Annotated in this window: 209 protein-coding genes, 1 tRNA gene and 1 other RNA gene (2 of these 211 running past the window's edge); 119 read left to right on the plus strand and 92 right to left on the minus strand. The window is 38.3% G+C overall.

Annotated features, from left to right (window positions below; genetic code table 11):
• The 4 genes in view from HCU67_RS12250 to HCU67_RS12265 are tightly spaced (at most 47 nt apart) and all read left to right on the plus strand, a layout consistent with a single transcriptional unit that may run on beyond the window.
• Positions 1 to 778, plus strand: the 3' portion of a protein-coding gene (locus HCU67_RS12250; protein WP_168552900.1) for an anti-sigma factor. 8 nt of this gene lie to the left of the window's left edge; 778 of the gene's 786 nt are visible here — the last part of the coding sequence; the start codon falls outside the window, past its left edge; its stop codon occupies positions 776 to 778.
• Positions 779 to 825: 47 nt separating this feature from the next.
• Positions 826 to 1,440 (plus strand): MarC family protein, encoded by a 615-nt coding sequence (locus HCU67_RS12255; RefSeq protein ID WP_168552901.1) that lies wholly within the window; start codon positions 826 to 828, stop codon positions 1,438 to 1,440.
• Complete coding sequence (locus HCU67_RS12260; protein WP_168552902.1) at positions 1,437 to 2,006, plus strand: cysteine hydrolase family protein; 570 nt, start codon at positions 1,437 to 1,439, stop codon at positions 2,004 to 2,006. The genes HCU67_RS12255 and HCU67_RS12260 overlap by 4 nt, the downstream gene beginning before the upstream one ends.
• Positions 2,003 to 2,560 carry a sugar O-acetyltransferase gene (locus tag HCU67_RS12265; protein ID WP_168552903.1) on the plus strand — a complete coding sequence of 186 codons (558 nt, stop codon included), beginning with the start codon at positions 2,003 to 2,005 and terminating at the stop codon, positions 2,558 to 2,560. Before HCU67_RS12260 ends, HCU67_RS12265 begins: the two co-directional genes overlap by 4 nt.
• Before the next feature lie 26 nt (positions 2,561 to 2,586).
• On the opposite strand, the gene HCU67_RS12270 is transcribed toward HCU67_RS12265, so the two are convergent.
• Positions 2,587 to 3,288 (minus strand): TIGR04283 family arsenosugar biosynthesis glycosyltransferase, encoded by a 702-nt coding sequence (locus HCU67_RS12270; RefSeq protein WP_168552904.1) that lies wholly within the window; start codon positions 3,286 to 3,288, stop codon positions 2,587 to 2,589.
• Between the two features lie 129 nt (positions 3,289 to 3,417).
• Here HCU67_RS12270 and HCU67_RS12275 point away from each other — a divergent pair, with 129 nt between their 5' ends.
• Complete coding sequence (locus HCU67_RS12275) at positions 3,418 to 4,176, plus strand: DUF547 domain-containing protein (protein ID WP_168552905.1); 759 nt, start codon at positions 3,418 to 3,420, stop codon at positions 4,174 to 4,176.
• A 186-nt stretch (positions 4,177 to 4,362) separates the two neighbouring features.
• Here the strand turns inward: HCU67_RS12275 and HCU67_RS12280 are convergent, their stop codons facing one another.
• The 3 genes from HCU67_RS12280 to HCU67_RS12290 all read right to left on the minus strand — a co-directional run bounded on the left by HCU67_RS12280 (position 4,363) and on the right by HCU67_RS12290 (position 7,161).
• On the minus strand, positions 4,363 to 5,640 hold the full coding sequence (locus tag HCU67_RS12280) for a tetratricopeptide repeat protein (RefSeq protein ID WP_168552906.1): 1,278 nt from the start codon (positions 5,638 to 5,640) through the stop codon (positions 4,363 to 4,365).
• Between the two features lie 87 nt (positions 5,641 to 5,727).
• The gene (locus tag HCU67_RS12285; protein WP_246865775.1) at positions 5,728 to 6,459 is read right to left on the minus strand and encodes a DUF4331 family protein; all 732 of its coding nucleotides are present in this window, start codon (positions 6,457 to 6,459) and stop codon (positions 5,728 to 5,730) included.
• Positions 6,460 to 6,477: 18 nt separating this feature from the next.
• A complete protein-coding gene (locus HCU67_RS12290; RefSeq protein WP_168552907.1) occupies positions 6,478 to 7,161 on the minus strand; it encodes a DUF4331 family protein in 684 nt (227 codons plus the stop codon).
• A gap of 128 nt (positions 7,162 to 7,289) precedes the next feature.
• On the opposite strand from HCU67_RS12290, the gene HCU67_RS12295 reads away from it, so the two are divergent.
• Positions 7,290 to 8,480, plus strand: a complete 1,191-nt coding sequence (locus tag HCU67_RS12295) for an LETM1-related biofilm-associated protein (RefSeq protein ID WP_168552908.1) — start codon at positions 7,290 to 7,292, stop codon at positions 8,478 to 8,480.
• A gap of 79 nt (positions 8,481 to 8,559) precedes the next feature.
• Here HCU67_RS12295 and HCU67_RS12300 read toward each other — a convergent pair whose 3' ends face one another.
• Genes HCU67_RS12300 through HCU67_RS12320 form a run of 5 tightly spaced genes read right to left on the minus strand, consistent with a single transcriptional unit; the run spans position 8,560 to position 10,606 of the window.
• On the minus strand, positions 8,560 to 9,315 hold the full coding sequence (locus tag HCU67_RS12300) for a LytR/AlgR family response regulator transcription factor (RefSeq protein WP_168552909.1): 756 nt from the start codon (positions 9,313 to 9,315) through the stop codon (positions 8,560 to 8,562).
• Between the two features lie 21 nt (positions 9,316 to 9,336).
• A complete protein-coding gene (locus HCU67_RS12305) occupies positions 9,337 to 9,669 on the minus strand; it encodes a 2TM domain-containing protein (protein ID WP_168552910.1) in 333 nt (110 codons plus the stop codon).
• Between the two features lie 5 nt (positions 9,670 to 9,674).
• Complete coding sequence (locus tag HCU67_RS12310) at positions 9,675 to 9,989, minus strand: 2TM domain-containing protein (RefSeq protein WP_168552911.1); 315 nt, start codon at positions 9,987 to 9,989, stop codon at positions 9,675 to 9,677.
• Positions 9,980 to 10,282 (minus strand): 2TM domain-containing protein, encoded by a 303-nt coding sequence (locus tag HCU67_RS12315; protein WP_168552912.1) that lies wholly within the window; start codon positions 10,280 to 10,282, stop codon positions 9,980 to 9,982. Before HCU67_RS12315 ends, HCU67_RS12310 begins: the two co-directional genes overlap by 10 nt.
• A gap of 45 nt (positions 10,283 to 10,327) precedes the next feature.
• Positions 10,328 to 10,606 carry a 2TM domain-containing protein gene (locus tag HCU67_RS12320; RefSeq protein WP_168552913.1) on the minus strand — a complete coding sequence of 93 codons (279 nt, stop codon included), beginning with the start codon at positions 10,604 to 10,606 and terminating at the stop codon, positions 10,328 to 10,330.
• Between the two features lie 244 nt (positions 10,607 to 10,850).
• On the opposite strand from HCU67_RS12320, the gene HCU67_RS12325 reads away from it, so the two are divergent.
• The 4 genes from HCU67_RS12325 (at position 10,851) to HCU67_RS12340 (ending at position 14,787) form a co-directional block, all read left to right on the plus strand.
• Entirely contained in the window at positions 10,851 to 11,741 is an 891-nt protein-coding gene (locus HCU67_RS12325) for a helix-turn-helix domain-containing protein (RefSeq protein WP_210423701.1), read from the plus strand.
• Between the two features lie 100 nt (positions 11,742 to 11,841).
• A complete protein-coding gene (locus tag HCU67_RS16655) occupies positions 11,842 to 13,281 on the plus strand; it encodes a nuclear transport factor 2 family protein (protein WP_246865776.1) in 1,440 nt (479 codons plus the stop codon).
• A 68-nt stretch (positions 13,282 to 13,349) separates the two neighbouring features.
• Positions 13,350 to 13,982: an O-methyltransferase gene (locus HCU67_RS12335; protein ID WP_168552914.1), complete on the plus strand. Its 633-nt coding sequence runs from the start codon at positions 13,350 to 13,352 to the stop codon at positions 13,980 to 13,982.
• Between the two features lie 22 nt (positions 13,983 to 14,004).
• Positions 14,005 to 14,787: a nuclear transport factor 2 family protein gene (locus HCU67_RS12340; RefSeq protein ID WP_168552915.1), complete on the plus strand. Its 783-nt coding sequence runs from the start codon at positions 14,005 to 14,007 to the stop codon at positions 14,785 to 14,787.
• A 9-nt stretch (positions 14,788 to 14,796) separates the two neighbouring features.
• Here the strand turns inward: HCU67_RS12340 and HCU67_RS12345 are convergent, their stop codons facing one another.
• The 5 genes from HCU67_RS12345 to HCU67_RS12365 form a co-directional block, all read right to left on the minus strand.
• The gene (locus HCU67_RS12345) at positions 14,797 to 16,131 is read right to left on the minus strand and encodes a 2TM domain-containing protein (protein WP_168552916.1); all 1,335 of its coding nucleotides are present in this window, start codon (positions 16,129 to 16,131) and stop codon (positions 14,797 to 14,799) included.
• Positions 16,132 to 16,136: 5 nt separating this feature from the next.
• The gene (locus HCU67_RS12350; RefSeq protein ID WP_168552917.1) at positions 16,137 to 16,763 is read right to left on the minus strand and encodes a tetratricopeptide repeat protein; all 627 of its coding nucleotides are present in this window, start codon (positions 16,761 to 16,763) and stop codon (positions 16,137 to 16,139) included.
• Between the two features lie 3 nt (positions 16,764 to 16,766).
• Positions 16,767 to 17,189 (minus strand): DUF2141 domain-containing protein, encoded by a 423-nt coding sequence (locus HCU67_RS12355; protein ID WP_168552918.1) that lies wholly within the window; start codon positions 17,187 to 17,189, stop codon positions 16,767 to 16,769.
• Positions 17,190 to 17,317: 128 nt separating this feature from the next.
• On the minus strand, positions 17,318 to 18,298 hold the full coding sequence (locus tag HCU67_RS12360; RefSeq protein WP_168552919.1) for a C-type lectin domain-containing protein: 981 nt from the start codon (positions 18,296 to 18,298) through the stop codon (positions 17,318 to 17,320).
• Between the two features lie 114 nt (positions 18,299 to 18,412).
• Entirely contained in the window at positions 18,413 to 20,575 is a 2,163-nt protein-coding gene (locus HCU67_RS12365) for a TonB-dependent receptor (RefSeq protein ID WP_168552920.1), read from the minus strand.
• A gap of 478 nt (positions 20,576 to 21,053) precedes the next feature.
• Between HCU67_RS12365 and HCU67_RS12370 the strand changes: the two genes are divergently transcribed.
• The 8 genes from HCU67_RS12370 to HCU67_RS12405 all read left to right on the plus strand — a co-directional run bounded on the left by HCU67_RS12370 (position 21,054) and on the right by HCU67_RS12405 (position 27,027).
• Positions 21,054 to 22,442, plus strand: coding sequence for an APC family permease (locus HCU67_RS12370; protein ID WP_168552921.1), 1,389 nt, complete (start codon positions 21,054 to 21,056; stop codon positions 22,440 to 22,442).
• Complete coding sequence (locus HCU67_RS12375; protein ID WP_168552922.1) at positions 22,439 to 23,521, plus strand: aromatic ring-hydroxylating oxygenase subunit alpha; 1,083 nt, start codon at positions 22,439 to 22,441, stop codon at positions 23,519 to 23,521. The genes HCU67_RS12370 and HCU67_RS12375 overlap by 4 nt, the downstream gene beginning before the upstream one ends.
• 43 nt (positions 23,522 to 23,564) lie before the next feature.
• Positions 23,565 to 23,762, plus strand: coding sequence for a hypothetical protein (locus HCU67_RS12380; protein ID WP_168552923.1), 198 nt, complete (start codon positions 23,565 to 23,567; stop codon positions 23,760 to 23,762).
• A gap of 119 nt (positions 23,763 to 23,881) precedes the next feature.
• Positions 23,882 to 24,904: a DUF6090 family protein gene (locus HCU67_RS12385; RefSeq protein WP_168552095.1), complete on the plus strand. Its 1,023-nt coding sequence runs from the start codon at positions 23,882 to 23,884 to the stop codon at positions 24,902 to 24,904.
• Between the two features lie 23 nt (positions 24,905 to 24,927).
• The gene (locus HCU67_RS12390) at positions 24,928 to 25,554 is read left to right on the plus strand and encodes an FMN-binding negative transcriptional regulator (protein ID WP_168552924.1); all 627 of its coding nucleotides are present in this window, start codon (positions 24,928 to 24,930) and stop codon (positions 25,552 to 25,554) included.
• On the plus strand, positions 25,541 to 25,921 hold the full coding sequence (locus HCU67_RS12395; RefSeq protein ID WP_168552925.1) for a hypothetical protein: 381 nt from the start codon (positions 25,541 to 25,543) through the stop codon (positions 25,919 to 25,921). Before HCU67_RS12390 ends, HCU67_RS12395 begins: the two co-directional genes overlap by 14 nt.
• A gap of 5 nt (positions 25,922 to 25,926) precedes the next feature.
• Positions 25,927 to 26,397, plus strand: a complete 471-nt coding sequence (locus HCU67_RS12400; protein WP_168552926.1) for a GNAT family N-acetyltransferase — start codon at positions 25,927 to 25,929, stop codon at positions 26,395 to 26,397.
• Between the two features lie 141 nt (positions 26,398 to 26,538).
• Positions 26,539 to 27,027: a DoxX family protein gene (locus HCU67_RS12405; protein WP_168552927.1), complete on the plus strand. Its 489-nt coding sequence runs from the start codon at positions 26,539 to 26,541 to the stop codon at positions 27,025 to 27,027.
• A 12-nt stretch (positions 27,028 to 27,039) separates the two neighbouring features.
• Here HCU67_RS12405 and HCU67_RS12410 read toward each other — a convergent pair whose 3' ends face one another.
• A complete protein-coding gene (locus HCU67_RS12410) occupies positions 27,040 to 28,227 on the minus strand; it encodes a hypothetical protein (RefSeq protein WP_168552928.1) in 1,188 nt (395 codons plus the stop codon).
• Between the two features lie 143 nt (positions 28,228 to 28,370).
• On the opposite strand from HCU67_RS12410, the gene HCU67_RS12415 reads away from it, so the two are divergent.
• Positions 28,371 to 28,790: a DUF2141 domain-containing protein gene (locus tag HCU67_RS12415; protein ID WP_168552929.1), complete on the plus strand. Its 420-nt coding sequence runs from the start codon at positions 28,371 to 28,373 to the stop codon at positions 28,788 to 28,790.
• Between the two features lie 38 nt (positions 28,791 to 28,828).
• Entirely contained in the window at positions 28,829 to 30,958 is a 2,130-nt protein-coding gene (locus tag HCU67_RS12420; protein ID WP_210423702.1) for an adenylate/guanylate cyclase domain-containing protein, read from the plus strand.
• Positions 30,959 to 31,023: 65 nt separating this feature from the next.
• Here HCU67_RS12420 and HCU67_RS12425 read toward each other — a convergent pair whose 3' ends face one another.
• The 4 genes from HCU67_RS12425 to HCU67_RS12440 all read right to left on the minus strand — a co-directional run bounded on the left by HCU67_RS12425 (position 31,024) and on the right by HCU67_RS12440 (position 37,336).
• The gene (locus HCU67_RS12425; protein WP_168552931.1) at positions 31,024 to 31,335 is read right to left on the minus strand and encodes a Dabb family protein; all 312 of its coding nucleotides are present in this window, start codon (positions 31,333 to 31,335) and stop codon (positions 31,024 to 31,026) included.
• 49 nt (positions 31,336 to 31,384) lie between these two features.
• Positions 31,385 to 34,735: a 4Fe-4S binding protein gene (locus HCU67_RS12430; protein WP_168552932.1), complete on the minus strand. Its 3,351-nt coding sequence runs from the start codon at positions 34,733 to 34,735 to the stop codon at positions 31,385 to 31,387.
• 46 nt (positions 34,736 to 34,781) lie between these two features.
• On the minus strand, positions 34,782 to 35,333 hold the full coding sequence (locus HCU67_RS12435) for an OsmC family protein (protein WP_210423703.1): 552 nt from the start codon (positions 35,331 to 35,333) through the stop codon (positions 34,782 to 34,784).
• A 173-nt stretch (positions 35,334 to 35,506) separates the two neighbouring features.
• On the minus strand, positions 35,507 to 37,336 hold the full coding sequence (locus HCU67_RS12440; protein ID WP_168552933.1) for a sigma 54-interacting transcriptional regulator: 1,830 nt from the start codon (positions 37,334 to 37,336) through the stop codon (positions 35,507 to 35,509).
• Positions 37,337 to 37,483: 147 nt separating this feature from the next.
• Here HCU67_RS12440 and HCU67_RS12445 point away from each other — a divergent pair, with 147 nt between their 5' ends.
• On the plus strand, positions 37,484 to 38,425 hold the full coding sequence (locus tag HCU67_RS12445) for a LysR substrate-binding domain-containing protein (protein ID WP_168552934.1): 942 nt from the start codon (positions 37,484 to 37,486) through the stop codon (positions 38,423 to 38,425).
• On the opposite strand, the gene HCU67_RS12450 is transcribed toward HCU67_RS12445, so the two are convergent.
• On the minus strand, positions 38,422 to 38,805 hold the full coding sequence (locus HCU67_RS12450) for a hypothetical protein (RefSeq protein ID WP_168552935.1): 384 nt from the start codon (positions 38,803 to 38,805) through the stop codon (positions 38,422 to 38,424). The genes HCU67_RS12445 and HCU67_RS12450 overlap by 4 nt on opposite strands.
• Positions 38,806 to 38,878: 73 nt before the next feature.
• The gene (locus tag HCU67_RS12455; RefSeq protein WP_168552936.1) at positions 38,879 to 39,076 is read right to left on the minus strand and encodes a hypothetical protein; all 198 of its coding nucleotides are present in this window, start codon (positions 39,074 to 39,076) and stop codon (positions 38,879 to 38,881) included.
• A 109-nt stretch (positions 39,077 to 39,185) separates the two neighbouring features.
• On the opposite strand from HCU67_RS12455, the gene HCU67_RS12460 reads away from it, so the two are divergent.
• Complete coding sequence (locus tag HCU67_RS12460; protein WP_168552937.1) at positions 39,186 to 40,487, plus strand: D-alanyl-D-alanine carboxypeptidase; 1,302 nt, start codon at positions 39,186 to 39,188, stop codon at positions 40,485 to 40,487.
• Here HCU67_RS12460 and nudK read toward each other — a convergent pair.
• Positions 40,481 to 41,071, minus strand: a complete 591-nt coding sequence (gene nudK, locus HCU67_RS12465) for a GDP-mannose pyrophosphatase NudK (RefSeq protein WP_168552938.1) — start codon at positions 41,069 to 41,071, stop codon at positions 40,481 to 40,483. The two genes, HCU67_RS12460 and nudK, sit on opposite strands and share 7 nt — an antisense overlap.
• A 108-nt stretch (positions 41,072 to 41,179) precedes the next feature.
• On the opposite strand from nudK, the gene HCU67_RS12470 reads away from it, so the two are divergent.
• On the plus strand, positions 41,180 to 42,748 hold the full coding sequence (locus tag HCU67_RS12470) for a M81 family metallopeptidase (protein WP_168552939.1): 1,569 nt from the start codon (positions 41,180 to 41,182) through the stop codon (positions 42,746 to 42,748).
• Positions 42,749 to 42,750: 2 nt separating this feature from the next.
• Here HCU67_RS12470 and HCU67_RS12475 read toward each other — a convergent pair whose 3' ends face one another.
• Together HCU67_RS12475 and HCU67_RS12480 are read right to left on the minus strand one after the other, a co-directional pair.
• Positions 42,751 to 43,404 (minus strand): DUF2461 domain-containing protein, encoded by a 654-nt coding sequence (locus HCU67_RS12475; protein WP_168552940.1) that lies wholly within the window; start codon positions 43,402 to 43,404, stop codon positions 42,751 to 42,753.
• Positions 43,405 to 43,463: 59 nt separating this feature from the next.
• The gene (locus HCU67_RS12480; RefSeq protein WP_168552941.1) at positions 43,464 to 44,261 is read right to left on the minus strand and encodes a TIGR00266 family protein; all 798 of its coding nucleotides are present in this window, start codon (positions 44,259 to 44,261) and stop codon (positions 43,464 to 43,466) included.
• 120 nt (positions 44,262 to 44,381) lie between these two features.
• Between HCU67_RS12480 and HCU67_RS12485 the strand changes: the two genes are divergently transcribed.
• Positions 44,382 to 44,873 carry a hypothetical protein gene (locus HCU67_RS12485; RefSeq protein ID WP_168552942.1) on the plus strand — a complete coding sequence of 164 codons (492 nt, stop codon included), beginning with the start codon at positions 44,382 to 44,384 and terminating at the stop codon, positions 44,871 to 44,873.
• A 97-nt stretch (positions 44,874 to 44,970) separates the two neighbouring features.
• Here HCU67_RS12485 and HCU67_RS12490 read toward each other — a convergent pair whose 3' ends face one another.
• The 14 genes from HCU67_RS12490 to HCU67_RS12555 form a co-directional block, all read right to left on the minus strand.
• Positions 44,971 to 45,297, minus strand: coding sequence for a YegP family protein (locus HCU67_RS12490; RefSeq protein WP_168552943.1), 327 nt, complete (start codon positions 45,295 to 45,297; stop codon positions 44,971 to 44,973).
• A gap of 130 nt (positions 45,298 to 45,427) precedes the next feature.
• Entirely contained in the window at positions 45,428 to 45,886 is a 459-nt protein-coding gene (locus HCU67_RS12495) for a DUF4442 domain-containing protein (RefSeq protein WP_168552944.1), read from the minus strand.
• A gap of 9 nt (positions 45,887 to 45,895) precedes the next feature.
• Entirely contained in the window at positions 45,896 to 47,713 is a 1,818-nt protein-coding gene (locus HCU67_RS12500; RefSeq protein WP_168552945.1) for an AMP-dependent synthetase/ligase, read from the minus strand.
• Between the two features lie 81 nt (positions 47,714 to 47,794).
• Entirely contained in the window at positions 47,795 to 48,259 is a 465-nt protein-coding gene (locus HCU67_RS12505; protein ID WP_168552946.1) for a MaoC family dehydratase, read from the minus strand.
• 7 nt (positions 48,260 to 48,266) lie between these two features.
• Positions 48,267 to 49,004 (minus strand): SDR family NAD(P)-dependent oxidoreductase, encoded by a 738-nt coding sequence (locus tag HCU67_RS12510; protein ID WP_168552947.1) that lies wholly within the window; start codon positions 49,002 to 49,004, stop codon positions 48,267 to 48,269.
• 8 nt (positions 49,005 to 49,012) lie between these two features.
• Positions 49,013 to 49,987: an NADPH:quinone oxidoreductase family protein gene (locus HCU67_RS12515; RefSeq protein ID WP_168552948.1), complete on the minus strand. Its 975-nt coding sequence runs from the start codon at positions 49,985 to 49,987 to the stop codon at positions 49,013 to 49,015.
• A gap of 1 nt (position 49,988) precedes the next feature.
• Positions 49,989 to 50,990: an NADP-dependent oxidoreductase gene (locus HCU67_RS12520; RefSeq protein ID WP_168552949.1), complete on the minus strand. Its 1,002-nt coding sequence runs from the start codon at positions 50,988 to 50,990 to the stop codon at positions 49,989 to 49,991.
• An 11-nt stretch (positions 50,991 to 51,001) separates the two neighbouring features.
• The gene (locus HCU67_RS12525) at positions 51,002 to 51,775 is read right to left on the minus strand and encodes an enoyl-CoA hydratase/isomerase family protein (protein WP_246865777.1); all 774 of its coding nucleotides are present in this window, start codon (positions 51,773 to 51,775) and stop codon (positions 51,002 to 51,004) included.
• Between the two features lie 3 nt (positions 51,776 to 51,778).
• The gene (locus HCU67_RS12530; protein ID WP_168552950.1) at positions 51,779 to 52,537 is read right to left on the minus strand and encodes an SDR family NAD(P)-dependent oxidoreductase; all 759 of its coding nucleotides are present in this window, start codon (positions 52,535 to 52,537) and stop codon (positions 51,779 to 51,781) included.
• A 2-nt stretch (positions 52,538 to 52,539) separates the two neighbouring features.
• Positions 52,540 to 52,926, minus strand: coding sequence for a hypothetical protein (locus HCU67_RS12535; RefSeq protein WP_168552951.1), 387 nt, complete (start codon positions 52,924 to 52,926; stop codon positions 52,540 to 52,542).
• Positions 52,927 to 54,003, minus strand: coding sequence for a phosphotransferase family protein (locus HCU67_RS12540; RefSeq protein ID WP_168552952.1), 1,077 nt, complete (start codon positions 54,001 to 54,003; stop codon positions 52,927 to 52,929).
• Positions 54,003 to 55,220 carry an acyl-CoA dehydrogenase family protein gene (locus HCU67_RS12545; protein ID WP_168552953.1) on the minus strand — a complete coding sequence of 406 codons (1,218 nt, stop codon included), beginning with the start codon at positions 55,218 to 55,220 and terminating at the stop codon, positions 54,003 to 54,005. Before HCU67_RS12545 ends, HCU67_RS12540 begins: the two co-directional genes overlap by 1 nt.
• Before the next feature lie 48 nt (positions 55,221 to 55,268).
• Positions 55,269 to 56,045, minus strand: coding sequence for a glucose 1-dehydrogenase (locus HCU67_RS12550; protein WP_168552954.1), 777 nt, complete (start codon positions 56,043 to 56,045; stop codon positions 55,269 to 55,271).
• On the minus strand, positions 56,046 to 57,857 hold the full coding sequence (locus HCU67_RS12555) for an acyl-CoA dehydrogenase family protein (RefSeq protein ID WP_168552955.1): 1,812 nt from the start codon (positions 57,855 to 57,857) through the stop codon (positions 56,046 to 56,048). It lies immediately after the preceding gene.
• A 162-nt stretch (positions 57,858 to 58,019) separates the two neighbouring features.
• Here HCU67_RS12555 and HCU67_RS12560 point away from each other — a divergent pair, with 162 nt between their 5' ends.
• Positions 58,020 to 58,886: a bile acid:sodium symporter family protein gene (locus HCU67_RS12560; protein ID WP_168552956.1), complete on the plus strand. Its 867-nt coding sequence runs from the start codon at positions 58,020 to 58,022 to the stop codon at positions 58,884 to 58,886.
• Positions 58,887 to 58,898: 12 nt separating this feature from the next.
• Here HCU67_RS12560 and HCU67_RS12565 read toward each other — a convergent pair whose 3' ends face one another.
• Positions 58,899 to 59,492 (minus strand): cyclic nucleotide-binding domain-containing protein, encoded by a 594-nt coding sequence (locus tag HCU67_RS12565; protein ID WP_168552957.1) that lies wholly within the window; start codon positions 59,490 to 59,492, stop codon positions 58,899 to 58,901.
• A 198-nt stretch (positions 59,493 to 59,690) separates the two neighbouring features.
• On the opposite strand from HCU67_RS12565, the gene HCU67_RS12570 reads away from it, so the two are divergent.
• The 6 genes from HCU67_RS12570 to HCU67_RS12595 all read left to right on the plus strand — a co-directional run bounded on the left by HCU67_RS12570 (position 59,691) and on the right by HCU67_RS12595 (position 64,271).
• On the plus strand, positions 59,691 to 60,173 hold the full coding sequence (locus HCU67_RS12570; RefSeq protein ID WP_168552958.1) for a DUF4870 domain-containing protein: 483 nt from the start codon (positions 59,691 to 59,693) through the stop codon (positions 60,171 to 60,173).
• On the plus strand, positions 60,173 to 60,622 hold the full coding sequence (locus HCU67_RS12575) for a nuclear transport factor 2 family protein (protein WP_168552959.1): 450 nt from the start codon (positions 60,173 to 60,175) through the stop codon (positions 60,620 to 60,622). Before HCU67_RS12570 ends, HCU67_RS12575 begins: the two co-directional genes overlap by 1 nt.
• Before the next feature lie 164 nt (positions 60,623 to 60,786).
• Positions 60,787 to 61,131 (plus strand): PadR family transcriptional regulator, encoded by a 345-nt coding sequence (locus HCU67_RS12580; RefSeq protein ID WP_168552960.1) that lies wholly within the window; start codon positions 60,787 to 60,789, stop codon positions 61,129 to 61,131.
• Complete coding sequence (locus tag HCU67_RS12585; RefSeq protein ID WP_168552961.1) at positions 61,128 to 62,858, plus strand: PspC domain-containing protein; 1,731 nt, start codon at positions 61,128 to 61,130, stop codon at positions 62,856 to 62,858. Before HCU67_RS12580 ends, HCU67_RS12585 begins: the two co-directional genes overlap by 4 nt.
• Positions 62,859 to 62,953: 95 nt before the next feature.
• Positions 62,954 to 63,676 (plus strand): head GIN domain-containing protein, encoded by a 723-nt coding sequence (locus HCU67_RS12590; RefSeq protein WP_168552962.1) that lies wholly within the window; start codon positions 62,954 to 62,956, stop codon positions 63,674 to 63,676.
• 148 nt (positions 63,677 to 63,824) lie between these two features.
• Positions 63,825 to 64,271: a hypothetical protein gene (locus HCU67_RS12595; RefSeq protein ID WP_168552963.1), complete on the plus strand. Its 447-nt coding sequence runs from the start codon at positions 63,825 to 63,827 to the stop codon at positions 64,269 to 64,271.
• 80 nt (positions 64,272 to 64,351) lie between these two features.
• Here HCU67_RS12595 and trxB read toward each other — a convergent pair whose 3' ends face one another.
• The 8 genes from trxB to HCU67_RS12635 form a co-directional block, all read right to left on the minus strand.
• On the minus strand, positions 64,352 to 65,317 hold the full coding sequence (gene trxB, locus HCU67_RS12600) for a thioredoxin-disulfide reductase (RefSeq protein WP_168552964.1): 966 nt from the start codon (positions 65,315 to 65,317) through the stop codon (positions 64,352 to 64,354).
• Between the two features lie 74 nt (positions 65,318 to 65,391).
• Complete coding sequence (locus tag HCU67_RS12605) at positions 65,392 to 67,467, minus strand: TonB-dependent receptor family protein (RefSeq protein WP_168552965.1); 2,076 nt, start codon at positions 67,465 to 67,467, stop codon at positions 65,392 to 65,394.
• Between the two features lie 31 nt (positions 67,468 to 67,498).
• Positions 67,499 to 70,903, minus strand: a complete 3,405-nt coding sequence (locus HCU67_RS12610; RefSeq protein ID WP_168552966.1) for a methylmalonyl-CoA mutase family protein — start codon at positions 70,901 to 70,903, stop codon at positions 67,499 to 67,501.
• A 153-nt stretch (positions 70,904 to 71,056) separates the two neighbouring features.
• On the minus strand, positions 71,057 to 71,722 hold the full coding sequence (pgmB, locus tag HCU67_RS12615) for a beta-phosphoglucomutase (protein WP_168552967.1): 666 nt from the start codon (positions 71,720 to 71,722) through the stop codon (positions 71,057 to 71,059).
• Between the two features lie 250 nt (positions 71,723 to 71,972).
• Positions 71,973 to 72,596, minus strand: a complete 624-nt coding sequence (locus HCU67_RS12620; protein WP_168552968.1) for a hypothetical protein — start codon at positions 72,594 to 72,596, stop codon at positions 71,973 to 71,975.
• A gap of 60 nt (positions 72,597 to 72,656) precedes the next feature.
• A complete protein-coding gene (locus HCU67_RS12625) occupies positions 72,657 to 73,892 on the minus strand; it encodes a hypothetical protein (protein ID WP_168552969.1) in 1,236 nt (411 codons plus the stop codon).
• 647 nt (positions 73,893 to 74,539) lie between these two features.
• Positions 74,540 to 74,613: transfer RNA gene (locus HCU67_RS12630), tRNA-Pro, on the minus strand.
• Positions 74,614 to 74,669: 56 nt separating this feature from the next.
• Positions 74,670 to 82,988, minus strand: coding sequence for a T9SS type B sorting domain-containing protein (locus tag HCU67_RS12635; protein WP_168552970.1), 8,319 nt, complete (start codon positions 82,986 to 82,988; stop codon positions 74,670 to 74,672).
• 136 nt (positions 82,989 to 83,124) lie between these two features.
• Between HCU67_RS12635 and HCU67_RS12640 the strand changes: the two genes are divergently transcribed.
• Positions 83,125 to 84,243: a PQQ-dependent sugar dehydrogenase gene (locus tag HCU67_RS12640; protein WP_168552971.1), complete on the plus strand. Its 1,119-nt coding sequence runs from the start codon at positions 83,125 to 83,127 to the stop codon at positions 84,241 to 84,243.
• Positions 84,244 to 84,252: 9 nt separating this feature from the next.
• On the opposite strand, the gene HCU67_RS12645 is transcribed toward HCU67_RS12640, so the two are convergent.
• From HCU67_RS12645 to HCU67_RS12665, 5 genes are all read right to left on the minus strand, one after another.
• Positions 84,253 to 85,827 (minus strand): alanine/glycine:cation symporter family protein, encoded by a 1,575-nt coding sequence (locus HCU67_RS12645; RefSeq protein WP_168552972.1) that lies wholly within the window; start codon positions 85,825 to 85,827, stop codon positions 84,253 to 84,255.
• Between the two features lie 121 nt (positions 85,828 to 85,948).
• Positions 85,949 to 87,058 carry a hypothetical protein gene (locus HCU67_RS12650; protein WP_210423704.1) on the minus strand — a complete coding sequence of 370 codons (1,110 nt, stop codon included), beginning with the start codon at positions 87,056 to 87,058 and terminating at the stop codon, positions 85,949 to 85,951.
• Positions 87,059 to 87,101: 43 nt separating this feature from the next.
• Entirely contained in the window at positions 87,102 to 87,623 is a 522-nt protein-coding gene (locus tag HCU67_RS12655) for a hypothetical protein (RefSeq protein ID WP_168552974.1), read from the minus strand.
• A gap of 405 nt (positions 87,624 to 88,028) precedes the next feature.
• Positions 88,029 to 88,844: an N-acetylmuramic acid 6-phosphate etherase gene (murQ, locus tag HCU67_RS12660; protein ID WP_168552975.1), complete on the minus strand. Its 816-nt coding sequence runs from the start codon at positions 88,842 to 88,844 to the stop codon at positions 88,029 to 88,031.
• A complete protein-coding gene (locus HCU67_RS12665; protein ID WP_168552976.1) occupies positions 88,845 to 89,594 on the minus strand; it encodes a DeoR/GlpR family DNA-binding transcription regulator in 750 nt (249 codons plus the stop codon).
• Between the two features lie 163 nt (positions 89,595 to 89,757).
• On the opposite strand from HCU67_RS12665, the gene nagB reads away from it, so the two are divergent.
• Genes nagB through HCU67_RS12690 form a run of 5 tightly spaced genes read left to right on the plus strand, consistent with a single transcriptional unit; the run spans position 89,758 to position 97,092 of the window.
• Positions 89,758 to 91,698 carry a glucosamine-6-phosphate deaminase gene (gene nagB / locus HCU67_RS12670; protein WP_168552977.1) on the plus strand — a complete coding sequence of 647 codons (1,941 nt, stop codon included), beginning with the start codon at positions 89,758 to 89,760 and terminating at the stop codon, positions 91,696 to 91,698.
• A gap of 30 nt (positions 91,699 to 91,728) precedes the next feature.
• A complete protein-coding gene (locus HCU67_RS12675) occupies positions 91,729 to 93,213 on the plus strand; it encodes a glycoside hydrolase family 10-like protein (RefSeq protein ID WP_168552978.1) in 1,485 nt (494 codons plus the stop codon).
• A gap of 2 nt (positions 93,214 to 93,215) precedes the next feature.
• Positions 93,216 to 94,493: an MFS transporter gene (locus HCU67_RS12680; protein ID WP_168552979.1), complete on the plus strand. Its 1,278-nt coding sequence runs from the start codon at positions 93,216 to 93,218 to the stop codon at positions 94,491 to 94,493.
• Positions 94,465 to 96,006 carry a glycoside hydrolase family 3 protein gene (locus tag HCU67_RS12685; protein ID WP_246865778.1) on the plus strand — a complete coding sequence of 514 codons (1,542 nt, stop codon included), beginning with the start codon at positions 94,465 to 94,467 and terminating at the stop codon, positions 96,004 to 96,006. The genes HCU67_RS12680 and HCU67_RS12685 overlap by 29 nt, the downstream gene beginning before the upstream one ends.
• Positions 96,007 to 96,012: 6 nt before the next feature.
• The gene (locus HCU67_RS12690) at positions 96,013 to 97,092 is read left to right on the plus strand and encodes an anhydro-N-acetylmuramic acid kinase (protein WP_168552980.1); all 1,080 of its coding nucleotides are present in this window, start codon (positions 96,013 to 96,015) and stop codon (positions 97,090 to 97,092) included.
• Position 97,093: 1 nt separating this feature from the next.
• Here the strand turns inward: HCU67_RS12690 and HCU67_RS12695 are convergent, their stop codons facing one another.
• The 4 genes from HCU67_RS12695 to HCU67_RS12710 form a co-directional block, all read right to left on the minus strand.
• Complete coding sequence (locus tag HCU67_RS12695) at positions 97,094 to 98,302, minus strand: multidrug effflux MFS transporter (protein ID WP_168552981.1); 1,209 nt, start codon at positions 98,300 to 98,302, stop codon at positions 97,094 to 97,096.
• Between the two features lie 83 nt (positions 98,303 to 98,385).
• The gene (locus HCU67_RS12700; protein WP_168552982.1) at positions 98,386 to 99,927 is read right to left on the minus strand and encodes an acyl-CoA carboxylase subunit beta; all 1,542 of its coding nucleotides are present in this window, start codon (positions 99,925 to 99,927) and stop codon (positions 98,386 to 98,388) included.
• Between the two features lie 5 nt (positions 99,928 to 99,932).
• Positions 99,933 to 101,375 carry an acetyl-CoA carboxylase biotin carboxylase subunit gene (locus HCU67_RS12705; RefSeq protein ID WP_168552983.1) on the minus strand — a complete coding sequence of 481 codons (1,443 nt, stop codon included), beginning with the start codon at positions 101,373 to 101,375 and terminating at the stop codon, positions 99,933 to 99,935.
• Between the two features lie 5 nt (positions 101,376 to 101,380).
• Positions 101,381 to 101,893, minus strand: a complete 513-nt coding sequence (locus tag HCU67_RS12710) for an acyl-CoA carboxylase biotin carboxyl carrier protein subunit (protein ID WP_345890712.1) — start codon at positions 101,891 to 101,893, stop codon at positions 101,381 to 101,383.
• 176 nt (positions 101,894 to 102,069) lie between these two features.
• Here HCU67_RS12710 and udk point away from each other — a divergent pair, with 176 nt between their 5' ends.
• The 10 genes from udk to HCU67_RS16660 all read left to right on the plus strand — a co-directional run bounded on the left by udk (position 102,070) and on the right by HCU67_RS16660 (position 110,460).
• The gene (gene udk, locus HCU67_RS12715; RefSeq protein ID WP_168552984.1) at positions 102,070 to 102,684 is read left to right on the plus strand and encodes a uridine kinase; all 615 of its coding nucleotides are present in this window, start codon (positions 102,070 to 102,072) and stop codon (positions 102,682 to 102,684) included.
• A complete protein-coding gene (locus HCU67_RS12720) occupies positions 102,681 to 103,013 on the plus strand; it encodes an FtsB family cell division protein (protein WP_168552985.1) in 333 nt (110 codons plus the stop codon). The genes udk and HCU67_RS12720 overlap by 4 nt, the downstream gene beginning before the upstream one ends.
• 2 nt (positions 103,014 to 103,015) lie before the next feature.
• A complete protein-coding gene (locus HCU67_RS12725) occupies positions 103,016 to 104,404 on the plus strand; it encodes a methylmalonyl-CoA mutase subunit beta (RefSeq protein ID WP_168552986.1) in 1,389 nt (462 codons plus the stop codon).
• A gap of 317 nt (positions 104,405 to 104,721) precedes the next feature.
• The gene (locus tag HCU67_RS12730; RefSeq protein ID WP_168552987.1) at positions 104,722 to 105,495 is read left to right on the plus strand and encodes a ParA family protein; all 774 of its coding nucleotides are present in this window, start codon (positions 104,722 to 104,724) and stop codon (positions 105,493 to 105,495) included.
• Complete coding sequence (locus HCU67_RS12735) at positions 105,495 to 106,400, plus strand: ParB/RepB/Spo0J family partition protein (protein WP_168552988.1); 906 nt, start codon at positions 105,495 to 105,497, stop codon at positions 106,398 to 106,400. Before HCU67_RS12730 ends, HCU67_RS12735 begins: the two co-directional genes overlap by 1 nt.
• Positions 106,393 to 107,016, plus strand: a complete 624-nt coding sequence (locus tag HCU67_RS12740) for a DUF5683 domain-containing protein (RefSeq protein WP_345890713.1) — start codon at positions 106,393 to 106,395, stop codon at positions 107,014 to 107,016. The genes HCU67_RS12735 and HCU67_RS12740 overlap by 8 nt, the downstream gene beginning before the upstream one ends.
• A gap of 3 nt (positions 107,017 to 107,019) precedes the next feature.
• Complete coding sequence (gene dapB, locus HCU67_RS12745; protein ID WP_168552989.1) at positions 107,020 to 107,718, plus strand: 4-hydroxy-tetrahydrodipicolinate reductase; 699 nt, start codon at positions 107,020 to 107,022, stop codon at positions 107,716 to 107,718.
• A gap of 52 nt (positions 107,719 to 107,770) precedes the next feature.
• Complete coding sequence (lepB, locus tag HCU67_RS12750) at positions 107,771 to 109,513, plus strand: signal peptidase I (RefSeq protein ID WP_168552990.1); 1,743 nt, start codon at positions 107,771 to 107,773, stop codon at positions 109,511 to 109,513.
• 4 nt (positions 109,514 to 109,517) lie between these two features.
• Positions 109,518 to 110,144 (plus strand): WbqC family protein, encoded by a 627-nt coding sequence (locus HCU67_RS12755; RefSeq protein WP_168552991.1) that lies wholly within the window; start codon positions 109,518 to 109,520, stop codon positions 110,142 to 110,144.
• A 1-nt stretch (position 110,145) separates the two neighbouring features.
• On the plus strand, positions 110,146 to 110,460 hold the full coding sequence (locus HCU67_RS16660; protein ID WP_246865779.1) for a DUF6122 family protein: 315 nt from the start codon (positions 110,146 to 110,148) through the stop codon (positions 110,458 to 110,460).
• On the opposite strand, the gene HCU67_RS12760 is transcribed toward HCU67_RS16660, so the two are convergent.
• The 7 genes from HCU67_RS12760 to HCU67_RS12790 form a co-directional block, all read right to left on the minus strand.
• A complete protein-coding gene (locus HCU67_RS12760) occupies positions 110,443 to 111,291 on the minus strand; it encodes an endonuclease/exonuclease/phosphatase family protein (RefSeq protein WP_168552992.1) in 849 nt (282 codons plus the stop codon). The genes HCU67_RS16660 and HCU67_RS12760 overlap by 18 nt on opposite strands.
• A 182-nt stretch (positions 111,292 to 111,473) precedes the next feature.
• On the minus strand, positions 111,474 to 112,343 hold the full coding sequence (locus HCU67_RS12765; RefSeq protein WP_168552993.1) for a rhomboid family protein: 870 nt from the start codon (positions 112,341 to 112,343) through the stop codon (positions 111,474 to 111,476).
• Positions 112,343 to 112,975 (minus strand): rhomboid family intramembrane serine protease, encoded by a 633-nt coding sequence (locus HCU67_RS12770; protein ID WP_168552994.1) that lies wholly within the window; start codon positions 112,973 to 112,975, stop codon positions 112,343 to 112,345. Before HCU67_RS12770 ends, HCU67_RS12765 begins: the two co-directional genes overlap by 1 nt.
• A complete protein-coding gene (mutL, locus tag HCU67_RS12775) occupies positions 112,976 to 114,805 on the minus strand; it encodes a DNA mismatch repair endonuclease MutL (protein WP_168552995.1) in 1,830 nt (609 codons plus the stop codon).
• Complete coding sequence (locus HCU67_RS12780; protein WP_168552996.1) at positions 114,798 to 115,100, minus strand: hypothetical protein; 303 nt, start codon at positions 115,098 to 115,100, stop codon at positions 114,798 to 114,800. Before HCU67_RS12780 ends, mutL begins: the two co-directional genes overlap by 8 nt.
• Positions 115,101 to 115,175: 75 nt before the next feature.
• Entirely contained in the window at positions 115,176 to 115,664 is a 489-nt protein-coding gene (gene ribH / locus HCU67_RS12785; protein ID WP_168552997.1) for a 6,7-dimethyl-8-ribityllumazine synthase, read from the minus strand.
• Positions 115,665 to 115,669: 5 nt separating this feature from the next.
• The gene (locus HCU67_RS12790; RefSeq protein WP_168552998.1) at positions 115,670 to 116,428 is read right to left on the minus strand and encodes a tetratricopeptide repeat protein; all 759 of its coding nucleotides are present in this window, start codon (positions 116,426 to 116,428) and stop codon (positions 115,670 to 115,672) included.
• A gap of 117 nt (positions 116,429 to 116,545) precedes the next feature.
• Here HCU67_RS12790 and recF point away from each other — a divergent pair, with 117 nt between their 5' ends.
• The 3 genes from recF to HCU67_RS12805 are packed head-to-tail and all read left to right on the plus strand — an operon-like array spanning position 116,546 to position 118,350.
• Positions 116,546 to 117,625 carry a DNA replication/repair protein RecF gene (recF, locus tag HCU67_RS12795; RefSeq protein ID WP_168552999.1) on the plus strand — a complete coding sequence of 360 codons (1,080 nt, stop codon included), beginning with the start codon at positions 116,546 to 116,548 and terminating at the stop codon, positions 117,623 to 117,625.
• Position 117,626: 1 nt separating this feature from the next.
• Positions 117,627 to 118,073 carry a hypothetical protein gene (locus HCU67_RS12800; RefSeq protein WP_168553000.1) on the plus strand — a complete coding sequence of 149 codons (447 nt, stop codon included), beginning with the start codon at positions 117,627 to 117,629 and terminating at the stop codon, positions 118,071 to 118,073.
• Positions 118,054 to 118,350, plus strand: coding sequence for a DciA family protein (locus HCU67_RS12805; RefSeq protein WP_168553001.1), 297 nt, complete (start codon positions 118,054 to 118,056; stop codon positions 118,348 to 118,350). Before HCU67_RS12800 ends, HCU67_RS12805 begins: the two co-directional genes overlap by 20 nt.
• Positions 118,351 to 118,404: 54 nt before the next feature.
• On the opposite strand, the gene HCU67_RS12810 is transcribed toward HCU67_RS12805, so the two are convergent.
• Positions 118,405 to 118,824, minus strand: coding sequence for a nucleoside-diphosphate kinase (locus tag HCU67_RS12810; protein ID WP_168553002.1), 420 nt, complete (start codon positions 118,822 to 118,824; stop codon positions 118,405 to 118,407).
• A gap of 50 nt (positions 118,825 to 118,874) precedes the next feature.
• Positions 118,875 to 119,933 (minus strand): alkaline phosphatase D family protein, encoded by a 1,059-nt coding sequence (locus HCU67_RS12815; protein WP_168553003.1) that lies wholly within the window; start codon positions 119,931 to 119,933, stop codon positions 118,875 to 118,877.
• Between the two features lie 59 nt (positions 119,934 to 119,992).
• On the opposite strand from HCU67_RS12815, the gene HCU67_RS12820 reads away from it, so the two are divergent.
• From HCU67_RS12820 to HCU67_RS12850, 7 genes are all read left to right on the plus strand, one after another.
• A complete protein-coding gene (locus HCU67_RS12820; protein ID WP_168553004.1) occupies positions 119,993 to 121,012 on the plus strand; it encodes a DHH family phosphoesterase in 1,020 nt (339 codons plus the stop codon).
• Entirely contained in the window at positions 121,009 to 121,566 is a 558-nt protein-coding gene (gene gldI, locus HCU67_RS12825) for a gliding motility-associated peptidyl-prolyl isomerase GldI (protein ID WP_168553005.1), read from the plus strand. Before HCU67_RS12820 ends, gldI begins: the two co-directional genes overlap by 4 nt.
• 10 nt (positions 121,567 to 121,576) lie before the next feature.
• Positions 121,577 to 122,686 carry a peptidylprolyl isomerase gene (locus HCU67_RS12830; protein WP_168553006.1) on the plus strand — a complete coding sequence of 370 codons (1,110 nt, stop codon included), beginning with the start codon at positions 121,577 to 121,579 and terminating at the stop codon, positions 122,684 to 122,686.
• Between the two features lie 4 nt (positions 122,687 to 122,690).
• On the plus strand, positions 122,691 to 123,758 hold the full coding sequence (locus HCU67_RS12835; RefSeq protein ID WP_168553007.1) for a DUF3810 domain-containing protein: 1,068 nt from the start codon (positions 122,691 to 122,693) through the stop codon (positions 123,756 to 123,758).
• 64 nt (positions 123,759 to 123,822) lie between these two features.
• Positions 123,823 to 126,771 carry an amidohydrolase family protein gene (locus HCU67_RS12840; protein WP_168553008.1) on the plus strand — a complete coding sequence of 983 codons (2,949 nt, stop codon included), beginning with the start codon at positions 123,823 to 123,825 and terminating at the stop codon, positions 126,769 to 126,771.
• Positions 126,772 to 126,894: 123 nt separating this feature from the next.
• Positions 126,895 to 128,160 (plus strand): amidohydrolase family protein, encoded by a 1,266-nt coding sequence (locus tag HCU67_RS12845; RefSeq protein ID WP_168553518.1) that lies wholly within the window; start codon positions 126,895 to 126,897, stop codon positions 128,158 to 128,160.
• Between the two features lie 104 nt (positions 128,161 to 128,264).
• The gene (locus HCU67_RS12850) at positions 128,265 to 129,326 is read left to right on the plus strand and encodes a bestrophin family protein (protein WP_168553009.1); all 1,062 of its coding nucleotides are present in this window, start codon (positions 128,265 to 128,267) and stop codon (positions 129,324 to 129,326) included.
• 116 nt (positions 129,327 to 129,442) lie between these two features.
• Here the strand turns inward: HCU67_RS12850 and HCU67_RS12855 are convergent, their stop codons facing one another.
• Positions 129,443 to 130,240, minus strand: coding sequence for a DUF6503 family protein (locus HCU67_RS12855; protein WP_168553010.1), 798 nt, complete (start codon positions 130,238 to 130,240; stop codon positions 129,443 to 129,445).
• A gap of 66 nt (positions 130,241 to 130,306) precedes the next feature.
• Here HCU67_RS12855 and HCU67_RS12860 point away from each other — a divergent pair, with 66 nt between their 5' ends.
• The 15 genes from HCU67_RS12860 to HCU67_RS12930 all read left to right on the plus strand — a co-directional run bounded on the left by HCU67_RS12860 (position 130,307) and on the right by HCU67_RS12930 (position 148,278).
• A complete protein-coding gene (locus HCU67_RS12860) occupies positions 130,307 to 131,092 on the plus strand; it encodes a TrmH family RNA methyltransferase (RefSeq protein WP_168553011.1) in 786 nt (261 codons plus the stop codon).
• Between the two features lie 3 nt (positions 131,093 to 131,095).
• Positions 131,096 to 132,328 carry a M48 family metallopeptidase gene (locus HCU67_RS12865; RefSeq protein ID WP_168553012.1) on the plus strand — a complete coding sequence of 411 codons (1,233 nt, stop codon included), beginning with the start codon at positions 131,096 to 131,098 and terminating at the stop codon, positions 132,326 to 132,328.
• A gap of 44 nt (positions 132,329 to 132,372) precedes the next feature.
• Entirely contained in the window at positions 132,373 to 134,577 is a 2,205-nt protein-coding gene (locus HCU67_RS12870; RefSeq protein WP_168553013.1) for a RelA/SpoT family protein, read from the plus strand.
• Positions 134,578 to 134,617: 40 nt separating this feature from the next.
• Entirely contained in the window at positions 134,618 to 135,073 is a 456-nt protein-coding gene (locus HCU67_RS12875; protein ID WP_168553014.1) for a Fur family transcriptional regulator, read from the plus strand.
• 11 nt (positions 135,074 to 135,084) lie between these two features.
• Positions 135,085 to 136,353 (plus strand): adenylosuccinate synthase, encoded by a 1,269-nt coding sequence (locus HCU67_RS12880; RefSeq protein ID WP_168553015.1) that lies wholly within the window; start codon positions 135,085 to 135,087, stop codon positions 136,351 to 136,353.
• Between the two features lie 25 nt (positions 136,354 to 136,378).
• Complete coding sequence (locus tag HCU67_RS12885) at positions 136,379 to 137,335, plus strand: aminodeoxychorismate synthase component I (protein ID WP_246865780.1); 957 nt, start codon at positions 136,379 to 136,381, stop codon at positions 137,333 to 137,335.
• Positions 137,319 to 137,918 (plus strand): aminotransferase class IV family protein, encoded by a 600-nt coding sequence (locus tag HCU67_RS12890; protein ID WP_168553016.1) that lies wholly within the window; start codon positions 137,319 to 137,321, stop codon positions 137,916 to 137,918. The genes HCU67_RS12885 and HCU67_RS12890 overlap by 17 nt, the downstream gene beginning before the upstream one ends.
• A gap of 39 nt (positions 137,919 to 137,957) precedes the next feature.
• Positions 137,958 to 138,902, plus strand: a complete 945-nt coding sequence (locus HCU67_RS12895) for a tetratricopeptide repeat protein (protein WP_168553017.1) — start codon at positions 137,958 to 137,960, stop codon at positions 138,900 to 138,902.
• Between the two features lie 81 nt (positions 138,903 to 138,983).
• Positions 138,984 to 140,675, plus strand: a complete 1,692-nt coding sequence (locus HCU67_RS12900; RefSeq protein WP_168553018.1) for an OstA-like protein — start codon at positions 138,984 to 138,986, stop codon at positions 140,673 to 140,675.
• Positions 140,676 to 140,679: 4 nt separating this feature from the next.
• Positions 140,680 to 141,870: an aspartate aminotransferase family protein gene (locus HCU67_RS12905; RefSeq protein ID WP_168553019.1), complete on the plus strand. Its 1,191-nt coding sequence runs from the start codon at positions 140,680 to 140,682 to the stop codon at positions 141,868 to 141,870.
• Between the two features lie 86 nt (positions 141,871 to 141,956).
• Positions 141,957 to 143,357: a tetratricopeptide repeat protein gene (locus HCU67_RS12910; protein ID WP_168553020.1), complete on the plus strand. Its 1,401-nt coding sequence runs from the start codon at positions 141,957 to 141,959 to the stop codon at positions 143,355 to 143,357.
• Between the two features lie 22 nt (positions 143,358 to 143,379).
• Positions 143,380 to 144,297, plus strand: coding sequence for a polyprenyl-phosphate transporter (locus HCU67_RS12915; RefSeq protein ID WP_168553021.1), 918 nt, complete (start codon positions 143,380 to 143,382; stop codon positions 144,295 to 144,297).
• Between the two features lie 14 nt (positions 144,298 to 144,311).
• Complete coding sequence (locus HCU67_RS12920) at positions 144,312 to 145,349, plus strand: DUF368 domain-containing protein (protein ID WP_168553022.1); 1,038 nt, start codon at positions 144,312 to 144,314, stop codon at positions 145,347 to 145,349.
• Complete coding sequence (locus HCU67_RS12925; RefSeq protein ID WP_168553023.1) at positions 145,303 to 146,052, plus strand: shikimate dehydrogenase family protein; 750 nt, start codon at positions 145,303 to 145,305, stop codon at positions 146,050 to 146,052. Before HCU67_RS12920 ends, HCU67_RS12925 begins: the two co-directional genes overlap by 47 nt.
• 117 nt (positions 146,053 to 146,169) lie before the next feature.
• The gene (locus tag HCU67_RS12930) at positions 146,170 to 148,278 is read left to right on the plus strand and encodes a DUF349 domain-containing protein (RefSeq protein WP_168553024.1); all 2,109 of its coding nucleotides are present in this window, start codon (positions 146,170 to 146,172) and stop codon (positions 148,276 to 148,278) included.
• An 18-nt stretch (positions 148,279 to 148,296) separates the two neighbouring features.
• Here HCU67_RS12930 and rny read toward each other — a convergent pair whose 3' ends face one another.
• From rny to HCU67_RS12950, 4 genes are all read right to left on the minus strand, one after another.
• A complete protein-coding gene (gene rny / locus HCU67_RS12935; protein WP_168553520.1) occupies positions 148,297 to 149,868 on the minus strand; it encodes a ribonuclease Y in 1,572 nt (523 codons plus the stop codon).
• Positions 149,869 to 149,918: 50 nt separating this feature from the next.
• A non-coding RNA gene (ssrS, locus tag HCU67_RS12940) (6S RNA) lies at positions 149,919 to 150,028 on the minus strand.
• 43 nt (positions 150,029 to 150,071) lie between these two features.
• Positions 150,072 to 150,377: a cell division protein ZapA gene (locus HCU67_RS12945; RefSeq protein ID WP_168553025.1), complete on the minus strand. Its 306-nt coding sequence runs from the start codon at positions 150,375 to 150,377 to the stop codon at positions 150,072 to 150,074.
• Between the two features lie 9 nt (positions 150,378 to 150,386).
• Positions 150,387 to 150,677 (minus strand): hypothetical protein, encoded by a 291-nt coding sequence (locus HCU67_RS12950; RefSeq protein WP_168553026.1) that lies wholly within the window; start codon positions 150,675 to 150,677, stop codon positions 150,387 to 150,389.
• Positions 150,678 to 150,831: 154 nt separating this feature from the next.
• Here HCU67_RS12950 and HCU67_RS12955 point away from each other — a divergent pair, with 154 nt between their 5' ends.
• Genes HCU67_RS12955 through HCU67_RS12965 form a run of 3 tightly spaced genes read left to right on the plus strand, consistent with a single transcriptional unit; the run spans position 150,832 to position 155,651 of the window.
• Entirely contained in the window at positions 150,832 to 152,526 is a 1,695-nt protein-coding gene (locus HCU67_RS12955; RefSeq protein ID WP_168553027.1) for a M23 family metallopeptidase, read from the plus strand.
• A gap of 3 nt (positions 152,527 to 152,529) precedes the next feature.
• Positions 152,530 to 154,998, plus strand: a complete 2,469-nt coding sequence (locus tag HCU67_RS12960; RefSeq protein WP_168553028.1) for a carboxypeptidase-like regulatory domain-containing protein — start codon at positions 152,530 to 152,532, stop codon at positions 154,996 to 154,998.
• A 5-nt stretch (positions 154,999 to 155,003) separates the two neighbouring features.
• The gene (locus HCU67_RS12965) at positions 155,004 to 155,651 is read left to right on the plus strand and encodes a hypothetical protein (protein WP_168553029.1); all 648 of its coding nucleotides are present in this window, start codon (positions 155,004 to 155,006) and stop codon (positions 155,649 to 155,651) included.
• Here HCU67_RS12965 and HCU67_RS12970 read toward each other — a convergent pair.
• The gene (locus HCU67_RS12970; RefSeq protein ID WP_168553030.1) at positions 155,648 to 156,796 is read right to left on the minus strand and encodes a cysteine desulfurase family protein; all 1,149 of its coding nucleotides are present in this window, start codon (positions 156,794 to 156,796) and stop codon (positions 155,648 to 155,650) included. The genes HCU67_RS12965 and HCU67_RS12970 overlap by 4 nt on opposite strands.
• A gap of 110 nt (positions 156,797 to 156,906) precedes the next feature.
• Here HCU67_RS12970 and HCU67_RS12975 point away from each other — a divergent pair, with 110 nt between their 5' ends.
• A complete protein-coding gene (locus HCU67_RS12975; protein WP_168553031.1) occupies positions 156,907 to 157,410 on the plus strand; it encodes a hypothetical protein in 504 nt (167 codons plus the stop codon).
• Here the strand turns inward: HCU67_RS12975 and HCU67_RS12980 are convergent.
• On the minus strand, positions 157,407 to 157,946 hold the full coding sequence (locus HCU67_RS12980) for a Smr/MutS family protein (RefSeq protein WP_168553032.1): 540 nt from the start codon (positions 157,944 to 157,946) through the stop codon (positions 157,407 to 157,409). The two genes, HCU67_RS12975 and HCU67_RS12980, sit on opposite strands and share 4 nt — an antisense overlap.
• A gap of 124 nt (positions 157,947 to 158,070) precedes the next feature.
• On the opposite strand from HCU67_RS12980, the gene HCU67_RS12985 reads away from it, so the two are divergent.
• The 4 genes from HCU67_RS12985 to HCU67_RS13000 are packed head-to-tail and all read left to right on the plus strand — an operon-like array spanning position 158,071 to position 159,389.
• Positions 158,071 to 158,340 carry a DUF2752 domain-containing protein gene (locus HCU67_RS12985; RefSeq protein ID WP_345890720.1) on the plus strand — a complete coding sequence of 90 codons (270 nt, stop codon included), beginning with the start codon at positions 158,071 to 158,073 and terminating at the stop codon, positions 158,338 to 158,340.
• An 11-nt stretch (positions 158,341 to 158,351) separates the two neighbouring features.
• Positions 158,352 to 158,690 carry a CCC motif membrane protein gene (locus HCU67_RS12990; protein ID WP_168553034.1) on the plus strand — a complete coding sequence of 113 codons (339 nt, stop codon included), beginning with the start codon at positions 158,352 to 158,354 and terminating at the stop codon, positions 158,688 to 158,690.
• Positions 158,691 to 158,725: 35 nt separating this feature from the next.
• The gene (locus tag HCU67_RS12995) at positions 158,726 to 159,004 is read left to right on the plus strand and encodes a CD225/dispanin family protein (RefSeq protein ID WP_168553035.1); all 279 of its coding nucleotides are present in this window, start codon (positions 158,726 to 158,728) and stop codon (positions 159,002 to 159,004) included.
• Entirely contained in the window at positions 158,997 to 159,389 is a 393-nt protein-coding gene (locus HCU67_RS13000; RefSeq protein ID WP_210423706.1) for a DUF2752 domain-containing protein, read from the plus strand. The genes HCU67_RS12995 and HCU67_RS13000 overlap by 8 nt, the downstream gene beginning before the upstream one ends.
• Here HCU67_RS13000 and HCU67_RS13005 read toward each other — a convergent pair.
• Entirely contained in the window at positions 159,386 to 161,578 is a 2,193-nt protein-coding gene (locus HCU67_RS13005) for a RecQ family ATP-dependent DNA helicase (RefSeq protein ID WP_168553037.1), read from the minus strand. The genes HCU67_RS13000 and HCU67_RS13005 overlap by 4 nt on opposite strands.
• Before the next feature lie 137 nt (positions 161,579 to 161,715).
• On the opposite strand from HCU67_RS13005, the gene HCU67_RS13010 reads away from it, so the two are divergent.
• Genes HCU67_RS13010 through lptB form a run of 4 tightly spaced genes read left to right on the plus strand, consistent with a single transcriptional unit; the run spans position 161,716 to position 164,652 of the window.
• Positions 161,716 to 162,681 carry a KpsF/GutQ family sugar-phosphate isomerase gene (locus tag HCU67_RS13010; RefSeq protein ID WP_168553521.1) on the plus strand — a complete coding sequence of 322 codons (966 nt, stop codon included), beginning with the start codon at positions 161,716 to 161,718 and terminating at the stop codon, positions 162,679 to 162,681.
• Positions 162,681 to 163,517 (plus strand): twin-arginine translocase subunit TatC, encoded by an 837-nt coding sequence (tatC, locus tag HCU67_RS13015; protein WP_168553038.1) that lies wholly within the window; start codon positions 162,681 to 162,683, stop codon positions 163,515 to 163,517. Before HCU67_RS13010 ends, tatC begins: the two co-directional genes overlap by 1 nt.
• Positions 163,507 to 163,857, plus strand: a complete 351-nt coding sequence (locus HCU67_RS13020) for a carboxymuconolactone decarboxylase family protein (protein WP_168553039.1) — start codon at positions 163,507 to 163,509, stop codon at positions 163,855 to 163,857. Before tatC ends, HCU67_RS13020 begins: the two co-directional genes overlap by 11 nt.
• Before the next feature lie 54 nt (positions 163,858 to 163,911).
• Positions 163,912 to 164,652 (plus strand): LPS export ABC transporter ATP-binding protein, encoded by a 741-nt coding sequence (gene lptB / locus HCU67_RS13025; RefSeq protein WP_168553040.1) that lies wholly within the window; start codon positions 163,912 to 163,914, stop codon positions 164,650 to 164,652.
• Here lptB and HCU67_RS13030 read toward each other — a convergent pair.
• Positions 164,649 to 165,371 (minus strand): CDP-alcohol phosphatidyltransferase family protein, encoded by a 723-nt coding sequence (locus HCU67_RS13030; RefSeq protein WP_168553041.1) that lies wholly within the window; start codon positions 165,369 to 165,371, stop codon positions 164,649 to 164,651. The genes lptB and HCU67_RS13030 overlap by 4 nt on opposite strands.
• A gap of 178 nt (positions 165,372 to 165,549) precedes the next feature.
• Between HCU67_RS13030 and HCU67_RS13035 the strand changes: the two genes are divergently transcribed.
• From HCU67_RS13035 to HCU67_RS13080, 10 genes are all read left to right on the plus strand, one after another.
• Positions 165,550 to 166,740 carry a lipoprotein N-acyltransferase Lnb domain-containing protein gene (locus HCU67_RS13035; RefSeq protein ID WP_168553042.1) on the plus strand — a complete coding sequence of 397 codons (1,191 nt, stop codon included), beginning with the start codon at positions 165,550 to 165,552 and terminating at the stop codon, positions 166,738 to 166,740.
• Complete coding sequence (locus tag HCU67_RS13040) at positions 166,737 to 168,605, plus strand: ABC-F family ATP-binding cassette domain-containing protein (RefSeq protein WP_168553043.1); 1,869 nt, start codon at positions 166,737 to 166,739, stop codon at positions 168,603 to 168,605. Before HCU67_RS13035 ends, HCU67_RS13040 begins: the two co-directional genes overlap by 4 nt.
• Positions 168,602 to 169,084, plus strand: coding sequence for a hypothetical protein (locus tag HCU67_RS13045; RefSeq protein WP_168553044.1), 483 nt, complete (start codon positions 168,602 to 168,604; stop codon positions 169,082 to 169,084). The genes HCU67_RS13040 and HCU67_RS13045 overlap by 4 nt, the downstream gene beginning before the upstream one ends.
• A 169-nt stretch (positions 169,085 to 169,253) precedes the next feature.
• Positions 169,254 to 169,808, plus strand: a complete 555-nt coding sequence (locus HCU67_RS13050) for a cob(I)yrinic acid a,c-diamide adenosyltransferase (protein ID WP_168553045.1) — start codon at positions 169,254 to 169,256, stop codon at positions 169,806 to 169,808.
• A 126-nt stretch (positions 169,809 to 169,934) separates the two neighbouring features.
• The gene (locus tag HCU67_RS13055) at positions 169,935 to 170,159 is read left to right on the plus strand and encodes a DUF2795 domain-containing protein (protein ID WP_013551418.1); all 225 of its coding nucleotides are present in this window, start codon (positions 169,935 to 169,937) and stop codon (positions 170,157 to 170,159) included.
• A gap of 134 nt (positions 170,160 to 170,293) precedes the next feature.
• A complete protein-coding gene (gene secA, locus HCU67_RS13060) occupies positions 170,294 to 173,659 on the plus strand; it encodes a preprotein translocase subunit SecA (protein WP_168553046.1) in 3,366 nt (1,121 codons plus the stop codon).
• A gap of 107 nt (positions 173,660 to 173,766) precedes the next feature.
• Positions 173,767 to 174,969, plus strand: coding sequence for a sensor histidine kinase (locus tag HCU67_RS13065; protein ID WP_168553047.1), 1,203 nt, complete (start codon positions 173,767 to 173,769; stop codon positions 174,967 to 174,969).
• A gap of 125 nt (positions 174,970 to 175,094) precedes the next feature.
• Entirely contained in the window at positions 175,095 to 175,973 is an 879-nt protein-coding gene (locus HCU67_RS13070) for a sensor histidine kinase (RefSeq protein ID WP_168553048.1), read from the plus strand.
• A 44-nt stretch (positions 175,974 to 176,017) separates the two neighbouring features.
• Entirely contained in the window at positions 176,018 to 178,531 is a 2,514-nt protein-coding gene (locus HCU67_RS13075) for a M14 family zinc carboxypeptidase (RefSeq protein WP_168553049.1), read from the plus strand.
• A 6-nt stretch (positions 178,532 to 178,537) separates the two neighbouring features.
• A complete protein-coding gene (locus HCU67_RS13080; RefSeq protein ID WP_168553050.1) occupies positions 178,538 to 180,097 on the plus strand; it encodes an amidohydrolase family protein in 1,560 nt (519 codons plus the stop codon).
• A 262-nt stretch (positions 180,098 to 180,359) separates the two neighbouring features.
• Here HCU67_RS13080 and HCU67_RS13085 read toward each other — a convergent pair whose 3' ends face one another.
• Positions 180,360 to 180,593, minus strand: coding sequence for a hypothetical protein (locus HCU67_RS13085; RefSeq protein WP_168553051.1), 234 nt, complete (start codon positions 180,591 to 180,593; stop codon positions 180,360 to 180,362).
• A gap of 187 nt (positions 180,594 to 180,780) precedes the next feature.
• Positions 180,781 to 181,449: a peptidoglycan DD-metalloendopeptidase family protein gene (locus HCU67_RS13090; protein ID WP_168553052.1), complete on the minus strand. Its 669-nt coding sequence runs from the start codon at positions 181,447 to 181,449 to the stop codon at positions 180,781 to 180,783.
• 107 nt (positions 181,450 to 181,556) lie between these two features.
• Here HCU67_RS13090 and msrA point away from each other — a divergent pair, with 107 nt between their 5' ends.
• Positions 181,557 to 182,231: a peptide-methionine (S)-S-oxide reductase MsrA gene (msrA, locus tag HCU67_RS13095; RefSeq protein ID WP_168553053.1), complete on the plus strand. Its 675-nt coding sequence runs from the start codon at positions 181,557 to 181,559 to the stop codon at positions 182,229 to 182,231.
• A 49-nt stretch (positions 182,232 to 182,280) separates the two neighbouring features.
• Here msrA and HCU67_RS13100 read toward each other — a convergent pair whose 3' ends face one another.
• The 4 genes from HCU67_RS13100 to HCU67_RS13115 all read right to left on the minus strand — a co-directional run bounded on the left by HCU67_RS13100 (position 182,281) and on the right by HCU67_RS13115 (position 185,379).
• Positions 182,281 to 183,738, minus strand: coding sequence for a hypothetical protein (locus tag HCU67_RS13100; protein ID WP_168553054.1), 1,458 nt, complete (start codon positions 183,736 to 183,738; stop codon positions 182,281 to 182,283).
• Positions 183,713 to 184,288, minus strand: a complete 576-nt coding sequence (locus tag HCU67_RS13105) for a hypothetical protein (protein WP_168553055.1) — start codon at positions 184,286 to 184,288, stop codon at positions 183,713 to 183,715. Before HCU67_RS13105 ends, HCU67_RS13100 begins: the two co-directional genes overlap by 26 nt.
• Complete coding sequence (locus tag HCU67_RS13110) at positions 184,272 to 184,814, minus strand: sigma-70 family RNA polymerase sigma factor (protein ID WP_168553522.1); 543 nt, start codon at positions 184,812 to 184,814, stop codon at positions 184,272 to 184,274. The genes HCU67_RS13105 and HCU67_RS13110 overlap by 17 nt, the downstream gene beginning before the upstream one ends.
• 139 nt (positions 184,815 to 184,953) lie before the next feature.
• Entirely contained in the window at positions 184,954 to 185,379 is a 426-nt protein-coding gene (locus HCU67_RS13115; RefSeq protein ID WP_168553056.1) for an organic hydroperoxide resistance protein, read from the minus strand.
• 114 nt (positions 185,380 to 185,493) lie between these two features.
• Between HCU67_RS13115 and meaB the strand changes: the two genes are divergently transcribed.
• Genes meaB through HCU67_RS13130 form a run of 3 tightly spaced genes read left to right on the plus strand, consistent with a single transcriptional unit; the run spans position 185,494 to position 188,375 of the window.
• The gene (gene meaB / locus HCU67_RS13120; protein ID WP_210423707.1) at positions 185,494 to 186,528 is read left to right on the plus strand and encodes a methylmalonyl Co-A mutase-associated GTPase MeaB; all 1,035 of its coding nucleotides are present in this window, start codon (positions 185,494 to 185,496) and stop codon (positions 186,526 to 186,528) included.
• Positions 186,529 to 186,562: 34 nt separating this feature from the next.
• Complete coding sequence (locus HCU67_RS13125; protein WP_168553057.1) at positions 186,563 to 187,525, plus strand: glycosyltransferase family 2 protein; 963 nt, start codon at positions 186,563 to 186,565, stop codon at positions 187,523 to 187,525.
• Positions 187,506 to 188,375: a flippase-like domain-containing protein gene (locus tag HCU67_RS13130; protein ID WP_168553058.1), complete on the plus strand. Its 870-nt coding sequence runs from the start codon at positions 187,506 to 187,508 to the stop codon at positions 188,373 to 188,375. Before HCU67_RS13125 ends, HCU67_RS13130 begins: the two co-directional genes overlap by 20 nt.
• A gap of 5 nt (positions 188,376 to 188,380) precedes the next feature.
• Here HCU67_RS13130 and HCU67_RS13135 read toward each other — a convergent pair whose 3' ends face one another.
• From HCU67_RS13135 to mazG, 5 genes are all read right to left on the minus strand, one after another.
• Positions 188,381 to 190,039 (minus strand): ArnT family glycosyltransferase, encoded by a 1,659-nt coding sequence (locus HCU67_RS13135; RefSeq protein WP_168553059.1) that lies wholly within the window; start codon positions 190,037 to 190,039, stop codon positions 188,381 to 188,383.
• Complete coding sequence (locus HCU67_RS13140) at positions 190,036 to 190,605, minus strand: phosphatase PAP2 family protein (RefSeq protein WP_168553060.1); 570 nt, start codon at positions 190,603 to 190,605, stop codon at positions 190,036 to 190,038. The genes HCU67_RS13135 and HCU67_RS13140 overlap by 4 nt, the downstream gene beginning before the upstream one ends.
• Before the next feature lie 2 nt (positions 190,606 to 190,607).
• Positions 190,608 to 190,835, minus strand: coding sequence for a hypothetical protein (locus HCU67_RS13145; protein ID WP_168553061.1), 228 nt, complete (start codon positions 190,833 to 190,835; stop codon positions 190,608 to 190,610).
• Positions 190,835 to 192,148: an MATE family efflux transporter gene (locus tag HCU67_RS13150; protein WP_246865813.1), complete on the minus strand. Its 1,314-nt coding sequence runs from the start codon at positions 192,146 to 192,148 to the stop codon at positions 190,835 to 190,837. The genes HCU67_RS13145 and HCU67_RS13150 overlap by 1 nt, the downstream gene beginning before the upstream one ends.
• Positions 192,149 to 192,261: 113 nt before the next feature.
• Positions 192,262 to 193,047 carry a nucleoside triphosphate pyrophosphohydrolase gene (mazG, locus tag HCU67_RS13155; protein ID WP_168553062.1) on the minus strand — a complete coding sequence of 262 codons (786 nt, stop codon included), beginning with the start codon at positions 193,045 to 193,047 and terminating at the stop codon, positions 192,262 to 192,264.
• A gap of 147 nt (positions 193,048 to 193,194) precedes the next feature.
• On the opposite strand from mazG, the gene bglX reads away from it, so the two are divergent.
• From bglX to HCU67_RS13185, 6 genes are all read left to right on the plus strand, one after another.
• Positions 193,195 to 195,441 (plus strand): beta-glucosidase BglX, encoded by a 2,247-nt coding sequence (gene bglX / locus HCU67_RS13160; RefSeq protein WP_168553063.1) that lies wholly within the window; start codon positions 193,195 to 193,197, stop codon positions 195,439 to 195,441.
• A gap of 267 nt (positions 195,442 to 195,708) precedes the next feature.
• Entirely contained in the window at positions 195,709 to 196,395 is a 687-nt protein-coding gene (gene aqpZ / locus HCU67_RS13165; RefSeq protein WP_168553064.1) for an aquaporin Z, read from the plus strand.
• A 141-nt stretch (positions 196,396 to 196,536) separates the two neighbouring features.
• A complete protein-coding gene (locus HCU67_RS13170) occupies positions 196,537 to 197,412 on the plus strand; it encodes an alpha/beta hydrolase (RefSeq protein WP_168553065.1) in 876 nt (291 codons plus the stop codon).
• Positions 197,376 to 197,924, plus strand: a complete 549-nt coding sequence (locus HCU67_RS13175; RefSeq protein ID WP_210423708.1) for a DUF1643 domain-containing protein — start codon at positions 197,376 to 197,378, stop codon at positions 197,922 to 197,924. The genes HCU67_RS13170 and HCU67_RS13175 overlap by 37 nt, the downstream gene beginning before the upstream one ends.
• A complete protein-coding gene (locus tag HCU67_RS13180; protein WP_210423709.1) occupies positions 197,917 to 198,567 on the plus strand; it encodes a GDSL-type esterase/lipase family protein in 651 nt (216 codons plus the stop codon). Before HCU67_RS13175 ends, HCU67_RS13180 begins: the two co-directional genes overlap by 8 nt.
• 5 nt (positions 198,568 to 198,572) lie before the next feature.
• Positions 198,573 to 200,192, plus strand: a complete 1,620-nt coding sequence (locus tag HCU67_RS13185; RefSeq protein WP_168553067.1) for a family 20 glycosylhydrolase — start codon at positions 198,573 to 198,575, stop codon at positions 200,190 to 200,192.
• Between the two features lie 63 nt (positions 200,193 to 200,255).
• Here the strand turns inward: HCU67_RS13185 and HCU67_RS13190 are convergent, their stop codons facing one another.
• Positions 200,256 to 201,770 carry an NADP-dependent isocitrate dehydrogenase gene (locus tag HCU67_RS13190; protein WP_168553068.1) on the minus strand — a complete coding sequence of 505 codons (1,515 nt, stop codon included), beginning with the start codon at positions 201,768 to 201,770 and terminating at the stop codon, positions 200,256 to 200,258.
• A 165-nt stretch (positions 201,771 to 201,935) separates the two neighbouring features.
• Between HCU67_RS13190 and HCU67_RS13195 the strand changes: the two genes are divergently transcribed.
• Positions 201,936 to 204,047, plus strand: a complete 2,112-nt coding sequence (locus HCU67_RS13195) for a glycoside hydrolase family 97 protein (protein ID WP_168553069.1) — start codon at positions 201,936 to 201,938, stop codon at positions 204,045 to 204,047.
• Between the two features lie 32 nt (positions 204,048 to 204,079).
• On the opposite strand, the gene HCU67_RS13200 is transcribed toward HCU67_RS13195, so the two are convergent.
• Genes HCU67_RS13200 through ruvX form a run of 3 tightly spaced genes read right to left on the minus strand, consistent with a single transcriptional unit; the run spans position 204,080 to position 205,563 of the window.
• Entirely contained in the window at positions 204,080 to 204,514 is a 435-nt protein-coding gene (locus tag HCU67_RS13200) for a DUF5606 family protein (RefSeq protein WP_168553070.1), read from the minus strand.
• Positions 204,515 to 204,558: 44 nt separating this feature from the next.
• Positions 204,559 to 205,149, minus strand: coding sequence for a peptide deformylase (def, locus tag HCU67_RS13205; protein ID WP_168553071.1), 591 nt, complete (start codon positions 205,147 to 205,149; stop codon positions 204,559 to 204,561).
• A gap of 3 nt (positions 205,150 to 205,152) precedes the next feature.
• Entirely contained in the window at positions 205,153 to 205,563 is a 411-nt protein-coding gene (ruvX, locus tag HCU67_RS13210; RefSeq protein WP_168553072.1) for a Holliday junction resolvase RuvX, read from the minus strand.
• A gap of 95 nt (positions 205,564 to 205,658) precedes the next feature.
• Here ruvX and HCU67_RS13215 point away from each other — a divergent pair, with 95 nt between their 5' ends.
• Both HCU67_RS13215 and HCU67_RS13220 read left to right on the plus strand, forming a co-directional pair.
• A complete protein-coding gene (locus tag HCU67_RS13215; RefSeq protein ID WP_168553073.1) occupies positions 205,659 to 206,474 on the plus strand; it encodes a 2,3,4,5-tetrahydropyridine-2,6-dicarboxylate N-succinyltransferase in 816 nt (271 codons plus the stop codon).
• Positions 206,475 to 206,484: 10 nt separating this feature from the next.
• Positions 206,485 to 207,561, plus strand: coding sequence for a glycosyltransferase family 9 protein (locus tag HCU67_RS13220; protein WP_168553074.1), 1,077 nt, complete (start codon positions 206,485 to 206,487; stop codon positions 207,559 to 207,561).
• On the opposite strand, the gene HCU67_RS13225 is transcribed toward HCU67_RS13220, so the two are convergent.
• Positions 207,532 to 208,056, minus strand: a complete 525-nt coding sequence (locus tag HCU67_RS13225) for a class I SAM-dependent methyltransferase (protein ID WP_210423710.1) — start codon at positions 208,054 to 208,056, stop codon at positions 207,532 to 207,534. The genes HCU67_RS13220 and HCU67_RS13225 overlap by 30 nt on opposite strands.
• 304 nt (positions 208,057 to 208,360) lie before the next feature.
• Between HCU67_RS13225 and HCU67_RS13230 the strand changes: the two genes are divergently transcribed.
• Positions 208,361 to 209,155: a glycosyltransferase family 2 protein gene (locus HCU67_RS13230; protein WP_210423711.1), complete on the plus strand. Its 795-nt coding sequence runs from the start codon at positions 208,361 to 208,363 to the stop codon at positions 209,153 to 209,155.
• Here HCU67_RS13230 and HCU67_RS13235 read toward each other — a convergent pair.
• On the minus strand, positions 209,134 to 209,961 hold the full coding sequence (locus HCU67_RS13235; RefSeq protein ID WP_168553076.1) for a glycosyltransferase family 2 protein: 828 nt from the start codon (positions 209,959 to 209,961) through the stop codon (positions 209,134 to 209,136). The genes HCU67_RS13230 and HCU67_RS13235 overlap by 22 nt on opposite strands.
• Positions 209,962 to 210,025: 64 nt before the next feature.
• On the opposite strand from HCU67_RS13235, the gene HCU67_RS13240 reads away from it, so the two are divergent.
• The 10 genes from HCU67_RS13240 to HCU67_RS13285 all read left to right on the plus strand — a co-directional run bounded on the left by HCU67_RS13240 (position 210,026) and on the right by HCU67_RS13285 (position 224,810).
• Positions 210,026 to 211,096 (plus strand): glycosyltransferase, encoded by a 1,071-nt coding sequence (locus HCU67_RS13240; RefSeq protein ID WP_168553077.1) that lies wholly within the window; start codon positions 210,026 to 210,028, stop codon positions 211,094 to 211,096.
• Between the two features lie 2 nt (positions 211,097 to 211,098).
• Entirely contained in the window at positions 211,099 to 211,920 is an 822-nt protein-coding gene (locus HCU67_RS13245; RefSeq protein ID WP_168553078.1) for a zinc-binding alcohol dehydrogenase, read from the plus strand.
• Positions 211,913 to 212,473 carry an L-threonylcarbamoyladenylate synthase gene (locus HCU67_RS13250; protein ID WP_168553079.1) on the plus strand — a complete coding sequence of 187 codons (561 nt, stop codon included), beginning with the start codon at positions 211,913 to 211,915 and terminating at the stop codon, positions 212,471 to 212,473. The genes HCU67_RS13245 and HCU67_RS13250 overlap by 8 nt, the downstream gene beginning before the upstream one ends.
• A gap of 29 nt (positions 212,474 to 212,502) precedes the next feature.
• Positions 212,503 to 213,915: a CCA tRNA nucleotidyltransferase gene (locus tag HCU67_RS13255; RefSeq protein ID WP_168553080.1), complete on the plus strand. Its 1,413-nt coding sequence runs from the start codon at positions 212,503 to 212,505 to the stop codon at positions 213,913 to 213,915.
• Between the two features lie 196 nt (positions 213,916 to 214,111).
• Positions 214,112 to 219,790 carry a LamG-like jellyroll fold domain-containing protein gene (locus tag HCU67_RS13260; RefSeq protein ID WP_168553081.1) on the plus strand — a complete coding sequence of 1,893 codons (5,679 nt, stop codon included), beginning with the start codon at positions 214,112 to 214,114 and terminating at the stop codon, positions 219,788 to 219,790.
• An 8-nt stretch (positions 219,791 to 219,798) separates the two neighbouring features.
• Complete coding sequence (locus HCU67_RS13265) at positions 219,799 to 220,761, plus strand: PorP/SprF family type IX secretion system membrane protein (RefSeq protein ID WP_168553082.1); 963 nt, start codon at positions 219,799 to 219,801, stop codon at positions 220,759 to 220,761.
• A gap of 10 nt (positions 220,762 to 220,771) precedes the next feature.
• Positions 220,772 to 222,064: a TolB-like translocation protein gene (locus tag HCU67_RS13270; protein WP_168553083.1), complete on the plus strand. Its 1,293-nt coding sequence runs from the start codon at positions 220,772 to 220,774 to the stop codon at positions 222,062 to 222,064.
• A 95-nt stretch (positions 222,065 to 222,159) separates the two neighbouring features.
• Positions 222,160 to 223,191: a COX15/CtaA family protein gene (locus tag HCU67_RS13275; RefSeq protein ID WP_168553084.1), complete on the plus strand. Its 1,032-nt coding sequence runs from the start codon at positions 222,160 to 222,162 to the stop codon at positions 223,189 to 223,191.
• 24 nt (positions 223,192 to 223,215) lie between these two features.
• Complete coding sequence (locus HCU67_RS13280) at positions 223,216 to 223,713, plus strand: plasmid pRiA4b ORF-3 family protein (protein WP_168553085.1); 498 nt, start codon at positions 223,216 to 223,218, stop codon at positions 223,711 to 223,713.
• A 38-nt stretch (positions 223,714 to 223,751) separates the two neighbouring features.
• The gene (locus tag HCU67_RS13285; RefSeq protein WP_168553086.1) at positions 223,752 to 224,810 is read left to right on the plus strand and encodes a nucleoid-associated protein; all 1,059 of its coding nucleotides are present in this window, start codon (positions 223,752 to 223,754) and stop codon (positions 224,808 to 224,810) included.
• A 43-nt stretch (positions 224,811 to 224,853) separates the two neighbouring features.
• Here the strand turns inward: HCU67_RS13285 and HCU67_RS13290 are convergent, their stop codons facing one another.
• Complete coding sequence (locus HCU67_RS13290) at positions 224,854 to 225,930, minus strand: hypothetical protein (RefSeq protein WP_168553087.1); 1,077 nt, start codon at positions 225,928 to 225,930, stop codon at positions 224,854 to 224,856.
• 215 nt (positions 225,931 to 226,145) lie between these two features.
• On the opposite strand from HCU67_RS13290, the gene HCU67_RS13295 reads away from it, so the two are divergent.
• Positions 226,146 to 230,686, plus strand: the 5' end (the start) of a protein-coding gene (locus tag HCU67_RS13295; RefSeq protein ID WP_168553088.1) for a T9SS type B sorting domain-containing protein. The gene runs 7,831 nt beyond the window's last position; only the first 4,541 of its 12,372 coding nucleotides appear in the window; its start codon is at positions 226,146 to 226,148; the stop codon falls past the right edge of the window.

Genomic DNA, 230,686 nt, shown 5'->3' on the forward strand with positions numbered 1-230,686 from the left:
TAAAGCTTACATAGCATCTGGCATACTGGAACTTTACGTTGCAGGTCTCCTTTCTGAGCAAGAAAATTTGGAGGTTCATAGGTATGCCCAACAATATCCTGAGATTCAAAGTGAGATAGAAGCTATAGAGGCAGCAATTCTTGCATTGTCAAAATCCGCTTCACCCAACCTTCCCTCCAATAGTTTTGATATAATTAAACCTCGTCTGGGAAAAGTCGTTGATTTACCAAAGGCTGAGAAAAAATCGAATTGGCCAAAATATTTGGGTTGGGTCGCTGCAGTCATCTTTGCTGGAGGTTTGGTTTGGATGTATTTGGAAAATGAAAAGCTCAAAAATGAAATTGAAGTCGTTTCGGAGGAAAAAAGAAGCCTTGAGGAGCAAATTTTAGATGCCCGAAATGAGGTCGTTAATGCTGAGGAACTATTGAACCAGCTTAGAGACCAAAATGTTGCCGTTGTTGCCTTGGGCGGGCAAGCGGTCTCCCCAGAATCTTTTGCAAAGGCCTATTGGAACAAAGCAGAGCAGAAAGTATACATTGATGCTCAAAGTCTACCAGAACCTCCACCGGGTTTTACTTATCAGGTTTGGTCTTTAAAATTGAACCCGTTGACACCAACGAGTATTGGGCTTCTTGATGACTTTGCAAATAATGAGACAGGCTTGTTCGAGCTACCAAATCCTAATGAATCCGAGGCTTTTGGAATAACTCTAGAACCAGAGGGTGGCAGTGAATCCCCAACATTAGATCAATTATACACCTTAGGGATAGTTTCTTAAATGATTTCGACTTTAACATAAGTTCCAAATCTTCTATCTTTAATTTCATGTTAGCCTTTATCACCAAATTATTTTTTCTTTTTGCCGTAATTGACCCGATTGGCACGGTACCCGTATACCTTGAGGCTACCAAGAATTTTGACAAGGTTCATAAACGAAAAATTGCGCTTAGAGCAAGCTTAGTCGCCTTTTTTATCTTGTTGTTCTTTATTATCGTCGGACAGCTAATTTTGGATGGTATGGCCATTTCCTTGGATGCCTTTCAAATTTCAGGTGGTGTAATTTTGTTTCTTTTCGCTCTGACCATGATTTTTGGGGAAGGTAAACCACAGGACGAAAAAACAAATATCACCGATTACAAACATGTGACTATTTTCCCGATTGCCATACCTTCGTTAGCATCTCCAGGGGCCATCATGGCAGTGGTGCTATTAACCGATAATAACTTATATACCATTCAGGAACAGGCTATAACCACTGGCATCGTTTTCTTGGTAATGATTCTGGCCTGCTTACTACTACTTGTGGCCAATTTGGTACAGAAAAAGATTGGGGAGTATGGCATTACCTTAATAAGTAAAGTAATGGGACTGATTCTGGCAGCTTATGCCGTACAGAGCATTCTTACCGGACTCAAGCACACCTTTGGTTTTGTATCATGAACACTAGACATTCAGATATTGCTCTGATTCTTATCGATATTCAAAAAGGGCTGGATGACTGGCATTATTATGGAGGTAATCGAAATAATCCAGAAGCCGAAAAAAACGCTAGCCGTATACTTGAAGTTTTTCGTACTAGTGCATTACCGATTTTTCATGTGCAACATAGTTCCCAAAATGCGAAATCACCTCTACATGCCTCAAAACCCGGATTTCAAATTAAGCCCGAAGTTGGTCCTTTGCCTGATGAACCTGTTTACGTCAAAAATGTGAATTCTGCTTTTATCGGCACCTCCTTACAGAAAGATTTGGAAGATGCGGAAATAAAAAAGTTGGTCGTGGTTGGTCTTACAACGAATCATTGCATTTCAACTTCGGTTCGAATGGGCGCCAATTTAGGGTTTGAAATTTTTCTCATTGCCGATGCATGCGCTGCTTTCGACCAAGTCGGAATTGATGGGAGCAAACAAGAAGCGGAATTGGTACATCAAGTCTCTTTGGGCAACTTAAAGGATGAGTTTGCAAAAATTCTTGATACCGAACAGTTAATCACTGAATTCTTATGACTGAAAAGGAAAAAATGATTGCTGGGGAATTATACAATCCCTTGGATAAGACTTTGATTTCGGAAAGATTAGAGGCTAGAAGATTACTCAAACTTTTTAATGAAATTCCTGAGGAAGATGGCAAGCAATTGATGACAACCTTAAAAACCTTGATACCAAATCAAAGTAAGCGCTGTTTTGTACAACCACCTTTTTATTGTGATTATGGCTATAATATCATTTTAGGAAAACAGGTCTTTTTCAATTTCAATTGTGTGGTACTCGATGTTTGTAAAATAACCATTGGTGACCGGACTATGATTGGACCCGATGTACAGCTTTACACGGCCACCCACCCTTTAACTGCCAAGGAACGTAGCTCAGGTAAAGAATTTGGTAAACCGATAAAGATTGGAATGGATGTGTGGATTGGGGGTTCTGCAATTGTCAATCCTGGGGTTACCATTGGTGACCGTGCCGTGATAGGAGCAGGCAGTGTCGTCACCAAAGACATACCAGCAGATGTTTTTGCCGCTGGCAATCCATGCAAAATCATAAAGAATATTGAGAATTAGTCGAAATATTGCTTTAAAAATTCAAGCTACGAATAGTTAGTATTCAAAAGCCTATCATGCAAATACTTAAGCTTTTTGGGTTCAAGACCCAATTTAAATAGCAACACCAAAAGCAGGTTTGATAAATTTATTTTCAGGTAAGAGTTACGTTCGTATTTCCTTGCAGACACCACTAAATCATTTTTAATGATACAGTAAGGAATATTCGCTTTTTTCATTCTACGAAAAAATTCAAAGTCTTCCATTAACACTTGGTTTTCGTCAAAGCCACCCAATCTTTCAAATACTGCCTTCTTGATAAATAGGCATTGGTCTCCCCCACCGGTAAAAAGTCCCTTCCTTCTTGTAAATAATGCGTTGACTTTTAAAATGAAATCTGTTTTATCAAAGCGATAGGAAAAAAAACCAGCCTGATTCTTATTACAAAGTGCATTTCTTATTTCAGCAAAAAAGTCTTTTGGAGGTATAACATCCGCATGTAAAAACACCAATATCTTACCTTGTGCTATTGATACTCCATCATTCATTTGCACCGCCCTGCCCCTTCGTTTATTAGAAACAAATTTTACTTTTTTTAAATGCTTAAAACTACCTTCATAGTCAACATTACAGTCACCACAACTAACAATAATTTCGACCTCATGATTCTCTGAGATCTGTTCGAGTAAAGGAAGAAGATTTTTTAGGTTTTGCGCTTCGTTATAAGCTGGAATAATTACACTTATCAAATGAATTCTCTTTTTTTACTACCTACGCAATTTTAAGGCATGGGGTTTGCAGAAAGGAAGTTAGTACTATTTCGACAAAACCCACAAGTCAGTTTTTCCGTAAGTGTGTAAAACCGTAATTGAATCTTTATGAAGTTAAAAGGGATTATCATAGTTGCATTTTTGTTTTTTTCCTTTGGAAAAGCACAAACCACTTATCTTAACACGCTTTCCGAGCAGTTTTTGAGTCAAATAAAGAATAGTGAAGATACTCAAGACATTCGAAAACAATTATCAAATCTTAGTATTGAGGAACTAACCAAAACCTTAAAAACAGATGAGCAAAAACTAGCCTTTTGGGTGAATGTTTATAACGCATACATTCAAGTAATCCTCAAAAGAACTCCAGACCTCTACGAAAATCGGGGAAGCTTTTTCTCAAAAGATCAAATTCGAATTGCAGGAAGTACAATTTCGTTTGATAAAATTGAACATGGGATTATTAGACGTTCGCAATCCAAATTGGGTCTGGGATACGTTAAAAAAGGTTTTCCAGATAAATTTGAACGACTATTACGGGTAGAAAACCCTGATTATCGCATACATTTTGCATTAAACTGTGGAGCCAAAGATTGCCCCCCAGTCGGAATTTACACACCAACCAAACTAGATTCACAGTTTGCCAAAAGCACAAAGCTATTTTTAAAGGGTTCTTCTACGTATAACAGTACAGAAAATACAGTTCTTATCACATCGCTATTTAGTTGGTTCAGGGGAGATTTTGGAGGAAAAGATGGCACTAAGGAAATATTGAAAAATCAGGGTATAATACCAAGTATTGAAGGGGTGGAATTAGAATACAAAGACTACGATTGGACTTTAGCCTTGGATAATTTTATTGAATTATAATCATTATACAAACCGATGTTCGGAAGTCTTTTTTGTTGAATGAATCCCATCAAGTCGAAGCAAAGAAGGGTTGCCAGCAAACAGTCTTTTTTAAAAACGCCATGATATTTATCACGGCGTTCCATTAAACAACTAAACATCCAACAACTGAATTTCAAAAGCTTTGTTAATCAATTTTTTGTATTGTCATAAATCATAAATCTGTTTTTTTGCGGCTGGTCCGAGTTCGTAAACAGCACCTATCAGTTCGGGCTTCAATGCTTCAACTTTTTCAAAATGCTGATTGGCTTTAAATATTTTGGCAGCATTAAGCAAGATTCCAGGTTCAAATGTTTTTCCAATAATATGTGCTTCAACAATTTTCAAGGCTTCTTGTTCTCTTCCCATTTCTAGATATGTAGATGCCAAGTAGCTATATGATTCCGGAGTGGGCCTATTTTCCACCTCAATTTCCGCTAGTCGACGAGCCCTTTTCAAATGCCTATCATAATCTATATAATAGTTAATTTGATAGGTATTGTACATTGGGCCATAAGCTTCATTTTGTGCTTGATTGTAATAGTTGGTCATATTATTTTCATAAGCAATTTCATCTCCCATAAAATTGGCTATCTCCGCTTTCAACGCATAGTAATCTGGCGCTTTATGGTACGCCGTGACTGAATCTAAAATTCGTAATGCTTCTGTTCCATTCCTTTCGTGGGAAAATACAATCCAAGCCAATCCTTTTTTTGCATAAGCATTTTGAGGGTCTATGTTTAGCGCCTTTAGATAAAAGTGGTAAGATTCTTCAAGCCTTCCTGCATGACCATAGTAGTCTGCAATGTTGGTATAGGACCAAAGTTTTAAGTAGTGATTATTTGATGATTCAGCTTTTTTCATGGCCTTTTCCATCATCTTAATCGTAGTATCCAAATCGCCTTTATAATCGTTCCATTTTGCCAGACGAATCAGGTACCCAAATTCAGAAAAATTCTTGATACTATCTAGGTACCTTTCAGCTTTTGCAAAGTTTCCAAGCTCCATATGCACATCGAAATAAAGGCTTTGAGTTTCCTTATTGCTACCGCCTATACTATCAGCTAATTTGGTCATTTGCAAAGCTTCCTTAAACCGATGTTGTGAAATGTAATTTCTAGCTAGTGATATGGCATAACTTTCTTTGTTAATGTTCGCAATTTCAACGGCCTTTGAAAGGGCCTGTTCCGCTTTTTTCAAATATGAAATGTTACCAGTATTCTTGAAGTATCGCGTATACTCACTTGCTACATTACCGAAACTTAAGATTTCAGTACTATCAGCCGTTATCTTATTATTCCACAATTGAAAGTATTTTGAAGTTGTCTTTGGATTCTTGTTATTGACTAGGTATTTATCATAGTCTGCCTTACTGGTAATTTGCGATTGGGGTTCAGAACAAGAAAAGAAACCAAGGACCAACAAGCCAATCAATAGATATTTCATATTAAAAAAGTTTTTAGTGTAGATATTTGAAGTTTTAAAGAAAAGGGAGAAGTTTCCCTCTCCCCTTACCTTTTCATAGCAATTGTATTATTCAGGATTGCCTAAATAGGGGAAGGTATCTGAAATGGAAGCGGTTAAACCCACACCATCGGTAACCAATTGGGGCAATCCGCCTTCACCATTGAAACGTGCGCCATTTCCACCACCAAACAACAATATCAATGAGACGTCAATGATATCATCTTGAGGCGTTCGTCCGGTCAAACCAATACCCCCCTCATATGTTGGTGCACCCATACCAGGATTGAAATAGGTGGTCGGGGCATTGGGAGCAACTTCCAAAACATCTGAAGCCAATACTGTGGTCAATACTTCAGCAGTTACAGGATTGTTTGTAAAGCCGTCATCATCAGGCCCATTTAAAATATCACCTAAAATGTTAGGTTCGTAATCGACATCTTCAGCCGTCAACCCAAGTGCCTCGGCATATGCATCGTGATAAGCTTCAAGTAATGATTGAAAACCTGGTTGGAACAATGGCCCCATCTCATTCGGAATTGCTTGATTGTGCATATCCTTAATATCACCGTTCGCACTTAAAACCGTATTGATTCCCGGTCTACCCATAAAATCGACTTGCGAATAGGTGCCAGAAAAATCAGGTTCCATTCCACTTGTATCGTCATCCATCATCATATCATCATCCATCATTACATCATCTTCTACCATGATGTTGTTATCGTCACTATCACATGCCGTAAAAACAGTCAAAAAGAGTGACATCAGCATTATTATCTGTAATCTATATACGTTGTTCATCTTAACTCGTTTGTAATGTTATTGTTTTTGATTTGTAGTTACCCAAGTTTTGTAAACAGGAACACCTAAGACATTGGTGGCGGTTGGTTCACCCAACAATGAGTTTGGCAACTCAATAGCAATTGTCATGGTGTTTGCGCCATCAAAAGTGTCCACCCCTGGAACATTGAATCCTGAATTGTCGTCCATTGATGGGGCCAAAACTTCATTGAATCTGAAAAAATCGAAATAAAAGGGGTCTTGTCTAGGCCCCGCGAATAAAGAGACTCCTTCATCTGTGGTTTCAACAATTGCGGTAGCTGCCGAAATTTCAACGTCACCCAAAGGACTATTTACTGCCACTTCACTATTCAAACCGGTTGAGGCCGGTATTACAGGTCCGAAAAAGTACATTCTTCCATCTCGGGGAATCGCCTGAATAACCAAATCTTCAATTAAATCACCATCGGTATCTATATTGATTTCGGTTAAAACTGATTCATCAAATGTTCCATAAGCCAAATCTGGTAAGACATCCGATTGCAGGTCAACAACAAAAGTGGTGTTGTTGGAATCCAAGGTTGGTTCAAATGCAAAGAAATCGGCGATATCTGCTGTGGTGCCCATGCTCCCCGGAGCATCTATGTGGTCAGCAGCCATAAAAATACCTGCTAGGACTCCGATGGATCCCAAGGCTAGGCAAAACTTAGTTGTTTTTTTCATTTTGTTATATTTTTTTGTTGTACGGCCTTACCTACGCAGTTTTTATTTTCTGGTTTTGTTTATTCTGTTAAAGTCTTCTTAATAGGTCTTTGTTATTTTTTACATTTGAAGGTATCAATCAAAAAAACATGAACCCCTCTGCTGCTGGTTGGATCAAAAAATTTGGCCATACTCTTAAGAAGAATCCAGCATACTATACCTCTTATGAAGAACTGTATGCCTGGTTGGTTGAATCAGGATTTATCTACGGAATACACCTTCATATACCAGATTTTGTCAAAAGTGAACATCGATTAAGTGAAGATGAGGCTGCAAAAATCAACCTATTGAATGCCCTTTACCATTGCTACTATTTTGAAACCAATAACACTGACTTTACAAAGTTCATAGATGTAGTTTTCGAATATTATAATGCGCTAGACGTTGGAAAAATCTCTTTTCTAAGTAAAATCTTAAGTGGAAAAAAAACAGAATCCCAATTGGAAAAGTTGTTGGATTCTCGAATTTACCTAAACGGAAATGTTTTTAGTAAGGCTTTTGGAAATAGCTTAACCAATTCACTTCTTTTTGTTGATGTCCTAATCTTTTCGACCTATCTAAAAGGAGGGGGTACAATTATAAAACATGCCCACCTTTTAGAATATGTAACTATCAATATTGCGTATCATGCATTGAACTCAAAAGAGGCGAATAAGAATGATGAAAAATTGATTCAATTATTGGCCTCATCGTTGACATTTGTTGATCAAAACCAAGACAATTTTGATGGTAGTTATCAAGAATTATTACAATCAAATTTTACAAAATTAGAGCGACAATATTTACTTGATATTGCATGCCTGACAGTATGGGAAGATAAGTCAATTGATTATAAGGAATCGGAGTTCATTTTCGGTATAGGAAAAGACCTAGGAATCAATGAAGAAAACATCTCAAAATCACTTTCAAATGTGGGCGATTTTTTTGCCCTAAATTTTGAAAATATTCCTTATTTAAAAGAGCAGAATTTAGCTCAAAAATATTACGAAGGAATGTCTAAAAATGTGGGTAAACTTATTCTTAGAAATAACAAACGATTGAAAAAAGAATTGGCTGAGAGTAAAGAATTGGTTTCTTTAATTTCCAAATCTGCATCAAAAGATTTAAGTCCTGAAGAGCGAAAAAAAATACAAAACCAATTGCTTGATATTTTCAAGACCATTCCATCTTTAGCAATTTTTTTGCTTCCCGGAGGGGCAGTTTTACTACCCATTGCAGTTAGCTTGATTCCAAAATTATTGCCTTCTGCTTTTGATGATAATCGAGTAGAGGAAAAGTAGGGTATTCTCTTAAAAAAGCAAGTATAAGAAAAATCTATTGTAGATATTATTAATCTAAATACCAGATATTTGCACTATTTTATTCCAACCAAAGCTTAAAGTCTTTTACTCGCTCTCTACTCACAATGATTTCTTGCTCTACAAAGGTATTTAATTTTATTTGAAGTCGAGAATTGGTGTACGAAATGATATCTTTTATGTGGTTAATGTTCACATAAAATTTTCGGCTGACCCTAAAAAATATTTTTGGCGAAAGTTCGGGTTCCAAGTTTTCAAGCGTAGTATCCAACAAATAATTTCTCCCGTCGGTTGTTGCTGCATAGGTACCTTTATTCTCACTGTAAAAACATTCCACTTCATCAGCATTGATAATTTTTAAGTGCTGCCCTACCTTGGCAGTAAAACGTTTTTTATACTCCCTTTCTAGGGGGTTGACCAGCAACTTTTTTATATCCTCAAAATCGACCGAAATCTGTTCTTTTTCAGGCTTGAATTCTTGGTACTTTCTCACTGCCTTTTCGAGGTCTTCATCATCGATTGGTTTTAACAAATAATCAATGCTATTTAACTTAAAAGCTTGGAGTGCATATTCGTCATAAGCAGTGGTAAAAATGATGGCACTTTTAACTTCAATAACATCGAAGATTTCGAACGATAAACCATCTGAAAGTTGAATGTCTAAAAAAATCAAATCCGGATGTTCATTTTTCTGAAACCAATCGATTGATTCTTCAACTGAATGTAGCATCGTTGACACCTCAACTTTCAGTTCAGAAAGTAATCTTTGAAGTCTTCTTGCTGCCGGTTTTTCATCTTCAATTATGATGGCCTTCATGGGCTATATATTCTTTATTAATTATCGATATTTTTTTGTCTCTTCCTTTTCGCGATCCATAATTTTTTGAATCTGCCTTTCTTCCCATTTTTTTAAAAATGGTATTTTATTGCGGTAGATATAAATGAAGTGAACGACCAAAATTACACCCCATAGAACTACGTTCATATTTACCCAATTGAAAAATTGTGGTTCTGAATTTACCCATTCCGGTAAAAAAGAATTGAAGACACCTAGCTTGAACAGGTAAAACACACCGTTGATTACAACGAAAACCTTTAAATGTCGATAAAAGCTCTTTATCTCTTCTACACGCTTTTTAGCACGCAGGTATTTATTATTGTCAGTTTTCATATCAATTAAAGGAATTTACTTGCATCTTCCCTATCGCGTTCCATATATTTTTTAATCTGGCGTTCTTCCCAGTTCTTATTGAATAAAGGATTGAACCGAAAAGTTATGGCGGCGTGAATACCCAAACCAATGCCCCAGAAAATCAAGGTGAAAAAATGACCCCATTCCCAAAAATTATTTGACTGAATCGCAATGTTTATTAGTATAAAGGCATTTACAGCAATGTATACCATTAAATGGATATAAAAGCCCTTTAGTTCATCAACCCTTTTTCTGGCCCTGCCCATTTTACTATCGTCATATTTATCCTTTACTGCCATTTTCTTTCGTTTTTATCCTTGTCCATTAATTCTTTTATTTTTCTTTCTTCCCAATTCTTCCCGAAGAATGGGTTGATTCTAAAGGTATTGATTGCATGAAAGAACAAACCTATCCCCCAGCCAAATGCCGCCCAAAGAAACCACATATAGCTCCAGCCGTTTATCCAATAGTTAACTGCCGCTAAACCTGAAATGACCAGGACATAAGAGGTGAGATTACCGTAAAACTTTTTTAGTTCATCTACGCGTTCTTTCGCCTTTATGTATTTGCTTTCGTTTGTATTAAAATCCATGATTTTGTCTTTTGATTGGTTATGGTATTTAAAAATAGTAAATGTCTAATACTCATCATTATTCATGATTTCACGTATTTTTCGCTCCTCCCAGTCTTTACCTAAAAACGGCATGTAGCCAAAAGCCTGCATTCCATGACCCAGTAAACCAATACCCCATCCAAGAGCAGGGAATACAATCCAAAGAAAGCCTGTGGTCACATAGTTTAGATATGCCAATACCGAAATGACTATGGCATAAACCATTGCATGCGTATAGAAACCTTTAATACATTCAACCCTTTCTTTTGCTTTTTTATACTTGTAATCAGTTACATTTTCCATTAGTTCTATTTTTTGATTCTTGAATTATTTATAGACCAAATATCAGCTGCAAGTCGACTGTTTTAAAATAGAAATTACCGAATTGTTATTTTTCTTGGATGGGTTGTAGACTGCAGGGTTTTCAGCCTATTAATTGCAATAAGTTATGAATTAAGACAATTTATTCCCGCAAACCTAAGATTGTTCTCAGGTTCTGTTTTGATTGTTTTATCTACTTTTAATCAAATACTTAGTTACTCAAAAATTGGAAGAAAACAAGGCAAACAAAGAAATTCCAAACGTTAGCTTCAAAAAGAACAAAGACTTGTTTGTCGAGGTAATGGATTTTGATCTTCTGTACGAGAGACTAGAAAAATCGACAGACCACAATCCCTTCGAGGCGCATAAAATCGTTTTTTACATGATTCTATTGGTCACAGAAGGTTCCTACACCCATTTTCTTGATTTTAAATACTACCAATTGAATGCAGGTAGTGCTTTGTTTGTTGCCAAGAATCAAATTCAATTTTTTACTGAAGACCTTAAGAAGGCTAAGGGTTATTGTATCATTTTTGATCATGGTTTTTTGAATAAACACTATTTTCTTTCACACAATGTTAAATTCAATAGGTTATTTAATTACCATATTGAGCTACCTGTGATTCATAGTTCTGAAATGGGGGAAAACCATTTTTTGGATGTTATTGAAAAACTACATCAAGAATATAATTCACCACAAGAAACGGGTAAATCAGAGATATTGGGATCACTGCTGAATGTAGTATTGCTTAAAGCTGAAAGGGCCAAATTGTTCCGCTCTAAGATTGAAGTTAACGCCCATTGGTTGGAGACTTTTGAACGATTCAAAAACTTATTGGAGTCAAATTACACAACAAACAGAAATTCAAGGCTATACGCCTCAGAAATGAGTATTTCTTATAAATTCTTGAATGATGTTGTCAAAAAATTATCCGGAAAAACAGCGAAAAAATTCATAGATGATTTTGTCACTATTGAAATCAAAAGGTTTTTGGTTACGAGTTCCCTATCGGTAAAGGAAATTTGCCATAAGACAGGATTTGACGAACCCGCTAACATGATTAAATTCTTTAAGAGAAATACCAACACCACACCACTCAAATTTAGATCTCTTTAAAACCATCCAGGTTACACATTTACAATTTTTATCTTCATTTTGATAGCGAATAAGCCTGTTGGTCCAGCTATTTTTGCTCCACTATTTAAAATTGAAAGTCATGAATTTGAAATGCCTAATACCTATTATTTTAGTAATAGCAAGTTGTGAACAACCAAAACCAGAATTAGTACTTGAGGTTACAACATTTAACCTAAAAACGACGGCCAGTCAGCAAATATTCAATGAACTGGATGCAGAAGTCGAAAGTAATTTTACTAGTAATCAACCAGGATTTATTAAAAGACAAAGTTCAGTCGATGAGAATGGCAATTATATGGTCATTGTTTTCTGGAGCACACTAGAGGATGCGGAAGCTTCTATGAATAAGTTCATGGCAGATGCCGCTGTTAGTGATTATGCAGGAATGATTGAAGGAGAGACCATGAAAATGAACCGCTACACGATAAATCAAGAATTTGCAGCCGAAAATAGTGCCTTTATCGAGATGATGGCCTTCGAAACAGCTGCTGATACCAACATTGAAAAGTTTACTAAAACTAATGCAAAAGTGGCCGAAAAAGTTACTGAGCCAAAAGAAGGTTTTATTCAGCGCATTACTGGTGTCAATGAAAATGGAGAACAAGTCGTTTTGGTTTATTGGGACACCAAAGAAAATTCTGATGCTGCTTTGCAGCCCTTTATGGAGAATCCTATTTCCCAAGAATTTATGGGAATGATGAACCAATCATCAATTTCGATGTTAAGAAGTTCAACACTTGAATCTTTAGACACACCAATGTCAAATAAAGATAAAGTTGTCGCACTATTGAACAGTTTTAATACTGGAAGCCAAGAACCCATTGGGTATATCAATCCCAACAAATATATACAGCACAATCTGGCAGTTGCTGATGGCCTTCAAGGATTTGGAGAGGTAATGCAAAATGCGCCTGAAGGAGGGTTTAAAGCGAATGTTATTCGTGCTTTTGAAGATGGTGATTTTGTCTTTACCCAAACCGAATATGATTTTTTTGGTCCAAAAGCCGCTTTTGATGTTTTTCGCTTTGAAGATGGGCAAATAGTGGAACACTGGGATAATTTGCTGGAAGTACAGCCACCTAACCCAAGTGGACACACTCAGTTTGATGGCTCAACCGTTCTGACAGATTTAGACAAAACTGCAGAAAACAAAGCCAAGGTGGAAGATTTCATCAATACCATATTATTCAAAGGGGAGATGGATAAGATTACCAATTACATAAATCCTGAAAAGTATATTCAACACAATCCTGCCGTTGCCGATGGTCTTGACGGTTTTGGTGCTGCTATGAAATATTTTGCTGAAAACGGGCTTGTCATGGAATATGAAACCCTTCACAAAGTTTTGGGACAAGGAAACTTTGTACTCACTCTAAGCGAGGGAAAATTTGGAAAGGGAGAACCATCCGCATTCTATGACCTATTCAGGTTAGAAGATGGACTGATTGTTGAGCATTGGGATGTTATTTCCTCAATACCACCAAAATCAGAGTGGAAAAACGATAATGGGAAATTTTAGTTTAGCCTAAGTTCCTATTCAGATTGACTGTTAAGAATTCAACCCTTTACAAAAAGTAATGTGTCGTTATGAATGTAATCGAAAATAATTCAGAAACCATTTTAGATGAGTTGATTAAAGACTCTAAACTAGATTATTTACGTATGATGAAGAGCGCTGCTAAAAGCGTTTTGACCGGATTTGAACCTTCTAATTTCAAGGATGTCTACTTATCCATTTCGAGGGAACAAGGAGAAGAATTGAGAAAATTAATTGTTCAAAGAAATATAAAAAATGTAGTTGAATTTGGAACGTCTTTTGGTATCTCCACCCTGTTTTTGGCACAAGGGGTTACAGAAACCAATGGTAAAATTATTACCACCGAGCTTATACCTTCAAAAGCCAAAAAAGCGAAGGAGAATTTTGAACGAGCCGGTGTAGCACAGTCAATAGAAGTATTAATTGGCGATGCCATGGATACCTTAAAAAACCATTCTGAAACAATCGACCTTTTGTTATTGGATGGATGGAAAGACCTTTACCACCCTTTGTTCAAAATGTTAGAGCCCAACTTTCACAATGGGACTATTATTTATGTGGATAACGCCGATATGGCTGAAACAAGGGATTTTTTATCTAAGGTTAAATCGACGGACAAATACGAACTACAATCACAATTTGGTGGGAAAGTTGTTTTAATTACATCAAAAATTCAAGAATAATACGTAACCTTTTTTATTGATTATGGGACAAAAATTAGAAAATGCCAAAAACTTATATTTAGAAGGTATTCGAGATGGCAATGCAAGAGCAGCTGTAACCAAATACACAGGTGACCGATACACACAGCACAGTACAGGTGTACGGGATGGCGTTGAAGGATTCGTTGAGTTCTTTGAACCTTTTATTGAACGAAATCCAAAAAGGCACATAGATATTGTTAGAGGATGGGAAGACGGCCAATACGTATTCATTCATGCCTTCCAAAGTCTCAACGACGGAGAGGCAAAATGGGTAACTACAGATTTCTTTGATACAGATGAAAATGATAAAATAATTGAGCATTGGGACGTCATTGCCGCTTATGCAGACTCCACCCCTTCTGGCCATACTTCGGTTGATGGCGCCACAGAAATTACAGATTTAGATAAAACCGAGGAGAATAAAGAGTTGGTGCGCAATCTTATCAAAGATGGACTGATGAAGGGCGGAAACCCTTCAAACCTCCCCAATTACATTTCAGAAGAAAAGTATATTCAGCATAACAAAGAGGTGGCCGACGGGCTTGAACATTTTCAAAAGTTGGCAAGTATGCCCAATCCACCTCTTACCTATCAAGAAATAGTTTTGTGTGTTGGAAAAGGAAACTTTGTAGCGACTTTGTGCAAAGCAAATTGGAACGATGGAAAATTGAACCAGGACTACGCTCAGGTCGATATTTTCAGAATTGAAGATGGTAAAGTTGTTGAACATTGGGATAATGTTGAACCAGTACCGAACGAAAATGTAAATAGTGGAAAATTTTAATTCGAGGACTTAAAAGTCCTCTTTTTCCATTAATTCTCGAATTTTTTTGTCCTCCCAATTTCTTCCAAATAATGGGTTATAACCGAAAGCCTCCATACCATGGACGGTTAATCCAATACCCCATCCTAAAGTTGGAAAAATTGCCCAAAGGAAATCGGTGGTCCTAAAATTCAGCCACCACAGAAATGGTATTACAATACAATAGGCTATGAGATTACCGTAGAAGCCTTTAATGGCTTCTACGCGTTCTTTGGCCTTTAAATAACGTTTTTCCTCAATATGGTCTTCTTGGGTTTGTTGAGGGGTCATTATCGAAATTTGTTTTGAAAGCATTGGTAGTTTTACACTGAATTCTTTATTCGAATCATCAATTTGTACTTCACGATCAGTCAAGATTGAAAAGCGGGAGCGAATATTCTGAAGCCCTACCCCACTGCTCTTTTTTACAACGGATTTTTCTTGGATGTTGTTTTTGACCACCAACATTCCATTCTCCTCGAAAACCTTTAAATGAAGTGGTCTTGATGAAGTTACCACATTATGCTTCACGGCATTTTCAAGCAATAACTGTAATGAAAGTGGAACTATTTTAGCTTCTGGATTCGAGGCATTTTCAGGTATCTCGAATATTATACTATCCTCAAAACGCATTTTTAAAAGTCGTACATAAGTTCGGGCAAAATTCAATTCTTCATCTACGGTCACAAGGTCCTTATTCTTTTGTTCTAAAACATAGCGGTATACCTTAGATAATGAAGTGGTAAATTTCTGAGCTGCATTTGGGTCTTCTTCGATTAAGCTGGTTAATACGTTTAGACTATTGAACAAAAAATGGGGGTCCAATTGATTTTTTAGGGCATCAAATCTAGCAGATGCAGTACCGGCAATAATTTTCTGTTCATTTACCTGCCTTTTTTGTAGCGCCCTATAAAAATGAAATGCGTGAATTGATAAGATAACAATTATGGTAATTACCAATGCTACGATATAACTATCAATTGATTCATTAGCGATGAACGAAGCAACAGAATAATTTCCGGTAAAATAGGCTACGAGTAAATACCTTAAAACCCCATATACGACCATCGTAATCACAAAGGACCCAAGGGCACCGTACCACAGCCTCTTATTGGGTTCCTTTTCCCAATCGTACCTCAAATTAATCCCATCATAATAATATGAGTTGGCTGCTGATAGTCCGAATGAAAAAATGAATGAAATAATGAATTGCGTTGAAATATTCTTCCAAGAAAAATCACAGCAATCAAAAAGGAAAAGGTTCAGGGCAGCTACAAAAACTGTAATAATTAATGATATGCCCAAAACCTTTAAAAAACTCTTCATCTTAATTACGCTTTACACTGAGCTAAAACTTCTTTTGCCCTATCGGCTCCCCAATCGGGGTAAAAAGGTTCTTCACTTGGCTTAAAAGTAGCAAAAAGTTCTACTGCCTTTTCCACATCTTTACAATATGGCGTTGTATCCTGGCCAAAATATCGGGCTGTGCCCATATCCCATTCCGCTTTTGAAAACAGCACTCGAGGATTATCGGGGTCAAGCTGCAAGGCTTTATTGTAAAGTTGAATATTTTTCCCAGAAAGCATTGGTCCGTAGGTCGCGCCATCAAAAGCCATCCAAGCGGTATTTATCATTGCTTCTTGAATCAACAGCTCTGAATTGTCTGGCGAAATATTTTTTGCGATATCCAAATACTCCTTCGCCTTCTCCAATTGCTGTCTTAATTTTTCCTCATCCTTCTCACCAAAAGAGGCTGTTGTATTCACCATTGCGATGTAATAGTAGGGTATCCATTTGTCTTCTTCGGCCGCGGCAATGCGTTCAAATAAATTTGATGCTTCTACAATTTTACCTTCTTGCCAAAAATCCATGGCCTTTGCCATACCCTTGATGTATTGATCTTGGGCAAATACAAAAGTTGATAGTGTTGATAAAAGAATAAATACTAGCTTTTTCATTGTTTACAGTTTAATAGTTATTTCTTGTTCGTTTTTATTGATATTGAATTTTGCGTTTTTCCATTTTGGCGGACCAAATCTGGCAGGAGCTTGATTTGAAGCTGCAAATTTTTCTTTTGGTATAATTCCCATTGTCATATCTAACTTACCATTGCTGTTTTCATCTTGATAAAGTGAAATGGCGTATTCTCCTTTTGGAATATCTGTGAAAACTACCTGGCAAGTATCTGAAATCACTTCAATCGATTCACTTTTGAATGTCCTTTCCAACCAATTGGTTTCAGAATCGTAGAGGCCAATCCTAATTTCGCCACTAATGGTTTTTATGTCTTGCACATGAACAATTAGATTCGATTTGTCTTGTGCTTGACAATTATGCGCAAAGACAAAGAGAAAGATTACAATGGTGGTGATTAAAGAATTCATGACTGCTCGTTTCTTGATTACACAGCAAAAATGCTTCTGAATCGAGAGTCTTACCATAAAAGATTACCGAATTGTAGAATTATCGGGATAAATTGTAGGTCAGGTAATAAGTGAATTGATTTGCCGAATTAATTTTTGCTGACCCTATAGGTCACCCGCCTATTTGTAATTAAAGTGCATTTATCAATTAGGCTTGTCGTAGCCGAGATATTCAAAGGAGGGTCACCAGGCGTGCCTCCGTATTCCACAACATATCCTTGTGAAGAATATGCTCCACCTCCTCCTCCATTTGGTAAGTCGTTCCAAGCACCTACTGCCGCACCACCCCTGATAACAGAAGGGTCAGCAATATGCGCATAATCTTCTCCGCCGCAACAATTGTTGGGCTCACTACCATTCCAATTGGCGTATGTAATTTCGGTACCACCAACTCCACCATTCCAAAATAAGGTACCAGCTTCAGGACCTGTAACCCATCTCCACTCCCCTTCCACAGCCGTGTCGTTGGCTCCAATCCATCCAAATCCACCTGCTTGGCTCCCCGCATAATCAGCTTCCTCTTGTGAAGTTAAAGTTACTAGGTAACCTTGCCAGCCAAAATAAGTTCTTGCACTTGCAGCCGTTTCAGCGTCGGACCATGAAATTCCCGGGTCTGATACATATTCATAATAATGTTGGGTGCTTGGCAAAAAATTAGCTGTCCCGACAGTAATCGAGAATTGCCTATCTCCACTACTTGAAGTCGAGAATTCCACATCCAATATGGCTGATTCAAATTCTGCATAGGTTGCTGGTCCCTGCAAGGTTAATTCACCTTGTATAACATCCCAAGAAGTTGAGATACTGGGGTGGGTTCCAGTAAGGTTTAAAAAGTCTGCACCATTAACATAACCAACGGAAACCTGAATATATACTGCCTCAGTTGTAGTGTCATCAGGGTCCGTAATTGATATTGATTCAGCGATTGTTTGGGGATTAGTTGTGCAATAGGCCTGATACCCAATTGCAGTAACGGTTGGTGGCTGATTCTGGCCTAGAGCGTAGCTAAAAACCAATATAAATAGAGCTATACAGCATCTAAATTTTGACAAAAAAACAGGGAATCCCATATTTCAAAGATTCCCTTTAATCTGGTTTCTTAAAATCTTTTGTTGCTTAAATAGGTGAAAGACCTGTAAAGGTGTTGTTTTTTGTGGTATTCACGTTTAAAATCAACCTTGCAACTAAAGATTATCCAATTGATTACTCTTCTTGTCAGTACTTAGAGTCCAAAAGAATCCGACAAAGAAAAAGCTATCGGCTGCAGGTGTAATTGCCCTTCTGTCGAAGTTGCCAGCCACATTAGGTGTATTACTATATTGATAATTACTAATGTTATTGAAGCCAAGTAAATTATTGACCGAGAAATATAAAATCTTCTGTTGGTCAATCAGGTAGGCCCAATTAACGCTCAGATTGTTAAATGACCTCGTTTTTTCAGCCAAAAATTCTGTGCTATTGGGATTGTGATAAGGCCTACCTGAACCATAAGAATACGAAAGACCAACTTGAGAGCGCATGCTATCCCACCAATACTTGGTGACCAATGAAAAGTTGTGTTCTGGGGCAAAATTTGGTGTTGCGGCTTCTACAAAGTTTTGATAATCCCGCTCTGTATTCAAATAACTGTATGAGACCCAATAGTCAAGGTTTTTAATTGATTTGTTATCCCTCCAAAACACATCCAATCCGGAAGCATAACCACTACCCAAATTGGAATACACCGAATTGAATTGAGGTAACTCAGTATTAAACTTTACCAAATTATCATAATCCTTGTAATAGGCTTCAGCCCTAAAGGTCTTTCCATTTTTTAAATATTGATAGTTTAGGATGTAATGTGATGTTTTTTCATAGCCCAATCCTTGGTCAAATTTCAGCACATCATTCAAGGGGTTTTGATAGAAATCACCGTAAGCAAGGGAGAATTGTGAATTCTCTCCACTTTTATAGGCCAATGATAATCTTGGTGAAACAGTGAACTCATTCAAAACAGAGGTATTTTCTAGCCTTCCACCTAGTTTAAGGGCAAAGTCATTACTGAAAAAGATATCGGCTTCCGCAAAACCCGCAAACAGTGTGTCTTCATAGTTGCTGTCAAACGTAAACCCACTGGTTGCCCTGTACGTTTCATCATAATTGGTATTGAATATTTCTGTTCCCAAATTCAAGACAAATCGGTTGGAAAATCCTTTTTTGGCCTTAAATTTTATATGGGAAGCCCGTTCATTGGCATCGATAATATCTTCTATGATTCCAATAGCATTACCATCATTGGAAATACTTGCCCCACCAAACAACGTCCAATTATTCTCAAAGAAATACTTGTAAGAAGCATTGAAATATAAATTGCTGTTCGTCAAACTAAATCGTACGGGATTGTCAAAGTTTATGTCTTCTTGGTTAATATCCAATGTTGCTCTATTAAAACCAGTATAAAACTTGAACATGCTCTTTTCGCCCTTGATTCGGAATACTGCTTCACCCGAAAAAGACTCATAAGGGTCGTTCCAACTTGCACCTTGGGTGGACGGAATTAAGGCCTCATAAGGAGACAGATTGATGTATTGGGTATTTAGACTTAGAGATGTATTGCCCCAGATTTCGGTGTGACCCAAACCTGCTCCTACGGTCATGGCCTGTATATCGGTTTTCTCCTGATCGGGCACATCAGTGGTATTTAAAAGTAAAACACTGGAGAGTGCCTGACCAAACTCTGCCGAGTATCCTCCTGTACTGAATGTGATTCCCTTAAATAAAAACGGAGAAAATCGACCGCGTGTGGGTATATTATTTGCCGTAGCGTTAAAGGGTTGAAATACCCTTAGACCATCAATAAATACCTGTGTTTCACCAGCAGCACCACCACGAACGAAAAGTCGACCGTCTTCATTCACCGTTGTTGTACCTGGTAAGGTCTGCAAGGCAGCCACAAAATCACCAGCAGCTCCTGCTGTAGTAACGATATCCAAAGGTTTTAATACTGACACTTTGGAGTTGTCCCCCGCTTCAAATGTACCTGCCGAAAGGGTGACTCCAGTAAGTTGGTTAATGGCCTCAACTAATTTGATGTTCAGGTTCTTGAAATACGAAACATCACCCATTTCGTAATGGGTTTCGTATGCTAAAGCTGAAACGACCAATGTTTGGTTGCCTTCTTCGAAGGATTCAAAACTAAAAGTTCCGTCTTCAGCCGTAGAACCTCCGTCATATGTGCCCTCGAGATATACGTTGGCGCCTGCAATAAAATTACCGGCTTTGTCAGTTACAACACCATTTATCGTTGACTGGGCCGTTAAGCTAAAAATACTTAGTAAAAGAAATAGAACGGAAAGTTGATTTTTCATGATTGTTCGTTTTTTGATGATGAAATGATGGTTCAAAAGTCAAGATGAATCGTTGTATTTAAAATTGTGAGTTACCGAATTGTAGATTTTTCGGGATGAATCGGAAAAGGGATTAACTGCCAATTAGGGTTGTGCTTCAAATTGAGAAATTTCGATGAAGAATACCGTAAATTATTTGTAATCAGATTTTTAGTATATTTATATTGTCGGAATAGGCACTAACATCCCTTCCAATCACGACGAGTTCCCCACCAAATAACCAACCCCAGTTTAAGCATGTACACTCCAAAAGAGTCGTACACAAAGGAAAAATGGCAGTTCATCCATCATTAGTCAACCAACCAAATTGATGTGCCATTTAGAGAATTCCGAATGGGTCCTTTTCCATTCGGAATTTTTATATCGTTTTATCAAACTTTGGTTTGGTCCTATCTTCAAAATTTTAAATTAGGTTTGTTGATATATCAAAAACCAATAGATGACCAAACTCAAGAAAGCTCTTGGCCTTAGAGATTTAGTGCTTCTCAATGTTGCGACGATAATCGGCCTTTCATCTCTCACCCAAGCAGCGCAGTTTGGCTGGTCTAGCCTTGTTCTTTGGATTATTGCTGCAGTATTTTTTCTTATTCCGAGTAGTTTTATGGTTATTGATTTAAATTCTAGAGTGCCAGGTATCGGCGGATTTTATCTTTGGGTCAAATCTGCTTTTGGTGAATGGCATGGCTTTCTTGCTGCCTGGTGCTATTGGTTAAGTGCAATCGTTTGGTTCCCAACCGTACTTTTTACCATTTCACTATCGGCACTTTATATGTTTGGAGACCAATGGCTTCACCTAAAGGATAATTTTTGGTTTGCCAGTATTCTTTCAATGGCCTTATTATGGTTCACGGTAATCCTAAATGTTTTTGGTCTTAAGTTCGGTAAGTGGATACAGAATATTGGGGCAATATCCTTATGGGTTTTATTCGCTTTGCTTGCTATTGCTTCCTTTTATCAATTGCTTACCAATGGCAGTTCACAAGAGATTTCAATGGAACGATTTATTCCTGATTTTGGGGATTTTGGTGTCTTACCTTTTTTTGCTGCGATTACATTTTCATTTGGGGGCTTAGAGCTTTCATCGGTAATGTCAACAGAAATGAAAGACTCTAAAAGAATAATGACCAAGGCTATTTTCATTTCAGCCCTCATTGTTCTTGCACTCTACACAATTGGTACATTTTCATTACTCATAGCCATACCTGAGGGTCAAGTTGGTATAATTGATGGTATAGCTCAAAATTTCTACATTTTGACAGAACAATTGGATTGGCCATTTTTGGGTCCTGTTGGTGCCCTATTGGTTACACTGGGAACCCTAGGGCTTTTTGCGGCCTGGATGAACGGAAACGCCCGGCTACCCTTTGCTATAGGCATTGATAATTACCTACCACCTGTTTTGGGAAAGGTTCATCCAAAATTCGGAACGCCCTATATTTCACTTATCGTACAAGGGGTTTTAGTAAGTATTCTATTATTGATAGCAGTTTCTGGCACCAAAATTCAGGAAGCTTATTCTTTGCTTTATGACATGTCGGTATTGCTGTATTTTATCCCCTTTATATATATGTTCAGTTGTTTTATTTGGCATAGTCTAAAAAATACTGGGGGTTCTAGCCCTCTTTCTTTTTTTGAGAAAAAGAAAATGATGGTTTGGGTTTTTGGTTTGATGGCGCTATCAGTTATCTTGTTGTCTTTGGTTTTGGCAGTTATGCCTTCAAATGTTATTGGAGACAAAACGAGCTTTTATCTTAAAATTTCTTGTGTGACAGCAGTATTAATAGGTATTGGACTGATACTTTTCAAACTTAAAAAAATGTACAAATGAGTCGTTTTCATATTGACCCTGATATTAAAAAAGCTGAGACCTTACCGGCATCTTTTTATTCCGATCAGGCCGTTTTTGATGAATTGAAAGAAAAGGTTTTTCGTACTTCTTGGCACTGGGTCGGCGATTTTGATTTATTGCCATTCTCAAAAAGTGCTCATCCTTTTCAGCTTTTGGACGGTTATTTAACCGAACCCTTGGTTTTGGTTAGGGATGAACAAGATGAGATTCATTGTATGAGCAATGTTTGTACCCATCGCGGCCATCTGGTAGTATTGAACTCTGGTGTTCAAAAGCAATTGTTGTGCATGTACCATGGCCGTCGATTTGAATTTAATGGCCGTTACAAATCAATGCCAGAATTTGAAGAAGCAGAAGATTTTCCACGGCCATGTGATAACCTTCATCCGTTTAAAGTTGAAAAATGGAACCCCTTTTTATTTGTAGGTCTTGAACCAGCCTTCGACATTTCGGAAATTATTGACCGCATGAACGAACGAATTGGTTTTTTACCATTGGAGCAATTTCGATATCGTAAAGACTTGAGCAAAGACTATTTGGCCAATTGTCATTGGGCGCTGTATTGCGATAATTATCTGGAAGGTTTTCATATTCCCTTTGTACACGCAGAGTTAAATGAATTATTGGATTATGGCAATTATACTACCGAAGTTTACGACCATATGAACTTACAAATTGGTTATGCGCAAAGTGGTGAAGAAATTTTTGATCTGCCTAAAGACCATATGGATTATGGAAGTGAAATAGCTGCCTATTATTTCTGGGTTTTCCCTAACATGATGTTCAATTTTTATTCATGGGGGCTATCCATTAACATCGTCAAGCCGATAGATATGGAGAAGACCAAGGTTACTTTTCTGACCTATCTCTATGATGACAGCAAATTTCATAGCAGGGCCGGTGCCCTCATGGACAAAGTAGAACGTGAAGACGAATTTGTTGTTGAAGGAGTACACCAGGGTTTAAAATCAAAATACTATAAAGCTGGAAGGTTTTCACCAACACGAGAACAAGGGGTACACCATTTTCATAGTTTGCTTGCGAAATTTTTGGGTTGAATCATTCTTATCTTTAGTTATTAAAAAAGTAAATTAATACAACATGGGTATTTTTTGGGATTTGTTACAGCAGAATGAGTTGGAGAAGCAACAGAAGCAAGCTGATAGTGTCGAGGAACGCGTTGCTATTCTTGAAGAAGAACTTAGCAAAACCAAATCACTTCTGCGTAAAACACTTGAGGCATTGGAAAATCATCTTGGAAAAGATATCGATGGTGATGGATTAACCGGAGCTTCTTAAGAACGTGAATACGGTCAACATCATAACCTTAATTGCCATTATCCTATTTGCTAGATTAGGGGTCCGATTATATACCAAATACCGAAATCTAAAAAAAGAAAAGAAAGACCAATTAGGGGATGACTAAATTTTTTCGCCGATTCCGCCAAAAGCTTCTATCAGAGGGTAAACTTTCCAAATACGTTTTCTACGCCGTAGGTGAAATTGTATTGGTAGTGATTGGAATTTTAATTGCCGTGCAAATCAACAATTGGAACGAAAACCGAAAAAGTCGGGTACGAATAGACCAAATATTGAAAAAGGTAAAGGAAGAGCTTAAGTTCAATATTCATTACTCAGATGATGTCAACAATTTCTATAGATACAAGGAAAAAGACATTGGTGACGTACTTCGAAAAAAAGTAACGCTTCAAGACTATAAGAATTCTGGATTAGTTTACCTGATTTGGAACAATACGACCGTAGATATTTCTGATGACGCAGCTGGGGAACTCGATAGCTTTACCGAGCTACTGAGTGAAGAGCAGGATACATTGATATCGAAAATAAATCTTCTATATAGTGCTTATAAACCAACACTTGATGTCAGTGATGATGCAATTGAAGAGGTGGTAAAGTCATTTGAAACTAGAATAAGGGAAACAACCTCTTGGTATTATCTGAGCAACAATCGCGAAGACTTGCCCGAATCCGCGTACCATTTTTTCCTTAATGATACACTCTATCTTAATGATGTAGCCTATTATGAATCCACAGGGCTGAACAATCACTTTAGATATAATGCATTGTTCAATAGAGCAGCTAAAGATCTTTATATTGAATTATCACACTATTTGAAAAGCGATATCGACACCAGCCTTATTAAACCAATTACCCGATTTCACCACTACACAGGAACCTATGTTTCCACAAGTGAAAAGTCAAAGGATACTTTGATTATTAGAAATCGAAAAAAACAATTGGTCTACGAATGGTTAGATGAAAATGGCCGGAACACCTTCTCTTTATATCCTGAAAATGAAAATTTCTTTCTGATAGGCACCTCATTCGCCGAATTAAATCGAAATGAAAGCAAGGAGGTTATTGGCCTTAAATTAACTTTAGGTAGTAGGCCAGAAAGAACTTTTAGAAAAATTGAATAATCCATTTCTTTAGTAACAACCCAATGTATACACCACCATACTATAAAAATGAAAACCTGTTACGGGTCAAAGAATTTATTAAGGCAAACAGCTTTGGTATTTTGGTGAATCAGGTAGAAGGTAAACCATGGGCAACGCATATTCCTATGGAACTAGAGACTTTTGAAGGTAATGACTATTTAGTTGGGCATATCGCAAAAGCCAATCCGCAATGGAAAAGTTTTAATGAAAACAACGAGGTACTCTGCATTTTTAATGGTCCCCACACCTATATTTCTTCATCTTGGTACCAAGAAGAGGAAGTACCGACATGGGATTACATCGCAGTTCATGTCTACGGAGACCTACAAATACTTTCTGAAACGGAAACCATGGCCTCCTTGCATAGATTGGTCAACAGGCATGAAACTAATTCTGAAAACCCAATAAAGCTTGAGAAGCTATCTTCAAAAACGTTGCGGCAAGTAAAGGGAGTAGTTGGTTTTAAGATTGAAATAACAGATATACAAGCCACCTACAAATTGAGTCAGACCAGACCAGAAGACCATGAGTCGATTATAGAAAATTTAAATTCAAAGGGTGATGTAACATCAACCGAAATTGCTCGACATATCAGTAGTTACAAAACCAATCACCATGATAAACAATAAGTTTTGGCAAGCTTTTTTTGCTTTAGCGCCAATTTTACTCGGCTTAATCTCAGTTATAGTTTACATTTTTTTCGTCATTAATCTCGTTACCGACATTCAAGAAGTAGAATCGATGGGGCAAGATCCATCTGCCCAAATGATTCTGGGCAACATAGCGTGGTTTATGGGCTTTATAATTTTCTTGATTCTAACAGGGCTAGGCAGCCTAATTTTTTACATCGTGCATGCCGTGCAAAACCCAAACCTCAAGGGAAACAATATGTTAATCGTATGGATTATTCTGTTTTTCTTCTTCGGTGGAATCAGTCAAGTTATTTATTGGATTGTTGAAATTATCGGCAAGAGAAATCAGATAACAACCTCCTAAAAATCATGGAGCAAATTCAAATTGTTGACTTTAAGGACAGCTATTCCGCGGCGTTTAAAACCATCAACCAGGAATGGATTGAGCAATATTTTGAGATGGAGGAGATGGACAGAAAAGCTCTTGAACATCCGAAAGAATATATTCTCGACAAAGGTGGTCATATTGTAGTTGCTCTTTTAGACGATGAACCAGTTGGCGTATGTGCACTTATAAAAATGAACCATCCTGAATTTGATTTTGAGTTGGCAAAAATGGGTGTCTCCCCAAAGGCTCAAGGTATGGGTGTAGGCTACAAACTTGGCAAATCCATTATAGAAAAAGCACAAAATATTGGGGCGAAAACCATTTATTTAGAAAGCAATACCATACTTAAACCCGCAATAAACCTTTATCGGAAATTAGGCTTTACTGAAATTAAAGGAATAGAAACCCCATATCAAAGATGTGATATTCAGATGATTAAATATATTTCATAAAAAACACTTCACTTAATTATTAATACATTTCAACTATATTTTTTTACAATTCATAATTATTCTTAACAATCCTATTCGTACTTTTATAATATCGATTTAAAAGCTAGTAGCTATCTCCCCCGATACGAAAACGACTAAATCATGTTACAATTCTTTAAAAGAATTACGGTTCCATATCATCTAAGTCATTGGTACACCAACCTCCTTGCAGCAATTCCCCAGATAATTGGTGGTTTTTACCTAACGTTTTATTTCAGTCCCCAGAATATGGGGGTGCCTTGGGCAACGAGATTTAACGACCTCCCTGCTTTTAAGGTTTCTCCTGATTTTATCGAAACTGTTGGTGGTTTTGGATACTTTTTCGCTTTGAATCCAGAATTCTTTGCGTATGCTGCCTGCTATTCAATGTTCTTTGGAGGCCTATTTTGGATTATCGGATACTGTATACGATTGTCTTCTTTCTTCATTTTTATGGTGATGTTGACCACCTTGCTATTTCGAGAATTCGATTACTCATGGAGCTACATCCCAACATTTGCCTTTCTTTCCCTAAGTATCTTAGGATTCTGGTTCGGTTCTGGTAAATATGGATTGGACTATATCGTTGCAAAGAGAATGCGCTGGATATAGTATAAAACCATATCATTTTAGGGGAATAAAATGTGAACTTCCGATAACAAAATGCCTATCATCCTTTGGGTAAAATCCGAAAAAGAATGATTCCGTACGGCCATTATTATAGTTAAGGATTATTTTATAATCTTTTATGGTGTAGGTGCCAGCTTCATTGGTCCTAGAGTATTTCGGTTTCCAACTGGTATCACCTCCTTTTATGGTTTTCCAAACAAATCTGCCACTTGAATCAAATGAAACCGTACTGGCATTTATAACTGATGCACCTCCGAAAGGGTCTGAAGTATTGAACTTTCCGGATAATTTTTGATTGCCTCGTGCCGGTCTGACCTTAAACCATTTTTTCCAATCATATGTTTTTCCTTTCCACGACTTGGTCACGTAAATGATGCCATTTTTCTTTTGCCAGGTGTTCCATCGTTTGGGGTATTTATTTTTAGAGGCCATTACATCCAACTCATCCAAGGCCCCAACAGGGTTTGTCAAAATCTCTCCATTGGCAAAAAGTACGCTGACCTCGTTATCAATATAAGCACCGTTCAAACCATAATTGGTAACCGTTCGAAGAATTATATCTTCAATAAGCGGCTTGGACTTACTACTAGAATTTTTGTCTTGAGAATCTTTTTTTCTTGATTCTATTCGAGTATCCTTGGCTTTTACAAGAGCTTCCTTCGAGAAATTACCGCTTTCCAATAATTCTAAAGCAAGTCTTTTTGTTTCCTCAGTATGCCCTCGAGAAAATTCATTTATAACGGCAATCCAAATGGCATCAAGAAGTAGACGGTCGTACTTATTTTGCAATTGTTCAGTAGACCAGCTCTTTTCCTTACCAGATTCCAAAAAAGACCTTTTAGTAACCTGATATTCATTGTCAATTTCAAGCTTAGAAAAATCTTTGCCTCTGGCATTTTCTTTTAAAATCACATTGTGGAATGTCATCATACTAGCCACTTCTTCAACAGGATAACCCAACTTCTTGGCAACTTTGGTGTACAGGTCAAAACATTGATTTGTTTTTAATATTAGGCCCGTCATTGTGCGATGCTTATTGGGTGTTTTGAGTTTCAATTCACTCCATTTTTCAATTCGAATATTGTTGCGAAGCGATTTATTTGGAATATATTCCTGTGCATTCAATTTCAAGCTAAGTGCAAAAACTATCAATGAGCTTTTAAGAAAAGATTTTAAGGGCATTTTCTTTCTTTCCCAAAAATTAACCAAAATTACCCTCCTTAACAACTGGGTATGAAAAAATAACAATTCAGTAGACTTTAATTCTATGAAAAACGACTAGCATCTAGTTTTGGGGCATCATTAACAATCAAAAACAAACAAAAATGAAATCATTAGTATTAAGTTTAGCTCTCTTTTTCATGGTATTCACAATCAATGCCCAAGAAGATAAGGGGATTACAATTACGGTTACCATTGACAATGTCACTTCTGACCAAGGCAAGGTTTTGGCCGCAATACACACCCCTGAAACTTTTATGAGAGGTCCTGGGGTTTTGAATGCAGAAAGCGAAATCAGTGAAGGCAAAGTCAAACTTACCTTTGAAAATGTCTCTGAAGGAACCTATGCGATAATGGCCATGCACGACGTGAACAACAATAAACAGATGGATTTTGAAGCTAACGGTATGCCAAAAGAAAGTTATGGAATGAGCGGTAATGACATGACCATGGGCCCACCTAATTTTGAAATGGCAAAATTTGATGTAGCTGACAAAGACCTAGAATTCAATATACGATTCTAAAATCAACATAATCAATCAATTAAACGAATCCCTAGCAAATGCTGGGGATTTTTTTGTTCTTAAACGTTAAAACCTTACTTTCAATTAATCAATCAAAAACAGGTCGGAAAAGCCGACTTTTCAAATCAACCGAGAACACCATGGCTCAAAAGAGGCAATTGGCTGCAATTGTGTTTACAGACATACAAGGCTACACCGCTTTGATGCAAAAAGATGAGAAGGTCTCTTTGGAAATTCGAGAGAAGCACCGCAAAATCTTTGATACAACAACCAAGAAACACAACGGTAAGATCATTCAATATTTTGGTGATGGTACCTTGAGTACCTTTAGCAGTTCGGTAGAGGCAGTTCATAGCAGTATTGAACTTCAAAAAAAGTTTATTGACGCCGATATACCTGTCAGAATTGGCATACACGTAGGCGACATTATTCAAACTGAAAACGATATTATAGGAGACGCTGTTAATGTAGCCTCGAGAATTGAATCTTGTGCCATCGCTGGCAGTGTATTGATATCTGATAAGATTCACGACCAAATACGTAGTCATCCTGAGATTAAGGCAACATTTTTAGATGCCTACGAACTCAAGAACGTCTCTGATGCCATTCCTGTATTCGCAATTTCAAATGAAGGTTTGAGAGTGCCTACCTCCAAACAGGTCAAAGAAAACCTATCAGGCTCAAAACCCAATTCAAATAAGAGCTCCTCCATCAAAAAGAAAATAGGCATAGTTCTGGGTTTGGTTGGCCTATTAATTCTTGCGGAATATTTTGGACTTTATGATTTTACCTATACCGTTACTGACAGATCAATAGCTGTTTTGCCATTTGAAAATTTAAGTACCGATGCAGATTCCGAAATTTTTCGGGACGGAATAACATATGATATCGTAAATCGCTTGTCCCATTTTGATGATCTTCATGTGATTTCACAGACTTCCGTCAAAAAATATAAGGATAGTGATATGACGGTACCAGAAATAGCCGCCGAACTCGGAGTTACTTATATTCTTGAAGGAAGTATTCGAAAATATGGTAATGATGTAAGGATCACGTCCCAACTTATTAATGCAAAACTCGATGAACCAGTTTGGGTTAACGATTACGACCGAACATTAACCGATATTATCCAAATACAATCTGAGATTACAACCAACATCGTTGATGAACTTAAGCTCAATATTAATTTTGAACAAGAGAAGAGTATCGCGAAGGTTTCAACCCAAAATATAGAAGCATACAAACTATTTCTTCAAGGCCGGGAAGAAGCAGACAAGAGAAATAAGGGCAGTATTGCCAAGAGTATTGAGTTATATCAAAAGGCAATTGATATCGACCCAAACTACGCTGAGGCCTACGCTGAGATTGCTAATTCGATTTTTTTACAGACCTATTACGGAAATGCAGACCCGACAATTGCAGCCGAAAAAGCGGAAACCTATTTAACAAAGGCGGAAAAAATTGATGATAATATTTCACGTCTATACACCGTTAAAGGCCTTTTATACAACCACACCAAACAATTCGAAAAAGCGCAAGTAGCCTTTGAGAGGGCTATAAAGCTTTCTCCGAACGATGTTACTGCCAGGCATCAGTATGCAACGTACTTTTACTATACTGGTCAATATCAAAAACAATTGGAACAAACTAAAATAGCCTACGCACTTGACCCTCTTTCCTTTGCTTCCGCATCAAGCTATTTTAGTGCATTGACTTACAATAAAAAGTACGATGATGCAGAAAAGTTAATTGAAGAAATAAGAAAACAACATACCGAAGCTGACGACTTCATAGTCAACCGGCTTTATATGAGGTTATATATGGCCAAGCCAGACTTTCAGAAAGCAATTGCACCCACCACCTATCTTAGCAACGAAGATAAAAACTACTATCGTTTTTTGGGCTATAGTTATGGTCAACTCGGCGATACCATTAATGCCTTACGCATTGTAGACAGTATTAAAAAGATGCCGTCCCATCGCATGCAGAACCACAGAATTGCCGTAGTCTTTGCAGGCTTGAAAGAATCAGATAGTGTTTTTCATTATTTAGATACTTCAAAAAACAAGAGTAAGTTGTTTAACAACAATGCCATTTATTATTTTGACTACATAAAAACAGACCCTAGATACAGTGACTTATTGCACCAACACAATATTTCAAAATAGTATTGTTCTAATTGGTGTTATAAAAATCAAAGACACTAAAGTTATTTAACAGCGGAGGTGCAATCTCAAAAAATTTTGATATGGTCTGGATGCTTTTCATAAGCTTGTAGCGAAGTTTCGTTTTCGAAAGTCATAAAAATTACCACATCAAATTCTTCAGATGACTTTATTAGTTTTTCTACTCTTGTATGATGCATTCCATCAACTTTAGCGACTAATCCATAAAAGAGATTTAGAACTTCATCCTTTTGGATTTCAGTGGCTTCTTCAGACCAATCGAATAAAAGTACATGTTTTAAAGCTTTTGATTCCTGACCCTCTAATTTTGTAAAGATACCTAAGGCAATTAGGCAAATTAAGAGTTTCCATTTTTTCATTTTAATTGAATTTTTAGATTTTTAGTACTGCTAGATTTTAAAAGTGACATCAACAATTATAGTAATCCAAATTGCACTCATTTTTTGTTTCTGAGACGAATTCGGTCTGCTCATTTAGGTATTTATGAAATCTCTTTTCCATCGCGTAAAAATCTTTAATGGGCATACTGGGTCGCACAGAATCCAGTTGGTATCGAGTCAGAAAGTCCTCTCCCAATCGTGGGTCATATCTATAGAGTTTCCAATGACCGGACTTAACCGCCGCAGCTTGATGTTTCCATGTTGATTTACTATCAATACCATGTTCTTTGCTTGAGCAATATGCAATAATTAAAGAAGGGCCTTCGAACGATTCCGCTTCTTTAAATGCTGTCAAGGTCTGTTGGGCATCAGCTCCAATTGCAATTGAAGCAACATAAACATCATCATACTGCATCGCTAATGCTCCAAGGTCTTTTTTATTTTTAGCCTTAGGCTGGAAACCAAATTTTGCGCTCGCCCCCTTTGGAGTTGCTTTGGACTTCTGTCCACCTGTGTTGGAATACAATTCGTTATCCAAGACCAGAATATTGACATTCTCACCAGACGCTAAAACATGATCCACTCCTCCATAACCTATATCATAGGCCCAACCATCACCTCCAATAATCCAAACACTTCGTTTGACTAAAAAATCTGCCAATTCCAACAGTTGTTTTGAATTGGTATCTTCAAAAGTTCGAAGTATTTTTTTTAGTTGCAATACCCTATTGCGTTGATCAAAAATTTCTTGTTCACTTAATTGCTGACATTCCAGAATATCTGAAATCAATGAGCCATTTATTGAACAGTTCATATTTGCAAGTAACGTTCTTGCTTCTTTAAATTTCATGCGTTGTGAAAGCTGGAATCCCATTCCAAATTCCGCATTATCCTCAAATAATGAGTTTGACCATGCTGGACCAAAGCCCTCTTTATTCTTGGACCATGGTGTAACTGGTAATGCACCCCCAAATATTGAACTGGCCCCGGTCGCGTTTGCAATTAACATACGGTCTCCAAATAATTGAGAAATTAATTTCAAATAAGGAGCCTGTCCACAATTTTCTTCTCCTGTTGAATACTTGAATAAAGGTTGTTGTAATTGTTGTTGGGGTATGCTATAATCATCTATCTGGCATCTATCATACTCTTGGATATTTTCAAAAATTGACCAATGCTCCTGTGCCATAGCAATGGCAGATTTAGAACTACTCATTTGCAATGCACCAACAGTACAAGATTCCACACAATTATTGCATGAAGTACACTGGTCCGGATTTACTTGAATTGTATAATTCAACAAATCGAAACCTTCTCCCAATTGATTCGCATTTAACGACTTAAATCCTTTTTTTAAAGGCATTTGTTCATTAGAAATTACCTTGGGCCGTATTGCAGCCTGTGGGCATGCAAGACTACATAGTCCACATTGCGTGCAAGAATCCATATCCCAAATTGGTATTTTTCCCTTACCCCTGTTTCCCAACAATTCTGATGTATTCGTGGGAAAGGTTCCATCTATTGGGAATGCACTTACAGGTAGTTCATTTCCCCTTTTATCAAGAAGATGCCCCAAAAAGGTATTGGTGAAGTTACTTTCACTATCCAACCTATATTCAAATTGTTTGTCAAGGGTAGGAATGGAAGTCAATTCATTTGTGGTGGTGATAAATTCACCATTAGTAGAGAAGGGGTTCATTTTTAATAAAAGTTTAAAAAGTTGGTCCTCCTCTCCATTAAACGCATATAAACATATTCGCTTTGTTCGGATGAAATCGCGAATTTCAAGTTCTAAGTTTGCCCAAATATTTTCGAGACCAAGGGCGTTACTCAGAATCAGGGTTCCATTTGTTTTAATTCTTTTGAAAATTGATTGATTGTTCAAGTAAGCGGCATTGGCACATATAAGTAAGTCCGCTTCTTGAATTAAATAGGGAGCCTTTATTCCAGTTTCAGATAAACGTAGGTTATGTACGGTATCTGATTTCGATTTTTTATAATCAATCTCAGTATATGACTGCAAAAACGAAGGCTGAGCTAAGGTCAGGTCATTCAAAAAAGTTTCATATGCTTGATTGAAGCCCTCATCTTGACCATAACAAAGCATTTGGAATGAACCTTTTAAAAGGTTGGGATTGGCCATTACCGGCAAACTAAGATTACTGACATCATCATTTATGCCTACCGTAAATCTTGGTTTGGGATGTTCATTTTTTAGATTTTCAAAAATGGAAACCACCATCCCTGGGGTTAATTCCTTTGACGACAAACCATAACGACCGCCTATCACCATAGGTAAGTATGAGATTTCCTTGTTGTGGTATGCAGTTACGAGCGCTTGATTGATTTCTAAAAAAAGTGGTTCACCAACAGAACCAGCTTCTTTGGTTCGGTCTAAAACAGCAATGTTCTTACATGATTTTGGCAATGCACATAATAGATTGGGTATACTTAGAGGGCGGTACAACCGAATTTTTATCAGTCCACATTTTTCGCCTTTACCATTCAAGAATCGAACGGTTTCCTCAATAGTTTCAGTGGAAGAAGCCATTGAAATCAATACGTGTTCTGCATCCGGATGGCCGAAATAATCAATGATTTTATAGTGCCTACCCGTTAAATCTGCAAATTCGTCCATCGTCTCTTGAACTACATCCGGACATGATTCATATAAGGAATTAATAGCTTCACGACTTTGAAAAAAGGTATCGGCTGCTTGACTGGTTCCCCTAATTACTGGATTATTTGGGTCTAAGGCATTTCTTCGATGCGCTTTAACGGCTTCATCATCCATTAGTTTAAGGATGATATCATCGGAAACCTCATTAATCTTTTGTGTTTCGTGGGATGTTCTAAATCCATCAAAAAAATGAACAAAGGGTATTTTGGATTTTAAGGTTGCAAGTTGTGAAATTAGGGCAAAATCCATTGCTTCTTGAACTGATGCTGATGCTAAAAATGCATAGCCCGAAGCACGAACTGCCATTATATCGCTATGGTCGCCAAAAATTGAAAGGGCATGTGTAGCTATGGAACGTGTAGCGACATGAATTACGTTTGGGGTAAGTTCACCGGCAATCTTGTACATGTTTGGCAACATGAGCAACAAACCTTGAGATGCGGTGAATGTTGAAGATAAGGAGCCTGTTTGTAAGGCCCCATGCATGGTTCCGGCCACTCCGGCCTCACTTTGCATTTCAAATGCTCTTGGAATGGAACCAAAAATATTTTTTTGTCCTTTTGCACTCCACTCTTCAACCCATGAAGACATTGGTGAAGCTGGCGTAATTGGATAAATTGGAAATATCTCATTGGTCTTATATGCAATTCTAGCTACGGCTTCATTTGCACAGACCTGAATTTGAGATTGTTTTTTCATGATAATGAATAAAAAAGAAGGGGCCGATAGCTCGGCCCCGCTTCTTTTATTTTTCAAATTCGATCTTTACTGGTGTTGGATTGCTCAACATGTCAAAGACCGGTGAAAACTGGGCCAGATTGCGCAATTGCTCTTCAGAAGCATCGGACTTCACCTTGAACTTTACAGTAATTCCATCAAAACCTTTTCTAACCTCTGGATCCAATCCTAGGAATCCATGCAAATCAGCGCCACCCTTTAGGCTAGCCTCTGCTCCTTGAATATCAATTCCGTTGGCAGCAGCATGGTATACCATAGCTCCAGTTAGACAAGATCCCAATGCGTGTAATACGATTTCAGCTGGCGTAGCTGCTTTATCCTCACCCAATAGAACATTGGGGTGATCCGCCTCCATGGTAAATGTTTCTTGTCTTGTAGTATCCTCTTGACAAACCCCATAAAAGCTTTTAGCACTAGACACACAATGCCCACCTGTTAACCAATTTGTTTTGGTTCGAAATTCAAATTTTGCCAATTCAGGATTTCCTTGAACCGCTTCAATTGTGTCCACTAATTGACCTACGTTTACTCCGTTTTTAATGTTTTCAGTTGTAATCATTTCTATTAAAATTTAAATTGATAAATAAACTCGATCAATAGTATGCACTTGTCGTGCCAAAACATTTAAATATCTGATTACCTGATATATAAGTAAATTTTGAAGAAAATTAAAAATAACGATATTTCGTTTTTTTACGAATTTTCGTTATTTAATTACGATATTTCGTGATATTAAATAGGGCGGGTTATGCCGAACGCCTTAATTTTTGAACTCAAAGTTGTTGGCGGGATATTGAGAAGAAGTGCAGCGCCATTGGGGCCCGAAACACGCCAATTACATTTTTTTAAGGCCTTACTGATATTTTCACGTTCCAATGCAACAAGCTCATCTGAGGTCAAAATTACCTCCGTGGCATCCGTAAGGGTTGTTTCAACAGATTGATTGTTGGATTGTGGGATAATTAGCTTCCAATCAATTTTACCGTTTTTCGAAACGATTACAGCGCGTTCAATAAGATTTTGGAGCTCACGTACATTACCTGGCCAATTGTAGGATTTGAAGCTTTCTACAGCGTTATCTTCAAGTAAGGAAATGGTTTTACCAAGTTTCTTGCCAAAATGCTCAAGCATTTTATTTGCAATTAGAATAACATCATTGCCTCTTTTTCTTAATGGGGGAACCGCTATTGGAAATACATTTAAACGATAATACAAATCTTCGCGAAAATTGCCTTCCTTGGATTTTTTCAATAAGTCCCGATGGGTCGCAGCGATTATTCTAACATCAACTTTAATGGTTGCTGAGCTTCCTAAAGGGTCGAACTCACCCTCTTGAATGACACGAAGTAGTTTTGGCTGAAGTTCTAGCGGAAGCTCACCTATCTCATCTAAAAAGATAGTTCCTTTGTCAGCCAAAAGAAATCTACCTTTTCTACTGACGGTAGCACCGGTAAATGCCCCTTTCTCATGGCCAAAAAGTTCGCTTTCGATTAGATTAGCCGGAATAGCACCACAATTGATACGAATGAGGGGTTTTTCATTTCTATGACTCGCTTCATGAATGGCCCTTGCAACCAACTCTTTTCCAGTACCCGTTTCTCCCTGAATAAGAACCGTTGCATCAGTTATGGCTACTTGTTGAATAGCTCCCAGAACCTTCTTCATGGTACGATCTTCGGCAACTATGCCATAGGTATTGGTCAATTCACTTATTTCAGACTCAAGATATTTCGTTTGGTTGGTAAGCTCAGAGATTTTCTTTTCATTCTCCAATCTACGTTCCAAATTTCTCAGAATCAAAGTGTAAAACCTATGCGCATCAGATCCAGTATTGCTTATGGTACCCTCAGTGGTGGTCTCAGTTCCTTCTGAACCAATAATTTTCAATTTACTGGGAATCATGGTGTTGATACCCTTCGATTCTCCTTTTTTATTGGAGCTTATCAAATCTTCAAGAATTGTAGCACTTGGCTCATTAAAGAAAAACAACACGTTCCTTTGAATTACATCGGTATTTTCTAAAACCTTCAATGCCGCTGGATTGGCCAATAATATTCGGTAATTACCATCGAACATGATAATTATATCCATGGCCCCATTTATCAATCCACTCATTTTAGCGTTGGTTCGTTCCAACTCCGACTTCGACATTGCAAGGTTTTCTTGTATTACATCAAGTTCTCTATGTCTCTTAATTAAGACCGAGAGAACACCTTTAATAAATCCAAAATCGTTGCCGATTAATTTTACAAAACGCTTCGATTCCAATTTATAAAGCTCACATTCTTCCAATGCAGTTACCGATGCAGACCTGGGTTCATTATCAATAAGGGCATATTCTCCGAAACAATCGTTAGGTCCGAGGTTGCTGTATTGATGATTGGCGTCATGAACCTTAACTAATCCAGCCTTAATAATGAACATTGCGTCACCAACCGTGTCTTTTTTAATAATACAATCACCTTTTTCATAGTATTCTACAACAAGGTCTTGGCATAGCACTTCTAAGGACGACCCCTCTACCTTTGAGAAAAAGGGGACCCCTTTCAAGAACTTTACCATGCTTTGTACTACATTTTTCTCCATCGGTGAAAAGCTATCACGAGAAATTAAATATAAAAATTATATAATAAGGATTTCAAATGATGATTTAATTTTTCATAATTTTTATCGATACAATTCTTATCTTTGATTTTCAATTTCGATTAAATGACAATTACCCAACTACAATATGTTTTGGCCGTAGCGGAGCATAGAAATTTCACCCTTGCGGCGGAGAAAAGTTTTGTGACCCAACCGACATTGTCCATGCAGGTTCAAAAGCTCGAAGACGAACTTGATGTATTAATTTTTGACCGAGGCAAAAAACCTATTTCGATAACAGAAGTTGGGAAAAAAATCGTGGCTCAAGCAAAAAATATTGTTGCTGAAGCAGAGCGGATAAAAGATATTGTAGACCAACAAAAAGGCTTTATTGGAGGTGATTTTAGCTTGGGTATTATCCCAACTGTTATGCCCACCCTATTACCAATGTTTTTACAAAATTTTTTGAATCGATATCCGAAAGTTAATTTGACGATAAGGGAACAAAATACCGACGAGATGATTCGAAATCTTCAGGATGGACATTTAGATGCAGGAATAGCGGCTACCCCATTGGAAATCGAATTTTTAAAAGAACGTCCATTATATTATGAACCCTTTGTAGGTTATGTTCCAAAAACACACCGATTGGCCAATCAGACGGAGCTTGGTACCGAAGACTTAGAAATTGACGATGTGCTCTTATTACAAGATGGTCATTGTTTTCGTGATGGTGTAATCAATTTATGCAAGAGTGTTGGTGGTAATACAGGAGATAATTTTCAAATTGAAAGTGGAAGTTTTGAGACTTTGGTCAATTTATCCAATGAAGGGCTGGGCATGACCTTATTACCATTTCTAAATACATTGGAACTTGACGAAAGCAAAAAACAAAATCTCCGTCATTTTAAAGCTCCTTCTCCTGCTCGTGAAATAAGTTTAATTTATCACAAAAGTGAGCTTAAGATTCAAATTATTGAGGCCTTAAAAGAGGTGATTGCAAGTGTAGTACGCGGTGCAATTGCATTTCAAGATGTAAAAATAATCAGTCCTTTGAATAAGAATTAGCTAATTCTTCGGTAACGATAAGAACATTCTTCAATACAACCGAAGAAAGCCAATATCATTTTTTCACCTTCGAAACTTACATAGAATCGGACCTCATTTCCGATGGCTTCTGAATCTAAGGTTAGAAACTGTCCATTGTAGTTAAATTGACCACTATCTGTGATTTCACCTTTTATTTTTTGGTAAGTACCTTCTGAACTGAACCAATAAACTTCTCCATTTTCAATTTCGGTCCATTCCAAAACCAAGCTGCCGGGACTAATTTTCGTTGCCTCCAACTGCCATTTTCCGTTAACCCCATCAGTAAGTAAAGTATCCCCATCTTCAGTGCAAGAATTCACCACTATTGAAATGAAAATTAAAAGGAAGACTTTTTTCATCTTTTTATATAAGGACGAATAATAAGATAGAAGGTTGCGCATAAAAAATCCCACCGCGAGGGTGGGATTTTAATTAGGCTTTTAAATAGACTAAGCTTTGTTTTAATTCTGGTTTATCATAAATGAATTGGGTCAACCAGATTTTAAGTTCTTCAATCTCTTCAGGTAATAACCTTGAGACCGCTTTTTTCACTTCTTTAGCGAATAATCTCGCATCAAAACTAACTTTTTGTAGAATAGTTTTTGTGTACTCAAGCATTGCTCGCGCCATAATGTCAATTATATTGTTTAGGTTAACTTGTTTAGTCCTAATTTACTTATAATTGTGGTAAGATGATTTCTTAAGGCGTTAAAAATTGGATAAAGAGATGTTAAACTCGATGAAAAGTAAGACGCAACCTGCTCTTTTTCAAAATTTTAGCATTAAAACTATACGGTTCTTATTTTTTGCGTTAGTACTTGCAAGTTGTAAGTCTACATTCACGACAAATGCTCTTGACCCAAGTTTATTCGACTATTTGGAACGCGGAAATGAACAGTTCAATGGTTTGTTGGTGGTAAATCCTATTAACCAAGATACCTTAATCGGTCATAATCACCGTAAGTATTTTATCCCAGCCAGTAACGTGAAAATATTTACATTTTATGCAGGGATTAAGCTTCAAAAAGCACGAATTCCTACCTTAAAGTACCATTTATCCGATAGTACTTTGTTTGTACAACCTACAGGTGACCCGACATTTTTAAATCCAAACTTCGGTGACAGCACTGCCTTCAATTTTCTAAAAAATTACTCGAAAATTGCGTTGATAACCAACAATTATGTTGGAGATAAATTTATGCCTGGATGGGCCTGGGAGGACTATCCCTATTATTTTTCACCTGAAATAACTGCTTTCCCTATTCATAGAAATGTCGTGCAAGTGTATAAAAATGATTCTTTACTAGTGTCACCCAGTTTTTTTGAATCTAAGTTTTCAATTTCTGATAGTCTACCAATTAGAAAACAACATTCCAATTACTTCTTTGTACCCAATAATTTGAAAGACACCTTACAGATACCTTTCCTTACAGATTCAGAACTTATGGCGAAGCTACTGCAGGATATTTTGGATAACGAGGTTGTGGTCTCAAAAAAAGCACTATCACGAAACCAGGTGCTACATGGAATGCCTACGGATTCGATTTATAAACAAATGCTATGGGAAAGTGACAACTTTACGGCGGAGCAATTGATGCTCGTTAACTCGTCAATGCTCTCCGACACCTTGAGTTTTACCAAGACAAGGGATTTTATCTTGGAAAATCATTTACAAGGTCTTAAACAGCAACCAAGATGGGTAGATGGTTCCGGGCTTTCTCGGTATAATTTATTTACACCCGAATCTTTTGTTACCGTATTAAATATGTTGAGGGAAGATATCAGAGAAGAACGCCTTTTCCATCTTTTTCCTGCTTGGAATGCGGAGGGTACGGTACAAAAGCCAACTACTGAAGAAAACTATTTTATATATGCCAAATCAGGTTCAATGGGCAATATCTACAACTTGAGCGGTTATTTAAAAACCCAACAGGGCAAAGTCCTAATTTTTAGCCTAATGAGCAATAACTCGAGAAGAAAGTCTTCAGCAATTCGAACCGAAATGTATCGCTTACTTCAGACGATTCACTTGAGCTATTGATTTTCAAATAAATTGTTGATTTGCGCCCACTGCATTAACAAGATTGTTTTGGCATCATTGATTTCATTTGATTCAATCATTCGAATGGCTTTTTTGAACGGTATCTCAAGGACTTCGATATTCTCGGTCTCATTGTCAGCTCCACCACCTTCACCTACCTTCATCTTATCTTCATAAGCACCAATAAATAAGTAAAGGATTTCTGTTACCGAACCCGGTGACATATACGTCTCAAAAACACGTTCAACGTTATTTATCTTGTACCCTGTCTCTTCTTCGGTCTCTTTGCGAATACAATCTTCAGGGTTATCTCCATCCAACAATCCTGCACAAACTTCAATCATCATACCATCTTTGTTGCCATTGACATAAGTCGGCATGCGAAACTGTCTGGTAAGAATTACGGTTTCCTTTTCCTTGTTATAAAGCAAAATTCCAGCGCCATTTCCCCTGTCATATGCTTCTCGATGTTGCTCCTCCCAACTACCGTCTTGTTTTTGGTATTCAAAAGAGTACTTGTTTAAGGTATACCAATTATCCGATAAAAGTTCCTTTTTGATATTGCGAATATGCTCGTTTGCCAAAATATTCTGATTTGATTTGTAAAGTTAATCGATGTCATAGTTAGGTCTGGAATCAATACCTTTTAAATTCTTAAGTTTATAACATTACATCCATCTAAGACCTTAAAAATGAATAAACTTCTAACCCTTGTACTACTATTCGCAACGCTCTGTTCCTGTAAGGATAAATCGAAATTGAATAATTCTTCAGCTGAAGAAAAACCCCGAATCGCGATTGCAGGATTAGGAATTGAATCGAGCACCTTTTCCCCGGCAAGAACCCAAGAAGAAGCATTTCATGCAAGGGTCGGTGATTCAATATTCAGTCGTTATCCATTTTTTGCCGAAGATGCAGAAATTCGAAATCGAGCTGAATGGATTCCAACTTTTTTAGGGAAAGCACTACCAGGAGGTGTTGTGACCAAAGAGGCCTATGAATCGATGGTTTCAAAAACATTGGCCATGCTTAAAGAGAATGGCCCCTACGATGGGCTTTGGTTCGATATTCATGGCGCTATGAGTGTTGAAGGTCTTCTTGATGCCGAAGGTGATTTGATAAAACGTATTAGAGAAGTTGTCGGACCTGATATTCTTATTTCGACATCAATGGATTTACATGGCAATGTTTCTAAGGAATTGGCGCATCAAAGTGATTTGATTACGTGTTATAGACTTGCACCACATGAAGATGCCTTAGAATCAAAAGCGCGTTCAATAACCAATCTTTTAAATCGTTTGGAAAGCGGAAAAGGAAAACCAAAATACAAAGCTTGGATACCTGTACCTATTCTCTTGCCAGGAGAAAAAACAAGTACACGAATAGAACCTGGCAAAAACCTCTATGCTAAAATACCTTCAGTAGAATCACTAGACGGGGTAATTGATGCCGCGATATGGGTAGGATATGCTTGGGCCGATGAGCCCCGAAACCACGCAGTGGTCATGGCCTACGGAGACGATAAAGAACAGGTTACCCAAGGTGCTGAAAAACTCGCCAAGCACTTTTGGGATGTTCGCCACCAATTTGATTTTGTTGCACCCACCACAACTTTTAACGAGAGTCTTAGACTCGCCCTTCAAAGTGAAAACAAACCATATATCATTAGTGATATGGGCGACAACCCAACCGCGGGTGGTGCCGGAGATGTAACATGGACCCTTAGGGAAATTCTAGGAAGGGGTGAATTTAAAAGTGAAGATGGACCCGCTTTGATTTATGCTTCCATTCCAGGGCCAGAGCTTATCGAAGAGGCCTTAAAAGCCGGTGTTGGAGGAAATGTTAAGGCAAAGGTTGGAGCTTCTGTTGATGATCGCTACTCTCCCCCAATTGAATTGGATGGTAAGGTAACAGCAATCAAGAAAGGTGACCGAGATGCAGAAGTAGAAGTGGTAGTGAAAGTTGGTAGCGTTAGTGTTATCGTGACCAAAAAACGTAAACCCTATCACCATGAACGTGATTTTACAAATTTAAATTTAAATCCAAGAACTACGGACATTCTGATAGTTAAAATCGGATATTTGGTACCCGAGTTGTACGATATTCGGGGCGGATGGACAATGGCCTTGACCCCTGGGGGTGTAGACCAAGATTTAGAACGTTTGGGTCATGAAAACATTAAAAGACCAATGTTTCCCCTGGATGCGCAAATGGAAAATCCTGATTTGAGCGCACGACTTATTCCACTCTCAAATGAATAAGTTCAAACAGTAATCGCCTTGTTCAAATACCTTCTAAACGGAAGCATTTCAAAATAGCAGTCAATAAGAAACTGTTCATAGTCCTCTTTATGCACCCGTTCACTTGAAAATTCCATAGCTACGGCAAAAGTTTTATTTCGAAGTAAATCGATATGGGTATGGTCGTTTGAAAATCCCTTTGGGGCCATTTTTAATTTTTCATCTTCATACAAACCACCAAAACGCTCCTTAAAGGATTTTTTGTTCAAAATTTTCTTAAGGTCTTCGCCATCATAATCAATGGCTTCACGTATGCTACGTAAGGTTTTAGGGTCAGGTCGCCATAACCCCCCGGCGAACATGGACCTCTCAATTCCAATTTCAACATAAAAGTCGCCTGTGTTGGGGCGCTTATCCAAACCAGCACCAAAGTGGTCTTTGTAAATGGGCTTGTTTGGATGGAACATTAGGTTGTTATTGATTCGATTAATGCCCTTCTTACCTGGGGTATCGTAGTATTCATCATCCATCGAAGCTAACTGCGCATTCATTTTATCCAACCAAAGAACAAAATCATTTCGGACCTCGTGATACCATTTACGGTTGGCATCCATCCATTCTTTCTGATTGTTTTGTTGAAGTGCCTTAAGAAAAGAAATTAGGTTTTTAAAATCCATTTGAAACAAAAAATTCCCGCTAAAGCGGGAATGATAAAAATACGATTTGTCAGCATTCTTTAAAAACCTCTGTCACCCATTGCTATATCACCAAGAGTTCCTAGAATACTACCCTCACCTTTATCTTTTCCTCCCCTTGGTACGGCAGCCAAAACCCGACCTGCCAATCTGCTGAAGGGTAGCGATTGCACATAAACTGTGCCTGGGCCTCGAAGTGTAGCAAAAAAGAGTCCTTCACCACCGAAGACCGTATTCTTGATACCGCCTACAAATTCAATATTATAATCAACATCTTTGGTGAAACCAACAATGCAACCAGTATCTACCTTCAATACTTCACCTGGGGCCAAGGTCTTTTTGGCCATAGTACCACCAGCATGAACAAAGGCCATACCATCACCTTCGAGTTTTTGCATTATAAAACCTTCTCCACCAAATAGGCCGCGCCCCAATCGTTTGGAAAACTCTATCCCAACAGTGACACCTTTGGCAGCACATAAGAAAGCGTCTTTTTGACAAACGAACTTACCCCCTACCTCAGAGAGGTCAATTGGTAATATTTTTCCGGGATAAGGTGAAGCGAAGCTTACTTGCTTTTTACCTTGCCCGACATTTAAGAAAGCCGTCATAAATAGGCTCTCCCCTGTTAATATACGTTTACCCGCAGAAAAGATTTTTCCCAAGACCCCAGATTCTTGGTTGGAACCATCTCCAAATATGGTATCCATTTTGATATCGGTATCCATCATCATAAAACTGCCGGCCTCAGCCACAACAGCCTCTTGGGGGTCGAGCTCAATCTCTACGTATTGCATTTCTTCCCCAAAGATTTCATAGTCAATTTCGTGTGCGTTCATTTTTTGATTTTTGTGAGTTCATTTATTGGTTGCTAAAATCTATAATTTGTTACATCTAAAAATAAAGTAGGGTTTAGCTTGTTATAATTGTTAAATATTGAAACCAAAACCGCACGGAAAATGAGTTTTAAATCAAGAACTGCAAAAGCTACAATACTCTTACAATTTTTAGCTCTGGTTATTGCTATGTTATCGATTACAGCTTGTAGCAATGAGGAAGACGTTTCCTCAATCACATTACGGGTTAACGGCACTACAATTTCTACTGAACCCTCTGGTTTTGTGGTTGGAGACCGTTCAGATTTCAATGGTGACATTGACGCCAGTTTCACAGGTAATGGAGCGTCTGCAACACGAATTTTTAGTTGGAACAATAACCTTAGAACTGCTGACTATAATGCTGATATCACGGCAACTTCAGATGGAAGTTTTAGAATTATTGTTCGGGATGCAGAAGAAACAATTGTATTGGACAGGAGTATTCAAGGGGGTGCTGAGCCAGATAGTATTGATGGTGTTACTTCAGCAGGTACATCTGGAATCTGGACAGTAACAATCGAAGTTACCAATTTTAGAGGTGATGGAAGCTTTTCGTTAAGCGAAGGAGACTAATCACAAATACTTTCATCCATCATATCAGCTTTAAGAGCTGATTATGAAAAGAAAAAAGGCGACCATAAGGTCGCCTTTCATATTGTTAAAACGACTCCTAGGCCTCTGTAATCTCTGCGTCTGGAGCATTTTTCTTTACAGAAGCGATTCCATTTTCCATGGCATCTGTAGAAGAATACATTTCACTCTTTCCAATTACTTGACCATTAGTGGCATTTAAAGTGAAGAATGGACTACCATCTTTAGCAGTTTTGCGCTCAAATTGCCCATCGTCCTGTGAATTTTTTCGAACCGATTCGATTCCGTTTTTGCAGCCATCCATGCTAGCGTATGATTGGCTTGTCAAAATAACCTGTCCGTTACCCGCTTTAAGGTTGAACATTGTTTTTCCTGATTCGGTGGATTTAATCTCAAATTTTCCCATCTAGTTATGAATTTTTAATCGGTTTATTGAATAACATTGTGAAATTACCAAAATTTCAAAAGATTTATGCGAAGTCAATAAAATATTGCCTTCTATTAGTTAGAACCTATTTTTGAAAAAAGTCACATTTCTATTCCTTTAATCGCACAGTCCACTCAAAATTGAAGGTTGAAACAACCACATTGTCAGCGTTCACCCCAATTGATTTCATCCAAATGGTCTGCCCTTCACCTGTCTCAATGGTTTTTTTAAGGGCATCTGCAATTAAATGCCCATCTTCACATGAAAAGGTGATTCGGCCTGTAGCTTTTTTCGAAAAATTGGCATTATTATTTTGCACCAGCATCGAAATCTTACGTCCGCTATTGGCAATTGCCGTTGAGACCATAATACCCGTTGTAAATTCGGCGGCCATCCCCTGAACTGCCCAAAACATTGAATTGAACGGATTTTGATTGAACCAACGATGTTTAACTGTAGCCACGGCTTTTTTCTCGTCCATATATTTCAATCGAACGCCACACCACCATGCAGATGGTAATTTAAAAAAGGTAAAAAGATTCACCTTGAACGTTGAAGGGGGTTTCATATGCTGCAATTATTCCGCGTAAAGATCAGCAATTTCTTTTGCAAATTTCTTGCGGATTACCCTTCTTTTCAATTTAAGTGTTGGTGTCAATTCTGAATCACTCCCATCTTCATGTATAGGTAACCATTGCTGTGGAACGAGTGCAAACTTTTTTACTTGTTCAATATGACTGAATTGTGGATTGTACGCATCTATGACCTCTTGATATTTTTTGAGAACATTTTCGTCCTTGACCATACGCTCTAGTCCATCCCAATTCATTTCTGATTCTTCACACCAATTCTTTAATGCTTCTTCTGCTGGAACAATCAATGCGGTAACAAACTTCTGTTTATCACCTACCACCATCATTTGTTCAATTAAGAAGTCTTCCTTCATCTTATTTTCTATTGGAGCTGGGGCAACATATTTCCCCCCAGAAGTCTTTAAAAGCTCTTTTTTACGGTCGGTAATCTTCAAAAATTTTCGGCCATTTTCCCCTTCCACAATTTTTCCAATATCGCCAGTTCGGAACCATTTTTTACCATCAATTTCAGTGAAAACAGCTGCAGTAGCTTCAGGTTTTTTATAGTATCCCATCATTACGTTTGGTCCATGCGCAAGAATTTCACCTTCTCCTTCTTGATAATCGCCCTCAGTATCAATATGAATATCCACGCCTTTTATAATCGGTCCTGTCGTTCCTAAAACCACCCCGTCTTTTTCCATGGTATTGATGGTAAGTGTTGGTGAAGTTTCCGTTAGTCCATAACCTTCGCGAATCGGGATACCAGCTGCACAAAAGACTTGGATGATTTTGACCGGGCAAGGAGCTGCTCCAGTAATTATAGCACGCACATTTCCACCTAAAGCTTCGCGCCATTTACTAAAAATCAGCTTATCAGCAATTTTCCATTTCAGTCCTTTTCCAAAGGAAAGCTTTTGATTTATTTTATAGTCATCGGTCATATCCAATGCCCAGAAGAACAGTTTCTTTTTTGTTCCTTCCAAGGCCAATCCCTTATTATAAATGGCTTCATACACCTTTTCCAAAAGTCTGGGTACTGATGAGAACGTTACGGGTTTTACCGCTTGTAAATCACCGTCAGGTCCACTCAAATTGTCTGTACCCACGAAATAAACACAAGCACCCATATAGATATAAACGACGGCTACAGCACGTTCAAAAATGTGACACAACGGAAGAAAACTCAATACATTCTCGCCAGCTTTTGCAGTTAAATGAGGAGATGTTTCCTTTACCACATGCATGATATTGGAATGGCTCAACATTACGCCCTTTGGATTACCAGTAGTACCCGAAGTATAAATAATCGTGGCCAAATCTTCGGTCTTGATTTCTTTTTTTATGGCCTCAACCTCATCTAGCTTAGACTCGTCAAAAATGGATGTCCAATATTCGCCTTTGGTTTCTTCGTCAAAGACATAAATATGTTTGAGGGACTTCACCTTCTTCTGCGTCGCGGATAACTTATCGACCAAATCCAAAGCGCCACAAAAGGCAGCCTTGACTTCTGCTTCATTAAGAATATACTCGTATTCCCCAACGCTGATAGTTGGATATAATGGCACACTTATCATTCCGGCCATTTGAATGGCAAAGTCCATTATCAACCACTCTGGTCGATTTTTATAGGCCACCAAGGCAATTTTATCGCCTTTTTTCAATCCTAGGTTCAATAATCCTGAAGCAGCTTGTTCAGCCATTTCAACGATTTGATTTGTACTAAAGGATTGCCACTCGTTTTTTGAATCTCTTGAGTTTAATGCATTTTCTAGGGGAAATTTCTCTTGCTGATGATAAAGCAAGTCAAATAGTCGAGTCATTCTTGTAGTTAATTTCAGTTAATCCCTTAAAATACAAAATTGTACACTAAGTTTCCCTGAAACTACCTTGAAACCTTAGGGTTACTCGAACATTAAACTAATAAACTCTGCAACACATGCAGGTTTGTCGGAATTTTCTATCTCTACAGCACAATTCCAAGTGATTTTAAGTCCGGTATCTCCATAGCCCTCCATGTCGGAAATACTTCCGGTAAGTCGCAGTCGACTACCCACCAAAACAGGATTTGGAAATCGAACCTTGTTCATACCATAATTCACACCCATTTGGGCCGTCTTCACCCTAATCAAATCACCTAATAATTTTGAAAGCAATGAAAGCGATAAAAATCCGTGGGCGACAGGTTTTTTAAATGGGGAATATTTTTCTGCCCTCTCAACGTCAACATGAATCCACTGAAAATCTTGTGTGGCCTTTGCGAAATCATTGATCATTTCTTGGGTAACAACCATCCAATCACCCTCGGGTAATGCCTTGCCCTGCCAGGTTTTGAATTCTTCAAAGTTTGTCAATTCTAGTTTAGCCATAGCTGTTCTATCTTGAAGTTCCACCATCAATGGTCAAACAAATACCCGAAACGAAACGGGATTCCTCTGAAGCCAGATACAAATAACCATATGCAATGTCAATTGGCTGTGCCACCGTTCTCAACGGAATGCTTTTTTCGATTGCTTCAAAATGTTCTTGGGGAATTTTTTTCACCATATCGGTCATGGTAAACCCTGGTGCAATCGCATTGGCAGTAATACCATATTTACCGAGTTCTACAGTCCAGGTTTTACTCATGGCTATTACACCTGCTTTGGTGGCAGCATAGTTGGTTTGGCCAAAATTACCGCGTAGACCAACATTCGATGCTGCACTTACAATTCGGCCATAACCGTTGGCCTTCATGTAGGGAGCAACAGCTTGTGTACAAATAAAGACACCCTTTAGGTTTACTTCTATTACGGCATCCCACTCCTCCTCACTCATTTTTTCCAATGTCCGATCACGGGTGATTCCTGCATTGTTTATGAGAATGTCAATTTTACCATAATTGGAATTGACTTGTTCAAATAAGCCTTCAATTGCGGCCTTATCCGTGACCGAAATTGAATGAAATTCTGCTTTACCTCCTGTTGCATTAATACCATTGGCCACAGTTTCACCTTGTGGTAATAAATCAACGATTATTACGGTTGCCCCTTCTTTGGCGAACAATTCTGAAATTGCTTGGCCTATTCCTCTTGAACCACCTGTAACGATGGCCACTTTATCTTTTAATCTCATATTCTAGTTTATACTGTTATCACCAACTTGCCCATGACTTTTCGATGCATCATTTCTTCTAATGCTAGGGCGGTATCTTTTAATTCATATGTTTTATGGATATGGGGTTTTAGTTTCCCTTCAGCATGCCATTTCATGAGTTGCATGCTGTTTTCCATATTGGCTTGAGGTTCTTTCATTGCAAAGCTGCCCCAAAAGACTCCAACGATTTCAGCTTCTTTGAGTAATGGCAAATTCAACGGAATTTTAGGAATATCGCCTGCAGCAAAGCCCACAACCAAATAACGTCCATATCGACCAGTAGCCCTGAGTGCAGGTTCAGAATACGAACCGCCAACCGGGTCGTAAACCACATCAACTCCCTTGCCATCGGTCATTTCCTTCAATCGCGATTTGACATCTTCAGTGCTATAATTCAAGCATAAGTCGGCGCCATACTTTTTGCACAGCTCTAATTTCTCATCAGATGAGGCTGCAGCAATCACCTTTGCGCCCATGAGTTTACCGAGTTCCACTGCGGCCAAACCTACACCACCAGAAGCACCGAGAACCAATAATGTATGACCTTCTTTTAGGTTGGCCCTATCTTTTAGTGCGTGAAATGAGGTACCGTAGGCCATTAAAAAAGAAGCTGCGGTTTCAAAATTCATTTGTGGTGGTTTCGGAAAACATGAGTTTGCAGGCACCAACACCTCTTCTGCCAATCCGCCATAGGGAACAAAACCGAAAACTTCTTGACCGACCTTTACATGTTTCACTCCTTCGCCAATGGCTTTTACAACTCCGGCAATATCACTGCCAGGGGTGAACGGTAACTCAGGTTTAAATTGGTACAGGCCTTGAATAATTAGCGTATCTGGAAAGTTGAGACCACAGGCCTTGACTTCAACCAATACTTGTTTTGGACCAACTTCTAAATCGGTTGTTTCTTCAAATACTAAATTCGAAGGCGGGCCATAGCTTTTACATCGAATTGCTTTCATATCAATCTTCGATAACCTTCAAGACCAATTTTCCCATTTTATTACCAGTAAACAATCTTGCGAAGGTCTCTGGGAAATTCTCGATACCCTCGTACACATCTTCTTTACTCTTCAATTTACCTTGAGCCATCCACATACCCATTTGTTGTGCTGCCTCGCCGTAACGCTTGGCCCAATCAAAAACAACCATTCCCTGCATGGTTGCACGGTTCACCAAAAGGGAAAGGTAATTGCTTGGCCCTTTGACTGCCATTTTGTTGTTGTACTGAGAGATTGCACCACAAATCACAATTCGGGCATGCAAACGTAGTCGGGTCAAAGCAATGTCCAATATTTCACCCCCAACATTATCAAAATACACATCGATACCTTTAGGACATAGCTCTTTCAATCTGTTTCGAACGCTTTCGTTCTTGTAATCAATAGCCCCGTCAAAGCCCAATTCGTTTGTGATATAGTCACATTTCTCAGCGCCACCAGCAATACCTATTACAGTACATCCCTTGATTTTAGCTATCTGCCCTACAATACTACCCACAGCTCCTGCAGCACCTGAAACCAATACCACATCACCTTCCTTTATTTTTCCAACTTCCAGAATACCAAAATAAGCGGTCATACCTGGCATGCCCAATGTGCCTATATAGGTCGGTAGTGGTGCTAATTTCGGGTCCACCGTATAATAACCCTTACCATCTGTTGTGATATACTGTTGTACCCCACCATGTCCGGAAACAAAGTCCCCAACATTAAATTTTGAATTTTTGGAGGCGATAACTTCTCCAACAGAACCAGCACGCATAACCGAACCTATGGCCATAGGTTCAATGTAAGACTTGGCATCGTTCATCCATCCGCGCATAGCAGGGTCTAAAGAAATGTAATGTTGTTTCACTAGAATTTCCCCATCTGCAGGTTCCGGAATTGGATTGGAAACCAAATCCCATGTATCATCACCAGCTTCTCCAACCGGTCTTTTGACAAATAAAAGTTGTTTGTTCATGTTTTCTTGTTCTATTTTTTCTTGTTCGAGAAGCTTTCGACATAAGCTTCCATTTTAGTTCGTATTTCTGGTTTCCACCAAAGTGTGGAGGCCTCTTTTAAGGATTCCGCGGGATTTGTATCCAACCTATCCAATAAATGCTTTCGCACCTTGTGCTTGGTATTAATTAAAATATCAAAATCAGCTTTAAGGTATTGTTGCATCTGTTTTTCAGCTCTAGGTAATACTTCGTCCAATGGCAGGAGTTCATCAACCAATCCTGCAGCAAGAGCTTCTTCCCCACTTAATAGTTTCCCTTCTAAAATATAGCGATGTGCCAACCCTTCACCCATCCAATACGCATACACCTCAGTGAGGTTTTGACTGATTTGGATATTCACTGCAACCTCATTCAAACCAATCACATATTTTGGTCCCTCGGCCATATAACGATTGTCAGAGGTAACTGCCAGAACACATCCTCCGGCTGGGGAGTGACCTGTAATAGCGGAAATAAAAGGCTTTTTAAATCGTAACAACTGTACATACAATGAACCAAAAGACATAAAGAAATTATCCATTTGTTCCTTGTTGTATTGAATGAGCTCGACCAAATCCAAACCAGCAGAAAAGAAATGGGGTTGACCGGTCAAAATAACGCCACTTACCGTTTCGTCATTTTCAAGCAATTGAAAAGTTTCACTTAGTTCATCAACCATTTCTTGGTTAATGGCATTGACCTTGCCTCGATTCAATGCAACAATGGCATAACCCTCTTTTCTTTCAATATTTAATGTATTCAACATAGTCTACAATAAGGAATTTCCACCATCTAATGTTATGGTTTGACCTGTAATGAATTTTGAATTGTCAGATGCCAACCAGCAAATTGCTTCTGCAATTTCATTAGCCTCTCCAAACCTTCCCATAGGTATAAACCGCTTCAACTTATCACCCATATCAGGGCTCACGGATAACAACTGATCTAGAAGTGCCGACTCTGTAAAGCCGGGGCAGACTGCATTTATCCGAATATTTTTTCTTCCATATTCCAAGGCGGCTGATTTCGTCATACCCACTACTGCAAATTTGCTGGCGGAATAGGACAAATTGTTACCCGAAGCACGTAATCCTGCCAAAGAGGCAACATTGACGATATTTCCATGACCTTGTTTTATCATTTGCCCTAAGGCTGTTTTCATACAATAAAAGACCCCTGTTTGATTTACCGCCACAACATTATGCCAATCATCGAGGGTATGTTCTGCAGTTCTCGCCTGCAATTTTCCACCAATTCCCGCATTGTTGACCATAACATCCAATTGGCCATGTTTCTCAACAATTTGATTGATCATTGCATCGACCTCATCAAAGCTGGTAACATCGGTTTTCATAACACTTGCCTTACCATCTGCCATTAATATTTCGTCGGCTACGGATTTTGCATTGTCATGATTTATATCGGAAACTATTACCATGGCACCGTGTGTGCCAAAAAGTTTGGCCGTTGCTTTACCAATACCACTACCAGCGCCTGTTACTACAACAACCTTATTTTCTAAATTCATATTTATTGAATTGATTTACAATGAATTAATCTTGAATCTTGCAGTGCTTGTGCCCTTAAATGTGAAGGGTAGCCCTCTGAATTGACCATTTTAAAAAAGTCGGAAAACGAATTGTATTGAACTATAATCACGGCATCCCAAAGCGCTTCATCCATCGGACCAATTAGCATATGTTTTGGAGAACCAAAAAACAGCACTTTGGCATTCACACTTTCTAAAAAGGGTGATGCGGCGTTCAAATATGCGCTGTAGCCTTCCTTTCCTGTTTGACCTGTCTCCTCAACCAAATCTTTATATTTCAAAAGATTCAACATTGTAATTGGAGCATCACCGACCTCTGCCTTAAATCGTTGAAATTCGTCTGGATTTACATTGATATACGCTTCCATTTAATACAGCTTATCGATTTGATTCTTCTGAATGGCCTGCCAAGCATTGTTACAGCATAATGCTGCTGCTTTATTTAAATTGGCAAACTTTGGGTCTTGAGTATGACCATGTTTATACCGATAGTATATCTGTTGAGCGATTACAGCAATCTTAAACAGACCATAGGCATAATAGAACACAATATTATCGACCGAACGACCACTTTTCTCCGCATAAGATTGAACAATATCACTCCTCGATGGATTACCCTCCATAACCGTTGGTGATGGAAGTCCTTGTTTCATGAAATCTGCATCATGGGCAGTAGTCCAATAACCGAGGGAAGTTCCCAAATCCATTAAAGGGTCCCCTAAAGTGCACATTTCCCAATCTAGAATTGCAGAAATCTCAAGCCAATTATCATCACTGAAAACAACATTATCGTACTTGAAATCATTATGGATTATGGTATGGTCATAATCAGTTGGCTGATTATCTTCCATCCATGCCATGACCTTTTGGGCTGCGGGAACGTCATCTGTGGCCGCCGCCAAATATTGTTTACCCCAATTGGTGACCTGTCGAGAAACATAGCCCTCAGGTCTTCCCAAATCTTCAAGTCCTGCTGCCTTGTAATCAATGGCATGAAATTCTACAAAGGCATCCAACCATGTATTTGAAATTGTCTTAAATTCTTCCGGAGATACTCCTTTTTTGTGCGCAGCTTTAGCGGTTAAAATTTCACCTTGTACTTTTTCCATTAGGTAAAAGGGAGCTCCCAATACATTGATATCTTCACAAAAAGCGAAGGTACGTGGTGCTTTATCAAAAACCAGATTCAGTTTCGAAAGCACTTTGTATTCCCTACCCATATCATGCCCCCTTTTTGGTGCTGCAAATGGCGGTCGACGCAGAACGAATTCCTTGTCATCGATACCTATTAGATATGTCAGGTTTGAATAACCGTTGGAAAACTGATACACCTGTAACTCAACATCAGTAGCTTGAATCAGTCCATTTTGATGCAGAAAAGCTTTCAAGTTTTCTGAATTCAACTCCTCTCCTTCCCTAACCGGCTTTGTTGGATTTGTACTCATCAGGATTGGGTGTATTTCTTAATTACACTTTTACCCAATTGGCTCATATGCACCTCATCGGGGCCATCAGCCAAACGTAAGGTTCGGCCAGCCGCGTAGAAATGTGCGAGGGGTGTATCGCCACTAACTCCTTTTCCTCCAAGAACTTGAATAGCCTTGTCAATAATATCCAAGGCCATGCTCGGAGCAATAATTTTTATCATAGCGATTAAGTCTCTTGCCTCTTTATTCCCCACCTTATCCATCTTATCCGCAGCAGAAAGTACCAATAAACGGGTCTGTTCAATTTCACAAGCTGATTTGGCAATATCTTGTCGCACGCTACTATAAGTATCTAAAGTACGACCGAACGGTTTGCGTTCTAAAGTGCGCTTTGCCATAATTTCCAAAGAGCGTTGTGCCATACCAATCAATCGCATGCAATGATGAATCCGACCAGGGCCCAATCGACCTTGTGCAATTTCAAATCCGCGACCTTCGCCCAACAATAAATTTTCTTTCGGTACCCTAACATTGCTTAATAGTACCTCGGCATGCCCTTCTGGAGAATCGTTATATCCAAAAACAGACAGCGGGCGAAGCACCTTAAGTCCCGGAGTATCCATAGGGACCAAAATCATGCTCTGTTGTGAGTGCCGTGGAGCCTCAAAATCAGTTTTGCCCATGACAATGGCAATCTTACAATTGGGGTCCATAGCCCCAGAAGACCACCATTTTCTGCCGTTGATGACATAATCATCACCGTCAGCGAAAATAGCGGTTTCAATGTTTGTTGCATCTGACGAGGCCACCTCGGGTTCCGTCATTAAAAAGGCAGAGCGTATTTCGCCATTCAACAAGGGCTTTAGCCATTTTTCTTGTTGTGCAGGAGTTCCGTATTTGGCCAGCACCTCCATATTACCTGTATCAGGAGCGCTGCAATTAAAAATTTCAGAAGCCCAAATCATTCTGCCCATCTGCTCTGCTAAGGGAGCGTACTCCAAGTTGGTCAAACCGGGACTGAGGTCCCCGTAGGTTTTGGGCAGAAAGAGATTCCACAAACCAGCATCTTTGGCCTTTTGTTTTAGTTTTTCTAAACCGGGCCAACGTTTCCAGTAGTTTTCTGGATTGGAATGAAAAGCCTCCACTTCCTTTTCAACAGGTTGAACGTGTACTTCTATAAAGTCTCGAAGTTTCTGTTGAAGCCCCAATGACCTTTCGGTGTATTCAAAATTCATATTGTGTTATTTATGGATTCCCGCCGACACAGGAATTACAAAAAATGATTATCCGGAGATTAAATACCCTCCATCTGCTGAATATACCCCGCCTGTCATATAAGACCCGGCGTCAGAGGCCAACAACATAACAAGTCCAGCCATTTCTTCTGGCTCTGCCATACGTTTAAGCGGAATGGTCCCCGTATACATACCCAAAGTCTTTTCATCGCTCCAAAGGGCCTGACTGAACTTGGTCTTAATCAATCCTGGGCAAACAACATTGGCACGAATTCCCAGTTTACCCCATTCTTTGGCTTGGTTCTTAGTCAACATGATCAAAGCTGCCTTTGACATGCTGTACAAGCCCAATCGAAACCCCGGATGTACTCCTTCTACGGAAGAAATATTGATGATACTACCTCCGCCGTTCTCCTTCATATTGGGCTGCACCAAATTGGATAGTAACCAAGGTGCCTTCACATTAACATCCATAATTTTGTCAAAAACCTCTTCTCCAGTAGCTTCAAGTGGTCCGTAAAATGGATTGATAGCGGCATTGTTCACCAAAATGTCTATTCGGCCATAAGCCTCCAAGGTTTTGTCTACTAGATTTTGCCGTTGTTCAGCATCACCAATATGACAGGCAATGCCTATTGCTTCCAACCCTTTTGCTTTAAATTCGGAAGCAACTGCATCAACGGCCTCTTGCTTTCTACTGCTGATGACGACTTTTGCGCCATTTTCTGCTAAACCTTGGGCTATTGACAAGCCTATACCTTTACTTGAACCGGTTACTATGGCAACCTTTCCCGAAAGGTCAAATTTTGATTTAATTTCACTCATCTAGGCAAATATCTTTTTATCCGTATTTAAGGTCAAGGCCTCTTTGTCCATTAAAATTTCAGATAGTCCTTGTGTTTTTGGCAATTCATATTTGAAATAGAACTTCATGGTGTGGAGCTTACTTTCATAGAATTCTTCTGAATTGCGTTTAGAACCCATTACCAATGCTTGTTGTGCATTTGTACCGATAACCAACCATTGCCAAGCCATTACTATGGTACTAAAGAATTCCATAAACGGAGTAGCGTCTGCTAAGAACCTTTGGTAGTCACCTTGCATGGCATAACCCATCAAAGATTGGAGTACTTCTTGGGTCAATTCCAGTTTCGCCCCCAATTTTTTGGCGTATGGCGCAAGTGATTCATGCGCCATGGCTTCACCTATAGACTGTTTGATTTCCTCGGATAATAATTGAAGTGCTTTACCATTGGCCATGGTAATTTTCCGGCCCAGTAAGTCTTGTGATTGAATGCCAGTAGTACCCTCGTAGATAGCAGAAATTCGAATATCCCTTAAATATTGCTGTAGAATATACTCGGAACAGAAACCATAACCACCTAGAACCTGAACCCCATTATTGATTGAGGTGATACCCATTTCAGAAGGATAGGTCTTTACAATTGGTGTCATAATCTCCAATAACAGTTTATACCGTTCACTTTCTTTTTCGTCGGATGCAGCAACCGATAAATCATAATATTTTGAACAAAGGAAAACCAAGCTCAATGAGCCCTCGGTAATTGCCTTTTGAAGTAAAAGCATTCTTCGAACATCCGGATGATTTACAATCAAGGTTTGTTCCTGAGATGCGTCCTTTTTACCTGAACTCTGTAATTCCCGACCTTGAGGTCGTTCATGGGCATAATTTAAAGATGCATGGTATGCACCTGTTGCAATTGCTGCTGCTCCACGACCCACAGCAATACGCGCACCATTCATCATTAAGAACATATAACGCAGCCCTTGATTCGGTTCTCCAACCAACCAACCGGTACAATCTTCCTTATCACCGAAAAACAAATGAGTCGTACAATAGCCACGTTGTCCCATTTTCTGAAAGTCCGCCACTGTTGTCACATCGTTTGATTCAAGACTTCCGTCTGATTTAGGTCTATTCTTTGGAACAACAAAAAGCGAAATTCCTTTAGTACCTGCCGGTGCGCCCTTGATACGGGCTAAAACCAAGTGAACAATATTTTCAGCTCCTTGATAGTCACCACCAGAGATAAATATTTTCTGTCCGTGAATTTTGTAGGTGTCACCATCAGGAGTCGCAGAAGTCACAATATCTGATAATGAACTTCCGGCCTGTGGTTCAGTCAAACACATGGTTCCACCCCATTCACCTGAAATCATTTTTGGCACGTAGGTTTGATTTAGTTCCTGATTGGCAAAATGAACTATCAATTCTGCAGCGCCAAGGGTTAAGCCAACATAGCCCGGGAGATGATTGTTGGCCGCCTCTTGAATAAATGACGATGCATTTACGGCCATTGATGGCATTTGTAATCCACCAGCGTCATAATCAAATGGTGCGCCTATAAAGCCCATTTCACCTGCCTCTTTCATGTATTTGGTAACTTGTGGATGTACCACAATTTCACCATCCTTAAAATGAGCTGGATGTTCATCCATCTCTTTGAAATAAGGGTACATTTCTTTATCGGCGTAGTCCTTTACCGAATCAATAAACATTTCAACTGCCTCTTCATCATATTCTGAGTAGCGCTCTTGCTCAAGTACTTCCTTCAAATCTTGAACTTGAAAAAGTAGGTATTTCAGTGTCTCTAAATCTACATATTGATTTGCCATAGCTGCTTGTTTTTGTCTAGGTTGAAAATTAGTACTAATTCAGGTCATTCTTATTAAACCAGTATAATAAAACTAATGGATTTTCAAAGTATCGATAAAAAAACCCTTGTTGAATTTGAAATCCTTTAGCAATCACTATCTTCTATTCCTAAAATCGCAAATATGGCCGAACTGCTAAGTACTGTATTTCTACCACTTTCTTTGGCAATTATCATGTTAGGAATGGGAATGACCTTGACCCTCGACGACTTCAAGAGAATACTGGTCTATCCCAAATCAGTGCTATTGGGATTGACCAATCAACTCATCCTTTTACCTATAATAGCTTTTGCAATAACGGTGCTATTTAAAATGGAAGCTCTAATGGCTATAGGCCTAATGGTTTTGGCAGTCTCACCTGGTGGACCAACAAGCAACCTCATTACTCATACTTGCAAAGGAAATATTGCACTTTCAGTAACCTTAACGGCTATAGCGAGTTTCATAACGATTTTGACCATACCCCTTATTCTTTCCAAGACCCTTGACTATTTTGGGAGCACCTCTGATGTGGTCATTAAACTACCTGTTGTTGATACCATATTGCAAGTAATGGTGATAACGGTAATACCAATTTCAATTGGAATGCTAATCAAAAAGTTCAAGCCCAAATTTTCGCAGCGAATGGAAAAACCAATGCGAACGGCATCAGCAATCCTTTTTATTTTGGTACTTGTAGCGGTTATAGCCGCAAACTCAGCAACCATTGCGCGCGGCCTAAAAGAAGTCGGATTGGTGACCTTGGTTTTAAATTTGGCGACCATGGGACTGGGTTACCTGACCTCGAGATTGTTCAAATTGGATTTTAAGAGTACTATTTCAATCACGATTGAAAGTGGTATTCAGAATGGCACCTTGGCCTTTGTAATTGTATCGACCATATTACTAAATACAGAAATGGGTATACCCATCGCTGCCTACTCCATTTGGATGTTTATCACAGGTGGAATTTTAATGTGGGTGCTGGGAAGGCGGAAACACATAGCTTGATTTTTTGCTAAACTATTCCGATAAATTTGTTGTAAGCCGTTTTCTTAGTTTTGAAAGCCCTACAGGCGTCATTCCCAAATAACTGGCAATCAAGTAATTTGGCACCCTTTGAAAAAGGTCAGGGCGTTTTTCCAACAAGCGTAGATATCGTTCATCGTTGCTACGGATGCTCATTCGTTCAACTCGCGTAAACAATTTTAGAAAAGCTTCTTGCATAGAAAGTCGCCCAAAGCGTTCCAATTGATGGGAATCATCGAAGAGTCGTTCAGCATCCACTTTTTTGATACCAAAAACCATTGTAGGCTCCACGGCTTTTAAATAATAATTGGAAGGAACTTCGTTGACATATGATAATAGGTCGGTAAAAAAAACATCTTCAGTATAGAACTCTAATACTTTGGTCTCCCCTTCTTCCATTTTATAATAACAAATACAACCTGAAGCCAGGTAATAGAAATACTCTACTTTCTTACCTGGAGTTACCAAAGTCTCCCCCTTTTTTAACTGAAAACGTTCGTATTGTCGAACCTGATTGGTCAAAAATTGTTCTTCGACATGGGTGTACGATAAAATTTTTTGTTTAAGATTTTCTAATTGCAGTTCCACCCGTAGCGTCTTTAATTTAAAGGGATACAGCTTCAAATTTACACATAATTAAGGTGTTTTAATTTGTTAAATAAAAGTTAATATTTAGTACTTTGTATCACATAGTACCATCTTTTGGATATATATTTGCATCGTAAGCTAATAGGCAATCAACAATTAAATGCCGCTCATCACGGCAATAAAATCAAAAAACGAACTATGTCAACCACCTTAAGCAAATACGAACGGAACCTTTCTGCTACCATTCATGCTTCTACATTTTCTAAATATTTTGTGCCTTTCGGCAACTTTATATTTCCGCTCATTTTATGGATGGCCAACAAAAATCAAAATGAGTTTGTAGACTACAATGGCAAACAGGCTTTGAACTTTCAAATTAGCCTTTTGTTGTACACTTTATGCATTGGTATTATAGGGGTTCCGTTCTTTATTGGCTTTTTTCCAGACATCTTTGACGGAAACTATTGGAGCCTCAACCAGCTCGATCATCTTAACGATTTTAGTTTTCGAATTGATGGCGACAACTTTCACTTTGGAAGCTGGATTTGGCCAGTAGGGATTGTTGGCCTTTTAAAATTTGCCTTGACTATCATCAACGTAGTGTATTCCATCTTAGCGACAATCCGTACCAATGAAGGTGAACGCTTTGAATATCCTCTAACCATTAAATTCATCAAGTAATGAGAGGTATTCTATTATTTATCGGAATGATTTTAATGGTATCGCTGGTACAGGGTCAAGTTGATTCGAATTCAGAATTGCACAAAACAGTTGTGGAATTAGACAAAAGACTATTTGACGCCTACAACAAATGTGATATGGAGACTCAAGCACTTTTAATGGATGAAGATTTAGAGTTTTATCATGATAGTGCAGGTTTGGCCACTTCAAAAAGTGGAGTGTTGCAAAGTATCAAGGAAAATATCTGTGGTAAAGTGACCAGGACGCTGGTAGAGGGAAGCATAGAGGTACATGAAATACCGGGCTTTGGCGCCGTTCAAATTGGGATGCACAGCTTTTCCAACAATCAGGAACCAAATGCTGAATCAATACCAAGTAGGTTTATTACCATTTGGAAAAACAACGGTCCTAACTGGACTATTACAAGAGTTATTAGCTTACACAAATAAAGGAGTTTATTCATCAATCAAAAAACGAAAATCATCAATCAATAACAATCAATCAATACAAGTTTCCACTCCCTCTGCTTTTAAAAGAGGGAGCTGAGGAAACACTAAAACGAACAGTAACCAATGCTGAACTTGTTTCAGTATAAAATTAGAACCATGCAGTTATGAATATAGAAAACACAAAAGCACAAATGCGCAAAGGGGTTCTGGAGTATTGCATCCTTTCAATCATCAAAGATGAGGACAAATATGCATCAGAAATTCTCGGGGCTCTTAAAGACGCAAAAATGCTTGTGGTCGAGGGTACGATTTACCCCCTGTTGACCCGTTTGAAAAATGCTGGGTTACTCAATTATCGTTGGGAAGAATCAACTTCGGGGCCTCCTCGAAAATACTATGCCCTTACAGAAACCGGGCAACTTTTCCTGAACGAGTTGAACGGAACCTGGGATGAACTTAGAAATGCAGTTAATTTGGTAACCAACACTAGTAATCAATCTAAAAAATGAACAAGACAGTAAATATAAATTTGGCAAATACCTTCTTCCACATTGATGAAGAAGCGTACAATAAGCTGAGGCGATACCTTGAGGCCATAAAACGGTCTTTTTCAGGTACTGCAGGAAGCGATGAAATCATTGCGGACATTGAAGCCCGTATCTCAGAACTCTTTGGTGAAAAAATGGAGCACGAGCGCCAGGTAATTACCATGAAAGAAGTTGACGAGGTCATCAATGTTATGGGGCAACCCGAAGACTATATGGTCGATGAGGATATTTTTGAAGATGCTCCACGCTCAAAATCAAGTACTACAACACAGAGCAGGGTTAAGAAATTATATCGAGATACCGAGCAAAAGTACATCGGTGGCGTTTGTTCTGGCCTTGAATATTATTTGGGACTTGATGCGCTATGGATACGTATCATATTTATTCTATTCGCCATATTTTCCGGTTTTGGTATTGTAGCCTATATACTACTTTGGATATTGGTTCCGGAGGCAGCTTCTACTTCGCAAAAATTGGACATGCGGGGAGAGCCCATCAACATCAGCAATATAGAACGCAAAGTAAAAGAGGGGTTTGATGATGTTGCAGATAGGGTAAAAAGCGTTGACTACGATAAAGTGGGCAACAAGGTCAAAAGCGGCTCCAAGACCTTTTTTGATACCCTAGGGGATATTTTTCTATTCCTATTTAAGGTCTTTGGAAAATTCATCGGGATAATTTTGGTAATAGTAGGTGCTGCAAACCTAGTAGCATTATTCATTACAATGGTCACCTTAGGGGCTTTTGATGCTTCAAATTTTCCAGTTGTCAACTTTTTTAATTTGATGATGGACACAGGGGTGTTTCCAATCTGGGCGACATTGATTTTTGGATTTTTTGCTTTTGGCATTCCATTTTTCTTTGTGCTCTATGCAGGACTTAAAATCTTGGTCAGCAATCTTAAATCAATCGGAAATATAGCCAAGTTCACACTCTTTGGCCTTTGGTTGATTTCTGTGGGGGTTCTGGCTGCGATAGCAATTCGTCAAGCTGCAGAACATTCCTTTACAGGTACCACATCGGTTAATGATAGTCTCACAATGGAAGGTGACACCATAAAGATAACGATGAACAATACGGACGAGTTCGACTTTGAAAATACAATGCATTTTGGTGATATGCGCTTGGTTCATGATGAAAATGGCGAACCCCTATTGTATTCGCGCGATGTGCGATTTGATATTCGTAAGTCAGAGGATAGCCTATTGCGAATTAAAATCAAAAAAGACGCCGATGGCTCCTCATTTGAAGAAGCTCGAAATAGGTCAGCAAAAATTGATTATGGCTACGTTTTGAATAGCGATGAAGTTGTATTGAATGATTATTTGACCACTTCAAAGGAGAACAAATTACGTGACCAAGAGGTACGCAGTATTGTCTACATACCTGAAGGAAAAACGGTAGTTTTTGACGAATCGGTCAAACAGTCCATTGGACGTAGTACTAAAAACGATCAAGATTATTATCGACGAAAAATTGTTGATTACCAATGGGTCATGGGCAGTGATGGTGAATTAAAATGCCTCAACTGCCCAGACGACCCAGAATCTTGGGAAGATGAAGATGAGGAAGAAAATCGTGTGATAATCAACGGAGAAGGAATCGACATTAATATTGAAGACGGTGCTGAGTCTCTTAAAGTAAAGATCGATGAGGATGGAGTAGAGATAAAAGCAGATGAAAACTAACAATTCAGTCGCTGAAATCGACAATTGGGAAATATTTAATAGTAAAAACAAGTAAATCTTTAGACTTTCACATAGTCAATCAAAAACAATCAAAAATGACAACACTAGCAAGAATCGCAATCGCAATTGTAATGAGCCTGTTCGCATCATCCTGTATGTTTGATGCTAATTTTGGACCAGGTAAAAAGGGTAATGGTCAAATTGTAGAAGAATCCAGGGATATTTCTGGAGATTTTACAGAGGTTTCTGCAGCAGAAGGTCTTGATGTATTCGTCACTCAAGCTGACGAATTCAAAATCTCGGTTGAGGCCGACGAGAATGTTATCGATTTGATAGCAACCGACATTCGAGATGGGCGCTTAAAAGTGCACACCACTGAGAACATAGGGCGCGCCACAAAAAACATTTATGTGTATTTGCCAAAGGTAACAGCCTTGAGTAGCTCAAGTGGGGCTGACTTGGTGGTACAAGATGTTTTAGAGGCCGACCAACTTGAATTGGACGCAAGCAGTGGTTCAGATATTCAATTGGAAGTTTATGCCCAAGAAATCAATGCCAATACCAGTAGTGGTGCAGACATTAAAATTGCAGGTAAAACAGAAATGTTTTATGCAGACGCCAGTAGTGGAGCAGATATCAGGGCTGGAAGATTAGAGGCCAAAAGCTGTAATGCAAACGCAAGCAGTGGCTCCGATATAAGTGTAAATGTTTCCGAAACACTAATTGCAGATGCAAGTAGTGGAGCGGACATCTCTTATTCAGGAGACGCAAGCGTTCAAAAATCCAAATCGGTATCTGGAAGCATTCGTAAGAATTAGACAACCACAATCAACCTAACGAAAAACCCTTTGGAGCAATCCAGAGGGTTTTTTATTTCATTAACAAAATGACCTATGTGTTAATGATTTGATAATTTTTTTTGTACCTTTTGTAGGAATTGGCAATTATCTTCTTAAAACACCTACAATGAAAAAATTACTAGGATTGGCACTTTTGGTATTTCTACTGGTTAGTGCCACAACGGACACCAAAGAAAACACCCCATACCATTCCATTCAAGGCACATGGGAGCTTGTTAGTTTTTATAACTACGATGATGGAATACATATTACGGATACCGTGCCCAAGGCTGAAGGTTATCGACAGGTGAAAATGTTTTACAACGGTAAAGTAATGTGGTCACGCCATGATGAGGATGAACCATCTGGACGATTTGGCTATGGTTCATACAAAATCACAGATAATCAACTTATTGAACACATTGAATACGGGGACGGGCAAATGGAAAAAGCACTGGACTCCGTCAAAGAATTTACCTTTGAATTGATTTTAAAAGACGATATGTACAGTCAAGTTAACTTTAATGAAGAAGGTGACCGAACGTTTTCTGAAAATTACATTCGAATAGACTAAGTAACTAATCCAACTAAAAAAAGCCGCTGCACTTGAGCATATAATAAGTGACCAGCGGCTTTTATATTATATCAAAGAAATTATACCGTTAATTCCTTGCTTTCAACTGTGGCAAGGTATCGCTCTGCATCTAAAGCAGCCATACACCCAGTTCCTGCTGCGGTAACAGCTTGTCGATAGATTTTATCTTGGGCATCACCACTGGCAAAAACACCCGGTTTATTAGTTTTGGTTGAATCTGGTTCCGTGATAATATATCCCGTTTCATCCATATTCAATTGCCCCTTGAAAATATCGGTATTGGGTTTGTGGCCAATTGCGATAAACAAACCCGTAATGGCGATTTCTTCTTTTTCACCAGTTTGGTTATTCACCATTCTCAGTCCTTCCACTACTTGTTCACCGAGTACTTCGTCGATTTCAGTATTGTATCGAACATCTATGTTTTCAAGGCTGTTCACGCGATGTTGCATGGCTTTAGATGCACGCATATGGTCTTTACGCACCAACATGGTGACCTTTTTACAGATATTCGCTAGATATGAAGCTTCCTCGGCTGCAGTGTCTCCACCACCGACAATAGCCACTTCTTGACCTTTATAGAAAAAACCGTCACAAACTGCACATGCTGAAACACCACCACCTCGGAGTCTTTGCTCACTTGGAAGCCCAAGGTATTTGGCAGAAGCACCTGTTGAAATAATCACTGTCTCAGCTTCAACTATCTTATTATCATCGATAGTTAATTTATGAATACCACCAATCTCATCACTCAATTCAACTGCGGTTACCATTCCAATACGAACTTCTGTTCCAAAACGCTCCGCTTGTTGTTGCAGTTGTACCATCATTGAAGGTCCATCAACGCCCTCAGGATACCCTGGAAAATTGTCGACCTCTGTTGTTGTTGTCAATTGTCCTCCTGGTTCCATTCCGGTGTAAACCACTGGTTTTAGGTCTGCTCTCGCCGCATATATCGCTGCCGTGTAACCAGCAGGACCTGAACCTACAATCACCGTTTTCAATCGTTCAATTTCGTTTGACATTCCTTTTGTATTTGTCTAATTATCGTCTATTACAAAAGTAGTTTTTTTGCCAAGAACCTTACAGAAAGTTATCATCAGTCAATTAACAATCGAAGACCTAAATATCCATTGATTTCTGGTGCAGGTTCAAAGAATCGCCCGCCAAACGCATTGCTTCTGATATTATCGTTATATGCTGAATTCAAAAGGTTATTGATGCCAAAAAACGGTTGCAAATCAAACGTCTTTAAATCAATTCGATACGAGCCACCAAAATTTAGCAGGACAACGGAATCTTCCTTAACCGTATTGGAATCATTGGCAAAAAAGTTTCCCCTATACTGGCTATCCAATCGCAATAGCAACCCATTTTTTCTAAAACTTGTTCGGAGCGCTGCCAAATGTTTTGGAATTCCTGGTAAACGGTTGCCGTCAAAATTTCCGTTAGGAATATCGAACAGTGCGTAAGTAAAATCAGAATACGCATACGACCCGCTCAATCGCCATTGTCTTGTTATTCTCCACGTTGAGGCCAATTCCAAACCAAAACGCTCGCTTTCTCCAGCATTCCTGAAAAAAGTTCGGTCAGGAAAAGCCTCCAATTCAAAAGGAACGAATTCTCCTTCACTCTGAATGTAGAATCCAGTCAGGCCTAAGGAGAACCCATTCTTAAAATACTGATATCCCAGTTCAAAAGTGCTGGAAGTTTGCTCACGCAGATTTCGGTTAAATCCCCCTGAGTTGTCAGGATTAGCCGATAATTCACTCAATACAGGAGTTTCAAAACTGGTGGAAAATCCAGCAAATACAGAATTGAACGCATCAAATCGGTATCGTATTCCCAAACTGGGGTTAACTGTATTTAAAGTGGTTTCACCCGAAGCATCGCCGTTTGACAAAAAAGCGTCCTCTGCTTCCAATACATTTCTATCATAACGCATGGAACCTCGAAATACCCAATTGTTCAACTCAGACTGTAAAATGGCAAAGCTTCCGAAGTTTCGGAATAGCTCATTCTGTCGTAGGGTCGCATCTCCCCGCTCACCTTCTAAATTTTGATACCGGGTTCTTCTATCGTTTTGAAAAGCCAAATCATATCCGAACTGAAAATTCAGTTTGTTTTCAGCAATCAATTTTAAAGTAAGATTACTACCGTGCCCCCAATAATTTCTGATTACATCAACTGCACCACCAAACTGAAAGGGTAGAAAATTTTCAAAATCCCGATAGTTGTAGTACCCATAGCTATTTAAGGTTGTTTTAGCTGTATTCAATCGATAAGCCAATCCTGTTTTGAATTGTTTTACTGCCTCCCTTGAATTGAACTCGACATTTCTATCCCTAGCCTGCGAAGGGTTGGCTTCTGCTTCGTCCAGCAAAAGTCCACCTGGATCCTCTGCCAGTGGACTGTCGGTATAATTTAGTTGAAAATTCAATTTGGAATTTGAATTCAAAGAAAGGTTGCTCCTTAAATTAAATTGGTTGGTCTCAAATCGACTGTGATCCCGATATCCATCTTGTGTTGTTCTATTGGTGAATAAGGTAGTTCTGGTCTTTTTTCCCAATAGTCCAACAACGGCTTGATAGTTTTGAAAATTATAACTGCCATAACTAGAAGAAATTCGAGCAAAATCTTTAGTAAAATTCGAAAGGGTGTTGACGCTAATCACCCCTCCGGAGGCATTCCCGTAAAGTGAGGATGAGGCTCCTCGGATTATCTCAATGTTTTCAATAAGCCCAAGATTTAGGTTGTCAACTTGCCCTTGTCCATCAGGCGTGGTTTCCGGTATGCCGTCAATGACCAATTTCACTCCCCGAATACCAAAGGCCGAGCGGGCCCCAAAACCTCGAATGGAAATTCTGGCATCCTGTGCAAAATTGTTACCACTTTGCACAAAAACTCCAGGGACTGCCAGTAAATAATCATTAACTGTGAGTTGCTGTAGATTTTGTTGCAATTGGGTTACGTTTTTTACTGTAACCGCCATCGGGAGTGTATTTTCAGTTGCGCCTAATCGTGCTGCTTGCACTACCACTGAATCCAATTCTACTGTAGGAATGGAATCTTGTTGGGCTTGGATTTGTTGAATCGAAAAAAAGCTAGTAATTAGCAATAAAAAGAGATTCTCGATACATCTCGATTTATAGTCGAGCCACTCGAACTTAAGCATAGCACAGGATTTGTTCTTACAAGCGGAAAAATTACATATTTCTGCGATATTGACCACCAACTTCAAATAATGCAGAAGTAATTTGACCTAACGAACAGTATTTACTGACCTCCATCAATTCTTCAAATATATTTTCATTGTTCACTGCAACACCTTGTAGTCTTTTCAGAAGGTCTTTTGTTTCGTTATTTGAGTGCAGGTTTTGCAAGGTTTGAATTTGATTCTCCTTTTCCTCTTTTGTTGCTCGAATGACTTCTTGCGGTATTATGGTTGGAGAGCCCTTGCTGCTTAGAAATGTATTGACCCCAATAATAGGGTATTGCCCATTGTGCTTTAACGTCTCATAGTGCAAGCTTTCTTCTTGAATCTTACCACGTTGGTACATGGTTTCCATAGCACCTAACACTCCTCCCCTTTCCGTAATTCGGTCAAATTCCTGAAGTACAGCTTCTTCTACCAATTCAGTCAATTCTTCAATGATAAAAGAACCTTGCAGCGGATTTTCGTTTTTGGCCAATCCCAGTTCTCGATTTATGATTAATTGAATGGCCATTGCGCGACGCACCGACTCTTCAGTAGGTGTGGTAATCGCCTCGTCATAGGCGTTGGTATGTAGTGAATTGCAATTGTCATATATGGCATAAAGGGCTTGTAACGTTGTTCTGATGTCATTGAAGTCAATTTCTTGGGCGTGCAAACTTCTTCCCGAAGTCTGTATGTGATATTTCAACATCTGTGCCCTAGGCCCAGCCCCATATTTCAACTTCATGGCCTTTGACCAAATACGTCTTGCCACACGACCTATAACTGCATATTCTGGGTCAATACCGTTTGAGAAAAAGAAAGAAAGGTTCGGACCAAACTTATCAATATCCATTCCACGACTTAAATAATACTCCACATAAGTAAAGCCGTTGGCCAAGGTAAACGCCAATTGGGTTATGGGATTTGCCCCGGCTTCTGCAATGTGATAGCCAGAAATAGAGACAGAATAGAAATTTCGAATATTTTTTTGAATGAAATAGTCTTGAACATCACCCATTAATCGAAGGGCAAACTCAGTTGAGAAAATACAGGTGTTTTGAGCTTGATCTTCTTTTAGGATGTCAGCCTGTACCGTACCACGTACCTGTGAAATGGTCTCCTCCTTGATTTTATTATATACTTCGGAAGGAAGCACTTGGTCTCCTGTGACTCCCAATAACATTAATCCTAACCCATCATTCCCCTCTGGAAGGGCTCCTTGATACGATGGTCTGGTCTTTCCTTGATATATCTTAGCAATTTTAGCGTTCACGTCTTTTTCAAGACCATTCTCCTTGATGTATAATTCACACTGTTGGTCGATGGCAGCGTTCATGAAAAAGGCCAGAAGCATTGGTGCAGGACCATTGATTGTCATGCTTACTGATGTTTTTGGGTCAGCCAAATTAAAGCCGGAGTATAGCTTTTTAGCATCGTCAAGACAACAGATGGATACCCCAGCATTCCCAATTTTACCATAGATATCAGGGCGGTAATCGGGGTCGTTTCCGTAAAGTGTTACTGAATCGAATGCCGTGCTCAATCGCTTTGCTGGTTGGTCCAAACTTACATAATGAAACCTTCTATTAGTTCGTTCCGGACCTCCTTCGCCAGCGAACATTCGTGTTGGGTCCTCCCCTTTTCGTTTGAATGGGTATAGGCCCGCTGTGTACGGAAATTCACCCGGTACATTTTCTTGTAACAGCCAATTCAAAATGTCTCCCCAAGCAGCGAATTTTGGTAATGCAACTTTTGGAATCTGTTGGTGGGACAGCGAGGTGGTATGTGTCTCCATCTTGATTTCCTTGCCGCGGACCTCAAATCGATATTCTGGATTTTTATAACTGGCTAGGGTTTCTTGCCACAACAACAGTTTTTCCCAATTGTGGGGATTAAAGTTCATTTTGACCTGGTCAAATTCTGCTATCAAGACCTTGGTCAAGTCTGGATTCTTAGTTTCACCTTTAAATGACAATCCGGATTTAGTAAGTTGAGGAGTTTGACCAGAAATTGTTTCTAACGACTTGTACAGACCATAAAGCTGATGGGCCACTTTTACCTGCACATCTGCCTCACTATCATATGCCCGATTGTTCTCTGATATTTCCGACAGGTAGCGAACCCGAGCTGGTGGAATAATAAAGATTTTTTCACTTTCGCCATCTTCTGAAAAAAACTTGGATTCAAGCTTGACCTCTGTTTTCTCAGATAGTGTTTTCATCACTCGTCCATAGAGCGTGTTCATACCAGGGTCATTGAATTGTGAGGCAATGGTGCCAAAAATGGGCAACTGCTCCTGTGGAATATCCCACAGATTATTATTGCGCATGTATTGCTTACGTACATCACGCAAGGCGTCTTGAGCCCCTCTTTTATCGAATTTATTGATGGCTACTAAATCAGCAAAATCAAGCATGTCGATTTTTTCCAATTGTGTTGCCGCTCCAAATTCTGGGGTCATTACATAAAGTGAAACATCAGAATGCTCTATAATTTCGGTATCGGATTGCCCAATCCCCGATGTTTCAAGAATTATTAAATCGTATTCAGCTGCTTTCAACACTTCAACTGCTTCATTCACGTATTTTGAAAGTGCGAGGTTCGATTGTCGAGTTGCTAAACTGCGCATATAAACCCTAGGGTTGTTTATGGCATTCATTCGAATACGATCACCTAAAAGAGCTCCTCCGGTTTTACGTTTTGAAGGGTCTACTGAAATAATCCCCAATGTTTTGTGAGGAAAATCCATTAAAAAGCGGCGCACCAACTCATCAACTAAACTTGATTTTCCTGCACCACCTGTACCAGTGATTCCTAAAACAGGAATTTTGGAAGTCTTGTTCTTTTGATGGATTTTATCTAGTAAGGATTTGGAAACTTCGGGAAAGTTTTCAGCTGAAGATATCGTTCTAGCCACTGCGGTAGGCACCTTGTTGGCCAACTCTTCCAAACTAGAATTTAATTTATCACCGATAGGAAAATCGGCCTTTTCCACTAAATCATTAATCATTCCCTGTAGGCCCAATTCACGCCCATCATCAGGAGAATAAATACGGGTTATTCCGTAGTCCATCAATTCTTTGATTTCGGTCGGGAGGATTACCCCGCCACCACCACCAAAAATCTTAATATGGCCAGCTCCCTTCTCTTGGAGCAGGTCGTACATGTACCGAAAATATTCGTTATGTCCGCCTTGGTAGGATGTCATTGCAATAGCATTGGCATCTTCTTGAATGGCCGTATTGACCACTTCTTCAACACTCCTATCATGACCTAAGTGAATGACCTCACAACCCGTTGCTTGAATAATGCGGCGCATAATATTTATGGATGCATCATGCCCATCAAATAAAGAGGCAGCGGTAACTATTCGAACCTTATTCTTAGGCTTATAGATTTCAGGAGCTTTCATGGGTTATTTTAAGATAATCACAAATTTAGCGTTTAAATAAAGACACTTATTTAATTTTTCGCTAAAAAATACCTCGTTAATTGAGAATTATCTAAAATATTGGTTGAAAGACAAGTCTTAGGTTACGACCGGTAAATTTCTAGTTTTCTAAAACTAGTTATCAAAGAGTTCGCCGAATGCAGATTTAACTTCAAATAAGGTGGCTTCTTTCATGGTCTCAAAACGGACATCAGCATGACCGACCCGTTCCTCAGGACCAATACCAACACTATAAAAACCGCCAGCTTTTGCGGCATCAACACCAGCCTCTGCATCTTCGTAAACAATGCATTGTTCTGGTTTTAATTTAAGTTGCTCTGCACCAAAAAGGAAAATATCTGGGGCCGGTTTACTTTTAGAAACACTGTTACCATCGCCGATAACATCAAAGAATTTGGTAGCCCCTAATTGCTTTAAAACCTTATTTGAATTTTTGCTTGCACTGCCCAGCGCCACCAAAAAACCTTCTTGACGCAACAAGGTCAATAATTCTTGTGCCCCAGGCAAGTAATCATCAGGAGTCATTTGATCTAAGCTGGCGACATAAATATCATTCTTCAACGTAGCCAATTCCAATAATTTTTCTTCTGAAACCTCAGCGTTGTTATGTTCTCTGATGATATTAATGGAATCCATTCGAGAAACCCCACGAAGTCTTTCATTTACTTCACGGTCGAATTGCCAGCCCATATCATCTGAAAGTTTCTTCCAAGCCTGGAAATGTAATTCAGCAGTATCGGTTATTACGCCATCAAGGTCAAATATGAATCCTTTAATCATTGGTCAAGTCTGGATTTTAAAGCTGCAATTTAGGACTAAATGGGAATTTTACCACAAAAATCCATCTTAGTTTTCAATAGCTAAGATAGAGCGTGGTCAACCAAAAACGTAAAGTTGTTTTTGACCAATCCTGATGCTCAAAACAGGATTTTCAAATCAGAAATAAACTCCAATCAAGAAGAATTTAGAGAAAGAAAAGTCTAGGATTAATTTTCAAGCTAGTTATAAATACTAATTCCCTGTTGGATAACTAAAACTTTTTCCCAACGCTCAAGAAGTATGATACAATTGTATCCTCATTCGTATCGCCCTGAAAACCTCCATTTATCCCAAGAAATAAGGAATTCCCGAAATTGCAACTATATCCCAATCTTAATCCTGCCCCAACAGCAAAAGTCCTACCAGGTTCAATTCTAATTATATTTCTAACAGGAAATGGCAAATCAGTTATTGCTGGGAACAAGGTATCGTAACTATCACTCAAGGAAGTCGCCTGATATCGCACTAATGGCAATAAAGAAACACCAAACTCATGGTTCGTTGTTTGAACAAAATTGTATTTTAATCCAAATATGAGCTGCATTCCTGAAGTTACCGTATGTAGGGAGGCGTCGATTAAATTTCCAGATTGATTTTCATAAAACAATTCAAAATCAGGTTTATCATTTAGGGTTCCTTCAAAACCAATTTGCAAATGCAATTTATTTGAAACGGATTGACCGTAAATAAAGCCGAATTGATAACCCGGTATGTCTCCAGTCCCATGAGTATTTAGGCCGGCAACAAATTCCAAGTTGAATTCAGAATTATTCTGTGCCTGTAAGGTGGAAATTGTTATTGATAAGCAAAACAAAATTTTGATAATTCGATTCATCAGATTGATTTATAACCAATACCGGATAATCCGGTATTGGTCCTTTACATAAATTTAGTTTTAATTTCTTCTAATTTTGATTTTACCCAATGAATATTCTTGGGTTAAATCATCGGTAAACTGAATCAAACTTACTCCCAAATCATCATCATCCCTTTTAAAACTAACTTTTGCGGTTCCTCCAGGAAAAGCGGACACAGCAGGAGTATCACCTGATGCAGGTTTTGCGGCTCTACCAGGCAGAGTAATTGAAATTTCACCTGTTGGGCCTCCATCTACCTCAATCCACTTTTCGATATTGAAGTCTCCCAAATTGTTGAGATTCCAGTTAAATAAGAAAACATCATAGTCATACCACTTCTTATCCCTGAAATGTTTGCGTTTTACTTTCCCAAATGCCAGGTCTCTAATGACGGTTGCTGCAGAACCCTCAACACCTGCAACAACCATTCTAAATTCTAATTTGCCGGAAAACCAATGTTCTATTTCATTTAGGTCACTGGTAACTTGGAGTTCTCCGCCGAGTTCGGCTCGTCCATTCACCCTGGTATTCCGGGTCGAAGAACCTCCACCTCCACCTCCGCCAGTAGCGTAACAATCATTTGAGTTTTTTTGATAGTTTTCCTCTCCACAAGGACCGACTACCAAACCAGTATTTTCACGTGCACCAATGACATAAACATCATTGTTCCATGCAAAATCCTCATTTATCATTTGGTTGTAGACCAAATCTCCATTTGCATTTAAAGTATATCCGGGAGCAGAATAATCATCGTTATAAGCACCTTTCAAAACGGCTATAGGTTCATTTAGATTTTTTGAGACATCATAATTCTTATTTGCAATTACCCTATCTTCTATTGTCTCTGCCTTGGGAAAGAAAACCATGGGTTCAATACTTGCATCAATGGACCTAATTTTAGAATCTAAGCGCCCTAGATTTTCAGATGATTTTGAAAATGCACCTCCTTTGGATTTAAATGCATCACTCACATCAACAATATTGACCAAATAATCATCACCCGCATTACTTTCATTCACCGATTCTTTGTAAATGTAATTTCTGAATTCTGCGTCTTTCGCCATTGTTAAGACTTCCTTCATGATTTCAGAGTATTCCGTTATCAAAGATTCATCTGTAAATGAATTATTTGGAATCGACATTATTTGTTTTTCAAAACTCGCATTAACATCAAAGATTTGTTCAGAATCGATTATTTCTTCTTCGTTCTTTGAACAGGATATCACTAAAAGTAATATCGATGACACCAATAAAATGTGTGTATAGTATTTCATAACATTATTAAAAAATTATTCCTACTCTTTTCTGGCTTTTCGGTTTGCGCCTGTCTTCACCGCGATTTTGACGTTGTAAAGATGTATGGAGCAACAGTAAAAAACAACTGAAGTAAATCTGCTTTTATAAATCAAGAGTCGATATATATAAATTAAGAGATGGTATTTTAAAATTTTTCTCTTTGCATGATTACCAATACTAGTCTCCCAATGGAAATTGTTGGTCTAAGTACTTCTTCGAAATGGTTGGGTTGAAATTAGGTCAACCTCGCAATTTGAAATTGGAGCCGATTATTTGAATTCTGACTTCAAATTTTTTTCTTGAATTTGAAGTATTTAAGGGTTTACTTGACATCATTTTTGTCAAGCAAGGTTTAAAATTTGTTTAAAGGCTGGCCTTTAAAGTTGAGATTAAATCAATTGCAAATACCTTAAGTCAAAAAATAAAAATCAATGCTTATAAAACCAAAAGTCCAGAACGAAATTCAGTTTGTTACCCGAGTTTTTAAGTCTTGGGGTGACCTGATTCACTTTATGCAACTAGAATAGATTTGCTGCAAATCAAAGCTAAGCTTTGATTAATACCAAAAAGAAAAAGTTCTCTTTAGAAAGTAACCTTTCAGTGAGAACTTTTCAGCTTTAGCTTGTCGGGATGACTGGATTCGAACCAGCGACCACACGCACCCCATGCGTGTACGCTACCAGACTGCGCCACATCCCGTATTTTGGTTCGCAAAAATAGAAATTAAATATCGAAAAAAATGTAAGTTTTGACTATTAACGATAGAGCGTAAAATGACCAACCCAACGTTGATTTCTTTTATCATTCGCATTCACTACATACCAATAATCGCCGGTAGGTAGTTCTGCTCCTTCGTATCTGCCATCCCAACCTTCAACATCTTTTAAGTTGGCTACCACTCTCCCATAGCGGTCGTAGATTTTCACTTCTATATTTGGGAAGAACTGACTGTTTTCTACTCGCCATTCTTCGTTCATTACATCACCATCTGGGGTAAAGAAATCAGGCAGCTGTGGCATTTCGTTAAACTCGTAGGGTATCATAAGGTTAACGACACATCCAAGCCTATCATGTACTTCAACTTGAATGGTCTGGCTCTCCAATGGAATATAGACATTATCATTCCCGTATGATTCACCGTTAAAGAAATACTCGTAATCACCAAATCCACCAAAGGCAATTACACTTATCTCATTCGGGCTCACTTGTCCAAAATCAGCCGTTAAGGGTAGGTACTCCTTAATCTCAAATTCAGTGAAGGTGACACATCCATTTTTATGATAAACATAAACGATATGCTCGCCTGCTGGTAAATCTCCCCAGACCGATTGCTCGGTAGCCAGGGATATGTCATCAACATCTAAAGAAAATAAAACTTCACCTCTTAAGGCATCATTCGTTAACTCAATAGCCGTTGTATTATTGGGAAATATTCCCTCACAACCGTACTGTACAATTGATTCTGCTATTAAGTCAACTCCTATACCAATCTCAACGGCCACATTGGTTTCACAACCTGCTGCATCCCTGATAAAAATCACTAATGTTTCACCACCAGGTAGCCCTTCAAAGAACATGGAATCATTGCGTTCGAAATTAGCTGGGTCATTGGTGTTGATGCTGGTGAAATAGGGTGCTGTACCTCCCGTAATATTTAAGGTTACCGTTCCATCGGCATCACCTAAACAAGTTTCTGGCGTTGAGCTTGCCATACTGGCAACCAGTTCCTCAGGCGCGGTTATCGTAATAGTCCTTGTAATGGTGCAACCCAACTCATCTTGAATGATTATATCGTATTGTCTTGGTGCGAGGTCTTCAAAAATTCTTCGGTTTGGATTAGTTGGGTCATTGCCCTCGAAAAACTCACTGAGGTTGTCAGAAATGGAATAGCGTATTCTACCGGTACCGCCACTGGCTTCTAAAACGACCTGACCATCGGTTTCGCCAAAACAAGTGGGCGATTGCGTTTCTAAATACTCCAATACCAATGGTGGTCTTGGTTCGATTACAATTGGTGGTGAAATGGCCTCACAACCACCACTACGGGCATAAACAAAATATGTCCCAGCGGCTAAGTTCCTGAATATTCCGGAATCTTGTTCATTTCTTACTGTATTGGTGGTGGTAGGATTCGGGGGTGTATCTGAATTTAGAAGTGTATATCTGTAATTTCCGATTCCACCAAAGGCTTCTGAACGAATGATTCCAGTTGATTCGCCGGCACAGTTGATCGTGGCGTTTGTCAAATCCAAGTCAATTACCAATGGTGCAGCGGCATCCAATGAAATTTGATTGGAACGTTCGAAAGGACATCCATTTGAGTTTTGCACGTCATATTGAAATGGTCCTGGGTCAATATTCACATCAGCAGTAATTTCAACACTAACAAGACCTGCACCGAATGGTTGGAATGCATCCGTGGTACCTGAACGTCGGTAGAAATAATCAACTCCAAGCTCTGGATTGGTTACCGTCAATTCCATTCTACCCAAATCTCCACAGCCTGGCGGTTGTAACTCGACCAACTCGGCTTCTACAATTTCTGGATCCTGTACGGTAATTGGTACCGTGATATAACTACAGTTCCAACCATCAAAAACAGTAATCGTGTAATCACCAGCAGAAAGATTATTAAATGTTGGTGTAGTTTGTAGTCCACTATCAGAACCATCTGTCAATCTATTTAATTGAAATAAGTAATTACCTACCCCCTGACCTCCAGAAATATTGAATGCTTCTATACTTCCATTATTATCATTATTACATAGCAATGGATTGACAACTTGAATATCTGCATAAATAGGTGTCGGAAAGCTTAATGTAATCGTTTCTGAAACCTCACACCCATTAATATCCCTCGTGTTTACTGTGTAACTTCCATCATTTAGATTTGAAAAAATGGCATCAGTATTCGGATAATCAACCAAAATCGTAACCCCATCGGGTGCAACTAATTGATACTCGTAAGAACCCCATCCGCCGTCACCGGCCACAGTAATCTCTCCCAAACCTGGGGTAGCACAAGTCACCTCAGCTGTCTGGGTAACCGTTACTGTCAATGCTCTATCTGGAGAACGAATAGTTGCAACATTACTTGTAACATCACAAAAGGGAGCATCCATAGCTTCGATATAAACAATCATGTTACCAGCAGGAAGTCCTCCAATGATTTCTGGGCTGTTAATCGGAGCATTTGTATCAAAGCTTCCCGTTACGCCAGTAGATGTCTCAACTCCTGTATTATCCCTAGAAAACACCTCGTAATTGTAAAGTCCACTATAATTTGAAATATCAAGACTTATTTCCCCATCATTACCTCCAAAACATGAAACTGGTCTTACCTCGGCAATGGTAGCATCGATAGTATTGAATTCAGGAACATTAACTATTGAAGTAAGGTAAATACAACTACCAGAAGTCAAATCAGTAACGGCAAAAATGTAATCACCCGGGACACTAATGGGCCAATTAACCCTATCTGTGCCACCTGAATTTCTGGCAGGTTCAGACCCCAATGGTAAAAGTTCCACTTCGTAATTACCTGATCCTTGGTCAACAATGATATCAATAGAACCTGGGTCAACCCCTGCGCCCGTAGCATCACAACTAATAGGGCTAACATTAAAACTAAAGGTTAAATCGGAAGGTGCATTTATTGTTATGGCAGATGAAAATTCGCAGCCATTCTGATCTCTGGCCGTAATAGTTATGTTTTGATTGGTACCATTGTCAATTATCGTAAAAGTGTTGTTCGTTTGAAAATTAGTGCCATCAAAGGCAGGAGTACCATCATTAATACTGTAAGTATATGGCCCTGTTCCAGTGGCAATACCTGAGCCATCGCCATTGGTATCAATAAAAGCTGTTATCGTTGCAGTGCTGAACTGATTGTTTGATGGATTACAAACAAAATCACTATTTGCAATATTCAATTGCAGTGCCGACGGTTCTGTAATTATAATATCAGTAGAACGGTCTGTGCAGCCCCTAAAAGTTACTGCTTCGACTTGATAGGTTCCTGGTCCTAAATTATCAAATAATGAGGTTGATTGCGGCCCAGCTAAAATTGTTGCTGTAGCCCCATCGTATAAGTTATATTCAATTGGGGTATCGGTATCCGTACCTGGTTGTAATTCTACGGAAATTGTACCGTCATTGGCTCCATTACAACTAATTGCGGTAGATGGGGTAGCTGAAATAATAGGGTTTGCCACGGTGGTCACACTTACTACTGCTACGTCCGAACATAAAGGAACGGTATTCGATGCCAAATCGGTTACAAGTATGCTGTAATCACCAGGCGCTATTCCTGTAAAGATGTTGGTATTTTGTGTGGTACCTATGGGCAATAATGTTACAGCATCCCGTAATTGAAATTCGAAATTGCCACTACCACCAGTTGTATTTACAGTAATTTCTCCATCCGTACCGTTGCAGGTGGGCTCAGTACTTGCACGTGCAGTAATTGCGAAAAAGTCAAAAACATCAGCGTTTACCGTATTGATACATCCGTTGCCATCCCTTACAGTTATTGAATAGGTTCCGGCATTGGGTGCAGTAAAGTTCGGACTGTTCTGATAACCTCCACCAAAATCATATTGAAATGTTTCCTCTGGTAAACCTGACCCCGTATTTAAAGGAGCGGTTATTGTAATTTGAAAACCGCTCGTTGCGGTACACTGGTTTACAACATTGATTGTAGGATTTGGCACTCCCGTACTTTCGGTAACAGTTACGGTTGTTATGCTCTGACACCCGTTTGCGTCCTGAACAAAAAAGTCATAATCCGCAGGATAAGGACCTGGAATATCAAAAGTCCCATTTGAAGCGAAGCTTGTTGGTGCGCCCGTTCCGGTGGGTACGTAGGCATATCCATAACTAGGTGTACCTCCACTGCCCCTTACCGTGACCAAAGCCCCAGAGTTACAGGTGGCTGGTATATTGCCTTCTACAAGTATTGTTGGATTCTCTTCGGTAATAAGTGCAATGGCACTTGCATTACAAGCTGTATTTAAGTCATTTACAATGACCTGATAATTTCCTGGAGGTAATCCAGAGATTGTTCCATTATAAGGAATCGGCTCATTATTGAAGGTTGTTGGACCTGAAATTATGGTTCCGGAATCAACATCTTCCACTGTTACCGTGAAGTCAGCTGGGCTTGCAATTCCTGTAATTTCGTAAAACACTTCTCCCGTTGCCGCTGTACCGCAAGAAGTAGTTGTGCCAGTTGCCGCTACTGCAATAGGACTTGGGGGAGTAATCGGTGGAATTTCCTCTTCATAGATACAGCCCAAGGCATCTCTGACCTCAACAAAGTAGGTAACCCCAAAGGTGACCACTGCAGAAAAATCATGGATATCAATGCCATTGACATTCGCCAATACAAAAGTAGGGTCACCGACCAATCGGAATTCGTATGGTGCAGTACCACCTGATGCTTGAACACGATAAGACAAAAATGGGTCCGAGCAGTTGGCCGGAGGTGTGTCTAAGGGCGTAAGGTTTAATTGGTTCTGGTCGACTTCTGTCGCATCCCTGTCTTCACAACCGTTTGCATCGGTGGTGACCACGGTATAATCCCCTTGGGGCAAATTTGGGAAATTAACCGTGGTACTGGTCGTGGGCCCAATGCTGGCAACCACGTTTCCACCGACATCCAACAAAGTAAAATTGTAGGGAGCCGTTGCATCTGTAACATCCACTGTAATTGACCCTTCAACAACTGAAGCCGCACATATGGCAGGCGTTGGAGTCAAGGTGGCGTTTACAGGTAAACTTGTTCCGATAGTTGCTGAAATCAAATTACTCAAACAACCACGGCTGTCACGAATTACAAAATCATTATAAGTTCCTGGACCGTAACCCGAAAAAACGTTCTGAGACCCAAAAGTGGTACCGCCATCATTACTAAATTCAAAAGGAGGTATTCCTTGTGCCAAATTAGGTTGTAGGGTAACCGTACCACTTGTGTTATCACCACAAAAAGTGTCCGTAGCAGTCGCTGTTCCCGATATGGTTTGCTGTGGACTTATTAAAACAGTGTTGGTAACATTGGTACAACCCTGACTATCGGTCACTTCAAATCTGAAAGAGGTACGAGCGGTAATAGAACCATCATTGGGAACTGAATAGGTAAATGTATTGCCTACAATAGGGTTATCATCAGTAGTAAAAGGTCCACCATTGATACTTACCTCCCAAGAATCATAACTGCTTCCTGCTGGGTAACCATCGAAAATCACTACTTGAATCTCTCCACTAGGTCCCGAACATTCTAGTTCTTGGGTTATTGAGGCAGAAGCATTGATTTGTGGAGCAATGGTCAGCGTTAGCGTATCTCTACAGTCTTTGGCATCTGCCACTTCTATGTCATAGGTTCCAGGTGTAAGTCCGCCAAAGGAGTTGCTAGCCCCAAAAACACCATTGTTCAATCGATATTGATAGGGTGCCGCTCCCAAGGTTCCATTGACTACTATGGTAGCAGCGTCGAATGCATCGTAACAGAAGTCCGACGCCGCCGTGTCCACAGTCAAAACCGGTGCATCAAGTGCTGTCAACGTAAAAGTATCCGATTGGGTACATCCATTCAAATCAGTAACGTTAACTGTATATGTTCCGCTTTGCGATAAACCTGAAAATACTGGACTATTTTGTGGTCCCCGCGTTGAACCGTCCGGTTGGATGACACTGAATGATTCTCCCCCCCAACCTCCGGAAGTATTCGCCGTTACAGCACCAATATTGCCATTTAAGCAATCCATTGGGTCAACACTAAGGCTATCCAATGAAAATGGAGAGGGAGGCCCCTCTACGGTCAAAGTTATCGAATCAGTACAGCTGGTTTCTTCATCGGTTACGACTATAGTATAGGCCCCAGCCGCCAAACCATTGATGTCAATTGTTGGATTGGTTTGCCCCGTAAAAGTCGTTCCTCCATCAATACTATAACCATAAGTTGTGTTAAAACTATCAACTATAAATCTTCCTTCTCCATCACTATTACCAAAACAACTAACTGGGCTCAACTGTTGGGTCTGTACCCGAATTGAACTAATATCGGTAATCGCATAATTTTCATCATAACTGCAACCAAAAGTATCGGTTACCCGAAATGTATAGGAACCCAAACCGAGACCAGAAAAAGAATTGTTACCCCCATTATTTAGGGCAACGGATGCTGGGGCGATTATTTCATACGTATAAGGACCTGTTCCTCCTGTTTCTGTTAAAGTTACAGTTGCAGTGGTGGCGATACAATCCAAGCTGGATATCGAAAAATCCAAATCGGAAGGTCTGTCCAAAGCTGCAAAGTTTATGGTAGTTAATGTTTGTACACAACCATTCGCATCCCTTATTTGTGGTGTATAGTTTCCAACACTTAAATTGGAAAATACTGAGGTTGCACTAAAACCAGCTCCAATACTAAATTCATATGGAGCTGTCCCTCCCGAAACACCTGTTATGGAAATTTGCCCTCCATTTTCATTGGAACATGAAGGGTTTGAATCTGCATTTGCGATTGCCGTTATTGTTGTAGGCGTCCCAACTGCTACGGTTTGTGAGGGTGTAGTACAAGTAAATGAATCTTGTGTATAACGTAACATAACGTCATAAGATCCAGGAGCAAGACCTGAAAAGACGTTACTTACCTGATAAGAGATTCCATTATCAATACTGTATTCAATATTATATCCAAAACCATTGGTGAGGTTGACTGTTACTTGCCCATTATTTGCACCACCACAATTGGCATCTTGCGCACTTACATTGAATACGGGTGGCGGTATGTCGACAACATCTACAGAGGCCGAACGTTGGCATCCATTAGCATCTTCAACCAAAATAGCATAAGTGCCGGATGTGGTGACCGAAAAATCCAGGGAGTTGGTATATGTGGAACCTAAAGCACCACCATCTACGCTAAATCGGTAGGGAGCAGTCCCTCCATCCGTTGATACGGTCACATTAACTGAGGTAGCGCCACAGCCAAAACTATCCGATGCTGTTGCGGATACATCCAAAGGAGCAATACCCCCACCAATTGAAATGGGGTCCCCATTAACATCATTGGTCACGGTTATATCGCAATCATTGGTTGATACCCTAACGGAATAATCACCAGAAACCACACTAGGGAAGGTATAATTATCCGAACCGTTGGGACCAAATGTATCTACCGTTACACCATCCTTGATGAGTCTATAAGTATAAAATCCAGGTACGCCATTAACATTGACCGAAACACTACCTTGTTCACCAGCGCATAAAATATCTGTTTTTGTTACTTGCACATCAATGTCCAATTCTTGAATGGCTACTGTTTCTGACGGAAATAAACATGCTGAAGAGGCAACATTTTGCAACCTTACATAGACGGTGTAATCGCCAGCAACATTAATATCAAAAAAAGGATCTGTTTGAAATGGACCTGTAGGACTATTCAAACTGTACTCATAACCATTAGGGACATTCGTGACCTCTACCCTACCAGGGTTTCCACAAATGATATCTTCATAAACCAATTGCGGGTCAAGTGGGTTTTGACTTGCTTTGAAATAGTAAAATTGGCCTCCGCCAATTCGCACTCGATACTCGCCTGGGTCGCTTAGATCATAGGTTGGATCAGTGCCAACCGTATTCCAAGTACAAGAGGTGTTAATTGTCGGACAATCCTCTACCACCGAAGGGGCACAGGTATTCGTATCCAATTGCTGCCATTCATAACTTCCCCCTGAACTATTTAAACTTAGTGTTCTAACATCGCTTGTTCCACAAAGAAAGAATTTTGCAAGTGTAGAGCCATCATTAGGGCAAATGGCCTCCTCATCCGCATTTTGGATGATAGTCGTAAAGAAAAGCCCGCTATTGGCAGCATTCGTAGAATGCTCCAAATCAGTAGTGGTACTCTTAGTTTTTTGGTAATCAGTTTTTCTCGATTCCAATAGTCTTTCTGAATCGATATCAGAAAAATAGTTTAAAATCGATTTACTTGTGACCGCCGAAGAACTAAGTATTGATGCAACCACCAATAGCAGGGCGACGATATAGCGCCCGGTTTTTCGTGAGGACATAGGTTAAGTTCGGTTTTCAAAAGGATATCGGGATTTGGGAGCCAAATATCCTTAAATTGTAATTTTGTTACTTATACTATCTCTTTAAATTAAAACTCTGTTCAACTATAAAAAGTATCATTTCGTCGTTAAAATTATGAAAAACTGTGCGATTACTCTGTATTTTTTCGTTGTACTGCTTCTTCAAGCGTGCGCCCAAACTGTTGACAAAAGCATTAAAACGCCTGTAAAAGACTTATTTTCAGCAGAATTGGTCGTCTCGGGACTACAGAACCCCTGGGGAATGGATTTTTTGCCTGATGGATCAATTTTGGTGACCGAAAAGGCTGGTGAACTGTTTTTATATAAAGATGGAAGCAAAAAAAACATAGCCGGATTACCTGAAATAAAGGTACAGGGACAAGGAGGTCTGATGGATGTGGAGGTACATCCTAACTTCGCTCAAAACAAGTTCATTTATATTTCCTACGCATCTTCTGAAGGAGAAGGGCGAGGAGCCAATACTGCCATTATGAGGGCCAAGCTCCAAGGTAATAAGTTGACAAACCAAAAAGTCTTGTACAAAGCTAGTCCGAATACTGGGCGCGGCCAACACTTTGGCTCCCGTCTGGTTTTTGATGATGCCGGATATCTCTATTTCTCTGTTGGTGATCGCGGAAATAGAGGTGAAAATCCGCAGGATATTACCCGTGATTGTGGCAAGGTATATAGAATTAAAGACGATGGAAGCATTCCTTCAGACAATCCTTTTGTAGGCAAATCAGGAGCTAAAAAAGCAATTTGGAGTTATGGTCATCGGAATCCGCAAGGTTTGGTCAAAAACCCGTTTACTGGAGAAATTTGGGAACATGAGCATGGCCCTAGAGGGGGAGATGAAATCAATATCATTCAAAAAGGGAAAAACTTCGGTTGGCCGGTCATCACTTACGGAATTAATTATAGCGGAACTAAAATAACCGATGAGACTGCCAAGGATGGAATGGAACAACCCATACATTACTGGGTGCCCAGTATTGCTCCTTCAGGAATGGAGTTTGTATCCTCCGAAAAGTATCCGGAATGGAAAGGGAATATTCTAGCGGGTTCCCTTGCATTTCAATATTTGGAGCGATTGGAATTAAAGGACAATAAAGTTGTGTATCGCGAAAAATTAATGGACGGCATGGGCCGTGTACGAAGTGTTAAACAAGCCCCCGATGGTTATATTTATGTAGGTGTCGAAGGCAAAGGCATTTACAAGCTTCTACCCAAATAGTCAATCTATTTAAAGTTGTTCGTTTTTCGACTTTGCAATCAAATTCAGGTACGTTTTCAATTCTTTTTTTGCCATTGGAAATAAAAAGAATAAGCCGATAATATTTGGGAAAACCAAGGCCAATATCATCGCATCAGAGAATTTGATTACCGCATCAAGAGTAATGGCGGCGCCTAAAACCGTAAATACCAAGAATAATATCTTGTAAGTCAAATCTGAAAACTTCGAGCGCCCGAAAAGGTATTTCCATGACTGTAAGCCGTAATATGACCAAGAAATGATTGTGGAAAACGCAAATAACACTACTGCCAGTACCAAAACGTAAGAGGCCCCAGGTATGGAATTTTCAAAAGCCATTGAGGTTAAGTTCACTCCTCCAAGTCGAGTACCATCTGCCATCAATACTTGTTGATTCATAACATTACCATAAACAAAACCGCCGTCAATATTGAAAATGATGATGACCAATGCCGTTATAGTACAGATAACCACAGTGTCAATAAAAGGTTCCAATAAGCCTACCAACCCTTCTGAGGCTGCGTAGTTTGTTTTAACAGCAGAATGGGCAATCGCTGCTGAACCTGCACCTGCCTCATTCGAAAAAGCTGCTCTTCGAAAACCTTGAATCATAACTGCGACAAAGCCTCCAGATATTGTTGCTCGTGGTGTAAAGGCCTCTTCGAATATTAGCTGAACCGCAAGCCCCAATTTATCAAAATTCATAAAAACGATAATCAGGGCAGAAAAAACATATAAGGCTGCCATAAAAGGAACCACCTTTTCGGTGACTTTGGCAATTCGTTTTATTCCACCAATAATTACTAGCCCGACTAGAATCGCAAATAGCACTCCAATTAAGGTGCCTGAACTAGTACTTTCAATATTGAATCTCGAAATTATTTGTGCTGCGGCTTGATTGGTCTGAAAAGCATTACCACCACCCAATGAAGCACCAACACAAAGTATGGCAAAAACCGCACCCAATACTTTACCTACGGTTGCATATCCCATGTTATGCAAACCTCTTGATAAATAGTACATAGGCCCTCCAAAAACATTTCCATTGGTATCGATATCCCTGAATTTCACTCCCAATGTGCACTCAACAAATTTTGTTGACATACCCAATAGACCAGCGATTATCATCCAAAAGGTAGCGCCTGGACCACCAATAGAAATCGCGACTGCAACCATCGCAATATTACCAAGCCCTACTGTACCTGATACAGCGGTGGTCAGGGCTTGAAAATGATTGACCTCGCCTGAATGGGAAGCACTAGGTCCTATTGAGGAGTCTTCCTCTATTTTTTCAATTTCATCGAACCTGCCCCGTACAACATTAATAGCTAAAGGAAAGCGTCTGATATTCACAAACCCAAAATAAATGGTGAAGAACAACGCACCTGAGAGCAATAGAATAAGAACTATTGGGATACCCATCCCCAATATAGAAACCTCAGAAAATATTAAATTCTCCCACCATATGGCAAAAGGCATAAAGGCTTCATTGATTTGTTCATCAAGACCAATCTGTTCATTTTGAACTAAAAAACCTGTCTTTTGAATATTTTGCAGCTGTAGCATTATTCTGGAATTTGAAATCAGCTACAAATTGAAAACTAGGATTAGTAGAGCTACAAATTGTCAGAAAAAATATTGAGTTGTCAGTAGTTTGTATTCCGACAATTGACTTATAAATCGAGTGTTATAGGTTGATGTTATTGGGAGGAATTCGAAGTCTGATCTTACGTTCCCGTTTTTTAGAAAGTTCAAAAAGCGAATCTTTCAAAGGATTTAAGTGCTGCTCTTTAGTCCAATTACCTCGACCAAAAAGTCCATCCAATAGTGAAAACAACAGTCTTTTGATTTCGTTATAGTCGCCGATATCGTAACGTTTATTTTTAGATGGATTGTTCTTAGGTCGAATTTCGAGCCATTCCTCTGGCTCGTTCTTTCGCAATTCGGCAAACTGATTGAACAGTTCAAATTGTGCCCCAGTCAACTGTACCTTTCGGTTGCCCTTTCCACGGAATCCACCAATAGAGACCCAACGTTCTACTTTATCGCTATTTCTAACTACATCAAAAAGAAGGGTTATTTCATTCGCTACTGGAATGGTGTTTTCAGATAATTCCTTGACCCAACTCAAGGCCAAAGCAAAGAAAATCATAATCAAACAAGTTTTGAAAATGGCTGAGAATAAGGTGAGATTAATAGTAGAACCCGTTAACTTATAAATTTGGGCAAGCAGTGTTATACCAATGCACACCAAGGACAAATATGCTAACGAGACCAACCTTCTTTTTGAAAAGGAATGCCATAGTACCAATCCTAAAAAGACAAGGGTAAGAACTGCATAATAAACATCAAGTTCATTGATAATCGCAGCTCGACCCAAAACCATTTTGTTTAAGGTTGGCAATAAGGAGAAAAGAAATGGCAAGCCAACAATCCAATGCCAATAACGTGACTTAATCAATTGCTCCAAAAAACGAGGCAAATACCTGAACCATGGTAAAGCCAATAGAATGAAAAGACTATTGAACAAAGACAATACGCTGCGTAATCCGTCCAAATAGATATTAGAAATGTTGGGGTTATTTGAGAAATATACCTCTACCAATCCTGAAATACTCCAACAAAAGATGGAAAGTGCCAGCCAAACTTGTCCAAAATCCTTTTGTCGTTTACCAATATGCCACCAAATGGATAGAAGGGCCACAAATGCAAAAAGACAGGTAGCAAATTGCCACCATCCATAAAACAAAAAAGTTTCAGTGGTACTTAAAAATTGAATTTTACTGATGAAAAACAAGGCAATTGGCTATTCTCAAAGATAAATATTCTGCTCTTTGCTTTTAAGCTAAATGATTCAAGGTTTTCTGTGCTTTTTTTGATACTGAATTCCTATCATCTTTAGCCAAACGTTTTAAATGAGGCATCAGCCAAGATTTCAAATCATTGTCTTTTTTAGCCCACTTACCCAAAGTTTCGGTGGTTTGACATAGTACAATCCAATCGTTGTGATTAGCAAGGTTACGCTTCATAATGTCCAATGCTTGAACTAATTGGTTTTGGGTCATATCTTTTTCCCATTGTAAAAAAAGCTGAGACAAAGTCCATTGTGTTGAGGCCTGATCAATCTTAGATATTTCGTCTAAAAAACGATTTATATAAGGCAGTACTATAGGTTTATTTGCCTTTGAAATACGCTTCATGGCATTGGAAACCCGTAACCGAACTACTTCATCCTTGGAGAAATAACAGTTGAACAATTCGTCAAATAATAGAGGATTTTCCAAAACCTCCTCTACAATGGCAACGGTATTTCCCAAAGAATTTGGATGACCACCCTTTAAACGTTGCTCAAAATCACCCATTATACTTTATTCATTATTGCCTTGAAGATATCTTAAATTCCATTAATACAAGACCTGCTATGACCATCTGTTCTACAATAAAATAAAATCGCCCTAGAAATGTCAGTTTATGCCAAAAGTGAATCAACACAAAGATGTTCAGCACACAATAGGAGAGATTGCCTATTGCAATTAGCCTTAAAAATTTAACCCAGTTTTGAGACAGATTGATGTAACACCACAAAGAATACAAAAAGAAAATAAAGGCAATTGAAGCCAGTAGCCAAAGAATTGGTTTTGGCAAGCCAAAATAGATTTGAAAATAAGGTAACACAAAACCTAAAAGTAGTGCTGAAACAAAAGCACCTATAGCGTCTATTAAGAAAAGTGTTCGAGGTGAAATACTACACATGTTGCTATTGAAAACTACGATTTCAGTTGCGCTATAGCTTCCCGCACTGACCCATATTTTTTCAACGCCTTTTCAGCCTCGGAATACTCCATATTTAATGCTTCAACCAAATACCGCGTACCTCGGTCGACCAATTTATTGTTGCTCAATTGCATATCGACCATTTTGTTGCCCTTCACCCTTCCAATTTTAATCATCAATGCGGTTGATATCATATTCAAGACCAATTTTTGACTTGTACCACTTTTCATTCGCGTACTCCCAGTAACAAATTCAGGACCCACTTCAATAGCAATTGGAATATCTGCAGTAGTAGCCAAAGGTGAACCTGGATTATTTGTAATCCCTGCCGTTAATAACCCATTCAATTTAGCATCCATTACGCCACCCAAAACATATGGGGTGGTGCCTGAAGCTGCGATACCGACAACCACATCATTCTTATTGATTTTATAAGATTCAAGGTCCTTCCATGCTTGAAAAGTATTGTCTTCAGCAAATTCCACAGCTTTTCTTATCGCCCCGTCGCCACCTGCAATTAACCCAATAACTCGGTCATGTGGCATTCCAAAAGTAGGTGGAATCTCAGAGGCATCAAGTATTCCCAAACGTCCACTGGTACCAGCACCGATATAAAACAACCGTCCACCCTTTTCAAAACGTTCCTCTAATGCATCTACCAGTTTTACAACCTGCGGAATTACTCCTTCAACTGCTTTTGCTATTTTTTGGTCTTCCTGATTAATTCCATTTAAAAGTTCACTAGTGGACTTTAGTTCCAAATCATTATGTAGGCTGGATTGCTCTGTAATTTTTCGAAATTCACTCATCTATAGCAATTGTAAATTTTGTTTTCTAAATGTACTCAAAAGGGCATGTTCGGGAGATAGTTCGGTAACCATGGTGTCCACTTGATTTAGGTTACAGGTTTTGTAACGATGTTTTGAATTCAACTTTTCTGAAATACAAAGAAGAATAGTTTTTTTTGAAGCCGCTATAACAGCTTTTTTTGTTTGAACAATATCCCAATCAAACTCCGTCAATCCATAGATGGAATCTACATAACCCGTACCTATGAAGCCATAATCCACATTGATTTCAGATAAATTATGAACCGTATTAGCCCCATTGGTTATCTGGGCATCTTTGGAAATCCTTCCTCCAATAAAAATAACCTCCACATTTGGCTTGTGTAAAAGCTCCTGTGCTACTGGTAAACTTAGGGTAAAACATGTCAGATTTATTTCAGTTGGCAGTAATCGGGCAAGTTCTAAGCAAGTAGTTCCACCATCAATTAGTATCGCACTACCCTCTTTGACAAGTTTTGCTGCTTTCTCAGCTATTGCCGTTTTTTCTTGCAGCTTGTAAACGTTGTTCCTTGAAGGACTATAACTAGTAAATCCTAAAGAAACCGCTCCACCATGTACCTTTCTTAGTTTATTGTTAGCGTCTAGTTCCTTAACATCCCTGCGCACGGTATCAATAGATACATCAAGCTTTTCCGCTAAATCTGCCAATTGTACCCTATTGTGCAATTCTACCTCGTTCAAGATGGATAATTGGCGTTCTTCTTTAAGCATAATATTGTATTCGCACCAAAGATACATAATTCAATTTATTGCCGTTTGTGGTTGATTAAATGTAAAATAATTGTTATTAATTGCATAAAACAGCATTAATTATTGCAAAAAACAGCAACTATTGAAATATATTCCTACATTTGCGCCTCTAAACTTCATTATTATGTCGCATGCCATTGCAGAATTACTTCCAACAACCAACCCTGAGAACGAAGGAATTCGAAAATTTGAAAAGGTTCACACCTTGATTCATGAAAATTCTGAAGCTGCCTCCAAATATGTAGCTGAAGAAATAGCAAAGTTGATACGCCAACGCCAATCAGAGGGCAGAAATGCTGTTTTAGGTTTGGCAACAGGTTCAACCCCAACCAAGGTTTATGATTTCTTGGTTGAAATGCACCAAACCGAAGGCTTAAGTTTCAAAAATGTAGTCACCTTCAATTTAGATGAGTACTACCCAATGCTCCCTGATTCCATTCATAGCTATGTGCGTTTCATGAAAGAACATTTGTTTGACCTGATAGATATTCCTGAAGAGAATATAAACATACCGGATGGTAGTATACCAGAAAGTGAGGTAAAGGCCTATTGTCAGGCTTACGAACAAAAAATTGAAAGTGCCGGTGGTCTAGATATTCAAATTTTAGGAATTGGTAGAACTGGGCATATTGGATTCAACGAACCCGGTTCTTCACTGCACAGCAAAACTAGAATGATTCGGCTGGATCGGGTAACGAAGTTAGATGCCGCAAGTGACTTCTTTGGCCAAGAAAATGTACCTGACCGTGCATTGACCATGGGAGTAGGTACAATAATGAATGCTAAAAAAGTATTTCTTATGGCATGGGGGGAAGGAAAGTCTCCCATAATCAAAGATGCAGTAGAAGGGCAAATTCGAGAGTCTGTTCCAGCGACATTTTTGCAGATTCATTCCAATTGTGATTTTGTGCTTGATGATGCCTCATCCCAATTCCTAACTCGAGTACAGACTCCGTGGCTGGTCGGTGACTGTGAATGGACCGATACTTTAATCAAGAAATCTACCATATGGTTATCAGAACGCCTTGGTAAAGCAATTTTGAAACTTACCAACGAAGATTATAACGAATATGGTATGGGAACCCTAGTAGCCGAGATTGGCTCTGCAGAGCAGATTAACTTAAAGGTATTCAATGAGCTACAGGCAACAATAACGGGTTGGCCAGGGGGTAAGCCTCAAGCCGATGACGGTCGTAGGCCGGAACGTTCATTCCCCTACCCCAAGCGCTCGTTGATTTTCAGTCCGCACCCCGATGACGATGTAATTTCAATGGGGGGCACTTTGCTAAGATTGGTAGACCAGGGCCATGAGGTTCATGTAGCCTATCAGACATCAGGTAACATTGCGGTATTCGATGACGAAGTAATTCGATTCTTAGATTTTGCTTCTGATGCAAACGAAGACAACGATGAATTAAAGCAAAAACTACAGGATGTACGAAAGTTTTTGAGCAAGAAAACCCCAGGCCAGATTGATAGCCCTGAAATTCAAAAATACAAAGGTCTTATTAGAAAAGGAGAAGCCCTATCCGCATGTAGATATTGCGGTGTTTCAGAGAAGAATGCACACTTTCTGAACCTACCATTTTATGAAACCGGAGCAGTTAAAAAGAAACCACATTCTGAAGAGGATATTCAAATCACCTACGACTTACTTCAAAAAGTAAAACCACATCAAATATTTGTCGCTGGAGACCTTTCAGACCCGCACGGTACGCACCGTGTTTGTCTTCAAGTTGTTTTTAAAACTTTAGAGCGACTTGTAGATGAAGGAGCTGAATGGGTAAAAGACTGTTACGTATGGATGTACCGCGGTGCATGGCAAGAATGGGACATCGCTGATATGGAAATGACCGTTCCAATTGGCCCGAGGGATATGACACGCAAAATTAATGCTATCTTCAAGCACCAATCCCAAAAAGATGCGGCCATGTTTCCTGGAAATGATGAACGGGAATTTTGGCAACGTGCTGAACAACGAAATAAAGAAACAGCACAGAAATATAACGCATTGGGATTGGCAGAGTACGAAGCCATGGAAGGGTTCGTCAGGTATCATTTTTAACCGATTTAATTCTGCATTAACTTGTACAATTTGATTAAAAAACTATCATGGATGTTTCTGTTCATGATAGTTTTTTCTTGTAGTCCCTTAAAATCAAAAGCACCGCAAAAGGAGTTCAGGGGCGTTTGGATTGCCACAGTAGTTAATATTGATTGGCCCACAAAAGGAAGCGATGAAGCGCGAAAACAGAAGGAAGACTTTATCAAGCTCCTCGATTATTACGACGATTTAAATTTCAATGTCGTTATTGTTCAAATTCGTACTGCGGGAGACGCTTTTTACGATTCTAAAATGGCTCCCTGGTCCCGATTTTTGACAGGAAAAGAAGGTAATTCCAAGGCGGGTTTTGAAAATCCTTTACAATGGATGATTGAAGAGACCCATAAGCGGGGAATACAATTTCATGCATGGCTCAATCCTTATCGTGCGACCTTTGACCTTGATACTACCGTCCTATCTAAAAACCACGATTTTTTTGAACATAAAGACTGGATGGTCAAATACGGTAAGAAATACTACTACAATCCAGGGATGCCTGATGTTTGGAAGCATTTAACGAATGTAGTTGAAGAAGTGGTGGTAAACTTTGATATTGATGGTATTCACTTTGATGATTATTTCTATCCATATAAAGTTGCTGGAGAGACTTTTAAAGACTCTCTTACCCATGTTCAATTTGGTCTACCAAATCAAAATAGAGCCGATTGGCGCAGGAGCAATGTAGACTCATTGATAAAAAATGTCCATAAAACCATAAAAAGAAATAAAACTTGGGTGCAGTTCGGAGTAAGTCCGTTTGGGGTTTGGAAAAACAACACTACAGACCCTAGTGGTTCTGATACAAAGGCAGGACAAACTACATATGAAGATTTATATGCAGACCCTTTGCTCTGGATTCGAAACGATTGGTTGGATTACATCGTACCACAGGCCTATTGGAGTATGGATTACCCTGCAGCTTCCCATAAAAAAATTGCGATGTGGTGGTCGAATAAAACTGACCAAACCAATTTGTTCATGGGCAACGGAGCCTATAAAATCAGAAATAATCCAGACGAAGCGTGGGACAACAAAAACGAACTCCTAAAACAGTTAAAGCTAGCTCGTTCCATTCCTGAGGTAAAGGGCAATGTGTTTTTCAGCTCAAAATCAATTCCAAAACATCCAGACGTTTCCAAAAAATTAAAACGAAAGCTATACAAGTATCCAAGTGAGGCACCTACAAACCAAAAAATCATAAAACGTACGGTTACAGAACCTGTTATCCTTTCTAAGGATTTTAAATCATCTTTCAAGAAAATATGCATCTCGCATTTCGATTCTGTACCGAGTTATTTATCAATCTATAAAGGAAATGGAAACAAAAGTCGGCTTCGAGAATTACTAAAAAAAGTCTACCTTCCTCCAAAGGAATCCAAGCATTGTATTGAATTCAATAGCAATTCGAAAAGACTGTTTTTCGTGGTCAAAGATGCTTTTGGCAATGCAAGTCAAACACTTACAGTAACCAATTAAATATGTCCTCTATTAAAAAAGATAAATGGGCCTGGGCCTGGGTGCCCATACTATACTTCACCCAAGGGTTGCCCTATGTTATCGTTGTTACGGTATCAGTGATAATGTATAAGAAACTGGGAATAAGCAATGCAGATATCGGTCTGTATACCAGTTGGCTTTACCTTCCTTGGGTGCTCAAACCACTGTGGAGCCCATTTGTTGATTTAAAAGGCACCAAACGAAAATGGTTTCTCTGGATGCAATTATTGATTGCCATAGCCATATTGGGTGTTGGATTAACCATTTCAACTAATATCTTTTTTACAACAACGTTGGCTTGCTTCTGGATGGCTGCATTTGCCTCGGCAACAAACGATATTGCTTCTGATGGGTATTACATGATAGGGTTAACCGAAAAAAAACAATCTTTTTTTGTTGGAATACGGAGTACGTTTTATCGGCTTGCCATGGTTACCGGTGAAGGCTTGATAATCATCTTAGCAGGCTTTTTGGAAAACTACTACGGTGACAACTCAAAGGCCTGGAGCATTACAATGATGGCAACCGCATTTTTAATGCTTTTACTAACGGTTTCTAACTTTTTCGTTAGTCCGAAATTTGAAAGCTCGCAAGACATTCAAATTGAAAAGCCTCAGGGTTTTTTTGATGTTTTCGTTTCTTTTTTTAAAAAACCAAACATTGGTTTGGCTTTGGCATTTATCTTGACCTATCGCTTAGGCGAATCCCAACTTGTTAAAATGGCGGCACCTTTTTTACTTGATCCTCTGGAAAATGGCGGACTAGGCTATTCAACGGAAAAGCTCGGAACAATATTTGGCACTGTTGGGGTGGTGATGTTATCACTAGGTGGTATTCTCGGAGGAATACTTATTTCTAGGGATGGCTTGAAAAAATGGATGTTTCCTATGATTCTGTCATTAAACGTACCAAATATATTTTACGCGATTTTGGCATGGACCCAAACCACAAGCATGTGGGCAGTAACTACAACCGTGATTTTTGAGAAGTTCGGTTATGGTTTTGGATTCGCAGCCTTTCTTATGTATCTCATTTACATTGCAGAAGGAAAATCAAAAACTTCACACTATGCCATAGCAACAGGCTTCATGGCCTTGGGAATGATGTTACCCGGCATGCTAAGCGGTTTTATGCAAGAATGGCTCGGTTACAGTGGTTTTTTCATTTGGGTTGTCCTTGCCGCATTGCCAGCGGTATTCCTCTTACCTTTTTTAAAATATCCAAAAGACTATGGTAAAAAAGGCAATTCAAATGCATAATCTCCCACCACATTCTGCACTTTCAAAATCACAAAAGGTCGGGCAATTATTTATGCCTGCTGCTTTTATTAATGATACGGAGGAAGAGGTTCAAAAACTTGAAAAACTAATTCAAGAACATCATATTGGCAGCTTGTGCTTTTTTCACAGTCGCGCTAGTGCAGCAACTAATTTCGAAGGAAAGAAAGAAGTAGTCCACAATGAGAACAGCTACGACCGTTTACGCTATTTGATTGAGCGTTATCAGAGCGTAGCCACTATACCTTTACTTATTGCAATCGATGCTGAATGGGGACTGGCCATGCGTATTGAAAACACCCCCCAATATCCTTATGCCATTACCCTAGGTGCAATGCAAGACCAAGCAAGTTTGGTTTATGAAGTAGGTAAAGGAATCGCAATGGACTGCCGAAAAGCAGGGATTCACTGGAATCTCTCTCCTGTTGTGGACATCAACTTGAATCCGAAAAATCCAGTTATAGGTTACCGTTCTTTTGGGGCGAACAAAGATTTGGTCACTCGATATGCTCAAGCTTATATCATGGGGATGAAATCGGAAGGTATATTGAATTCAATCAAACACTTCCCAGGGCATGGCGATACGGCCACCGATTCGCATCTTGGACTTCCCTTAATCGCTAAGGAAAAAACAGTATTACTAGAAAACGAACTATATCCTTTTATTCATTTGATGGATGATTCTTTGGACTCAGTTATGGTAGGCCATTTAGCTGTCCCTGCCATTGCAGATGGAAAAAAAACTTCTTCCTCGGTTTCCAAAGAAATAATGACTGATTTTTTACGGGGTGAACTCGGATGGGAAGGTGTTATCATTTCTGATGCTTTAAACATGCATGCGGTGTCTAAAGAATTTCCTGAAAAGGGCGGGGTAGAACATGCTGCTTTTGAGGCAGGTAACGATGTTCTTTGCTTTGCAGATAATGTAGCGGAAGGCATTCATTTGATAAGCAATAATTCCTCAGAAGAAAGAATCGAAAGTAGCTTTAATCGATTTTGGAAACTAAAAGAAAAAGCATTTGCAAATACTTCCAATACATTAATCGATGGCTCTTATGAAGAATTAATGAAGCAACTTGCTTTTAAAAGCCTTACCATAAGCAAAGGAGACGAATCAATAATTCAATCATTTCGAAAAAATGGTTTTAAATTTCACCACTTCGGTAAATCGGGAGGATTTTTTGAAAATCAGTTTTCGTCAAATAAAATTGAGGTTACGAATAATTTGATAAGTATCGTTCCAAGGCAGGTGAAACCGAATAACAAGTTTGGATTTACCGACAAGGAACTTGAAACCTTAATCGAATTAATCCAAAATCAGAAAAGCATCATTTACCTTTTTGGCAATCCATTTGTTTTGAATCTTTTGCCATGGCAATCTGCCCTTGCTGTTGTCATCTGCTATCAAGATTTAGATACATTTCAAAAAAATGCTGCTGCGCATTTTAAGGGTAAGGTTAATGCACAAGGCAAATTACCAGTATCTTTAGGCTAACACAATATGAATAACTACAAAGTTCTAGGTATGATGTCGGGCACTTCTTTGGATGGTCTCGATATGGCACTTTGTCATCTATGGAAAGACGGTGACAAGTGGGACTTTGAAATTAAAACCGCCAAAACAATAACCTATCCGGAATGGTTGTACGGATTTCTTGCAGATGCAGTCAATCTCTCTTCCCAGGCGCACGATACACTTCATGAAACATTTGGGACTTGGTCTGGTGAAGAAGCAAAACAATTCATTATTGAGAAAAACCTTGAAGTTGATTTTATTGCCAGTCATGGCCATACTTCGCACCATAGGCCCAATCTGGGCTTAACCTTTCAATTGGGCGAAGGCCAACACTTAGCTAATGCCTCTGGCCACAAGGTAATTTGTGATTTTCGTACGAAGGACGTTAAACTAGGCGGCGAAGGTGCACCCCTTGTGCCCATTGGAGATGAACTATTGTTATCAGAATATGACTTTTGCTTGAATTTGGGGGGTATCAGCAATATGTCATTTAAAAAAAATGATGAACGTAAAGCCTTTGACATTGGGCTTGCTAACATGCCTTTAAATTACATTACCAAAAAAATCAATCTTCCTTATGACGAAGATGGAAAACTGGCTAAAAAAGGTAACCTAGACAATGGTTTGCTTTCAGCACTCAACGCTTTAGCTTATTACAAACTCCCTTATCCAAAATCTACTGGATACGAATGGTTTAAACTTGAAGTAGCACCTTTGATTGAAAAGTCTAGCGCACCAATCAATGACCTGTTACACACCTTTATCGAACATAACTGTTTTCAAATAAAGGAGGCCATTAAAAAAGAGAAAACCACAAAAAATTCTAAAATGCTGGTTACTGGTGGCGGTGCCCTTAACTCCTACTATGTTTCAGTTCTTAAAAGGCATTTGGAAGGATTGGTCGAAGTAGTAATCCCACCAAAAAAATTTATTGAATATAAAGAGGCATTGGTTTTTTCATTGATGGGCACGCTCCGCGAATTAAATGAAATAAATGTTCTTAAATCGGTTACCGGCGCAAAAGAAGACTCGTGTTCTGGTGAAATATTTCTACCAAAGAATTGATTTAAATGGTTGCCAATTTTCGTTTTCTTCTTGAAATCAAAATGATGCCAACAGAAAGAAAGCCACAGATAGAAAGTCCAATAAAAAGTGGTAGTGCGGTATCATCAAGGAATGAACCGATCCAAGAAGCAATAGGTACTGAAATCATAGTGGAAATGAACCCGTTGATTGCTGCACCGATTCCTGCAATGTGCCCAATTGGTTCCATAGCTATCGAACGAAAATTTCCCCACATAAATCCCAAACAAAAGAACTGGAAAAACAAAAAAGAGACCAATATCGCCACACTTGGATTACTACTGTTCCAAAAAAGAAGAACATATGATAAAGCGATACAACTAAAACCTATGGTAGCCGCCAACGCCAATTTTCGCATTCCAAAACGTAAAACCATGGTACCATTAGTAAACGTTGAGGAACCAATTGAAATCGCCAATGCTGCAAATAAAAAGGGGAACGCCTCACGCATACCATACTGGTCTTCAAAAATATGCTGTGCCGAGCTGAGATAAACTAAAAAGGCACCGGTAACCAGTCCAGAAATAAAAGTATAGGCTACAGTTTCTGGATACCTTAGCATTTCTTTGGTACCAGACACAAAACTCTTCAACGAAAATTTGACCTTATACTCCGGTTTTAATGTTTCTGGTTGACGCTTCCAAAACCAAATCCATAATAGAACGGCCAAAAATAGGTGCAGATAAAATATGGTTTGCCAATTAAAGATGTCTAGCACGAACTTCCCAATTGCGGGTGCTACCACCGGTACCAGAATAAAAAAAGCAGTGACAAAAGACATGACCCTTGCCATATAATCACCCTTATACGAATCTCGGATTATAGAGATTGCAATAGTTCTATGGGAAGAAAGACCAATTCCTTGCAGAATTCTTCCTACCACCATAACCTCAAGATTTGGAGCCATCAAACAAATGGCACTGGCAATACCAAAAACCACAAAACCTGCATAGACCATTGGTTTTCGCCCATATTGATCCGAAAGGGGGCCAAAGAAAAGTTGACCAAATCCAAGGCCCAAAAAAATCATGGTCACAAAGAGTTGATGCTCAGCAGGGTCATAACTTTTGATGGTCGCTCCAATATCAGGAATAGCCGGCAACAAGGTGTCAATGGCCAAGGCCACAATGGACATCAACGAAGCCATTAAAGCAATAAACTCAAAATTAGGTTTTGACGCATTTTCTTGCATCCGGCAAAGGTACGTCTACCTTAAAAATTGAGAACAATTAAGATGCCATTGTTTTGTTAATGGAATAACTTTTCCAAAAGAGGCTACAAGGGGATATTGCCATGCTTTTTCTTTGGTGTAACCACCTCTTTATTCTCGAGCATCGCAAAGGCCTTTAGCAGTTTTCTTCTTGTATTTTCGGGTAGGATAATCTCGTCAATAAAACCACGTCTAGCCGCACGATAAGGGTTTGCGAATTTTTCGGCATATTCGGCTTCTTTTTCCTTTAGTTTGGCTTCTGGGTCATCCGCAGCAGCAATCTCACGCCTAAAAATAATTTCACTAGCCCCTTTCGCACCCATAACCGCAATTTCAGCGGATGGCCATGCAAAATTGAAATCAGCACCAATGTGCTTGGAGTTCATTACATCATATGCTCCGCCATAAGCTTTACGTGTAATCACTGTAACCCTGGGTACTGTTGCTTCACTCAAAGCATAAAGCAGTTTGGCCCCATTCATAATAATGGCATTCCATTCTTGGTCGGTGCCTGGTAAAAACCCTGGCACATCAACCAATACCAAAAGTGGGATATTGAAGGCATCGCAAAAACGGGTAAACCGTGCTCCTTTAATTGAGCTATCAACATCAAGAACTCCTGCCAAGAACATGGGTTGGTTAGCTACTATCCCAATACTTCTTCCTCCTAAACGTGCAAATCCTACAATAATATTCTCAGCGTAGTCTTTATGGATTTCGTAAAAGGAATCTTCATCAATAATGCCTTGAATAACATCGTGCATGTCATAAGGCTTATTTGCATTATCGGGTACAATATTCCGGAGCTGTTCTCGTATTTCATCCCCTAATTCATACGGAATTGCTAGTGCTTTTTCTTGATTGTTTTGGGGCAGGTAACCCAACAGCTTTTTTATATCCTCTAAACAGGCCGCATCATTTGCAGCTGTCTTATGGGCAACTCCCGATTTTGATGCATGGGTATTCGCACCTCCCAACTCTTCTGAGGTGACTTCTTCATTCGTTACCGTTTTCACCACATTCGGCCCTGTAACGAACATATAACTACTTTGTTCAACCATAATAATGAAATCGGTCATTGCTGGCGAATAAACGGCACCACCGGCACAAGGACCCATTATTGCAGATAACTGTGGGATAACACCTGAAGCCTGAACATTGCGATAGAAAATATCAGCATAACCCCCCAAAGATTTTACACCTTCTTGAATTCGTGCACCACCAGAATCATTAAGACCAATAACTGGGGCACCAACTTTCATGGCCAAATCCATCACCTTACAAATCTTTTCGGCATGTGTTTCGGATAGGGCACCACCAAAAACAGTAAAGTCTTGAGCATAAACATATACCAATCTTCCATTTACCGTACCGTAGCCTGTGACCACCCCATCTCCAAAATAAACTTCCTTTTCCATTCCAAAATCAGTGGTACGATGGGTAACCATAATCCCCATTTCTTCAAACGACCCGTCGTCAAGAAGGTAATTGATACGCTCTCGGGCTGTTAGTTTCTTTTTGGAATGTTGTTTTTCAATCCGTTTCTCTCCCCCACCTAAATGTGCTAGAGCAATGCGTTCCTCAAGTTTTCTCAATTTATCATCCATTAGCTTCAGTTTGTTGGGAGTTTTAGCGTTTTTTGATCTTCAAAAAATTGCTTTAGGGCAACCAATGCTGCAATTTTTGCTTCTTCTTCTTTTGCCTTTAGTATCATTTCAGGGGCGTAGTACTTTTTCACAAAGTGGGTATCGAAATCACCGGACCGAAATGCATCATGTTTCATAACGAAGGTCCCGAATGGTAAAGTTGTCTCTACACCTTCAACTTCATAATTCTCAATTGCTTTTAGCATGAGGGCGATTGATTCTTCGCGCGTTGCACCATAGGTTATCAATTTCGATAACATAGGGTCATAGTAAATAGGAATGTCCATCCCTTCTTCAAAACCATTATCAACCCGAATATTGGCACCAACTGGTAAACGATAGCGTTCTAATTTTCCAACACTCGGTAAGAAATCATTCAATGGGTCTTCAGCATAGACACGTAGCTCCATGGCATGACCATTTATTTTTAAATCTTCTTGTTTCATAGGCAACGCCTCCCCCCTTGCCACCTTAATTTGTAGTTCAACCAAGTCAACGCCAGAAATCAATTCAGAAACCGGGTGTTCTACTTGTAATCGCGTGTTCATCTCTAGAAAATAGAAGTTGTGGTCACCATCCAATAAAAATTCCACCGTTCCTGCCCCTACATAATCACAGGCCTTGGCAACCCGTTTGGCAGCTTCACCCATTTCGCTTCTTAATTGTTCCGTTAATACCGATGAAGGGGCCTCTTCAACCACTTTTTGATGTCGTCTTTGAATGCTACATTCCCTTTCAAAAAAGTGAAGGATATTGCCATGGGTATCTGCCATGACTTGAATTTCGATATGGCGCGGTGAAGTCACATATTTCTCAATAAAAACAGAACCATCACCAAAAGCGGAAGTGGCTTCACTTATGGCACGGTTCATCTGGGATTCTAAATCTTCTTCCTTTTCCACAATTCGCATTCCTTTTCCTCCACCACCAGCGGAAGCTTTAATTAGAATTGGAAATCCAATTTCCTTGGCAATACGGCGGGCTTTCGGAACATCTGAAATGGCTTCATCAATACCAGGAACCATGGGAATGTCATACTTTTTTACAGCTTCCTTTGCTGCCAGCTTACTACCCATTACTTTGATTGCGTGAGACTTTGGTCCAATAAAAACCAGCCCAGCCTTTTCTACCGCCTCTGCGAATAAGGCATTCTCGCTTAAGAATCCGTAACCCGGATGTATACCATCGACATTAAGCCGCTTGGCGTGTTCAATAATCTTATCTCCCAACAAATACGATTGATTTGAAGGTGGAGGTCCTAGACAAACGGCTTCATCAGCAAATCTAACGTGCGGTGCATTTCTATCGGCCTCAGAGAATACAGCGACCGTTTTGATACCCATCTTTTTGGCCGTCTTCATTACCCGAATAGCGATTTCACCCCGATTAGCAACCAATATCTTTTTCATACTATTTATTCAAAGGTTATGAGGGAATGATTTTTTTCGACAGTGGACCCTTTTGTTACCGATATTTCTTTAATAAAACCATCTCTCGGTGAGGTAATCACGTTTTCCATCTTCATTGCCTCCAAAATCAATAAAGAATCGCCTTCTTTAACCTCTTGCCCAACCGAAACGGAAATCTCTAGAATAAGACCAGGCATTGGCGCTTTAATACTCCCGATTAATGCACCTTCACCAACAACAAAACCCATGTTTTCAATTAAAACATCCAAAGGATTTGAAATATCAACTTCGTACTTTGAATTATTTATTCGAATAAGGTATTTCTTGGAATAAAAATTCTTGGAATCTATTGCCACGTGATAAGACTTATCATTTCGAAGCAAATGGTATGAGGCTGAACCTGTTTTTACCAAATCCAAGTCAGTTAATTGCTCCTTGGTTAACTCGAACTCGTATTGGCCATTAACCTTGAGCTTGTGTTTTTTCTCCATAAACGTGCTACCTGATGATGTATTCAAAAATATAGAGATTTACCCTAAAAAGAGAATCCAACCAAATAGCATCACAAAGCGATTATTTCTAAAAAATCCTTCATCGCCAATGAATCGAAGGACGAAAAGCTTTTATATTGGCATCGATTAACACTTTACGAGCTTATACCAATTGTGTACTTTTGGCCTAAACTTATTTTTAAATGCTCATCATAGGAATTGCTGGAGGAACAGGCTGTGGAAAGACCACGGTTGTCAATCAGATTGTAAATGAATTACCTGAAAATGAAGTCGTGGTTATTTCGCAAGATTCCTATTACAATGATTTGGCCCATCTCACTAAAGAAGAGCGAAACCTGGTAAATTTCGACCATCCGAATTCCATAGATTTTGACCTATTGATCTCACATTTAAAAGAGTTGAGAGCAGGAAAACCAATCCATATTCCGGTATACTCCTTTGTAGAAGAAACCAGAATGCCAGAAACAATTCTAAAGCACCCAAAGAATGTTATAATAGTTGAAGGTATATTGGTTTTGGTCAATCCTGAACTGCGTGAACTATTTGATATCAAAATTTTTGTGCATGCCGATTCTGATGAACGTTTAATACGAAGACTGCAACGCGACCTTAAGGAAAGGGGCCACGATATAGATAAAGTGCTGTACCGATATCAAACTGCTGTGAAACCCATGCACAACCAGTTTATTGAACCCTCAAAAGAATTTGCAGACATAATAATTCCGAATAATCACTACAACACAGTGGCAGTAGATATCGTTCGTACCATTATAAACGAAAAACTATTGACGCCGTGAATTGGAAAGAACTAAGGGAAACCAAATGGTTCGCAATTGCGTCAAGTTCCTATTTTCTGGTTTCTTTGGCTTTTATTGTTTGGATGCTTTTTTTCGATACCAATTCGTTTAGAAACCATAAAGCGCTGCAAAAAGAAATCGATAAATTAGAACAGCAAAAAGAATTTTTGGAAACCGAAATTTCCAAAGACAAGGCTACATTGAAAAAGCTATCAGACCCAAAAGAACTTGAAAAATTCGCCCGTGAGAACTATTATATGAAAAAGGAGGGCGAGGAATTGTTCTTAATTGAATATGAGGATAGCACCAAAACGAAAGTTGAAGATTGAAAATGAAAAACGAAACGCTTTTTTCTGATTTTGACGCAGTTTCAACTAAGCAATGGAAGCAGAAAATCCAATTTGATTTAAAAGGTGCAGATTATAATGACACTTTGGTTTGGGAATCAATTGAAGGCATTAAGGTTAAACCTTTTTATGATGCTTCCGATAGAAGTAACACTACTTCTTTTTCCCTGCCTAAAGACCATTCTTGGAAAATAGGTGAAGCTATCTACACTGGAAATCCTAAACTTGCCAATGAAAGAGCCTTGCAGGTACTTTCAAAAGACGTTCAAAGCTTGGTGTTTCAAATTCCTGACGGTTCCATTTCCATGGCTGAACTATTATCGGGCATTGACTTAACCAACCCATCAATTCATTTTGAGCTCGGATTTTTAGACCCTGATTTTTTTAAAAATCTATTATCCGAATTTACGCTTGAAGGAACGAACATTCACTTTAATGTCGATATCATTGGAAATTTAGCACGCAGTGGAAATTGGTTCGACAGTCTAAAAAAGGACCATCAATTTCTTGAAGAAACAGTTCGTATTTCAAATGATTATTCCTTAACAAGCGTTCTTTCGGTCGATATGGCCTTGTATCAAAACGCTGGTGCAAATTGCGTTCAGCAATTAGCCTATGCTTTAGCACATGCCAACGAATACCTCAACCATTTTGATAATACAAAAGCGAAAGAAAAACCCGTTGTTTTTGATGTAGCAATAGGTCAAAACTATTTTTTTGAAATAGCAAAGCTTCAAGCGCTTCGATTACTTTGGCAAAATTTGAGTTCGGAATATGGACTAAATCATGATTGTCACATTAAAGCCATTCCTTCAAAAAGAAACAAAACCCTTTATGATTACAATGTCAATATGCTAAGATCTACTTCTGAGTGCATGGCGGCAATTCTTGGAGGTGCAAATACGGTTTGTAACCTGCCTTATGATGCTATTTATCATAAAGAAAATGAATTTGGTACGCGAACAGCACGAAATCAATTATTACTGCTAAAGGAAGAAAGTTATTTTCAAGAGGCAGTTCATGCAGCCGGAGGATCTTTTTACCTCAATTCCTTAATCAACCAAATGTCTGAAAAGGCATTAATTTTATTCAAGCAGCTGGAAGCCGGAGGTGGTTTCCTTGAGAATCTGAAAAATGGCACTATTCAGAGAAAAATCAAGGAAAATGCCAAAAAAGAACAGGAGTTATTTGATTCCAAAGACACCACCCTTGTTGGAACAAACAAATACATAAACGAGGATGACCGTATGAGTCAGGATTTGGAATTATATCCTTTCCTTAAAAAGAAGAAAAAACAAACAATAATTGAACCTATTTTAGAATACCGATTGGCCGAAGGCATCGAACAAAATCGATTAAAACAAGAATCATAGTTGCGATTACTATCCACCTTTATATCAAAATCAGTTAAGAAATCTTCCAAAATTTTTAAACCCCAACTTTCTTTTTCCATACGCACAACTAACAGTTTTACAAGAAGTACGCTGTAATGTTGGACAATCAGTGGAGTAACGAAAAAAACCTTTGTAGAATTTATTCAAAAGGGGTTGAAGTAAACCGTTGAAAACTATTAATTCAAACTTTAACTTCATTTAACGTAAGTTGATAAAGTTATCCACCAACTGTTAACAAATTGGGTTTTTTCTAGCGGGATTAAATTGTATTTTTAGCCCCTAACTTAACTGTAGCAATGGGCAAAATTATTGCGATAGCCAATCAAAAGGGAGGCGTGGGAAAAACCACCACTTCTGTGAATCTAGCTGCCTCGCTAGGAGTATTGGAAAAGAAAGTCTTACTTATAGATGCCGATCCACAAGCAAATGCCACTTCTGGTCTCGGTGTTGATGTAGAAAGTGTTGAAAAAGGCACATATCAATTATTGGAACACACCATGGGGCCGGAAGAAGTCGTAGTTAAGACAAATTCCCCAAATGTAGATTTGATTCCAGCGCATATTGATTTGGTAGCCATAGAGATTGAACTTGTTGATAAGGATAGAAGGGAATACATGCTAAAGCAAGCCCTGAGTGATTTAGCCAGCCAGTATGACTATGTGTTGATTGATTGTGCACCATCCCTAGGTTTATTGACACTTAATGCACTAACTGCTGCCGACTCCGTCATGATACCTATTCAATGTGAATATTTCGCTTTGGAAGGATTGGGCAAGTTATTGAATACAGTGAAAAGTGTTCAGAAAATACACAACAACAATCTTGATATAGAAGGCATGCTACTAACCATGTACGACTCAAGGCTACGTTTGTCCAATCAAGTTGTTGAAGAAGTGCGAAAACACTTTGCTGAAATGGTATTTGATACCATTATTCAACGAAACGTAAAACTAAGTGAAGCTCCAAGTTATGGGGAAAGTATCATAAAATATGATGCAAGCAGTAAAGGAGCGGCCAATTATTTGAATTTGGCCAATGAAATTTTGAATAAAAACAAGGAGAAAGTTTAATGGCAAAGGCACAAAAAAAACAGGCCCTCGGTAGAGGGCTTTCTGCTCTTTTAAAGGATCCTGAAAACGATATTCAATCCAGTTCAGATAAGAATGCTGATAAAGTGATAGGGAATGTAGTTGAATTGGACCTTGCTTCAATTGAAGTGAATCCATTTCAACCACGTACCAAATTTAACGATGACGCTCTAGAAGAATTGGCGAGCTCCATTCGAGAACTCGGAATAATTCAACCGATAACCGTTCGCAAGCTAGATTTCAACAAGTATCAACTGGTTTCTGGGGAGCGTAGATATCGAGCTTCGAAAATGGTTGGTCTGGAGACAATTCCAGCATACATTAGAATTGCCAATGACCAAGAATCGCTTGAAATGGCCTTGGTTGAAAATATTCAACGTCAAGACCTAGATCCTATTGAAATCGCGCTTTCTTATCAACGATTGATTGACGAAATAAAAATAACACAAGAAAAACTAAGTGACCGAGTAGGAAAAAAAAGATCTACAATCACAAATTACCTTAGATTATTAAAGCTACACCCGTCCATTCAAAATAGTATGCGTGATGGTGACGTAAGTATGGGGCATGGTAGAGCATTAATCAATATTGACAAAGAAAAAGATCAATTACAGATTTTTGATAGGGTGGTAAGAAGTGGGCTTTCTGTCAGGGCAACGGAAAACTTAGTAAAAGCATATAAAAATTCTGATAATAAAATTCAGAACATAAAATCTTCAAAAAGTTCTATTCCCGAATTTATAATCAAGAATATTGACTCAATAAAGAAAAATCTTGATGTAAAAGTTGACATCTCGGCAAATGCCGATGGAAAAGGTAAGATTACGATTCCGTTCAATTCTGAAAAAGAATTCAAAAGACTAAAAAAAATACTGGCTGGTGACTAAAGTTAAAATAGTCATATTCTTCTTTTTTTGCTTTGGACTAATGGTGAGTGCCCAAGTTCAAGATAGTATACCTGATAAGGGTGCTGACTCTATCAGAACCGATTTAAAGCGTCGTGGCATTGTTATTCAAGATGGACAGCTTGAGAAAAAAGAAATAAATCCTTTAGCCCCTGCCAAAGCTGCATTTTTATCAGCGATTCTACCAGGTATGGGTCAAGTCTACAACAAACGATATTGGAAAGTACCATTGGTCTGGGGGGCAATGGGAGCTGCCATATATGGGTATTCCATAAATAATACCCAGTATAATCGAGTACGTGATGCTTTTAAAAAGAGACAAGCGGGTTTACCCGAAGAGTTTTCAGACGGTATAGTTCCAGATTTGTCAACTGATGCATTACAAGACTCTCAAGAAAGATTTCAGCGTGATAGGGATTTGATGTTGTTGCTTACCATTGGAGCTTATGCATTGAATATAATCGATGCGAATGTTGACGCACACCTAAAACAATACAATGTTGATGATCGCTTAGGTATTGACTTCAAGCCTTTTATTGATTATAACGAGATGACAGCACAGCCGTACTATGGCTTGGCATTTCAAGTTAAATTTTGATTCATGAAAATTGCTTTATTTGGGTATGGTAAGATGGGCAAAATGATTGAATCTCTTGCCCTAGCTCGAAATCATGAAATTGTCGCAAAAATTGATATTGACACCGTTGACATCCCGTACAACGAAATTGACATCGCCATAGATTTCAGCACACCTGAAGCGGCATTTCAAAACATTACCGAATGTTTTAAAAATAATATCCCAGTCATTAGTGGAACCACAGGTTGGCTATCAAATTATGAAGAGGCGATTGCTATATGTGATAAAAATAACGGAGCATTTATTTATGCATCGAATTTTAGTTTGGGTGTGAATTTGTTTTTCGAACTGAATCAAAAACTTGCAAAAATGATGCAGGGCGTCTCTGGTTATAGAACAAGCATAGAGGAAATACACCATACCCAAAAGTTGGACGCACCTAGTGGAACGGCAATAACCCTGGCAGAAGGTATTTTAGATAACTCAGCGTATAAAACATGGAAGCTTGACGGCGAAAAAGAACAAGAGCTTTCAATTCACTCGATTCGTGAGGGCCAAGTTCCCGGCACCCATACCATAGCATACAAGAGTGAGGTAGATAGCATTGAGATAAAGCATACTGCACATAATCGTGAAGGATTTGCATTGGGAGCAATAATAGCTGCGGAATGGTTGGTCGGAAAAACTGGGGTTTATTCTATGAAAGATGTGTTAAACCTATAGGAATACGTAACAAAATTTAACTTTACCACACTAAGAACCAAAAGCTGGCATTATGAACGGTACGCAATGGATCATTTTTATATTGATAATTCAAGTAATTCACTTCTTAGGCACTTGGAAACTCTATGTGAAAGCGGGTCGAAAAGCTTGGGAAGCAGCAATTCCGATTTACAACGGAATTGTTTTGATGCAAATAATAAACCGACCTAAGTGGTGGGTTGTATTGCTCTTTATTCCGATAATCAATTTATTGATGTTTCCAGTAGTTTGGGTCGAAACCATACGAAGTTTTGGTCAAAATAAACTATGGCAAACCTGGGCGGTTATCCTAACACTTGGATTTTATATCTATGTCGTCAACTATTCTATGGATGTCGAGCATATAAAAGATAGAAGTCTTAAACCAAGAACGGGCCTCGGTGAGTGGGTAAGTTCAATTGTTTTTGCAGTAGTGGCCGCCACTCTGGTTCATACGTATTTTATCCAGCCCTACGTAATACCAACAGGATCATTGGAGCGCACACTCAGAGTGGGTGATTTCTTGTTTGTTAGCAAATTTCATTTTGGAGCAAGGGTACCCATGACCACCTTGGCAGCGCCAATGGTTCATGACACATTGCCCTTAGTCAAAAGTCGTTCATATGTAGCTGATGTAGAAAAGGATACCTACAAGACTTCCATTTTGAACAAATTACAATTACCCTATATGCGATTGCCAGGTTTTGAAAGACCTGAAAAGAACGATATTGTAGTCTTTAGTTGGCCCGCAGATACTGTACGCCAGTTTTTTGTCGCAGAAAAAGGTGTTCGTAAGCCAATTGACAAAAAGTCAAATTATGTAAAAAGATGTGTTGGTACGCCTGGTGATTCCCTTGAAGTAAGAAATGGAATTGTCTTTATCAATGGAAAAGAGTTGATACTATCGGATCGAGCTAAGGTAATGTACGATCATTTAATCTCTTCAAGTAAAGGGGTGTCTAGTAGACTATTGGCAGATGTCGGCGCCACAGATTTTTCTAGAAAATATGTACCTGCCAATTTGACCGATCAACAAATTAGTGTTTTACGTTACAATGGGTATGGTGTTGGTGCCGATAGTTCAGGAAAACCAGCAATTTACACCGATGAAAAAGGAATCAATCCTGATCTCATACGCGAACTTCGGTTGTCTCTAAAGGAAGAAACACCAAAAAATAGGATTGCCAATCTTACTCTTGAGATGGCAGCTGAAATAAGAAAAAATAGTTCGATAGATTCCGTAAAAATAAACCTTGAAGGAAAGGGTGAAAGAGGTAGTAATATTTTTCCTCAAGATGGACGATATGCGTGGAATAATGATAATCTTGGACCAATATATTTACCTGAAGAGGGCAAAACGGTTAAAATAACTCTTGCAACCTTACCCCTATACAAGAAAATTATCCGTGATTACGAGGGCAATGAAGTCTCTGTCAATGGCAACCAAGTTTCCATTAATGGGAAACCTTCAGATAGTTATACATTCAAACAAGATTATTATTGGATGATGGGCGATAACCGCGACCATTCTGAAGATAGTAGAACATGGGGTTATGTTCCTGCTAATCATATTGTCGGTAAACCGGTCTTTATTTGGATGAGCATGGACAATTTTCCAGATGGAATTAGATTCAACGAGAAATTAAGGTGGGATAGGATTTTCACGACTGTTGGCGGTGATGGCGAACCTGTATCGTATTTCCGATATTTCTTAATTCTATTAGTTGGCTGGTTTGTTTTTGATTTTATCAGAAAAAGGAGGAAATCCCAAGCCTAAATCCTTGGAAAACCATCATCTCTTACACCCTGTTTATTTTCCTAACGTGGCGACGTTAGCACTGATAGTGAAGTTACCTGTCATATGGGAAGTGTATGATAATTTTCAAAAACAAACTTTTCGTAATCGATGCTATATCGCCACTGATCAGGGTAAACATATGCTCAATGTGCCGATAAAACATATTGGCGGAAATCAAGGTCGGCAACTTTTTAAAGAAGTCAAGATTGACTACAGTAGCGCTTGGCAGAAACAACATTGGAAAACCTTACAAACTTCTTATCGAACTTCTCCCTTTTTTGAATACTATGAAGATGATCTGTCACCAATATTTGAAAAAAAATATGAGTTTTTGATGGATTTAAACTTTGAAACAATTCAGTTCTTTTGTGATTCGTTTCAGGTAACTATGCCCCTAAAAAAATCAAAAAACTACCAAAAAACACCCTTGGATATTGTCGACAATAGAAGCCTGGCAATCGCCAAAACCAATTTTTCATTTGTGCAAGAGGAATATTTTCAAGTCTTTGGTGAGCGACATGGTTTTTTAAAAAACTTAAGTGGCTTAGACCTTCTTTTTAATAAGGGACCGGAAGCAATGGAGTATCTGAATTCCATTAAATTAGAATAGGATGCTACGGTTTGTATTTCACTATGGTATTCATTTTTTGGTCCCTGTGCTAATTGGACTAGTCTTTTTTAAAGAAAATCGTATTCGGATTATTTTAATTCTTCTGGCAGGAATATTTATAGATATTGATCATCTACTTGCAAGCCCAATATTTGATAGTAACCGATGTAGTATTGGCTTTCATCCGCTACACAGTTATTTAGCCATTGCAGGCTACTTTATTTTGTTTGTAGTCAAGAAAACCAGAATATTAGGGCTTGCCTTGCTCATTCATATTTTGGCAGACTTTGTCGATTGCCTATTCCTTAAGTCTTAATTTGGCCTTTATCGGATAGTGGTCAGAGAACTTAACATCGTAGTTTTGATGTTCAAGAACCTCAAATGTATCATCTACTAGTATATAATCAATTCGCATTGGTACATTAAACAAGGTATAAGAACGACCAAATCCACTTCCTGATTCATAGAATGTATCTTGGAAATCAGCCTTCAGAACTTTATAAATACTAGAAAATTGTGTGTTGTTGAAGTCGCCTGTAATCACCACCGGATAGCTGGTATTTTTTAGATGTTCAACTAAAAGTTGAGCTTGCTCTTTTTGTTTTTGAATTCCACGGCCAATGCGCTTCAAAAGCCTACCAGATTTTTCCTGTTGAAGACTATTGACTTCGGGCACTACAGCAAAAGATTGCAGATGAACATTGTAAACCCTAATGGTATCACCTCTAAAAAGAATATCGGCAAATATGGTATTGTTTGATGTGCCTTCTGGATTCAACGATCCTTTGTTTAAAATTGGAAATTTAGAAAAAATGACCTGTACCGAACGTTCGGTGTTATGAGGTGTCTCCGCTTTGAAGGAATAACCATCAAAGTAATGGTTCCAGTCTCGATTATGTTCTTGAATGCTTAGAATTGCCGGCGAATTTTCTTCAATAAACCCCACAATATTTTCCCCAACTTTCGGACGGTCAATCCATTTGTATTTATTAAACAAACGAACATTGTAACTCATAACCGATAAACTGGCTTCAGAATTTTTTGAACCCTCTTCTTCGGGAAACTTATAAAACGCCCCAAAAGAGAACGTGCAGAGCAATAAGATAAAAATGGAAAACAAGGCAAGTAAGATTTCTCTTTTAAGCATCCATACAAACACGAAGAATACATGAATAATCAAAAATATTAGGGTGAAGAAACTGACAAACTCTAGAGAATCAAAGATTCGGAAAGGCAGGTAATATTGAATCAGCACCAACATTAAAGCTAATGCAAATAGGATTTGAACCCCAAAAAGAGTTTTATTAAAGAAAGTTCGTTTTTTGATACTCAGTCTTCTTTACCAGCTTTGAATAAGAAGTCCTTTTCTGCTTTTGAAAGGCTTTCATATCCAGACTTGCTTATTTTATCTAAAATGGTGTCTATTTTCTTTTGGCGTACGGCTTTGTCATAGTTCGCATTTTTTGAGCCTTCTTGCGCATTTTTGTACACTGTTTTTAATGGAGATTTTTTTTCCTTTCTTGCGAATATACCACCAAGACCATCCATTAGCTTTTCAAACCCACTTCCAATATCGTTACCTTTCATTAATTGACGCGCGTATAAAAACCCTAAGAATGCCCCTCCTAAATGGGCCAACTTTCCCCCTACATTATCTCCGGTTCTTATTTGAATTAAATCCATAAGCACAAAAAAGGCACCGATGTACCAAAGTTTTATATTGAATAAGCCAAATAGCCGAACTTCTTGATTTGGAATATAAGCACAAATAAATATCAAAACCGAAATAACCCCAGCAGAAGCACCGACAAGCCCCGGGGTCCTAGACCCAACGAGCCCAGGAAAAAGATTGTAGCTAAGTAAAAATATTAATCCACCCAGTATCGCCCCTAAAAAATAAACTGACAAAAATGTTTTAGGTTGGAATAGATTTAAAACCATTCGACCAGCAAAATACAGAAAAACCATATTGAACAGTAGGTGCCAAAATCCACCATGAAAAAACGAGTAGGTTACTATTCCCCAAGGTTGAAAAATAAATTCATTGAACTCTTTTGGTAAATGAAACCAATCCGATACATCTATTAAAAACAATACTTGGCACAACCCGGCCAAAATGAAAACGAGAACGTTAATCGCAATTAATCGCTCCGCAATATTCAATCTTGCCCAATAGTAATTTAAACCGCTATTTGCCATTAGCTATCCCATCGATTTTGATTAAACTGATTTCGTTTCCAGTACCACATCATTATAAATCCGATTAACGCACCTCCAATGTGTGCGAAATGTGCAATACCTGTATTGGCATTGCTAAAGCCAAAGAACAAATCACCAACAATAATGAGAGGCACAAAGTATTTTGCCTTAATTGGGATTGGCAAAAAAATCATCATTAACTGTGCATTTGGATACATAAAGGCAAAGGCTACCAAAACACCATATACTGCTCCAGACGCCCCTACTGCCGGTATATTGACAACTTCAGTAAAACCTTGGGTGAAGAAATAATAGTTCGCAGCTGTATGCACAAGAGCAGCCCCAATTCCTGCCGAAAAATAAAAGAATAGGAACTTATTCCTACCCCAAATTCGTTCTAACGGAGATCCAAATGCCCAGAGGGCATACATATTAAATAAGATGTGCAGAAAACCACTGAAATCATGTAAAAACATATGGGAAACCAACTGCCAAATGCCAAAATTTTGATTTTCAGGAAACCAAAGTGCCAGATATTTGTAAAGGATGCCCCCATACCCCGCAATACCGGCCACAAAGAAGATGACATTAACAATAATCAGATGCTTAATTGCATCAGTAATTCTTCCCATTTATAAAAAATTATTTTCCAGTTCGTTTTCGTTTAATGTAATATACGTCAGTTTTTTGAATGGACTGAGTTTTGGTTCTACGCATCCAAACAAATCATTAACAAGAGCCATTTGGGATTCGTGTTCTAGTATTTGACCGTTTTTTATTGCCATGGCCTTAGCTAAACTTTTTGCAGTAAATTCAATATCAAACTGGTCCTCGGTTCCATATTCATCAAATTCTTTTATAAAATCGTGTAAAAGCTCTCCTATATTTTTTTCGGAGATCGAGGGAGGAATGGCCTCAACAACTACTTTATGTTCGGCTCGAAAGACAATTTGAAATCCTGCCAAGGATAATTTATCAGAGATTTCCTCAAGTATAGAGAATTCCTTAGCAGTTAGCTTTATTTCTATGGGAAATAAAAGCTCTTGACTCAAAACATTTTCATCTGAAATACTTTTTAGATAATGTTCATATAAGACCCGTTGGTGGGCCCTATTTTGATCAATAACCAGTAAGGCGGATTTCACTTTTGTAACAATGTACTTTCGTCGCAATTGGAAAGTACTTGGACCATTATCAAAAGCTACGTTCTCAGACTCAAATAATTCATGGTCTTTTGTTTCCGATTCAAATTGAACACTACTAAAACAGTCCATGTTCTTTTTAGACACTGCATATAAATCTTGCCAGCCTTCTACGGATTTCTTTTGAAAGTTACCGGAGCCAAGATTGTGAGACTCAAAGGGGTTAAATGAAGGATTAACAGATACATTTGGTTGTATAGCCTCTTTGTTTTGAAAAGCATAAGGTGTATCCAAATTCTTATCCCGTTCAAAATCTAAAGCCGGCGTAACATTAAATTGACCAAGGCTGTGTTTTACGGTCGATTTCAACAAGGCATACAACGTATGCTCATCATCAAATTTCACCTCTGTCTTTGTTGGGTGTATGTTGATGTCTATGGTGGCTGGGTCCACTTCTAACTTTATGAAATATGCAGGTCGCATTTCTGCACGCATCAAACCTTCAAACGCAGCTACCACTGCATGATGTAAATAAGAACTTTTAATAAATCTTCCGTTTACGAAAAAGAACTGCTCACCCCTACTCTTCTTAGCGAATTCAGGCTTTATAACAAAACCATTAATTTTCAAAACCTCGGTTTCTTCCTCTAGGGGCACCAAACGTTCGTTTATTTTTGAACCAAATATGTGAACGATTCGTTGCCGAAAACTTTCGCTTTTAAGGTTGAAGTGTTCACTACCGTTGTTATAAAATGAAAAGCCTATCTCTGGGTGTGCCAGTGCCACTCGATGAAATTCATCAGTGATATGACGAAGTTCCACCTGATCTGACTTCAAGAAGTTACGCCTAGCCGGAATATTGAAAAATAGATTTTTGACTGAAATTGAAGTGCCTTTAGGAGTTACTGTCACTTCTTGTGCCACCACATTACTTCCTTCAATTTTTAGTTGGGTACCTACCTCATCTTCTTCTCGACGTGTTTGCATATCAACATGTGCGATTGCAGCAATTGAAGCTAATGCTTCACCTCGAAACCCTTTAGTATGTAAATTAAATAGGTCTTGGGCAGATTTGATTTTTGAAGTTGCGTGACGTTCAAATGAAAGTCGTGCGTCTGTAACACTCATTCCCTTTCCATCGTCAACCACTTGTATCAATGTTTTACCGCCGTCTTTTACAATTAACTTGATAATTGAGGAACCAGCGTCTATAGAATTTTCAAGTAGTTCTTTTACGACCGATGCTGGTCGTTGAACAACCTCTCCTGCTGCTATTTGATTAGCAACATGATCCGGTAAAAGTTGAATGATGTCAGGCATTAAAAAACAGGTGTTCTAGACCAAAATATCGTATGATAAGATATGCTGCGAAAAATAAAATGGCCAAGATAACAAAGAACCTTGCTGATGAATTTCCTGCGGCTTTATATTCTTTTCGTTCGAGCCATTCATCCCTGAAATTGATACTTTTTCTTTTATTGGCGAAAGTAGTATCATCAGGTAGGTTTTCATATTTTTTTCGAAGTTGTTCCAACCTTTCCTTACGCTCATCATAATACCTGGGAACATAATTGAAACTCTTATTCCTTATTTTTTTGAATACACTTAATCGCATAACTCAAATTTACCAAAACAATGACTTTGTACTTGATAAACGTGTACTAAAAATTGTTAACTACTATGGAAATGTTTAATTAGAACTTCCTAAGGTGGCCATCTTTATGGCAGCAATTGCAGCTTCGACACCTTTGTTGCCATGTTGTCCTCCACTCCTATCTTTTGCCTGTTGAAGCGTATTATCGGTCAATACGCAAAAAATAATAGGAACTTCTTGAGACGTGTTCAATTGCATTATGCCGTGAGCTGTGGCAGAACAAACAAAATCAAAATGACTGGTTTCACCTCTTATTACACTGCCAATAGCAATGATGGCGTCAATTTTTTCGGATTTTAGCATTTTAGCACATCCAGCAGGCAACTCAAAACTACCTGGAACTGTCCAGTGGGTTAAATTGGATTCTTTGGCACCACAATCCAATAAAGCACCTTTTGCTCCTTTAAATAGATTATCAGTGATTGAATCGTTCCATTCAGAGACAACTAATCCGAACCTCAATTGTGAAATATCTGGCAAGCTGTCTTTATCGTATGCCGATAAGTTGGTAAGCCCTGTTGCCATAATACCTATTTTGCCATTCCCAAGAGCACCTCAATGTCATTTGCCTGGGAGGAATTTGGGAATTCTTCTTTGATACGTTCAAAGAAGCCTACAGCCTTATCCTTATCATTGGTGTTCAAAGCTAATATCCCTGCTTTATATAAAAACTTGGGAGTTGTGAAGTCATTTGAACTGTGTGCTATGGCCTTTTCGTAATAATCTAAGGCATCAACTGGTTGGTTCAATTGCGAAAATGCATCACCTATTCCACCTTTAGCAAGTGCGCCTAAAATCTCGTCATCTGAGGAGAATTCTTCCAGATAAGAAATGGCCTCTTGATAGTTTTGTTGATTCAAATAAGCCATTCCCGCAGAATACCTGGCCAAATTAGCAGCTTTGGTACCACTGTACTCGTCTATTATATCAAGAAAACCGAACTTACCATCAGCACCGTTTAAAGCCAAGGTCAATAAAGAATCTTTTTGTTCGGTATTTTGCATAGCTTGGTCAAAAAACTGTTGAGGATAATACAGTTCATTAGAGGCCTCTGTCTCCTTCGGTTTTTGAACGAATTGAGTATAGGCTAAATAGCCTAGTACCCCAATGGCTATTGCACCAATAACCCCTAAAATATAATTCTGGTTTTTTGAAACCCAGGCTTCTGTTTTTGAGGCACTTTCATCCAAGGTACTAAATACCTCAGCTGTTGTACTTCCTTCAATCTCCTCTATTTCTTTTTCAACCTTATTTTTTGGTTTGTAACCCCTTTTCTTATAGGTTGCCATGCTTCATTTTTTTAATCGGGCAAAAATAAAGCTTTTATCAAAATCTGAAAGGCAATTTATTCTTTAATTTTGTCGCCCGTCTTTAAAATGAGAAAGACCCTATATCCGCATTAAGGCATGTTTTTAAAGCACTTATCCCTTCTCAACTATAAAAATTTTGAAACTGCCGACTTTGAATTTCACCAAACTTTCAATTGTTTGGTAGGCCAAAACGGCATTGGCAAAACCAATGTTCTCGACGCTATTTACCATTTATCGATGGGTAAGAGTTATTTCAATCCGTTGTCAACCCAAAATGTTAGACATGGGGAAGAATTTTTTGTAATTGACGGAGAGTTTGAAAAGGCTGAAAAAAACGAAAGAATTGTATGTAGTTTTAAAAAGGGGAGTAAAAAGATCATTAAAAGAAATGGTAAGCCTTATGAAAAGTTTTCTGAGCATTTAGGATTATTACCAGTGGTCATAATCTCTCCTGCAGATAGGGATTTGATTCTTGAAGGTAGTGAGACCAGAAGGAAATTTATTGATGGGGTGATTTCACAATCCGACAAAAAATATCTGAATGACCTAATCAGTTACAATAAAGTTCTCGTTCAACGTAACTCCCTCTTAAAATACTTCGCTGCAAATCAAACTTTTGATCAAGATACCTTAGGTATTTACAACCAGCAACTGAATGAATTTGGTTTGCGAATTTTTGAAAGTAGAAATAGGTTTCTACAGGAATTCATACCCATATTCGAGGAGCAATATGAGCTAATTTCAAACAAATCTGAAATAACCAAAGTTTCCTATCAAAGTAAATTACAAGCCACACCACTAATTCAATTATTGGAAGACAGTATCGATAAAGACAGGGCATTGCAATATACCTCAGTAGGAATTCACAAAGATGATTTGGCATTCACAATAGAAGGGCATCCAATCAAAAAGTTTGGAAGCCAAGGTCAACAAAAGTCATTTCTAATCGCGTTGAAATTGGCACAGTTTCATTTTGTTTCAAAAGAATCGAAAACCACCCCTATTCTTCTTTTGGATGATATCTTTGATAAGTTGGACGAGAAGCGTGTTGCCCAACTAATTGCCTTGGTAAATAATGAGAGATTTGGGCAAATATTTATTAGTGATACCCATAGTACGAGAACCGAAAATGTAGTTAAAAATAGCAATCAGAATTACAAAATCTTTACTTTGTAAGATGAAAGGAATTTGGTGTTTTATTCTAGTTATAGTAATTGTTTCCTGTAAAAAGGAAAAAGAATATACTGTCGAAGACATTCAAATTATCAATGGCTACTGGCAAATTTCTGATGTTTTATATCCTGACGGTTCTGAAAAGAAATATTCCCTTAGTGGTACGATAGACTATATTAAGTTGGATAGTCTAAAAGGATATCGAAAAAAAATGTACCCTCAATTGGATGGAACGTACTTGACCAGTGATGATGCTCAAAATTTTTACATTGTTAAAAAGGCGAGTAAGGGTTTTTTTATCAATTACCACAACGAACTTACTTCTTGGCAAGAATCCATAATATATTTAGAACCGAACAAGTTTTACTTAGAAAGTGCTGAAGGCATTGTATACCGTTACAAGCGTTTTGAACCCATAAATATTTATGAAGATGGCAAAACGTCAGAATGACAACCAACATTTAAGTGAAGCCCTAAAAGGTTTTATCAAGGCACATAAACTTGAGAAAGGTATTGACAAAGTCGATGCTCAAAAAGCTTGGGCTAAACTGATGGGTAATGGTGTAAATAATTATACCACCGCAGTAGAACTAAAAAACCAAACACTGTACGTTAGCTTATCATCTTCAGTGCTAAGGGAAGAACTTTCTTATGGAAAGACTAAAATCGTAAAAATGCTGAATGAAGAATTGGGGAAAGAACTAATTAAAAAGCTAATACTTAAATAAAATAAAAAAGCCATCCGGAACAGGATGGCTTTTGTTTTATATGGTTTTCTAAACCTAAAAGACTTCCCTCCCTGAAAAATGAAAATCCCCTTCGATTTTTGCGTTTTCATCACTATCAGAACCGTGCACAGCATTCTCAGCAACATTTGAAGCAAAAAGCTTTCTAATTGTGCCTTCAGCAGCATCAGCCGGATTTGTAGCGCCAATTAAAGCCCTAAAATCCTCAACAGCATTGTCTTTTTCCAAAATGGCCGCAACAATGGGACCACGAGTCATAAATTCAACCAACTCTCCAAAGAAAGGACGTTCGTTATGCACGGCATAAAAAGTCTCAGCATCCCTCTTGCTTAATTGCGTATACTTCATTGCTACAATCTTAAATCCCGCAGCAGTTATTTTTTCAAGTATTGCTCCGATATGACCATTTTCAACAGCATCCGGTTTAATCATGGTAAAGGTGCGATTTCCAATCATTCTATAAAATTTTGCGCAAAATTACGGTTATACGGAGCAACTAACAAGCTTTAATAACTTTGTTTAAGTTCTTGTAACAGTACATTTCCGTCGGTCAATATTTTCATTGTGACTTCTTTGGCCGTCAAATCCAATTCTATAATTCCGAAACTTACAGTATTAACTACTTTGCCAACCCTATATTTGTTGGGTTCCCCACTATATTCAGTGTAAGAATGTGTAAGACCGCTGCTAGTAAAATCAATTATCGGATAATTAAGTCCTTTAATGGAAGTTTTTGAAAATTCAGAAATATGACGGTCGCCTGAAAGAAATAGCACCCCTTTAGCACCACTTTTCACGATTATTTCTTTCATTTTTTCAACTTCATGGGGAAAATTGGCCCATTTCTCATAACCATGTTCACTGGATAGAAATTGTATGCTAGAAATAATTAGGTTAAACTCTGCTCTAGAGTTCGTCAATTCCTCTTCCAACCAGGCCCACTGTGTTTTTCCAAGAAGTGTCTTTGAGCTGGTCGTATCTGGTTCATAACGCCTATTTCTTTCAGTACTTTTCTTTAATTTACTTCTAAAATATCGCGTATCAAGATTATAAATATTGACTAGACCTGTTGGGGTACTTATTTCCGCTTTAGAATAAATTCCGTTGATTTCTCTTCTAGAATCGTTTTTAGAAATTCCCATAAAATCTAAAAACTCCTGTTGACTTTCATTTTTTGCAGCAAACTCTTCACCACCATCATTAAGACCATAATCATGATCGTCCCAAACACCAGTGACCATTGTATTCTCTTTAAGTTTGCGATAACCTTCGATTTGGTTTTGAGCAAGATACATTGCCCTTAACTTCTCAACATCATCTGTATCGGCATATATATTGTCTCCTCCCCAAATCCACATCACTGGCTCATTGGCCAAAATATCATCCCAAAGTTTATTCTCTGAATCGGTTTTGTTACAAGAACCAAATGCAATTCTTATCACCTCGGAAGTCGTATTTGCTTTTTGGGCTTTATCTTGTTTTGACGCATTTCTATTGATACTGCAGGCAGCACTCAATCCTATAATGACCAAGAGAAGAGTTCGGAATATTTGGGATTTTTTCATGCTGTAAAAGTAATACTTGTGAAATTAGTTGAAGATTATAATATCGTATCTTCGGCGTCATGGATTCCATGAAGATTGAAGCCCTAAAAGAACTCCTGGGCACACCTAAAAAGATTATAATTGTTGTACATAAAAATCCAGATGGAGATGCCATTGGTTCTGGTTTAGGTCTAAAGCATTTTTTGACGCAATACGGCCATACGGTTGAAATGATAGTGCCCAATGAATATCCAAAATTTCTAAAATGGTTACCTGGAACAAAACAGGTGCTAAATTTTGAATGGGAAACCTCAAAGTCAAAGTATTTAATAAAAGAAGCAGAGGTTATATTCACTTTAGATTTCAATCATTTGTCCAGAACAGGAAATATGGAAAGTGTTTTGGAAAATGTTGATTCTGATTTTGTTATGATTGATCATCATCAATCTCCGTCAGATTATGCAAGTTTTATGTATTCTGATGTGAATATGAGTTCAACCTGTGAGATGGTATATCATTTTATTGACAAACTGAATGGTCTAGACAAAATAACACCAGAAATTGCCGCCTGTCTATATACCGGAATTATGACCGACACAGGTTCGTTTAAATTCGCTTCGACTTCGAAGACCACCCATATTGTGGTTGCAGATTTGATAGATAAGGGTGCACAAAATCATGAAATACATCAAAATGTGTTTGATAATAATTCACCGTCTAGACTACACCTTTTAGGGGTCGCCCTAAAAAATTTGGTTATTCTTGAGGAGTATAATACTGCATTCACATATTTAACACAAAGCGAACTAGACCAATATGGCTACAGTAAAGGCGATACCGAGGGGTTTGTGAATTATGGCCTCACTTTAGAGAAAATTGTATTTGCAGTAATCTTCATTGAGAACACAGAAGAAGGTATCATTAAAATATCCTTTAGGTCTGTCGGAGATTTTTCAGTTAACGAGTTTGCAAGGGATAATTTTAACGGAGGTGGTCATAATAATGCTGCAGGAGGGAGAAGTGAAAAAGGCATGCAAGAAACAATTGATACCTTTGTGAATCTTTTGCCCCATTACAAAGATTTGTTGCTTAGCAAATGACACGAAAATTAGTTGTATTCTTTCTCTGTATGGTTTTCATTTCGTCTTGTAACGAATCACTACCAAGACGCCCAATCCAAAACAAATCTGGTTCTTTTTACAAGGAATCAATTGAACGCAGCAGGCGAATTTTGTCACTTGAAGAAAAAAGAATCAAGCTTATTATCGAAGAAGATACAGTACATGATTATTTAGAGAGTGCTAATGGATTTTGGTATTTCTATGAAAATCACGCAGATTCAATGATTCCTCAAGCATCTACCGATGATGAAGTCATCTTAAAATATAACATTATGGAATTGGATGGAGATACCATATACCGTTCAGATGTCTTAGGGATGCAACAGATAAAAGTTGACAAAACCCAACTTTTTCCTGGACTAAGAAATGCTATCAAACTTTTGAAAGAAGGTGAAAAAGCCACATTCTTCTTTCCCTCATCCCAAGCTTTTGGCTATAAGGGCGACAATAACAAAATAGGGGCGAACGTTCCTGTAAGGTCAAGTTTAGAACTGTTAAAAATTTTGAAACCAATTGACTCATTAACGCGATAAAATAAATAGAATGAAGAAGATTATTCTTATAATTTCAATAGTTGCACTAGGTGTTTTCGGCTGTAAATCTGCAAAATATGCTGATTTAGGCGATGGTATATACGCAGACATACAAACTACAGAAGGTGATATTGTGGTTAAGCTCTACCATAAGGCCACCCCTGTAACGGTTGCGAACTTTGTATCGTTAGCAGAAGGAACGAACGACTTTGTAACTGATAGTTTAAAAGAAAAAAAATACTACGACGGGCTAACATTTCATCGGGTAATGAAAGATTTTATGATACAAGGTGGCGACCCACTTGGAAATGGTTCTGGTAATCCTGGATACCGTTTTGCAGATGAAATTGTCGATTCCCTGAAGCATGATCGCAAAGGGATTCTTTCTATGGCCAATGCAGGTCCAAAAACCAATGGAAGTCAGTTCTTTATCACTCATAAAGAAACGCCTTGGCTAAATGGCAAACACACTGTTTTTGGTGAAGTTGTTTATGGTCTTGAAGTTGTTGATAGCATAGCGGCGGTAAAAGTGGGACCTGGTAACAAACCTGATGTTGATGTAATCATGAACAATGTAGATATCATCAGAAATGGAAAGGAGGCCAAAAAATTTGATGCAAACAGCGTTTTAGCAAATTATTTTGAAGAAGCAGAGCGGATGGAAGCTGTATTCAAAAAAATGAAGGAAGAAACAGTTGCCGAATTTAAACAACAAAGCGAAAGTGTTGAGGCATTACCATCAGGACTGAAAATTGTTTCGCTAAAAACAGGTGAAGGGGAGCAACCTAAACATGGCCAAAAGGTGTATGTGAATTATGCTGGTTGGCTAATGGCCAATGCAGACTTGTTTGACACAAGTGATTTGGAAGTGGCCGAAAAATTCGAAAAAGTGAATCCGGGTAAACGTGATCAAGGTGGTTATACCCCCTACCCTATGGATTATAGTCCTGATGCTGCATTGGCTCCAGGTTTCAGGGAAGGACTTTTGACTATGAAAGTAGGTGATAAAATCCGCATTTTCGTACCACCATATTTGGGGTATGGTGATAACGACTACGGACCCATTCCTGGTGGGTCAACCCTAGTATTTGATTTAGAGGTTACTGGAATAGCACAATAACCACATGAAGCCAAAATTGAAAAATGGAATTGCACTAAGCTTGATTCCACAGATAATTTTGGTGAAATGGTTAGGGAGCTATCCCGAATTGATTGAGAGATACTATTCCGAAGGAATTTATCCTGTTATTTCAAAGTTTTTGCGGCTTTTAACGGGATGGATTCCTTTTTCTGTAGGGGACATTTTATATACAGTTCTTGTTTTATTGGCTTTTCGATATCTCTATCGAAACTGGAAAAAAATTAAAAGCCAGCCCCTATTTTTTCTACGTGATATCGGTGTGGTACTTTCTTTAGCTTATTTTATTTTCCATTTATATTGGGGTTTGAATTACTATCGTGTGCCCCTAACCGAAAAATTAGACTTTCAAGCTGACTATACGCAAGAAGAACTTCTAGAGTTCACCATGAAAATGGTGCATACGACGAATGTTTTACAGTTGCAATTGACCAAAGATGTAGAAAAACCAGTTGTTATTCCCTACACAACGGAAGAGGTATATGAAATGACCTTAAATAGCTACAAAAGAGCATCTCGGGTATTCCCAATTTTCACATACAAACAACCAAGCTTAAAGTCCTCATTGTTTTCATTGCCTTTGACCTACATGGGATATGGGGGCTATATAAATCCATTCACGAACGAAGCTCAAGTCAACTATAAGGTTCCTATTCTTCGTTTGCCTTCAATAAGTGGTCATGAGGTTGGCCACCAGATTGGATACTCCTCTGAAAGTGACACAAATTTCATAGGATTAATTGTGACCTCTGCCAATAAGGATGTTTATTTTCAATATGCAGCCCAGTCACATGGTCTTGCCTATTGTCTTTCTGATTTGCGCCGAAAGGACGAAAAAGCATATAAGACAGTGCTAGAAAAACTTAATCCCGGTGTTCTGGCGAACTTTAGGGAATTAAGTGAGTTCTGGAACAGATATGAAAATCCTACAGAACCCATTTTTAAAGCTGTTTTTAATGCTTTTTTAAAGGCTAACAACCAAAAAGATGGTATTCAGAGCTATAATGCTGTCGTTGGCCTGATGATTGGTTACGATAGGGCGTATGGTTTCTAAAAGCCTTGTGCTTTCCTTCGGTATGCACTATCTTTCAAACTAGCTAATTCAAAAGACTTTTGAAATGAAATTGAGGTTATTCAGCCTTGCACTCCTTTTGTGTGGGGGACTAACGTTTTCACAAGATTATTTTCCAGAAAATGAGGGTATAAAATCAAAGAACAATAACTATAGGGCGTTTACCAATGCTCGGATATATGTTTCTGCTAATGAGATTATTGAGAATGGTACCCTACTAATAAAAAACGGAAAGATTGTACAGGTAGGAGCTTCCGTATCAATACCAAAAAACACGGTTATTGAAGATGTAAAAGGACTTTCTATTTATCCATCCTTTATCGAAGTTGTTTCAGGTTTTGGAGTTGATAAACCAAAGCGTGCTCCGAGAGATGGTCGATCCGCACAATACGGCCCTGATCGAGAAGGCTTTTATTGGAATGACCACATTAGGCCAGAGAATAACGCCGTTGAGAAATTTAAGTATGACCAGAAGAAAGCTGAAACTTTAAGAAAAGTTGGTTTTGGATTGGTTAACGCGCATATTGAAGATGGTATCGCACGAGGTTCAGGTGTATTGATAGCACTCAATGACGAAGGCAACGAAGGGGAAAGGGTCATTGATACCGAATCTGCCCAATATTTTTCTTTTTCTAAGAGCATTGCGAGCAAACAATCCTACCCCACATCACTAATGGGTGCCACGGCACTCATGCGCCAATTACACCACGACCTCAGATGGTACGAAGCAGGTAATGCAGTTACTACCGATCGTTCTTTAGAAGCTTTAATTGCAAATAAAAACCAGGCACAGCTATTTTTGGCTGGTGATAATGGCAATGTTATTCGGGCAGATAAAATTGGTGACCAATTCGGTGTCAACTATACCATTTTAGGTGGTGGTGATGAGTATGAGCGTATCGATGCCATAAAAAAAACCAATGCCACTTTGGTAGTACCTATAAACTTTCCAAAAGCCTACGATGTCTCTGACCCATATGCTGCCAGTTACGTAAATCTGGCTGAAATGAGACATTGGAATTTAGCCCCTTCGAATCCAAAAGTATTGGAAGATAATAGCGTAAACTTTGCGTTGACCACTCACGAGTTGAGTTCGCCATCAGATTTTGCAAGTATGCTGCAAAAAGCTCTCAGCCGAGGCTTATCCAAAGAAAAAGCTCTCGAAGCACTTACAACGGTCCCAGCCAAAATATTGGGCAAAAGTGACCAAATAGGTTCACTTAAATCAGGTGCCATGGCTAATTTCTTACTTACATCAGGTGACATCTTTGACCAAAACACCACAATTTTCGAAAATTGGGTACAGGGAGTGAAGCATACTTTAGCAAACAAAGATTTGGTTGACATTCGTGGAACCTACAATCTGCGGGTAAATGGAACTTCTTATAACTTGAATATTAAGGGAAAGGCCTCAAAACCAAACATCGAGATAAAAAAGGATAGTATAAAAATTCCATCTAAAATTACTTATACAAATGATTGGTTCAACATGTCCTTCAGCACTGATGGAGATACCAAAACCTATGTATTGAATGGTCTTGCTCAATCTGGTTCAGAAAATTTAAATGGAAAAGTAATTTATCCTGATGGTAGAGAAACAACTTTTATTGCCACTAAAAGCTCCGGTCCTGAGGATATGAAAGGAGAGAAGGCGACACAAGAAACGACCCATTCGTTAATGACTGTGACGTATCCAAATATAGGCTATGGCAATACTGCCAAACCGAAACCTCAAAATTGGCTTTTTAAGAATGCAACTGTTTGGACGGGAATTGAAAAACTCGAAAATACTGATGTCCTGGTCAAAAACGGAAAAATAAGCAAGGTTGGTAAAGATTTAAAGGCTAATGGTGCAACTGAAGTTGATGCAACCGGAAAACATTTAACCGCAGGGGTTATTGATGAGCATTCTCATATTGGAGGGTTGTCTATAAACGAAGCTGGACAAAATTCTTCTGCAGAGGTTCGTATGACCGATGTACTTGATCCTAAAGACATCAATTTATATAGAAATCTAGGTGGTGGAGTGACAACGTTTCAATTATTGCATGGTTCTGCAAATCCAATAGGTGGGCAATCGGCCATCATTAAATTAAAATGGGGCGAGGACGCTGAAGGACTTCAATTTCCTGATATGCCCAAGTTTATCAAATTTGCCTTAGGTGAAAATGTAAAACAAAGTAATTGGAGCAGCTATGCCCGTTTTCCGCAGACTAGAATGGGGGTTGAACAGGTTTTCGTGAACTACTTTCAGCGTGCCAAGGAATATGACACTAAAAAGAAAAGTGGACAACCTTATCGCGTTGATGAGGACTTAGAAGCTCTAGCGGAAATATTAAATGGTGAGCGCTTTATTAGTTGCCATAGTTATGTGCAAAGTGAAATCAACATGTTAATGAAAGTTGCCGATCAGTTTGGAATAACAGTAAATACGTTCACACATATACTTGAAGGATACAAAGTTGCAGACAAAATGGCCGAACATGGCGCAGGTGGCTCAACTTTTAGCGATTGGTGGGCCTATAAATATGAGGTTAAAGACGCCATACCCTACAATGCCAAGATTATGGCCGATCAAGGCGTTGTAGTAGCTATTAATAGTGATGACCGAGAAATGAGTAGACGTCTGAACCAAGAGGCTGGTAAGACCATAAAATATGGAGGGATGTCTGAAATAGAGGCTTGGAAAACAGTAACCTTGAACCCGGCCAAACTATTGCATATTGACCATCGCGTAGGCAGCATTAAAGAAGGTATGGATGCCGATTTAGTGCTTTGGAGTGATTACCCTATGAGTATTTATGCAAAAGCAGAGAAAACCATTATAGAAGGTGCTGTTTATTTCGATTTGGAAAAAGACAAAGCCCAAAGAGCTGCCATTCAAAAAGAAAGGGCAACTTTGATACAAATGATGCTAAATGAAAAAGCTAGTGGCGGAAAAACCCAAAAGCCAAAAATGCGCAGCAAACGTGATTTTCACTGTGAAACCATTTAAGACTGAAACTAAATTAAATTTTACAAGACTTAAAAAATGAAAAATTATAATAGATATAAAGGCATTTATAGCAGTAAATATAGTTTTGGTCTGCAAGTCCAAAAATTTGCTTTTTTGGTACTGATGTTACATTGGCAATTCAATATTGCCCAGCAGACACCAGGTGCTCCCCAAAGTGAACCTATTAGTATTGAAGGAGTTATTGCCCATTTAGGAAATGGTGAGGTCATTGAGAATGCATTGCTCATGTTCAATGAAGGCAAACTTACTTTTGTGGGCAGTGCCAATAACAAAATTGCACGTCAAGGACGCATAATCAATGCTCAAGGCAAACATGTTTATCCAGGATTTATTGCTCCTGCTAAATCACTTGGTCTCATAGAAATCAATGCCGTAAGGGCCACTAACGACCAAGATGAAATTGGTGATTTGATTCCACATGTTCGCAGTCTAATCGCCTATAATGCCGAATCTCAGGTGGTTGAAAGTATGCGTCCGAATGGTGTATTGATTGGCCAAACCACTCCCCTTGGGGGCATAATCTCAGGTACCTCGTCAATAGTACAATTTGATGCTTGGAATTGGGAAGATGCAGCCATCAAAATCGATGATGGTATACATTTGCATTGGCCTGATTCTTTTAGGAGAGGACGCTGGTGGATGGGCGAAGACCCAGCATACAAGCCGAATAAAAATTATCAAGGAGTGGTCGACAGAATAAAGACTTTCATGGCCAATTCTACAGCATATGGGCAAGTTGACCCCCAAGAAGAAAATCCCGCATTTGCTGCTATGCAAGGTTTATTTGACGGTTCTAAAAAACTATATATATATGCAGACCCTGAACGCGAAATCATTGACGCCATTTCAACCGCCAAAGGAGCTGGGGTGAAACATGTAGTTATCGTTGGGGGTTATGAATCACATAAAATTACAGACTTTTTAAAACAACATGATGTTGCGGTCCTTGTCAGACGAAGCCATAGCCTACCAGCTCGAGAAGACGATGACTATGACCTACCCTATAAACTTCCTAAATTATTGATGGATGCAGGGGTTTTGGTAGCTCTACAAAATGAAGGTACCAGTAATTTTCAAACCCGCAACCTGCCTTTTTATGCAGGTCAGGTGGTTAACCATGGATTGAACAAAGAGGCCGCATTACAATTGATTACAGGTAATACCGCAAAAATTCTAGGTATTGATAGTTCTTATGGCACAATAGAAGTTGGTAAAAGCGCAACCTTGTTTATTTCTGAAGGAGACGCGTTGGACATGCAAGGGAATAGTCTTACCAACGCTTTTATTGATGGACGTGAAATTTCATTGGAAACCTACCAAACGGCACTTTGGAAAAGGTATGCCGAAAAGTACGAAGCTCAGAAATAATATATAGAAATTTTGTTCTGAATAGGGATGGCAAGTACTTGCCATCCCTATTTTATTTTCAAAAAATTTCCAATTCATATCTTTAGTTCAAATCTTTACTTAACATGTATACTAAAAAAGTGTATAGGGCCAAAGACATGGCCAAATGGACTCGTTTTGAGACCTTTCTATTCCTGATAATAATCAGTGTTGTAGTTTCCCTATATTTTTTTCTTGACCTTCATTGGTTGAAGATTCCGTGGACACCACTAGCATTGATAGGCACAGCAGTAGCATTCGTTATTGGTTTTCAAAACAATTCTGCATACGGTAGAATCTGGGAAGCGAGAAAAATTTGGGGCGGAGTTGTTAATACTTCACGAACATTCGGAATGTTTGTTCAAGATATGGTGACCAATGAGTATTGTGATGATGATTTCACTGAAGATGACCTAAATAAAGAAATAAAAATATTGACTTACCGTCATATCGCATGGATGGTTGCGCTGAGACACTCAATGCGTTCACCAAAACCTTGGGAGACAGTTATGAACGAACGGACCAATAGGGAGTGGTCAAAATTTATCCAACCACCCGAACGCACCTCTACTTTGGAAATTGACCTGGAACCTTACATTTCTGAAAAAGATATGGAGTATACCCTTTCAAAAGGAAATAAACAAACAGCACTACTTTATTTGCAATCCCATCATTTAAGGAAATTGAAGGAAAAAGGCCTAATCTGGGAATTTGCATTTTTACAACTAGAGGGTGTTTTAGAAGAACTTTTTACCCTTCAAGGTAAATCTGAACGAATCAAAAATTTTCCCTATCCAAGGCACTTCGCAACACTAAACCACTACTTTATGTGGGTTTTTGTACTGTTACTACCTTTTGCACTTGTGCCTCAATTTGGAGAAATCGGCAATGAAATAGCTGAAAGTTTTCCGCTTATAGGTCGGCATTTTGTATGGCTTTGTATTCCTTTTTATGTAATTGTTGCTTGGGTTTTCCATACAATGGAAAGAATAGGAAGGACTGGGGAAAATCCGTTTGAAGGTTCAGCAAACGACGTGCCTATTTCAACCATTGCAAGAGGAATAGAAATAGACCTGCGCCAAAATCTTGGAGAATCCCATGAAGAAATACCGGAGCAATTTCCTATGGTCTATGACACCCAGATGTAGTTATCAAAAGTTTGTAAGTTACTTCTAGGTATTCGTTGCACTAAGCAAATATCTTTAAAAGCAACTTTAGTTAATGTACCTGCCAATACTTTTGGTTTGATAGTAAAAAGCCTGCCTTATTCTGGCCTAACAAAATATTCAGCTTCAATAGGTTTGGCGTAAAATGAATCAGATTTAGATTTACTTGAAAGGGTAATTTCTTCAAATTCTACGGTATTCCTTAAATCTTTGATTTCACGACCTTCATAATTATACCATGAAATCGAATTCGGAAGAATCAGACCGTCGAAATTTCCCCAATCATTGTATCGTATCCATTTAATATTATCTGAATCTTCTCCCGTTCTGTATGTCACCGTATAACCCAACCATTCCATTTTATGTGATTCTGGGTTGTAATGAATATAATATTCATCTTTTGGTGAAGTACCTACACCAGAATTGTACGTTATCTGTATGCCCGGATATTCTTTGCCTTCAAATCTCAGGACTTCAGCCTCTGCATAATTTATTCCATCATCAGCTAAAACAAATGGCATTGCATAGAAATAGAACATTAGGTTATGATAAAATTCAGGATTACCCTTGTACGCTCCTGATGGGTCTAAGAGCCAAGTCTTACCATCATAACCCATACTGATATCATTCATTTCAATTCTATCGAAACGTGTCCACAAATCCGTGATATGAGTTTCAGGTTTATCTGGTCTAGCTAATACATAAGATAGCGTTCGTTGATTTTTCCAAAGGTCCAAACCGCCATGGGCTTCTAAAACCATAACCAATTCTTCTGGATAAACCTTTTCTTGAGTTCCCTCTTCCATGGTAGTTTGTAACTCTTGGTCATTTTTTGCTGGTTTTGGTTTACAACCAATTATAATTAAAGAAAGTACCGCAGCTAATAGATGTCTCATTTATTTTGATTTTAATCTTTGTCGATTCTTTTAAACTCAATTTACAATATTGGTTACTTTTATTCAGTGGATAAAAGAACACCCCTTTCCAGTTTACAGAACCCTTTGGTAAAAAAGCTTTTAAGCTTAAAAGAAAAATCAAGGGAACGAAAGAAAACCGGACTTTTTGTGATTGAAGGAAAGCGAGAGTTAGAACTTGCTATTTCGGGCGGATATCAAATCGAATCAATTTTTATCTGTAAGGACATCAATACCGAATTGGATGTACATTCCAATTTTCCTGTCATTGAGATCAGCCGTAAGGTATATGAGAAATTGGCACATCGCAGTACGACAGAGGGTGTGTTGGCAATTGCCCACGCTAAATCACATACTTTGAACGCTATTGCACTCTCTAAGCGTCCACTTATCCTTGTGGCAGAAGCACCAGAAAAACCAGGAAACATTGGTGCATTATTGCGAACGGCCGATGCCGCAAATCTCGATGCTGTTTTAATTGCAAATCCGAAAACTGATTTGTACAATCCTAACATAATTCGTTCAAGTGTTGGTTGCTTGTTTACCAATAAAATAGCGGTGGGTTCCAGCGATGAAATCATTGCATATCTCAAAGAAAATAATATCTCAATTTATTGTGCAGCCCTTACTGCTTCTAAAAACTACGATGAATTGGATTATAGAAATCCTAGTTCAATAGTTGTTGGAACCGAGTCCAGCGGACTGACATCTGAATGGCTTGAAAATTCAGACCAAAATATAATCATACCAATGCAAGGTCAAATTGATTCAATGAATGTTTCGGTATCAGCTGCAATACTTATATTTGAAGCCAAACGCCAACGCGGATTTTAACTTTTGGATAGCACTACCCTATTTTATCTGATTATTGGAATTTTATTGTTCCAATTTATAATGGACACTTGGTTGGATTACCTCAATGCCAAGAAATTTGGTGAACCAGTGCCCGAGGTATTGAACGATATCTTTAATAGCGATGATTATCAAAAATCTCAGGCCTACAAAAGGGAAAACTATCAATTTGGATTGTTAAGCGACTCTTTTTCCACTGTATTGACTTTATGTTTTCTATTATTTGGAGGATTTGAATTTATTGATCAATTGGTGCGGGGTTTATCAGACAATAGAATTGTACAAGCGTTATTATTTTTCGGAATACTTGGCTTTGGCAGTAACCTCATTGGTTTGCCTTTTTCATACTATCAAACTTTCGTGATAGAAGAAAAATACGGCTTTAACAAAACATCGAAATCAACTTTTGTACAGGATTTGATTAAAGGGTGGATTTTAGTTGCAATTGTCGGTGGAGGTTTACTGGCATTGGTTATCTGGTTTTTGCAGTGGGCAGGTTCCAATTTTTGGCTATATGCTTGGGGTATTTTTATCTTACTGATGGTTTTTATAAATCTATTCTACAGTAAGCTAATTGTGCCGTTATTTAACAAGCAGACCCCTCTAGAATCAGGAAGTCTTAAGAACTCCATTGAAAAATATGCCAAGAAAATCGGATTTGAATTGGAGAATATTTTTGTAATTGATGGATCAAAAAGAAGTACCAAATCAAATGCTTATTTCTCGGGTTTCGGTAAACAAAAAAGAATAACGCTTTTTGACACCTTAATCAATGATTTACAAGAAGATGAAATTGTTGCGGTTCTTGCACATGAAGTAGGGCATTACAAAAGAAATCATGTTATAATAAACCTAACGGCAAGTATACTCCTAACAGGTTTCACCTTGTTTTTACTGTCTCTTTTTGTGAATAATCCGCAACTATCTTTGGCTATTGGTGTTTCACAACCCAGTTTTCATGCCGCATTGATTGGGTTTGTTTTATTATACAGCCCAATATCGACTGTTACCGGATTGGCTATGAATTACTTATCGCGAAAATTTGAATTCCAAGCTGATGATTATGCAAAAGAGACCTTTGCTGCAGAACCGCTCATAACTTCATTAAAAAAACTCTCTAAAAACAGTTTGAGCAATCTTACACCACATTCTGCTTATGTTTTTATGAACTATTCACACCCACCGCTGGCTGAGCGCATCCGTAATTTAAGGGCATAATTTTTGTTGTTTCCAAACAAAGATTATGATACTTTTAATTTACAATGACTGAGGTTGCAATAGAAAAAGAAAATAAGGAAATCGCTAGGCAGTACAAAGAACTGCTTAGGATCAGCTATCAAACTTTGTCTGCAGAGGACAAAAAGTTGATACGTTCCGCCTTCGATGTTGCCGTGGATGCACACAATGGGCAAAGACGCAGGTCAGGTGAAGCTTATATCTTTCATCCTATTGCGGTAGCAAAAATTGTAGCTTCTGAAATTGGATTGGATGCAGTTTCGATTGCCTCTGCACTATTGCATGACGTTGTTGAAGATACCTCATATACTCTTGATGATATTGAACGGATTTTTGGCGAAACCGTAGCTAGAATTGTCAATGGTCTTACCAAAATCGCCCATCTTAAGAAGGATAAAAACATTAGTCAACAAGCCGAGAATTTTCGGAAAATGTTACTCACACTTCATGATGACGTTAGGGTAATCATCATTAAGATTGCTGACCGTTATCATAATATGTTGACTATGGATGCCATGCCTGAGGGCAAACAAGTAAAAATTGCATCTGAAACCTTATACATATATGCACCATTAGCCCATAGGATAGGCTTATACAACATTAAAACACAACTAGAAGACCTTAGTTTAAAATACACTGAACCTGAAGTATATAATGATATCTTCAATAAAATTGAGGATACTGAAGACGAACAACAACAATATATTGAAGACTTTTCAAACGTAATTAGGCAATCTCTCAATAAAGAAGGCCTCAATTATGAGATCAAGGGACGTATGAAATCCATCTTTTCTATCCGAAGAAAGATGAAAAAGCAGAATGTTCCATTTGATGAAGTTTACGACAAGTTCGCTATTCGAATTATTTATCAGTCTGATCGCGCAAATGAAAAATTCCTTGCATGGAAAATTTACTCCATTGTAACGGACCACTTTACTCCAAATCCTGTTAGACTTCGAGATTGGATAACATCTCCTAAATCAACAGGCTACGAAGCCTTGCATATTACGGTTATGGGACCCATGGGGCGTTGGGTCGAAGTTCAGATTCGAAGTCAACGAATGCATGAAATTGCAGAAAAAGGATATGCAGCCCACTTTAAGTATAAGCATGGCGAACAAAAGGAACTGGGTATTGAGGAATGGTTAAATAGGCTGCAAGAGGCTTTGGAAAATGCTAATGGTAATGCGGTTGATTTTGTTGAAGAGTTCAAACTAAACCTATACTCTAAAGAGATTTTTGTTTTTACTCCTGACGGTGAACTAAAATCATTGCCTAAGGGTGCTTCACCACTAGATTTTGCCTTTCATATTCATACCGAAATAGGAATGAAAACAAGAGGTGCAAAAGTCAATGGAAAGTTGGTTCCTCTGAACACTACCCTTAATAGTGGTGACCAAGTAGAAATAATCACTTCGGAATCTGCGAAACCCAATCAGAATTGGCTTGATTATGCACATACGGCAAGGGCTAGGGCTAAAATAAAGTCTTCTCTTAGGGAAGAGAAAAAAGAGGTTGCAGAAGAAGGTAAAGAAACACTTCGAAGAAAACTAAAATCACAAAAAATCACATTGAATGAAGATGTGGTAAATAAGATGGTTTTGCATTTTAAGCTGAAGACAAGCTTAGATTTATTCTATCGCGTAGGAAACGGTGCTATAGATAACCAAAAAATTAAGGACTTTGCTTCTTCTTACAATAACGCTTTTATAAGCTTTTTCAAAAATAAAATACGAAGGAACCCTGTTCCCGATGACATTGACAAGCCTGAAATAACACCAAAGTACGATATGCTCGTTTTTGGGGTTGAGGAAGAAAAATTGAACTACAAACTTTCAAAATGTTGTAATCCAATTCCGGGAGATGATGTGTTCGGATTTATTAGTGTCAATGACGGTATCAAGGTGCACAAAAAAAATTGTCCAAACTCCATTTCTCTACAAAGTAATTATGCGTATCGGATTATCTCTGCAAAATGGATTGATTCAACTCAAGAAGATTTTTCAGCAGAAATTGAAATTACTGGCATTGACAATCTTGGCTTGGTAAATGAAATAACCAATCAGATTTCCGAAAATATGCATGTCAATATGCGTAATCTTAACTTTTCTGCTGATGGTGGCACCTTTAAAGGTAAGATTACCCTTATCGTTAAAAACAATACCATTCTCAATAAAATTATTCAAAACCTAAAGCAAATAAATGGAATTGATCGGGTTAGCCGTATTTAATTTTTAGGTGTAACTTTGTTTTTTATATCCACTCCCACCTATGGAGAACACTAAAAACCAAGAGATTGTAAAAAGCGTATTTACTCAATTTTTAGAGGATAATGGGCATAGAAAAACGCCTGAGCGTTATGCTATTTTACAAGAAATTTATGATAGTGACGATCATTTTGATGTTGAGTCCCTCTACATAAAAATGAAAACCAAAAACTATCGCGTAAGCCGGGCAACTTTATACAATACAATTGAATTGTTACTTGAAAGTAAGTTGGTCAGGAAACATCAGTTCGGGAGTAACCAAGCGCAATATGAAAAGTCTTATTTTGACAGGCAGCACGATCATGTCATTTTAACCGATACAGGTGAAGTGGTTGAGTTTTGTGATCCTCGTATCCAATCCATAAAAAAGACTATCGAAGAGGTTTTCGATATAAAAATCAATACGCATTCGCTATACTTCTATGGCACAAGAAACAAAGAAGAAAACGTAACAGAATAAGCAAACATTTCATGGTAGATTTATTGTTGGGCCTTCAATGGGGAGATGAAGGAAAGGGGAAAATTGTTGATGTTCTTACCAAAGATTACGACATAATTGCCCGTTTTCAAGGTGGTCCGAATGCAGGACACACTCTTGAATTTGATGGTATCAAACATGTTTTACACACTATTCCATCGGGTATTTTCCATAAAAATGCGATTAATATCGTAGGCAACGGAGTTGTAATCGACCCTGTTATTTTTAAAAAGGAACTCGATAACCTTGAAAAATTCAATATTGACTTTGTGTCAAAATTATTGGTGTCAAGAAAGGCCCATTTGATTCTTCCTACCCATCGCCTTTTGGACGCAGCTTCGGAAGCTTCTAAAGGAAAGGCGAAGATAGGTTCGACATTAAAAGGCATTGGTCCAACTTATATGGACAAAACTGGTCGAAATGGTATGCGGGTCGGTGATTTGGAATTTGATAATTGGAAGGACAAATATCGAGCCTTAGCGAATAAACATGAAGACCTATTGGGCTTTCATAATATCGAAATACAATACGACCTAAACGAGCTTGAGGAAGAATTCTGCGAGGGAATTGAAACTTTAAAGAAGTTGAAATTTATAGATAGTGAGCAATATATGTTTGACGCTATGGCTGCTGGCAAAAAAATATTGGCCGAAGGCGCACAAGGATCATTATTAGACATTGATTTTGGAACTTATCCGTTCGTGACTTCGTCAAATACCACTGCGGCTGGTGCCTGCACTGGTCTAGGAGTGGCACCAGGTAAAATTGGCAGCGTTCTAGGGATTTTTAAAGCGTATACAACTAGAGTTGGGAGCGGACCATTCCCAACAGAGCTTTTTGACAATGACGGTGAAACCATGGGAAGGGTCGGTAATGAATTTGGTGCAACAACCGGTAGACCAAGACGTTGTGGTTGGCTAGATTTGGTTGCACTCAAATATGCTGTGCAAATCAATGGTGTCACCGAACTTATGATGATGAAAGCAGATGTGTTGAGTGGTTTTGATAAAATTAAAGTGTGTACGGCCTATAAATACAAAGGGCAAAACATCAATCATCTTCCCTATAACATTGAAGAAGATAATGTTACCCCTATTTACGAAGAGTTGGAAGGTTGGGCAAAAGACCTTACTAAAATGACCAAACCCGAAGAACTTCCATCCGCTCTTATGGATTATATCTCTTTCTTAGAAAAAGAATTGAATGTTCCCATTAAAATCGTTTCTGTTGGCCCCGACAGAACGCAAACGATTCATCGATAGGAACATGTCTGAGGAAGATTTTAAAATGAAAACAACAAGGTTTCTTAGAAATAAGGAACCTTTTTTCTTTATGGTAAACTTTGAAGGAACAAAACTACATGTCTACTCGTTTGATGAAGCCTCTGAAAACAGACTAAAATTTGACATTAACGGTGTTCGAAATTACCAAGTTTTGGATTCAGCAAATTGCGGGACAATAGAACCTATTGAGGCTGAACCGTACCCGTTTAAAGACTATTTAAAGAGCTTTGAAGAAGTAGTTTCAAACCTGAAAAATGGCAATAGTTTTCTAGTCAACTTGACCTTTCCAAGCAGAATTAAAAATAAGGTTGACCTAGCTAAGATTTTTCACTGTTCTAAAGCCGGTTATAAATTGTTGAATGAGGATAAATTCGTATGCTTTTCGCCAGAGTGTTTTGTGAAAATTGAAAATGACTTTATCTATTCCTATCCAATGAAAGGGACCATTGATGCCAATTTAGAAAATGCAGAAAGTATTCTTTTGAACGACCCTAAAGAAGAACAGGAACACAATACCATAGTTGATTTGATTCGTAACGATCTTTCATTGGTATCAAAAGAAGTAACGGTTACGAAATTTCGATATGTAGAAAAAATTAAGTCTGCTCGAGGTAATATTCTTCAAACGAGTTCTGAAATTAGAGGTAAACTTTCAGCGGATTGGAAAAACAATTTTGGTGAGCTACTTTTAAAAATGCTCCCAGCAGGCTCCATCAGTGGTGCCCCTAAACCCAAAACCGTAGATATTATCAAGAAATCAGAGAACTATGACCGTGGTTACTATACAGGTGTTTTCGGAGTGTTTGATGGAAATTCTATAGATTCTGCCGTGGCTATTCGTTTTATTGAGAAGAATGATGGGGTATTTTGGTACAAAAGTGGCGGTGGTATAACACATCAAAGCAACGTGAAAGAAGAATATATTGAACTTCTCAAAAAAATATATGTTCCCACTATTTGAAAGTGTCTGTGTTAGTAATGGAAAAATTCAAAACGCCGATTTCCACCAAAAGCGTTTTGAGCAGTCTTTCAAAAAATTCTATTGGAAACAGCCTAGTTTCGAATTATTCGATGAAATTTCAATTCCTTCTGATTTTCAAAAGGGGAAGGTCAAATTGCGTATTTCCTATAACGAAACTCGCAAAAACTTCTCTTTCCAGAATTATAAGGCAAAGAAAATTGAACGTATTCAATTAGTTGAGCATAATACCATTGACTACGAATTAAAATTTGAGGATAGAGCGGTTCTGAATGAACTATATGAACAACGTGGGGATTGTGACGACGTTTTGATTGTAAAAAATGGAAATATAACTGATACTTCGTACGCTAATATTATATTTTACGATGGTGATAACTGGTTAACGCCATCAACGCCGCTTTTAAAAGGCACTAAGAGAGCTCAATTATTAAAGAGTAAATTGATTTGGGAAGATGAAATTCTCAAGGAAGACTTAAAATCATTCAAAGGATTTCAGTTGATTAATGCAATGCTAGATTTTAATCCTAGGCACATACTACCAATCGAAGCTGTTCAACACTGATGCTAATTCACTACCTTGTGTTAAATGCTTGAATTTAAAATGAGGTTTGCGTTAGTATTATTGCTATTAATTTCTATCGGTTGTAAGCAAGTCAAAACTGAAAGTGCTGTTTCTTCTTCGGATAGAATCGAAAACAAAGTCGAAGCAATAACCCTACTGGGTGATACCCTTCGAACTCCCGTGGTTACTGAAGGGAAAGCAAAAGAAAATTACCAATCGGCGAAACAACACTATTTGGAAAATGAAAATGACCCAGAATCACTTATCTGGTATGGAAGAAGAGCTGGGTATGTGGGCCAATTTCAAAAAGCAATCGAAATTTTTTCTGAAGGAATTGAAAAATTTCCAGATGATGCAAGATTTCTTAGACACCGAGGGCACAGATATATTTCAACACGCCAATATGATTTAGCCATAATGGACTTCGAAAGCGCGGCCAAACTGGTTGAAGGGCTGCCAGAACAAATTGAACCAGATGGCCTACCAAACAGCCGTAATGTTCCTCTCAGTACGCTACAAAGTAATATTTGGTATCACCTGGGATTAGCCTATTATCTTAAAGGAGACATGCCAAATGCCTTAAAAGCTTATCAGAACAGGACGGTTACAAATCGGTATGACGACAACTTGGTCTCAGGAGGTCATTGGTTATATATGATATTTAACCGTTTAGAAAAACCTATTGAGGCCGAAAGGGCAATTAAAGAAATACATAAGGAAATGGATGTTATTGAGAATACCAGTTACTACAATATGTGTTTGTTTTATAAAGGTGTGCTAAACGAAGACGAATTGGAAATTGAAACAGTTGGCACTTCTTCTAACGATGTCTATCTGTATGGCTTAGGAAATTGGTATTTGTACAACAAAAAAGACACAACCACGGCAAAATCCCTCTACAAGAAACTACTTGAGGAAGGCAATTCCTATTCCTTTGCCTATTTGGCTGCAGAATCTGATTGGAAACGATTCTTTGCGAACTAGCTTTTCCTGAATGCCAAAGCTTTCTAAAGTAAATCGAAGCATTTGCGCAAAACCGCTACATTTGACCAAAATTTCGTTCCCTTGAAAAGGATTGTATTCATTCTCTTCCTTATTTCAGTGTTAACGGTCAAAGCCCAAACACCTGAAGAACCCCAAAAAAGACAAATTACCTTGGTTTACGGCGCTAACTCCACTAAGGATGAGGCACAATTTCCAGGTGCCCTGATTTTTCAGAAAGATGACCAAAGACAAGTTCAATTTGAACATCAAGGAGCCGACCTGTGGTGTGATATTGCAGTTATTTACAATAAAGAGAATAGACTTCGTGCAATAGGAAACGTTCGAATGCAACAAGGGGATTCAATTTTATTGAATAGTGGTCGATTGGATTATGATGGTGAAACAAAACTGGCCCGTGCATGGGAAAATGTAGATTTAACTGATGGTCAAATGACTTTGACCACCGACACGCTTTATCTAGATAGAGAAAAACAAATTTCATACTACCGAACAAGTGGGAAAGTGGTAGACTCGGTTAATGTTCTTACCAGCATTATTGGTAACTATTTTATGGAATTGAAGAAGGTACAGTTCAGGGATAGTGTGCATATTGATAATCCTGATTACATCATTGACTCCGAACAATTGGATTACTATCGCCTATCAAAAAATGCATACATGTATGGCCCTTCGACAATAGTTGGTGAGGACTATACCATTTATTGCGAACGAGGTTTTTATGATACAAAAATCGAACAGGGTTATGGTGTAAAAAATACCAAAATCAATTATAGCGATAGAATAATTGAAGGCGACAGTGTTTATTTTGACAAAGCAACTTCCTTCGCCTCTGCAACTAATAATATTCAAGTTACTGATACCATAAACGATGGTCGCATTCGAGCACACTATGCTGAAGTTTATAAAGAACTGGATTCTGTTTTCGCAACTAAGAGAGCGGTTGCTGTAAGTATGGTACAGCAAGATTCACTCTATATTCACGGAGATACACTTTTGGTCACCGGCCCAGCAGAAAATAGGGTAATGCGAGCTTTTAGAAATGCCAAATTTTTCAAGAAAGATTTAAGTGGTAAGTGTGATTCAATCCATTCTGAGGAGAAAACAGGTCTGACCCAATTGATTCGTAATCCCATCTTATGGAACGTAGATAATCAAATGACTGGTGATAGTATTCATTTGATTTCAAATTTGGAGACGGAAGCACTCGATTCGCTGAAAGTTATTGACAATGCGTTTGTCATCGCCTTCGATACCATTGGCCAACAGGGGTATAATCAGGCCAAGGGAAAAGACTTGTTTGGAAAATTCATTGACAACGAACTTAAAATCATTGACCTAGTAAAAAATACTGAGGTTATCTATTACATGTACAACGATGAGGATGAACTTATTGGCATAGATAAAACCATTTGCAGTAAAATAAGAATGCTCATGGCCAATAGTGATATTGAAGAAATTACCTTCTTCACGAATCCTGATGGCGACGTTTTTCCAGAAAAAGACCTACCTATTGAAAGTCGAAAATTAAAAGGATTTGTTTGGCGTGGAGATGAGAGGTTAATGACCAAAGACGATATTTTCGATGAAGACGATAACAATATAGAATTGGTCAAAATCCGTGGGATTGATGCCCCTGTGGATATAGACACCGAAGAACAAGAACGTAGTGGTGGCAAAGTTCCAAAAAAGCAATTGACAAAGAGCAAAGCTGTCAAACCTAAACGTACACAATTGAAAAAAGTAGGTTCTTAATTTGTTGAAAGAAGACTTTTTAAAATATCAAGCCCAGACCACACCCCACCCACTTGGTTTAGAAATTTCACATGCCAAAGGAAGTTATATTTATGACTCCAATGGACAAGCACATTTAGATTTTGTTGCTGGGGTTTCCGCATGCAGCTTGGGTCATTGTCATCCCAAGATAGTCGCTGCAATAAAAGAACAATCCGAAAAGTATCTTCATGTCATGGTTTATGGTGAGTATGCACAAAAACCGGCGGTTGATTATTGCAAACTATTGACCGAACAACTACCAGAACATCTCGACTGTGTTTATTTGGTCAATTCTGGCACGGAAGGAATTGAAGGAGGATTGAAATTGGCACGAAGAGCAACAGGACGTTCGGAAATTATTTCTGCTAATAATGCATACCATGGTAATACCATGGGAAGCCTTAGTGTAATGGGATATGAGGAACGTAAAAGAGCCTTTCGACCTTTAGTCCCAGATGTGGGCTTTATCAGGTTCAACAACTTGGAAGACTTGGAGAAAATCACTGAAAAAACGGCAGGTGTTATTTTAGAGACTATACAAGGAGGTGCGGGGTTTATTCTACCTACAGGTGATTATTTGAAAAAAGTACGAGCACGATGTGATGAAGTTGGGGCACTGCTAATTTTGGATGAAATCCAGCCTGGTTTTGGTAGAACCGGGAAACTTTTTGCCTTCGAACACTTCAATTGCACACCCGATATTTTGGTCATCGGGAAAGGTATGGCAGGTGGCCTTCCAGTTGGAGCTTTTATAGCATCACATTCGATTATGGCTACACTCCAAGAGCATCCGAAATTGGGCCACATTACCACTTTTGGTGGTAATCCCGTTATTTCAGCTGCCAGCCTAGCAACTTTAAAGGAAATCTTAGCCACCGATTTAATCAATGAAACATTACATAAGGAAAAACAATTCCGTACGCTCTTAAAAAATCCATTAATAAAAGAAATTCGAGGTAAAGGATTGATGCTTGCACTGATTTTCGAGAATCCGGAAATTGCAAATCAACTGGTTCTGAAAGCCGCTAAAAACCATTTAATTTTATTCTGGTTGTTGTTCGAGCCTCGCGCAGTAAGAATATCCCCTCCCCTAACTATTTCAGAAAAAGAAATTGAGCAAGGATGCTATAAAATTTTGGAAATTTTAGATGAATTAAATAGCGGTGTTAACTAATTTGTTGATAACCTAAGCAATCGTTACTCCAAAATCAGCTCATATTAAAGGTAATTTTAAGTCCATAGTAACCTAATCAAGTTTCTATGGCGTTAGATTCTAACGAAAATTCTGAAAAGTTCGTTGCGAAGTTCGAAGAAATGCTTAAGACCAACGACGTTTATTTCTTCGATTCAGAAGATTTTGAACACATCATCCACCACTATTTGGACATTGGTAAGGTCTCTTTAGGAAAAAAAGCTATCGAGATTGCCCTGCAACAGCATCCAGGTTCAGCCGAACTAAGACTTCTCAATGTTGAAGTATTGGTATTTGAAGATAAATTTCAACCGGCTGAGAAAATACTGAACGAGCTGCAAGAGTTGGATCCCCACAATGAGGAAATATACATTCAACGGGCCAATATTCTTTCAAAACAGGACAATCATCTAGAAGCAGTGAATATGCTTTTAGAAGCCCTTCATATCACAGATGATTGCTATGACATTTATTCTCTTTTGGGCATGGAATATCTATTTATGGACAATTATGAAATGGCCAAAAAAAGCTTTATTAAATGCATAGAATACGATAACACTGATTATTCAGCGCTTTATAACGTAGTCTATTGTTTTGAGTTTTTATCAGATTTTGACGGCGCAATACATTTTCTTAACGAGTACCTTGAACGCAATCCATATTGTGAAGTAGCTTGGCACCAGCTAGGGAAAATGTACATAGAAAAAGAATTGCTCCCTGAAGCCCTGGCAGCATTTGACTTTGCCATAATTGCTGATGATGCGTTTATTGGGGCTTACTTTGAAAAGGGCAAAGTCTTAGAAAAGTTAGGAAAGTTGAACGAAGCAATTATCAATTATGAGCATACTTTAAAAATTGATGATCCTACATCGCATGCATATCTACGGATTGGTAAGTGCCATGAAAAATTGGGTAATGACGAACTAGCCAAATACTACTTCTATAACACTGTACACGAAGATCCACTTTTAGATAAAGGATGGCTGGCAATTACGGAGTTTTACTACAGGCAAAAGAACTTTAAAAAAGCCTTGCATTATGCTAATAAAGCAACAAACATTGACTCTGATAATCCACTATATTGGAAAAAGACCGCTAAAATCTACTTAAAACTTGAAAACTACGAAGAAGCGGATTTTGCTTTTAGACAAGCAGTAAATCTAGGTAATTACGAGCTGGACACCTGGCAAGAATGGTCTTTTGTTTTATGCAAACTCAAAGATTTTGGTGCTGCAGAACAAGTCTTGCTTCAAGGCTTGGAGTTTTATGAAGAAGATGCGGAGTTGTTGTTCATTTATTCTGGTGTAAACTTGAAGTTGAACAACATAAATGAAGCAAAGGAAAAAATAGCCAAGGCTCGACAATTAAACCCAAAAAAGGCAGTTATCTTCATGAAGCTGTTTTCAGAGTTCTCAAAACTGGACTGGGTCAAAACAGCTGTCAAGCCAAATAAGAAAGCATCTACCTAACTACTCCTCAAAAATAGATTTTATGGGGCAAAGAAAATTGTATGACTATGCCATGATTACCTTGAAGGGAATGGCAATGGGTGCTGCTGATGTCGTGCCAGGCGTTTCAGGTGGAACAATAGCTTTTATCTCAGGTATATATGAAGAGCTTATCGGTTCTATAAACAATGTAAAGCCAAAAATGATCGGCGTTTGGCGAAGAGAAGGCTTTAAAGCCTTTTGGCAGCAAATGAATGGAAACTTTCTTGCCGCTTTATTTCTTGGTATTTTCATTAGTGTTTTCTCATTGGCGAAATTCTTAAGTTGGCTACTTGAAAATGAACCAGTCCTTTTGTGGTCCTTTTTCTTTGGATTGGTGACCGCCAGTATTCTGCTTGTAGCTAAAGAAATTAAAAAATGGAGTGCCTTTACAGTTATTATGCTATTAATTGGTACCGCCATAGCATATTTCATAACAGAACTCCCTCCAAGCGAAAACGTAGATACTCTTCCCTACTTATTCCTTTCTGGTTCATTGGCAGTTTGTGCAATGATTTTACCGGGTATATCAGGGGCATTTATTTTGGTATTGCTAGGTTCTTACAAAACGATATTGGACGCTGCTCATGAACGTGATATCAAAATGCTAGCTACTGTTATCGTTGGAGCCGTTGTAGGCCTTTTAAGCTTTGCAAGACTTCTTAAATGGATGTTCAAGCACTACAAAAACACGACCTTGGCAATTTTAACCGGATTCATTTTGGGTTCTTTAAATAAGATATGGCCATGGAAGAAAGTATTGGAAACAAAGGTTTTTGATGATAAAACGATTGTCGTCAACGAACAGAATGTTTTACCATCTGCTTTTGAAGGTGACCCACAATTATTGCTCGCTTTAGTTCTAGCCATCGTTGGATTTTCCCTTATTTTTATCCTCGAAAGGTTTGCCTCTAAAAAATAGGAGGCTTTTTCTTTATGCATACATCAAGAACGTTTTGGGACAAACTATACCTTGTCATCAAGGGCCTATTTATGGGAGCGGCCAATAAAGTTCCTGGGGTATCTGGAGGAATCGTAGCTTTTGTCGGTGGCTTTTATGAAGAATTTATTTATTCACTGCAAAAGATCAACAATAAGGCTTTCAAACTACTTTTTAACGCGCGTTTTAAAAGTTTCTATCGATACATAAACGGGACGTTTTTAGTTTTACTTTTTACAGGTATGCTCATAAGCTACTTTAGTGTGGCACGGCTAATAGACTATTTTCTTCAAAAAAAGGAACTATACGTATGGGCCGCCTTTTTTGGGATGGTTTTGGGGTCTATCTACTATATTTCAAAAGATTATGACCATTGGAATCGTAAAACGATTTTATGGGGCTTAATAGGCCTAATAGTAGGGGTTTCTATCAGCTTTCTTAGTCCAGCAACAGAAAACGACAATCTGATATTTGTCTTCTTTTGTGGCATAATAAGTGTTTCTGGTATGACATTGCCAGGACTTTCAGGTTCTTTCATTCTAATACTTTTAGGCAATTATGTTCTGCTATTAGTAGATTCCGTTAATGCCTTATATGTAAGTATAGCTGAAGTTCTCAAAGGTGATTTCAGCTTTGTCAACAATACCAAGCGTTTAAATACACTTGCAATTCTAGCCGTTTTCACACTCGGGTCCTTGACAGGTCTTGTAACGCTTTCCCACCTTTTGGGTTATGTGCTTAAACGCTTTAAAGCAATAACCACTGCTGTTATCATAGGGTTTATTACTGGCTCGCTTGGTGTTCTGTGGCCATGGAAACGAACGATTTTTAAATTGAACATTAATGGGGAATATTTGTTGGATTCCAATGGCGATAAGATTATAAAAAATTATCAGCGCTATTGGCCTGATATGGTTGAAATGGAAAGTTGGGGAGCAATTTTTTTCATCATATTGGGATTCTTTTTACTATTGAGCCTAGATTGGTATGGAAAAAACAGGGAAGCACAAGAAAAGATACGGACTGGTAGGTAGAAATATTTCCTATTCGTTTTCCAAAGGCTATTTTTCAAAGAAGTTTGAGAATTTAGGATTGAATAATCATTCTTATGAAAACTTTGATTTAACCAATATTGAAGAATTCAAAGATTTATTGGTTCAGCATAACCTAAGCGGACTCAATGTTACTATACCCTACAAGGAACAAGTCATTCCTTTTTTAAATGAGTTGGAAGGAGCTGCTAAAAAAATAGGTGCCGTTAATACCATCAAATTTTCACCAAACGGAATCAAGGGTTTTAATACGGATGCTTTTGGCTTTCAAAAGTCCCTTGAGAAAAAATTAAAGTTATACCATAATAACGCCCTTATTCTGGGCACTGGAGGCGCCTCTAAAGCAGTGGCTTTTGTATTTGAGCAATTGGATATCAATTATAAATTTGTTTCTAGAGCAGCCTCTGAGGAACAATTTTCATATGAAGAATTGGATGAAGACATCATAACTTCCCATCAAATAATAGTTAATTGTACGCCTTTGGGTACCTATCCAAATATCGAAGATAAACCTGACATCCCATATAAATTTTTAAATTCAAGTCATTTCTTATTCGACTTAATTTACAATCCAGATAAAACTGCATTCTTAAAATCAGGTGAAGCCGCAGGAGCTCAAATTCAAAATGGTGCCCTGATGCTTCAGTATCAAGCAGAAGAAGCTTGGCGTATTTGGAATAGTTGAATTTTGAATCCCATCCCCAAGATACTGTTACAAAAGTAGAATCACTACTTTTGCTTTAGTGGTTTAAGTAGAAATTTAAACCTTGACCATCTACCTGAAATTAACAAATATTGACTGATGGATTCAAATGAGCAAAAACCACAGGAAACTGTAGGAGGGGAAAACAAGGAATCAACGAATACCAACGCTGAAAAAAACGCAACGGTTTCTGAAAACGAGACTTCACAATCTTCAGAAAAAGTTATTAATTCCACAGAAAATCAAGCATCTGAAGTAACCAATCCTATTGAGGAGGAGGCATCGTTAGCTGAAGAAAAAGTTGATAATAAAATTTCCGAAGAATCTTTGATTGAAGAAGATTCAGACTCAGAAGAATCCAATAAAGAACCGCAAGAGGAAATAGATGAAGAAAATGCCGAAGATGCTGAGGATAGTGACAATCAGAAGCGGCATTTTATTCCAATGCTTGATTACCATGCCATGTCAATAGAAAACTTGGTTGGTGAATTACAGCGACTGGTCAAAAATGAAAAAATACAGGCCATAAATAAGCACGTTGGTTCAATCAGGGATGAGTTCAATCAGAAGTACAACGAAATTTTTGAACAAAAGAAAGAGGAATTCATTGAAGGCGGTGGTAATGAAATTGATTTCAGATATAGTTCAATTGCAAAAAGACAATTCAATGAGGTGTATCGTGAATACCGTGAAAAGCGGGATAGCTATTATAAAGATTTAGAAAAAACTTTAAAGTTAAATCTAGAAAACAGGCTCGCGATTATTGAAGAATTAAAAGCATTGGTAAATGTGGAGGAAGATATGAACACCACATATACCAATTTCAAAGATCTTCAAGAACGGTGGCGAAACGCAGGTCCAGTTCCAAGAACGAGCTATAATGATGTTTGGAGAACATACCATCACCACGTAGAAATTTTCTACGATTTTCTTCATCTAAATCGAGAATTGAGAGATTTAGATTTTAAGCACAACCTCGAGGAAAAGACCAAACTTGTTCTTCGCGCAGAAGAACTGACACAAGAACCTGACCTCGGTAAAGCCTTTAGGGAATTACAAACCCTTCATAAGATTTGGAAAGAAGAAATCGGTCCGGTAGCAAAGGAACAACGTGAAGAGATTTGGGAACGGTTTAGTAATGCCACCAAGACATTACATCAAAGAAGAAAAGACAATCAACTCGAAATTGAAGCTTCCTACGAAAAAAATCTATTGAAGAAGCAAGGGTTGATTGCCGAAATAATTAATGTGGCCAATACGGTTACTGATAATCATAGGGGTATTCAAAAACAAATAAAAGAGATTGAATCCCTTCGAGAAGCTTTCTTCAAAGCTGGACGTGTGCCACAAAAGGTGAATGAAGAAACTTGGTCTGCTTTTAAGGAAGCTGTTCGAGGTTTTAATCGAAAGAAAAATTCCTTCTATAAAAATTTAAAAAAGGACCAACACGAAAATCTAGAAAAGAAAAAGGCTTTGCTTGGTCTCGCTGTCGCCTTGAAAGATAGCGATGACTTTGATATGGCAACTCCTGAGATGAAGCGAATTCAGGCCGAATGGAAAAAAATTGGTCATGTCCCTAGAAAATATTCAGATAAAATCTGGAAAGAATTCAAAGATGCATGCAACCATTATTTTGACCGCATTCACTCCAAAAGAAATGCTTCGCAGCAAAAAGAATTTGAAAATCTTCAGAAAAAAACGGAATGCTTAAATCGCTTAAAGGACTTTGTTCTTACTGGCGATTCTAAAAAGGACATGGAAACCGTGAAGGGTTTTATTGAGGAGTGGAAAGGGTACGGACACATTCCCTATAATAAAAGACATATCAACTCCAAGTTCAACAAAATCATTGATGCCCTATTCAAAAAGCTGAATATCAGTAGACATGAAGCTGAACTCATGAAGTATGGGGATAGAATCAAGCAATTGGCCAATACGGAAGATGAATCGGCAATTAGAAGTGAACGAAGCTATATCAAAAAGAAAATAGAAGAAAGTAAGGCCGAAATAAGGCAACTAGAAAACAACCTTCAATTTTTCAGCAATGCTTCTGAGGATAACCCTTTGGTAAAAGATGTTATAAAAAACATCAATAAGCAGAAAGATGCTCTGGAAACTTGGCAAGGCAAACTTAAGAATCTAAATATCTTAAAAAACAATATAGGCAAGGAATCAGCCAAGCCTGAAAATCATTCCGAAGAAGAGTAAATCTTTTCTTATTTCATTTTACTTGGCCACGTTGACAGCCCTTGTTTCGCGTATAACGGTGACCTTGACTTGACCAGGGTAGGTCATTTCAGTTTGAATCTTCTGAGAGATATTAAAGGATAATTCTGCCGCTTGGTCATCATTTACCTTTTCACTTTCTACGATTACACGAAGTTCTCTACCCGCTTGAATGGCATAAGCTTTTTGAACTCCATTGAATCCAAATGCAACATCTTCTAAATCTTTTAATCGTTGAATGTATGAATCAAGAACTTGTCGTCTCGCACCGGGTCGTGCCCCACTGATTGCATCACAAACTTGAACAATCGGTGAAATCATACTGGTCATCTCAATTTCATCATGGTGGGCCCCAATTGCATTGCACACCTCTTTATTTTCACCATATTTTTTCGCCCAATCCATACCTAAAATAGCATGTGGCTTCTCAACTTCAGTTTCTAAAATTGGAACCTTTCCTATATCGTGTAATAGTCCAGCCCGCTTAGCCAATTTAGGATTTAAACCAAGCTCAGAGGCCATTACGGAACATAATTTGGCTACTTCTCTTGAGTGTTGCAATAAATTTTGCCCGTAGGAAGAACGGTATTTCATGCGCCCAACGGCCTTGATAAGTTCAGGATGAAGGCCATGAATACCTAAGTCAATAACTGTTCTCTTACCAATTTCAACAATTTCTTCATTGATTTGTTTCTCGGTCTTTTTGACCACCTCTTCGATTCTCGCCGGATGAATTCGACCATCAGTAACCAATCGGTGCAAGGATAGACGGGCAATTTCACGTCGTACGGAATCAAAGCACGAAAGTATAATCGCTTCAGGGGTATCATCAACAATGATTTCAACACCTGTAACAGATTCAATCGCCCGGATATTTCTACCTTCCCTGCCTATAATACGACCTTTGACATCATCAGACTCAAGATTGAAAACTGAAACGCAGTTATCAATTGCCTCTTCGGTACCTATTCGTTGAATGGTATTAATTACAATCTTTTTTGCTTCTTGTTGTGCAGTAAGTTTTGCTTCTTCAAGCGTGGATTGCAAATAGGCCATTGCATCGGTCTTCGCCGTTTCTTTTAATGACTCCATCAACTGCGATTTGGCATCCTCTGCCGAAAGTCCTGAGATTACTTCAAGTTGTTTAACTTGACTACGGTGTAGCTTATCAACTTCCGCCTGTTTACGTTCAAGGATTTCAGTTTTATGTTCAAAGTCCTTGATTTTATCCTCTAGGCCTTGATTGAGTTTTTTGTTCTTTGATAATTCGTTGCTTATTTGCGATTCTTTATCACGTGTACGTTTCTCCGCTTCGGCAATTTTTTTGTCTTTAGTTATAATTACCTTTTCGTGCTCGGCCTTTAATTCCAAAAACTTTTCTTTGGCTTGGAATATTTTGTCCTTTTTTATGCCTTCACCATCCTTCTTAGCATCTCGAATTATGTTTGAGGCCCTTTTCTCTGCTCTTGCTATTGTTTTTGCCGCTTTGCCCTTTTCAAGAGCTTTTGCAATTGCAAAACCGATAATTAATCCTACAAGGGCCACTATTATAGTTAGAATAGTAGTATCCATTACTTTATAATTGGTTATAAAAAAAGCCCACATTGGGCGAAGTTTTGTACAAACTCCTAATAACAGGTTTAGGGCTAACAGGCTGCTCAAAAATCCCTATGCGAGTAGGGCACGCTTTTACAACCTAAACTCACCCTTTTTAAATGCAATAATGTTGAGTTTGTCAAAAAATAATACCAATGTGGGCAGTAACAATAATTATTTTAAAGAACGTTTTCTGAATCCAAACTGCCTTTGAGTTTTTCCTCAAGTGCTTTTAAGCGTCTGGTTGCAGATTTTATATTTTCAGCTTCATTTATTCCTCCCTGTTCAATTTTGCTAGCAAATTGTAGTGCACACATAGCCAGAACATCTTGCTTGTCTCGAACAGCGTAACTTTGCTCAAATTTCTTCGCCAAAACTTCAATGTTTTTAGCTGCTTTTCTCAATCCTTCTTCTTGTCTTGGGTCGATTGTTAATGGGTAGACCCTATCCGCAATTGAAAGCTTGATTTTGAGCTTTTCGTTCATCCACTAAATCTATTCGGCCAATTGTGCAATACAATGATCAATTTCCCTAATCATTGCATTTATTTTGAGCTTGGCCTCTGTTTTGTTTGTATTACTGCCAAGCATTGAATTCGCCAATTTCAAGGAGTTAAATTTTTCCTCCCATTCATTAATGGACTGGTCACTTTCTAACTTTTGTTCTTTTAGTGCTTCAACCTCCTTCGAAAGATTCCTATTTAAAAGTTGTAAGTCTTCTATTTTACCAAGAAGACGATTAACCTTTAGTTCAAGGGAGTCAACAATTTCAACAAGTTCGCCCATTAGCAAATTGCAATGCGTCTAAACAAATTTAACCATCTTGATACAACATAACAACTCTTTTTGCATTTAATAGTTGAAGTTTTACTTTAATATCTACATCTTTTAGCATGTGAGGTGTATTGTTTACTTTCGAAATAAAATCCAACTAATATCTATGCGCCCCAGCTTATTGCTCCTCGCTATTTTGGTTTGCTCGAATTTATTCCCACAAGACAAATATCCTCAAGACGAATTTCGTTCTCCAGTAGATATTCCCATTGTATTGGCAGGCACGTTCGGAGAATTGCGCTCAAATCATTTTCATTCAGGAATAGACATCAAAACCCAGCGAAGACAGGGTTTGCCGATGTATGCAATTGGAGATGGCACTATTACAAGGATAAAAATCTCGCACTGGGGGTTTGGTAAAGCACTCTACATTGCCCACCCGAACGGGTATACCTCAGTTTACGCCCACTTACAAAAATTCGGCCCTGAAATTGAAGAATACATTAAGTCCATTCAATATAAAAAGCAATCATACGAAGTCGAAGTTTTTCCTGATTTCGGTGAAATCGAAGTAAAAAAAGGCGACGTTATAGCCTTTGGCGGTAATACTGGAAGTTCAGCCGGCCCCCACTTGCATTTTGAAATTAGAAGCAGCATCACAGAAAAACCCACCAATCCACTTTTGTATGGCTATGAAGTGGCTGATGCGACCGACCCTAGCTTTATTAGTCTTTATGGGTACCCCCTATCTGAAGGGGCCCATATTAATCAAAGTGGAAAGAAAACTAAACTTAACTTTTCAAAACAACCAGATGGCACTTTATTAGCTAGCAAGGTCTCTGCGCATGGAACAATAGGTTTTGGTTTTGCAGGTTTTGATCGCCAAGATTTGGCAGCGAATAAAAATGGTATATACAGTCTCAAGCAGACGGTCAATGGTAAGGTGTATACCGAATATGATTTTGAAACATTCTCTTTCGGTGAAACCAGATACATAAACACGCTTATTGATTATGAACATTTTCGAAAATATCGTCAACGAATTCAAAAATGTTTTAAAGAGAATTCAAATAAACTTAGTATTTACAAAAAGTTATACTTGGACGGGAAAATTCCGGTTGTGGAAGGCATGTCATACAATGTAGAATTATTGTTAACCGATATAATGGGGAACGAGACCAAAGTAATCATACCTGTTGAAGGTGAAGTCAAACCGATTAAAATATTCCCAGAAAAAGAGATAACGGAATATTATGTTGAACGCAAAAAACCAGCCAGCTTTGATCTTGGTCTAGCCAAAGTGTATTTCCCTGCTAACACCTTTTATAAAGATTTTTATTTGGACCTTGAAAAAGGAAATGATACCATTCGAGTTCATAATAAAACTGTAGCCGCCCACAGAAATTTTACTTTGAACTTCAATGTGTCAAAATATTCCAGCGATGAGAAAAAGAAACTATTTGTCGCTCGATTGGATGAGGATGATTTGGAAGCCAATTATACCAAAACCTATAAGAAAGGTGATGTTTTTGTTACACGAACAAGAAATTTTGGCCTATACACACTTGCAATGGACTCGATTGCCCCTACTGTTAAACCAAGAAATTTTAGGGAAAAAGAATGGTTAAGCAACTACAGATACCTCAGCCTTGAAATTTCAGATGATTTAAGTGGTATTAACGAATACAATGCCTATTTAAACGGGAAATGGATTTTAATGGAGTATGAACCAAAAAACAGGACACTTACTTACAATTTTGCAGACGATATTGCTAAAGAACCCAAATGTGAATTAAAGGTTATTGTAACCGATAATGTGGGTAACTCAACTACTTTTGAGAGCACTTTCTTTAGAAAATAAGTTGTGAACCGGTCTAAATTAGTTTTCTGGTTAGTATTCGTTATCACTACAACGGGCCTTTGGGCTCAAAACGCAGTAGTAACAGGTGTTGTTTTTGATGAAGACCAGAAACCATTGGCCAACGTCAATGTAAGAGTGGGTGAGATCGGAACTTCTACCGATGAAAATGGTTTTTACAAAATCGAAATAATCGCTGAGAAAAAGACTTCCATAACTTTCTCGCACATTGGTCATAAAGAGATAGTTCTAAACGACCTAATCTTAAACACTAACGAAACCTTTGAATTCAACCCAATACTGAATACCAAAGTAGTTCAAATGGATGAAGTTGAAGTAACTCCCTTAGGAAGAAAAACGGTTGAAGGTATCACAACGATTTCCCCAGAAGTAGTTCGTAAAATCCCAGGGGCGAATGCTGGGGTAGAAAATCTATTAAAATTGTTGCCGGGGGTTTCTTTTAACAATGAATTGAGTACGCAATACAATGTTCGTGGTGGCAACTTTGATGAAAATTTGGTCTACATCAATGGAATAGAAGTGTACCGGCCATTCCTAATTCGTTCTGCACAACAAGAAGGCTTTAGTTTTATAAATAGTTCAATGGTTGCTAATGTCGATTTTTCAGCTGGTGGTTTTCAAGCCAAATATGGTGATAAACTTTCCTCTGTTCTAGATATAACTTATAAAATACCGAGTTCATATGCATTACAGGTTGATGGCAGTTTATTGGGAGCGGGACTTACTCTTGAAACTACTTCTAGCGACAATTCTTTTACCAGTATTTCTGGAATTAGATACCGCAACAATTCATTACTTGTTAATACCCAACAAACACAGTCAAACTTTCAACCCTCGTTTTTAGATGCCCAATCTTTTTTAAAATATCATTTCTCAAAAAAATGGAATATGTCGTTTCTGGGTAATTTTTCTTTGAACGACTACCAGAACGAACCTATTTCTAGACAAACAAATTTTGGTTCTTTATTGGAACCTCGTGCTCTAGTTGTTGAATATGAAGGAAATGAAAATAATAAGTACCAAACTGAATTTGCAGCTCTTCAAGCGCAATTCAATCCTAATCAAGATATACAATTAGGCCTTACAAGTTCAGTATATCATACCGCTGAAGAGGAATTTTCTGATGTGATCGCAGAATATGAATTGGGTGATGTTGATACAAACTTGGGCAGTGAAAACTTTGGCGAAATTATTAATCCTGGTAGTGCTGGTGGTCAAATCATTAGGGCTCGAAATCAATTGGATATCTTAATCTTCAATATTTCACACAAAGGAAGAATCAAAAAAGATAATAGCTCATTACAGTGGGGGCTTAAATATACATTTGAAGATGTGAGGGATGATTTACGCGAATCTGAATTTTTGGATTCGGCTGGTTTTTTCATTCGTCCAAACACTCCTGAATTTATCAATAACCAACCAGCAGAACCCTTCGATGGCGATATCGTGCCTTTTGAAAGTGCAAGAGCTAGAAATTTTGTTTCAACTAATAGGATATCAGGATTTCTACAATATGATAAAAATACTACTTGGGGTAATACCAATATCTATTACAATTTTGGAATTCGGGCCCAGTATTGGTCACTTTCCGGTGAAGACATCGTTTCAAATTCCCAGTTTCTTGTTAGTCCGAGAGCACAATTGGCCCTTAAGCCAGATTGGGAAAAAGACATGCTTTTTAGATTGGCCATCGGTAGTTATCAGCAACCACCATTTTACAGGGAATTACGTGATATCAACGGGCTTGTGAATCCTGAGGTAGAGGCTCAAAAATCAATTCATATTGTTCTGGGTAATGAATATAGCTTCAACTTATGGGACAGGCCCTTTCGACTAACCAGTGAAGCTTATTATAAAAACCTGTACAATATAAACACCTATACCCTTGAAGATGTTAGAATCAGATATCGAGCAAATAACAAAGCCGAGGCTTATGCTTATGGTATTGATTTTAGGCTAAACGGAACACTACTTCCTGGAGAAGAATCCTGGTTGAGCATAGGTTATCTAAAAACCGAGGAAAACCAGAATGGCAGGGGCTTTATTTCACGACCTTCTGATCAACGATTAAAGCTGGGTATTTTATTTCAAGATCACATGCCAACAATTCCAAATCTAAAACTATATGTGAATTTGGTCTACAATACTGGGGTTCCCGGAGGCTCTCCCAATAATGCCGATCCCTATAATTTTCAGAATAGATTAAGAGATTACAGACGAGCCGATTTAGGAATTTCATATATTTTTGTCGACAATCAAAACCAATACCCTCGAGGACATTGGTTGCATCGATTTAAAAATTTTAATGTGGGGTTTGAAATTTTCAATTTATTCAACAATCAAAATTCAATTACCAACACTTGGGTTCGCGACGTGGAGACACAGCGACAATTTGCAATACCAAATTTTTTGACCTCACGCATTTTGAACTTAAAATTTGGCTTGAAATTTTGAGGATTTTGAAAAATACAATCATCATCTTGTTTTTCTTTTTTGCTGCCTTTCTGCAAGGCCAAAAGAACATTTATGAAAGTAATCGGTTTGATGAATTGACTGAAGAACATGAAATTTTAGCCATAATTCCTTTTGTTACCCAGCTGGAACTTGATAATGCTGAATCAAAGGAAAAACTACGCCAATTGGCTGAGCGTGAAGGTTACGCGGTACAAAATGCACTTGAAACCTACTTTTCGAGGCGAAAAAAAAGAAAAAAGTTCAATGTTGATTTTCAAAATGTAGAAAACACGAATGCCCTTTTGGCAAAAGAAGGCATAACCTATAGTGATTTGGACATCTACACTACAAAACAGCTTTGTAAGATTTTAAAAGTCGACGGTATTATCAGTGGATCCCTTGACCTGAACATTCTTCTTTCCAAGGGAGTACCTACCAATTTTACTTTCTTGGATTATTTCTCAGAGTCCAATTATGGGAGAATAGGTATAAAAATAAGCGATGGCGAAACTGGCAAATTACTTTGGAAGTATGAAAAGTCCATCACCAAAAAAACCGGGAAGGATACCGATGAAGTTATTGATAAAATGATGAAAGCGGCCTCTCGTAAATTTCCATACGATAAAGAAAGAAGGCGTAAGCGTAAAAATTAGCTCACTGCAAATTCTTTCAACACCTGTATTACATAGTCTAATTCTTCTATGGTGTTGTAGTGCGAAAAAGAGAACCGGATTGAAGGCTTTTGCTGTTCTTCTTCTGATAAAATACTAGTTAGAACATGAGAACCTTTGTTACTACCGGATTGACAAGCACTGCCTTTTGAACAGGCTATCCCTTTCAAATCCATATGAAATAAGAGCATAAGTGCCTTTTGGGTGTCAAAAGGCAAACGAGCATTCACCAAGGTATAGGTACTTTTCGTAAGGTCACCAGAAAGTCCGTTGAACTCAATACCTGGCAAGGCTTGTTTCAAGTTCTTGATGAAATGTTTTTTTAGCCCGGTTACATAAGCCCGTTCTGATTCCATGCTTTGGTAGGCCGCATTAAAAGACTCTTCTAGTCCTACAATATTATGGAATGCTTCTGTACCGGCCCTAAATCCACGTTCTTGGGAGCCGCCGACTATCAATGGCTTAAGACCGGAATTTTTACGGATAAAAGCAAAACCAATACCCTTTGGTCCATGAAATTTATGGGCTGCCGCTGTTAGGAAATCAATCGGAGTCGATTCTAAATCCCACTCAAAATGCCCAATCGATTGTACAGTATCAGAATGAAAAAGAGCATTGTTTTCCTGACATAGACCACATACTGTTTCTAAATCCAACAAATTACCTATCTCATTGTTGACATGCATCAAACTAACCAATTTCTTGGTATCGTCTTGCTTTAGTAATTTGTCCAAATGATTTAAATCTGGATTTCCGTTTTCATCTAGATTTACAAATTCAAGTGAAATGCCGTACTCTTCGGCTAATTCTTCACAGGTATGAAGCACCGCATGATGTTCAATTTTTGAGGTGATTAGGGTTTCTACTCCCAAATCTCTGACGGCACAACGCAAAATCATATTATCAGCTTCTGTACCACCAGATGTGAAGATTATTTCAGACGCTTGGCAGTTCAACTGTTTTGCGATGGTCTTTCGGGCACTTTCAATATGGGATTTTGCAGTTCTACCAAAACTATGGGTAGAAGAAGGATTACCATAAACTTCTCCCAAAGCCTTCTGCATTTTTTCAATGACTTCTGACCTTACTTGCGTAGTCGCTGCACTATCTAGATATACTTTTTGCATTTTTGAATGGCTAGAATACGATGGGCAAAAATAGCGATTGCAGCGTTAATTTATGCCAAAAAGGAAATGTTGATTCGCACTAAATTTGGAATTCAATTAACTTTGACGACATGAAAAAAACATTTCTTGTAGTTCTGTTGGCCTCGCTTATTTCATGTAGCGATGGTGATTTGCAAATAGAAACCTTAGATTTTGATAGCGCCAGTTTGGACCAGTGCGGAACTGCAGGCTTAACCACTGATTTATTCTTTAAAATCAATCAAGAAGAAGCATTAATTCTTGAACTACCGGCGGATTTATTTCTAAACGAAATATCCACCGAGACGATTTCCAGAACAATTCCGAGCCAGGCTCAACTCACATATCGGGTTTTTAATGATAATGTTAGTAATAGCTATTTCTGTAGTGATTTCCCTCCTGCAACCCCAATTGTTACTGAAGAGATAGAAGCAGATTCCGGAACGGTCTTAGTAACAACAACCCAAGAAGACGATACAACTTTTAGACATACAATTCAATTGGATAATATTCAATTGGTAAATGCTGCTGGAGAACGAATTACCGATTTGACAATTAATGAGTTTGGGTCTTTTACTACAACCGTTTCCAACTAAGGGTTTTGGAAAATGTAGACCTCTGTAGCTCCCAGTCCATACTTTTTGTATTCCGCATCGTAGAACTTTAGGTTTTCGTATTTGTTGAAAAGGTATTTTAGTTCTTCTTTGAGCACCCCCTCGCCCACTCCGTGGATGAAAACGACTTTTTGTATTCTATTTCGAATTGCAAATTCCAATTGCCGCCTCGCCGTTTGCAATTGAATCTCTAGCATATCAAAATTACCCATTCCTTTAGTTGACTTAACCAATTGGTGAATATGCAGGTCAACCTCCATTTTTGGAGCATTCCGTTCTTTTGGTTTTACAACCTTAGCTTGCTTTTTTTTAGGAAGTTCTTTTTGTTTTTTGATTTGGGCAACCTCATAATTACTTACTTGAATCTCATCTGTAATTTTCACAAGTTGCTGAGGCCGATATCTAAAAGTGAATCCATCTTCTGTTACTACTTCTATTTCGTTTCCTTCGAAACCCATAACTTCTCCTCGTAAGGCTTCATCCAATACCTCAACTATGTCACCGACTTTAAATTTCATTTGTCAAATGAAAAATGATACTAATCAATATTCAATGTTCAAAAATAATAGTATTTTCAGCCATAGTTAGCTAACCGATATGCGTATTAAACTTTTGCTTCTTCTTATCGTCTTAGAAGACTATATGCTGCCATGCTTTAGCAAGCAGCTCTTTGGCATCGATTGCCCAGGATGTGGATTACAAAGGTCAGTTGCTTTTTTGATCAGAGGGGATTTTGTTGAGGCCTTTAAAATGTATCCGGCGATTTATACTTTGATTCCCCTGGCATTGATCTTAATAACAAATCGATTTATTACCATAAAGTACTATAACAACTTGGTGATTGCACTAAGTATTTCATCCGTTCTATTGATTTTAACCAACTATATTTTAAAACTTTTACACTTACACTAAATATTTCACTTATGGAACAACAAAAATTACCAAACGTTACAATATCGTTAGTACTCGGAATTATATCCTTTTTTTGCTGCTGCTTAAGCTCTGGCTTAGGTGGTGTAATCATGTCTGGAATCGCCTTTTTCCTTTTGAAAAAAGATGAAAAGACATATCAACAAAATCCAGAAAACTACAGCAATTTCAGCCAACTTAAAACAGCTAAAATAATTGCAATCATAGGTCTCGTTTTAGGAGCTTTGACCCTTATCTGGTCAATATACCAAATCTATCAGATGGGTGGTATTGAAGGATATATGGAAAAAACCAAAGAGGTTTACGAACAAATGGGTATTGAAATCGAATAAATTCAAAATCTTTTAATAATATCTAGTAATCGTTTATGGATAACTCAATTAACCAACCACCGAAACCAGATAATTATCTGGTATGGGCAATTTTAAGTACTGTATTGTGCTGTATCGTTACTGGCATACCCAGTATTATTTATGCCTCTAAAGTGAACGAAGCCTATGAACGTGGCGAATATGAAATTGCTCAAGAAAATTCCAGAAAGGCCAAGAATTGGGCTATTGCTGGACCAATAATTGGCATAGTAGTTTGGTTACTTTACATACTTGTTTTTGGTGGCTTAGCTTTCATGGGAGCGTTGAATGGTTAGCCAGAGACAACTAAAAATTGTTCTTATTGGAGTGTCTCTCGTTGCGGGGGCACTCCTTTTTTTTCTATTTAATCCCAGTGGACAGTTCTTTTTTCCAAAATGCCCAATTCATGACCATTTAGGCATCTATTGTTCGGGATGCGGTAGCCAAAGGGCCATTCACGACCTTTTACACCTTCGCATTTACGATGCGGTAAGTCATAATCTATTACTTATTCCAGCATTAATTACAATTGCAATTGAGCTTTCGATGCGGTTTTTTTATCCGCATAAAAAAAGCATATTCTATTATAAATACACTCCCTTAATTGTACTTGGAATAATCGTAATATTTATGATTTTGAGAAATATTGACCAAAGTCCCTTTAACTGGCTGGCCCCTTAATTGGCTACTTCACTGATAAATTTCAATCGGTACAATCGAAGTTCATCTTCTTCATAGTCCCCATCAAATTCTTCTTGTGCTGCTGAAATGGAGTCTGTCTCTGCCTCTAGAAAGTAATCGTGTATTTCTTCTTGTTGGTCCTCATCCAAAATTTCATCCACCCAGTATTGCAGATTCAATTTGGTACCACTAAAAACAATTTGTTCCATTTCTTTAATGAGGTCTGTTAACTCTAGCCCTTTTGCTGAAGCTATATCATCCAAGGGCAATTTTCTATCTACATTTTGAATGATATACAATTTAAGACCTGAATTGGCTCCTGTACTTTTAACGACTAGGTCATCAGGACGGGTAATTTCGTTTTCTTCGACATACTTGGAGATAAATTCAATAAATGGTTTTCCATACTTTTTGGCTTTTCCCTCGCCTACGCCATGAACATTTGCCATTTCGTCAAGACTAATGGGATATTTAAGGACCATATCATCCAAAGAAGGATCTTGGAAAACTACAAAAGGAGGTACTTCATGCTTTACCGCCTCTTTCTTTCGTAAGTCCTTAAGCAATTTGAGAAGTTTAGTATCGGCTGCCGCACCACCTGATTTCTGTTCGGCTACAATGGCATCATCATTTTCTTGACTATACACATGATCATGCGTCATCATAAATGATGTTGGGGCATTTAAAAACTCTTTGCCGGAATCCGTGATATGAAGTATACCGTATTGCTCGATTTCCTTTTTTAATAGTCCAGCGACCAGTACTTGACGAATTAGGGCCATCCAATAACTTTCGTTTTTTCCACTGCCTGACCCAAAAACGTCTTTTTCATGAGCTTTATGCGATGTTACCAGAGCATTGGTCTTTCCAACTAACGTTTTTACAACTTCTTTGCTCTTGAACTTTTCCAAGGTAGCTTGAACTCCTTTTAAGAGAATGACTACGTTATCCTTGGCTTCTTCCTTAGGTTTAGGATTTCGAACGTTATCATCCATATCACCTCCCTCGCCGGTCTCCGTATCAAACTCCTCACCAAAATAATGCAGGATGAACTTTCTTCTAGACATAGAAGTTTCGGCATAGGCTACAATTTCTTGCAATAAAGCATTACCTACTTCTTGTTCTGCTACTGGCTTACCTGACATGAATTTTTCTAGCTTTTCGACATCCTTATAAGAGTAGAAAGCCAGACAGTGACCTTCTCCCCCATCTCGACCAGCTCTTCCGGTTTCCTGATAATAGCTTTCAATACTTTTCGGTATATCATGGTGAATTACAAAACGTACATCTGGCTTATCTATACCCATTCCAAAGGCTATTGTTGCCACGACTACATCAACATCCTCCATCAAAAACATATCTTGATGTTTTGCCCTTGTTTTGCCATCAAAACCAGCATGGTATGGCACAGCGCTAACACCATTCACTTGAAGTATTTGAGCTAATTCTTCTACCCTCTTTCTACTTAGACAGTAAATAATTCCTGATTTGCCTTGGTTTTGTTTAACAAAGCGGGTAATATCAGCGTCAACATTTTTTGTTTTCGGTCGTACCTCGTAGTAAAGGTTGGGTCTATTAAACGAGGCTTTAAAAACCTGAGCGTCTGTCATCCCCAAATTTTTGGTAATGTCTTCCTGTACCTTAGGGGTGGCCGTAGCAGTTAAAGCGATTATGGGAATGTTATCTCCCAACCTATTGATAATGCTTTTTAAATTGCGGTATTCAGGTCTAAAATCGTGGCCCCATTCAGAAATACAATGTGCTTCATCTACAGCTACGAATGATAGTGGAACGGTTCTTAAAAACTCAATGTAATCTTCTTTGGTAAGTGACTCGGGAGCGACATATAATAATTTAGTGACCCCACAGCTAATGTCGTCCATTACCCTTTTTACTTCCGTTTTGGTAAGGGAGGAATTCAATACATGTGCCACGCCAGTCGACTCAGAGACACCTCTCATGGCATCTACCTGATTTTTCATTAAGGCGATTAAAGGTGATACCACTATTGCAGTACCTTCTTTCATCATGGCTGGAAGTTGATAACAAAGTGATTTGCCGCCCCCTGTGGGCATAATGGCAAAGGTGTCTTTGTTTTGCATGATGCTCTTAACTACATCTTCCTGAAGCCCTTTAAATGTGGTAAAACCAAAGTACTTCTTCAATGCAGCATTCAAATCCATCTTCATCTATCCTTGATTAGGTAACATAAAATTCAACAAACGGTTTGGCATTAAAAACGAATAAGTCTTCAGTTTGTTTAATTTTGTAATCTTAAATATAACACATTCTTTCAGCAAATCAATTGAAGAATCCCAAGAATACTTTGAATATTAATAGTAGTGCTATCGACATTGCTAAACGCACATTTCAAAACGAAAGTACGTCCATTGCGAATTTAGCCAACCTGCTTAACAATCAATTTGAGTTAGCTGTAAAATGTATCTTACAATCTAAGGGAAGGGTTATTATTTCTGGTGTAGGAAAAAGCGCGTTGATTGCCTCAAAAATTGTTGCAACCCTTAATTCTACTGGGACTCCTGCAATTTTCATGCATGCAGCCGATGCCATACATGGTGACTTGGGTACTATTTTAAAAGACGACGTTGTTATTTGTATTTCAAAAAGTGGAAATACTGAAGAAATCAAAATGTTGATTCCTTTAATAAAAAGAGGTAAAAACAAACTGATTGGTCTAACCGGCAATCTTGATTCTGTATTAGCAAGGCAGGCTGATTTTGTATTGAACACTCATATTGAAAAGGAAGCTTGCCCTAACAATTTGGCTCCAACAACAAGTACAACAGCCCAACTGGTTATGGGAGATGCATTGGCCATTGCCTTATTGGAAATTCGGGGATTTAGTAGTGAGGACTTTGCAAAATACCATCCGGGGGGATCGTTAGGAAAACGCCTCTACCTGCGTGTGGAAGACATTGTAAGTAATAATTTAAAACCACATGTGACGCTTGACACACCCGTGAAAAAAGCAATTGTTGAAATATCTGAAAAAATGTTGGGTGTAACCGCAGTAACCGACCAAGGTAAAGTTGTTGGCATTATAACTGATGGTGATATTAGAAGAATGCTAAATCAGCACGATAATATTAAAAATTTGACTGCTAGTGATATCATGACTAAAAATCCAAAAACCATTTCCTCAGATGTATTGGCGATTAAAGCGATGGAAATGTTGCGGGAAAATGGAATTTCACAACTCTTGGTTTTAGATAAAGGCAAATATCGAGGGGTAATACATATCCATAATTTGATTAATGAAGGTCTAGGATAATGGCTAAAGTGACAAAAGACCCAAATGAAATGTCCTTTTTGGACCATTTAGAAGAATTACGGTGGCATCTTATACGGTCCATAGGTGCAATCATAATAGTTGCCACGGTGGCATTTGTAATGAAAGATTTTATTTTCGGAATTATTTTCGGCCCTAAAAATCTTGACTTTCCAACATATCGATTCTTCTGCAACATAGCGACCTTTTTCGGGATCACCTCTGATTTCTGCGGCGATGAATTACCGTTTACCATTCAGAGTCGATTAATGGCTGGACAATTCTCTGCCCATATCTGGACTTCAATTTGGTCAGGTTTCATAATTTCCTTCCCCTATGTCCTTTGGGAATTATGGCGATTTATTAGTCCAGGGTTACATGCCAACGAAAGAAAGTATTCCCGAGGATTCATTTTTGCAGCCTCCACTTTGTTTTTTATTGGAGTACTGTTCGGATATTACGTTGTCGCTCCACTTTCAATTAATTTTTTGGGTACGTATCAAGTTAGCGATGTAGTAAATAATGAAATTGATTTGGGCTCATACATTGGTACCGTTAGAGCATCAGTAATTGCGTGCGGAATTATGTTTGAACTCCCAATCATTATTTTCTTCTTGACTAAAATCGGTTTGGTAACACCAGAGATTTTAAAAAAATACCGAAAAATTGCATTGGTAGTTGTATTAATTGTTGCCGCGGTAATAACACCCCCTGATGTTACCAGTCAGATTATAGTCGCAATACCGGTTTTGGTCTTATATCAAATTAGTATATACATTTCAAAACTCGTTTTAAAACGGGAAGCTAAAAGAGAAAAAGCACTAAAAAATGCCAAATAAAGTTGAAGAGTTCAATGCCTACAGGCAAAAGATGAATGAAAAGCTCTTAGCAGAAAACAACAAACTTATCAAACGGATTTTCAACTTAGACACCAATGCCTACATGGAAGGTGCCCTAGATGTAAAAACCAAAGAATTACTTGGCCTGGTTGCCTCTGCGGTACTTAGATGTGATGATTGTGTAAAATACCATTTAGAAAGCTCTAAGAAGGAAGGCGCGAGCAAAGAAGAGGTTATGGAAACCCTTGGCATTGCTACCCTCGTTGGTGGAACCATTGTGATTCCCCATCTAAGAAGAGCCTTTGAATTTTGGGAAGAACTCGAAGCGATGGAAGCCTAAATATTTCAAAAATATAGAATTGGGGGAATCATTAATGGTTAGCTTTGAGCGTTTATGAAACTTAGTGCAGAAAACATAATGAAGGCCTATCGAGGCCGTAAGGTGGTAAAAGGAATTTCGCTTGAAGTCAATCAAGGTGAGATTGTCGGATTGCTTGGACCAAATGGTGCTGGGAAAACCACTTCGTTTTACATGATTGTTGGGCTGATAAAGCCAAATGGCGGAAAGATTTTTTTGGATGATATGGAAATCACTGAATTTCCTATGTACAAAAGGGCACAGAATGGTATCGGCTATTTAGCCCAAGAAGCCTCAGTTTTTAGAAAATTGAGCATTGAGGATAATATTTTAAGTGTTTTACAGACCACTAACCTTTCCAAAAGGGAGCAGCATATAAAGATGGAATCATTAATTGACGAATTCGGGTTGGGCCATATTCGAAAAAACCGGGGCGATCTATTATCTGGTGGTGAACGCAGGCGAACGGAAATTGCCCGAGCACTTGCTACCGACCCAAAATTCATTTTATTGGATGAACCATTTGCTGGTGTGGACCCCGTAGCCGTTGAAGATATACAACGTATTGTAGCCCAGCTTAAAAATAAGAATATCGGTATTTTAATAACGGACCATAACGTACAAGAAACTTTGGCCATTACCGAACGTTCCTATCTTATGTTTGAAGGAGGGATTTTAAAAGCAGGGATTCCTGAAGATTTAGCACAGGACGAAATGGTTCGTAAAGTTTACCTAGGTCAAAACTTTGAACTTCGTAAAAAGAAATTGGAATTTTAATTCTTAGGCTGCACTAATAACGAAGTAAAAATATAGAGGGCTATTACAATTGGTATGGCCAAAAACCTCATCAATATCAATAGGATCAAACTTCCAATAAGAAAAAGGTATTTTATTCCATTGTCCTTAAAACTATAGTTCTCCAACTTTAACGAAAAGAGATTTATTCTCGAGTTAAGTAGAAATGCGCTTAATACTGTCACTCCCATTAAAAACCAAGGGTTTAGAATGATATTATTAAGAATTGGTGTATTCTGATGCATCAATATCATTGGCAAGGACAAAATTAGTAAGGCATTTGCCGGAGTTGGCAAACCTTTGAAAGATGTGACTTGATTTTCATCAACATTGAAAATTGCCAAACGATAGGCTGAGGCCATGGTTATCAAAAAGCCAAATAAGGGTAAAATACCAACTTCAGAGTGCATTCCGAACATATCCAAGTTCCAACCATCTTTTTCAGCCATGGTGAGCAATTGGAACATTACAATTCCAGGCACCAAACCACTTGTTATCATATCAGCCAGAGAATCCAACTGTAACCCAATTTCGCTATAAGCCTTTAGTAGTCTTGCGGCGAGACCGTCTAAAAAATCAAATAGAATCCCTAAGAAGACAAAAAGAGCTGCCAAATCTAACTTGTTTTGAACCGCTAGAACCGTTGCAATACAGCCGCTTAGAACATTCAAAAGTGTAATAAAGTTGGGTAGGTGTTTCATGGTTGGTTTTTGTTGACTTTAACCTTTCGAGTGTCACGCCCGCAAAAAGGAAATCTTTTTCTGATTCGACGTAGAGCTCATATTTAATATTCACGAATATCGATAAAAAATACTTTTTTAGATTTTGTGAAGAGTTCACTTGAAACCAAAATGTGATATTTGCAAGGCAAATCTTGATATGGGAAAACGTTTCTTTCTAATCGTATTTTTTCTGGCGCAACTTTTTGCTTATTCGCAAGTACCAAAACTATCAGACAAGGCAGAAATCAGTGTAATGACTTGTGCCGGAGATCCAAGCGTTCTTTACTATGCTTTTGGGCATACAGCATTTCGGGTTCATGACCCGATAAGAGGTATCGATGTTGTATACAACTACGGTACATTTGATTTTGGCCAACCCAATTTCTACTTGAATTTTACCAAGGGTCGGTTATTGTATTCACTAAGCAGAAGCAGTTTTGAAAGGTTTTCGTTTACTTATGAAATGGAAGGAAGATGGGTAAGGCAACAAGTTTTAAACCTGACACCTGAAGAAACCAATCAAGTTTTTCAATTTTTTGAATCAAATTTCTTGCCTGAAAACAGGGAATATCTCTATGACCCATTGTTTGATAATTGCTCAACGGTCATGGCAAAAATCTTGACTGAAAATTTCGGCGATGAAATTTTATTTGAACCACCAAAAGATGAGACATTAACCAAAGAAAAGAGTGCACAACCGACGTTCAGAGATTTGGTTAAAAGTCATCTACAAACGAATTCATGGGGTGATTTTGGAATAAACCTGGCCTTCGGTGCGGTAGTAGACCGCAAAGCTACTTTAAGAGAACGAATCTTTTTACCCTACCAAGCAATGTACCAAGTTCGGGCTGCCAAAAAGGATGGCAAACCGCTATTACGAAAAGAAGAAATCGTCGTTGATTTACCAGAAATAAAGGATAATTCTTCCTTTTTTACCACACCTTGCTTTGTATTTCTTTTGCTACTGGCCTTCATTGCATGGATAACCTTTAAGGACCATCGCAATTCGTATCACCGTAAATGGCTTGATTTTAGCTTGTTATTTATTTCAGGGTTTATTGGTCTTTTTTTGATGGTATTATGGTTTGCAACAGACCATGTGTATACAAAGAGTAATTGGAATGTCTTATGGTTATTGCCGGTGAATATGATAATGGCATTTGTTGTAGTTCGAAAAAATCTAATGCCCGTGTGGTTCAAAAAATATCTTTGGTTAGCAATTGGTTTGATGGGGCTTACCATTATGCTCTGGATTTTTAAGGTTCAGGTATTTTCGCCGCTTAACCTGATTTTAATGACAATTTTGAGTGTTCGTTATTGGTTTATGTTAAAATTTAAATCTGCATGAACCTACTTACCGTTGAGAATATTTCAAAATCATATGGAGAAGTTGAATTGTTTTCCAATATTTCTTTTGGCATAAATGAGGGGCAAAAAATTGCGTTGGTCGCTAAAAATGGTACTGGTAAAACCTCTATTTTAAATATCATTTCAGGTAAAGATGCTACCGAAAAAGGCCAGGTAACCAAACGTAAGGGAATTCGAATCTCATTTTTAGAACAAGAACCTGATTTGAATCCTGAGCTTACCATTGAAGAAACGATTTTCGATTCGGATAATGAAATTCTAAGTGTTATTGCCCGATACGAGGAGGCCCTGCAAAATCCCGAAGACCAAGAAAATTATCAAAAAGCATTCGAGGCCATGGAGCAGAATGGTGCTTGGGATTTCGAAACACTTTACAAGCAAATTCTGTTTCGTTTTAACCTCTCTGAACTAAACCTTAAAGTCAGTGTGCTTTCAGGAGGACAGAAAAAAAGATTAGCCCTTGCCAATGCCTTAATAAACAAACCTGACCTTTTAATTCTAGACGAGCCTACCAATCATTTGGACTTAGAGATGATTGAGTGGCTTGAAGATTTCTTTAAAAAGGAAAAAATTACCCTGTTCATGGTCACGCACGACCGATACTTTTTGGAACGGGTTTGCAATGAAATTTTAGAACTGGATAACAACCAATTATATGGTTACAAGGGGAATTATTCATACTATTTGGAAAAACGGGAGGCACGCTTAGAAAGAGAAACCGTTGAGCAACACAAGAACAAAATACTATACAAAAAAGAACTGGATTGGATGCGTCGGCAACCAAAAGCCAGAACTACTAAATCAAAATCTCGTATTGACGACTTCTTTGAAATAAAATCCAAGGCCAAACAACGTAGAAAAGACCATGAGGTTCAACTAGAATTGAACATGGAGCGATTAGGCAGCAAAATTGTAGAACTGCACAATCTTTCCAAGTCTTTCGGTGATAAAATCATGCTTGAAAAATTCAACTACAATTTCTTGCGTGGTGAACGAATCGGCATAATTGGTAAAAATGGAACTGGCAAGTCAACATTTTTGAACCTCTTGACAGGAAGTGAGTCTTCGGACTCAGGAAAGGTAGTTATAGGTGAAACGGTCAAGTTTGGTTACTATACTCAAAAAGGGATTGAAATAAAGGAAGGTCAGAAAGTAATTGATGTTATTCGAGAATTTGGAGACTACATTCCATTAAAAAAAGGTCGGCAAATCTCAGCGCAACAGTTGTTGGAGCGGTTCCTTTTCGATAGAAAAAAACAATATGATTTCGTTGAAAAACTTAGTGGTGGGGAGCGCAAACGTCTTTATTTGTGTACAGTCTTGATACAGAATCCTAATTTTTTGATTTTGGATGAGCCCACCAATGATCTGGATATTGTAACCCTGAATGTACTGGAGAGCTTTTTACTCGACTTTCCTGGTTGTTTGCTAGTAGTATCGCATGACCGTTACTTTATGGATAAGATTGTGGACCACCTTTTCGTCTTCAAAGGAAACGGTGTTGTTGAGGATTTCCCTGGAAATTATTCTGATTACAGGGTCTATGAAGACAGTCAAGAAGTATCCTCTTTAACTATAAAAGAAAAGGTTTCAGAGGAAAAAGTGGAATGGAGGGATAAAGAAAACTCACGCAAACTTTCCTACCACGAACAGAAAGAATTCAAACTATTAGAACGAGCCATTGAAAAGTTGGAGCAAAAGAAAAAGGAACTTCAAGACCAATTTTCAGATGCAAGTCTCGATGGGGAGGCCATCAACAAAATTTCTATAGAATTAGGTGAACTTGATAGTGAATTAGAACAAAAAACAGAACGTTGGTTTGAACTTTCATCTTTAATGGAATGAAATTGATTTCCTATTTGAAATTCCTCTTAAAATCAACGAACCATCATGGCGTACACTCCCCTTTCGTATTTAAGTATTTGACGGAGTGTGTTTATAAGAAACCACAAGTATCCCAAATAAAAACCCAAGATATATTACTTAAAAGCATCGCTTTTTTTGAGTTTAAAAATATCTGGTTGGAAGAGAGTCGAGAGGTTCAGCAGCTAATAGAAGATGATTTCCCGAATGTTCATCTAAATGATGAAAATCCTGATTTTGTATATTACCCATCCCCTTTGATTGCACAAATCCCCTTCAACAAGCTTCACAATGACGGTATGATTTTAATTGATAAAATTCACAATTCCACCAAGAATTATTCGTCATGGCTTGAACTTGTCAAATCTTCAGATATTAGTGTTAGTATCGATTTCTACAATTGCGGAGTTCTTTTTATTCGTAAAGAACAAGAAAAGGAGCATTTCTATTTACGCCCTTAATGGCATATTTTTATAAGGAATAATTAATGTGACAAGGCATGAATAATATCATTTATATCGTTTTTGGTGTTTTAGCTGTCATTTACCTATACATTCTTCTAAAGAATAGAAAAAACAACAAGAAGAGAAAGTCACGCAATTTTATGGACGGGAAACGAAGGCACAATTAATGAAAATCTATACTAAAACCGGCGACAAGGCAACAACCTCATTATTCACGGGAACACGTGTACCTAAACACCATATTCGTATTGAGAGTTATGGAACCCTTGATGAATTGAACTCATATTTGGGTTTGGTTAGAGATCAAGAAATTAATTTGCATTACAAATCAGTACTTGAGAAAATTCAGGACAAGCTCTTTACGGTTGGAGCAATTCTTGCGACGGAACCTAAAAAAGATGAAAGACTCAAAATTGAGCGTATTGATGCAGTGGACATTAATTTGCTTGAAGAGGAGATAGACGCAATGAATGAAGAACTCCCACCAATGACGCATTTTGTAATACCTGGGGGTCACACTACCGTGTCATACTGTCATATTGCGCGAACTGTCTGTAGAAGGGCCGAACGAATGATTTCCTATCTCAACGAAAACGAACCTATACCCGATGCTGTTCTGGCCTACATAAATAGGCTTTCCGACTACCTATTTGTCTTGGCACGAAAATTGTCCTCGGACTTAAATGCAGAAGAAGTCAAGTGGATTCCTCAAACGAAATAGGAATAAATCACTTCTTTTTGCGTTAGAATTCACAAAATGAAAATATTTTTTAAATAAATCAGTTTTCACTTGACTGGTATCATTTAAAAATTATTTTTGCAAAAATTTTAAAATCAGACCATTACTATGTATTGGACATTAGAGTTAGCATCCTACTTAAGCGACGCCCCTTGGCCCGCCACAAAGGACGAATTAATTGATTACGCCATACGTACTGGCGCACCTTTAGAAGTGGTCGAAAATCTTCAATCAATGGAAGAAGAAGGAGGAGAGATTTATGAATCCATTGAAGAAATTTGGCCTGATTATCCTACTGAAGAAGATTACCTCTGGAATGAGGATGAATACTGATAAAACAAGTTAAACACGTTTAAAAAGCCTCTTAATTGAGGCTTTTTTTCTGTAATTTTGGCAGCTTTCCGGTATTAAAAACACGCTTTCCAAATACTGGAACAGCTTTTGAGCCATCAAACTAAAATTCAAGCATGAGCATTGTCAATTCAGTACTAAAGGTATTTGTCGGAGATAAATCGAAGAAAGACGTAAAGTCATTGCAACCTTTGGTCAATAAAATAAAGTCTTTTGAAAGTGAATTAGAACAACTATCACATGATGAGTTACGTCAAAAGACCGTTAGCTTCAAGGAGCTGATTCTAGAAAACCGTAAGGTCGTAGATGACAAAATAGCTCAACTGAAAGAAGAAGTTGCCAATTCTTCTGATATAGATAGAAATGAGGAAATCTACACAGAAATTGATAAGCTAGAAGAAGAAGGTTATGAACTTTCAGAAAAAACACTTAACGAGATATTACCTGAAGCCTTTGCCGTTGTAAAGGAAACCGCCAAACGTTTCGCAAAAAATACATCGCTCACAGTACAAGCGACTGAATTCGACAGAGCTTTGTCAGGTGATAAAGATTATGTGACTTTGCAAGCCGATAATGCAATTTGGTCAAATTCATGGGATGCTGCCGGTAAGGAAGTTACTTGGGATATGATCCACTATGACGTTCAATTAATCGGTGGTATTTCATTGCACCAAGGAAAAATTGCAGAAATGCAGACAGGTGAAGGTAAGACTTTGGTAGCTACCCTCCCACTCTATTTAAATGCTCTTTCTGGTAAAGGTGCTCACCTTGTAACCGTTAATGATTATTTGGCAAAGCGGGATAGTGCTTGGATGGCCCCAATATTTGAATTTCATGGACTATCGGTTGACTGTATTGATAAACATCGTCCAAATTCCGATGGCCGCCGTGCCGCCTACAATGCTGATATCACATATGGAACCAATAATGAATTCGGTTTTGATTATTTGCGCGATAACATGGCACATACACCGACTGATTTGGTTCAACGTCCACATCACTATGCCATAGTTGACGAAGTGGATTCGGTTTTGATTGATGACGCCCGTACTCCTTTGATTATTTCAGGTCCCGTGCCTGAAGGTGACCGACACGAATTCAACGAACTAAAACCTAAGGTTTCAGATATCGTTCAAAAACAACGTCAACATTTAACCGGTGTTCTGGCTGAAGCTAAAAAACTAATCAAAGAAGGAGACACGAAGGAAGGTGGATTTTTACTACTTAGGGTCTATCGCGGTTTACCAAAGAACAAGGCACTTATAAAATTCTTGAGTGAGGAAGGTGTAAAACAACTACTTCAGAAAACGGAGAATTTCTATATGCAAGACAACAATCGTGAAATGCCAAAGGTAGACGAAGACCTGTTGTTTGTAATTGAAGAAAAGAACAATCAAATTGAGCTAACCGATAAAGGGGTTGAATATATTTCTGGTAATGAGGATAAGGACTTTTTCGTTTTACCTGATATCGGTGGTGAGATTGCTCAGATTGAAAATCAGGGATTGGACATTGAAAAGGAAGCCGAACTCAAGGAAGAACTTTTCAAAGAATTTGCAGTAAAAAGTGAGCGAATTCACACCATGACCCAATTACTAAAAGCCTACACCCTCTTTGAAAAAGATGTGGAATATGTGGTGATGGACAATAAGGTCATGATAGTAGACGAGCAAACCGGACGTATTATGGATGGTCGTCGTTATTCTGATGGGTTGCACCAAGCGATTGAAGCAAAGGAAAATGTAAAAATTGAAGCACTGACTCAAACCTTTGCAACAATTACGTTACAGAACTATTTCAGAATGTACAATAAACTAGCGGGTATGACCGGTACAGCGGTCACTGAAGCTGGCGAATTCTGGGAAATCTATAAGTTGGATGTAGTTGAAATTCCTACCAATAGACCTATTGCCAGGGACGATAGAAACGATTTAATCTATAAAACCAAACGCGAAAAATACAATGCAATAATCGAAGAAGTTACGGAACTTTCAAAAGCAGGTAGGCCAGTTTTAATTGGTACTACATCAGTTGAAATATCAGAACTTTTATCGAAACTGCTAAGTGTTCGTAAAATTCCGCACAACGTGTTGAACGCGAAACTGCACAAGAAGGAAGCTGATATCGTGGCAGAAGCAGGTAAAGGAGGTATTGTTACAATCGCAACCAATATGGCGGGTCGTGGAACTGATATTAAACTATCCGATATAGTAAAGGACGCTGGAGGATTGGCCATTGTAGGAACCGAACGGCACGATTCGAGAAGGGTCGACCGTCAGTTAAGAGGTCGTTCCGGTCGTCAAGGAGATCCAGGAAGTTCGCAATTCTATGTTTCATTGGAAGACAACTTAATGAGACTCTTCGGGTCGGAGCGGGTAGCCAAAGTTATGGACCGTATGGGCTTGGAAGAGGGAGAGGTTATCCAACATAGCATGATGACCAAATCCATAGAACGTGCACAAAAGAAAGTTGAAGAGAACAACTTTGGTATTCGAAAACGTCTCCTAGAATATGATGATGTAATGAACGCCCAAAGAGAAGTTGTTTACAAAAGAAGGCGGCATGCACTGCAAGGCGAAAGGCTCAAGGTGGATATTGCAAATATGATTTATGATACCTGTGAGGTCATTTCGGAAACCAATAAAATGGCCGATGATTTCAAGAATTTTGAATTTGAGCTTATAAAGTACTTCTCTATTACCTCACCGGTTTCTGAAGAAGAATTCAATAAAACCGGTTTTCAAGAACTTGCGAACCAAGTATATGTTGAGGCGTACAAGCATTACCAAGAAAAGATGGAGCGTAGTTCAGAAACTGCGTTCAAGGTAATAAAGCAGGTATACGAAGATCAGAGTAATAAGTTTGAAAGAATTGTAGTGCCATTTACTGATGGGATAAAAACGCTTAATGTTGTAACCAATTTGGAGCAAGCTTACAGCTCTAGTGGAAAACAGTTGGTTAACGATTTTGAGAAGAATATCACTTTGGCGATAATTGATGATTCTTGGAAGACCCATTTGCGTAAAATGGATGAATTGAAACAATCAGTCCAACTTGCTGTCCATGAACAAAAAGACCCCCTTCTCATTTATAAATTTGAAGCTTTTGAACTGTTCAAAAGTATGATTGAAAAAGTGAATAAGGAAGTTGTTTCTTTCCTCTTCAAAGGAGAACTACCAAATCAAAACACCAATCAAATTCAAGAAGCCAGAAACGTTAGGCGACCTAAGGAAAAGCTTAAGATGTCTAAAGAAGAAATTCCCAACAGTGACGAATTGGCCGCACAAAACCGAGCTGCAGGTCAAACTCAAAGTCAGCGCCCCCAAATTACAGAAACTATTGTCAGAGAAAAACCAAAGATTGGACGTAATGAGCGGGTCACCATCAAGAATGTAATGTCAGGTGAAAGTAAAGTGGTGAAATACAAACAAGCAGAGCCACTTATCGACAAGGGTGAATGGGTACTAATTGAAGAAAGCTAGAAAAAAGACAAAATATCCTAGAATTTAATGCGATTTATGTTTTGTTTTTAGGCAAATCACAATACTTAAGGCTATTGTAACGTTGCTTATTAGCCAGTTGTTTATCAATGACACCCCCGACCAAACGAAACCAATACAGCAATAAGGCTAAACTTCTAGTTTTAGTTAGTCAATATGCTTCCATATTTGCGGTAGTTTTTGGTGTTATATGCTACTTCTTTTTAAACATAAAGGGCATTATTCCCCTTTCGTTTTTTACTTATGCTCTTCTTTTGTTTATCAATGTACTTGCATTGAAAAAACATGAAAACTTATTATTAACCTACAATATTGCCTCAATCCTAACAACCATTAATGGTATTGTAATCACACTGGCAAGCGGGGGAATTCAAAGCCCTTTCATTTTTGTTTTAGGCGTAGTGGTTTTTGCAGGGTTTGTGAACACCAAAGTTTACGGTGGGTATTACCTATTGATTAATCTTTTATTGATATCACTTATTTTCTTGCACGATTTAAGTGATTTTCGATTACTTGCCAACACGGTTCCAGAAGAATCAGGAAATTGGTTTGCATTTTTAAGTGTATTGGCCTCGATTTATCTTTTAGGTGGTGTTTTCGGGAAGAATTTGCTAGAAGCTCATCATAATTTATACAAATCCCAAAAAGAAATTGCATCACGAATCGAGGAAAAGGAAACACTTTTAAAAGAAGTCCATCATAGGGTAAAGAATAACCTTCAAACCATCTCAAGTCTGCTTAACATGCAATCTAGAAATATAAAGGATGAAGAGATTAAAACTCTTTTTAAAGGCAGTCAAAACAGGGTGGTCTCTATGGCAATTGTCCACGAAATGCTTTATGGACAAGACGAGTCGTTATCAAAAATAGCTGTTAAACCCTACGTTCAGGAACTATGTGATTATTTGTTTAGGTCATTGAAAGTGCACTCGAAAAATATAGAATCAGAATTTGATATTCCTGATATTTCGCTAAGCATAGATACAGTAATCCCTCTAGGGATTATAATTAATGAAACGGTAACAAACGCTTTAAAATATGCTTTCCCCGAAAATCGCTCAGGTAAAATCAAAATAAAAATAAAGGAAGGGCCTGAAGGAAAATATACTTTAGGAATCAGGGATAATGGTGTAGGGTTTTGCGATAAGGTGGTCAACAAAAAAAGAGATTCGCTGGGGTTGCGCCTAATTAATAACCTAACACGACAGTTAAAAGGAAATATTAAAAGAACCAACAAAAAAGGAACCCGATACAAAATTCAATTTGAGGAAATTATCGAAAGTATTTCTTGATACTCCGTTCTAAAATTGAATTCAAATCCTATTTCTAAGACATCACCGACAGGATTTTTTTTATAAAATTCAAAAAGTTAACTTGGTAAACCCAAAAATAGCCAAGATTTACTTTTGTGCCAGGAATGAAAAAAAACAAGGGAGATAGCCAAAGGCTAGTCATCCAAAATCAAATTGTAGAAATAGTCAACTATTTCGCTTCAGCAATTACCATTGCTTTTGTCCCATACCTGTGGTCAAGGGGCCAGCATTTTGTAATACTAATTGTCGTTTTTCTTCTTGGTCTTTTATTTTTAGCTAACGGACTCTACACAAGAAGAAAATCGTCATATAAATTCACAAAAAGTGATGTTGAAGATAAGTTAGAGGAAAAAGAAATGCTTCTTAAGGAAGTCCACCATAGGGTAAAAAATAATTTACAGACGGTCTCTAGCTTACTAAGCTTACAATCACGTGCAGTTGCCGACGAAAATATTGAACGAATAATCGTTGGGAGTCAACACAGAGTGGTTTCAATGTCGATGGTTCATGAAATGTTGTACAAGCGAGATGACTATACTTCCGAAATAGAGGTAAAATCTTATATAAAGGAGCTCTGCGAATATCTAATACGTTCAATAAAGGGCAACGAGAACAACATTTCAACCAATCTTGATTTGGGAGATTTCAAATTAAGCATTGACACCGTAATACCCTTGGGGCTCATTATCAACGAAACGGTTACCAACTCGCTTAAATATGGTATACCCGCAGATGAACCAGGTGAGATTAAAATAAGTCTTAACAAGAAAGCTGGCGATTCATATGAAATGTACCTCGGTGATAATGGGATAGGCTTTCCTGAAGACTTAGACCCAAGAAGCACCAACTCACTAGGACTCAAATTAATACACAATCTAGCTAGACAATTAAAAGGAACAATTGCTCGCGATTTAAAAGCTAAGGGAACCTACTACCAAATTAATTTCCAAGAAATTACCCAAGAATTCAAAACTGTTAATTGATTGGATTGGTTTATATTTAGTAAACCAACCTTTGCATTAGCGTTATGTTCAAAAAATCATTACTGATAATCATTCTTTTATCAGCTACCTTATCCGCTCAAGACTATTTTTTAAAAAAATACCATCCATTCGACGAAAGCATTCCTTCACCCGCAGAATTTCTGGGATATGATGTAGGGAGACATCATACAAGGCATGACTTAATTGTGGCCTATTTTAATAAGCTGGCAGAGGTTTCTGACAGGGCATCCATCTACAATTATGGTAAAACCCATGAGGGCAGAAAACTTGTAATACTAACCATATCTTCAACTGAAAATCTTCAGAATCTCGAGAGCATAAAACAAAAACATTTGGCGTTTGTAGATCCCTCAAAATCTGTTTCAAATTATAATGAGGTTCCAATTTTCATCAATTTGGGTTACAACGTACATGGCAATGAACCTTCCAGTTCTGAGGCAGCAATGCTCGCTGCCTACACTTTTTGTGCATCCAATAGTCCTGAGGTTCTGAAATACATCACCAATGCCGTAATAATGGTGGACCCCACAATTAACCCTGATGGTCGCGATCGTCATACTCAGTGGGCTAATATGTACCAAGGTAATCCTCAAGTTAGTGACCCTCAAGATGCCGAACATAATGAATATTGGCCAGGGGGGCGTACAAATCATTTTTGGTTTGATTTGAATAGGGATTGGCTTTTAGGTATTCATCCCGAAAGTCGTGGAAAACTTAAATGGTACCACAGTTGGTATCCAAATGTTGTCACTGATTTTCATGAAATGGGTTCCCAAAGCTCTTATTTTTTCGAACCCATGAAGGATAATGCTTCACTAAATCCTATTATGCCCAAGGAGAATTATGTGGATTTAAATAACCTATTTGGCGATTACTTCTCTAGTGCATTGGACAGCATTGGTTCATTCTATTTCACTAAAGAGGTTTTTGACGGCACTTACCCAGGGTATGGTTCTTCCTATCCAGACTTACAAGGTGCACTTGCCCTCTTGTTTGAACAAGCTAGCTCCAGGGGGCATGTTCAGAAAACGGCCTTCGGTGAAATAACATTTCCTTTTACGATAAGAAATCAGTTTGTTTCAAGCATTACCACAGTCAAAGCGGCTGTTGAGAACAAAGATTATCTGAGAAAGTATCAGCAAGAGTTTTTTAAAAGTGCTTTGAGCAATGCTACCAAAAGTCGAGTCAAGGGATATTCCTTTAAAGAAGATTTCGATAAAAATCGAACAAAAGCATTCATTGATAAACTGTTATTACACAAAGTTGATGTTTACAGGTCAAATGATTCTTATTTGGTGCCAACTAACCAACCACAATACCGAATGGTTCAGACATTTTTTGAGACATACAATAAATATCGAGATAGTGTTTACTATGATGCTTCAGCATGGTCAGTTGCAAATTTTTACAACATGAAGTACAGACCGGTAACAAGTCTTAATCTTGGAGAAAAAATATCTTCAACTGAAGGACTGGTTCCTATAACACCTGTACAACAAACAGATTACGCATATATAATTGACTATGATGATTACAACGCCAATGCGGTCTTGAATTTTTTGCAAGCAAATGGAATAACCGTTTCTAGTTCTTTCAAACCTTTCACTGCTAAAACGACACTTGGTAAAAAATCCTTTAATTATGGAGCTTTAGTTGTTCCCGTATCTCTTCAAAAAAAGGACGCAGTTGAAGTTTTTGAATTGGTACAAAAAGCACAAAAGAAATATCATGTCCCAATGTTTTCAGTGGCTACAGGTTATAATGCTAAGGGCATTGACCTAGGAAGTCGCTATGTAAGTCCAATTACAAAACCCAAGGCCGCAATGCTTATCGGTACAGGTGTGAGATCTTATGAAGCTGGTGAAATATGGCATTTGCTTGATACTCGCGTTCACATGCCAATTACAAAAATTCCCTTACGAAATTTTAATCGGGTGAATTTTGACAAATACAACACTCTTGTCATGGTCTCTGGCAGATATAACCTCACCAAGAAACAACAAGAAGTTCTAAGTGATTGGATAAAAAAAGGAAACACGCTTATTACTATTGGCAGTGCCTCAAAATGGGTAATTGATAAGGAGATAGTAAAAGAAAAAATCATAGAAAATAAAAAGGATTCAACCAAAGTTGCAAATAGAAAACCCTATGTCGACGCTCCTGAAAATATCGGGAAGGAAGAAGTTGGAGGCATAATATTAAATGTAGATTTAGATGTGACGCATCCATTGGCCTTTGGTTATCGAGATAACCAGATTCCAGTTTATAAAAATAACTCCGTATGGCTGAAACCGAGTGAAAATGAATACTCAACGGTAGCTCGATATTCTAAAAATGCACTGGTTGATGGTTTTATTACCAAAAAGAATACGAATGAATTCTTAAATAAATCAGCTTCCCTAATTGTTAGCAAATTAGGTGGCGGCCGAGTCATAATGTTTGCAGACAACCCAAATTTTAGAGGTTCATGGTATGGTACCAATAGGTTATTCTTGAATGCAATTTTTCTTGGAGATAAAATACGAATACCAGAATAGTAGGTTATGAAAAATGTTTATTTGACTATAGTTGGTCTCTTATTGACCTTTGGGTCTTATTCCCAAGAAGATTTAAAAGAGGGTCCCTTTTCCCAGTTAATTATAAGGGGTGTAACACTGATAAATGGTAATGGTGCTCCGCCAAGAGGCCCCATAGACATTGTCGTAGAAGCCAACAAAATTGTTGACATTCAAGTAGTGGGTTATCCAGGTGTTGAAATTGACGACACCAAAAGACCGCAATTAAAACCTGGTGGTAAAGAACTGGATTGTTCAGGAATGTACCTTCTACCGGGTTTTATTGATATGCACACCCATATAGGAGGTAATGCTCAAGGTGCGGATTCTGATTACGTATTTAAACTTTGGATGGCCCATGGAATAACGACAATAAGAGAAGTCGGCGGACGAGGTTTGGATTGGTCAAATGACCTAAAGAAAAAAAGCTTAGAAAATAGCATTATTGCTCCCAGAATCATTACACATACCGTATTCGGTCAGGCGAGTGACAAACCGCTTAGCACTCCTGAGAGAGCAAGGGAGTGGGTTCGAAAAAATGCTGAAAATGGTGCTGATGGAATTAAATTTTTTGGAGCACCACCAGAAATTATGGCTGCAGCTTTAGATGAAAACAAAAAGTTAGGTCTTCGCTCTGCTTGTCACCACGCCCAAATGGATGTTGCAAGGTGGAATGTTTTGCATTCTGCAAGGGCCGGCCTCACCTCGATGGAACATTGGTATGGTCTGCCAGAAGCTTTGTTTGAAGATAAAACGGTACAACATTACCCTTTGGATTATAATTATCAGAATGAGCAACATCGATTCGAAGAGGCTGGTAAACTTTGGGAACAAGCTGCCAAACCTTACTCCGAACATTGGAACAAGGTAATGGATGAATTGATTGCACTCGATTTTACCATAGACCCAACATTCAATATTTACGAGGCCAGTAGGGATTTACATAGAGCACGTAGAGCAGAATGGCATGAAGAATATACTTTGCCATCATTATGGGAGTTCTACCAACCCAGTAAAATAAGTCATGGTTCGTATTGGCATGATTGGGGAACCGAACAAGAAGTTGCTTGGCGTAAAAATTACCAATTATGGATGACCTTCATCAATGAGTATAAAAATAGAGGTGGTAGGGTGACTACAGGTTCCGATTCAGGATTTATTTTTCAACTCTACGGTTTCGCTTATATAAGAGAGATGGAACTTTTAAGGGAAGCTGGTTTTCATCCTTTAGAGGTAATTCGTTCTTCAACATTAAATGGAGCCGAAGCTTTAGGCATGGACGATAAAATAGGCACTGTAGCTATTGGTAAGATGGCAGATTTTGTCGTTGTCGAAGAAAATCCCTTAAAAAATTTGAAAGTTTTATATGGTACGGGTGCAATACGGTTGACAGAAGAAAATGAAGTCGTTCGTGTTGGGGGTGTGAAATATACTATAAAAGATGGTATTATCTACGACGCAAAAAAGCTCTTACAAAGTGTAAAAAACATGGTATCGAAACAAAAGCAAATATCAAACTACAAATTAAAGCAACCTGGCTTGGAATAGATTCTAACATGAAATTGAAATTTTAGGGTTGTTTTCAAAATTTCAAATTTCATATTGATGTTCTCAACTATAGATAACTTAAAACTATAGTAACAGTGCTCACGTAGTTATACTAACTATGGAAAAAACGAAATATTTTATCGAAATCGCAATTAATCTCTATTTGTTATTCTAATTGTTTTCACATTAAGAACAATGCCAGCTATAGCAAAAGCTATACTTACAGAAAAGGTGGAGAGTATCAACAAGTTTTCAATCATGGTTAAGCTAATTTAGATTTGTTTTTCTTTGTCTTAAATTTCAGTTCTTTCTTTATCCTAGAATTTTTGTACAGATAAACTCTAGTTATTTTTTGCTGCTCAGAGGCCTTTTTTTCTTCTAAATTCTCAATCTCAATCAGCTTTGGTTTTTCTTCAATTTTCTTTTCTCCATCCACTTGCGCAATCGAAGGGGTACCAATAGCAAGAATCAATATGAGTGTTAGGAAAGCTTTCATTTTCATTTACCGTTTGTCTACAGCAAATGTATTTTCGCCTATACTTTTTCGATATTTATCTCGCCCTACGGAATACTTTTATCGGTCAATGAACCACCCTTCGATGAAGTGCTAAAAATCTCCGATTATGGTTTTGAATTCAATAAACTACATACCGAAACATTAGTGCATTTAATCGATTATTCAATTACAATCCCAACAGAAGGTTTGGGTTTGGACAATTTTTACTGTAGAATTCCAAATCATCTTGACGACATACTCCGGGATAATCACCAAAATAACCTTCAATATCCATAACTAATTGAAAATGAAGATGTGGAGCATAATTTACATTAATTTCTGGCCTACCTAAATTGGCAATAGTTTGATTTGCTTTGATCTCTTGACCAACTAATAGTCCTTCTAAACTTTCAACGGATAAATGACCATAAAGAGAATAAAACACTTCTCCAAAAATAGAATGTTCCAAAATTATAGTAGGACCGTAGTCGCCTAGTTCCGAGTTGTTTTTAAAACTATGTATCCTCCCATCCAAAGGTGCCAAAACCTCAGTACCTACAGAACACCAAAAATCCAAACCCAAATGAATATTTCTTTGGTTGTGACCAGAGAACAATTGTGATTCTTTATATAAATTTCGACGTTCCAAGTAACCGCCATATGCCACCTTCGCCCCACTATTTTTCAAGATCAGATCTATATAATTTTGACATTCTTCTGGGTTTGAAATATTGACATAATCCAAGTCTTTGTTCGAATCTGATAAATCAATTGGATAATACTCAGAAATTGGAATATTGGCATCCAAAATTGAAATCGATTTATCCCTTTTAATGTTCTTAAATAAATGCTCCATTCAACCAAAATCAACAAAAGATAGTATTCGATAACATGGTTTAACAATTTTTTACACAGATTTTGTAATGCAACCACTTAACTTCCTACCAAAAGAAAAATATTTAGATGAAAAAGGTTATTCTACTTGTGGCACTGATTTTTGCAACCAGCTGTCAGACCAATACAAAAGCACAAAATGAAAAGGCTATTGCCCACCAAATCCCAGAAAAAGAAGTTTTTTCAAATGAACAATTGCAAGACTTTGAAACCGCTTATTTTGCAAGTGGCTGTTTTTGGTGCGTTGAGGCAATTTTCGAAAGTGTGAAAGGCGTAAAAGAAGTAGTTTCTGGCTATTCCGGTGGTAAAGAGGCAAATCCAACCTATGAAGATGTTGGTTATGGTAGAACTACCCATGCCGAAGCAGTTGAAGTCTATTATGACCCACAACAAATATCTTTTTTGGCATTAGTACAGGTATTTTTTGGCTCGCATGACCCCACATCGTTAAATAGGCAAGGACCTGATAGAGGACCACAATACCGTTCTATTGCTTTTTATAAAAACGAAAATGAAAAAAAGGTAATTGAACAGTACTTAGAATTGCTAGAATCTAGTAATGTATATGACAGACCTATTGTGACGGAGGTTACCAAATTTGACACCTTCTGGAAGGCCGAGGAATATCACCAAGATTTTGAACGCAAGAACCCAAACAACTCATATGTCAGGGCAGTTTCCATTCCTCGCTTAAACCGATTTAAAGAGAATTTTCGGGAATACCTTAAGGAAGAGGCACATTGATTTAGAAAAGTAGAGGTGCATTTATAGAAATAGAGTTTATCCCCTAGAATTATTTAATTACCACTTCACTAAATGAAGCTTTGACTTCGAAGGTGGGGTTGTTATTTTTCTTCGCGTTCACGCATCCTTGAATTTCGTATCCGTTGGAAGTTTTGACCACGTTGGCATTTATAGTGTTGGGATAGCTGACATCAGACAACCTATCTATAATGTTTACATTACAATCAGCTTTGGGCAGAACGGCATTCAACTGCCCATTTTTTAAGGATACGTAAACACTTTTAAAATTGTCATCAACAGAATTAATGATGGTATTACCCAAATCATTCACGATGTAAACATCGTTCAATACCCTGTCAATAGTAATATTAGATGAAGTGGAAGTCAAGTTCAAATCCTTTACACTAGTCAACTTTACCTTATCAGAATACTTGGTGCTTAGTTTACCTGCGTTCCATCGTTCAATAACCATAGGTGAATAGGCAGCATCTATATTAGTGTATTTTCCGCTGATATCAGAAGCTAGCAAGCTTGCATATCGCAAGCTTGCATTTATCTGTTTTGTATTCGCGGCCAATTTAACCTCCCCGTGCTTCACATTCATTTTAAGTTTAACCGACTTTGGCATTTTGATTTTTATGGTCTTCTTTACTTCATACTTTTTTCCCATGCCATCAGAAGAAAAGTAAAATATGCTCGGAGAATCACCTTCTGCCCATTCCCATCGATTTCCCAGCTTTTCCAAACGTTTAGCCTCGGCTTCATGTCGCTTCTCCATGGCCTCTTCTCGTTCTTTAATTTGCTCTTCTCGTCTTTTCTCTCGCTCTGCCTGACGTTTTTCCATTTCAGCGGCACGCTCTTCCATGCGTTTTTCCATTCGTTCCAAACGGTCAGCATTTCGTTCTTCCCATTCTTGGGCTTGTTCTTCCATTCGTTTGCCCCACTCTTCCATCTCTTTTTGGTAGTCTTCACCAAAACTCTCTTCAAAATTCTCGGCCCATTCTTTTAAATAATCCTCTCCCTCTTTTTGATATTTTGAATAATCAAAATTGAATTTGATTGGAGGTATTGAGGGCAAAGCAGGCATTTCGGGTAAAACTGCCAGTTCTGGAAGATTAGGTAATTCTAAATCCAAGACTAATGGCTCTAATCCAAAATCAATATCCGCAAATTCAAATCCATTGGAAGAGTTACTAAAAAGCCAGCTATTTTTAACTCCAGTGGTAATATCAATTTCTTTACTGTTACCCTTTATTTCAAAATCAAGGTTCTTAAAATAATCTTCAGCTTCTTCATCGGTCGCTCCTTCCAAAGTTATCACGGCTTCAATTTCAACCTGATTTTTATTCCAGGTTTCAAATTCTATATCTGCATGGCTGGTGTTGATATTCAACACTGCATCGTTGCCGACGGAAAAGGACTCGTTAAAGGTCTTCGATTTTTGTGCGAATAACCCTGTAGTTATCAACAGGGCTAAGGCGCTAAATAATATTTGTCTCTTGTTCATTTTTTGATGATTTTAATTGATTCAACTTTTCATTCAATTTTTGCAACAATTGTGCTCTTAACTGCAGATTTTGCACCATCGCTGCGATAGTTTGGTCATTTGGACCAATTTCATTTAGTTCTTTATTTAGTTCTTGATATTCCTTGTTCAATTCTTCTAGACGTTCCAAGTAACCGTCAACAATTTCTTTATTGTCGTCAGAGACTTGAAGATTTGCCAAGGCCACATTAATGTTGGTAGTGTAATAGGTTTCTATTTTTTGAAGTTCAGGTGATAGGTCACCTAAACCAATGCCCGTATTTTGCTCTACCACAATGGTCTTTATTCCTTCTTCAACCGGAGCCGATGGTATTAAAAAATAAGTCCCAAGTGCTACTAGAAGAACAACCGAAGCAGCAATACCAATCCAGGAATATTGCTTTTTTCTTACTTTTTTGGCTGGAAGTTTTTCATCAAGCAAATCCAGAAAGCGGTCTTCATGACCTTCACGCATTGTATAGCGTTGTGATTTACGTTCTTTAGCGAATAAGTCCCTAAGATCCTGTGCCATAATTTAATTCCTTTAATAATTCCTTCAGCATTCCCTTGCCCCTTAACAATCTTGTTCTGGATGCGGTCTCACTAATATTCAATATTTCAGATATCTCAGCATGATCGTAGCCCTCAATAAGAAACAGCTGAACCACATATTTATATTTCTCTGGAAGCGATTCGATACTTTTTTTAACCTCATCTAGATGGACTTCTGTTTCTACCTGCCAATCTTCATCCTCCGAAACATGCATATAACCCTCATCCAATTCTATAGTGCGCTGATGCTTCGACTTTAAAAAATCTATACAACCATTTACTACAATCCTTTTTAGCCATGCACCAAAAGTCACTTGACCGCTAAATTGCTCAAGTCGCTGAAAAGCCTTGATAAAAGATTCTTGCAAAACATCTTCAGCATCATCTTGGTTCTTTAAAAACCGCATAGCAACGCAGAACATACCATCACAATATTTACGGTAAAGCTGCATTTGCGCTTTACGATTGTTTGCCTTGCACAGTTCTATGAGTTCCAGTTGCAAAATGGTTGGTTTGATGTTCTTGCTTTATAGACTGAAGTAAAATTCAGATGTGGCAAAATAGTTTGATTTTAACACTATTTAACAAAAAACCCGTTTCGAATGGACAAAACGGGCATTTGATAAATTCTGAATTCATAAAAATTCAGTCGTCTAGTAACAAATTCAAGTGTACGGTAATATTATCTCTAGTTGCCTTACTGTAAGGACATATTTCATGAGCAGCGTTAATTAGTTCTTCTCCTTTTTGCTTATCTACAGTTGGTAAATAAGAATCCAAAATAGCTTCTAGATAAAAACCATCCTCATCTTGATTAAAGGATATGGTAGCCGAAACACTAAAATCTCCTAAATCATTTACTCCTGATTCTTTTGCCACGTGTTGTAATGCCCCTGCGAAACAGGTTGAATAAGCAGCTGCAAACAACTCTTCAGGATTGGTGGTTCCTTCTTTCTGCCCTTTTTCAGGTGACGGCATTCGGATATCAAAATCCAATGTTCCTGAATCACTTATCACATGTCCATTACGACCACCGGTATTTGTGGCGTTCGTTTCGAATATCATTTTCATAATTGTTCTATTTATAATCCAAAAAAATAAGATTTACAATCGGATGACCACAGCTTAGCCTATTAAATTTATGTGAAACTTCATACATTCGATAAATCAGAAATCATCTGAATTTTGGCAATAGAGAAAAATAGGGCAAGTCAAATTCAAAATATCAAATCGAAAAGAATCGAAAAAGTCTCGGTAGATGAATTATTTGATGGAATTTCTAAAGGCCAATATCCTGAACTTGCAAAAGGGATTACCCTTATAGAAAGTACCAGACCGGAAGATTTCGAAATGGCTAATTTGTTACTCACAAAATGCCTATCAATTCAAAATTCATCTTTGAGAATAGGTATAACGGGAGTACCAGGGGTGGGGAAGAGCACTTTTATAGAATCTTTCGGCTCTTACCTGACCAAGATGGGTAAAAAGGTTGCCGTATTGGCCGTTGACCCAACAAGTTCTATTAGCAAGGGAAGCATCTTAGGAGATAAAACAAGGATGGAGGCATTGGTAAAAGACCCAAATGCTTTTGTAAGACCTTCCCCTGCAGGAGACAGTCTTGGTGGAGTTTCTAGAAAAACACGGGAAAGTATTGTGCTTTGTGAAGCGGCCGGATTTGAAATTATTCTAATTGAAACTGTCGGTGTCGGTCAAAGTGAAACCCTGGTGCACAGCATGGTCGATTTCTTTTTACTGCTTAAGCTTGCAGGAGCAGGAGATGAATTACAAGGAATCAAAAGGGGAATCATTGAAATGGCCGATGCAATAATTATTAACAAAGCAGATGGCGACAATGTTAAAAAGGCAAAACTTGCCAAAACAGAATTCGCACGAGCCTTGCATTTATACCCTCCTAAAGAGAATGGATGGATTCCCACTGTTTTAATGGTTTCCTCAATAGAAAGTTCAGGTTTGAATGATGTATGGAGCCTGTTAAAGAAATTCTTTGAAGAATCTGAGGGTAATGGTCATTTGAGCAAAAACCGTTTCGAACAAAATAGAAAATGGTTTGAGCAAAATTTAGAAAATGAGCTCAAATTTCGGTTTTTTAAAAATCCTCACTTACAAAAGGACATAGCTGAAACCCTGCTAAAAATTGAAAAAAATGAGGTTTCTCCTTTTCATTCAGCAAAGCTTCTGGTCAAAAAATTTCTAAAATAAAAGCCTAAATTTGCCCCGATTTTAAGTGTAACCTATGCCTCCCGTTACTAATGCATTGCTTTCTGTTGTCGTGCCACTTTACAATGAAGAAGACAATGTAGTTCTACTGACTCAAAAAATTCATGAAAGCCTAGCTGAATATAATTATCAGATAGTCTATGTGGATGATTTCTCCACAGATGGGACACGTAAGGCGGTTACCCAAATGGAGGACGAAAAGGTTCATCTAATACAGCTCAAAAAAAATTATGGGCAAAGTTTGGCCTTGGCTGCAGGCATAGATTATGCGCAGGGCGAGTATATTATTACCATGGATGGTGACCTTCAGAACGATCCGTCTGATATACCGCAAATGTTGCAAATGGCCGAAGAAGGAGAATTTGATTTAATAACCGGTATTCGGCAAAAACGTAAAGACTCTCTTGTTAAAAAAATTCCTTCAAAAATTGCCAATTTTTTGGTCCGAAGAGTGACCAAATTAGATATCAAAGACAACGGTTGTGCATTAAAGGTATTCACAAAGGATATAGCTAAGGGACTTAATCTTTATGGTGAAATGCATCGTTTCATAACTCTTTTAGCATATCTGGAAGGTGCCCAAATAAAACAAGTTCCTGTTAAGCATCATGCCAGACACGCCGGAAAATCTAAGTATGGTTTGGAAAGGGTATTTAAGGTTGTTGCTGATATGATGTTACTTTTGTTCATTCGTAAATACTTTCAGCGTCCTATCCACTTGTTTGGAATTTTTGGGGTATTACTTATCATTTTGGGTGTTTTGGTCGAAGCCTACCTACTTATCGTAAAATTTGGTTTTGGTGAAGATATTGGTACCAGACCTCTATTGATTTTTGGTATGATGTTCATCTTAGGAGGAATACAACTTTTTACTATAGGAATAGTAATGGAACTGCTAATTCGCACCTATTACGAGTCCCAATCCAAAAGACCATATCGAATCAAGAAAATAACCATAGGTGACGGAAAAGCAGCGTAAAAGGTTATCCTCGGTACTAAAAATCATTATAAGTGCCGCCCTCCTATATTTTATTTTCACAAAAATTGAATTTGGCGATGTTCTCGAAGTTTTGCAAAGTGCAAAACCCATGTGGTTATTTTTTGCAGTTTTGTTATTTGTGCTTTCTAAAATTTTAAACGCTTTTCGGCTAAATCTCTATTTTAAGGCAATAGGAGTTAAACTCACCCAGCTAAGCAATTTGAAATTATATTTACTGGGAATGTTCTATAACCTTTTTCTTCCCGGAGGTATTGGTGGAGATGCCTATAAAGGCTACTTAATTCAAAAGCAGTTCAAGGTTAAGACAAAAAGAGTCGTTGGTGTTCTATTGCTTGATAGGTTAAGTGGAATGCTACTGATTTTAATCTATGCATTAATCTTAGGATCAACTTTGGATTGGCAAGCTTTCAATGCTTACCGATGGTTTTTGCCAGCATTGGCACCCATTGGAGTAGGGATATTTTGGTGGATAAACAAAGCGTGGTTTACTTATGCACTAAAAGCTTTTTGGGGTTCGATAGGTTATTCTGCTGTATTGCAATTATTACAATTAGCTGCGGTTGGCTGCATAATGCAAGCCTTATCAGTTCTTGATAATGAATCAGCTTATTTATTTGTTTTTATGATTTCATCTATCGTCTCTGTAATTCCAATGACAATTGGTGGATTTGGTAGTAGGGAGGTTACCTTTTTATATGGTTCGTTGTGGCTTGGACTAAATAAAGATATTTCAATAGCTCTTAGTCTTACCTTTTTTACTATAACTGCCTTGGTCTCACTATTCGGAATGGTTTACCATTTTAAAAAATTGAGACTGGAAACCTATTAGTACTCTTATTTCAAATGTATTAGGTACCGCTGACTTAATTGTCTACCCCTAGTATCCGGATTTAAAAATTTAAGGTTCAATCGAGTAATACGAAATTGATCCACCTCAAGTTGTTTGTCCCAATCAAAACCGGCATCAGAAAACTTTTTAAGCTCATTTTCCTTTACATAAACCCATACATCTCGCATTTGCGAAAGTTCTGCCATTGAGCTGATTTTTACTGGTTTTCTATTGTAAAAATCCAGCCCCCAAGTATGATCTCCCATTACCTTGTAGATCTTATCAACTGGGATATTATTTTCTTTTACCTTTTTCGCCATTGTAGAGCCTGCCTGATAGACTAAAAGGTCAGGGTAAAACTGAATATTCATAACGGTGTTCAATAATAAGGAGCTACAGACAGAAAGCGTAATTACCCTTAGATAAGCTGCTTCAGTTTTTAAGACAAAATAAACTATGGAAATAAGTAGGCCTATCAACAAAACGTATGCATACCATCTATAAAATTTAAAAACATAAAAGCATACCAATACTGAAAAAATAAAAACGATTCCTAAAAGGAAATTCTGAACAACCAGTAATGCTTTTAACTCCTTTTTTTTAGCATGCGTGTAAAGCCGGTATAAATAGGACGCCGTAAGAATTGAATACAAAGGCATCATGATATTCATATAATGGGGTAACTTAAATTGGGCGAAACTAATCAGTAAAAAAATCAGTGTGATTCCCCCTAGTGTCAAAAATTCGAATCCATTACGGTACTTAAAACGCATTTTTATAAATGATTTCAATCTTAGCCAGTATGCAAATATTGCGATGACCGTCCAAGGCAAAAAGACCCATAAAAAAGTATGAAAGAAGAAGAAATAGTCACTACTGTTCTTTCCAACCCCTTCCCCACTCAAACGTTCAAAACTTTGTTCCCAGAGAATAAATAAAATTCCGCTTCGATTAGCACGACCACGAATTATCTTTTCAGGGTGAATATCAAACTGGAGGTAAAGGGCGTAAAACATTGGCAGTGTAGTCAAACCAAAAATCATGATTGCCAATAGTATACGCCAATTCAACAATCGTTTCCAATTACGGGTATATGCTAAATGACATAGTATGGATAAGCCAATTACCACTAATGCAATTTGACCTTTAGTACAAAAAGCCAATCCTGCTCCGAATGCACCAAAAGCAATACTCTTAAGATTTCCGTATTTGACATATTTAGCCAACTGCCAAATTGAGAATATTGTAAACCCTGTTAAAACAGCATCGGTACGAACATCAATTGCAGATAATACGATTGTTTGACAAGTAAGAAAGATTAGTGCTGCCAAACGACCAGTATCTTTACCGTAAAGTAATTTACCTAACTTAAAACAACTAAAAGCTCCCAAAAACAGTGCTAGGATACCAGGTATACGATATGCCCAGTCGTAAATCCCAAAGACTTTGAATGAAATAGCGGCAAGCCAATAATGCATATGCGGCTTGTCTAAATAGTCGTTTGGTCCTTTAAAAAGATTTATGAAGTCGTTCTCTTGAACCATTCGCATCGCCATTACAGCAAATTGAGCCGAATCGTTCTCAAAAAGTGTAACGAACATCCCTGCAAAGTAGACTAAGGCTACTAAAGCTATAAGAAACCAGTATCTGGCGTTTGAAATCATCCCCCCAATTTCAAGACGACAAATATATACATCTTGGCAAATAACCAACCGAAAATAATTCCTACAAAAATTCCGGTAAATACATCACCTGGATAATGCACACCAATATAAATTCTACTATAGCCAACAAGTAATGCCCAAAGTATCAATAGGGCTCCATACCAACGAAGTTTGCTATAAAAGGTGGTAACGAAAAATGTTGCCAAGGCCATCGTGCTTGCAGCATGGGCAGAAAAATATCCAAATTTTCCTCCGCAGTATGATTTGACCAATCGCATTTGTTCATAGATGACATCTTCATGACATGGTCTTGGTCGTTGCAAGCCAAATTTGAAAAAATTAGCCAATTGATCTGTACAAGTTATTAAGAGTGCAACCAAGACTAAAAGAATTCCAGTATTTTTCAAACCTACTGCCTTAATTGAGAAAACCAATAAAACCAAATACAAGGGAATTGAACCCCATTTGTTTGTGATGAACATCCAAAAACCATCCCAACCTTCGGTTCCAAGACCATTAAGGTACAAGAACAGCTCTTGGTCAAGTTCAATTAGGTTTTCAATCATTTTTAATCCTCATAACGCGAAACTTCGCGGTCATAAAAAGCAACAGCAGCTTCAATAAGACTTTCTGCTTCAGTTGATAGTTCTTGTTCATCTTCTTGAGAGAATTCTTCAAGCCATTCAACCTCGTCATCTTCTAAGTTTATTACAAATCTCGGGTATTCGGTATGCACAATGTAAATGCCATTAGGGTAATCCGTATTATCACCTAGTAAAAATTTGGGCAGCTCCATCAAGAATTTTTAATGATTAATTTTTTCGTCATTATGTCGAATCGAATATACAATAATACCGCAGATACCGTGAGACCAGATAAGAGACCAATCCAAATCCCCGTACTTTTCAATTCGGTATGTAAGCCTAAATAATATGATATCGGAAAACCAACCAGCCAATAGGCAATAAAAGTAAGGGCCGTAGGTATTTTCACATCTTGAATGCCACGAAGGGCACCTAGAACAACTACTTGAATTCCATCTGAAATTTGAAAGAAAGCCGCCACCAACATTAATTTTGAGGCCAAAGTGATTACCTCTACATTATCTTTTTGATTTAAAAGGTCGTTTTCATCCAAATATAAAGTTGGCAACCAATCTCTAAAGAGCAAAAAGAATGAAGCGAAAGCGATTTCAATTACTAGGGTTAGAAAGAACACTGATTGCGCAATTCTTCTCAATTCTTTAAAATTTTGAAGCCCTTTTTGATTTCCTACTCTTACCAATGCCGCCACACTCAGTCCTATTCCGACCATATAGGTCATACTACTTAGGTTTAGTGCAATTTGATTGGCGGCTTGAGGGTTTTTACCAAGAACACCACTTAACCAGATAGCCCCAGTAAAGATGGCAACTTCAAAAAATACCTGCAGAGAGGATGGTAATCCAAGATTCAGTTGTTTTTTGAACATTTTGCCTTTAAGCGTTTTAAAATCGAAATTGGAAACAAACTCCTTGTACTCTTTTCGAATTCGTAAAGCAACAAAAAGAAAAATGAGCATTACGAATCGAGAAACCAATGTTCCCACAGCCGCTCCGATTATTCCCATTTTAGGAAACCCAAATGACCCAAAAATGAGGAGGTAATTGATAATTACATTTAAAACATTTGCGATAATGGTAGCATACATTGGGAGCTTGGTCTGCGACATTCCTTCAGAAAATTGACGGAATGCTTGAAAAATCAACATGGGTATAATTGAAAATGCTACGAGATTTAAATAAGGAATGGCCAGTTCAACAACTTCTTCAGGTTGCTTTGCTAGGTATAATAATGGCTTACAAGCCAATATTAACAGAAATAGACCAATGCCAAGAAGTGTGCATAACACCAAACCGTGTTTCAATACATGTTTTGCTTCGGGTTTGTTATTTGCCCCATCGGCCTCGGCAACAAGTGGAGTAATCGCTGTGGAAAATCCAATACCCACGTACATAAATGCAACAATCAGACTATTACCCAAAGAAACTGCGGCCAATTCTGCAGTACCTAACTGACCTACCATTATATTATCGGCAAAGGCCACAAAAGTATGACCTAACATACCCAGTATCACTGGATAGGCAAGTTTTAAATTATAGACAAACTCTCTGGTGTAATTATTGATAATTCGATTGGATTTTTAAACGTTTAGTTTTTTACTCGAAGAAACAAAGACTACTTTCAATTCTTAGAATTTAATTGTTTGGCCTCTTCCCAAAAGACATCCATTTCTTTCAAGGACATATCCATTAGGGTCTTACCGAGTTCTTTTGACTTTTCTTCTAAATATTGAAATCTTTGAATGAATTTTTTGTTGGTGCGCTCTAGTGCATTTTCCGGATTAACTCCTAAGAACCTTGCATAATTGACCATCGAGAATAAAACATCACCAAACTCCGCTTCAATTTTATCTTGATTGGAAGCTTTTACTTCTTCTTGCAACTCCCCCATTTCTTCTTGAAGCTTTTCAAAAACTTGTTCTGGTTTTTCCCAATCAAATCCAACGCCTGCAACTTTTTCTTGCACACGATTTGCCTTTACTAAAGCAGGAAGACTATTGGGAACACCTTCTAGGACACTCTTTTTTCCTTCCTTGAGTTTTATGTTCTCCCAATTTCGCTTTACATCTTCTTCATCGCTGACCTCAACATCTCCATAGATATGTGGATGCCGGTTAATCAATTTTTCACAAATGCCATTGGCAACATCGGCGATATCAAAATCCTCGGTTTCAGAACCAATTTTCGAATAGAAAACAATATGTAACAACAAATCACCTAATTCCTTCTTAACCTCATCAAGATCATTTTCCAATATTGCATCCCCTAATTCATAGGTTTCTTCAATCGTTAAATGTCTAAGTGATTGCATTGTCTGCTTCCTATCCCACGGACATTGCTCCCTTAGCTCTTCCATAATGGTTAGCAGACGATCAAAAGCAAGCAGTTGTTCTTTTCTGTCGTTCATGTTTTCGATTAATCAGTTAAAACTACAAAGCCCGTCTTTAAAGCCTCCTGTATAAGGAAAAAAGAATCCCAATGTTATTAACCAATAACTGACAATTGTCCTTTTTTTAGAAAGGGCTCCCCAATACCTTGCTCAAAATAAAAAGTCATGGTTCTTCAAAAGATTTTTAGCATTCTAGTAATTATAGCAAACACTACCTTTAACCTCATGGGGCAAACCGACTATGATAGACAAATTGAGGAATTAATAAACCAAATGACCTTACAGGAAAAAATTGGTCAAATGAACCTCTATTCTGGTTTTTACGATGTCACGGGTCCTGTGCCGCAACAGGGCTCTGCGGCTGAAAAATACGAGCACTTAAGAAATGGGTGGGTAGGCGCCATGCTTAATGTTAGAGGTGCAGTTGAAACCCGTAAGCTACAACAGATTGCTGTTGAAGAAACACGATTAGGTATCCCTTTACTTTTTGGTCTTGATGTCATTCATGGTCAAAAGACACTTGCCCCAATACCTCTTGCCGAGGCGGCTAGTTGGGATCTAAAAGCCATCGAAAATTCCGCACGAATAGCAGCAATTGAGGCTTCTGCCGAAGGTATACATTGGACATTTGCTCCAATGGTTGATATATCGCGTGATGCCAGATGGGGCAGGGTTATGGAAGGAGCTGGTGAAGATTCCTTTTTAGGTGCTAAAATCGCAGAGGCTAGGGTTAATGGTTTTCAAGGAGAAGATCTTTCCGCTACTAACACTATTGCGGCATGCGCCAAACACTTCGCCGCCTATGGGTTTGCAGAATCCGGTCGGGATTATAACACGGTAGACATTGGTTTGTATTCATTATATAATACGGTCTTACCACCTTTTAAGGCGACTGTTGATTCAGGGGTAAAAACTTTTATGAATGCCTTTAATACGCTTAATGGAGTACCTGCCACGGGAGATGCAAACCTTCAACGAAAAATTTTAAAAATGAAGTGGGGTTTTGATGGTTTTGTAGTTTCTGATTGGGGTTCCGTTGCTGAAATGCAGGCCCATGGATTTGCAAAAGACTCAACACAAGCCGCAAAATTGGCTGCAAATGCCGGTTCCGATATGGATATGGCTTCTGGTGTTTACCTGAAGAACCTTGCTCAATTGGTACAAGATGGTAAGGTCGATGAAGAAAAAATTGATGATGCAGTTCGCCGAATTCTACAGGTAAAATTTGAACTAGGACTTTTTGACGACCCATTTAAGTATTCTGACGAAAGACGGGAAATGGAAACCATATATCATCCTAACCATCAAGCTGCAGCATTGGAAATGGCCAAAAAGAGTATTGTTCTCTTAAAAAATGATGGTAAGCTATTGCCATTGAACAAAAATCAAAACAAAGTGTTGATTGTTGGGGACTTGGCCGATGATAAGAACAGTCCATTGGGAAGCTGGCGGTTAGCCTCTGAGGATGGTACAGCTGTATCTGTTATCGAAGGAATAAAAAATTACACTTCGAAATTTCAATATGTAAAAGGTCCAACAGCTTTTAATAGCGGTAGTTTTTTGAAAAATGTTGAAATAAATAGCACTGATACCACAGGTATAAGCGAAGCTGTAAACGCAGCGAAAAATGCCGAAGTGGTTGTTATGGTATTAGGCGAACATGGTTTTATGAGTGGTGAAGGAAGAAGTCGTACAAATTTGGAAATTCCTGGTATACAGCGAGAATTGTTAAAAGCGGTTCATAAGGTCAACCCTAATATTGTTCTGGTATTAATGAACGGGCGTCCGTTAACCTTGTCTTGGGAAGATGAACATATTCCCGCCATCTTAGAGACTTGGCATTTGGGTAGTCAATCAGGTAACGCCATAGCCCAAGTATTGTTTGGTGATTATAATCCTAGTGGCAAATTACCCATGACTTTTCCTAGAAACATAGGACAAGTGCCTATTTATTATAATCACTTTAGTACAGGTAGACCTGATAATAAAGAAGGGAATGTATTTTGGTCACACTACACAGATGAGCAGAATAGTCCATTGTACCCTTTTGGATATGGATTAAGCTATACAACTTTCGAATACAAGGATTTAACAATTGATACTACTGACCAAAAAACCATTAAAGTCTCTGTAATTGTCAGTAATGTTGGCACTATAGCTGGTGAAGAAGTTGTTCAATTATACCTACAAGACCCTTATGCCAGTCTTGTTCGCCCGGTTAGAGAACTCAAAGGCTTTGAAAAAATACAACTTCAGGCAGGGGAGTCAAAAACGGTTCATTTTGAGCTTACCGAAAAAGAACTGGGATTTTATAACCTTGATTATGAATGGATCGTAGAACCTGGAGATTTTAAGGTCATGGTCGGTCGTAACTCTAGAGATGTGCTTTCAAACAATTTCATTCTTGAGTAAAAGTACTTTGAAACAGTTTTTCTTGCGGTTTAGATTTGAACCAAATTGAAAAACAGCGGAGAAATCCACAAAATGTTCAACTGCGCCTTTAAGAATCGAAAAATCCTCTTTTAAAATTTTAATGTGACTTCTAGTTATTTAGGGTGTCAAAATTCTATAGTTGTTGTTTTTCAATTGAAAATCAGTCAACTATATTAATTTTTATGATTTCTAACCAAGACCTGGTTTCATAAGACTAGGTCGATTAATAACTAAAAACTATCTATTATGAAAAAACTCGTTGCAGAATTTATCGGGACTTTATGGTTGGTTTTGGGTGGCTGCGGTAGTGCAGTTTTAGCCGCTGCTTTCCCAGAACTCGGTATTGGTTTCGCCGGTGTTGCCCTTGCATTTGGACTCACTGTGGTAACTATGGCTTATGCCATTGGTCATATTTCCGGTTGCCATTTGAATCCTGCTGTGTCCGTAGGACTTTGGATTGGAGGTCGTTTCGACCAAAAAGACTTATTACCTTATATTATAGCGCAGGTACTTGGTGCAATTGCTGGTGCCGGAATCCTTTACTTAATAGTTAGCGGAAAATCAGGATTTGAAATTGGTGGGTTCGCTGCTAACGGTTATGGTGAGCATTCGCCAGGAGGTTATAATATGCTTTCTGCCCTTATAACTGAAGTGGTGATGACATTCATGTTCTTAATTATTATTCTTGGTGCAACACACCCTAAAGCCCCTAAGGGGTTTGCTGGTTTGGCCATTGGTCTGGGATTGGTTCTTATTCATTTGATAAGTATTCCAGTAACGAATACATCGGTAAATCCTGCCAGAAGTACAAGCCAGGCCCTGTTTGTTGGTGATTGGGCCATAAGTCAGCTATGGTTGTTCTGGTTGGCCCCGTTGGTTGGTGCCGCATTAGCAGGTTTGGTTTATAAATTTTTATCCCCAAATGATGCCTAATAGACATAAATTGTCTTAATGCGTAAAAGGTCTTTTTTTATAAAAGACCTTTTTTCTTTCTAAAACAGTACTTAGAAGCTTTTTATAAAGTCATTATTGTATCGGTTTCAAAATTGTATTTTTAGTTAAATTATTAATGCAATGAAATATCCCATATACCTTTTGACATTATTGCTATGTGTAAATATTTTTGCCCAAGAAATTGTTGAATTACCTGAAGAACATACCGGTGAAATTTTTTGGCCCAATTCCGAAAAGGAATATTTCTCGAAAATTTGGCAAACGGAGGTAGTTACCAATGTTTCTAAGCCTACAATGGAGGTTTTTAGACCTACCCCTGATAATAATAATGGTACCTCGGTAATTATCGCCCCCGGGGGCGGACTTTATGCGCTCAGCATAGAAAGTGAGGGCAATATGGTTGCCAAGTGGCTTAACGAGAAAGGAATTACTGCGTTTGTACTTAAATACCACCTAGTTCCAACTGGCGATGACGGTGTTGCTGATATATCAAAATTGGCTATGGAAAATCCTGAGGAAATTCGTGAGAAAGTGACGATGGTCATGCCCTACTCCATCCAAGACGGTTTAAATGCAATAAAGCATGTACGTAAAAACGCCAATGAATATGGTGTTAATCCAAATAGAATCGGATTTATGGGATTTTCTGCCGGCGGAGCTGTAACCATGGGTATTGGATATAATTATACCGAATCAACCAGACCAGATTTTTTGGTACCTGTGTATTTTTGGACAGATGCAATGCCAGTACAACCTCCAAAGCCTGATATGCCCCCAATGGTCATAATTTGTGCAACCGACGACCCACTCGGGTTAGCAAAAGGTTCTATAGACCTTTATACCTCGATGTTGGAAGCAAAAAAACCAGTGGCCCTTCATATGTATGCCAAAGGCGGTCACGGTTTTGGCATGCGACCACAAGGTCTGCCTTCCGACACTTGGATTGAGCGTTTTTATGAATGGAGTGTTTCACAAGGTTTAGTTCAAAACAATTGATAGACTTAAACTTAGAAAAAGGTGCGGTTTTCAGTAATTGCCTTAATTATAGGTTCTTACTTTGGCGATGTTGGGACAAGAAACTTCCAAAGGTTCTTTTTATTGGGTTGAATCCTTCTGTCGCAGATGATGTTAAGGATGATGCTACCACGAAAAAGCTCATTTCATTTGCGAAATTGAATGGATATGGCGGGCTGGTTTTAGGAAATTGTTTTCCATTTATCGCTACAAATCCAAAAAATCTAAATGATTATTCCTTTTTAAGGCAAAATGACAATTGGCTCAAATCAATTCGACCAAATCTTTCTGAAGTGGTCTTTGCTTGGGGAAACTTTAGCACGGTATACGAAAATAAGAGGGATGTTGATATGCAAAAACTCTTCCCCAGCGCAAGGATAATTTCCAAAAACAAAAATGGTTCTCCAAAACATCCACTTTATGCTAAATTTGGTACTATTACCGAGAACTATAGTTCAATCCGTAAAAAAGAATTTGCTAAGACCTATGTATAAAACCATCCTATTATCACTTTTTTTGCTCTTGAGCGGTCTTGTTTTTGGCCAGAAAAACGTTGGTTACTCGCAAGAAGTAAACAATATTCAAGAGCGAATTAAAAAAACCTGGAATCATAAAGAAAGTGCCATTGTATTTACAGGGAGTTCCAGTATTCGCTTATGGAAAGATTTACAAGAAAGGTTTCCGCAAACCCAAATATTGAATACAGGTTTTGGTGGCTCTGAATCGTATGACCTACTCGGGTATATCGATGAACTTGTCATCAACTATAACCCAAAAAAAGTATTTGTTTATGAAGGGGATAATGACATTGCCAACGGAAAAAAATGGAGGGAAATTCTAAATAATTTAGAAAGAATTACAGACAAAATACACAAAAAATTACCCAACACCGAAGTATATCTAATTTCAGCGAAACCAAGTATAGATAGATGGAAGCTTCGCAGAAAATACCGTCGTTTAAACAAAGAGATAAAGAACTATGCCCAAAGAGTGGCGCATGTAACCTTTGTCGATGTTTGGCAGGTTATGCTAAATGGCCGTAAACTAAATAAATCCTTATTTATTGAAGACGGACTTCACATGACCAAAGATGGCTATGACATTTGGGAAAAAGAACTCAAACCTCACGTTAACTAGAAAAAATGAAAAATCAACTAAGACTTGGTATAACCCTTTTGGTTACACTTTTGATAGTGGTATGTTGCGAACCGCCGAAGAAAAAAATTGAATATCCCAAGACCGATTTGTCACAAAACAGCCTTATACCCAAACCCCTTAAGGTAATACCCACAAATTCTGCTTTTGGACTTGATTCTAAGACAGCAATTTACACCAATCAAGTATTCGATGGATTCGAAGAAGTTGGTAATTACTTGGCAGAAAAATTAAAATCAAGACTAAACCTTGACATACCAGTGAATGAATTGGACGGCGAATCAATTGAAAGACTAATATTCATCAATCAATCAGATTCCCTAGAGATGACATCAGACGAGGCCTATGAACTTTATATCAAAAACGATTCTGTTTTGTTAAATGCGAAAACGGCAGCTGGTGCCTTTCGCGGCATTCAAACTTTAAGACAATTAATTCCGGAACAAAGTAATGATACCCTTGCTGAGCAACCAATGTGGCTCATTCCTTCAGGAAAAATTATTGATGAACCAAATTTTGAATATCGCGGTGCTATGCTAGATGTAGCACGTCATTTTTTCACAGTTGAAGAGGTAAAGCGATTTATCGATTTATTGGCATACTACAAATACAATAAGTTCCATATGCACCTGACAGACGACCAAGGGTGGCGTATTGAAATTATGTCGTGGCCAAAACTAACTGAAATCGGAGGTCAAAGCGAAGTAGGTGGTGGTGAAGGAGGGTTCTATACCCAGGAAGAATTTAAGGATTTGGTAGCATACGCAGCTGAACGCCATATAGAAATAATACCAGAAGTCGATATGCCAGGGCACACCAACGCAGCCAACCTAAGTTATCCAATATTTCATGCCGGAGGAAAAGCCGATAAACCCAGAGTTCGAACCGATATGCTGGTTGGTTACAGTTCATTTGCTGCTAGAAAGGATACCGTTTATGCCTTTTTGGACGATGTTGTTCGCGAAATTTCAGCAATTTCTCCGAGCCAATATTTTCATATTGGTGGTGACGAAAGTCATGTGACATCAAAGGCCGATTATATACATTTCGTTGAAAAAGTTGAAAAAATAGTACGTAAACATGGTAAACGTGCGGTGGGATGGAACGAAATAGCGCAAGCCAACCTAGATTCTTCGACGGTCGGACAATTCTGGAATGAACCAGAAAGTGCCTTGGAAACCGTAAAAAAGGGAGGGCAAATTATAATGTCACCAGCGACCAAGGCCTATTTAGATATGCAGTATGATTCACTATCGGAACATGGATTGCATTGGGCAGCCTATATTGAGGTAGATGAGGGATACAACTGGGACCCCGAAACCTTTGTTGAAGGTTTACCAAAAGAAAATATTTTAGGAATTGAAGCTCCTTTATGGTCTGAAACCATAAGTAATAGTACCGAGATGGATTATTTAGCTTTTCCTAGAGCCATTGGTTATGCTGAGTTGGGATGGACAAATTCCGAGGACAGGGACTGGGAGGAGTACAAAGAACGATTGGCTGACCAACAACCATTTTTAGATAGAAATGATGTAAATTATTATCCATCACAAAAGGTACCATGGAAAAAGAAAAAAGAAATCTACAAGAAAATTAGTAAAGATTAAAGCCGCCCTAAACACTAAATTCTGGACGGCTTTGCCTAACTAACACAAACTTTTTTCTAGCAATTATTCTCCCTGACCAAGTGAGAAACCACGCTGGCCGTCAAATTCGTAAAGGTTTTCTGTTTTAATTACATCGAAACCTTGATTGTTTAATTTTGATAAAAGGGCGACCACTTGTTCAAACTCGATTTCGGCATATTTAGGTTGGGCGCCATTTATTTTTGAATCGACACCTACAAACCTACAACGCCAATGGTCTGTGCAATAAGTCTCTTTTAAACCTTTAGGATATACCTTAACACCCCTATTTGTAATCATTTTTAATTTTAGACGATAGCTGCCCAATTCAGTTAAAAGGTCTCCTAATTCATTTGGATTTTCACCCTGCCAATCTATAAAGACATCCACACCAACTAAGTCTTTTTTCTGTTCTTTACGATTATAATCAGGTATCTGAATTGTACCTTTGCCCTTACTTAGTGAACTGATTGTCAAGTTATCGGGGTTTTTGCCTAAGTTTTCAATAACCTTTTCAGCAAATTCTTGGGTATTCGTCTTTTTCAAACTCACCCCCTCTTTATATATATCGGCAGTATGGTAACCCTGTTCCAAAGTCACTAACCATGCGTTTTTTACTTTATCCGCTATTTCTGGTTGACCAATGTGGGCCAACATTGCTACGGCAGCGTTCATAAGACCTGATGGATTTGCAATGCCCTGTCCTGAAATATCAGGAGCAGATCCATGTATCGCCTCAAACATGGCTACATTTTTACCAATATTGGCTGAGCCACACATTCCTACGGATCCACCAATTTCAGCAGCAATATCAGAAATAATATCTCCGTAAAGATTTGCAGTAACAATAACATCATAGTTCTCGGGTTTCGCGGCCAAACGTGCAGACCCGATATCAATAATCTGTGTTTTACTTTTTATTTCAGGATACTCCAATGCGATTTCATCGAATACTTTGTGAAATAGACCATCGGTAATTTTCATAATGTTATCCTTTACCATACAGGTTACTTTCTTGCGGCCATATACTTTCGCGTATTCAAATGCATAACGTACTATACGCTCACAACCTGGTCGGGTAATCAATTTCAAACATTGATACACATCTTGGGTCTGACGGTGCTCAATTCCTGCATAGAGGTCCTCCTCATTTTCCCTAATAATGACAACATCCATATTTGGAAAGTTGGTAGGAACATAAGGATGGAGCGCATTAACTGGGCGCACATTTGCAAAAAGACCCAACGATTTACGTAACGTTACATTTAAACTTTTGTAGCCTTTTCCTTGTGGTGTTGTTATTGGAGCTTTAAAAATTATTTTATTTGAATTAATCGCGTTCCAAGCGTGTTCACTTATACCAGAAGTGTTTCCTGACAAATAAACCTTTTCACCCAATTCTATAAATTCAGGTTCGATATTCGCTCCAGCCGCAGTTAAGACCTTAAGCGTCGCCTTCATAATTTCAGGCCCTATTCCGTCACCCATGGCAACTGCGATTTTAACTGGTGTATTTGTTGCTAGGTTTCTTTTTGTTACCGGAAAGACTTTTGTATTCATAGTTCACTCAGATTTGGGACAAATATTGTTGTTTTAATTCATAAAATATTATTTATTTATTTTAGATATAATATTAATATTTTTTATATATAATTAATTTCTTTAATTCTAAATCCCTGTATCTTAGGTCAATCACAACCGATTCCAATTAAAAAGATTCAAAAAATGAAGAGACTAATTTTAACGCTATTTTCACTTTTGTTCATTCTTATTTTTGGTTCATGTGCTAAAGAATCCTTGATAAGCGAAGTCACCTCACCTAAGGGTACAAATACAATTAATTTCTTCCTTTCAGAGCAAGGTGAACCCATGTACACCATAATCCATGAAAACCAAATGGTTATTGACACTTCAACTATGGGGTTTGAATTTAAAGATCAAGAATCCTTGAAAAGCGGATTGGAGTTGTTGAATATCACCAAAACTGTAGAGGATGAAATATGGGAAATGCCCTGGGGTGAGCAGAAAAAGGTTCGTAACCATTACCAAGGCATGATAGTTTCCCTTAAAGAATCAAAGACTCCGAATAGAAAACTAAATATCCATTTTAAGGCCTATGATGATGGTGTTGCGTTTCGTTATGAGTTTTTGGAACAGGAGGGTCATGACAGTATTACCATAATGGAAGAGCACACCGAATTTCAATTGACCGGAGACCATACTGCATGGTGGATTCCTGGTGATTGGGATATTTACGAACAATTATATAACACTACAAAAGTTTCTGAAATCGATGCCATCAGTAAGCGCGACCATCCTAATCTAGCGGCAACTTATATTCCTGAAAACGCGGTTAATACCCCAGTGACCATGCGCAGTGATAGTGGCCTACATTTATCTTTTCATGAGGCAAACCTTACGGATTATTCGGGTATGACATTAAAGGTTGATAATGAGGCCTTAAAACTAACTAGCGATTTGGTTCATTCTGACCGATTGGGTTATGCTGTAAAAACCTCATTGCCCGCTGTTACGCCATGGCGAACTATTCAAATTGCAGACCGAGCCGGAGACCTAATCGAATCCAGATTAATAGAAAACCTCAACGAACCCAATAAATTAGGCGATATCTCATGGTTTAGTCCAATGAAATATGTTGGTATTTGGTGGGAGATGCATTTAGGGCTCTCAACTTGGGACCTTGAGGCAACCCAAGCGGGTGGTATGACAATTGATGGTGGTGATGTTAAGCATGGGGCAAGTACCGAAAACACTAAAAGATATATCGATTTTGCTGCTGCCAATGGATTTGGAGGTGTTCTGGTAGAAGGGTGGAATACCGGCTGGAATTATTGGATTGGCTTTGAAGACCGTGAAGGGGTATTTGATTTTATAACACCTTATTCAGACTACGATTTGGGTGAGATTTCCGAGTATGCTAAAAACAAAGGTGTCGAAATCATCATGCATCATGAGACTAGCGCCGCTCCGAGGACCTATGAAAAACAAATGGACGCTGCCTATAAGCTCATGCAAGAAAATGGTATGCATTCGGTGAAATCTGGATATGTCGGTAAAATCATACCGAAAGGAGAATACCATCATGGGCAATGGATGGTTAACCACTATCGTAAGGCATTGGAAAAAGCTGCGGAATATGAGGTTGCAGTGAATGCGCACGAACCAATCAAACCAACAGGTTTACGAAGACATTTACCGAACACCATATCAGCTGAAGGATTAAGAGGTCAAGAATTCAATGCCTGGGCTACAGATGGTGGCAATCCCCCAGAACATTTACCCATCGTTGCTTTTACGCGAATGTTAGCTGGCCCAATAGACTTTACACCAGGCGTATTTGAAATAGCGTTACTGCAAAAACCAGACAATCAAATCAATACAACCCTAGCGCAACAATTGGCACTATATGTGGTTATCTATAGCCCGATTCAAATGGCTTGTGATTTACCTGAAAACTATGCAGGCCGACCAGCCTTACAATTTATTCGTGATGTTGGTGTCGATTGGGAACAGAGTAAAGTACTTAACGGGGAGGTGGGTGATTTTGTAACCATAGCCCGAGAAGAACGAAAATCAGGTAATTGGTTTGTTGGTGGGATTACAGATGAAAATGCCCGTGAAATGACCATTGATTTTGATTTCCTCCCAGAGGGGAAAATATTTAAGGCCGCCCTATATCGAGATGGAGTCGACGCCCATTACCGTAGCAATCCACAAGCTTTACAAATAGAACAGTTAGAAATTAAAAAAGGGGATAGCAAGACTATAAAACTAGCTCCTGGAGGCGGTTTCGCAATTAGTTTAATCGCTAAGTAAAATAGCCATTAGGGAAATTATGAGACAGGTTTTTATTCCTCCTCACTAGATGACTTGGTCCCATCTTCATCATCGGTTTCAGAGAAATCCGTTATACCTTGGTCATGAAGTATGTTGTACCACTGAATAATTTTTTTGATGTCGCTAGGGTACACCCTATCTTCATCATAGTTAGGTAATATTTCAAAAAAATATTCTTCAAGCTTTATTTTTTCTTCCTTATGCCCTATTGAGGTCTTCCCGCCTTTTTCCTTATCCTTTATTTTTTGAAATACCTCACGCAGTGGAATTTCCTCTTCCAAAGTATAAATGGCAATTTCGGAAAGCATGCTAACATTATTACGCATTCCAACAGCAACCCGTTTGCCATCAATCAAGGATTCTCCTACAAAACCAGTTCTTGTCTGGGTCAATAACTTGTACAACCCCGGTTTACCACCAATAGCCAATATCTTTTCTAGTGTCATTTCAAAGCAATTTTAAAGGCGCAAAAATAAAGTTTTTATAATGTCTATCGTCCCTTTTTTAAGTTCGGAAATCGCATTTTGTAGTCCACATTGATTTTTCCTTTTGAAATTTTTTCAAGCCTACTTTTTAGCAATCTCTTTTTGAGTGAGGACAGTTTGTCTGTGAATAAAATACCTTCTATATGGTCATACTCATGTTGAATTATCCGCGCAGCAAGACCTGAATACCGCTCTGTTATCGGATTTAAATTCTCATCTAAATACGAAATTTTTATTTCTGGTTTTCTGACCACATCTTCCCGAATATCAGGTATACTCAAACATCCTTCATTAAAAGCCCATTCTTCGCCCTCTTCAATTTCGATTTTGGCATTTATGAACGTTTTCTTGAAATCTGAAAGCTGATTTTGTTCTTCTTCACTCAAATCCTCATCATCTGAAAATGGAGAAGCATCAATTACAAATATTCGGAGCGGAAGACCTACCTGTGGACCAGCTAGACCAACCCCTGAAGCCTTATACATGGTTTCGAACATATTTGAAACCAATACCTCAAGATTGGGGAAGTCTTTCGGTATATCTTTTGCTTTTTTTCGTAAAACGGGATCTCCGTATGCTACAATCGGTAGTACCATAAATTATTTTCTATCTAGATACGACTGTAATATCAAGGTCGCACTTATCTTATCAATTTCACCTTTCACTTGGCGTTTTTTCTTCTTCATTCCTCCAGCAATCATTGCCTTAACCGCCATTTTTGAAGTAAACCTTTCGTCTTGGCGTTCAATAGCAATCGATTCAAATTCATTTTTTAATTTCTGAATGAGTGGTTCAATGAGTTTTTCTGATTCTGAAGGACTACCATCCATCTGTTTTGGTTCACCTATAACCAACAACACCACGTTTTCAGTCGCAATGTAATCTTTCAAAAATTGAATCAGATTTTCTGTTTCTATCGTCCTTAATGGCGAAGCTATCATCTGTAATTCATCAGTGACAGCGACTCCAGTGCGTCGCATTCCAAAATCCAAACCAATTATTCTACCCAATCGAAAATTTTGGTAAAAATAACGCAAATTGTTATCCTTCTAAAATTGTCGGTTTTATTCTGATTGCCTAATTATCTTTGCCAAAATTCGATTTTATGACCGAGCTGAGAGCACGTATTGAAAATGCATGGGATAATCGTGAATTGCTGAAAGAAAGCAATACCCAAGACGCCATTAGAGAGCTAATAAACCTTATTGATAAGGGAGAATTGCGATGTGCCGAACCCACAGAAACCGGATGGCAAATAAACGAATGGGTTAAAAAGGGGGTAGTACTATATTTCCCAATTCAAAAAATGGAAGTTCTTGAAGCCGGAATTTTTGAATACCATGATAAAATTCCTTTAAAAAATAATTACAAAGAACGAGGAATCCGGGTTGTACCCCATGCTGTAGCAAGACATGGGGCTTTCATAGCGCCAGGTACTATATTGATGCCAAGTTATGTAAATATTGGGGCTTATGTTGACGCAGGAACTATGGTGGACACTTGGGCCACTGTTGGTAGTTGTGCACAAATAGGCAAAAATGTGCACTTGAGTGGCGGTGTTGGTATTGGAGGAGTGTTAGAGCCATTACAGGCGGCACCTGTAATTATTGAAGACAATGCCTTCATTGGTTCACGTTGCATAGTTGTTGAAGGGGTTCATGTTGAGAAAGAAGCCGTTTTAGGCGCAAATGTTGTTTTGACCGCCTCTACCAAAATCATTGATGTTACTGGTGATAGACCACTAGAAATGAAAGGCAGGGTGCCCGCTGGTTCTGTTGTTATTCCAGGTAGTTACACCAAAAAATTCAATGCCGGCGAATATAATGTTTCTTGTGCCCTTATTATTGGTAAACGCAAAGAGAGTACGAACAAGAAGACTTCACTCAACGATGCGCTTAGAGAATATGATGTAGCAGTCTAAAGCAAAAGTCTTGAAAAAATACTTGGTCATTCAACAAAAAATGGTGGGAGATGTTCTACTGAGCTCTTTGTTGTGTGAACATTTAAAATCCAATATTCCAAATTGCCAAGTTCATTTTTTGATACATGAGCATACAGCTGCAGTAGTACAGGAAAACCCATTTATAGATGAGCTAATCAAGTTTAAACCCATTCATCGAAAAAATAAAATCCAATTTCTAAAATTTATAAAAGAGCTTCGAAAAGAAAATTACGAGGCTATCATTGATGTTTACTGCAAATTGGAAAGTAATATCATAAGCCTTGGACTTCGCGCACCACTTAAGATTTCTTATAACAAATGGTATTCCAGTTTTATTTATGATAAAACTTTTAAGAGAGGTAAGCATCCAAAGACCGAAATGGGTGATGCAATCGAAACACGTTTGGTTCTTTTAAATCCAATTTTGGAGCAATTAAAAAATCCAAAAGAAATACCTAAAATCCATCTTTCAAACGAAGAGATATCTAATGCGGAGCAGTTTTTAAAGACGAATCATGTCGACTTGACCAAACCCTTTTTAATTGTAGGGGCTTTAGGGAGTAGTAATTTAAAAACTTATCCCTTTAGATATTTAGCAAATTTGCTAGATACGATAATAGCTCATAAAGAAATAACAATAATTCTTAATGCACTTCCATCACAGAAAGAAGAACTGGCAACACTTATTCAAGCATGTTCTGAAAAAACCCAAAAGTTCATTCGAGAAGATATCTACATTGCTGATTTACGTTCTTTTCTAGCTGTGCTTTCGCTAGCTAAGGGTTACTTTGGCAATGAGGGAGGTGCTGGTAATATGGCCCGTGCCCTAGGCATACCGAATTTTTCAATTTTCTCGCCATGGATATCAAAAGATGCGTGGATTACTGATAAATCGAACAAAAGTAATGTCGGTGTGCACCTCGCCGATTTTGAACCTGACTTATTGAACATCTCGAAAACCGATAGAAAAAAAAGTGCACCGGAGTATTACAATCGATTGCGACCAGACCTCATAAGGCCAAAACTTGAAGCATTTTTAATAAGGGAAATCTTCTCGGACCAATAGTACTTGGTAAGCCTCCTCTTCAATTCTCCATCCGTTTTCAAGCATGTAGGCAATAACTAATTTGCCTTTACCACCATTGGGTAAATCACAATCATCAATCAAAACAATTGATTTATCATGAAGCTTGTTTTCAATAGCCTTGAATTCTTTCAAATGATGTTCTTGACTCTTCTTCTGAACTTCAACATTGCTGCTATAATCATAACTGTCTAAATATAGAAAATCAACCTTGTCGGCAAATGCATCCAAAAAAGCAACTGAATCAGATTCGTGGATTTTAACCCATTCGTTTAATTTTTGTTTGTCTACCTCGGTTTGCGCATTTGCAACAGACTTTTCGTTAATATCTACGGAGTGAAGAAAAGCGGCATTCTCGCTGGCCCATTTACCAAATACGATAGTGGCGGCTCCGTTGCTCTTTGCGCCCTTGAGACCTTCTCTTGAAGTTCCAGTCTCAATCATCATTTTGGCCTTGGTCTTTGAAAGCAAACCCATTACCTTACGAAAGGTGTTCCTCCTTTTACGGAAATCATACTTAAATGGCATGAAAGGATAAAGAGATTTATGCTTTATAAATTTTCCCATGAGGAAAGCAAAAACTCCAATTGCGGGAAGCCATAGAAACCAATAATTCATTGTATAAAATTATTTTTCAAATATACCCAACCTTTTCTGTTACCATGAATCTTATAAGTAAAGATAAATGCCGAAAGAATTTTCTGTACTACCGAATAATAATTAAGGATTTTTTTTGTTATAATTTTGCCGCTTTTAACCAAAAACCAAAACTATTGCTGATTTGAATACCCCATCTAAGAAATTATCAGCCCTTGTAATTACTTACAATGAAATCGGATACATTGAAAAATGTATTAATGCTATTTCCTTTGCCGATGAAATTATCGTAGTAGATTCATACAGTACCGATGGTACTTTTGAATATCTAGAAAATCATCCTAAGGTCAAGGCTATTCAACATCCTTTTGAAAATTTCACTGCTCAAAAGTCTTTTGCCATGAATCAGGCAACCAATGATTGGATTTTATTTGTCGATGCAGATGAGGTTGTTTCCGATAAGCTTCAAAAAGAAATTAAGAGTACGATTGAAAACCCGAATGCCTGTGAGGCCTATTGGTTTTACAGAAAGTTTATGTTCAAAGACAAACATTTGCGTTTCAGCGGTTGGCAAACAGATAAAAATCATCGTCTCTTTAGAAAAAGTAAAGTAAAATTTACTGATAAAAAATTGGTTCACGAGAGTTTAGAGGTAGATGGTTCTTCTTGTATATTGAATGAAAAGCTAACGCATTTTTGTTATAAAAACTACGATGATTACAAAGGTAAAATGCTTAAATATGGTCGCTTGAAAGCGAAAGAAGCATTTTACAAAGAGAAAAGTTTCAGCTATTTCGCCATGTTATTCAGACCAGCATGGAAATTTTTCAACCACTACATTATTAGACTTGGAATACTTGATGGCAAAAAGGGTATAATTGTCTGCTATCTAAATGCCTTGGGTGTACTCGAGCGGTTTAAAGAATTAAAAAGATTGGAGAAAAAAAACGAACTCACCTATTTTTTGGTGATGCCGTAGTCCGTCCAAGATAAATTTTCTTGTCTAGTTGTCTTTCTGATTGCTTGATTTTTAGCTATCGACTCTGGAGTTTTATAACCTCGTTTGTGATCTAGATGCACACAAACAGCACTATATCTCAACTGTTTTGATTTAATTCCTGAGTTAAATAAACGTTCCCCTAACTCCCTATCTTGACCACCATATTGCATACGTTCATCAAAGCCATTTACTTCTAGAATATCGGACTTCCAACCAGAAGAGTTATGACCATTCCAACTAGCATTGGTCGGAGTCATTGCATTTAAGAATCTTGATATGAAACCACTGGCAGTCAATTTGTTGTTCTTAAAGGTTTTAGGAATACCCTTCTCCTTTAACCAGTTGATATTAAAACAATTTTGGGCTTTAATATCTTCTTTGGAAATCAATTGCGAAATATTCATCGGCAACATGTAGTATCCGCCTGAAATGAAAAACCCCTCTTCTTTGTTTATATAGTGAACTTCTACGAAATCCTCTCTAGGAATGCAGTCCCCATCACTCATAATTATGTAATCGGCGTTGCACGCAAGTAATGCCTTATTTAAGATTCGTGATTTTTGAAAACCATCATCTTCCTGCCAGACATGAACGATGTTATAAAAAACCTCCTCCTGCATTTGTTCTAACAGGGCCTTGGTTTTTGGTCCGGACCCATCATCTGCTACAACCACTTCAAAATTTTTGAAAAGTTGAAAATTATACCCCCAAAGAACTTTTTTAAGCCATTCTTCTGAATTATAGGTGCTAATTATAACCGAAATTTTTGGAATAGGTTTTTCCATAGTGTTCATTCCGACAAAAATATGAAAGTATGATGGTTTATATTTATTCCCTCAAACCGGAAGATTGTCAGTTATTGTATTTTTTTGCCCAACGGACACTTGGGGTGGAGTTGAAAAAAACGTTTTGCTCCGAGCCAAACAGTTCGGTCTTCGAGGATATGATGTTCATATTGTCTTGTTGAAAAACACTTTCAAAGAACGCTTCAAGAATTTGACCAATGTTTCGGTTATTGAAATATCAAGCAGGGGTGGCGATTTAAATCTATTTGTTATTATCAACTACTACCGATTGTTGAAAAAACTTAAGGCCAAGGTTGCTTTTGCTGCTTTAAAAAAAGACTGGTGGTTGGTTAGTTTTGCAGCGTACCTTGCAAAAATTCCCAAAATCGTTCTTTATTTAGGAATTAAACGGACCATTAGAAATGGATTTAAATACAAATTGGTATTCAACTTATTCAATTCTAAAGTTTTAGTGAATAGTGATTCCTTAAAAAACCATCTGATTAATTCCAATACGCTTTTCACTACAAAAAATGTTTACCGGATTTACAACGGTTTTAAAATCCCTGTTGAACGCAATCAAAACTCTGACCTTAAATCGAAATTAGGTCTGCCTGAAGGTGCTTTTATCATAGGATGTGCCGGAAGATTTAGCCTACAAAAAGGATTTGACCAATTACCCAAAATCATATCTCATCTTCCAGAAAACTTTCATATTGTACATGCTGGCGAAGGACCACTTAAAAATGAAATACATGAATTGGTCGCACAATCAAAATTTTCAAATAGAATTCATTTTTTAGGTTACCAAAATAATATGTCAGCTTTTTTTAGTGGATTGGATACCTTTCTTCTTTGTTCTCGGTTTGAAGGAATGGCAAACGTTCTCAACGAAGCCATGAGTCATGGCAAACCAGTAGTTTCGACTCGTGTTGAAGGAAGCGAAGAATTACTGGGCTTTGGCAAATACGGCATCATAGTTGACATTGATGATACGAAATCCATGGCTGAGGCCTTAATAGGAATTGAAGGAAATTCGATAGAATTTAATCCCCTAGTTTTACGGCAAAGAATTGAAAACGATTTTTCAATAAAGCAGATGATTGACAATTCTGAACTTCTCTTTTTTGGTTAATTATGAAATTAAAAGAACTACCTATTTCCTTATTTCAAGAAATAAATTTGGGCTATATCCCACCCCAAAAGTTGATTTCCAAAAAGGAAATACTTCCGGTTATTGTATCCTTAACGACGATTATGCCAAGACTTAAGAAAGCGCATTTGGTCATAAGGAGTATTTTAAACCAAGATCAAATACCAGAAAAAATCATATTAAATATCAATACCAACCTTGAAGCGCACATTCCTAAATCACTTCGTAAACTAGAGGGTGAACGATTTGAAATACATTATTCCGAAATGGATTGTCCGCACATGAAATTGATACCTACGTTAAAAAGGTTTCCCAATAAAACTATCGTAACCTGTGACGATGATTTGTACTATCAGAAAAATTGGTTGAGTTACTTATACGAGCAACATCTGGAGCATCCAAAGAACATAGTTAGTAATCAAAGTAGGATAATTAGTTTTTCACCAAAAGGGGATTTGCTTCCCTATAAAGAATGGCCAACAATTTTTGATGCTTCGATTAAAACCAAAAGTCTTCTCCCCATAGGCTCATCCGGAACCATATATCCTCCCAAAGCCTTAAATGAACGTGTTTTTGATGAAGCGTTGTTCCAAGAACTTGCACCAAAAGCGGATGATCTTTGGTTCAAAGCAATGTCCTTAATGAATAATACCGAATCAATTCAATCAAGCAAATTGACAAAGGAGCCATTACCAATTTTTGGCAGTCAAATAGTTTCCTTAAAAAAACAGAATATTGGTCAAGACAAAAATAGGACTCAATGGTTGGCGCTGACCAACTTCTTCAATTTAAAACTGAATGACTGAGGAGATTAACAAATGTCATGAGGTCTTGAAAAATGGGGGGCTGATTTGTTATCCAACCGACACGGTCTGGGGTATCGGTTGTGATGCTTCAAATGCTTCGGCCATTGAAAAATTATTTGGGCTTAAAAAAAGAAATGAACCCCATGAATTCACATGTCTTGTAGCGAATCAATCGATGCTCGAAAGGCACGTTGAGGAAGTACCGAAATTGGCCTACGATATCATTGACTTAGCATCTAAGCCTACGACAATACTATATGATGAACCCAATGGTGTTGCCAAAAATTTAATATTGGAAGACCAAACTTTAGCAATAAGGGTCGTAACCGACAAGTTCTGTCAATATCTTATCAATAAATTCAAGAAGCCAATTGTATTTACTGCTGCCAATTTTAATGGACAACGAATACCAAAATCGTTCAATGACATCAGTAAAGACATTTTAAATGGTGTTGAGTATGTGGTAAATTTGCCCTTGGAAAATAGAAAATCACAACGCTCCACGATAATAAAACTATCGGTTGACGGAAAGGTTAAAGTTATTAAGACCTGATAAAAAATTCTAGGTCTACAAAAATATAAATGAATCACAAAGAGGCAATTCAACATAAAGTATTCAAAATTATAGGCAGCACCGCAGATGAGCTAAGCCTTGAATGCTATGTAATTGGGGGGTTTGTTCGCGACTATTTTTTAGGAAGAAGCCAAGTTAAAGATATTGACATTGTGGCCATTGGAAGTGGAATTGAACTGGCACGAGCAGTTGCAAAAAAGTTATCAGGAAAACCTGAAGTCAAGGTTTTCAAAAATTTTGGCACTGCAATGGTCAAATCAGAGGGGTTGGAATTGGAGTTTGTAGGTGCAAGGAAAGAAAGTTACCGAAGGGACAGTAGAAAACCTATCGTTGAGGATGGTTCTTTAAAAGATGATCAAGAAAGACGGGATTTTACGATTAACGCCTTAGCACTATCCTTGAATAAGGAAACATTCGGAGATTTGTTGGACCCTTTTCAAGGAATTTCAGATTTGAATAAAGGTATAATACGAACTCCTTTAGAGCCAGGTATAACATATTCCGACGATCCTTTGCGAATGATGAGGGCCATTAGGTTCGCCACACAGCTCAATTTTACTATTGAACTTAAGTCCTTAAGGGCAATAACAGAAAATAAAGATCGGATTCAGATTATTTCAAAAGAGCGTATCGTAGACGAACTCCATAAAATTTTAATGAGTGAAAAGCCTTCGAAGGGATTTGAATTAATGCACAAAACTGACCTTTTAAGATATATTCTACCTGAACTTAAGGCACTTCAGGGAATAGAAGAGGTAGAAGGGCAAAAACATAAAGATAATTTTTGGCATACACTTGAAGTAGTCGACAATATTGCCGCGACCACTAATAACCTTTGGCTTAGATGGGCTGCGCTACTACATGATATAGGAAAAGCCCCTACGAAAAGATTTGACAAAAAGATTGGTTGGACTTTTCATGCACATGAATTTGTAGGCAGCAAAATGGTCTATAAACTTTTTAAAAGACTCAAAATGCCATTGAACGAAAAAATGAAATTTGTTCAGAAAATGGTCTTAATGAGCTCTCGGCCAATAATACTATCCGAAGCTCACGTTACCGATTCTGCTGTTCGTCGATTGGTATTCGATGCGGGTGAATTTGTAGAAGATTTAATGACTCTTTGTGAAGCTGATATCACTACGAAAAACCCAAAAAAACAACGGAAATACAAAAACAATTTTAAGCTTGTACGCCAAAAAATAATTGAAGTTGAAGAACGGGATAGAATACGAAATTTTCAACCTCCAGTTACAGGTGAAGAAATAATGAAAACCTTTGACCTTAAGCCATCAAAGGAAATTGGCATTATCAAAGAAGCTATAAAGGAGGCAATATTGGAGGGTGTAATCCCCAATGAACACAGAGCGGCACATGAATTTATGCTTGAGAAAGGAAAGGAGCTGGGGCTGAAAAAATAAGTTTTGGTTCTATAATTTTCTTAATGGGGAATCAAACCATATTTTTTTAGCTGATTGACCATTTTGATTTAGTTAATCCAAAAAGTTATTCCATTCATCCAAAAAGGGTAAATTCCTCAAACAAAACAACTTATTTTTGAAATTCTGCTCTCAAGCAGAAGCCAAACAGATAAACTAAAGTTAAACACTGCCACTAATGAAAATAACAATTGGGAGGAGTCTACTGCCCCTCCGTTTTGTACATCTTTTAGTTATTGTATTCGTATTTGCTTTCGGTTGTGTACAACTACGTGCCCAAGAAATTGCAGCAACTGATGGCACACCAAACTGTGCAATATGCGCGCCTACCGGTTGGTCAATTGCTAATGGAACACCAGATATTTCAGATCGAAATTTTGCAGCAACATCAGGTACCAGTAACGGTGGTACTTCTTGGACCGCTGCTCCCTTGCCCCTACCACCAAATAACCATACCAATTGGATTTCATTAAGAGATTTAGGGCCTACAGGGGTTGAAGAAGTGATTGAAACCAATATTACTGGGTTAAGCGTTGGAGTGGTATATCAACTTACAATTTATACACTAACGGCAATTGGGCCCTACTCTACTGAATTCAATGATTCATTCCGTTACCAAATTGGCAGCAATGGATTGCAAACGATTAATGGAATAACCGAAAATAGTTGGGGCACAGAAACCATAGTATTTGTTGCATCTTCCGCTACTGAGTCAATTCAGTTTTTGCCAGGCAACAATTCTGGAGGTTCCGGAGCTTTTGAATCCGTCCAAATATCAATAACTGAAGACGCCATTATAACCATAGGTGTTGACACCGATTTAGATGGTGTTCCTGATAACACGGACATTTGTAATGGATTTGATGATAATGTAGACACCGACAGCGATGGTGTTCCAGACGGATGTGATGAAGATGATGATAATGACGGTTTAAGCGATGCTATTGAAGAAAATTGCTTGCCAGTTATCACAGATTATGAGGCCTATTGGCCAATGGACAACACAACGTTGGATATTACTGCAAATAACCATGACGCTGTAAGTGAAATCATCAGTTTTGATACCAATGCTAAAAAAGGTAGCCATGCTGCTTCTTTTAATGGTTCGACCGAATATATACAGTATAGTAATGGTAACTTTCTTAATGATGCGATTTCAGAATTTAGCTATGCATTCTGGATCAAGCCGAATGATTTAAATGGAATTCAAACTTTGCTCGACGAAGGAGGAAGTACAAATGGAATTACCGTACGGCTGAATGACGAGAACCTTGAAAATGCAGTTAGAGCTGGTGGTAGTGCATCACAACAATCCAATAATTCTTTTGTCTTTCCTGACGACAATTTTTGGCACCATGTAGCTATCGTATTTGATGATGGTATCATGACCATGTACCTTGACGGTAGGGACAGTGGCTCAATTAATGTTGGTTTCACAGAAATTCCGGCACATTCCGATAGTCATAATTTTGGTAGAACGAGTAGTTCCGACGCATTTGGTGCAGCAACAGGAAATTATTATTCAGGGTTATTAGATGAGGTATTATATTTTACTAGACCACTTAATAGTTCTGAAATTCAAAATCTTCTAATACCTATTTGCAATGATGATCTTGATGCTCTAGCCAATGTAGTAGATAATGACTCCGATAGTGACTCATGCTTTGATGCCCTAGAGGGAGATGGTGGTTTTACATTTGCTGACATTGACGGAAACGGAAGACTTACCGCGACGGTTAATCAAAATGGGATTCCAAATGGCTCGCAACAGTCCGATATTAGTTCAAAGAACGGAGCACAACAATCAGTGGCATGTACAGAAGATAGCGACTTTGATGGTGTTTTCGATGAATTTGACTTGGATGATGACAACGATGGCATTAGCGATGTTGATGAAGGGTGCTATGGAAATGGTACTGTTCAGGCTCCTTTTAACTCAATTTATGAAGCAAATCTTGTATCACAATCCGGTAGGTATTTCTTCGATTTAGGTAACGGTGTATTTGAGGCTGATGTTGATGTAAGCAACGGCGGTGGTTGGGTACTTGTATTGCAGTATGTCCATTCCGGTGGTTCGAACCCAGATTTGGAAATTGTAAATACAGGAGAAGACCTCCCCATCTTAAGTACAAGTGCATTAGGAACGGACGAATCGGGCTCTACATCTTGGGGGCATATTAGCAATACTTATTTCACAACGCTATCAGTAGAGGAAATACGTTGGTTTGCCCAAACCTCCAACCATAACAGAACTATTCATTTTAGTTCTCCGGTAGGCATCTCTTATGCAGAGACTGGAAATGGGAGTTTTGCAGGAATAGCTGCAAATAACACCAAATTAACTGGGCATTCCGCTAATTTACCTGACAGCGCTAATAATCAATTTCAAGACCAAGGTGATTTGGCATTAACCAATTTTCCGTTTTATCAAAATGCAACAGCACATTGGGGCATTAAAGGTAATTCCAATCGTTGGGAGGTTGATGATTTTGTGAATGGTGGTGATGAATCTACAATTCATAGGGTATGGGTACGAAATACCACCCCTACTACCTGTTTAAATACCGACGGTGATGCTTTGCCCGATTATTTGGATAACGATTCAGATAATGATGGCTGTTTTGATGCACTTGAAGGCGATGGGGGATATTCTGAAAGCGATATTGATTCAGAGGGTAAACTACTTGCCGCTGTAGACACAACTGGAATACCCGGAGGCACCCTTCAAAATGATATTAGTTCTACAGATGAAAATCAAATAGCTCAGGCCTGTTCGGATGATACAGATGGTGATGGCATTAGTGACGAGGACGAAATTTTAAATGGAACGGATGGGAATAATCCCTGTGATCCAGCACAAGTAGCGGGATACACTGGTTATGACCCAAATAATAGCATCTGGCAAGCAGCAGATTGCGATAATGATGGCGTATTAAATGGAGATGAATTTGAAAATGGTACAGACCCTTATGCACAATCTGTAGATACGGATGGGGACGGAATCGATGACGACAATGAGATTGAAAATGGTACCGATGAAAATAATCCTTGTGATCCTGCACAGGTAGCTGGTTATACAGGTTTTGATGAAGACAATACCGTCTGGCAAGGAGGGGATTGTGATAACGATGGTGTACTTAATGGAGATGAAGTTGAAAATGGAACAGATCCATATGCAACTTCTGATGATACTGATGGGGATGGAATTGACGATGATAATGAAATTGAGAACGGAACAGATGAAAATAATCCCTGTGATCCAATACAAACAACCGGTTACAATGGCTTCGATTCTGCAAATGTGATTTGGCAAGCTGCGGATTGCGATGGTGATGGTGTTTCAAATGGTTCAGAATTCAATAACGGAACAGACCCATATTTGGTTTCTGAGGACACTGATGGCGATGGTATAGATGATGATAATGAAATTCAGAATGGTACTGACGAGAATGATCCTTGTAGTCCATTTCAAGACCCTGGCTATTCAGATTTCGATTCAAATAATGCCATATGGTCTGCTGCCGATTGCGATGGCGACGGCGTTTCTAATGGCGATGAATTTACAAATGGCACTGACCCATATGAACAATCGGATGATACGGATGGTGACGGTATTGATGATGATAATGAAATTGCCAATAATACAGACCGAATAAACCCATGTGACCCCCAACAAGCTGCTGGTTACAGCCTATTTGTCGGTAGCAACAGTATATGGCGTGCTGCAGATTGCGATAATGATGGTATACTCAATGGTACTGAATTTGACAACGGAACAGATCCGTATTCTTCCTCCGGAGATACTGACGGAGATGGAATTGATGACGAAACTGAAATTGCCAACGGAACTGATGAAATAAACCCTTGTGACCCAGCTCAAAATTCTAGTTATACTGGTTTCGACGGTACTAATGATATCTGGAGGGGGGCAGATTGTGATGAGGATGGTGTTTCGAACGGTGACGAATTTGATAACGGCACCAATCCATACGCCACATCTAACGATACCGACGGTGATGGTATTAATGATGATAATGAAATTGAAGATGGAACCAGTCCAACAGACGCCTGTGATCCGGCGCAACAGCCAGGTTATACTGGATTTGATTTAAATAATCCTATTTGGTTAGCAGATGACTGTGATAATGACGGTATTTCAAATGGTGATGAAATAAGTAATGGAACAGATCCATATTCAAATCCTGGAGATACTGATGGCGACGGTATCCTGGATGACAGCGAGCTAGCAGCTGGTTCAGATGTGAATGATCCATGTAGTCCTTCTCAACCTAGCAATTATCAAGATTTTAATCCTAATAATCCCATTTGGAGAGCTGCGGATTGTGATGGTGATGGCGTATTGAACGGAAATGAATTTGACAACGGAACCAATCCTTATGCTTTTTCAACAGATACTGATGGTGACGGTATTAACGATGATAATGAAATTGATAATGGATCGGACATAAACGACCCATGTAGTCCAGCTCAAAATCCAGGTTACGCCAATTTCAATGATCAAAACCCCATTTGGGCCAACGCAGATTGTGATAATGATTCTATTTCAAATGGAGATGAATTCACAAACGGTACCGACCCATACGACGGAGGCACAGATACTGATGGCGATGGAATTGCTGATGATGTTGAGTTGGCAAATGGAAGCTTACCAGACGACCCTTGTAGTCCGGCCCAGTCAATAGAATATACTGGCTTCGATGCCACAAACGAAATTTGGAGAAATGCCGATTGTGATAATGACGGGGTGGATAATGGAACTGAAGCTGACAATGGCACAAATCCTTATGAAAATACCGGAGATACCGATGGTGATGGTATTAGTAACGATTCTGAAATCAACTCTGGTTTTGACCCGAATGACCCTTGCGATCCTGAACAAAAAGTTACTTATGAAGGCTTCAATGCCAATAACGAAATATGGCGTGGTGCCGATTGCGATGGTGATGGATTTTTGAACGGAGAAGAAGTCGATAGAGGAACGAATCCTTATCTATTTACCCAAGATAGTGATGGTGATGGTTTATTCGACGAAATTGAAATTACGCAAGGGACTGATGTTAACAATCCTTGTGATCCGGCACAAGAAACTGGTTATAATGGCTTTGATGAGCAAAATTCAGTTTGGCTTTTAGCTGATTGTGATGGTGATGGTCTAACAAATGGTGAAGAATTCAATAATGGTACGGACCCTTATACCTTTGATGAGTCTCTTGACCCAGAAGGTGATGCTGATGGCGATGGGGTAAGTAATGGTCAAGAATTGGAAGATGGCACAGATCCTAACGATTCATGTGATTCTATTGGAGGTACCCCAAGTTCCGAAGATGATTGCGACAATGATGGATTGACAAATGGTGAGGAATCAACTGGTATTGATGACCCTTCCACTACTGCAAATCCAAACGGAATAACCACAAATCCATCAAATGAGGATACTGACGGTGATGGGATAAATGATGGGCAGGAAGCATTGGATCAAACAAATCCTAATGATGCCTGTGATTCCAATGGAGGAAATCCTCCTGCCAACGTGGATTGTAGTCTGGTCTCAATTACGTCTGATTTGGTTTCACCCCAAACCAATGGAAGGTTCACAATTCAAAATATTGAACGATTCCCGAATAACAACGTAACTATTTACAACAGATGGGGAGTGAAGGTATACGAAGCATCAAACTACGATAATATTAATATTGTTTTCGATGGTATTTCAACAGCGGGTGCAACACTTCAAAAAACAGAAGAACTCCCAGCCGGAGTATATTTCTACATTATAACTTATGATAGAAATGGAGAATCATCAACATTGAATGGGTACCTCTACTTGAACAGATAATTGAGCATATGAAAAAGACAATATTTTTTGTTTTAGTGGCTTCACTCTTTACCGGTCAATTAATGGGCCAGCAAGAGGCGCAATATACCCAATACATGTACAACACACTTGCGATAAACCCAGCTTACGCTGGTTCAAGGGGTGGGTTAAGTATTGCTGGATTACATAGGTCGCAATGGGTTGGTTTGGACGGAGCTCCTGTTACACAAACGCTTAATGCACATAGTCCCGTCGGCGAAAGAGTTGGTATTGGCCTATCCATCATTAATGATAATATTGGTAATGGAACGAGTCAAGAAACCAGTTTTGATGGTATTTTTTCTTATACCATTCCTGTTTCTGTCGATGGCAATTTAAGTTTTGGTCTAAAGGCCGGAGGTCATCTGCTGAATATTGATTTAAGCCGATTACAAAATCAAGACCCAACATTTAACACGGGACAACAAGTAGTAGTAGATAACAAATTTTCACCCAATTTCGGACTTGGCGCCTACTATTATACCGATACCTTTTATGCTGGTATATCGGCCCCTAATATTTTAGAAACCGAACATTTTGATAGCTCTGGTCAAAATGCCAATCTTTTGGCAAGGGAAAGATTAAATTTCTACATCATAAGTGGTATAGTTCGTGAACTTTCAGAAGATTTCAAATTCAAGCCTGCGGTTCTTTTAAGGGGTGTTAGTGGTGCTCCTCTGCAGGTCGATTTGTCTGCTAATTTTATGTATCAAGAAAAATTCACCCTTGGAGCAGCATATCGATTTGGTGCGGCATGGAGCGCTTTAGCCGGTTATCAATTAAATGATTCCCTTATGCTCGGTTTAGCCTATGATAAAGAAACTACCGAGTTGGGTAGTACCGCCTTTAACAATGGCTCATTTGAGGTATTTTTAAGATATGAAGTTTTTAATCTATCAGCTAAGGAAAAAACCACCATGCCTCGAAGAGTTCTAACACCACGCTTCTTTTAAAATGAGAATTATGTCTTTGAAAAAAACATTCATTTTTATTTTGTTATTGGCAACAGGAGCGGTAGCAGCCCAAAAATCAAAAACTGAGGCCAGTAATCAGTCCTTCGACGATTATTCTTTTGCAAGTGCAGTTGATGGGTATGAAGAGTTATTGAAGAAAGGGTATGACGATGCAGAAATCTACAGGAAACTTGGTGACGCCAATTTTTTCAATTCAAACTATGTTTTTGCTGCAAAATGGTACCGCGGACTTTCTTTTGCCGTAAAAGGGGAGCTTTTAGATCCAGAAACAATATTTAGATATGCATTGAGCCTTAAATCTTTAGGTCGATATGAAGAATCTGATGAGCAAATGCTTCGTCTTCGTGATACGCTGCCAAATGATTTAAGAGTTAGAAAATTTTTGAACCAACGTGACTATTTAAAAGTAATCAAAGAAACCTCTGGGAGGTATCAAATTGAAGAATTAGACATCAATTCCGAAGGTTCTGAATTCGCACCATGTTTTCATCAAGAGGGAATTGTTTTTTCCTCTACAAGGAGCCTTGAAAATGAAAATCCTAAGAACATTCATGGTTGGACAAAAATGCCATTTCTCGACTTATTCCAATCGGTGAAAAATGAAGCCGATAGCTTACTGATAAAACCTTTGGATTCTGTTTTTAATTCAGAGGTACACGAAAGTTCAATAACCTTTTCAAAAGATGGCAATACTGCGTATTTCACAAGAAATAATTTTAAGAATGGTGAGTTTGTAAGGGATAGTCTAGGAGTGAGTCGTTTAAAAATTTACAAAGCGATTCGCAAAGATGGAATATGGCAAAAAGCGGAAGACCTGCCGTTCAACGACAACGGATTTTCAACAGCAAACCCTGTACTAAGTCCAGATGAAAAGAAGTTATTTTTCGTTTCTGACATGCCCGGTTCTTTCGGTCGTTCAGATATTTTTTATGTCACTATAAATGAAGATGGAACATACGGGAGTCCTGTAAATTTAGGTCCAGAAATCAACACCAACGGACGAGAAACCTTTCCTTTTCTAACTGAATCCGGCCACCTCTATTTTGCAAGCGATGGTCATCCTGGTTTGGGTGGGTTAGACATTTACGTATCTAAGCAAAATGGTAATGGCAATTATCTAGTAAAAAATATTGGAGACCCGGTAAACTCATCTGCCGACGACTTTGCACTTATTTTTAGCGAAGTCACCAAAAAAGGATATTTCTCTTCCAATCGCGAAGGAGGCGAAGGTAGTGACGACATCTATATGTTTACAGAACTAAAACCACTGACAATCAATTAGGCTTTACTATTTCTTTCATGCTTTAGATTTTGGTATTATGGCTGCTTTATAATTACTCCTAATTCAGTTTTCAGCTTTATTTTTGTAAAAAAAGAATGCAAAAGACTTTTCGTAAGGTCGCCATTAGTTCCTTGATTTTGGTTTACCTAGTAATTGCTGCAGGCGCCATTGTTAGAATGACGGGCAGTGGTATGGGTTGTCCAGACTGGCCAAAATGCTTCGGATATCTAGTTCCACCAACAAATGTTGAAACGTTGCAATGGCAGCCCAATAGAGCATTTAAAGAGGGGCAGGTTATCATCAAAGAAGAAGCACTTTATATTGCAAACTTGGATTTCACTTCAACATCCAATTATAATCCGAGTAATTGGAATGCATACACAAAACACGATTATGCGACCTTCAATGTCTGGCACACCTGGATTGAATATATAAATCGATTGTTGGGGGCGCTAGCTGGTTTAGCGACATTGATTCTAGCGGTTTTTTCGATTAGGTTTTGGAAAAATAACAAAGTTTTACCAATCCTTTCATGGCTGGTTGTATTTGGTATGGGTTTTCAGGCCTGGTTGGGGGCAACTGTTGTCTATTCGGTCTTAGAGCCATTAAAAATTACACTACACATGTTTATGGCCTTGGTAATTGTAGCGCTACTGCTCTATTTAATTTTTCAAACAGAAGGTACCGTTAATTTCAAATATGAAAAAAGGGTTTTACCACTTATTGCTTTCGCTGTTATTCTTACATTAATACAGGTATTCTTGGGTACGCAGGTTAGGCAATTCGTAGATGACCAAGTAGACGTCGTTGGGTATTTGAACAAAAGTCTATGGTTGAATCAGCCCGAAATACAATTTTACATACACCGTTCCTTATCGATTTTGGTTCTTTTATTGAATGGGGCTTTATTTTGGACTATTAAGACCAATGAATTGGGGTTTTCTAAGATAAAGTGGGTTATGATGCTTATAGGGCTTGAAATATTAACTGGAATATTGATGTTTTACTTTGACTTTCCCTTTGCATCCCAACCACTACATCTCGTTCTTGCCTCAATATTGTTCGGGGTTCAATTCTATCTTTTTTTAGAGGTATTTAAAAGTCGAAAAAGCCTGAAATCTTTGTAGTTTTGAATCTTCCAAAATTTTGAAATGATTTACAAGATTCGGATAATTTTAGATGCAGAAGAGGATATTTTCCGTGACTTGGAACTGGACCAAGAGGCTACTTTGGAGGAGTTTCATAATGCCATAACGCAGTCTTTTGGTTTTCTAGGTAATGAAATGGCCTCTTTTTATACCTGTGATCAGGAATGGAATCAAGATGAAGAAATCGCTTTATTTGATTTGAGTGATAATGGTTCAGACGTTCGTTTGATGAATGAGACCCGATTAGAGGATGTGATTACCGAGAATAGTCCGAAAATGCTTTACATCTATGACTTTCTTAGCATGTGGACATTTTTTATTGAATTGGCCGATATTGTTGAAAAAGTTGATGGCCAAACGTATCCAAACGTTTTGTTCAGCTTCGGTGAATTACCCGATTCTCCTCCAGAAAAAAGTTTTGAAGCAGATCCTTCCCCTGAAAACTACGATGACGAAATTGGGAACTATGAAGATCTCGATTTTGATGAAAATTGGAATTAAGACCAAATTCCCCAACCCCTTAAAGTTCAAGACATATTATGCTCAATCTATATTCGGCCCAAATAGAAAGTCTTTCACTACACAGAGTAGGAAACAAAAGCAGAAACGAACCTATTTTTCTTTCTACCAATCCGCACTTTCTAAATGATGAAACCAGTTCTTTACTAAAAGAATATTTCTTTAGGCCGTTTCGTGAAAAAGAGGAAAATTATTTTAAACTTTCCCATGAGGTAGACTTAGAATTCAACGAAATCTTTAAAGCAGCAAAAAAGGGGTTTTCAGAACCTTCATCCATGCACCAAATTTCAAAACAGGTAGCCACGCATTTATTTGAGCAATCTAACCACCCGCATATCAAGAATGGAGAGGTATATGTCTGTCACTTTACAAATGTTGTACTAGACAATCAAAAAGTAGAGGCATTCGGAATTTTCAAGAGTGAGCTCAAGCATGATTTTTTACAATTTGATGAGACTGCTGACAACCTTGAAATTCAAATTTTACAGGGAATAAACATCAATAAATTAGATAAGGGTTGTCTCATCTTTAATGTTGAATCAGAAGATGGGTTTAAAGTGCTTTCAGTAGATAGCAATCGATATGACACAAAATATTGGCTTGAAAACTTTCTGGGAGTTGTTCCATTGACCGATGAGAATTTTTACACGAAAAACTATTTGAAATTTTGTCAAAATTTTGCAAAAGATGTAGTTCTACCAGCAGAGGATAAACAACAAGAAGTTCTTTTTATGAATAGGGCGGTAAATCATTTTGCCAAAAATGATGCCTTTGAAGAAACCAATTTTTTGAATGAGGTATTGGAAAATCCGGAATTAATTCCTGAGTTCAAGCACTACAAAGTTGAGAAAGGACCAAAATATAGCATTGAAGATGTATCAAATTTTGATATTGCCAACAAAGCAGTCTCCGATGCTCGTAAAAAAATCAAAAATGTCATTAACCTCGACACCAATATTCAAATAAAAATGGACTTTATAAATCCTGATTCCGCACAAAAATTCGTAGAAAAGGGATGGGATGAAGAGCGACAGATGTATTATTATCTGGTGTACTTCAATAAAGAACAAAAAAGCTAATTCAGTTTGTATTTTTTAACGTAAAAGACTTATTGGTAAGTAATTAGAATTTTTTTTCTATTATTTGCTTCATGCTTACATCTTGGTAATTTCTTTTGACAAAGTCTAAAGCCAAAGCCAAGACTTCTCCCATCGTTGTAGATTTTTTAAAGTCCATATCCAAGGTTAGGTCATATATTTCCCCCTTAAGTCGTTCTATATTTTCTGGTAATGAAATGTTATCCAATTTTGCGATATCTTCCAATTGCATAATACGTCCTTCGGAGCTCAAAATTCTTTTGGCAACAATAGACCTTTCCTCAATTTTATATTGGTCTACAGAATTTTTCTGAAGTCGATTTCGAACCAATTCGACCATTTGAAAATTTTCTTTGAAAAATTGTGGTCGGTAAACCTTTAATTTCCCCTCAAAACATTGCTGATCAAAGTCAATGGCTCGAATTTTATAAACTACATGGTCAAAATCATGAACTGGCACGATAACGTAGTTGTATGATCGCATATCACCAAGTAATCGTATCATACAACGTTCGTTGAACTTGACGAACTCCTTGGCAAGCTGGGCTTTTTCGCGATTTGAAAGATCAGGTAGGAAGTCTTTGATAAAAACATCTCCTGGAATTCCGGCAATATGTTCTTCTATCAAGGTATCCTTATAAACCAAAAAGTTCAGATTATAGGGAGAAAGAATATGTTCCAATTCTAGTCCATATACTCTAGAAGCATCTGTTTTCTTAACATAGAAGTATGTATAATTATCATTGAGTATGTTTCTAACTTTAATACGAAATGGTTTTGAGTTTCCGAAAGTGCAATAATCCACTGCATCAATATTCAGATATTCAAGAATTCGATCGCCCCCATCAGAATGCAGAATGGAATAGACTTTTTTCAAACTCAAATCAATCTCTTCACGATCAAATTCAGCATAAAAAACCCGTACCCATAATGTATCATTACCCTCAGCATCTTCAACAACAACCGAGCCTGAAAAACGCAAAAGATCTTCGTAAAAAATAGGTATTTCAATTTTTCGACTGTACTTGTCCAGATAAGCATCCAACTTTGGGTTAACGGGATAAGCTGGTTTTTTTTTGGACATTAATTTTTCCTCAGACATTTCAATATACACTAGGATTACAACAAATATAGTCCATTGTGCATGCCCTGACTTTTGAAGTCATTAATGGTCAGTGCAAAAAATGCAGGCAATCGTATTTTTTTGAACATCACTTCCTCGCATTTTAACATACTAATCTGGGCAAATGGCAACAATTATCTGTCAAAGTGCAAAATTCTCTTTTTTTTCGTCTTGAAAACTATGATTCCCAAATCATGCACTACTTCTTTGAAGCTAAAAAACCTACGTTAAGGTCAATTATTATTTTGTTTTTAATGGTTAGCTGCCAATTCATTCAGGGGCAGCTAAGTGACCTGCACTACCTACCTCCATTAAAGCAAGGACAGAATAATGCTGGTATACGTGATCAAGCAATTTATTTATCGACTCCTGAGCCAAGTACATTCACAGTTAATGTCTATTTAGGAACAGACCCCAACGTATATCAATCGTTCAATATTTCCAACACCAATCCAGCAGTTTGGACACTTGCGGACGGTGACAACAACATAACCTTGGTAAACAATGCAAATACTGGTATCGTTTTGCAAAACAGTGGTCTGAGGTTTGAATCGCCAAGCGGAAATCGGTTTTATGTCAATTATCGTGGAAATTCCAGTGCTCAGGCCGCCTCGCTAACTGCCAAAGGTAGACAGGCAATGGGTACGGATTTTAAATGGGGTGGTGTTCCCAATCGCGGAGCTCATAATTCAAAGTCGAATACCTTGGGAATCATGGCGACTGAAGACAATACTACTGTAAATCTTTTTGGATATGATCCTAATTGTGAATTCAGAGTAGGCAGCAATAGGGCTGGTATAACGGCTGACACCTATACAATAACCCTTGATGCCAACGAATCATTTGTTTTTGAAACCTACATCGGAACCGCTCCGACCCAAGCCCACGAAGATGGTTGGATCGGTGCAACCATTCAATCGGATAAGGATATCGTAATAAGCAACGGTTCTATAAACTTTGGTCGACAAGTTGGTGCAAGTAACCGTGATGCAGGAATTGACCAACCGGTACCAGAAAACAGGTTAGGAAAAGAATACGTTTTTATTCGTGGTAATGGTAACACCAATGGTTGGACGGAATTCCCACTTATAATTGCAACCTCAGACGATACTGAAATCTATGTGAATGGCAGTGCTACGCCAATTGCAACTATTGATGACGGCGAATACTTTGAAATACCAAGCAGCAATTATTCTTCAAACACAGTTGGGGCTAACATGCTGGTACAAACCACTAAAGATGTTTACGCCTACCAATGTATGGCTGGTGCAAGTCAGGTATACACACAAGGACTAAACTTTGTTGCCCCTGTAAATTGTTTACTTCCTGATGTTATGGACAATATTCCTGATATCAGAAACATGGCAGGAACAACAGTGACTGGAGGTATGACCATTATTGCGGCGGCAAATACACCAGATGCCAATATTGTGGTAACCGATGGTAATGGCCCTGTAACATTGCCAGCTTCAAACCCTGTTGCCGGCTCGACAGACTGGAAAACCTTTTATGTACCAAACCTTAATGGCAATGTCAGTGTTCAATCCACCGGCCCCATGGCTGTTGGATTTTTTGGATTTAACGGAGCTAGAGGTGTTGCAGGATATTTTTCAGGATTCGATACGCTACCGGAAGTAACACTTGAAATCAGGGGCGGCAGTGGTTGTTTTGTTGGGTCTGAACTTTATGAGGCAACCAATAGCAACTTTGACGCATTTCAATGGTTTGAAAATGGCCAACCAATTCCAGGAGCTAACGGACCTAGTTACGCCCCTTCTGGTGCAGGTGAATTCTTTTTAAGAGGCACAAAAGGACCATGTACATATGACAGTAATGCTATTCAGGCACTTTATTGTGACCCTGACATACATGTAGAAAAAACGGTGGATACCCCAGAGATAATGGAAGGTGAAACCGCCACTTTTAGAATCAGGGTTCGAAACAATGGAATCGGACCATTGACAAATCTTCAAATAACCGATGATATACCTGCGGGCCTAACCTTGGTCAACTCATTTACAATTACTGGTAGCTTTAGTGGTAATGTTTGGAATATTGGCACGCTAAATGGTGGAGAAACTGCAACACTTGAACTTGAAGTTAGGGGTGATGAAATAGCTACACTACCACTTTTAAATTTAACGAATACTGTCTACAACACCCAAGACCAAACGGATACCAACCTAACACCAGATGAACCTTCAGCCAGTATTGTTGTACATAACGATTTTGATAATGATGGCGTGCGTGATATTGTAGATCTTGACGATGATAATGATGGGATTTATGATGAAGATGAATGTGACACCCTCCTATTCAACATAGCAAACGGGAATTCACATACTGGCGCCTTAATGACAGTCGACAATTATCTTGTATTCGACGTTTTTAGTTTAGATAACTCATTCAATTTCAACATAAACGGTAATGATGTTGCTGGTGAAATTCAATTTCAATTGGGAGCAGCTGGTAATTTTGCAAGATTTGCCGATGGAACCACCTTCGGTGAAGGTGGAAACCCAAACATTTGGACCGTTTCGGGAAGCAACGGCAGCCCAATGCTGCGAGTGATCGTTGACCAGACCGGACAATTTGAACTATTTGGTGTTCGATATTCCAACGGTCCATTAGAACCTATGTATTTAGACACTCCAGCCAACACCGTTAATTGGAATGCTTCAGGAAACAATACCGTTACTATTGGCCAAAATGTTGTTGGTCCAACGAATATGAGAGGTGTGCTTTTAACAGCGGGTTGTGATACGGATGCCGATGGTCTTCCTGATTCACTGGATTTGGATAGCGATAATGACGGTTGTAGTGATGCGAATGAATACTATAAAGACGACAATGCAGATGGAGGTGATGATGGCGTTTTTGGAGTTGGAACTCCAGTTGTTGATACAAATGATGGTACTGTTGATGCCGCTTCATATACTCAAGTTTTTGCGCCAATTATTAATCTTAACAACACTTCAGAAGATTTAGGAGGAAACGATATCAATGGCCAAGGTGTAAACTTAGGACAAACGTTTGAGTATGTTTTAAGATTCCAAAACACCGGTGATGATGATGCAACAAATTATGTCATTCGAGATGTCTTACCGAACAATGTCACACTCAATAATGTAGACGTTTCAGATGCGCTAGGTGTGACCCACACTTATGACAGCAATACACAAACGATTACCTTCCAAATTCCTGATGGATTGGTTGAAGTCGGTGACCCAGTATATAGTATTCGAATTGAAGTAAGTATTTCGGCCAATTGCTCTGATTTCGTAAACGCATGTTCTTCAGAATTGGAAAATCAAGCATTTTCAACCTATCAGGGCGTAATAAATACAACAGTTTTCAGTGATGAACTTGGTACCACAAGTCCTATTCCTTGTGCTGATTCTTCAGAGATAGCGCGAAACACAATTCTTGATGACCTTGGTAATTGTAATCAAGCGCGAACTGTACAACTATGTGGTGATGATGCAATTTTAACAGCGGGATCAGGGTTCAGTACCTATACTTGGGCACTAGACTTAAACAACAATGGACAAATTGATGTTACAGATACGATTTTAAACGATGGAGACCCAGATAACGACCCAAGCACATTAGTAGTTACCAATATCGGAAATTACATAGTAGAAAAGACTGATACAAACGGATGTCCAAGTTTGATTGAATTGATAACTGTAGAAAGATTCGGTACAACCCAGACTAATCCCGTAATCGATTATTTCAATCAAGTAAATTCGGATAGTGATCCAACCAATGACTTGCAAGGTGAAATTGTTACTTGTTCCATTGATGGTGACCTATTGCCAAAAATCTTTCTCTGTGGTGATAACGACTCTGCCCTAATTCAATTGGGAATTACTGATGCTCAAAGCATCGTATGGCAGCAATTGGATGAAGCCAGCTGTTCTGCAAATGGTGATGATTGCGCAAATAAAAATGCAACCTGCTCTTGGACGGATTTAGCAACCCAAAACAACTATACCCTGACAGAAGCAGGAGAATATAGAGTGGTTATAAATTATTTAAATGGATGTTTCAGTCGTTTTTATTTCAATGTTTTTGAAAACAACCTTGACATTCAACACAACGCTGAAGACATTCTATGTAATACCCCTGGCAATATTAGAATCACTAATATCGGTTCAGGATATGGTTATCAACTTGTAGATGCTTCTAACAATACAATTGTAGTTCCTTTTTCTGCGAATAATGGCCAAAGCTTTGATATAACAACTGCTGGAACCTACAAAGTTCAAGTAACACAATTAAACCCAACTACAAATGACCCCATAGTAGGTGCCTGTATTTTTGAAACAGAAGACATTGGAATTCTAGACAGGGATTTTCAAGTGAATTTATCGACGATTCCGGCCGATTGTAACCAACTGGGATCTGTTACTATTCAAGCCTTAAATGTTTTACCGAATTACAATTTCGAACTGCGACTAGACGATGGTAGCAATCGAGGACTGGGCACATTGGTTGACAATGAATTAAACTCAACTGATAACACACATACCTTTACCAATGTCAATCCAGGTGATTATTTAGTATATACCACAACGGTTGATGGTTGTAGTGATTTTCAACCAATAACCATTGGAGAAATTCCAGAATTGGAACTCACTGCGGTGACCACCCAAAATATAACCTGTACGGCTGGTATAATTAATCTAACGGCCATTGGTGGTACTCCTAATCCTGATTATCAAATAGCAAT

Origin of the sequence: Croceivirga thetidis (assembly GCF_012272815.1) — a bacterium.
Lineage (GTDB): Bacteria > Bacteroidota > Bacteroidia > Flavobacteriales > Flavobacteriaceae > Croceivirga > Croceivirga thetidis.

What these genes read in the sequence shown, in the direction of transcription:
- HCU67_RS13225 (WP_210423710.1), bottom strand. Translation starts at nt 208,056, where the DNA reads ATGGGTTTGCTTTCAAAGACCAAGGCCAAAATGATGATTGAGACTGGA.
- HCU67_RS12895 (WP_168553017.1), top strand. Translation starts at nt 137,958, where the DNA reads ATGAGGTTTGCGTTAGTATTATTGCTATTAATTTCTATCGGTTGTAAG.
- HCU67_RS12345 (WP_168552916.1), bottom strand. Translation starts at nt 16,131, where the DNA reads ATGAAGAGTTTTTTAAAGGTTTTGGGCATATCATTAATTATTACAGTT.
- HCU67_RS13280 (WP_168553085.1), top strand. Translation starts at nt 223,216, where the DNA reads ATGATTTACAAGATTCGGATAATTTTAGATGCAGAAGAGGATATTTTC.
- HCU67_RS12995 (WP_168553035.1), top strand. Translation starts at nt 158,726, where the DNA reads ATGGATAACTCAATTAACCAACCACCGAAACCAGATAATTATCTGGTA.
- HCU67_RS12625 (WP_168552969.1), bottom strand. Translation starts at nt 73,892, where the DNA reads ATGAAATACTATACACACATTTTATTGGTGTCATCGATATTACTTTTA.
- HCU67_RS12820 (WP_168553004.1), top strand. Translation starts at nt 119,993, where the DNA reads ATGGATTCCATGAAGATTGAAGCCCTAAAAGAACTCCTGGGCACACCT.
- HCU67_RS13250 (WP_168553079.1), top strand. Translation starts at nt 211,913, where the DNA reads ATGACTGAGGAGATTAACAAATGTCATGAGGTCTTGAAAAATGGGGGG.
- HCU67_RS13145 (WP_168553061.1), bottom strand. Translation starts at nt 190,835, where the DNA reads ATGGAGCTGCCCAAATTTTTACTAGGTGATAATACGGATTACCCTAAT.
- mazG (WP_168553062.1), bottom strand. Translation starts at nt 193,047, where the DNA reads ATGAACGACAGAAAAGAACAACTGCTTGCTTTTGATCGTCTGCTAACC.
- HCU67_RS12390 (WP_168552924.1), top strand. Translation starts at nt 24,928, where the DNA reads ATGTATACACCACCATACTATAAAAATGAAAACCTGTTACGGGTCAAA.
- HCU67_RS12405 (WP_168552927.1), top strand. Translation starts at nt 26,539, where the DNA reads ATGTTACAATTCTTTAAAAGAATTACGGTTCCATATCATCTAAGTCAT.
- HCU67_RS12520 (WP_168552949.1), bottom strand. Translation starts at nt 50,990, where the DNA reads ATGAACAAACAACTTTTATTTGTCAAAAGACCGGTTGGAGAAGCTGGT.
- HCU67_RS12590 (WP_168552962.1), top strand. Translation starts at nt 62,954, where the DNA reads ATGACAACACTAGCAAGAATCGCAATCGCAATTGTAATGAGCCTGTTC.
- HCU67_RS12355 (WP_168552918.1), bottom strand. Translation starts at nt 17,189, where the DNA reads ATGAATTCTTTAATCACCACCATTGTAATCTTTCTCTTTGTCTTTGCG.
- HCU67_RS13245 (WP_168553078.1), top strand. Translation starts at nt 211,099, where the DNA reads ATGAAATTAAAAGAACTACCTATTTCCTTATTTCAAGAAATAAATTTG.
- HCU67_RS12875 (WP_168553014.1), top strand. Translation starts at nt 134,618, where the DNA reads ATGGAGAACACTAAAAACCAAGAGATTGTAAAAAGCGTATTTACTCAA.
- HCU67_RS12695 (WP_168552981.1), bottom strand. Translation starts at nt 98,302, where the DNA reads ATGCAAGAAAATGCGTCAAAACCTAATTTTGAGTTTATTGCTTTAATG.
- HCU67_RS12310 (WP_168552911.1), bottom strand. Translation starts at nt 9,989, where the DNA reads ATGGCAGTAAAGGATAAATATGACGATAGTAAAATGGGCAGGGCCAGA.
- HCU67_RS12885 (WP_246865780.1), top strand. Translation starts at nt 136,379, where the DNA reads ATGAAAACAACAAGGTTTCTTAGAAATAAGGAACCTTTTTTCTTTATG.
- HCU67_RS12315 (WP_168552912.1), bottom strand. Translation starts at nt 10,282, where the DNA reads ATGGATTTTAATACAAACGAAAGCAAATACATAAAGGCGAAAGAACGC.
- tatC (WP_168553038.1), top strand. Translation starts at nt 162,681, where the DNA reads ATGGCTAAAGTGACAAAAGACCCAAATGAAATGTCCTTTTTGGACCAT.
- pgmB (WP_168552967.1), bottom strand. Translation starts at nt 71,722, where the DNA reads ATGATTAAAGGATTCATATTTGACCTTGATGGCGTAATAACCGATACT.
- HCU67_RS16655 (WP_246865776.1), top strand. Translation starts at nt 11,842, where the DNA reads ATGAATTTGAAATGCCTAATACCTATTATTTTAGTAATAGCAAGTTGT.
- murQ (WP_168552975.1), bottom strand. Translation starts at nt 88,844, where the DNA reads ATGAGTGAATTTCGAAAAATTACAGAGCAATCCAGCCTACATAATGAT.
- HCU67_RS12485 (WP_168552942.1), top strand. Translation starts at nt 44,382, where the DNA reads ATGAGTTTTAAATCAAGAACTGCAAAAGCTACAATACTCTTACAATTT.
- HCU67_RS12305 (WP_168552910.1), bottom strand. Translation starts at nt 9,669, where the DNA reads ATGAAAACTGACAATAATAAATACCTGCGTGCTAAAAAGCGTGTAGAA.
- dapB (WP_168552989.1), top strand. Translation starts at nt 107,020, where the DNA reads ATGAAAATTGCTTTATTTGGGTATGGTAAGATGGGCAAAATGATTGAA.
- nagB (WP_168552977.1), top strand. Translation starts at nt 89,758, where the DNA reads ATGTCGCATGCCATTGCAGAATTACTTCCAACAACCAACCCTGAGAAC.
- HCU67_RS12295 (WP_168552908.1), top strand. Translation starts at nt 7,290, where the DNA reads ATGAACCCCTCTGCTGCTGGTTGGATCAAAAAATTTGGCCATACTCTT.
- HCU67_RS13065 (WP_168553047.1), top strand. Translation starts at nt 173,767, where the DNA reads ATGACACCCCCGACCAAACGAAACCAATACAGCAATAAGGCTAAACTT.
- lptB (WP_168553040.1), top strand. Translation starts at nt 163,912, where the DNA reads ATGAAACTTAGTGCAGAAAACATAATGAAGGCCTATCGAGGCCGTAAG.
- HCU67_RS12530 (WP_168552950.1), bottom strand. Translation starts at nt 52,537, where the DNA reads ATGAATTTAGAAAATAAGGTTGTTGTAGTAACAGGCGCTGGTAGTGGT.
- HCU67_RS12365 (WP_168552920.1), bottom strand. Translation starts at nt 20,575, where the DNA reads ATGAAAAATCAACTTTCCGTTCTATTTCTTTTACTAAGTATTTTTAGC.
- trxB (WP_168552964.1), bottom strand. Translation starts at nt 65,317, where the DNA reads ATGTCAAACGAAATTGAACGATTGAAAACGGTGATTGTAGGTTCAGGT.
- HCU67_RS12455 (WP_168552936.1), bottom strand. Translation starts at nt 39,076, where the DNA reads ATGGCGCGAGCAATGCTTGAGTACACAAAAACTATTCTACAAAAAGTT.
- HCU67_RS12840 (WP_168553008.1), top strand. Translation starts at nt 123,823, where the DNA reads ATGAAATTGAGGTTATTCAGCCTTGCACTCCTTTTGTGTGGGGGACTA.
- HCU67_RS13215 (WP_168553073.1), top strand. Translation starts at nt 205,659, where the DNA reads ATGACCGAGCTGAGAGCACGTATTGAAAATGCATGGGATAATCGTGAA.
- HCU67_RS13030 (WP_168553041.1), bottom strand. Translation starts at nt 165,371, where the DNA reads ATGAAACACCTACCCAACTTTATTACACTTTTGAATGTTCTAAGCGGC.
- HCU67_RS13105 (WP_168553055.1), bottom strand. Translation starts at nt 184,288, where the DNA reads ATGGCACAGGATCTTAGGGACTTATTCGCTAAAGAACGTAAATCACAA.
- HCU67_RS12510 (WP_168552947.1), bottom strand. Translation starts at nt 49,004, where the DNA reads ATGAGATTAAAAGATAAAGTGGCCATCGTTACAGGTGGTTCAAGAGGA.
- HCU67_RS13200 (WP_168553070.1), bottom strand. Translation starts at nt 204,514, where the DNA reads ATGACACTAGAAAAGATATTGGCTATTGGTGGTAAACCGGGGTTGTAC.
- HCU67_RS12475 (WP_168552940.1), bottom strand. Translation starts at nt 43,404, where the DNA reads ATGGATTTTAAAAACCTAATTTCTTTTCTTAAGGCACTTCAACAAAAC.
- HCU67_RS12690 (WP_168552980.1), top strand. Translation starts at nt 96,013, where the DNA reads ATGAATAACTACAAAGTTCTAGGTATGATGTCGGGCACTTCTTTGGAT.
- HCU67_RS12505 (WP_168552946.1), bottom strand. Translation starts at nt 48,259, where the DNA reads ATGGCTAAACTAGAATTGACAAACTTTGAAGAATTCAAAACCTGGCAG.
- HCU67_RS12970 (WP_168553030.1), bottom strand. Translation starts at nt 156,796, where the DNA reads ATGCAAAAAGTATATCTAGATAGTGCAGCGACTACGCAAGTAAGGTCA.
- def (WP_168553071.1), bottom strand. Translation starts at nt 205,149, where the DNA reads ATGGTACTACCGATTGTAGCATACGGAGATCCCGTTTTACGAAAAAAA.
- HCU67_RS13290 (WP_168553087.1), bottom strand. Translation starts at nt 225,930, where the DNA reads ATGTCTGAGGAAAAATTAATGTCCAAAAAAAAACCAGCTTATCCCGTT.
- HCU67_RS12855 (WP_168553010.1), bottom strand. Translation starts at nt 130,240, where the DNA reads ATGAGACATCTATTAGCTGCGGTACTTTCTTTAATTATAATTGGTTGT.
- HCU67_RS12870 (WP_168553013.1), top strand. Translation starts at nt 132,373, where the DNA reads ATGACTGAGGTTGCAATAGAAAAAGAAAATAAGGAAATCGCTAGGCAG.
- HCU67_RS12460 (WP_168552937.1), top strand. Translation starts at nt 39,186, where the DNA reads ATGAAAAGTAAGACGCAACCTGCTCTTTTTCAAAATTTTAGCATTAAA.
- HCU67_RS12340 (WP_168552915.1), top strand. Translation starts at nt 14,005, where the DNA reads ATGGGACAAAAATTAGAAAATGCCAAAAACTTATATTTAGAAGGTATT.
- HCU67_RS13045 (WP_168553044.1), top strand. Translation starts at nt 168,602, where the DNA reads ATGAAATTGATTTCCTATTTGAAATTCCTCTTAAAATCAACGAACCAT.
- HCU67_RS13170 (WP_168553065.1), top strand. Translation starts at nt 196,537, where the DNA reads ATGAAATATCCCATATACCTTTTGACATTATTGCTATGTGTAAATATT.
- HCU67_RS12915 (WP_168553021.1), top strand. Translation starts at nt 143,380, where the DNA reads ATGGGGCAAAGAAAATTGTATGACTATGCCATGATTACCTTGAAGGGA.
- HCU67_RS12370 (WP_168552921.1), top strand. Translation starts at nt 21,054, where the DNA reads ATGACCAAACTCAAGAAAGCTCTTGGCCTTAGAGATTTAGTGCTTCTC.
- HCU67_RS12990 (WP_168553034.1), top strand. Translation starts at nt 158,352, where the DNA reads ATGGAACAACAAAAATTACCAAACGTTACAATATCGTTAGTACTCGGA.
- gldI (WP_168553005.1), top strand. Translation starts at nt 121,009, where the DNA reads ATGACACGAAAATTAGTTGTATTCTTTCTCTGTATGGTTTTCATTTCG.
- HCU67_RS12495 (WP_168552944.1), bottom strand. Translation starts at nt 45,886, where the DNA reads ATGAAACCCCCTTCAACGTTCAAGGTGAATCTTTTTACCTTTTTTAAA.
- HCU67_RS13020 (WP_168553039.1), top strand. Translation starts at nt 163,507, where the DNA reads ATGCCAAATAAAGTTGAAGAGTTCAATGCCTACAGGCAAAAGATGAAT.
- HCU67_RS12605 (WP_168552965.1), bottom strand. Translation starts at nt 67,467, where the DNA reads ATGCTTAAGTTCGAGTGGCTCGACTATAAATCGAGATGTATCGAGAAT.
- HCU67_RS12985 (WP_345890720.1), top strand. Translation starts at nt 158,071, where the DNA reads ATGCTGCCATGCTTTAGCAAGCAGCTCTTTGGCATCGATTGCCCAGGA.
- msrA (WP_168553053.1), top strand. Translation starts at nt 181,557, where the DNA reads ATGAAAAAGGTTATTCTACTTGTGGCACTGATTTTTGCAACCAGCTGT.
- secA (WP_168553046.1), top strand. Translation starts at nt 170,294, where the DNA reads ATGAGCATTGTCAATTCAGTACTAAAGGTATTTGTCGGAGATAAATCG.
- lepB (WP_168552990.1), top strand. Translation starts at nt 107,771, where the DNA reads ATGAACGGTACGCAATGGATCATTTTTATATTGATAATTCAAGTAATT.
- HCU67_RS13080 (WP_168553050.1), top strand. Translation starts at nt 178,538, where the DNA reads ATGAAAAATGTTTATTTGACTATAGTTGGTCTCTTATTGACCTTTGGG.
- HCU67_RS13040 (WP_168553043.1), top strand. Translation starts at nt 166,737, where the DNA reads ATGAACCTACTTACCGTTGAGAATATTTCAAAATCATATGGAGAAGTT.
- mutL (WP_168552995.1), bottom strand. Translation starts at nt 114,805, where the DNA reads ATGCCTGACATCATTCAACTTTTACCGGATCATGTTGCTAATCAAATA.
- HCU67_RS13185 (WP_168553067.1), top strand. Translation starts at nt 198,573, where the DNA reads ATGAAAAATCAACTAAGACTTGGTATAACCCTTTTGGTTACACTTTTG.
- HCU67_RS12800 (WP_168553000.1), top strand. Translation starts at nt 117,627, where the DNA reads ATGAAAGGAATTTGGTGTTTTATTCTAGTTATAGTAATTGTTTCCTGT.
- HCU67_RS13135 (WP_168553059.1), bottom strand. Translation starts at nt 190,039, where the DNA reads ATGATTTCAAACGCCAGATACTGGTTTCTTATAGCTTTAGTAGCCTTA.
- ribH (WP_168552997.1), bottom strand. Translation starts at nt 115,664, where the DNA reads ATGGCAACAGGGCTTACCAACTTATCGGCATACGATAAAGACAGCTTG.
- HCU67_RS12835 (WP_168553007.1), top strand. Translation starts at nt 122,691, where the DNA reads ATGAAGCCAAAATTGAAAAATGGAATTGCACTAAGCTTGATTCCACAG.
- HCU67_RS12610 (WP_168552966.1), bottom strand. Translation starts at nt 70,903, where the DNA reads ATGAAAGCTCCTGAAATCTATAAGCCTAAGAATAAGGTTCGAATAGTT.
- HCU67_RS12640 (WP_168552971.1), top strand. Translation starts at nt 83,125, where the DNA reads ATGAAAAACTGTGCGATTACTCTGTATTTTTTCGTTGTACTGCTTCTT.
- udk (WP_168552984.1), top strand. Translation starts at nt 102,070, where the DNA reads ATGCTCATCATAGGAATTGCTGGAGGAACAGGCTGTGGAAAGACCACG.
- HCU67_RS13070 (WP_168553048.1), top strand. Translation starts at nt 175,095, where the DNA reads ATGAAAAAAAACAAGGGAGATAGCCAAAGGCTAGTCATCCAAAATCAA.
- HCU67_RS13140 (WP_168553060.1), bottom strand. Translation starts at nt 190,605, where the DNA reads ATGATTGAAAACCTAATTGAACTTGACCAAGAGCTGTTCTTGTACCTT.
- HCU67_RS12580 (WP_168552960.1), top strand. Translation starts at nt 60,787, where the DNA reads ATGAATATAGAAAACACAAAAGCACAAATGCGCAAAGGGGTTCTGGAG.
- HCU67_RS12730 (WP_168552987.1), top strand. Translation starts at nt 104,722, where the DNA reads ATGGGCAAAATTATTGCGATAGCCAATCAAAAGGGAGGCGTGGGAAAA.
- HCU67_RS12380 (WP_168552923.1), top strand. Translation starts at nt 23,565, where the DNA reads ATGGGTATTTTTTGGGATTTGTTACAGCAGAATGAGTTGGAGAAGCAA.
- HCU67_RS13285 (WP_168553086.1), top strand. Translation starts at nt 223,752, where the DNA reads ATGCTCAATCTATATTCGGCCCAAATAGAAAGTCTTTCACTACACAGA.
- HCU67_RS12490 (WP_168552943.1), bottom strand. Translation starts at nt 45,297, where the DNA reads ATGGGAAAATTTGAGATTAAATCCACCGAATCAGGAAAAACAATGTTC.
- HCU67_RS13255 (WP_168553080.1), top strand. Translation starts at nt 212,503, where the DNA reads ATGAATCACAAAGAGGCAATTCAACATAAAGTATTCAAAATTATAGGC.
- HCU67_RS12700 (WP_168552982.1), bottom strand. Translation starts at nt 99,927, where the DNA reads ATGGATGATAAATTGAGAAAACTTGAGGAACGCATTGCTCTAGCACAT.
- HCU67_RS16660 (WP_246865779.1), top strand. Translation starts at nt 110,146, where the DNA reads ATGCTACGGTTTGTATTTCACTATGGTATTCATTTTTTGGTCCCTGTG.
- HCU67_RS12535 (WP_168552951.1), bottom strand. Translation starts at nt 52,926, where the DNA reads ATGGAAGCGTATATCAATGTAAATCCAGACGAATTTCAACGATTTAAG.
- aqpZ (WP_168553064.1), top strand. Translation starts at nt 195,709, where the DNA reads ATGAAAAAACTCGTTGCAGAATTTATCGGGACTTTATGGTTGGTTTTG.
- HCU67_RS12410 (WP_168552928.1), bottom strand. Translation starts at nt 28,227, where the DNA reads ATGCCCTTAAAATCTTTTCTTAAAAGCTCATTGATAGTTTTTGCACTT.
- HCU67_RS12930 (WP_168553024.1), top strand. Translation starts at nt 146,170, where the DNA reads ATGGATTCAAATGAGCAAAAACCACAGGAAACTGTAGGAGGGGAAAAC.
- HCU67_RS12945 (WP_168553025.1), bottom strand. Translation starts at nt 150,377, where the DNA reads ATGAACGAAAAGCTCAAAATCAAGCTTTCAATTGCGGATAGGGTCTAC.
- HCU67_RS12665 (WP_168552976.1), bottom strand. Translation starts at nt 89,594, where the DNA reads ATGCTTAAAGAAGAACGCCAATTATCCATCTTGAACGAGGTAGAATTG.
- HCU67_RS12260 (WP_168552902.1), top strand. Translation starts at nt 1,437, where the DNA reads ATGAACACTAGACATTCAGATATTGCTCTGATTCTTATCGATATTCAA.
- HCU67_RS12760 (WP_168552992.1), bottom strand. Translation starts at nt 111,291, where the DNA reads ATGCTTAAAAGAGAAATCTTACTTGCCTTGTTTTCCATTTTTATCTTA.
- HCU67_RS13270 (WP_168553083.1), top strand. Translation starts at nt 220,772, where the DNA reads ATGTCTTTGAAAAAAACATTCATTTTTATTTTGTTATTGGCAACAGGA.
- HCU67_RS12395 (WP_168552925.1), top strand. Translation starts at nt 25,541, where the DNA reads ATGATAAACAATAAGTTTTGGCAAGCTTTTTTTGCTTTAGCGCCAATT.
- HCU67_RS12500 (WP_168552945.1), bottom strand. Translation starts at nt 47,713, where the DNA reads ATGACTCGACTATTTGACTTGCTTTATCATCAGCAAGAGAAATTTCCC.
- HCU67_RS12725 (WP_168552986.1), top strand. Translation starts at nt 103,016, where the DNA reads ATGAAAAACGAAACGCTTTTTTCTGATTTTGACGCAGTTTCAACTAAG.
- HCU67_RS12680 (WP_168552979.1), top strand. Translation starts at nt 93,216, where the DNA reads ATGTCCTCTATTAAAAAAGATAAATGGGCCTGGGCCTGGGTGCCCATA.
- HCU67_RS13075 (WP_168553049.1), top strand. Translation starts at nt 176,018, where the DNA reads ATGTTCAAAAAATCATTACTGATAATCATTCTTTTATCAGCTACCTTA.
- HCU67_RS12980 (WP_168553032.1), bottom strand. Translation starts at nt 157,946, where the DNA reads ATGAAATTTAAAGTCGGTGACATAGTTGAGGTATTGGATGAAGCCTTA.
- HCU67_RS13100 (WP_168553054.1), bottom strand. Translation starts at nt 183,738, where the DNA reads ATGAACAAGAGACAAATATTATTTAGCGCCTTAGCCCTGTTGATAACT.
- HCU67_RS12595 (WP_168552963.1), top strand. Translation starts at nt 63,825, where the DNA reads ATGAAAAAATTACTAGGATTGGCACTTTTGGTATTTCTACTGGTTAGT.
- HCU67_RS12925 (WP_168553023.1), top strand. Translation starts at nt 145,303, where the DNA reads ATGGAAAAAACAGGGAAGCACAAGAAAAGATACGGACTGGTAGGTAGA.
- HCU67_RS12655 (WP_168552974.1), bottom strand. Translation starts at nt 87,623, where the DNA reads ATGGGTGATTTTGAGCAACGTTTAAAGGGTGGTCATCCAAATTCTTTG.
- HCU67_RS12480 (WP_168552941.1), bottom strand. Translation starts at nt 44,261, where the DNA reads ATGAACGCACACGAAATTGACTATGAAATCTTTGGGGAAGAAATGCAA.
- HCU67_RS13260 (WP_168553081.1), top strand. Translation starts at nt 214,112, where the DNA reads ATGAAAATAACAATTGGGAGGAGTCTACTGCCCCTCCGTTTTGTACAT.
- HCU67_RS12880 (WP_168553015.1), top strand. Translation starts at nt 135,085, where the DNA reads ATGGTAGATTTATTGTTGGGCCTTCAATGGGGAGATGAAGGAAAGGGG.
- HCU67_RS12815 (WP_168553003.1), bottom strand. Translation starts at nt 119,933, where the DNA reads ATGAAAAAATCCCAAATATTCCGAACTCTTCTCTTGGTCATTATAGGA.
- HCU67_RS12335 (WP_168552914.1), top strand. Translation starts at nt 13,350, where the DNA reads ATGAATGTAATCGAAAATAATTCAGAAACCATTTTAGATGAGTTGATT.
- HCU67_RS12470 (WP_168552939.1), top strand. Translation starts at nt 41,180, where the DNA reads ATGAATAAACTTCTAACCCTTGTACTACTATTCGCAACGCTCTGTTCC.
- HCU67_RS13085 (WP_168553051.1), bottom strand. Translation starts at nt 180,593, where the DNA reads ATGAAAGCTTTCCTAACACTCATATTGATTCTTGCTATTGGTACCCCT.
- HCU67_RS12575 (WP_168552959.1), top strand. Translation starts at nt 60,173, where the DNA reads ATGAGAGGTATTCTATTATTTATCGGAATGATTTTAATGGTATCGCTG.
- HCU67_RS12950 (WP_168553026.1), bottom strand. Translation starts at nt 150,677, where the DNA reads ATGGGCGAACTTGTTGAAATTGTTGACTCCCTTGAACTAAAGGTTAAT.
- bglX (WP_168553063.1), top strand. Translation starts at nt 193,195, where the DNA reads ATGGTTCTTCAAAAGATTTTTAGCATTCTAGTAATTATAGCAAACACT.
- HCU67_RS12440 (WP_168552933.1), bottom strand. Translation starts at nt 37,336, where the DNA reads ATGGTAAAGTTCTTGAAAGGGGTCCCCTTTTTCTCAAAGGTAGAGGGG.
- HCU67_RS13275 (WP_168553084.1), top strand. Translation starts at nt 222,160, where the DNA reads ATGCAAAAGACTTTTCGTAAGGTCGCCATTAGTTCCTTGATTTTGGTT.
- HCU67_RS12620 (WP_168552968.1), bottom strand. Translation starts at nt 72,596, where the DNA reads ATGAATCGAATTATCAAAATTTTGTTTTGCTTATCAATAACAATTTCC.
- HCU67_RS12515 (WP_168552948.1), bottom strand. Translation starts at nt 49,987, where the DNA reads ATGAAAGCAATTCGATGTAAAAGCTATGGCCCGCCTTCGAATTTAGTA.
- HCU67_RS12350 (WP_168552917.1), bottom strand. Translation starts at nt 16,763, where the DNA reads ATGAAAAAGCTAGTATTTATTCTTTTATCAACACTATCAACTTTTGTA.
- HCU67_RS12765 (WP_168552993.1), bottom strand. Translation starts at nt 112,343, where the DNA reads ATGGCAAATAGCGGTTTAAATTACTATTGGGCAAGATTGAATATTGCG.
- HCU67_RS13035 (WP_168553042.1), top strand. Translation starts at nt 165,550, where the DNA reads ATGGGAAAACGTTTCTTTCTAATCGTATTTTTTCTGGCGCAACTTTTT.
- HCU67_RS13055 (WP_013551418.1), top strand. Translation starts at nt 169,935, where the DNA reads ATGTATTGGACATTAGAGTTAGCATCCTACTTAAGCGACGCCCCTTGG.
- HCU67_RS12830 (WP_168553006.1), top strand. Translation starts at nt 121,577, where the DNA reads ATGAAGAAGATTATTCTTATAATTTCAATAGTTGCACTAGGTGTTTTC.
- HCU67_RS12300 (WP_168552909.1), bottom strand. Translation starts at nt 9,315, where the DNA reads ATGAAGGCCATCATAATTGAAGATGAAAAACCGGCAGCAAGAAGACTT.
- HCU67_RS12525 (WP_246865777.1), bottom strand. Translation starts at nt 51,775, where the DNA reads ATGTTGAATACATTAAATATTGAAAGAAAAGAGGGTTATGCCATTGTT.
- HCU67_RS12255 (WP_168552901.1), top strand. Translation starts at nt 826, where the DNA reads ATGTTAGCCTTTATCACCAAATTATTTTTTCTTTTTGCCGTAATTGAC.
- HCU67_RS12400 (WP_168552926.1), top strand. Translation starts at nt 25,927, where the DNA reads ATGGAGCAAATTCAAATTGTTGACTTTAAGGACAGCTATTCCGCGGCG.
- HCU67_RS13235 (WP_168553076.1), bottom strand. Translation starts at nt 209,961, where the DNA reads ATGGAAAAACCTATTCCAAAAATTTCGGTTATAATTAGCACCTATAAT.
- HCU67_RS13195 (WP_168553069.1), top strand. Translation starts at nt 201,936, where the DNA reads ATGAAGAGACTAATTTTAACGCTATTTTCACTTTTGTTCATTCTTATT.
- HCU67_RS12910 (WP_168553020.1), top strand. Translation starts at nt 141,957, where the DNA reads ATGGCGTTAGATTCTAACGAAAATTCTGAAAAGTTCGTTGCGAAGTTC.
- HCU67_RS13115 (WP_168553056.1), bottom strand. Translation starts at nt 185,379, where the DNA reads ATGAAAATGATATTCGAAACGAACGCCACAAATACCGGTGGTCGTAAT.
- HCU67_RS12635 (WP_168552970.1), bottom strand. Translation starts at nt 82,988, where the DNA reads ATGTCCTCACGAAAAACCGGGCGCTATATCGTCGCCCTGCTATTGGTG.
- HCU67_RS12850 (WP_168553009.1), top strand. Translation starts at nt 128,265, where the DNA reads ATGTATACTAAAAAAGTGTATAGGGCCAAAGACATGGCCAAATGGACT.
- HCU67_RS13190 (WP_168553068.1), bottom strand. Translation starts at nt 201,770, where the DNA reads ATGAATACAAAAGTCTTTCCGGTAACAAAAAGAAACCTAGCAACAAAT.
- HCU67_RS13265 (WP_168553082.1), top strand. Translation starts at nt 219,799, where the DNA reads ATGAAAAAGACAATATTTTTTGTTTTAGTGGCTTCACTCTTTACCGGT.
- recF (WP_168552999.1), top strand. Translation starts at nt 116,546, where the DNA reads ATGTTTTTAAAGCACTTATCCCTTCTCAACTATAAAAATTTTGAAACT.
- HCU67_RS12320 (WP_168552913.1), bottom strand. Translation starts at nt 10,606, where the DNA reads ATGGAAAATGTAACTGATTACAAGTATAAAAAAGCAAAAGAAAGGGTT.
- HCU67_RS12290 (WP_168552907.1), bottom strand. Translation starts at nt 7,161, where the DNA reads ATGAAAAAAACAACTAAGTTTTGCCTAGCCTTGGGATCCATCGGAGTC.
- HCU67_RS12420 (WP_210423702.1), top strand. Translation starts at nt 28,829, where the DNA reads ATGCTGGGGATTTTTTTGTTCTTAAACGTTAAAACCTTACTTTCAATT.
- HCU67_RS12735 (WP_168552988.1), top strand. Translation starts at nt 105,495, where the DNA reads ATGGCAAAGGCACAAAAAAAACAGGCCCTCGGTAGAGGGCTTTCTGCT.
- HCU67_RS13000 (WP_210423706.1), top strand. Translation starts at nt 158,997, where the DNA reads ATGGTTAGCCAGAGACAACTAAAAATTGTTCTTATTGGAGTGTCTCTC.
- HCU67_RS12540 (WP_168552952.1), bottom strand. Translation starts at nt 54,003, where the DNA reads ATGAGTACAAATCCAACAAAGCCGGTTAGGGAAGGAGAGGAGTTGAAT.
- HCU67_RS12975 (WP_168553031.1), top strand. Translation starts at nt 156,907, where the DNA reads ATGAAAAAAACATTTCTTGTAGTTCTGTTGGCCTCGCTTATTTCATGT.
- HCU67_RS12285 (WP_246865775.1), bottom strand. Translation starts at nt 6,459, where the DNA reads ATGAACAACGTATATAGATTACAGATAATAATGCTGATGTCACTCTTT.
- HCU67_RS12280 (WP_168552906.1), bottom strand. Translation starts at nt 5,640, where the DNA reads ATGAAATATCTATTGATTGGCTTGTTGGTCCTTGGTTTCTTTTCTTGT.
- HCU67_RS13175 (WP_210423708.1), top strand. Translation starts at nt 197,376, where the DNA reads ATGGAGTGTTTCACAAGGTTTAGTTCAAAACAATTGATAGACTTAAAC.
- HCU67_RS12770 (WP_168552994.1), bottom strand. Translation starts at nt 112,975, where the DNA reads ATGGGAAGAATTACTGATGCAATTAAGCATCTGATTATTGTTAATGTC.
- HCU67_RS12705 (WP_168552983.1), bottom strand. Translation starts at nt 101,375, where the DNA reads ATGAAAAAGATATTGGTTGCTAATCGGGGTGAAATCGCTATTCGGGTA.
- HCU67_RS12685 (WP_246865778.1), top strand. Translation starts at nt 94,465, where the DNA reads ATGGTAAAAAAGGCAATTCAAATGCATAATCTCCCACCACATTCTGCA.
- HCU67_RS12445 (WP_168552934.1), top strand. Translation starts at nt 37,484, where the DNA reads ATGACAATTACCCAACTACAATATGTTTTGGCCGTAGCGGAGCATAGA.
- HCU67_RS12560 (WP_168552956.1), top strand. Translation starts at nt 58,020, where the DNA reads ATGGCCGAACTGCTAAGTACTGTATTTCTACCACTTTCTTTGGCAATT.
- HCU67_RS12920 (WP_168553022.1), top strand. Translation starts at nt 144,312, where the DNA reads ATGCATACATCAAGAACGTTTTGGGACAAACTATACCTTGTCATCAAG.
- HCU67_RS13180 (WP_210423709.1), top strand. Translation starts at nt 197,917, where the DNA reads ATGTATAAAACCATCCTATTATCACTTTTTTTGCTCTTGAGCGGTCTT.
- rny (WP_168553520.1), bottom strand. Translation starts at nt 149,868, where the DNA reads ATGGATACTACTATTCTAACTATAATAGTGGCCCTTGTAGGATTAATT.
- HCU67_RS13090 (WP_168553052.1), bottom strand. Translation starts at nt 181,449, where the DNA reads ATGGAGCATTTATTTAAGAACATTAAAAGGGATAAATCGATTTCAATT.
- HCU67_RS12890 (WP_168553016.1), top strand. Translation starts at nt 137,319, where the DNA reads ATGTTCCCACTATTTGAAAGTGTCTGTGTTAGTAATGGAAAAATTCAA.
- HCU67_RS12570 (WP_168552958.1), top strand. Translation starts at nt 59,691, where the DNA reads ATGTCAACCACCTTAAGCAAATACGAACGGAACCTTTCTGCTACCATT.
- HCU67_RS13005 (WP_168553037.1), bottom strand. Translation starts at nt 161,578, where the DNA reads ATGAAGATGGATTTGAATGCTGCATTGAAGAAGTACTTTGGTTTTACC.
- HCU67_RS12545 (WP_168552953.1), bottom strand. Translation starts at nt 55,220, where the DNA reads ATGAATTTTGAATACACCGAAAGGTCATTGGGGCTTCAACAGAAACTT.
- HCU67_RS12265 (WP_168552903.1), top strand. Translation starts at nt 2,003, where the DNA reads ATGACTGAAAAGGAAAAAATGATTGCTGGGGAATTATACAATCCCTTG.
- HCU67_RS12375 (WP_168552922.1), top strand. Translation starts at nt 22,439, where the DNA reads ATGAGTCGTTTTCATATTGACCCTGATATTAAAAAAGCTGAGACCTTA.
- HCU67_RS12450 (WP_168552935.1), bottom strand. Translation starts at nt 38,805, where the DNA reads ATGAAAAAAGTCTTCCTTTTAATTTTCATTTCAATAGTGGTGAATTCT.
- HCU67_RS12845 (WP_168553518.1), top strand. Translation starts at nt 126,895, where the DNA reads ATGTTACATTGGCAATTCAATATTGCCCAGCAGACACCAGGTGCTCCC.
- HCU67_RS12555 (WP_168552955.1), bottom strand. Translation starts at nt 57,857, where the DNA reads ATGGCAAATCAATATGTAGATTTAGAGACACTGAAATACCTACTTTTT.
- HCU67_RS12435 (WP_210423703.1), bottom strand. Translation starts at nt 35,333, where the DNA reads ATGATTACAACTGAAAACATTAAAAACGGAGTAAACGTAGGTCAATTA.
- HCU67_RS12955 (WP_168553027.1), top strand. Translation starts at nt 150,832, where the DNA reads ATGCGCCCCAGCTTATTGCTCCTCGCTATTTTGGTTTGCTCGAATTTA.
- HCU67_RS12805 (WP_168553001.1), top strand. Translation starts at nt 118,054, where the DNA reads ATGGCAAAACGTCAGAATGACAACCAACATTTAAGTGAAGCCCTAAAA.
- HCU67_RS12275 (WP_168552905.1), top strand. Translation starts at nt 3,418, where the DNA reads ATGAAGTTAAAAGGGATTATCATAGTTGCATTTTTGTTTTTTTCCTTT.
- HCU67_RS12430 (WP_168552932.1), bottom strand. Translation starts at nt 34,735, where the DNA reads ATGAAAAAACAATCTCAAATTCAGGTCTGTGCAAATGAAGCCGTAGCT.
- HCU67_RS12790 (WP_168552998.1), bottom strand. Translation starts at nt 116,428, where the DNA reads ATGGCAACCTATAAGAAAAGGGGTTACAAACCAAAAAATAAGGTTGAA.
- HCU67_RS12645 (WP_168552972.1), bottom strand. Translation starts at nt 85,827, where the DNA reads ATGCTACAGCTGCAAAATATTCAAAAGACAGGTTTTTTAGTTCAAAAT.
- HCU67_RS12415 (WP_168552929.1), top strand. Translation starts at nt 28,371, where the DNA reads ATGAAATCATTAGTATTAAGTTTAGCTCTCTTTTTCATGGTATTCACA.
- HCU67_RS13125 (WP_168553057.1), top strand. Translation starts at nt 186,563, where the DNA reads ATGCCTCCCGTTACTAATGCATTGCTTTCTGTTGTCGTGCCACTTTAC.
- HCU67_RS12810 (WP_168553002.1), bottom strand. Translation starts at nt 118,824, where the DNA reads ATGATTGGAAATCGCACCTTTACCATGATTAAACCGGATGCTGTTGAA.
- HCU67_RS12780 (WP_168552996.1), bottom strand. Translation starts at nt 115,100, where the DNA reads ATGCGATTAAGTGTATTCAAAAAAATAAGGAATAAGAGTTTCAATTAT.
- HCU67_RS12360 (WP_168552919.1), bottom strand. Translation starts at nt 18,298, where the DNA reads ATGGGATTCCCTGTTTTTTTGTCAAAATTTAGATGCTGTATAGCTCTA.
- HCU67_RS12425 (WP_168552931.1), bottom strand. Translation starts at nt 31,335, where the DNA reads ATGAAAAAATGGAAACTCTTAATTTGCCTAATTGCCTTAGGTATCTTT.
- HCU67_RS12585 (WP_168552961.1), top strand. Translation starts at nt 61,128, where the DNA reads ATGAACAAGACAGTAAATATAAATTTGGCAAATACCTTCTTCCACATT.
- HCU67_RS12385 (WP_168552095.1), top strand. Translation starts at nt 23,882, where the DNA reads ATGACTAAATTTTTTCGCCGATTCCGCCAAAAGCTTCTATCAGAGGGT.
- HCU67_RS12550 (WP_168552954.1), bottom strand. Translation starts at nt 56,045, where the DNA reads ATGAGTGAAATTAAATCAAAATTTGACCTTTCGGGAAAGGTTGCCATA.
- HCU67_RS13050 (WP_168553045.1), top strand. Translation starts at nt 169,254, where the DNA reads ATGAAAATCTATACTAAAACCGGCGACAAGGCAACAACCTCATTATTC.